This is a genomic window from Sinorhizobium sp. P24N7, from assembly GCF_042436655.1.
GTDB lineage: Bacteria > Pseudomonadota > Alphaproteobacteria > Rhizobiales > Rhizobiaceae > Sinorhizobium > Sinorhizobium meliloti_A.
The window spans coordinates 171582-396494 of the sequence record NZ_JBHMIW010000004.1 but is presented as its reverse complement, the minus strand read 5'-3'; the positions used below and the strand labels follow the sequence as shown (position 1 = coordinate 396494).

Genomic DNA, 224913 nt, shown 5'->3' with positions numbered 1-224913 from the left:
TCGTCCGGCGAGCCGCAATACTGGCACTCGAATTTGTCCCGCAGGAATACGTTGAACCGGGTGAAGGCCGGGTGGCGTGACGGCTGGACATAGCTCTTCAGACAGACGACGCTCGGCAGCCGCATCGAGAAACTCGGCGACGAGACGGAGTGTTCGTATTCGGCGAGGATAGTCACACGGTCGAGAAAGACCGCCTTGATCGCGTCCTGCCAGGACCAGAGCGACAAGGGATAATAACTCAGCGGCCTATAGTCGGCGTTCAACACGAGCGCCGGCAGGGCCTGAGGTGAGACTGCAATCGTCAAGCGTATTCTCCTGAGCGATTCGGCATCTGCCTCTTCTATATTAGGCGCGTTGCGACAGGATTGTGAAGCCACAAAGAAAAGGGAGCAAAGGATCCGCTTTTTTCGTCAAGGCGTCACGGGAAGCGCATCGCGGCGCATCTCCTGCGCATAATAGGCCCAAAAAAGCCGCGCGGCGACACTGCGCCATGGCGACCAGCCGCCGGCGAGCGAATCGACCTCGCTTGCCGTCGGTCGCAGTTCGAGCCCAAGCGCATGGCCGATGGCATTCTGCAGGGCGACATCGCCGGCCGGGAACACATCCGGATGGCCGGCGCAGAAGAGCAGATAGACCTCGGCGGTCCAACGGCCGATGCCCTTGATCGCCGTCAGTTCGTGAATTGCCTTGACGGCTTCGGCATTGCAGATGGCGTCGAGATCGATCTCGCCCGCAATCGCGGCAGCGGCGACCCTTCTCAGCGTATCGGCCTTGGCCCGGGACAAGCCGAAGCGTCGGCAATCTTCGTCGTCGAGCGCAAGCACCGCGTCTGCGGTGATCTCGCCGAGCGAGGCCTCCATCCGGTTCCAGATCGCCGCCGCGCTCGCCTTCGAAACCATCTGGGAGACGATTATGTTGGCGAGACCGCGGTAACCGGGGTCGGTGCGCCTCAAGGGTACCGGCCCCGCCTTGTCGATGACGTGTTCGAGCCGGGCATCGAGCATCACCAGACCGGCAAGACCGGCCTCTATATCCTCGTGCGTCCGGATGATCCGCATGCATCCTCCCACTGCATGTGTCCGGGATCGTCGCCGATTTACGGACGAAGCATGCAGGAATTCAAAGTGCTACAGATCCCTTGGTGCGCAGGAAGAACGCACGGCCCTGTAGAAAGCGGGTGATCTTTACAACGCTTCCGTGGCAAAGGAAAAGAATGCCGATTTCACGACCAGAACAACCGGTTTTTCGTTTCGCGCCGAGTCCCAACGGTCTCCTGCATCTCGGCCACGCCCTGTCGGCGATCCTCAATCACGACATGGCGGAAGCCGTGGGCGGCCGTTTCCTGCTGAGGATCGAAGATATCGACCGGACGCGCTGCCGGCCGGAATTCGAGGCGGCGATCTTCGAGGACCTCGCCTGGCTCGGTCTCGATTGGGAAGAGCCGGTGCGGCGCCAATCCGAACATCTCGGCGTCTATGCCGCTGCGCTCGAGCGCTTGAACGCGATGGGCCTCGTCTATCCCGCCGTGATGACGCGCGGTGAAATAAGGGCGGCGGTGGCCGCGGCAGAGGCGAAGGGGCAAGCGTGGCCGCGCGATCCGGACGGGACACCGCTGTATCCCGGCCGTGAGCGCGGCTTCAAGCCGGACGAGCAGGCGGCTCTCCTGGCGAGCGGCCGCCCCTATGCCTGGCGTCTCGACATGGGAGAGGCCCTGCGGCGGGCCGGCGGGCCACTCACCTGGCGAGAAACGGGATCGAGCCAATCGGGCGAAGCGGCCTCGATCGTCGCCGATCCGGCGGCCTGGGGTGACGTCATCCTGTCGCGTTCGGATGCGCCGTCGAGCTATCATCTCTCGGTCGTGGTCGACGATGCCCTGCAGGGGATCACCCATGTCGTGCGCGGGCGCGACCTCTACCACGCGACATCGGTGCATCGCCTGCTGCAAAGCCTTCTCGGCCTGCCGCAGCCGGTCTATCACCATCATCGCCTCGTTCTCGGGCCGGACGGACGGAAACTGTCGAAAAGCAACAGCGACACCGGAATCGCCTCCTTCAGGGCTTCGGGGCACAGGCCTGCGGATGTCAGGGCCATGCTTCTCGGCGAACGATGAGGAGAGAAATTCGCGGCCTTACTCTCCTCGGCCTCCCTGGAAACTGCGCCTGACCATGAGCTTCACCTTGTATTTCAGGATGGCAGCGTTGATTTCCGCGCCGATGATGAAGATCGCGCCAAGCATGTAGAGGAAGACCAGGACGATCATGATGGAAGCAAGCCCGGCATAGGTCGTCACGTAGTTGGAAAAATTGGCGATGTAGGAGGCGAAGGCGTAGCCGCCGACGGACCACAGCACGAGCGTGAGGAAGATGCCGGGCAGGACGTCGACGACGTTGCGGTGGCCGGCCGGCAGCCACAGATGTGCGACGAGCAAGCCTGCCGTCAGCATGGTCAGCGTCAGGGGCAAGCCCCAATCGTCCACCGCCGCCATCAGCGTATCCAGCCAGGGGAACCACTGATCCGCATTGCGGACCGCCAGAGGCACCGCGACAAGAAGAAGGCTGAGGGCGGCCAGAATGAGCACGGCGCCGAGCACGAAGCCGAGGCTCGCGAGCCGCGTCACATACCAGTAGCGGCTTTCGGCAACTCTATAGGCGCGATTGAGCGCGATCCTCAATGCTTCGACGCCGTTCGACGCGAAATAGGCTGCAGCAAGAACGGAGATCGTAAGCAGGCTGCCGCGCGGGATGGTCAATACGCGCACGACTTCGTCGGCCACCGGCTTGGCGATCGATTCCGGCCAGGTGTCGAAGATCAGATGGACTGCCGTCTGCGCGAACTGATCGGCGCCCAGAAAACTGGCGAGCGCGGTGCCGAAGATCAGAAAGGGAAAGACGGCCATAAGGGAAGAAAGCGCCACGTGACTGGCCATCGCCCAGCCATCGTCCTCGCTGAAATGCCAGAGCGCATCAAACACGACCTTCCAGATGATGCGAACGAATGCCGGCATTCCGTCTCCCACTCTTTCACCAATCCCGCTCCTGATGAGGACCAGCCGGCGCAGTACCTGCGAACGGCCTTGACGTCACGTTCCGGTCCCAGCCATCGCCTTTGCAATTCAATTGTATCCCAACGATGAATATGGGAAATGGGGCTTGGATTTCTACAGGAATCGCGTGGATGCCGGATCGCCCCACAATCATCGTCACCGGTTGTTCGTCAGGCATCGGTGCCTATTGCGCCCGGGCGCTGCAGCGGGACGGCTGGCGGGTCTTCGCGACCGTGCGCCGGCCGGAGGATCAGGCGCCGCTGGAGGCCGAAGGCATCGAGACCTTCATCATGGACTATACTCGGCCGGAGACGATTGCCGCGCTGGTGGAAGCCGTGATGGCGCTGAGCGGCGGACGAATCGATGCGCTTTTCAACAATGGCGCCTACGGCCAGGCCGGCGCGGTGGAGGATCTGCCGACGGAGGCCTTGCGGCTCCAGCTCGAAACCAACGTCATCGGCTGGCACGACCTGACGCGGCGCGTCATCCCGGCGATGCGCGCCCGCGGGCATGGCCGCATCGTCCAGTGCTCGTCCATTCTCGGCCTCGTGCCCTATCGCTGGCGCGGCGCCTACAATGCCTCGAAGTCCGCGCTCGAGGCGCTCTCGCTCACATTGAGGATGGAGCTCGCCGGCAGCGGCATCGGCGTGAGCCTGATCGAGCCCGGCCCGATCGCCTCGAAATTCACGACCAATGCGATCGCCTATATCGAGCGGTTCATCGATCTTGAGAATTCCGTCCATCGTGCGGAATACGAGCGGCAGATGCGGCGCCTGCGCGGCGAGAGCAAACCGGCACCCGGCAAGCTCGGCCCCGACGCCGTTTATGCCGTATTGAAACACGCTTTGACGGCACGCCGTCCGAGGCCGCATTATATAGTGACAAGGCCGGCCAGGCAGGGAGCGCTTCTCAAAAAGCTCCTGCCGGCGGCACTGTTCTACCGCATCATCGGTCGTCTCGGCTGACCGAACCACAAGGATTTACGCCATGAACAGCTTCCTTACCGGTCTGACCCTGCTCGTCATGGGCCTGGTAGCGATCGTGCTGATCCGCGGCCTGCTCAACATGGCCAGGGGCGGCAGCGGCAACACCTCCAACAAACTCATGCAGGCCCGCGTGCTGTTCCAGGCCATCGCCATCGTGCTGATCATGCTGACGCTCTGGGTGACCGGCGGCGGCCGTCCGAGCTGAGGTAAAGCGACAGCATCATGGTGAAATTGAACAAAATCTACACCCGGACCGGCGACAACGGCACCACCGGCCTCGTCTCCGGCCCGCGCCGCCTGAAAAGCGACCTCAGGGTCGAGGCCTATGGCGCCATTGACGAGACGAATGCCTTTGTCGGCCTCGCCCGCCAGCACACGCATGCGATCCCGGATCTCGACGCGATGCTCATGCGCGTCCAGAACGATCTCTTCGATCTTGGCGCCGATCTCGCCACACCGGATACGGGCGAGAAGCCCGAATACGAGCCGCTTCGCATCGTCGCCGCCCAGGTCGAGCGCCTCGAACGGGAGATCGACCGGCTGAATGCCGACCTCGAACCGCTGCGCTCCTTCGTCCTGCCGGCCGGCAGCGCCGCTTCGGCCGCGCTCCATGTTGCCCGTACCGTCGCGCGGCGCGGCGAGAGGCAAATGGTCGCACTCGCATCGATGGAAGGCGAGGCCGTCAGCGCGGAGGCGATTGCCTATGTCAACCGCCTTTCGGATTTCCTGTTCGTCGCGGCCCGCTGGGCAAATGACAAGGGGCGCGCCGATGTCCTTTGGGTCCCCGGCAACAACAGATAACGTATTTTTGTTTCGGCGCGGGTCGTCTCGGGGATCGCATGTTCATACCGCTGCATGACAGGAACGAGCTGAAGCACATAAGAATGCAGTATGTGACGATCACGCTGATCGTCATCAATTTCGTTGCCTGGCTCGCTACCGGTCCCGTCGCAACCGAGGCATTCGCCAATGCTGCGATCCTCGGGCTAGGTTATATCCCCGCGATCATCTTCGAGTATGCCGCCCTCGATCCCTCGCTGGTGATCGTTCCGGACGAATTCACCTTCGTCACCTACTCGTTTCTGCATGGCGACTTCATGCACCTCGCCATGAACATGCTTTTCCTCTGGGTCTTCGGCGACAATGTCGAGGACGCGCTCGGGCATTTCCGATTTCTCGTTTTCTATCTTCTGTGCGCGGCGGCCGGAGCGCTGGCCCATGGGCTCCTCGATCCGGCCTCGGAGGCGCCGCTGATCGGCGCTTCCGGCGCCATATCCGGCGTCGTTGCCGCCTATTTCCTCCTGCACCCCAAGGTGCGGGTCTGGGTGCTCGTGCTCTTCCGCATCCCCCTGCCGCTCCCCGCCGCCATTCCGCTCGCCTTCTGGATCGGCCAGCAGTTCTTCATGTTCGTGGCCGATCCCGGCGGCGGCGTTTCCTGGAGTGCGCATGTCGGCGGCATCGTCGCGGGTCTCCTGCTCGTTGTCGTTTTGCGACGCCGCGGTGTGCCGCTGTTCGATCGGACCATCGTCACTCCACGCGCCGTGGAGCACAGGACGAGAGCGCCCGATGAAACGTTGCCGGCAGCCGCCGGCGCTTCGAAGCCGGCTCCGCAATGGGGCCGGCCGGGTTGATTTTCGAGGGGAGCCCGAGAAATAAAGGTCGCGTTTTCAAGGGATTGCATGCCCTGCATTTGGGGTGATGCCCAATAGAAGCCGGCCTTGCGGCTCCGCTTGCCAGCGGATTTTTTTACCTGTACGTAAACGTAAGTATGAATAAGCCTGGTCATATCGAATTGGCGTTGGTTCATCGCGATTTAGCGTCAAGAACGGCTTGTCTATGGAGCAAAAACGCGTATCGATGTCGCCAACCGACAATCAGGCCGCCTTGTTAAGGCGCATTTTCCTGCGAACGTTTTTGGAGGGAAAGAATCCATGAAAATACTTGTGACGGTGAAACGGGTCGTCGACTACAACGTCAAGATCCGGGTCAAAGCGGATGGAACGGGCGTCGAGCTTGCCAATGTGAAGATGTCGATGAACCCCTTCGACGAGATCTCGGTCGAAGAGGCGCTGCGGCTGAAGGAAGCCGGCAAGGCGAGTGAAGTGGTGGTCGTGTCGATCGGCCCGGCCAAGGCGGAAGAGACGCTCAGGACCGCGCTCGCCATGGGCGCCGACCGGGCGATCCTGGTCGAGACCGAAGACCAGGTCGAGCCGCTCGCTGTGGCCAAGATCGTCAGGCAAGTCGCCGAGGCCGAACAGCCGGGGCTGATCATCGTCGGCAAGCAGGCGATCGACGACGATTCCAACCAGACCGGTCAGATGCTGTCGGCCTTGCTCGGCTGGGCCCAGGGCACCTTTGCCTCCAAGGTCGAGATCGGCGACGGCAAGGTCAACGTCACCCGCGAGGTCGACGGCGGCCTGCAGACGGTCGAACTGAAGCTGCCGGCGGTCGTCACCACCGATCTGCGCCTCAATGAGCCGCGCTATGCCTCGCTGCCGAACATCATGAAGGCGAAGAAGAAGCCGCTCGACAAGAAGACTCCGGCCGATTTCGGCGTCGACACCAGCCCGCGGCTGAAGGTGTTGAAGACCGAAGAGCCCTCCGGCCGCAAGGCCGGCGTCAAGGTGAAGACGGTCGCCGAGCTCGTCGAGAAGCTCAAGACCGAAGCCGGCGTGCTTTAAGTTCATGCGTCCGGAAAGCGGACACAGGCTTCCGGGCAAACGCATGAACCACTTCAGACTCATGAGCTCCGATCCGGAACGGATCGTTGAGCTCGATCGAAAGGGAGAATTCTACCATGGCCATTCTGCTTCTGGCTGACCACGACAACAGCCACCTTTCCGACCAGACCGCGAAGGCGCTGACGGCGGCAACGAAGATCGCCAGTGGGACCGGAACCGACGTGCATGTGCTGGTTGCCGGTCAGAACGTCAAAGGGATTGCCGAGCAAGCCTCCAAGCTTTCGGGCGTCGCCAAGGTGCTGGTCGCCGAGGACGCCTCGCTCGCCAACAATCTCGCCGAGCCGCTGGCCGCGCTGATCGTTTCGCTCGCCGGCAATTACGACACCGTCGTTGCCGCCGCCACGTCGGTCGGCAAGAACGTCATGCCGCGGGTCGCAGCCCTTCTCGACGTCGCCCAGGTTTCGGAGATCATCGAGGTCGTCTCGCCCGATACCTTCAAACGGCCGATCTATGCCGGCAACGCCATCCAGACGGTGCAGACGAGCGAGCCGAAGAAGGTGATCACCGTGCGCACCGCCTCCTTTGCCGCTGCTCAAGAAGGCGGCTCGGCCCCGGTCGAGACGGTTGCCGCCGCGGCTAATCCCGGCCTTTCCGCCCATGTTTCCGATGCGCTGTCGTCCTCCGACCGGCCGGAACTGACCTCGGCGAAGATCATCATTTCCGGCGGCCGGGCGCTCGGCTCCTCGGAGAAGTTCAAGGAAGTCATCCTCCCGGTTGCCGACAAGCTCGGGGCCGCCGTCGGCGCCTCGCGCGCCGCCGTCGATGCCGGCTATGCGCCGAACGACTGGCAGGTCGGCCAGACCGGCAAGGTGGTCGCCCCCGACCTCTACATCGCCTGCGGCATTTCCGGTGCGATCCAGCACCTCGCCGGCATGAAGGACAGCAAGGTGATCGTCGCCATCAACAAGGACGAGGAAGCGCCGATCTTCCAGGTCGCCGACTACGGCCTCGTCGCCGATCTCTTCGACGTCCTGCCGGAACTCGAAAAGGCGCTTTGACGCACCGGCTACCGACACGAAAAAGCTGGAAAAAGCGCCGACATGGCATTAACAATCATACCGGGCCGGCCCTGCCGGCCCGGTAATTTTGCATTTGCGGCAGCGTCATTGCCGCAACCTGTTGAACATGGGTGTTCGCTTCAATGATCAAGACGGTGGGAATTATCGGCGCAGGACAGATGGGCTGCGGCATTGCCCATGTTTCGGCAGCCGCCGGGTATAAGGTTCAGCTCTACGATATCGCCGCGGACCGAATCGAGGCGGGGCTTGCCACCATCAACGGCAATCTTGCCCGGCAGGTCTCCTCCGGCAAGATGAGCGACGAGGACCGCAAGCGGGCGCTTTCCCTGATCAAGGGCTCAGGCGACATCAACGACCTCGCGCAGGCCGATCTCGTCATCGAGGCGGTCACCGAAGACGAAACCGTCAAGCGCAAGATCTACGGTCAGGTCTGCCCGGTCATGAGACCGGATGCCATCCTGGCGACCAACACATCGTCCCTGTCCATCACCCGGCTCGCCTCCGCGACCGATCGTCCCGAACGGTTCATGGGCATCCACTTCATGAACCCGGTCCCGGTCATGAAGCTGGTGGAGCTCGTACGCGGTATCGCCACGGAGGAAGAGACCTTCAAGGCGGCAAAGGAATTCGTCGCGCATCTCGACAAGACCGTCACCGTCGCCGAAGATTTTCCCGCCTTCATCGTCAATCGCATCCTGTTGCCGATGATCAACGAGGCTATCTACACGCTCTATGAAGGCGTCGGCACCGTCGATGCCATCGACACGGCCATGAAGCTCGGCGCCAACCATCCGATGGGTCCGTTGCAGCTCGCCGATTTCATCGGCCTCGACACCTGTCTGTCGATCATGCAGGTGCTGCATGACGGCCTGGCGGATTCGAAGTATCGCCCCTGCCCGCTGCTGGTGAAATATGTCGAGGCCGGTTGGCTCGGCCGCAAGTCCGGCCGCGGCTTCTACGATTACCGGGGCGAGGTGGCCGTACCGACGCGCTGACCTTTCAGGTCAGGCGGAAGGCTCCTGCGGCGATCCCTCAACTTCCCGCAGGCGGAGCCAGCGCCGCTTCGATGAGGTTCTTCGCGTCATCGCTGTCCCATACGGCCGGCCCGTTCATCGACCCCAGAAGGCAGCCCTTTTCGTCGAGAAGCAAGGTAGCGGGAAGGCCGAAGGCGAGCCCCTCCTTCTTGAGCGTGTTGAAAACTCCCATCGAGGCATCGCGGTAGTAGCCGAGCGCATGAACGCCGACCTCGTCGAGGAATGCCTTCGGCTTGTCGTCGGCACCGGTGTCGATATTGATTGCGACCACCTCGAAACGGTCGCCGCCGAGCGCCTGTTGCAGGGCGTTGAGCGCCGGCATCTCCTCCCGGCAAGGCACGCACCAGGTGGCCCAGAGGTTGACCAGGACTGTCTTGCCGGCAAAGGCGGCAAGCGTCAGCGGCTTGCCATCGGGACCTGCGAAATCGAGGCCGCCGATCGGGCGTGCGTTGTCCGCCGGCGTCATCGCCGCCACCTGGCCGCGCATCAGCGGGGTGAGCGAAGCCACCTTTTGCCCGGCCAGCGGGCAGCTCGCATCCGCCGTCGGCGTGACGCCGCCATTGCCAGACCCCGTCTCCTTCACGTATACCGCAGCCGCACCGGCGATCACGCCCAGAAGGGCGGCGAGCGCGAACAATTTAAGGGCCGGAGGGCGTTTCTTCTGGTCTGGCATTTCATTCTCCAAGGCGGGCATCCTGATGGCTGACGGCAGTTCCGAGACGAAATCCTCCAACCAGATGTGGGGCGGTCGCTTCGCCTCGGGCCCGGACGCGATCATGGAGGAGATAAATGCCTCGATCGGCTTCGACAAGAAGCTCTATGCCCAGGACATCCGCGGCTCAATAGCGCATGCGACGATGCTGGCGCATCAAGGCATCATTTCCGCCGAAGACAAAGACAAGATCGTTCACGGCCTCGACACGATCCTGTCAGAGATCGACAGCGGCGCATTCGAGTTCTCGCGCCGCCTGGAAGACATCCACATGAACATCGAGGCGCGGCTGGCGGCGCTGATCGGCCCGGCCGCCGGGCGCCTCCACACGGCGCGCTCGCGCAACGACCAGGTGGCGCTCGATTTCCGCCTGTGGGTGAAAGAGGAGCTGCAGAAGACCGAGAAGGCGCTGACCGGTCTCATCGCTGCCTTTCTCGACCGCGCCGAAGAGCATGCCGACACGGTGATGCCCGGCTTCACCCATTTGCAAACGGCGCAGCCGGTTACCTTCGGACATCACTGCATGGCCTATGTGGAAATGTTCGGCCGCGACCGCGCGCGCGTTCGCCACGCGATCGAGCACATGGACGAAAGCCCGATCGGCGCAGCCGCGCTTGCCGGCACCGGCTTCCCCATCGATAGGCACATGACCGCCAAGGCGCTAGGCTTCCGCGAGCCGACGCGCAATTCCATCGATACCGTCTCCGATCGCGACTTCGCGCTCGAATTCCTGTCGATCGCCGCGATCGCGGCGACCCACCTGTCGCGGCTCGCGGAAGAAATCGTCATCTGGTCGACGCCGCAATTCGGCTTCATCCGCCTGTCGGACGCCTTTTCGACCGGTTCGTCGATCATGCCGCAGAAGAAGAATCCCGATGCGGCCGAGCTCGTGCGCGCCAAGACGGGGCGCGTCAACGGCTCGCTGGTTGCGCTGCTGACTGTGATGAAGGGTCTTCCCCTCGCCTATTCCAAGGACATGCAGGAAGACAAGGAACAGGTCTTCGATGCGGCCGAGAGCCTCGAACTCGCAATCGCGGCCATGACCGGCATGATCCGCGACGTGACGATACGCGCCGACCGGATGAAGGCCGCAGCCGGCTCCGGCTACTCGACCGCCACCGATCTCGCCGACTGGCTGGTGCGCGAGGCAGGCCTGCCCTTCCGCGACGCCCACCATGTGACCGGCCGCGTCGTCGCGCTTGCGGAACAGAAAGGATGCGACCTCGCCGACCTCCCGCTCGCCGAGCTGCAGGCGATCAATTCCGCGATAACGGACAAGGTCTACGGCGTCCTGACGGTCGAGGCCTCCGTGGCAAGCCGCACCAGTTTCGGCGGCACTGCGCCCTCCGAAGTCCGCAAGCAGATCTCCTGGTGGCGGGCGCGCAACTAGAGCGCTTCAGGAAAAGTGTGTAACGGTTTCCGTTGCAGAATGCGTCGGCTCCACTGCTGCTCTCTCCTGCGCAGAAACAGGGTGCACAAGGCGCTGAAAAATCGGTAAGACATCGCACCGGAGCGGCGCAGGGAACATGTTCCTGCCGCCCCCGCGCTCCCAAGATCAATCGGCTCTCAGCTTCGGCAAAGGGAAATGACGATGACATTCAGGAAGGCCGCCCGAATCGCGCTTCTTCTGGCAATCCCGGGGCTGGTTCTCGCCGGCTGCGGGCGTAAGGGCGACCTCGACCGGCCGGGGGCCACCGCACCGATCAACACGAAAACGCCCGCCGGTACTGTCGCGCCGAAGCAAACCGTCGACGACCGCCCATTTCTGCTTGACCCCCTCCTCTGAGCCGAGGAAAGACCGTGAATCATTTCCAATACCGTGACGGAATTCTTTACGCCGAAGACGTGCCCCTGACGGAGATCGCGCGCGCCGTCGGCACGCCGTTCTACTGTTATTCCACCGCCACGCTGGAGCGCCATTACAGGGTCTTTTCGCAAGCCTTTGCCGATGTGGACGCCATGGTCTGCTATGCGATGAAGGCCAATTCGAACCAGGCCGTGCTGAAAACGCTCGGCCGTCTCGGCGCAGGCGTGGACGTGGTGTCCGAGGGTGAACTGCGCCGCGCGCTTGCAGCGGGCGTTCCGGCAAGCCGGATCATGTTCTCGGGCGTCGGCAAGACCGCGCGCGAGATGGATTTTGCTCTCGAGGCAGGCATCTATTGCTTCAATGTCGAATCCGAGCCGGAGTTGGAGGTCCTGAGCCAGAGGGCCGTACGCGCCGGCAGACGAGCGCCGGTTTCCTTCCGCATCAATCCCGACGTCGATGCCCGCACACATGCAAAGATCTCGACCGGGAAGAAGGAAAACAAGTTCGGCATTTCCTGGGAGCGGGCCCGTAGCGTCTATGCTCACGCCGCCGAGCTTCCCGGCATCGAGGTGACCGGGATCGATATGCATATCGGCAGCCAGATCACCGAGCTGCAGCCTTTCGACGACGCCTTCAAGCTGTTGCGCGAACTGGTCGATACGCTGCGTTCCGACGGGCATGTGATCGAGCACGTCGATATCGGCGGCGGTCTCGGCATCCCCTACCGTGAAGACAACAATCCGCCGCCCTTGCCGGACGCCTATGCCGATATCGTCAAGAACCAGCTCAAGGGCCTCGACTGCAAGATCGTCACCGAACCGGGCCGGCTGATCGTCGGCAATGCCGGCATTCTCGTGACCGAAGTGGTCTATGTGAAGGACGGCGGCGACAAGACCTTTGTCATCGTCGATGGAGCGATGAACGATCTCATCCGCCCGACGCTCTACGAGGCCTATCACGAGTTACGCCCGGTGAGGATTTCCGCGGCCAGCGCACCGCGCATCAAGGCCGATGTCGTCGGGCCGGTCTGCGAGACCGGCGACTATCTGGCGCTCGACCGGGAGATGGCGATGCCGAAGCCCGGCGATCTTTTCGCGATCGGCTCGGCGGGCGCCTACGGTGCCGTACAGGCGGGAACCTATAACAGCCGCCTGCTGGTGCCCGAGGTGCTCGTCAAGGGCGATCGTTTCCACGTGATCCGCCCGCGCCGGGGCTACGACGAGCTGATCGGCCTCGACTCGGTGCCGGACTGGCTCGACTGACCTCGAGCGACGCTGTCACGATTGGGGTCGCCGGCGGCGATCACGCATTGTTTTACGGGCCGCCCTCGTCTTCGCCACAAACAATGTTATCCTGACCATTGACCGCCTGCGGTCGAAGGATCGAAAGGAAGTTTCGGCGGATGACGCAATTCCGGCAGGATGAAACGCCAAAACCGCAGTCGTTCGCCAGGATGCTGGCGGCGAAGCGATTCCTCGCCCGTTTTGTTCTTCTGGCCGAAGAGCTGCTGCCACGCATGCTCGTCCCCGCCTCGCTCGTTCTTCTGTTTCTCTCCGCCGGCTGGGTCGGCCTCTTTCGGGCTGCACCGTTCTGGCTGCATGCCGCCCTTCTACTTGCTTTCGTCATAGGGCTGTTCATCTCCCTGTTGCCGCTGACCCGCATTCGCTGGCCCGAAACGCCCGAGGCGGACCGGATGCTGGAGGAGCGCAACCGGCTGCCGCATCAGGCGATCCGCGTGCAGGAAGATGCGCCCGCGACGGAGGGCGCTTTCGGCGCCGCACTCTGGCGCGAACATCAGGCGCGTATGGCGCGTATGGTCAGGGAACTCGATACGGGTCTGCCGCGCCCCGATATCGCACGGCATGACCCGTGGGCGCTGAGGGCCGTTCCTGTCCTCCTTGCCTGCGTCGCCTTCGCCTATTCCTATTCGAATCGCGCCGGACTGGTTTCGGATGCCTTCCGCCTGCCCGAGCAAGAGGCAGCGACGGCCGACATCCGTATCGATGCATGGGTGACACCGCCCGCCTATACCGGCCGCGCGCCGATCTTTCTTACGGGTCGACAGGACGCGACGGCCCCGGCCGAGGACAATGAGCAGGATCCGCAGGAGAAGCCTCAGATCACGATACCTCAGTTCAGCGATCTGACGGTCCGGATAACCGGCGCCGGGGCCGAGGAACCGGTCAGCTACGCAGCCGCGGGCGATGAACCCATGGTTATCCCTCAGTCGGACGCCAAGGCGGAGACGACATCCGGGCCGGAGCAAGCCCAACCGGAAACCCCTCAGGCAACTCCGAATGCGGTCCGCAATCATGTTTACAAGATCGCCAAGGACGGAACGCTCTCCGTCGGCGGCCAGAGCTGGAGCTTCAAGATCACGCCGGACAGCGTGCCCGACATCGCTTTCGACGGCGAACCGCGTCCAACGGTCAATGCGGCGCTCGACATCAGCTACCTGGCCCATGACGATTACGGCATCGCGCAGGCCTGGGCCGAGATAAAGCCCATCGAGGAGCCCGCGAAGGACGCCCATCCGCTCTACGGCCCTCCTGAATATCGCCTCGATCTGCCGCGGCGCAATGCCCGTGAAGCAAAGGGTACCACGAGCCGCAATCTGAGTGAGCATCCGCTTGCCGGAAAGCGCGTGAGCATCACGCTCGTCGCTCGTGATGCAGCCGGCCAGGAGGGACGAAGCGTGCCGCAGGAGATCGTTCTGCCGGCGCGCCGTTTCTTCGAACCCCTCGCCGCTGCCGTCGCAGAACAGCGCCAGGTCTTCGCGCTCGACGCCAACCAGTTGCCGCGCGCGATCGATCTCAACGATGCGCTGACGCTTTATCCCGAGGAGACGATTCCCAACGCCACCCACTTCCTGCTGCTGAAATCGGCACGCACGCGCATGCAGCTCGCCCGGAACGACGACATGCTGCGCGATGCCGCCGACCACCTGTGGGAAATCGCGCTCGGCATCGAGGACGGTGACCTGTCGCTCGCTGACCGGCGGCTTCGCGACGCGCAGCAGGCGCTGTCGGACGCGCTCGAACGTAACGCCTCGGACGAGGAAATCGCCCGCCTGATGGACGAGCTTCGCCAGGCGATGCAGGAGTATATGCAGGCGCTCGCCGAGCAGGCCGCGAAGAACCCCGCCGTCGCCGCCAATCCCGAGATGAACAACGTGCTGCGCCAGCAGGATCTGCAGAAGATGATGGACCAGATCGAAAATCTGGCCCGCTCCGGCGCGCGCGATCAGGCGCGGCAGATGCTCTCCGAACTGCAGAGAATGATGAACAATCTCCAGGCCGGACGCATGCAGCAGCAGATGGGCGAGCAGAACAACGCCATGCGGCAGCAGATGGATAAGCTCGGCGAGCTTATGCAGCGGCAGCAGCAGCTGATGGACGAAACTTTCAAACTGGATCAGGCACTGCGCGACCGGATGCAGCGCGGCGATCCGCTCGAAGGCGAGGACGAGGAACTTTTCGGACAGGACATGCCCCAGGATCCGGGGCAGCGGAGTGACCCCAACGGCCAACCCAACCCCATGGACGACATGACCGCCGAGCAATTGAAGGAAGCTCTCAAGCAATTGAGAGAGCAGCAGGAATCGCTCGGCAAGCAACTCGGCGACCTGCAGAAGGGTCTCGAGAATTTGGGCATCAAGCCCGGCAAGGGCTTCGGTCAGGCGCAGCGCGAGATGGAAGGTGCCGCCGGCGCTCTCGGGAAGGGCCAGGGCGAGCAGGCGGTCGGCAGCCAGGGCCGGGCTCTGCAGGCCCTGCGCGAGGGAGCGCAGGACATGATGAACCAGATGCAAGCCCAGGGACAGGGACAAGGTCCCGGACAAGGCGTTCCGCAATATGGCCAGAACGGGCGTGACCCTCTCGGCCGCCGGCAGCAGAACGCCGGCCCCGATTTCGGCGATCAGGTCAAGGTGCCCGACGAGATCGACACGCAGCGCGCCCGGCAGATCCTCGAAGAGATCCGTCGCAAGTTGGGTGACAGCCTGTCGCCGGAACTGGAGCGGCAGTATCTCGAGCGGCTGCTCGACATGCGGTGATGGGTCTGCGGGACGAGGGGTCGGGCGGCCTCTCCGAAGCCCCTCTTCCCGCGTCCCGCATCAAAGGTTTACGATCGGCGTCAGGCGGCCAGCGCGAGCGCGACGGCCTTGCGAATGTCGGGCAGTGAAAATGGCTTCTCGATGACGTCGACGACCTTGCCGGAGAGGTCGTCGGCACGCTCGCGTTGCTCGGCGTAGCCGGTCATCAACAGGATTTTCAATGCCGGAAAAGCGGCGGACGCCTGATGCGCAAGCTCAATGCCGTCCATGACCGGCATCCGGATATCGGATAGCAAGAGATCGAACGGCTGATCGCGAAGGCAGGCAAGCCCATCGGCTCCGTCCCCGGCTTCAACCGTTTCGTGCCCGTCGAGCCGCAACGCGCGTGCGACGAACGAGCGCAGGCCGTCTTCATCCTCGGTGATCAGGATTTTCGCCATCATGGCCTCCCGTATTATTTCTGCGGGGAGCGGCGCGGCGATTGGATGCCATAGACGCTCCGTTGGATCTGCGTATCGTCCGCCGCCTCATGCGACCGCGATACGTCTTCCAAACAAACAGCTTTTCGTTTGATTCCTGTAAACGCGTTAGGAGGCATTTTAATCATTCAGCGCGCCGGAACGATTCCCGTGATGGGGCCACGATAGAAACGGCGCGCGTGGTTACGTCGCGTCGCCGGTCACAACCCCGACGAACGGCAGTTCGCGGAACGCGTAGGCCACATCCATTCCGTAGCCGACCACGAAATGATCCGGGCATTCGAAGCCGACATAATCCGCTTCGAGATCGACGCGGCGCTTCACCCGCTTGTCGAGCAATACCGCGATCGTCACGTTTCGTGCGCCGCGCTCCAGGAGCAGTTCCTTGGCGAAACGCAGGGTGCGGCCGGACTCCAGAATGTCGTCGATGAGGAGCACGTCGCGGTCACGCACGTCGCTGTCGATATCCTTGGTGATCTTGACGCCCTTGGATTCGGTCCCGGTTCCGTAGCTCGAAAGCGTGATGAACTCGACCTCCGGAGCAAGGCCTGCCGCATGCATGGCGCGGATGAGATCGGCCGCGAAGATGAAGGAGCCCTTCAGGATCGAGATGACCAGGAGATCCTTGTGCGGCCCGCGAACGATATCGCCGGCCATTTCCTGATTTCTCGCCGCAATGGTTTCGGCGCTGTAGAGGACTTCGATATTCTTGCCGCGGACGACGGGCATAAGGGTTTCTCCATTCGCAAGGAAGAACACCGGCCTTCCCTTCTTCAGCCGCGCTTAGCACATTCAGCGATCGGAAGCACCGCCTTTTCCGCCCTCCATCGGCAGCGGGTGCATGTCGGCCCGTCCGTCGCCGCCGAAACCGGCGATCAGCAGGAAAACCGTAAGTCCGAGAAAGGCGGCCAGGCCGGCAAAGCGCCGGGGCGACATCGCATCGATCCTGGTCCCGGCCGCGACCAGGATCCGCCGTGCTGCACTCCGCATTCCCGGGGCGGTCGCCGCGCCGGCCTTAGGCCGGGCGCCGGCCCGGCGGTTGTCGTTGAACACCGGATACGGGCTGCGCCGTGCGGTCGGCGCAACCGTCTCGAACTCGACATCGATATAGTCGAGCCGCCTCGGCTGAGCGGCGCTCGAACGCGAGGCGCGCTCCGGTGGAATGAGGTCGATGCCCGCGGTCTTTGCGCGAAATGCCTGCATGGGCGCTCCCCGAACGCGGCGCCGGACGTCTTGCCTGCAGCGCCGTACGTCTTCGCTCGATGCACATGCCATCCGCGATGGATGCAAGGCATTGCTTCGAATCCTGACGAGACGTAAACCGAAATGGTTAATCTTTTGAAAACGAGGCCGCGAAAGCGGCGTCTTTTCATGGAACGTTAACCCTTGCTTAACCATGGTGTCACGCACGGTTTTGCCTTGGCAGAAGCGCCGTCCTACTGCATGTTCCTGAATTCGGAGCCGGTGCAGGCAGACATGCGGTGCTTCAAGTGCTTCACCGGCCGTCGCGCATCTGATAGACGGGTGGAGCTGCGATAATCCGGCCTTCGGCGGATTTGGCGAGGGTCGTGACGAGAGACTGGGCTGTCCCATTGATTCATTTTGAAAACGTCGGCTTGCGCTATGGCATGGGACCGGAGATCCTCCGGGACCTGACATTCGATATCCCGCGCCGTTCCTTCCAATTCCTCACCGGTCCGTCAGGCGCCGGCAAGACGACGCTGCTCCGCCTCCTCTTCCTGTCGCTCAAGCCGACGCGCGGCCTCATCCGCATGTTCGACCGCAACATCTCCTCCATTCCCCGTGAGGAGTTTCCGATGCTGCGCCGTCGGGTCGGCATCGTCTTCCAGGACTTTCGCCTGCTCGACCACCTGACGACCTATGAAAACGTCGCCCTGCCGCTCCGGGTCCGCGGCAAGGAGGAGTCGAGCTACCGTTCCGACGTGCTCGAACTCCTTAAATGGGTTGGACTCGGCGAGCGCATCAACGTGCTGCCGCCCGTGCTCTCCGGCGGCGAGAAGCAGCGCGCCGCCATCGCACGGGCGCTGATCGACCGGCCGGAGATCCTGCTTGCCGACGAGCCGACCGGCAACGTCGATCCGCCTATGGCGCGCCGATTGCTCAATCTCTTCATGGAACTCAATCGGCTCGGGACCGCGGTGGTGATCGCCACGCACGACCTGTCCTTGATGGATCAGGTCGAGGCCCGGCGCATGATCCTGTCACAGGGACGGCTCGACATCTATGAATGAGAACCGCGTTGCCCGCAGCGAGCCTACCCCTCCGCCGCAACAGCAGCAGCGTCGCAGCGAGATGCGCGTGCGCCCGACCGGGCCGATCGTGCCTTCGGCCAACGTTTCCGGCCACGCGCTCATGTGCGTCATCGCCATCATGTCCTTTCTGGCCTGCCTGACCCTCGGCGGCGTCAGCATGGTGCGCGCGACCGCCCAGAGCTGGCAATCACAGATCTCCCGCGAGATCACCATCCAGATCAAGCCGGACGACAACCTCGACATGGAGAGGGCGCTCGCCGACGCCCGTGATCTGGCCCTGACCTTCAACGGCACGACAGGCGGCACAATCATCGACCGCGCGGCGACCGCGCGCCTCCTGGAACCGTGGCTCGGTGGTGGACTCGACCTGAACGAACTGCCCGTGCCGCGGCTCGTCGTCATCACGATCGACGAGAGCAATCCCCCCGATTTCGCCGCGATGCGAAAGGCGCTCACCGAAACGATCCCGCAGGCCTTTCTCGATGATCACCGCACCTGGGTCGATCGCCTGGTTGCGATGGCGAGCACGACCACGATGATCGGCACCGGCGTCCTGGTACTGGTCTTCTCCGCAATGGTGCTGACGGTGGTTTTCGCCACCCGCGGCGCCCTTTCCGGCAACCGTCATATCGTCGAGGTCCTGCATTTCGTCGGGGCGGAAGCGAGTTTCGTCGCCGCCGAATTCCAGAAGCACTTTCTCCGAATCAGTCTGAAGGGCGCCGGCGCCGGCGGCCTTCTCGCTGCGCTGTCCTTTGCGCTGGCGAGCTTCTGGCAGTCGCAGACGCTTGCAACCCCTGAAACGGATCAGGCGACCGCTCTGTTCGGTACCTTCGCCATCGGTTACACCGGCTATCTCGGCATCTTCGCCATTATCGTCGTGATTGCTCTGCTGACGACCTTGACGGCGCGCCTTACAGTCATGCGGACGATCTACGAAATCGACCTTATCCGATCCGATCCGGGCCGGACCGACACCTTTCAGGGTTGAAATCGGCCGGAAGACCATGAATTGCCCGCAATCGATCTATTCCCTGCCGCAATCTGCGGCTATGTGATGAGAATCATGAAGGCGGGAGAACTACGCGGGAGCGGGATGGCCGAAAGGGGCAAATGGCTGGAGAGGGCCGCGCGCCGTCGCCAGTCCCGCAGCCTGTTGCGCAAAGTGCTGCGCCGCGGCTTCTTCGTGCTGCTCGCCTTTCTCACCATATTCATCGCCGGCTTCCTGCAATTCGCCGACACCGTCGCCTCGCTGCAACCGCCTGCCACTCCGAAAGCGGATGCGATCGTCGTGCTGACCGGCGGCTTCCAGCGAATAGACCAGGCTGTCGATCTCCTGAAACTCGGCGCCGGAAAGCGGCTCTTGATTTCCGGTGTTCATCCGTCGACGACACGTAGCCAGATCCGGCGGAATACGCAGAGTTCGACCGACCTGTTCAAGTGCTGCGTCGATATCGGTCGTGCGGCGATCGATACGATCGGCAACGCCACCGAAACCTCGCAGTGGATCCGCAACCGAGGTTATCGGACGATCCTCGTGGTGACGAACAATTACCACATGCCGCGCAGCCTGCTCGAACTGCGCCGCGCCAGGCCCGAAACCGAATTCATTGCCTACCCGGTCGTCAATTCGGATCTCAAGACGACCAACTGGCTGCGCAATCCGCTGGTGCTGAAGGCCATTCTGCTCGAATACGGCAAATACTCCGTCGCCTCGCTGCGCGATGTGATGGGCGCCCGCTGGACGAACGGCCTCAGGACGGAGCCCTTGCCTGTTGCGCCGGCCGGGCAATAGCGCCGCCGGAGAAAGGCGCTCCCGTCGCGAGGCTGTTTTCCTCCGCCGCATATTCGTGTAGGCAGCGTGGCGCACCCGCACCCGCACCCGAGAGTCTGCCTGATGATCATCCTGCGTTCGATCCTCTTCAATCTGGTCTTCTACGTTAACCTGATCGTGCAGATGATCGTGCTGACGCCGTTCTATTTCCTTGTGCCGCGCAAGACGGCCTGGTTCGTGCCCAAGAACTGGGCGCGCAGCAACCATTGGCTGCTCGCGAAGATCGTCGGTACGACCTTCGAGATCGAGGGCCTCGAGAACATTCCGAAGGGCGCCTACATCTTCGCGCCGAAGCATCAGTCCTTCTGGGATGCCTATGCGCTCCTGCCTTGGCTCGACGATCCCTTCTATATTCTCAAACGGGAACTCACCTGGATACCGCTGTTCGGCTGGTACATCGTCAAGCAGCGCATGGTTCCGGTGAACCGCGCCGCGCGCGGCAAGGCGATGACTGAGGTGATGGACCGCACGAAAAACGAGATGGCGACCGGGCGTCAGTTGATCATCTATCCCGAGGGGACGCGCCGTCCGCCCGGCGCTCCGCCGGAGTACAAATACGGCATTGCCCGGCTCTATCGGGATCTCCAGGTGCCGGTGGTTCCCGTCGCGATGCATCCGGGGCTGTTCTGGCCGCGGCGCAAGTTCCTCCGTTTCCCTGGCCACTTCAAGGTGCGTGTCCTCCCGCCGATCGAGGCCGGGCTGGATCCGGACGCATTTCTGGCGAAACTGGTGGAAGTTACGGAGGCTGCGAGCGACGACCTCCTCATCGAAACCGTGCGAGCCAATCCGCACCTGCCGTTGCCGCCCACCGCCGAACAGCGGCTGCGCGAACTCGGGGCACGGTAGCCTCCCTTCAAGCCCGGACCGACGCAGCTCCGCCGGCCGTCAACTTCGCGGCAACTTCCTCCAGCCAATGGTCGCGGATACCCATTTCGCGAAGATGTTCGAGCGTGTTGAGAACGTATTCGCTGTTCGGCCCGGACTTGCCGGCGGCGACGGCGACCGTCGCGGCCGCCTCCTCCGCGCTCAACGCACCGGCATACTGGACATGGCAGCGGTCGATCACATAGGTCAGCGCGGGCACGCGGTGTCCGCTGGAAAGTTGCACCGGCATGATCCTTTCCTTGTAGACGTGCGTGACCAGCTCGCGTTCGCGCAGGTAGTCGATCACCTCCGCCTTTTGCGCAGGCGCCACGCGGAATGCCGTCCCGACGCAGGAGCCGCCGTAGTCGAGCCCGAGCACCAGGCCGGGGTGCCGTTCAGTCCCGCGGTGAACCCAGGAGCGCACGCAGAGGGATCGGCGGTAGCCGAAAGCGCGCGCCGTCAGCTTCTCCTCGAAGCGAAAGCCCGGATTCCACATCAACGACCCGTAGCCAAAGACCCAAAATTCGTCCATATCCGCTGCCATTCAATCATGCCGCCGGCCGGCCACCGAATCAGTCCACCGAATCAGTGTTCGACGCTCCTGCGGCGTACCGAAATTTTTACTGCATAATTCCTGGGACCGTACCGGTCGAAGGACAAAATTGTGCAGCAATTCTCTTGCAATCGAACTGGTCGCGCCGATAGCCCGTGTCGCGATTGCGGATGAAGGTTAGTTCGCCGCATGGGAGTCGGCCACCCGAAAGGCCGCTCCCGGCGGCAAGAGCGAGATGAGTTTCTGGTCCACCCGACCTGAAACCGTCGTGATTTAGTGTGGAGTACCCGACAACATGACTGTGACCGCCGTCGCCAAGCCATCGCCTACCGGCAGGAAGTTCTTGTGGCTGGCAGCAGGTATCGTGTTCGTGATCGGCCTTTATTCCGCCGGTTGGTTTCTCGCCGCCGACCAGATCCAAAAGCGGCTGACCGCCTATCTGACGAAGGGGCAGTCGATCGGCTTCAGCGGCGAATGCGCCGAGATGGAGGTGCGTGGCTTTCCCTTCCGCCTCGGTCTGTTCTGCGACAAGGTTCGCCTCGACGATACGCGCCGCGGCGCCTCCGCATCCTTCGGTGCCCTGCGAACGGCGGCGCAGGTCTATCAGCCCGGGCGTGCGGTCCTCGAGCTCGACGGCCCTGCCGAAATCCGTGTTTCTCCCGGCGTCACCATTTCCGCCGACTGGACGCTGCTCCGCGCAAGTGTCGCCGCGACCCTCTCCGGCATCGACCGGACCTCAGTGGCCTATGACAATCTGACCGGCACCGCGCGCTCCCCCCTGACGGGCGAGGGCCTCGGCTTCGGCGCCAGCCATGGCGAGCTCCATCTGCGCCAGAACGACGGTAACCTGGACGCGGCACTCAGCATCGAAAAGCTCGACCTGCGTCCGGACCAGGGACCCAGTCTTGCCGCACCGGCCGATGTCGCAATGGACCTGACCGTTACGGACAAGGCAGAATGGCTTCAGGCGGGTGCTTTGCCGCCCCATATGCTCCGCGGCACCAGAGGCGAGTTGCGGCAATTGACACTCGATGCGGGCTCCGGAATGAGCGCAAAACTCACCGGGCCCTTTTCGGTGAATGATCAGGGGCTGATTTCGGGGGAATTCTCTCTCACGCTTGCGAATATCGACGCCTGGCGGGAAAACTTCGTGAAGATCGCTCCGGACGAAACCGACCTGATCGACAACGTCGCCAACATGTTGAAGGCGCTTGCCGGCGGCAAGAACGAAGCGACGGTCAAACTGAACGTCCGCGACGGGACCGCCTTCCTCGCCTTCGTTCCGATCGGTATGCTGCCGGCTCTGTGAGCGACGGTCTTCGCAGCCGGCTTCCCGTAGCCTACTTCTGATCCATCGCGTGCCGGCCGAAATCGGGCATGGCGGTGTCCTGACCGGCCTGAACGATCGAGCGGCGTATCGCCCGCGTGCGGGTGAAGAGATCGAAGAGCTTGTCGCCGTCGCCCCAACGGATCGCGCGTTGCAGGGAGGCGAGATCCTCGGAGAAGCGGGCGAGCATTTCCAGGATCGCGTCCTTGTTGTGCAGGCAGACGTCGCGCCACATGGTCGGGTCCGAAGCGGCAAGGCGGGTGAAGTCACGGAACCCCGAGGCCGAGTATTTGATCACTTCGGACTCGGTCACCGTTTCCAGGTCGTCCGCGGTGCCGACAATGTTGTAGGCGATGATATGCGGGAGATGCGAAACGATCGCCAGCACCTTGTCGTGATGTTCCGGATCCATCTCGTCGACCATCGAGCCGAGCGTTTCCCAGAACAGCCTGAGCCTGGCGACCGCGTCTTCGTCCGTGCCGGCCGGCGGCGTCAGAATGCACCAGCGCCCGCGGAAGAGGCCCGCAAAGCCGGCATCCGGGCCGGAATGCTCGGTACCCGCGATCGGGTGACCGGGCACGAAATGGACGTCCTTGGACAGGTGCGGCGCCATCTGCGCGATGACCGATCCTTTGGTCGAACCGACATCGGTGACGATCGCACCCGGTTTCAGATGGGCTGCGATCTCGGCGGCGACTGCGCCGGATGCCCCCACAGGCACCGACACGATGACGAGATCCGCGCCCTCGACAGCCTCGGCCGCCGAAAGCGTGTAACGGTCGCCGAGGCCCAGCTCGCCGGCGCGCTTCAGCGTCGCTTCGCTGCGCGTCGTGACCACGATCGTACCGGCGAGCTGCTTCTCGCGAATGTCCCGGGCGATGGACGACCCGATCAGGCCGATGCCGATGAGGGCGATGGTTTCGAACTGCTGAGCCATCATTTCCGTCCCATGAATTCAGTCAGTGCCGCGACGACGCCCTCATTCGCTTCTTCCGAGCCGATCGTCATTCTCAGCGCATTGGGGAATCCGTAGGCGCCGACGGCGCGCAGGATGAAGCCGCGGCTCGTCAGATAGGCATCCGCGTCGCTGGCCGACATGCCCGCTTCCTCAGGGAAGTGGATCAGCACGAAATTGGTGACCGAGGGGGTGACGCGCAGGCCGATATCCGTCAGCGCCTGACCGACCTTTGCCAGCCAGATGTGATTGTGGTCTGCCGCCGCGGCAACGAAGGCCTGATCGCGGATCGCCGCGGCGCCGGCGGCGATCGCGGGCGCGTTGAGATTGAAGGGACCGCGGACGCGGTCCAATGCCTCCACCACGTCGCGCGGCGCGTACATCCAGCCGATGCGCAGACCGGCAAGGCCGTAGATCTTCGAAAAGGTTCGGGTCATCACCACGTTGCGGTTGGACGAAACGAGCTCCAGTCCCGCCTCGTAGTCGTTGCGCCGGACATATTCCGCATAGGCCGCATCGAGCACCAGCAGGACGCCGGCGGGCAGGCCCGCATGCAGACGCCGGACCTCCTCGACGGGGATATAGGTGCCGGTCGGATTTGCCGGATTGGCGATGAAGACGATCTTCGTCCGCTCGGTCACGGCCGCGAGTATCGCATCGACATCGACGCGCTCGTCTCTCTCCTTGACCGTGACGGGTATCCCGCCCGACGCGGTAATCTGGATCCTGTAGACGAGAAATCCGTGTTCGGTGACGATCCCCTCGTCGCCGGGGCCGAGATAGGTATGGCAGAGAAGACCGAGAAGTTCGTCCGACCCGTTGCCGCAAAGGATGTTGGCGGGGTTGAGCCCGTGAACCGCCGCGATCGCTTCCTTAAGCGCATTCGCCTGACCGTCCGGGTAGCGTTCGAGATTGAAAGCCGCCTTCTGGAAAGCCTCGATCGCGCGCGGGCTCGCGCCGAGCGGCGTTTCGTTCGACGACAGCTTGTGAACCTTGGCGACGCCGGGCGCATGTTCCTTGCCCGGCACATAGGCGGCGATGTCCAGGATGCCGGAACGCGGCGCAGGGCTTTTCAGGGCAAGATTCATCGGACCAGCTTTCACGGGAAGAATGCGGTCCAGCCAATACCGGGGACGGTGATATTTGTCGAGTGCGACGTGACGGCGGCCGGTGCGGGAGGAGGCAAAGCGGTGACGGGCGGCAGACTGCGACCTACGGCGCTTTCGTTGTCCGACTGCGCGTGCTGGGCACGCCCCGCGGCGCCAGCACCGGGACGAAGACGCGGCGCGAGGCGCGTGCGGCCACCGGCAGGCCCTGATAAAGCCGCTTCTGCGCCTCGACGATGATCACCCCCGAAAAGACCGGCCAGAGCGATCGGCCGAACCGTTCCAGACCGTGGCGCAGCCGAAGGGCAAGCTTGCGCTTCGAGGGCGGAAAGAAGAGCGCCTCCGTCGTGGCGCCCGGCGTGAAGTTGGTCTCGCGCAAGAGCGCCGTCAGCTGGCCGCGGGAATAGGGGCGCCCCGAGCCGAAGGGCGTGTGCTCCATCTGTGCCCAGACGCCGCGGCGATTCGGTACCACGATGATCAGACGTCCGCCGGGCGCCAGCACGCGCCAGATCTCCTTCATCGTTTCGCGCGGGCTTTCGGCAAATTCCAGGGAATGGACCATCAATACGCGATCGATCGAGGCATCGGGCAGCGGCAATTCCTCATCGAAGACCAGTGCCGTCGAGGACAGGTCTGCGACCGGCCAGTTCACCGCACCCTGCCCGGCCGGCATGAAGGCGAAGGTCCGCTCCGTATCGGCACGGAAGCGCTCGAGATAGGGCACCGCATAGCCGAGCCCAAGGAGCCTTTCCTCGGGCAGGCGTGCCCAGATGGAAGCAAGGGCTGAGCTGACCGACTGTTCCGCCATGCGGCCGAGCTCGGAGTGATAGAATTGGCGGAGATCGACGATATCGGTGTGCATGGGCAACATGTTAGACTCCAGGCGGTAGACTTCAAGGCGAGCCTCGCTACATTCGAACCGGGCGGGATCGCCGCTTTCCGATGCCCCACACCGATCGGAGGACCGAAACATGGCCGCGCTCGAACTCGATCTCTTTCTCTGCCGCACCGACAATTACGGTGTGCTCCTCCACGACCGGCTTAGCGGCGCTACGGCATCGATCGATGCACCGGAGGAGCAGCCGATCCTCGACGCGCTCGAACGGCGCGGATGGCAGTTGACGCATATCCTCACCACGCATCACCACGGTGACCATGTGGCTGCGAATGCCAGCCTGAAGGAACGCTTCGGCCTCACCATCATCGGGCCGAAGAACGAAGCGTCGAAGATCCCCGGCATAGACAGATCCGTGGGACATGGCGAACGCTTCGACTTCGCCGGCCATCCGGTCGATGTCATCGAAACGCCGGGGCACACCTCCGGCCACGTCTGCTACCATTTGCCCGAGGACAGGCTGCTTTTCGCCGCCGATACGCTTTTCGCGCTCGGATGCGGCCGTCTCTTCGAGGGAACGGCCGAAACGATGTGGCAATCGCTGAGCCGGCTGATGGCGCTTCCCGACGACACGGCCATCTATTTCGGCCATGAATACACCCTTGCCAATGCCCATTTCGCCGTCACGGTCGATCCGGAAAATACGGCCTTGAAGGAGCGTGCGGCCGAGATCGAGGAGACCCGCTCAGATGGCGGCTTCACCGCGCCCACGACGATGGGCCTGGAAAAGCGGACAAACCCGTTCCTGCGCGCCGGCGATCCGAAGATCCGCGCGCTGCTCGGCATGGAAAAGGCGAGCGATGCCGCCGTCTTCGCGGAAATACGAAAGCGTAAGGACAATTTTTAAATGGCGGCTCGGGAAATGACGGCGGCGGCTATCATTGAAACGCTGGGTCTCGCCCGGCACCCGGAAGGCGGCTGGTACGGGGAGACGTTCCGCGACGCCAATGGTGGCGCGCGTGGCCACTCGACGGCCATCTACTACCTTCTCGAACGGGGCGACCGTTCGCATTGGCACCGGGTCCACGATGCCGCCGAGGTCTGGCACTACTACGCCGGCGCGCCGCTCGCGCTCAGCATCGCCGAGCCGGGCAGGCCCGCTTCGCAGACCCGGCTCGGTCCCGACCTGCTCGGCGGCGAAAGACCGCAACAGGTCGTTCCCGCCGGCTGGTGGCAATCCGCCACCTCGCTTGGGGAGTGGACGCTCGTCGGTTGCACCGTCGCACCCGGCTTCGACTTCGCCGCCTTCGAAATGGCGCACCCCGATTGGCGGCCGGCTGAGGAGTGAGTTCTACTCCGCAGGCAGCGTGGCCCTGCCCTTTCGGAAGATCATATCCTTTGCCGCAAGCACGGCGCCGCCCGTCACCAGCAGGCAGGCAGCCACGATCCGCCAGGACGGCTCGGCAAAGCCGAACAGAATGAGGATCAGAGTCGAAAGCACCGGCGCCGCATAGCTCGCAACGCCCAGGAACTGGATGTCACCGTTCTTCACGCCGTAGTCCCAGGCATAGAAGGCGGCACCGACCGGCAGCAGGCCAAGCCCCGCCACGGCGAGCCACTCGAAGGTGGTTTCAGGCCACACCGTCGTTTCGAGTCCGAGATGGCAGAGGAAGGACAGAGCGGACGTCGCAAGGCAGAAACCGGTCACGACATCTGTGGATACCGCGTCGAAGCGGCGCGTGATCAGCGAATAGCCGGACCAGGTAAAGGCGCAGAGGAATGCTGCGCCGTAACCGAGTGCATAGGCTTCATCGAAGGCGATGCCGTTGCGCGCAACGATCAGGATCGTTCCGACGAGCCCCGCAAGGGCGCCTGCAACATGGTGCCAGCGAAGCTTCTCGCCCGGCAGCAGCGCCGAGCCGACAACAATGAAGAGCGGCCAGAGATAGGCGATGAGCCCCGCCTCCACGGCCGGCGCATTGCGAAGCGCCGTGAAATAAAGAAAGTGGTAGCCGAAGAGACCGGCAATGCCGATGATCCACACCCTTGCCGGCTGCTTCAGAAGTGCGAGGCGCTCGGGCTTCGACGCCAGGACGGCGATGCCGGGCAGACTGCCTATGAGAAAGCAGACGGCGGAGAGTTGGAACGGCGGCATCTTGCCGGATGCGGCAGTAAAGAGCGCCAGCAGCGACCACATGAGGATCGCGGTGAAACCGATCAGCGTTGCCTTGAACTTCATTCCCCCCCTCCGCGGCCCTGCTGATCAAACATGTAGATTTCGGCGGACGCGGCCAGCACCCCACCGAATCGCGCTGATCTATCGCGCTTAGGTGATTCCGGGAAGAGGGAGTGCGATTCTCGAGGCCCCATCAGGAAAGGGTCCTGGGAATCCCGCCGGCGGGCTCAATCGCCGAAGCGCGTCGCCGAAACCGTGACCGCTCCGATCTTCGTCGGTATGCGGGCATAGACCGGAGCATAGACGTCCACGCCGTTCGCCCTCGCGTACCAGATCTCCATCGTTCCCAGGCGGCGCAGATATTCGACGTCCTCGCGGCCCTTCCGGTACCCCGCCTTCGGTACGAAGCGGATGCCGCAGACGATCACTTCGCCCTCGAATCCCCTGGTTTTGAAGTTTCGCGTTCCCTTCGGAGACAGTCTTATGTCGAGCCGGGATTCCCCGTCGAAGATCGGCAGCGTGTTGGGGCAGACCCGTGCTTTTGCCGGAATGAGCAGACCGGAAAGCGGGTCCAGCACATTGCGCATGTCCCGGCTCGTGATCGGCACCCAGTTCTTCGGCAGTGGATTACGCTTCGGAACCATGCTCGCGCGCACGACATTGCCGTTTCGGAAGCTCACATTGATGGCCCGGCCCTTCCGGCCGCTGCGGTAGGACATGGAATATTCGCTTGCCCGGAGATGGTCGCGGTCGATTACTCCGGAGACACGCGTCTGCCCCGTGGTGCGGCTGATGATATCCACGAGGCCCGCGGAATTCAGGGTTCCCGAAATCGTGTAGCGATTCTTTTCGACCTCGGTGTGGAACGATGCGCGCGCCAAAGGCAGGCCGGCGAGCGCGATGCTGTAGTCCGTCTGATGCGAGACTTCCGCAGCAAGCGGGGCTGTGGAAAACATCATGGCGGCCAGGAGTGCCGGCGCGCGAAAACCAATGCACAACTTCATGCCCGAAAGCCCCATTCTCTGCTGCATGGCCCTGATACCGGACCGGCTCAAAACTCCATGCAGCGGTTCACAGTGTTTCAGCGACTTGCCGATCCGAAGACAGCCGGCGCATTTATGTCGCAATCCCCCGGAATGCAGGCGGTTTGCGGCATAAATGCGCCCGCTCGAAATCTGGCGCAGTCCTCATGGAAAAGATAGCGCATCGGCCGCTCTCTTGGAATGCGTCTTGCGCGCCGGAACGGCCGTGCTTATGAGTGCGGAACAGGCGAAATCGCCCCGATCGCTCGGGAATGCAAAGGTTTGACTTGACTGGCGGGCCACCTGTGACTATAGAACCGCGACTTTCCAATAATGGCCAACAGGAACGCGGCCTGGGCTCTGGGCCCGCTACCGCATTGTCCGGCGGCGATAAGAGAATAGGTGTACCATGTCCCGTAGTTGCGAATTGACCGGCAAGGGCGTCCAGTCGGGCAACAATGTCAGCCATGCCAACAACAAGACCAAGCGCAAGTTCCTGCCGAACCTGTGCAACGTCACGCTGATTTCCGATGCTCTCGGCCAGCGCTTCCGCCTGCGCGTTTCCGCTGCGGCTCTCCGCTCGGTCGAACACCGCGGCGGTCTCGACGCCTTCCTGCTGAAGGCCGACGAGAATGAGCTCAGCATGCGCGCCCGCCTGCTGCGTCGTCAGATCGTCAAGAAGGCTGCCGAAGCCGCCTGATAGCGCCGGTACTTCTGCCGATATCTTGAAGAGGCTTGCGGGTTTGCCCGGCAAGCCTTTTTCTCGTGTCGTCCATCGCCGCGCAAGCACCTGCCTGCGCATCCGTCAACTGGTGGCATAACCCAGGATAAAAAAATGCTGATCAACCGTACGTTCTACCTTTATGTGGCGCTGATGACCTTCGTGGTCGTGGCGTCGAACTTCCTCGTCCAGTATCCGCTCCCCGGTTCGATCGCCGGGATGCAACTGGGCGACCTCCTGACCTGGGGCGCCTTCAGCTATCCCTTCGCCTTCCTCGTCACAGACCTGACCAATCGCCAGTTCGGGCCGCGAATCGCGCGCCGCGTCGTCGTTGCCGGCTTCGCCGTCGCCGTCATGCTCTCCGTTCTCGCCGCGACGCCGCGCATCGCGATCGCCTCCGGTTCAGCCTTCCTGCTCGGCCAGCTTCTCGATATCTCGATCTTCAACCGGCTCAGGCGCCAGACCTGGTGGCAGGCGCCGCTCGCGGGCTCGCTGATCGGTTCGGCCCTCGATACGGCGATGTTCTTCTCTTTCGCCTTCGCCCCGTTCTTCGTGTTCTTGGGTGCGAATGACGGCTTTGCGCTGGAAACCGCGCCCGTTCTCGGCCTGCTCAGCGTCGACGCCCCCCGCTGGGTTTCCTGGGCGCTCGGCGATCTCGCGGTGAAGATCCTCTGCGGTATCGTCCTGCTGCTTCCCTATGGCGCACTGATGAGCGTCGTCAAACCCATGCCGGCGGCAAAAGCAACCGCCTGAAACCCTCAGAGCACTTCCGCATGCGGAAGTGCGTGGTTCAAAGCATTGGAGCGGCGGGGCATTCGGCCCCGTTTCACTTGATCAGCCGGAACTCGAGCATCAGGTTTCGCTCGAGGATCGAGTGGTTGTCATCCGAGACCAGGATCAGCCGGATCTCGCCGTCAGGCCACGAGATGACGTCGAGCGCCTCCATATTGTCGATCTGATAGCTCATGTCCGCTTCGAGCATGACGTCGCCGTCGACCACGGCGCCAGGTCGGATTTTCCCCGCGGCGATACGGCGAACACGCATGCCGAGACCGGAGGCGAAATTGAATCGCCGCTCGAGGAGAAGCAGGTCGCCATCCGGCAGAAAGGCGCCGTCGGTTACCGAATAGGGATCCGCGCGCACGACCGTGAAGGCGCCTTTCATCGGCCCCTCCAATATCCCCGCAAAAAGATTGTCCGCCTTGTCGACGCTGCGCTCGGAGACGACCACGGCCGCGCCGCGAAGCGGGCCGTTCTTCGGCGCGATCGCGATCGTCTCGATGCCGCCATTGCTGCGCAGCTCTTCGACGGAGAACGGCAGGGTCATCTGCCCCAGGGGACGCGCCTCGGCGAAGCCGGGAAAAGGATAGATTTCGATGCGTGGCGACTGCTCGAAGCTGACGATCGCCTGACCTTCGCGCAGGGCCAGCCCTTCGGAATCGACGCGCCATTTCTCGAGCTGCGCTTCGCCCGTCGCGTCGGTCATCGGCGTGACCTTGAGATCGGTCAGCCCTTCGAGCCCGCCGGCATCGTCGCGGATGACGGCCCCCTCGACCCAATGGCCGGTGTCCATCACCGCGACGAAGGACTGGCCGTCCGGCAGAAACCGGATCGCCGACAGCGCACCGAACAAAGGGTTGGCCGACGTCATCTCGATGCCGCCCATGAACTTGAGCGCGCCGAAGACCGTTTGACCAGAGCCGACCTTGAACTGAGATATCTGCCGGCTCTTGACCGGAACGATCTCGCGCGCCGGCTCCGCGCGCGCGACAGCAGCCGAAATCAGCAGGAAAAGCACGGCAATGTTTCGGCAGAACATCTGAAGAATGACCTTACGGGTGGCCGCGGCCGGAAATCCGTTAACCGGCGCGACGTGCTCCGCCCGGGCGGCGGCGCATGCTCTCGTCCTCGAAGAGCGCCGCAAGCTGATCCGTCATCGCCCCCGCCAGTTCGTCCGCATCGACGATGGTCACGGCGCGGCGATAGTAGCGTGTGACGTCATGGCCGATGCCGATCGCAAGCAGTTCGACCGGCGAGCGCGTCTCGATCTGCTCGATAACGGCGCGCAGATGCCGCTCGAGGTAATTTCCGGGGTTGACCGAAAGGGTGGAATCGTCGACGGGCGCTCCGTCCGAGATCATCATCAGGATGCGTCGCTGCTCGGACCGCGCCAGAAGACGATCATGCGCCCACATCAGCGCCTCGCCGTCGATGTTTTCCTTGAGCAGTCCCTCGCGCATCATCAGGCCGAGATTACGGCGCGCTCGACGCCAGGGCGCGTCGGCGGACTTGTAGATGATGTGACGCAGGTCGTTGAGGCGGCCCGGCGATTGAGGCTTGCCGCCGGCAAGCCATTTCTCGCGCGATTGTCCGCCCTTCCACGCCTTGGTTGTGAAACCCAGGATTTCGACCTTCACGCCGCAGCGCTCCAGCGTGCGCGCAAGAATATCGGCGCAGGTCGCGGCGACGGTGATCGGGCGGCCGCGCATCGAACCGGAATTGTCGATCAGGAGCGTGACGACCGTGTCGCGGAAGTTCGTGTCCTTCTCGCGTTTGAAGGAGAGCGGCTGCATCGGATCGATGATGATGCGCTGCAGGCGGGCGGAGTCGAGATAGCCCTCTTCGAGATCGAACTCCCAGGAGCGGTTCTGCTGTGCCATCAGGCGGCGCTGCAGGCGGTTTGCGAGGCGTCCGACCGCGCCCTGGAGATGGGCGAGCTGCTTGTCGAGAAAGGCGCGCAACCGATCGAGTTCCGCCTCGTCGCAGAGCTCCTCGGAGGCGATGGTTTCGTCGAACTCCCGGGTATAGACGGAATAATCGGCCTTCTCGTTGAAATCCGCGAAGGGATGGTTCGGCCGCTTCACCTCGCCGGGCGTTTCGCTGTCCTCGTCGCTCTCGTCCTGGAGATCGTCGTCGGAAATTTCCGCGCCATCCATCTCGCCTTCTTCCATCTGCTCCTCGGCAGACTGGTTTTCGTCGGCGGGCGCGGCGTCGGAGCCTTCTTCCTCGTCGCTGGCGTTTTCGTCCTGCTCCTGGCTGCGCGGCTGGTCCTCGTCGGTCTCGCTCTCCTGCTCGTCCGGCTCGTTATCGTCCTCGCCGTATTTCTCGGCGACATCCATAGAGGACAGCATGTCGCGCACGACGCGGGCGAAAGCCTGCTGGTCGTTGATCGTACCCGCCAGATTGCGCATGTCGGGACCGGCCTTCTGCTCGATGAAGTCGCGCCAGAGGTCGAGGACCTGACCAGCCGACTCCGGCGGCTTCTCCCCGGTCAATTTCTCGCGCACGAGCAGTGCCACCGCCTCTTCGAGCGGCGCGTCCGCTTGAACGTCGATGGCAGCGAAATTCGCCTTGCTGTATTTCTCCTCGAGCATGGAGGAGAGGTTGCCCGCCACGCCCGGCATCCTGAGTGCGCCGATCGCCTCGACGCGCGCCTGCTCGACCGCATCGAAGATCGCCCGCGCGTCCGCCCCTTGCGGCGACATCGTCGCATGGACCCGAGCATCGTGGCAGGCCTTGCGCAGCGCCATGGAATCGCCGAGGCCGCGCGCCACCGCCAGTTCCTGGCGGGTCGGGCGCTTGGAGAGCTCCGGCAGCCGGATGCGTTCGGCTGTCATTCCGGGCCGCTCATTGGCGAAAGCGACCTCCAGCTCCGCATCGCCGGCGATCGACCGGATGCAGCCGGAAAGCGCCCGCTTGAACGGTTCGGCGGCGTTTTCCCTCGTAGTCGGTTTCGCCTTGGAATTCGAACTCACGACAATTCCTTCTTCAACCGGATCGGCCGTTATGCGAGCACATCGATTTTCAGGCGGTCGCTTCCAGCACGATGTTGGCAGCGCTCTCCTTGAGTTCGACGCCGAAGGCGCGCTGATAATGCTCGGCGACCAGCGCCCGCTCCAGCTCGTCGCACTTGTTGAGGAAAGTCACGCGGAACGCAAAGGCGATGTCGCCGAAGATATAGGCGTTCTCGGCCCAGGTGATGACTGTACGCGGGCTCATGACGGTCGACAGGTCGCCGTTGATAAAGGCGGCACGGGTCAGGTCGGCGACGCGAACCATCTTGGAGACCGTTTCGCGGCCCTTGTCGGCGACGAAACCCTTGACCTTGGCGGAAACGATATCGACTTCCTTGTCGTGCGGCAGATAATTGAGCGCCGTCACGATCGACCAGCGGTCCATCTGGGCCTGGTTGATCTGCTGCGTACCGTGATAGAGGCCGGTCGTGTCGCCGAGACCGACGGTGTTTGCCGTCGCAAACAATCGGAAGGCCGGGTGCGGGCGGATGACGCGGCTCTGGTCGAGCAGCGTCAGGCGGCCGGAGGACTCCAGCACGCGCTGGATCACGAACATGACGTCCGGCCGGCCGGCATCATATTCGTCGAAGACGAGCGCGACATTGTGCTGATAGGCCCAGGGCAGAATGCCGTCCTTGAACTCGGTCACCTGAAGCCCGTCCTTGACGACGATCGCGTCCTTGCCGACGAGATCGATGCGGCTGACATGGCTGTCGAGGTTGACGCGCACGCATGGCCAGTTGAGCCGCGCCGCGACCTGCTCGATATGGGTCGACTTGCCGGTGCCGTGATAACCGGAAACCATCACGCGCCGGTTGTGGGCGAAGCCGGCGAGAATGGCGAGCGTCGTCTCGCGATCGAAGAGGTAGTCCGGGTCGATTTCGGGCACATAGGCATCGCCCTTCGAATAGGCCGGAACGCGCAAATCCGTGTCGATGCCGAAAGCCTCCCGGACAGAGACCGTCGTGTCGGGGAGGTTGGAAATGTCGAGGTCAATCTTGCTCATCATAACTCCAGAGCGGACGCCCGCCGGCACCCGCGCATTCGCCTGCAGATAGTGCTTCTGTCATAATCCGGGTTGTTAGCAGAAACCAGCCTGTTTTAACAATTGGTAGGCTTGAATAACCGCCCGGAAGCGGTCTTCCGATCCCCTGTCTCCGCCATTTGCGTCGGGGTGGTGCTTCTTGACGAGCTCCTTGTATGCCGCCTTGATGTCGGCGGTCGTCGCCGAGGCCGCAAGGCCCAGCGTCTCGAAGGCCTTCGCCTCGAGCGTCTTCAGCTTGCGCAGGCGCGGCTCGTGCCGTGCCTGTCGGGCGCGCGCCTCGTTGAAAAATCCGAAAGGATCTCGCATGCGCGCCTGTGCGCCGGCGGAGCCGGAACGCGTCTGCGACTGTGTCGGGCCGTTGCGGGCGCTCTTGTTGACGCCGACCGTCCAGGTCGGACGATGGCCGGTCACCGCTTCCTTCTGGTAGCGGGCGATCTCCGTGTCGGAGAGGCCGGAAAAATAATTGTAGCCCTTGTTGTACTCCTTCACATGCTCGAAGCAGAACATGAAATACTCGCCCTCGGCATTGCGCCCGACGGGAGCCCGATGGACCGCCGTCTTGTCGCAGCCATCCCATTGGCACACCGGCGCGGACGGCTCCACGCGCGCTTGACCCCGGGGGCGCGTTCGGATGCGGTCGAAATATTTTGAATCGAGCTTCATGACGCACATTATGGGGTTTGCAGAGGGCCACAACAAGAATTGACAAAACGGAATGTTGCTGGCTTTGTGCGGGCATTTTGCATTGCGCGGATGATGCTGCCGCCTGGCTCCAGCCCCCGCAACAAAACAGGGAAATGGGACTGAAAATATGTCGCTGCAACGCCGCATCGAAGAGAAGCTCGTGGAAGCCTTCCATCCCGAGCGGCTGATGGTGATCAATGAGAGCGGTCAGCATGCCGGTCACCAGCCGGAATTCGACGGCGGCGGCGAAACGCATATGCGCGTCCGCATCGTTTCGAGCGCCTTTACCGGCATGAGCCGTGTGGCGCGCCATCGCGCAATAAACGATCTGCTGAAGCCGGAGCTCGATGCCGGCCTCCATGCTTTGGCGGTGGAACCCGCAGCGCCGGGGGAACCGACGCGGTGGTGAAGTGCAAAAGGCAGAGGGTGCGTCGCTGAGCCGCCGTTGCGCACGTCTCTTTGAAGTGCCCTAACCCACCTGCCCCTCGTCCTCGGCCGCGCGGATGCGCAGCTTGGTGATCCGGTTCTTCACGCGCTTCATCACGGTGAAACGCTTCCCATAGAACGTGAAAGCCTGCCGTTCCTCCGGAATGCTCTTCGATTCATGGATCACGAGGCCGGCAACTGTCGTCGCCTCCTCGTCCGGCAACGACCAGTCCAGCGCCCGGTTGAGGTCGCGGATCGGCACGGAACCATCGACGACGATCGAACCGTCGGCTTCCTGACGTACGCCCTGGATGTCGATGTCGTGCTCGTCGGCAATGTCGCCGACGATCTCTTCGAGAATATCCTCCAGCGTGACGAGCCCCTGCACCTGGCCGTATTCGTCGACCACGATGGCAAGATGCAGCTTGCGGCGCAGGAAGGCATTGAGCTGGTCTTTGAGATTGGTCGAATCCGGAACGAACCAGGGTTTCTGCGCAATCTTGACGATATCGAGCGTCTCGGGCTCCACATTCGGCTCGGCGAGCGCCCGGAGCAGGTCCTTGGAATGGACGACGCCGATGATGTTGTCGGCCGAGCCGCGCCACAACGGCAGGCGTGTAAACGGACTTTCGAGGATCTCGCGCACGCAGGTCTGGGGCGGGTCATCCGCATTGATCGCCCGCATGCCTGTCCGGTGGATCATGACGTCGGAAACTTCGAGCTCGCCGAGATCGAGCACCCCGCCGAGCCGGTCGCGGTCCGCCTTGATGACCGATCCTTCGCGGTGGAGCAGATTGACCGCGCCGCGCAGTTCCTCATGCGCGGTGAGCATCGGCAAGTCGGAAGAAAGATTGATGCCGAAGAGGTGCAGGATGCGCCTGACGATTGCGTTGACGAGGGAGGATACCGGACCCACGACGACAACGAAGGGGCGGACCCAAGGCGCAACCGCCAGCGCAAACCGGTCCGGCGACGCGATCGCCCAGCTCTTCGGCAGGACCTCGGAGAAGATGACGAGCAGTACCGTCATGGCGACGGTGGCGATCGCCACGCCCGAATCGCCGAAGAGGCCGATCAGCAGGCTCGTCGTCAGCGACGAGGCCAGAATGTTGACGAGGTTGTTGCCGATGAGCAGCGTCCCGATCAGACGGTCGCGGCGCTCGATCAGCCGGGTGACCATGCCGGCCCGCTCATCGCCGTTGTTCTCCAGCGTATGCATCCGCGAGCGCGAGGCTGCGGTCAGCGCCGTCTCCGAGCCGGAGAAAAAGGCGGAAATAACGAGAAGGGAAATAACGGAAAGCAGCGACAGCCAATATTCCGTCAGAAAGCCCAGTAGCACATCGGTCATCGCGGGTGCTTTTCCGTAAGAAAGCTCAACACCTCCGAGGAGGGCACGTCGTCCGCCACGAAGGACTGGCCGATGCCCCTCGTAAGGATGAAGGTGAGCTTGCCTCCCTTCACCTTCTTGTCCTGGGCGATCGCCTCCATCAGCCGATCGGCCGGCGGCAACGCCCCGGGAATGTCGGCCAGGCGCGTCGGCAGGCCGACGGTTTTCAGATGGGCCTCCACGCGCCGCGCATCGTCAGGGCTCGCGAGATTCATCCGGGCTGAGAACTCATGCGCCAGAACCATGCCGATCGCAACGCCCTCCCCATGCACCAGCCGCTTGCTGTCGTAATCGGTGGCGGCCTCCAGCGCATGGCCGAAGGTATGGCCGAGATTGAGGAGGGCGCGACGTCCGTTTTCGCGCTCGTCCGCGGCAACGACGTCAGCCTTTGCCTGGCAGCTGACGGCAATCGCCTCGATCCGGGCGGGTCCGCCTGCAAAAACCGCCTGCCAATTTGCCTCGAGCCATTCGAAGAAATCCGGCTTGTCGATCAGCCCGTATTTCGCGACCTCGGCATAGCCTGCGCGGAACTCGCGCGGGCTCAGCGTGTCGAGCGCGGCGGTATCGGCGAGGACGAGGTCCGGCTGATGGAAGACGCCGATCAGGTTCTTGCCGTGCGGCGAATTGATCCCTGTCTTGCCCCCGACCGAGGAATCGACCTGCGCCAGCAGCGATGTCGGGATCTGGATGAAGCGCGAACCGCGGCGGACGATACCGGCGGCAAAGCCGGTAAGATCGCCGACCACGCCGCCGCCGAGCGCGATCACCGCGTCGTTGCGCTCGATTCTGGCGCCGAGGATGGCCTCGCAAACCGGGATCAGATGCTCGAAGCTCTTGGTCTTCTCGCCTGCCGGCAGGATCAGGGAGACAGCCTCGATGCCGCTTTCCCCGAGGCTCGCCATAAGCGGTTCGAGGTAGCGGGGCGCGACGTTCTCGTCGGTGATGACCGCCATCTTCCGGCCCTTGAGCCGGGAAGCGACCTCCCGGCCTGCCGCGGCGATCAGACCGGGGCCGATGAGAATATCGTAGGAACGCTCTGCGAGATCGACGCGGACCTTGCGTTCGGCGGTTGGCATCACATGGCTGGTCATGGCTTCAGGCCTTCTGATGATCGGCGACGGCGGCGAGAACCTCCTCGACCATCGCTTCCTTTTTCACATCACGCGAGAGAACGGTCAGGTCCGCCTCGGCATAGATCGGATAGCGCGCGCGCATCAGGTTCTCGAGCGTCTGCTTCGGATTCTCGGTCTTCAGAAGCGGCCGCGTGTCGCGCTTGTTCACCCGCTCCCATAGCACGTCCAGCTCGGCGTTGAGCCATATAGTGAGGCCGCCCTTCTTGATATGCCGCCGCGAGCGCTCATTGATATAGGCGCCGCCGCCGGTCGACACCACCCGCGGGCCGGACCTGAGCAGGCGCTTCAGCACGCGCGCTTCCAGCGCCCGGAACTCTTCCTCGCCGTAGGTCGCGAAGAGATCGCTGACCGTCATGCGCGAGACCCGCTCGATCTCGTGGTCGGAATCGACGAAAGGAACGCCAAGCGCCTGGGCGGTCAGCCGACCGATTGCCGATTTACCCGCCCCCATCAGGCCGATGAAAACGAGATTACGCTTACCGAGAGTGCGCTTCGCCCTTTCGGCCAGCGTCGCGGAAACCGGTTCGGTCACATCGTTCATTGCGCTTCAAATTCCCCATTCCTCTCCGGTATCGACAAAACGGGGGGGAGCGTCAAGCCGTCGCTTGGTGTCGCGCGGGCTTCTTGAACTTCAGGGCGGGCCCGTTCATATAGATCACGCATCCGCGCCAGCGAAACGCCCTGCTCGACTGCAGCGATCGCGGTAACGCTTCGAACAGACGGCATGATCCGATGCCGTACCGTTCCTTTCCGGCGCCATGCAGAGGAGACTTGAATGCCCACCCTCTTCCGCTTCCTGTTCATCTGCGCCGTCGGGGCCGGCATGGTCTATGGCGCGATGGTGGCGCTCGTCACTTTCGTCGACCCGGTTGAGCGGGACGTGACCGTGCGCATTCCCTCGGAACGGGTCAACAAGCCGCAATGACGGATATGTCCGCAGCCTACGTCGAATCCTTTCTGGAAATGATGAGCGCCGAGCGTGGAGCGGCGGTAAACACGCTGCAATCCTACGAGCGCGACCTCGAGGACGCGCGTTCCTTCCTGCGCTCGCGCGGCACCGGGCTCACCGACGCCTCGGCCGACGATCTCAGAAGCTATCTGTCCCATCTTGCAGGCCAAGGCTTCAAATCGTCATCGCAAGCGCGGCGGCTCTCGGCACTCCGGCAATTTTACAAGTTCCTTTATGCTGAGGGGCTGCGCACGGACGACCCGACGGGCATCCTCGACGCGCCGAAGAAAGCCCGCACACTCCCCAAGACGCTGAGCATCGAACACGTCACCCGGCTGATCGGTCAGGCGGAAGCGGAGGCGAAGTCCGGCAAGGGCGATGCGATGGCGAATTTGCGCATGCACGCGCTGATCGAGCTCCTTTATGCGACAGGCATGCGCGTCAGCGAACTCGTTTCGCTTCCGGCAAGTGTGCTTGCGCAGAACGGGCGTTTTCTCATAATTCGCGGCAAGGGTAACAAGGAAAGGCTCGTACCGCTGTCGCAGGCGGCGATCCGCGCCATGCGCGCCTATGGCGAACAACTGCAGGAAGACGGTGCGGACAGCCCCTGGCTGTTCCCCTCCAATGGCAAGACCGGCCATCTGCCGCGGCAGGTCTTTGCCCGCGACCTCAAGAGCCTCGCGGCGCGGGCAGGCATCCGGGTGGCGGCGATTTCGCCGCACGTGCTGCGCCATGCCTTCGCCAGTCATCTGCTCGCCAACGGCGCCGACCTTCGCGCCGTGCAGGAACTGCTCGGCCATTCAGACATTTCCACGACACAAATCTATACGCATGTGCTGGAAGAACGGCTTCACGACCTCGTGCAGAACCATCACCCCCTTGCCAAACAGGCGAAAAAACAGGATTAGGTCCGCCTGATGGAATGACTTGGCAGGGCGGCCCTTGTCGAAAAACGATCGGAAACGCGTCTGATGCACAATTATCTCGACTTCGAAAAACCCATCTCTGATCTCGAAGGCAAGATTCTCGAACTGAAGAAGCTCGCCAGCGAAGACGAGAGCGTTAACACATCAGACGAGATCGCCCGATTGGAAGGGCGCGTCCGCGATGCGATGGTCGAGATCTATTCCAAATTGTCCCCCTGGCAGAAGACCCAGGTCGCTCGCCACCCCTCGCGTCCGCATTTCCTGGACTATGCCTCGCGCCTCTTCACCGAGTTTACGCCGCTTGCCGGCGACCGGAATTTCGCCAATGACGACGCGATCCAGGCGGGGCTTGCCCGCTTTCACGGCACGCCGGTCGCCGTCATCGGACAGGAGAAGGGCAACGACACCAAGTCGCGCATCAAGCACAATTTCGGCAGCCCCCGCCCCGAGGGCTATCGCAAGGCGACGCGCATAATGGAGATGGCCGACCGTTTCGGCCTGCCGCTGATAACGCTGGTCGACACGGCAGGCGCCTATCCGGGCGTCAACGCCGAGGAGCGGGGCCAGGCCGAGGCGATCGCCCGCTCGACCGAAATGTGCCTCAACGTCAAGGTGCCGATCGTCACCGTGGTGATCGGCGAAGGCGGCTCGGGCGGCGCGATCGCGATTGCGACCGGCAACCGCGTCTACATGCTGGAGCACGCGATCTACAGCGTGATCTCCCCGGAAGGTGCGGCCTCGATCCTCTGGCGCGACTCGACGCGCGCCAAGGAAGCCGCCAGCAACATGAAGATCACCGCCGAAGACCTGAAGTCGCTCGGCGTCATCGACGGAATAATCCCGGAGCCTGTCGGTGGAGCCCACCGCGACCCGGACGCGGTCATCAGCCGCACGGAAACCGTGATCGGCGACGCTCTCAAGGAGCTTTCCGCACGCAATGGCGACGAATTGCGGGCCGACCGGCGGCAGAAATATCTGAATATCGGCCGTAACCTCTGATCACGGCTCGGTCCGTTCCGATCCGATCCGGGACGTTCCAATCCGAACCATTGCGATTATTCCAGGCGGTCGGCAACCGGAAATCGGACTGTGGCCAAATCTTGGCCATATTCATCAGGTCATGAGAGGTGGCCATTCGCAGGGGGCGCCTGCACGGTTAAGATTTCGTGAAGAATAATGACGTACTGATTCGTTGACGCCTGTCCTTCGTGGAACAGGCGTGCACGGATAGAATGTGGCTAGAACGGGCTTTTGCCGATGCGTTTCAGGAACCTTGTCCTCACCGCCGCTGTCGCAGCCGCTCTTGCGGGCTGCACCAACGAGACGCTCGATTCGGTCAACCTGTCGTCCGTCAAGAACAAGACCGAGTATCAGCTTTCGGGCAAGATGGTCAGCAAGATGCGCGAGCTGGGCATGCAGAAGACGTCCCCGATCCTGTTGCGCATCTTCAAGGAAGAAGGGACGCTCGAAGTCTGGAAGGCGAACACGGCGAACCGGTTCCAGCTTCTGAAGAGCTACAAGATCTGCGCATGGTCGGGCAAGCTCGGGCCTAAGATGAAGGAGGGAGACCGGCAGGCGCCGGAGGGATTTTACCCGCTCTATCCGCACCAGATGAACCCGAATTCGAGCTATTACCTGGCGATCAATACGGGCTATCCGAACACATATGACAAGGCTAACGGCCGCACCGGCACCCATCTGATGATCCACGGTGCCTGCTCTTCGGCCGGCTGCTATTCGATGACGAACGAGCAGATCATCGAGATCTTCGCGCTCGCGCGCGACGCGTTCAAGGGCGGCCAGGAAAGCGTGCAGCTTCAAGCCTTTCCCTTCCGCATGACGGCGGAAAACATGGCGCGCCACCGCGACAATCCGAACATTGAATTCTGGAAGATGCTGAAGGCCGGCTACGACCAGTTCGAAGTGACCAAGCGCCCGCCGGCAGTGAATGTCTGCGAGAGGAAATACGTCTTCAATCAGCAGGCTGAGGGGCAGTTCAATGCGGCCGGCCAGTGCCCTGCGATGACGACGCCGCCGGCGCTGCAGATGGCGATGGCGAGCTACGACAAGGACTATCGGCGCGACTACGAGAAGGCCTTGAAGAAATTAGAGGGCATGGTCTGGTACGAGCCGACCGAGGCCGAACGCAAGGCGGTGGTCGCCGATCAGCGCAAGGGCCGCGAGCTTGCCTATGCGCCGACCGGCACCTCGCTCGATGCGGGCAAGCTGCTCAAGGTAAGCGATCTCGAAAAGAAGCTTGCCGAACAGAAAGAGGCCGAGGAAGCCAAGCGGGCAACCTTGATCCAGAAGGAAGCGCTGGAAAAGGCGGCCCGCGAAGGCAAGGGCCCGCCGGTGCCGCAGGCCAACCCGCTCGAGCGCCCCGTGGAGCAGGCAGCGGTACAAGCCGAGCCCGCGAGGAAGTCGCTCTGGGGCCTGTTCTCTCGCAACGAGCCGGCGGCCGCGCCAGCCGCACCCGCCGCCGGCGCTCCCGCGCAGCAGGCCGCAGGCCAGCCAACCGCTCAACAGCCCGCACCGGGCCAGCCGCAAGCCGCCGCCGGCGGGCAACAGACAGCACCGCCGGCGCAGGACAATGCTCAGGTGGCCGCCGCTCCCGCCGGAAATGCGCAAGCGCAAGCACCAGAACAGCAGCCCGCCGAGCAGCCGAAGAAGCGCCCGTTCTGGAAACTCTGGGGCAATTGATGCCCGAGGAAGCGAGGCTACGCTACGATTTGAGGGGGCTGAAATGTCCCCTTCCCGTTTTGAAGACGCGCAAGCGAATGGAAAACCTGGCGCCCGGCGCGCTCATCGAGATCGAAACGACCGACCCCCTGGCCGTGATAGACATCCCGCATTTCTGCAACGAGGACGGGCACCGGCTGGAGCAGGCTGAGCCGCTCGCAGACGGACATCGTTTCCTCATTCGCAAGCGGTGCTAACCAACATAAAAAATGTGCCACGGTTTTCCGTGCCGACCTGAACCGGATAGTGTCAAAAAGCTGGCTCCGAAGCGGGAGCGCTTGGCGGCGCACCGCGCCTTCGGATCTGTCACAGCCAGCTCTCGACCCTTACACCCGGCATGCGGACGAACTCGCTGGCCACGACAATCAGCCCTTCGCTGCGAGCATTTAGGTGAGCATCAGAAAGAGTCGCGCGTTTCCGCCACCGGCTGCTTACGCTCGCTCATGAAATCCTCGCTGACGTGCGGCCCGTTGGGGAACAGATCGTCCCACCTTTTGCCCTGGGGTACGATCACGCGGCTGCGGCCGATCTTGAGAATATCGACCTGATGCACGCTCTCGGGAAAGGCGACGGCCTTTGGCAGCCGCACCGCCTGGCTACGGTTACTGATGAATACGGTCGAACTGGCCAAGACCCATTCCTTTCTCAAGCCCACCGGAGCCGTCAGAACTTCATCCCCGGCACCGCCAGGGGGTTGTCCGCGAGCGCCTGCGCATCCGGTCGGTCGACGCGGGGCTTGCCGGTGAAGGCGTCGAAGAGGTCGCGCACGAATGCTTCCTCGAGGCCTTTGGTGATCAGAACCATTCGCGTCCGGCGATCGGCCGGGTCGGGCCAGGCGGCAAGCCGTTCCGGCGCGTGAAAGACCGTCTGCACGCCGTGCAGCACCACCGGCCTCTCCGGATTGTCCGCGACGGAAACGATCGCCTTCATGCGCAGCAGCTTTTCTCCATGAGCCGAGCGCAGGAGGTCGATGAACATCTCTAGCGCCATCGGTTCGATCGGCCGGTCATGCACGATGCTGAATGAGCGGATGTCCGAACCATGACGATTGACGTCGTGACGGTGGTTCCCATGGCCGTGACCATCTTCGTGGTGGTCGTCATGGTGGTGGTGGTGGTGGTGGTGGCGGTGGTCGTCCGCATGGGCCTCGTCCTGAAGCCAGCGCCCGACATCGGCGACCTTGGTCGAGGCGTCGTAAAGACCGCAGGCGAAGAGGTCGGCCCGGCCCGCCTTTTCCGTGTCGCCGTCGATGATCGGCGCGAGCGGGTTGAGATCCCTGAGCTGCGCCTCGAGCCTGCCGATCCCTTCATCTTTGGCGAGCCCGCTTTTGCTGATCACCAGCCGGTCGGCCACCGCGATCTGCTTCATGGCCTCCACATGATTGGCGATCGTCTGCTCGCCGTTGACCGCATCGACGACGGTGACGACTCCGTCCAGCCGGAAATTCTGGGCAATCACGGGATTGCCGAGGACGGATTGAAGCACCGGTGCCGGATCGGCAAGCCCGGTGGTCTCGATGACGACGCGCTTCAGCGGCTTGATGCGGCCGGTCTGCATCCGGTCCATGAGATCGGCCAGCGTATCGACGAGCTCGCCGCGCACGGTGCAGCACAGGCAGCCGTCGGAAAGCTCGATGACGCCGTCACTCGAAGCCTCGACCAGGAGGTGGTCGATGGAGACATCGCCGAATTCGTTGATGATAACGGCCGTGTCGGCAAGCGCCGGATCCTTGAGCACCCGGTTCAGAAGGGTCGTCTTGCCCGCGCCGAGAAAGCCGGTGAGGATCGAGACCGGCACCACCGGCATTGGACCGTTCATGAAAGACTCCGTTCAGAAGCTCGGGCGCGGGATCGGAATCGGCACATTGGCGATCTCGACCGCATCGCCCTGTGCCGTGGCATCGCTGCCGGCTTTTGCCGTCTTGTCGTCGCTGCCGGGTATGAGGCCGGCGAAGGCAAGTTTCAGCGGGCGGTCGATCTCGTGGATATAGGGTGAAAGCAGCTTCTGCCGGCCGGCCTCGTCACGCCCCTCGCTGCGCACCTTCGCCGCCTGCTTCGAGCAGATTTCCTTGCTGATATCGGCAACCACCCCGCGGGTTTCGCCATACGGCACGATCTCCGCAAGCGAGGGCTTGCCCGTGCCCACCGTGGTAAAAGCCATCTGCAGGAGCCTGGCCGACTCGTCGGCACGCGCTGCAAGGCTGTCTTCGCCGAGCACGACCGAAACCACCCTGCGGCCGCCGCGGCTCGCCGAGGAGACCTGGTTGAAGCCCGAGGCGCAAATGAACCCCGTCTTCATGCCGTCCGCGCCATCGAAGCGGCCTATCAGCATGTTGTAATTGGGATAGTCCTTCTTGCCGGTGGTGAAGCCTTCCAGCGCGAAATAGGAAGCATATTGGGGGAATTCGCGCTTCAGCGTAAGCGCGAGCACCGCAAGGTCCCGGGCGGTCGTATATTGCCCTTTGCCCGGCAGGCCGTTGGGATTGATGAAATGCGACGAGGTCATGCCGATGCGGCGCGCCTCGGCGTTCATCTTGTCGATGAAGGCTTGTTCGGATCCGCCGACCGTCTCGGCGATCGCAACGGCGATGTCGTTCGCCGACTTGATCAGCATCATCTTCAACGCGCTGTCGAGCGTCATCTTCTGGCCGGGCTTGTAGAACATCTTGCTCGGCGGCTCCGAAGCGGCGTTCTTCGTCATGACCACCGGGCTTTCCAACGTCAGCTGCCCCGCCTGGATGGCACGGAACGTGGTATAGGCCGTCATGAGCTTGGTCAGCGACGCCGGATACCATTTCTGGAAGATGTCCTGATGCTCGTAGACCTTGAGCGTATCGACGTCGATCACCAGCCGCGGATTGGCCGATGCAGGCAGCGCCGCAGCCAGTACGACCGCGCAAGCTCCCGCAAGCATGCCTACCCTGCCCAATCTGTCGCCCAACGGGAATCGTGCTATTGCCACAATCCAAACCTCGAAATTCCGGAGTTGCCTCGTATCGTCCCGCTATTTAGCCTATATGGCAAGGAGATGGCAAAGCCCATTCATCGGGCTGCCGCGCCAATCCACCGCCCGGACACTCCAGCGGCGAGACTCCAGCCGACGCTGAAGCGTCGGGACTCGCGTGTCGAACCGAAGTGAACGAACAGACGACAGGAACGAACAATGCCGATTTTAAACCGTGCCGCCGAGCTCAAGAACGAAGTGACCGAATGGCGGCGCCATCTGCACCAGAACCCGGAGCTCCTGTTCGCGGTGGAAAATACGGCAGCCTTCGTCGAAAAAAAACTGAGGGAATTCGGCGTTGACGAAATCGTGACCGGCCTCGGCCGGACCGGGGTCGTCGGCCTCATCCGCGGCAATCGCGGCCCGGGCCGCACCGTCGGGCTCAGGGCCGACATGGACGCCCTGCCGATCACCGAAGCAAGCGGCAGGTCCTGGTCCTCGACGGCCCCCGGCAAGATGCATGCCTGCGGCCATGACGGCCATACGGCCATGCTGCTCGGCGCGGCGAAGTATCTTGCCGAAACGCGTAACTTCGCCGGCAATGTCGCGGTGATCTTCCAGCCGGCCGAGGAAGGCGGCGGCGGCGGCAACGAGATGGTGAAGGACGGCATGATGGAGCGCTTCGCGATCGAAGAGGTCTACGGCATGCACAACATGCCGGGGATGCCGGTCGGCCACTTCGGCAGCCGCGCCGGCCCGATCATGGCCTCGACCGACGAGTTCACCATTACCGTCAAGGGCCGCGGCGGCCACGCCGCTCAGCCGCACAAGACGATCGACCCGATCGCCATCGGCGCCCAGATCGTCAACGCGCTGCAGACGATCGCCTCGCGCACCGTCGATCCGCTTGCCTCCATCGTCGTCTCCGTCACCAAGTTCAATGCCGGCTTCGCCCACAACGTCATCCCCGAACAGGCCGTACTCGCCGGCACCGTGCGCGCGCTGACGCCGGAAGTGCGCGACACCGGCGAAGCCCGGATCCGCCAGATCGCCGAGAACATCGCCGGTGCCTACGGCGCCACCGTCGACGTCTGGTACGGCCGCAACTATCCCGTGACCGTAAACCACGCCGCCGAGACCGGTCACGCGCTCGCCGTCGCCGCGACGGTCGCCGGCGAAGGCAACGTCAACGCAGCGCTCGACCCGATGATGGGCGGCGAGGACTTTTCCTACATGCTGCTGGCCCGGCCGGGCGCCTTCGTCTTCATCGGCAATGGCGATACGGCGGGACTGCATCACCCGGCTTATGACTTCAACGACGAAGCCATTCCGCACGGAATTTCCTACTGGGTGAAGCTCGCCGAAACACGGCTTGCCGCCTGAGGCACGGAAAGCGGGAGGCGACCATGCACCAGATCGACAAGACGGACCGGAGAATCCTCAATATCCTGCAGGCGGACGGGCGGATTACCAATCTGGAGCTGGCGGACCGGATCGGGCTTTCCCCGACGGCGACCAGCGAACGTCTGAGGCGGCTGCTGAAGGAAGGTTACGTCTCCGGCTTCGGTGCGCGTCTCGACCCCCACAAGCTCGGCTTCGGGCTGTTGGTCTTCATCGAAGTGATGCTCGACAAGACGACGCCGGAAGTCTTCGACCAGTTCGCGGCCGCCATAAAGCAGGCGCCCGCTGTGCTCGAATGCCACATGGTCGCGGGCGGCTTCGACTATCTCGTCAAGACCCGCTTCGAGGACATGGCCGCCTACCGCAACTTCCTCGGCCAGGTGCTTTGGACGCTCCCGGGCGTCAAGGAGACCCGGACCTATGCGGTGATGGAAGAGATCAAGAATGACGGGCCGCTGCCGCTGCTTTGAGTAGCGGCAGCGGCCCGCCAGGAGCGGGATTAAGAAGTGTGCGGTTTCCGCCCGCATCCCGCGTCTCACCTATCGGAATCGATCACGCCTTGATCGATTCCATGTCGATCACGAAGCGGTAGCGCACGTCGCTTCTCACCACCCGCTCATAGGCCTCGTTGATCTGCTCCATGCGGATCGTCTCGATCTCCGAAACGATTCCGTGCTCGCCGCAGAAATCGAGCATTTCCTGCGTCTCCTTGATAGAACCGATCATGGAGCCGGAAATGCTGCGCCGTGCCGGCACCAGCGAGAAGGCATGGACCGGCACCGGATTCTCCGGAATGCCGACGAGCACCAGATCGCCATCGACCTTCAGGAGGTTGAGATAGGCGTTCCAGTCGATTTCGGCCGCGACCGTGCAGATGATAAGGTCGAAGCTGCCGGCGAGCTTTGTGAATGTCTCCGGATCCTTCGTCGCGAAGTAGTGATCCGCCCCGAGCTTAAGCCCGTCCTCTTTCTTCGAAAGCGTCTGGCTGAGCACCGTAACCTCCGCGCCCATCGCATGGGCGAGCTTCACGCCCATATGGCCGAGACCGCCCAAGCCGACGATCGCCACCTTCTTGCCGGGGCCGGTCTTCCAGTGACGCAGCGGCGAGTAGAGCGTGATGCCGGCGCAAAGCAGCGGTGCGGCAGCGTCGAGCGGAAGGTTGTCCGGGATGGAGAGTACATAACCTTCCTTGACGACGATATGGTCGGAATAGCCGCCTTGGGTCGGTGTTCCATCTGCCTCGACGCCGTTGTAGGTCACCACCAGGCCCGGCAGATACTGCTCCAGATCGAGGTCGCGCTTGGCGCAGGTCGTGCAGGAGTCGACGAAGCAGCCGACGCCCACCCGATCGCCGATCTTGAACCTGGTGACCTTGGAGCCGACCGCCCTGACGAAGCCGACGATTTCGTGGCCCGGCACCATGGGGAAGGTCGAATTGCCCCATTCGTCACGCGCCTGGTGGATATCGGAATGGCAGACGCCGCAATATTTGATGTCGATCACCACGTCGTCGTCGCGCGGTTCGCGACGCTCGAAGGTGAAGGGTGCGAGCGGCTTCGACGCGTCCGTCGCCGCATATCCTCTTGCAATGGCCATGGGTCTGTCCTTCATGTCTGGGAGTGGCATGTCTGCGAGTGGCATGTCTGGGAGTGGCGCGCCCATCGGCCTATGGACCGCAGGCGGCAGGGCGGACTATGCTGCCTCACAAGGCCATTGCGTTAGTGCGATCCTGCAAGACTTTTGCACGATTCTGCGAGAATCGCCGAAGGCAGCTGGCGGAATAGCGCCGACAACCTATCTGACCCCCTGTCTCCGCACGGATCTAAGCTATTGGAAAGTCCACCGAAGATGACAGAATCACAGCGCATGCCGCGTCAGGAAATGATCGACATCATTGCCCGGATCGCCGGAGAGGACGGCGATCATCCGACGATTATACCAGGGCTGAGCGTTCACCGGCATTCCGTTTCCGCGAAGCCGAATTGCGCCGCCTACAAGCCGAGCCTGGCGATCATCGTCCAGGGGGCGAAACGTGTCGTGCTCGGTGAGGAAACGCTCGTCTACGGCGCCTCGGACTACCTTTTGACCTCCATCGACCTGCCGGTTCTCTCTCAGATATCGCTCGCCTCGCCCGAGGAGCCCTATCTCAGCATGGCCTTCCAGATCGATACGACGAGGCTTCCGGCGCTCCTCGACGCAATCGGCCCGGAGGCGGCGAAAGCTCCGGGTTCGCCACGCGGCATGACGGTCAGCAAGCTCACACCCGATCTTGAGGACACGGCGCTTCGGCTGCTGCGGCTCCTCGACAGACCGGATGACATCGCGGTGCTGCTGCCGCTGATCGAGCAGGAACTGCTTTATCGCCTGCTGCTCGGACCGCACGGCGCCAGGCTCCGCCAGATGGCGACCACGGAGAGCCAGCCGCACCAGATCGGCCGCGCGGTGTCCTGGCTGAAGGAACATTATTCCCGCCCCTTGCGCATCGACGACCTCGCAAGCCGCGTCAGCATGAGCGTCTCCTCGCTTCATCACCATTTCAAGGCGATCACGGCGATGAGCCCGCTGCAGTACCAGAAGCAACTGCGCCTGCAGGAGGCAAGGCGGCTGATGCTCGAGGAGCGTCTCGATGCCGGCGATGCCGGCCACAAGGTCGGCTATGAGAGCCAGTCCCAGTTCAGCCGCGAATATGCCCGCCATTTCGGCGAGCCGCCGATGCGCGACGTCGGCCGCGTCCGCCGAAGCCTCATCGGCCGTACGATCGGCGAGGTTGAGATGCTGAGCGAGGGTTAGAGCAGTTCCAGGAAAACTATTGGACGGTTTTCCGCCCGGAAGAGCGTAGCTGCTCAGCTTCGTTCGATATCGCGGCGCAGAACGATCGAGGTCGTCAGATCCTCGACATTGTCGAGCAGCGCGACTTCGTTGCGCAGCTCGTTCAGCGCGTTGATCGAAGCGACCTTCACTTCCACGATGAGATCGAGCTGGCCGCTGACCGAGAAAACGCGTCTGACGGAGGAAAACCCGGCTAGCCGATCGAGCACGCCGAGCGAGGGCGTCCGCTTCAGCGTCACCAGCAGGAAAGCCTCGATCTCCCCCTCCTCCAGCTGGCCGATGTCGGCGCGATAGCCGCGAATGACGCCGGCCTTCTCCAGCCGCGCGACACGCTCGGCCGTCGCACTGCGCGACAATCCGATACGCCCGGCAAGCGACTTCATGGGAATACGCGCCTCGCGGCTCAATATGCTGAGGATCGTTCGGTCTGTCGCGTCGATATCCTGCCTCCTGCGGCCGGCCAGAGGGACTGCCGGGCGGCTGTCGAGTGCCGCCGGCAAGATGACGGTTATAATAGCCAAAGTGCCGGTGCAACCGGCGAAATGCCGGATGCACATGCCGAACGGGCGTGCAACTCTCGTGACAAGAGCGGGGGTCTCCATGAACGACATGCTGAAAACGACGCCGGATTTCACGATCGAGGAAGCGCAAGCCCTCCTCGCGCAGCACTTCGGCCTGGATGGGTCACTTCAGCCGCTGGACAGCGAGCGGGACCAGAATTTCAAGGTCCGTACCGGCGAGGGCCGCTGCTACATTCTGAAGATCGTCAACGGCGCCGAACCGGAAATCGAAAGCGACTTCCAGACAGCGCTGCTGAAGCACGCCGGCGAAAATGCAGGAGACCTGCCGGTTCCGCATTTGCAACCGACTCTGTCCGGCGAGAACCTAGCGACGACCACGAGGCGCGGGACCGTCCATCGATTGCGGCTGGTCACCTGGGTTCCGGGAACTCCGCTCGCACAGTCCGATCGGAGCGATGGAGCACTTCACTCCCTCGGCCGGATGCTCGGCCGCTTCGACGCCTCGCTCAAAGGCTTCATGCATGCGGGCGCACTGCGCGATCTCGACTGGGACATCCGCAATGCCGGACGTTCTGCCGGACGGCTCGCATATGTGGCCGATCTCCAGGATCGTGCTCTTCTCCAGCGCTTTCTCGACCGCTTCGACGAGCGGGTCGCCCCGCGGCTCCCGATGCTGCGCTCCGCCGTCATCCACAACGACGCAAACGACTGGAACGTCCTCATCGACGAAGACGACCACGATCGCATTTCCGGCATCATCGACTTTGGCGACGCCCTCTACGCGCCCGTCATCGCCGAAGTCGCGATCGCCGCCGCCTATGCCGGCCTCGACCACCCCGATCCGATCGGCGCTGCGGCTGCGATCGCCAGCGGCTACCATGCCGAATACCCGCTCCTCGAAGAAGAAGTCGATCTCCTCTTCGACCTGATTGCCATGCGGCTGGTCACCTCGGTGACGATCTCCGCATCACGCCGGGCGCATACCGCCGACAACCCCTATCTCGCGATCAGCGAAAGGCCGGCCTGGGCGCTGCTGCGCAAACTCGATGCGATGAACCCGCGTTTCTCAACGGCGATCCTGAGAAAGGCCTGCGGTTTCGAGACAGTGGCCGGAGCCCGCGCGGTCGCCTCCTGGATCGTCGGAAATCGCAAGAGCCTCCTGCCGCTTCTCGATCGTCCAGCCGCGGCCTATCCGGCCGCTCTCGTCCCCTACGGCGATCCGGCGCATCCGATGACCGTCAGTTCGGCGGCCGGCCGGCCGCATGACGCGCAGTCGGTCTGGGAAGAGCAATGCCGCAGGGCCGGCGTCGAGCTCGGCATCGGCCCCTGGGGTGAGGCCCGCACCGTCTATTCGGGCGAGATGTTCATCTCCCGCATGGTCGAAGAGACGCGCCGCACGCGCCATCTGGGTCTTGACCTCTTCATGGCCGCGGGCACCAAGGTCCATACGCCGCTTGCAGCCACCGTCGCGAGCGTCGAGATCGAGAAGGATCCGCTCGGATACGGTTGCCTTATCGCTCTGCGCCATGAACCGGACGGCTGCCCGCCTTTCCTGACGCTATGGGGCCATCTTGCCCATGAGGCCGTCGGCCGGCTGAAGGCCGGCGACAGGCTGGAGGCCGGCGCGCTTGTCGGAGAAATGGGCGCTCCGGAAGAAAACGGCGGCTGGGCGCCGCATCTGCATCTGCAGATCTCCACCGACACAAGTCTCGCAGCGACGGACATCCTCGGCGTCGGCGAGGAGCGCTATCTCGACGTCTGGGCGGAGCTCTTCCCCGACGCGAGCACATTTGCCGGCATCGCGCGGGAATTCTACGACCGGAGCGGCCGCCCCCACGAGGACATCATCAGGCAACGGAAAGAGCTGCTGCTGCCGAACCTGTCGATTTCCTACGAGAAACCGATCAAGTTCGTGCGTGGCGAAGGCGTGTGGCTGATCGACGATCGCGGCCGCGCCTATCTCGACTGCTTCAACAATGTCTGCCACATCGGCCACGCCCATCCGGCCGTGGTGGACGCATTGGCCCGGCAGGCAGGGACGCTCAACACCAACACGCGCTACCTGCACGACAACATCGTCGCCTATGCCGAGCGGCTGACGGCCACGATGCCGAAGGAACTCGCCGTCGCCGCCTTCGCCAACAGCGGCTCCGAAGCCAACAGTCTCGCCCTGCGCCTGATGCGCGCGCGCACGGGCAAAGAAAACGCCGTCGTGTTGGACTGGGCCTATCACGGTACGACGCAGGAGCTGATCGATCTCAGCGCATACAAGTTCCGCCGCAAGGGCGGAAAGGGCCAGAAGCCGCATGTTCACGTGGCGGCCGTTCCGGACAGTTACCACGCGCCGGCCGCCTGGCCGCTGGAGGAACACGGCAGGCGCTTCGCCGAAAACGTGGCCGAGCTGATCGCGGCGATGCGCGCCCGAGGCGAAGCGCCGGGCTTCTTCCTCGCCGAATCCGTTCCGAGCGTCGCAGGCCAGGTGTTTCTGCCGGATGGCTACCTCAAGGAGGTCTACCGAATGATTCGGGAGGCCGGCGGCGTCTGCATCGCCGACGAGGTGCAGGTCGGCTTCGGCCGGGTCGGCAGCCATTGGTGGGCCTTCGAGACGCAAGGCGTCGTTCCTGATATCGTCACCATGGGCAAGCCGATCGGCAATGGTCATCCACTCGCCGCGGTCGTCACGACGCGTGAGATCGCGGCCTCGTTCGACAACGGCATGGAGTATTTCAACACCTTCGGCGGCAACCCGGTGTCCTGCGCCGTCGGTCTCGCCGTGCTCGACGTCATCGAAGGCGAGGACCTGCGCCGCAATGCGCTCGATATCGGCAATCATCTTCTCGCCGCCTTCCGGACCATGCAGGAGCGCTACGAGGTCATCGGCGACGTTCGCGGCCTCGGCCTGTTCCTCGGCATTGAGCTCGTCAGCGACCGCAGAACCAGGGCGCCGGCGACGGAGATCGCCCGGGCCGTCGCGAACGGAGCCCGCCAGCGCGGCGTGCTGATGGGCACTGAGGGCCCACATGACAACGTCCTGAAAATGCGGCCGCCGATGATCTTTTCGAAGCGCGACGCGGATCACCTGATCGCCGTGCTCGAGGAAACGTTCGAGGCGGTGCTGGCGCGAGCCGGATAATTACGAAGTAGAGGCATTACCGAAGAACCAGACCACTCCGGGCGCGACGCGCGTCCTGGAGCTCAATGATTGCGTCTTATAACGGAGGAGAACAGGACGATGAAAACCGGCATTTTGGCACTCTTTGCGACGGCGTTTCTTGCCGGCACGACGGCGCAGGCCGCAACCCTCGACGTCGTCAAGCAGCGCGGCGAGCTGCGTTGCGGCGTGAGCCAGGGCGTGCTCGGCTTCTCCGCCCCGGACGATAAGGGCGAGTGGTCCGGCTTCGACATCGATTTCTGCCGCGCGGTCGCGGCCGCCACCCTCGGCAACCCGGAGAAGGTGAAATATGTGCCGCTTTCGACCAAGGAGCGCTTCACCGCGCTCCAGTCCGGCGAGGTCGACCTGCTTTCGCGCCAGACCACCTGGACGCTTTCGCGCGACACGGATCTGGGCATGAGCTTCGTCGGCGTGAACTATTATGACGGCCAGGCCTTCATGGTGCGCAGCGATATCGGCGTGAAGAGCGTCAAGGAGCTCTCGGGCGCCTCCGTCTGCACGGAGACCGGCACCACGACCGAACAGAACATGGCGGATTATTTCAGCGCCAACAGGATCGAGTATCAGGTGATCGCCTTCGAAAAGGCGGACCAGACGATCCAGGCCTTCAATTCCGGCCGCTGCGACGTCTATTCCACCGATGCCTCCGCGCTCTATTCGCAGCGGCTGACGCTCAATGATCCTGACCGCTTTGTCGTCCTGCCGGAGGTCATTTCCAAGGAGCCGCTCGGCCCCGCCGTCCGCCAGGGCGACGATCAATGGTTCAAGGTTGTTCGCTGGACGCTCTTCGCGATGATCGAGGCAGAGGAGCTGGGCATCACCCGGGACAATGCCGCTTCGCTCCTCGAAAGCGGAACCGCCGCACAAAAGCGCTTCCTCGGCATCGACAACGAAGCCGGAAAGGCGCTCGGGCTCGATCCGAAATGGGCCTACCAGACGGTGGCTGCGGTCGGCAATTACGGTGAGATATTCGAGCGTCACCTCGGCAAGGAGAGCGCACTCAGGATCGATCGCGGCCTCAACAGGCTCTGGAACCACGGCGGCCTGATCTACGCGCCGCCGGTCCGCTGACCTACTGCATGTTTCCTTCGATCGCAGCCGATTGAAGGACAACGACATGCAGCGGATCAAAGCAGGCGCCGCAGGGAATTCCGGCGGCGCCTTTCTCCTACCATCCCTCTTCGAGCACCCTGGCCAGCATATCGGCGAAGAAGTCGGCGCTCTCCCGGGCGAGGCAAAGCGGCGGTTTGATCTTCAGGACGTTCAGATGGTCTCCGGTCGGCTGCATGACGATGCCGAGATCGAGAAGGCGGTCGCAGATCGCCGCGGTTTCCTCGGTGGCCGGTTCGAGCGTTTCGCGGTCGCGGACGAATTCGACGCCCAGGTAAAGCCCCATGCCGTGAACGGCCCCGACGAGAGGAAACCGGTCCCCGAGCGCCTCGAGCCGACTCTTGAGATGGGTGCCCACCACGCGGGCATTTTCCTGCAGGGCGTCGTCGTGAAGAATGTCGAGGACGGTCAACCCGACGACGGAACTCACGGGGCTGCCGCCGGCGGAAGAGAAGAAATAGCCTTCCTTCTCCAGCGCATCGGCAATCTCCCGCCGCGTGATGACCGCGCCCAGCGGATGGCCGTTGCCCATGCCCTTGGCGACGGTGATGATATCGGGCACGACGCCCTGTTGCTCGAAACCCCAGAAATGATGACCGAGCCGCCCGTAGCCGACCTGCACCTCGTCGGCGATGCAGACGCCGCTCCTCTCCCGGACCATGGCATAGACCGCTTCCAGATAGCCGGAAGGCAACGGAATGCCGCCGGCATTGCCGTAGACCGGTTCTGAGATGAAGCCGGCGAGCTTCCCGCCTTTCTCGTCCAATTCCGCGAGCTTTCGAGACACGGCGTCGACATATTCGCCCGTCGAACCCTCCCCGCGGAACGGGCCTCGATAGGTGTTCGGCGAGACGACGGGATGGACCCAGTCCGGACGCGTCGTCAGCGCCTGCGGATTGTCAGCGATCGAGGTGGAAACCGCGTCGCTCGCGACCGTCCAGCCGTGATAGGCCTCCAGCAGCGAGATCATGTTGCGCGCTCCGGAATTGGCCCAGGCGAGCCGGATGGCGAGATCGTTCGCCTCGGATCCGCTGTTGACGAGAAAAACAGTGTCGAGACCTTCCGGCGCGAGCGCCGCAAGCCGCTCGGAAAACTCCGTCACGGCAGCATAGTGGAACCGCGAATTGGTGTTGAGCAGCGACCATTGCCGCCCGACCGCAGCCGACAGGCGCGGATGCCCGTGGCCGACGAGCGTGACGTTGTTGACCATATCGAGGTAAGCGCGCCCTTCGACGTCGAAGAGATGCTCCTTCCAGCCGCGCTCGATCTGCGGCGGCGTGCGGTAATAGTTCTTCTGCGGCCGGGCATAGTGCCGGCGGCGGCGCTCGAGGAGCCCGGCCGCGTCCGGCAAGGCCGCGTCGCAATCGAAGCCCAGGATCGGTGCGGGCGACGGGCACAGCCGGCGCCATGCCTCCGCCTGATGCGACGCAGCGAAGGCGGGCGGGTCCACCTCCGGCGTCGTGCAAAGCTGGACGCGCATGAACCCCAGGGCCGACGGATCGCCGGGGACCACGCCGATCCGTGCTCCCGCCTCGAACGCGTCTTCGGCGAGGTCGGCTGCCTCCACGCCGTAAAGATGGAGATGGAGACCTTCGCCCGAGAAGATCAGCTTGCCGCCGCGCTGGTGGAGCCGGCCGGCAAAAGGCGCGTGCACGGCAGTCTGCCCATGCAGGCATAAATCCACGTGCAGGGCGAATGTCCGGGGGGCGCTTGCCTGCAGGAGCCTGGTTTCCGTCAGCCGGTACTCGCCATAGCGCGTGGCCGCGGCACCGGCCGCGCGCGCCGCCGATTGCAGGAGCAGGGCTTCGGTGTCCTCGTAATGCCAGCGATCGGCAGGAAGGTGCGGGCCGAGCGAGGAAAGATCGACGATGCCTATTTCCGAAGGGTCGAGCTCGGGCAGCAGCCGACCGCCCATCTCGGGCGGAGAAAGCTGCGGAGCCCTCTCCACGGCCTCTCCGATCGCATGCTCCATGAGTTCGAGAGGCACGGAAACGGCAACGTCGAAGATTTCCCGCTCATGCGCGGCATTGCCTTCGACATAGGCATTTTCCGGATCGACCTCGAGCTGCTGCGCCGTGCTTGCCACGAGAACGCAGGCACGCGCGACGATCAACGGCCAGAGCGCCTTCAATTCGGCATCCGTCAAAGGGCAGACGGCATGGAACGCCTTCACCGCCGGCAGGATATGGAAGGGGTCTCCGTCCGAGTGATGCAGCAGCGATGCGCAGGTAACGGCAAGATCGGCGACCACCCATCCTTTCAGCACGTCGCCGAAATCGATGACACCGTCGGGGATGAGACGCCCGCTCCTGTTCGCGCGGCTCACGACATTGTCGTCGGTGACGTCCTGATGGATCGCCTGCAGGCGCAGCTCCGGCATCAGCGGCTGAACCCTGCGCATGGCGCCGACCATCGCCTCGGCAATGCGCTGGCGCAGATCGATGTCGCTCATGGCCGAAAGCAGGTGAAGCGCGACCGGCCCCGCCCTTCTGAGGTCCCATTGCAGCTCCCGCTCGAGCCCCGGGTGATCGAAATCCCTGAGTGCGACGGCCAACCGACCTGCAAGGTCGCCAAGTGCCGCCACGGTTTCCACGGCCAGGTGCCTGCGGCGCGTCAGAGGCGTGCCGTCGAGATAGGTGAGCAACCGGAACTGATAGGTTTCCTCGCGAACGGATGCGGCAACGATTTCCTCGCCGCTCAAAGCGGACATCACTTCGGGCACTTTGGGAGCATCGGGCCTGGTGGCGACATGCCGCAAAGCGGCATTCTGGGCTTCGATCTCGGCCCGCGCATATTCGGCACGCGCGATCTTGAGGACGAAACGTCCCTCGCTTGTGTCGACGCAGTAGTTGCGGTCCTGCTGGCTGCCGAGTTCCGTAAGATCGCCGGAAAGGCCGTAATGTTGGGCGAGGATCGCCTGCGCCTCTTCGATCGACACGTCCGGTCTCGCAAGCTGCGTGCGGCGCTTCAGCAATTCGTCTTCCATCATTTCCTTCCCGTCTCTGCGAAGGTGTCCTTCTTACTGCGAAACACCTTCAAGACGATAGCGCGTACCCGGATAGGTGAGCCACGCGACCGTCACATTCGCAGCTTCCGACCAGGTCCGTCGACGGATCATCAGGCACGGTTCGCCGCGGCCGATCGAAAGGAGCTTGCATTCCCACGGCTTCGGCAGAACGGCTTCGACGATCTGCTCCGTCCGCGTGATCGGCGCCACCAACGTCAGATAGACGTTCGGGGTCATGCTGGTGAAATCCTGTTCCAGGTAATTGGGGCAGATTGCAGGATTGACGAAACGGTCCTCGATCTGGATCGGAACGTCGTCCTCCGCGTGAACGATGATCGAGTGAAAGACCCGCGCGTTCGTCGCAAGCCCGAGCGCCTCTGCGACCCCGGTGCTTGCCTGCTCCTCCTCGAGGAGCGTGATCCGCGAGGTATGCCTGTGGCCGCGCTCGCGAATCTCGTCGGCGATATTGCGCACCTCGAGAAGGGCCGTGCTGCCCTTGTGGGCAGCCACGAAGGACCCTACCCCCTGGACCCGCGTGATCGCACCCTCGCTCGCCAGTTCGCGAAGTGCGCGATTGGCGGTCATCCGGCTGACTCCGAGATCGGCGACGATATCGTTTTCGGACGGTATGCGATGGTGCGGCGGCCAATCGCCGCTTTCGATGCGGCTGCGGATGAACTGCTTGACCGCTTCATAGCGCGGTACCGGCCCGTCGTCGAAAACCGCCCTGTCGCTCTTACGACCCGATACCGCCATGCGATGCTCCGTTGCGGCCGGGCGCCGCCGGCCCGGCAAATCAGCGATTGTTTTCCTTTATTTCCAGCTTGCGCGCCACAAGAAAATATCTATAGTTCCATATACAACCACGCACAGGAACGGCGCTCATGACAGCTTTGTCCGCTCATCGACTGTTTGCCGAACAGGCGCTGCTGCCGACCGGTTGGTCCAAGGACGTCGCGATCTCCGTCGACCCCGCGGGACGCATTCTCGCGGTGGAAGCAGGGCAATCGAAGGCACCGGGCGACGAGCATCTGTCCGGACCCGTCGTGCCGGCGATGGCGAACCTGCATTCCCACGCCTTCCAGCGTGCGATGGCCGGCCTTGCGGAAGTGGCCGGAACAGGCGACGACAGCTTCTGGACCTGGCGCGAGGAGATGTATCGCACCGTCGGTCTGGTCGACCCGGACGATCTCGAGGCAATCGCCGCCAAGCTCTATGTGGAAATGCTGAAAGGCGGCTTCGGCCGTGTCGTCGAATTCCACTACCTTCACCATCAGCTCGACGGCACGCCTTACGCGGACCCGGCGGAAATGTCGCTGCGGATACTAAGAGCCGCGCAGACGAGCGGTATCGCCCTCACCCATCTGCCGGTCTTCTACGCCCATGCCAATTTCGGCGGAGCTGCGCCGAGCGCGGGGCAGCGTCCCTTCCTGCACGATCCCGACCGCTTCCTCGCGCTGCTCGATCGTCTCTCGCCCGCTTGCAATGCGACAGGCGCGAGGCTTGGCTATGCGATCCATTCGCTGCGGGCGGCGACGCCGGAGGAAATGCGCGCGATCCTGGAATCATCTCCCCTCAGCGGCCCCATCCACATCCATGTCGCCGAGCAGCCCCGCGAAGTGGAGGATTGCCTGGCCTGGAGCGGCCGGCGCCCGGTCGAATGGCTTCTCGACAACATGCCGGTGGACGAGCGCTGGTGCGCGATCCACGCGACGCACATGACGCCCGACGAGACGAACCGGCTCGCCCGGTCGGGAGCGGTCGCCGGCCTTTGCCCCGCGACCGAGGCCAATCTCGGCGACGGAATTTTTCCCGCGGTCGATTTTCTTGCGGCAGGCGGACGTTTCGGGGTCGGAACCGACAGCCATGTCGCGACGAGCGTCGCGGAAGAGCTTCGGCTCCTCGAATACGGGCAGCGCCTGCGCGACCGCAGGCGCAACCGGCTCGCCGCGCCCGGCGCCTCCGTCGGCAGGACAATCTTCGATGCGGCGCTTGCCGGCGGCGCCCAAGCGGCCGGACATGCCGCCGGAATGGAAGAGCCGGGCATCCGCGTCGGCGCGATGGCCGACCTCGTCGTTCTCGACGGATCCAATCCCTATATCGCCGCGGCAAGCGGCAACCAGATTCTCGACCGCTGGCTGTTCGCACTCGGCGGGGATACGGTTCGCGACGTCATGATCGCTGGCGAATGGAAGATCCGCGACGGACGGCATGACCGGGAGGAAGACATCGATCGCGCCTTCGCGTGCGTTCTGAACAAGCTCAAATAGCAATCGAATCGCGATTAAAAAAAGGGGGAATGCGCATGTCGATCAGCACAATGAGACTCACCTTCGCTGCCGCCGGCCTGATGCTGGCGGCTTCCGCCAGCGGCGCCAATGCTTCCTATTGCGGCGACGGCAAGACCGTGACCTTCGCCGGCATCGACTGGGAAAGCGGCGCCTTCATCACCGAGGTCATGAAGACGATCCTTGCCAAGGGATACGACTGCCAGGTCGACTCGATCCCCGGCAATTCCGTGACTCTCGAACAGGCAACCGCCAACAACGACGTGCAGATTTTCGCCGAGGAATGGCTCGGCCGTTCGGACGTCTGGAACAAGGCGGTCGAAGAAAAGAAGGTGGTGGCCGTCGGCAAGACCTTCGTAGGTGCCAGCGAAGGCTGGTTCGTGCCCGACTATGTCGTCCACGGCGATCCCGCTCGCAATATCGAAGCCAAGGCGCCGGACCTGAAAAGCGTATCACAGCTTACCGATCCGAAGATCGCCGAGATTTTCGCCGATCCGGAGGAGCCATCCAAAGGCCGGTTCCTCAACTGCCCCTCCGGTTGGACCTGCGAGGGCGTGAGCACCGCCAAGCTCGAGGCCTACAAGCTCGATGAGGCCTATGTGAACTTCCGGCCGGGGACGGGAACGGCGCTGGATGCGGCGATCACCTCCGCCTATCTCCAGGGTGAGCCTATCCTCTTCTATTACTGGTCGCCGACCGCGATCATGGGGAAATTCGAGCTGATCCAGCTCGAAGAGCCGGCCTATAACGAAGCCTGCTGGAAAGAACTGAGCAGTGCCAACGGCAAACGTGACGAAGGCTGCGCCTTCCCTTCCGTCGACGTGGCCTATGGCGTGAACAGCACCTTCGCTTCGGAAGCGCCGGAAATCGTCGAGATTCTGGAAAAGGCAACATTCCCGCTCGAGGAGGTCAACGCCAGCCTCGCCTATATGGCCGACAACAAGGTCGACGCCACGGCGGCTGCCGCCGAATTCCTGAAAACCAAGGGCGACGTCTGGAGCAAGTGGGTCTCGGAAGAGGCGCGCGGCAAGATCGAAGCCGGTCTCAAGTAAAAGCGGCCTTTCCGGCCGGCAATCGCCAGCGCCCCGCCACCAGGCGGGGCGCGTTGCGATGGTAGGGAAAGGGCTGCTTCCCCGGGCCAGGAGGGTCTTGGCTTCCCGCCGCCGCCCTGAACAAGGAACGATATCCGATGTTTCCGGACTCTCTCAATCTCTCGATCCGCGCGCCGGTGAACGATTTCATCCAGGCGCTCGTCACCAATTACGGCTGGGTCTTCAAGGCGATCAGCGCCGTCATCCTGAAGGCCGTTCTGTTCATTGAATGGATCCTGCGCGGCCTGCCCTGGTGGCTCGTCATTCTCGCCTTCATGGCGCTTGCCTGGCGGAGCTCGCGGCGCTGGTCGCTGACGCTGGCGGTCGGCGCGTTGCTGGTTGCCGTCGGCGTCCTCGGACTCTGGGACCTGACGATGCAGACGCTCGCGCTGATGCTGATGGCGACCATCGTCTCGGTAGTGATCGGCGTGCCCATGGGGATTCTCGTCGCGAAGAGCCGCACCGTCCGCAACATCACTCTGCCGGTGCTCGATGTCATGCAGACCATGCCGAGCTTCGTCTATCTCATCCCGGCGCTGATGCTCTTCGGGCTCGGCAAGGTGCCCGCTATCCTCGCGACCATCATCTACGCCGTCCCGCCGCTGATCCGGCTCACCGATCTCGGCATCCGCCAGGTCGACGCGGAAGTCGTCGAAGCTGCGACGGCGTTCGGCGGCAGTCCGCGACAGATCCTCTTCGGCGTCGAACTGCCCCTTGCGACGCCGACGATCATGGCCGGCCTCAACCAGACGATCATGATGGCGCTGTCGATGGTCGTCGTCGCCTCGATGATCGGCGCGCGCGGCCTCGGCGAACAGGTGCTGAACGGCATTCAGACGCTCGACGTCGGCAAGGGCCTCGAGGCCGGCATCGGCATCGTCATTCTCGCGATCGTGCTCGACCGCATCACGCAAGGCTTCGGCAAGCCCCGGACGGAGGACGCCCGCAATGGCTGATATAGAGATCCGGAACGTCTACAAGATATTCGGGCATGACGCCAAGAAGGCGCTCGCCATGCTCAAGGACGGCTTCGATAAGGCCGATATCCTGGCGAGGTCCGGCTGCAGCGTGGGCCTCAACGATGTCAGCCTGAAGATCGGCGCCGGAAAGATCTTCGTGATTATGGGGCTTTCCGGATCGGGCAAGTCGACGCTGGTGCGCCACCTCAACCGGCTGATCGAACCGACGAGCGGCGAGGTCCTTTTCGACGGCGACAACATCCTCGACCTGGGTGCGAAGGCGCTGCGTGCCTTTCGCATGCGGCGCGTCAGCATGGTCTTCCAGAGCTTTGCCCTGATGCCGCACCGGACCGTGCTCCAGAATGTCGTCTACGGCCAGCGCGTGCGCGGCGTGTCGAAGGACGATGCCCGCGAAATCGGCATGAAATGGATCGAAACGGTCGGCCTGTCCGGCTACGACGCGAAATTTCCCCATCAGCTCTCGGGCGGCATGAAGCAGCGCGTCGGCCTTGCACGAGCGCTCGCCGCCGACACCGATGTGATCCTGATGGACGAGGCTTTCAGTGCCCTCGACCCGCTGATCCGCGGCGACATGCAGGACCAATTGCTGCAACTCCAGCAGAATCTTGCAAAGACCATCGTCTTCATCACCCATGATCTCGACGAGGCCCTGCGCATCGGGTCGGAGATCGCGATCCTGAAGGACGGTCAGGTCGTTCAGGTCGGCACACCGGGCGACATCCTCGACAACCCTGCCAACGACTATGTTGCCCGGTTCGTCCAGCGCCGGCACGAAAGGCCGCAGACCCATGGGTGAGATGATTTCGATCGATGGGCCGCTTACCTGGCGCGAGATCGCTTCGATCGCCGAGGGCGCCCGCCTCGACCTGTCGGAGCCCGCGCGCCGGCGGATCGCCCATGCCCGCCGGATCGTCGACGCATTGGTGGACCGCGGCATCCGTGGCTACGGCATCAATACCGGCGTCGGCGCCCTTTGCGATGTCGTCATCAGCCGTGAGAACCAGCAGGCGCTTTCGCGCAACATCATCCTGAGCCACGCTTGCGGCGTCGGAGATCCGCTGGGTCGAGTGGAAGCACGGGCCGTCATGGCAGCACAGATAGCCAACTTCGCCCACGGCTATTCCGGCGTGCGGATCGAGACGATCGAAACACTCTTGGCGCTGCTCAACGCCGACATCATCCCTCTCATTCCGTCGCGTGGTTCGGTTGGATATCTGACCCACGCCGCCGCGATCGGCCTCGTACTGATCGGTCACGGCTCGGCCATGCACGGGACTGAAAGACTGAGCGGCGGCGATGCCCTCGCCCGTCTGGGGCTTGCGCCGTTGCGGCTCGAAGCGAAAGAAGGTCTCAGCCTCGTCAACGGAACCCCATGCGCCACCGGTCTGGCGGCGCTGGCGCTCGCACGCACGGAAACGCTCTTCGCCTGGGCGGATGCAGCCGCGGCGATGACTTACGAAAACCTCGGCAGCCAGGCCAATGCCTTTGCCGAATTGCCCTTGGCTCTGCGCCGATCCCCTGGCCTGAACGCAGTGGGCGAAAGCCTGCGCGACTGGCTGGCGGACAGCCCGATGCTGGCAGGCACTGCCGGCACCCGCACCCAGGATCCGCTGAGTCTCAGGGCCGTGCCGCAGGTGCATGGCGCCGCCCGCGACGCCTTCGTCCAGGTAGCCGAAATCGTCGATCGCGAACTTGCAAGCGTTACCGACAACCCGGCCGTTGCCGGTGCGCCGGAGGCACCCGAGGTGCATTCGCAGGCCCATGCCGTCGGTGCCGCGCTCGGCCTCGCAATGGACAGCCTCGCCGTCGCGGTGGCGGAGGTCGCAGCAATTTCCGAGCGCCGCATCGACCGGCTGGTGAACCCTCTGGTGAGCGGTTTGCCTGCCTTCCTCGCCGGCGACAGCGGCGTGTGCTCGGGGTTCATGATCGCGCAGTACACGGCTGCCGCGCTCGTGGCGGAGAACCGGCGGCTCGCAGCGCCGGCCAGCCTCGACGGCGGCATCACCTCCGCGCTTCAGGAAGACATGCTCACCCACGCGACACCGGCGGCCTGGAAAGCGCTCTCGATCGTCGACAACCTCGAGCGGATTCTGGCGATCGAACTGCTTGCGTCCGCTCAGGCCTATGAACTGCAGCCGCAGGGACCGGGCAAGGCGCAACGCACTGCTGCCCTTTACGGGCGCATACGCTCGGCGATTCCAGCCTATCGCGACGATCGCCCGATGAACGAAGACTTCGACCGGATGCGGCTGTTGATGCGAGCCGCGCCGGCGAAGGCCAGCCTGTAACCCCGCTCTGAACGGGAAGGGAGGAGACGACATGACGCACATCACCACCGAGGCAGGGGGCTCGCGCGGCGGCGCAGCCTTGCGGCTCATTCTTTTCAGCCTCATCGGCATATTTCTGTTCTTCGTGCCGGTCGAAATCGCCGGCAAGTCGACGATCCTGCTCGACCATGCGGCAACGGCCATATCGACCCATGCACGGCCGGTGGCGATCGGCTTCGTATTGCTGCTGATGGCGTACGGCGCCTTCGAACCCATCGTGAAGGGGACCTGGCGCAAGACGACGACCGATGCCGTCTTTTCGGTCCTGCGCGTCCTCGGACTGGTGCTTGCCGGCCTTTATCTCGCCGGCATAGGGCCTGCGATCTTCTTCGCGCCCGACATGCTGCCCTTCCTCTTCGACAAGCTGGTGCTGTCGGTCGGGCTGATCGTACCCATCGGCGCTTTGGCACTCGCCTTTCTGATCGGCTACGGCCTTCTCGAATTCACCGGCGTGCTCGTCCAGCCCGTGATGCGGCCGATCTGGCGTACGCCGGGCTGGTCCGCCATCGACGCCGTCGCTTCCTTCGTCGGCAGCTACTCCCTTGCGCTCCTCATCACCGACCGCGTGTTCCGCGAAGGCAAGTACACGGTGCGCGAAGCGGCGATCATCGCGACAGGCTTTTCCACCGTGTCCGCCACGTTCATGATCATCGTGGCGAAGACGCTGGGACTCATGGACATCTGGAATTTCTATTTCTGGACGACGCTCGTCGTCACGTTCATCGTTTCTGCGATCACCGCCCGGATCTGGCCCCTTTCCAGGCTTGCGCACGAGGGCGATCGGGACCAGCCGTTGCCCCCGGGGCGCAGCCGCCTGAGCGTCGCCGTGGAGACCGGCCTTGAGCAGGCGGCAATCGCCAAGAGCCTGCCGACGCTGCTGCGCGAAAGCTTCTCCGACGGACTGCGCATGGCGGCGATGATCCTGCCGAGCATCATGGCAGTCGGGCTCATCGGGCTTCTCGCCGCCAAGTTCACGCCGATCTTCGACATTCTCGGCCTGACGCTCTACCCCTTCACCTGGCTCGCGCAGTTCGGCCAGCCGATGCAGGCGGCAAAGGCGCTCGCCTCCGGTCTCGCCGAGATGTTCCTGCCCGCTATCCTGCTCAAGGAGGCCGTGCCCGAGGTGAAGTTCCTGGCCGCGGTGGTATCGGTCAGCCAGGTTCTGTTCCTGTCTGCCTCGGTCCCTTGCATGCTGGCGACCTCGATCCCGCTCAGCTTTCGCGATCTTCTGGTGATCTGGTATATTCGCGTCGTATTGAGCATACTGGTGACGGCGCCGATCATTTGGATCGGAACGTCGATGGGATGGCTCGGCTGACGATGATGCGAATTCTGCGCTCGAGCGAGTACAGGCATATGCCGTGGAAGAACGGCGGCGGAGAGACGGTGGAAATCGCCGTCTCTCCGGACCGTGCCACCATTGCCGATTTCGACTGGCGCATAAGCATGGCGACCGTCGCCACCAATGGCGCCTTCTCGATCTTTCCCGGGATCGACCGCACGCTGTCGATCCTGGAGGGTAGCGGGATGACGCTTGCGATCGAGGGCCGGCAACCGAAACTGCTGACCGCCTCGGACGCCCCCCTCACCTTTCCTGCCGATCTGCCGACATCCGCGACCCTCGCGGATGGCCCGGTCACCGATCTCAATGTGATGACACGCCGCCAGGCATTGAAACACCGCGTGCGCAGGATTCATGTCGAGGGCTCGCAGCCGGTGGCTACGAGCGCCCGCGATCTCGTTCTCTTCTGTCATCGCGGCAGCGTTGCGCTCGTGACCGAAGGCGTTTCCGCAACCCTGCACGGGCTCGACGCGGCGGTTCTCGTCCAGCCGGCCACGCTCACGCTCTCGGCCGACATCGCATCGGAAGTTTTCCTGATCGAGATCGGCCCGGCCTGAACGCCGCGCCATCATCCGTTTTTGTCTCGTCCGGAAACAGGGAGGCACGCCGTTTCAGCGCATACCGAAGAGCAGCAGAATGCCGCCGACAACCATGAGCACGACGCCCAGCCAGTTGCGCAGCGGGCTCAGAAAGCGCAGCCCTTGCCCGCGCGGCTCAAGCGTCTGCTTGGGATTGCCTTGCGGCGGCTGGCTCAGCCGCCGCCGCCCGAGCGCCTCCCATGCCATGTAGAGAAGCCCGCTGATAAAAAGAACTGCACCGGTGAGAGTTGCCCACACGTGCGCCTCCTGCGGCTGCTGCTGCGTGTATCGCTGTTTCGACGGAACAGCGAACGATTAGACGGCGATGGAAACGCGGAGATGTCAGCGCATGCGCGTCTGAGGACGCACGATGTTCATCTGAAGCTCGTGGCTGGATGCAAATCGCCCGAGAACCCTGATCAGGCGCGTTCCTCGGCCTTGTGGATGCCGGTGCGCCTGCAATACTCCGCCACATCCCAGACATGCCTGGCCTGGGATTTGTCGAGCTTTCCAATTTCTGCGTGTTTCATCCTGCGCCTCCCAACTGCGTTGGTACTAACGCCGGACGGGCACAAATGGTTCCGCGTCGCGTCAAGTCCGGCGGACGCTCCCGGGGCCGGAACCTTTGCGCGCGGCTGCGGTTTCGACCATGACCGACCGGAGGTGATGTCATGACCCGAACCTGGGAGCGACTGGCGCTGATCGGCGCCGCCGTCATCATAATCGCCAGTGCGATTTTCTACGTCTATGTCGACCGCTTCCCCTCGACCAATTCCACTAGGATCGAGGACACCAAGGTCAATGCCGACGGCATCGAAACCATCGACGAAAATCCGCCGAGTGCCACGGGCGACAAGGATAATCCTTCGTGAGCCCTTCCCCTCGCGCGGGCTCGAATAGCACGCGCTCGCGCGGCCCAAACGGACCGGCTCGGACAAGGGCATAGGGCCAAAAGGCCGAAAGCGGCTCAAGGGCCTCAAGGGCCTCCTGCCATCGACCCCACGACCACCATCACCACCGCGTCGACGTCGATTTCTCCGTTGACCGCGAGCTTGTCTCCCGCCTGGCGGACCTGAAGCTTCGAAGGGTTTTCTGCCGCCTGCCGCTGAAGTTCTTCGATAACGGCATTGATGGCCTTCTCCTCCAGATTGCCTTCGTTCAGATGGCTGGTACCCATTTCCAGAAGACCCCTTCCTTTCGCTCGGGATAATATTTGAATTCGCACTCGAATCGCCGCCCGTATGCGGCTGCCTCGGTTAAAGCCGTTTCCGAGGGCGGGTTCATTCCCGTTCCCGGGGCGAACCAGTCCTCCAGGAGATCGTCGGGGATATAGGCCCCGATTCTCAAGGGAAGACTGGTCAATGCGGAATCCATCTCTTTCGGCGCCGGCATGCGATCCTCCTGACCGACCCGGAGCGGGATGAGGAAAAGTGTGTGCGATTTCCGCCCGCATCCCGCTCCAACTTCTTGGAATCGATCACGGTTGTGTTTTTGGGTCAACCAGACCTAAAAACATCGTGATCTGGAGCATTTCCGCTCCGCCAATGCTCTAACCCTTCGTTGCCGCAACTCCGGGCGAAAAACGCCGCGCACTTCCCCGGAATTGCGAACAAAGCCGGCGCCGGGAAGTTCCGTCGCGGCTCATTCGTACAGACAATGCAGCCGCGTTGACCGAGCGTTGCCGTTCGTTGCAGCGTGCTGAACGGCGCCGTGCGTCCGGAAACGCGCGGCACCGTATGACAGCGGCCGTTCGGCTATACTAGCAGAAGAGGCTCAACCTATGCGAGGACATCCCGGCCGATTTGCGAAATAGACGGTCGTAAGCCGACCGCGGCGGCCGACACCGTCGACCGCAACCTCGCGGCGCGTGATCGACCGGATATCCGGATCGCGGATTCCAAGCCGATAGGCGCGACGGATGGCCTGACGCTCGCTACAGCCGCGAGACGGACGATAATCATAGTCGTCATCGTCGTATCTGCGATCACGCAGCTGCGGACCGTCCGGACCGATATACAGGTCGAATGACTGGGCTGACGAAGCAGAAGGTACAGCAGCCGCCGCGCCGCCCAAAATCAACCCGGCCGCGAAAAGCCTGCCGATGTTCATGACTTCTCCTCCATACTCTCATTTGAGAGTTTGCTTAAACTCATATCTGAACGGCAGGGGAGCGGATTGGTTCCGCCCTTGAATGGCATTTGGCATGCGGTGGACTGGGAGAGGGTGCTAATGCGGACGCCCAAGACGTCGCGCGATTGCGAGGCGCGGGCATATCGGAGAGGAAACCAGAACCCTCGAGTGATTGAGCGGCAGCAGCTTCGGCCGATGTGATGGCGATGTTCGGCGCCAATGTCGATTTTGTGAGCGACAACCGCATCATATTCGACATCTCAGGCAACAAATATCGCCTTATCGTCCACGTCGCATATCCGTTCAAAAGAGTGCTGATCAAGTTTGTTGGCACTCATAAAGAGTACGACGACATAGACCGGGAGACAGTGAATGGATAACATTCGCGCCATCAGGAACGATGATGACCTTGCATGGGCTATTGCAGAGGTCTCAAAGTATTTTGACAACGAGCCGGAAATCGGGACCGAGGAAGCAGACCGCTTCGATATTCTCTCGACCCTCATTGAGGCTTACGAGAATGAGCACTATGCCATTGAGGCACCAGAGCCAGTCGATCTGATAAAGGCCCACATGGAGATGTTCGGTCGTACACAGACCGATCTCGCTGAGCTTTTTGGTTCCCGTTCGCGTGCCTCTGAGGTTTTGAATAAGAGGCGTGCTCTCACTGTCGATATGATCCGCAAGCTTCACAGGGAATGGGGGATTCCCTCAGATTGCCTCGTTGAGCCATACCATCTCGTCGAACGCGAACGGGTCATCGACTCCGAATTATCGGTGATAAAGATGGTAGCGGAGGAGGGATTCGAACCCCCGACACAAGGATTATGATTCCTCTGCTCTAACCTACTGAGCTACTCCGCCGCCGGTGCCGTGAAGCTTCTGAACGAAGCCCGTCTTGGCTGGTCGGGCGGCTTATAAGGCGCTGTTCCGGCTAGTGTCAAGCAATGTCTTCGGGAAAAAGCGATGTTTTCCCGCCACGCCGGGATCCCCCGCTTTACGCTGCCGCCGGCGCCTGCAAAAGCGCCTTCAGCGCCGCTTCCGCGGCCGGCTCGCGCTCGGACCTGCGGATGAAGCCGCCGCCATAGACGCGCGCATCCTCGCCCGTGCCGGAATAGAGCGCGCAGGCCTGGCCGGGCGCGACACCCGCCTCGCCTTCGACGAGCTCGACATAGAGCCCTTCGGCATCGCTCTTGAGCACCGCCGGGGCGGGGCGGCGGGTGGAGCGCACCTTGGCAAAGCATTCGAAGCCCTGCCCGGCTGCCGCCTCCAGTTCCTCGTCACCCAGCCAGTTGGCGTCGCGCAGGTAGACGCGGCGCGTCTCCAGAGCCTCCTTCGGGCCGACGATCACGCGGCGCGAGCGGGCGTCGAGATAGACGACATAGAGCGGCTCGCCGGTCGCGACACCGATGCCGCGGCGCTGACCGATCGTGTAATGCAGGATGCCCTCGTGCGCGCCCAGCACGCGACCGTCGAGATGGACGATTTCGCCGGCAAGCGCCGCGTTCGGCTTCAGTTTCGAGACGATGTCGCTGTATTTGCCCTGGGGCACGAAACAGATGTCCTGGCTGTCGGCCTTCTTGGCGACGACAAGACCCATCTCCTCGGCGAGCGCCCGGGTCTCGCTCTTGGGAAGACCGCCGAGCGGGAAGCGCAGATAGTCGATCTGCTCCTGCGTTGTCGCAAAGAGGAAATAGCTCTGGTCGCGCTCGGCGTCGGCCGGCCGATAGAGCGCGCGCTGGCCGGCATAACGCGGCTTCGGGCTCGGCCGCGAACGGATGTAATGGCCGGTGGCGAGCGCATCGGCTCCGAGTTCCTTGGCGGTCGCGAGCAGGTCGGCGAACTTGACCGTCTGGTTGCAGGCGACACACGGGATCGGCGTCTCGCCGGCGATATAGCTTTCGGCGAAGGGGTTGATCACCGTCTCGCGGAAACGCGCCTCGTAATCGAGCACATAATGGGGAATGCCGATCGTCTCGCACACGCGCCGGGCGTCGTCGATATCCTGACCGGCGCAGCAGGAGCCGGCCCTGTGCACCGCCGCGCCATGGTCGTAAAGCTGCAGGGTGATGCCGAGAACGTCGTAGCCCTCGCGTTTGAGAAGCCCCGCCACGACGGAAGAATCGACGCCGCCGGACATGGCGACGACGACGCGCGTATCTTCGGGCTTGCGGTCAAAATCGAGACTGTTCACGGGATCCAATCCGGCATCCGGGGGCGGCTCCTGTGCCGGCACCCTGTTTCACGCTTGAGGCCGCACGGCGACACATGAGGGCGGCGCGGCATTTTCTGAAGGGTTTACGCCCTTGCGGTATTTTCTTCGTGCATATCGTCACCCAAAACCGCTCTCGGTGCCGGGCGGCATGCATCAGACTTTTCCGTGCCGCGACATATAGAAACTTGCGCCCGTCACGGCAAGAGCGGACGCGGAACGTCGGCCGAGCGCTCGATCCGTCAGATCAGCTTCATCCGCATCGCCCGGGCGATCGCCTGCATGCGGTTGACGGCGTCGAGCTTACGGGTCGCGCTCTTGAAATAGCTGCTCACCGTATAGGCGGATATTCCGAGAATGATGGCGATCTCGTCGCTGCTCTTTCCCGCCGCCGCCCAGCGCAGACATTCGACCTCCCGGCTCGAGAGCTTCTCGCGGGCGCCGCTGCCGGCGTCGAAGGTACGCTCGAGGCATTCGAAAAGCTGCAATAGCGCCAGATAGAGCGTCGCACGCTCGGCGCCGGTCGGCTCGTCCCGCGTACCGGAAAGCACTGCCACAAAAGGCTCGCCATAGGTCGTGTGCAGCAGCACCGCGAAGTGACCCATACCGGCATGGGGCGGGAGGCGGAAAACCGCGGCCTTGCCGCCCCCCTTGCCCGCGGGCTCCATGAGTTCAGGGCCGCCGGTGACGGGCAGCTTCGTCTGACGCAGCCGCTCGACCAGCTCGCTCGTCTGGAACGTATCGCCGGCATCATACTGCCGCACCAACTCGGCGGGCCAATTGCTCAGCACGAGACGCTCGGAAAAGCGCTGCTCGTCGGCGAGAGGCAGGCGCGCAATCATGAAATGCGCGAAGCCGTAGCGCGAGATCAGCCGCCGCAGCAGATGCAGGAGCTCGTACTCCGTGCGTACCGAGGCGGGGTCGATCTCGAAAGGCATGTTCGTTTCGGCCTCACGCCGCGAGGCCGGTTCGTTCGAATCCTTCATTCCGGTCACCGTGCTGCCGGCGTTGCCGCCGCTATGGAGACTAAGGCGGTCTTGGCCTGGTGGGGCTGAGAGCGCCGCCCTGCCCGTGCCGCGGGCATGAGCCGCGCCGCCCGCAAACTGCGTGACGCCCGGGTTTATTCCGGGAGCGTGCACGTGGACACCCGTTTGATCCGGCGCCCTGCTATCGCTCCAGTCGAAGCGAAATGTGGTGATTGCATGGCCTGCATGGCGAAAAGTCGTGGAAGGCCCGCCGTTCCCTTGCGTCACGAACAGCCGCCCTTGCGAACCATCCGTGGCCGAGGCCGCTCAAATGATGATCAAATGGTTATCGAGGGTTTAGGCAATTATTAAATGTGGCAAGCTAAGGTCACAGCCATATGGTCTTGAGTTTGTGTAGAGAGTCCCATGACCGAAATGATGCGTCCACGCGTGAAATATGTCATCGGCCCCGATGGCAGTCCTTTGACGATCGCGGACCTGCCGCCGGCCAATACCCGGCGCTGGGTCATCCGCAGGAAGGCTGAAGTCGTCGCCGCCGTGCGTGGTGGCCTGTTGAGCCTCGAAGAGGCATGTGAGCGTTACACGCTGACCGTAGAGGAATTCCTCTCCTGGCAATCCTCGATAAATGACCATGGTCTCGCCGGCCTGCGCACGACGCGCATCCAGCAATATCGCCACTGATCAATCCCTGCAGGGCCATAATTCGAGCCGGCGGCTGGGGTGCTCCCGAGCCGCCGGTTTCGTTTTTGCCGATTTGACGATAAAACCATCCAGCACATCATGCTGCAGCTACAGTATCGCCACCAACGCATGGCAACGAAGGACGCCCGATGGACATCGCCCAGGAAGAAACGGATACCAAAGGCCGCTACACGGCGACGCTCGACGGCCACACCGGGGAGATGACCTATTCCAGGTCGTCGCCGCATCTCATAATCGTGGACCACACCTTCGTTCCGGACGCCTTGCGCGGCAAGGGCGTCGGCCAGGCGCTGGCCCTCCACGCGATCGAAGAGGCCCGCAAGGGCAGCTGGAAGATCATCCCGCTCTGCCCGTTCATGCGCGCCCAGGTCATGCGCCATCCGGAGTGGCGGGATGTAATCCAGGGCTGACGGTGCAAGGGACCGCCTTGTCCTACCCCATCGGCCCGAAACCGGAATCGATTTTCCGAAAGCACGCTGCGCCGGTTTAATAGTTGGAGCGTTCTTTGTGCGTGCATTCCCACGCACGGCGCTCCAATGCACCGCGCGTCTCATCAGATACGCGGTGCCGTAGCTGCTCTCTCAGGCGCGCAGCCGCGCGCCCGTATCCCGCTCCTCGAGCGCTGCCGCCCTCGCATATTCCGCCTGCACCTCCTCGAGCGCGAGCTCGGCCGCATCCTGCTGCATCTTCAGTTCGCGAATGGAAACCTGGAGATTATCGGCCCGCTGGCGGGCAGCCTTGGCGAAGGTGGGGTAGGCGAAGTGCGAAGGGTCGGAAATTCCCGACTTCTTCTCCTCGAAGACGATCTGGTTCTCCAGATCCTTGGTCATGCGCTCGAACTCGGCCATCATCATTTGAAGCTGGCTGAGCTGGCGCTGCTTTTCCCGAACCTGAAATTCCTTCAGTCGGACTAGGCTCTCACGTGCTTTCATACGCAATACTCCCGTGGATACCGAGACCCCGGTTACTGTTCCCGAGCGGAATAAGGGAAAGGTGTGACGAAGATCTCCGCCCGCATCCCGCTCTAACTCCTTCTAGCCGACCACATTTAGATCCCGGACTCCCGGAATCGTCGCGATCTGCGGCCCGTTGTGCCGGCCCAACCGAGCCGGAAACAAAAATCGACCGCGGCCTTAACAAATGCCTACCGCTGGTAACCTTTCGTTTACGGGCATCGTTAATCATAGGTGCGATGATTTAAGGCTCCGTAAATGCTGATGCATGAAATGTGGACTTTCGAGCATTTACGAGTCGGTAGAGTCAGTTAACGGCATTCCCTCATATATCACATGAGGAGCGCAATTTCAGATTTACGTTTTGAATCAGGGGACTGCTAAAAATATTTAACATTTTCGATACACCTTGCCAGAGTGAATCAGAATTTGTTAACCATTTGGTGGCAGCCTCCAAATCAGGCAACGACTGGATCCGTATCGCGTAAGGATGCCACGACAACCTTGGGCGGCGGAAAAGGGGAAGACTATGCGGGTTCTACTGATCGAAGACGACAGCGCGACGGCTCAGAGCATCGAGCTCATGCTCAAGTCCGAAAGTTTCAACGTCTACACCACCGATCTCGGTGAAGAAGGCGTCGATCTCGGCAAGCTTTACGACTACGACATCATTCTCCTCGACCTGAACCTGCCGGACATGTCCGGTTACGAAGTTCTGCGAACGCTGCGTCTGTCGAAAGTCAAAACACCGATTCTCATCCTTTCGGGTATGGCGGGCATCGAGGACAAGGTCCGCGGCCTCGGCTTCGGCGCCGACGACTATATGACCAAGCCTTTCCACAAGGACGAGCTGGTGGCTCGTATCCACGCGATCGTGCGCCGCTCCAAGGGCCATGCCCAGTCGGTCATCTCGACGGGCGAGCTGATCGTCAACCTGGACGCCAAGACCGTGGAGGTCGGCGGCCAGCGCGTGCATCTGACGGGCAAGGAATACCAGATGCTGGAGCTGCTCTCGCTGCGCAAGGGCACAACGCTCACCAAGGAAATGTTCCTGAACCACCTTTACGGCGGCATGGACGAGCCGGAGCTGAAGATCATCGACGTCTTCATCTGTAAGCTGCGCAAGAAACTCGCCAATGCCGCCGGCGGCGCCAATTACATCGAAACCGTCTGGGGCCGCGGCTATGTGCTGCGCGAGCCGGAAGGCAGCGACTACCTGGAAACCGCCTGATTTCCGGCATTACCGGGCCGCGAAAACCCGCATCCGCCCCCTGTCCCCAAAAGCAGCCGAACCCGCCTAGTCTGGGCGGGTTTTTTGTGGTTACCCTTCGCCTGCCCCGCACTGTGCTCGAAAGAAAGCAGGAACCGGATTGGCGGGCAAAGATGGTCGAGATTTTAGAGAAAGCCGGTTGAGTGTCGCTGCCCTTCGGGGCCGCCACTCAGCTCAAAGCCTCGGGGCTGGCCGAATTTCCGGCACAACAGGGATCAAGGGTAGACCCCGCGCAGATGAATGCCTGCGGGCTCTGTATCAGGCTGCCATGGACTGACCGGCGAAAACACTCGTCAGTATCTTGCGGTCGAAAGGCTTCAGCAGGAAATCGTCGGCACCGGCCCGCTTGCCGGCCATCATCTTCTTGAGATCCGCCTGGACGACACAGTAATAGATCCGCACCGAAGCGCCCTCAGGCAGGCGACGGATATTGCCGATCAGGTCGAGCGCACCGTCGAGGCCCGCGTCGACGATAAGGATGTTCGGCAGTTCGGCCTCGCATCGCACCAGCGCTTCAAGGCTGCTCGGCGCCTCGGAAACCAGGAATCCCATTCCCGACAGGATGCGCTTCCCGACCTTGCGCACAACATCCGATCCGTCAGCAATCATCAAGCGCCGCACGTCCATCTCCTTCCCGCTTCGCCACACGCGAAACCATCTCCATCAAGCAATCCTATACGTATTTGGCAAAGAAACAGTTACCGCGGTGACGCGGCCTCACCCGCCGCGCTGAAATCCGCCGGTGCTTCCCGTCGGTTGGAGCGATGCGGTCGTGAAGCATGCGGGAGGGCGCGTGAGTCCTCCCGTCACCAGGGCAATGAGACGATGGAATTGGCCAGATGTGCCGAAAGCCGCGCTCGGTTCCGCCTCAGGCGCTCACCGTTTCGGGCGCTACCACGCGAGCGGTGAAGACGATCGCTTCGCCGGTCGATACGACGTCGATCTCCATGCCGGCCTCTTCCGCCAGGAGCACGGTGTAATAGGGCTGGATCGAATGGGCGTCGACCGCCTCCTCCGGCGTGCCGGAGATGAGCTCCACCAGCTTCGGCGGCACGCGCATCATCCGCCCCTTGGCACTGAGGGTGAATATCGCGTCGAACTCCGGATTTTCCAGAGTGATGTCGATGACGCCGCCACGCGGGATCGAGCCATAAGCGATCAGGAACAGGTTCAGGAGCAGCTTGACGCGGTTCTTGGCGATGATCGCGCGCGGTCCGTTCCAGTTGACCTCGGTCTTCTTCTCCGAAGCGGCAAAGTCCTTGGCGGCCTTCTCGGCCTCGCCGGTGTCGATCGAGGCGCCGACCGAGCCCGAGGCCCCGAAGGCAAGGCGCGCGAATTTCAGCCGTACGGAAGCATTGAGCGCGCTGGTGCGAATCAGGTCCATCGCATCCGCATCGGCGCCGCCCTCGTCGAGCAGTTCGAGACCGTTGTTGATGGCGCCGACCGGCGAGATGATGTCGTGGCAGACGCGGCTGCACAGCAGCGCGGCCAGATCGTGTCCCGTCAACGTCAGATTCGGATTCTTTGCCATCATTCTTCCTTGCTCGCTTCAAACCGGATCACGGGCTGTCGCGGCGCCGGGCGCGCATAAGCCCGACGCAGCTCCCGCACGGTCGTGAGTAAGATCATGAGGCGGGCGGTCGTGCCATATGTCGATAAGCCATAATGACATCACATTTGGTAAACCGATTGTTAAGATGATCCGTTCAAATTGTAGGAGCACCCCGATTTCAGGTGGGTTCCTGGAAGCCGATAAGGTGCACTCGTTCCAAATGCTAGTGCGTTCCGCGCGCATGCTTGTGAAAAATGGCCCGTGCCGGCACCGACGGCGCAGCCGATGGAAGAGCCGGTCATGACGGCCGGCGCGCGAGCCGCTTTCGCGCCCCGACGGAGGAAACGATGCAGCCGATGATGAAGACCACCCTGATGGCTGTCCGCGCTATTGTGACCATGATGGCCCTGGTGGCCAGCACCCTGATCGCCGGCACCTCTGGCGCACAGGCGCAATCCCAAAACTCCAGCCAGTACACGATGCAGGAGATCGTCGACGCCGGTCACGGTTTCTTCGGCGAAACGTCCGGGGGCCTTGCCAAGGTCGTCGAGCGCGCCTTCGAGCGCTATGGTCTGCCGAACGGCTATATCCTCGGCCAGGAAGGATCCGGTGCCTTCATCGCCGGCGTCACCTATGGCGAGGGCGAGCTCCATACCAAGAATGTGGGGCAGCACAGCGTCTTCTGGCAGGGCCCGTCGCTCGGGCTCGACTGGGGTGGCCAGGGCAGCCGCGCCATGATGCTCGTCTACAATCTGCCAAGCGTGCCCGCTCTCTACAAGCGCTTCGGCGGCGTCTCCGGTTCGGCTTACGTGGTCGCCGGCGTCGGCATGACGGTGCTGACGGACGAACATGTCGTGGTGGTGCCGATCCGCACCGGCATCGGCGCGAGGCTCGGCATCAATGTCGGCTATCTCAAGCTGACGCAGCAGCCGACCTGGAACCCCTTCTGAAGCGCCCGCGCCACGGCGCCTATGAACCCTGCCCGAAAAGACGTGCAAGCTTGCGGTAATTGTTGCAGCATTTCCCGCATCATGCTTACTGCATGAACGCGAATGACTGCCTGCTGCAGACCCGGTCCACACTGAAACGGCCAGCACGTGATTGAATATGCGCTCCTCTTTGCCCTGGGCTTCCTGACGGCGGTCGTCATCGGCCTTCTCGTCGCCCCTGCCATCCAAAGGCGCATCGTGCGCTTTGCGGAGGACAGGCTGAAGGCAACGATGCCTCTGAGCCCGCAGGAAGTGCGCGCGCAAAGGGATGCGGCGCGCGCGACCTATGCCGTCGAAAACGCCAAGACGCTTCAGGCGCTGCGCCGCGAGCGCGACAAGGCTGTCGCGCTGATGGTGCAGCATGAAAGAACCCTGAGAGACACGCGCCATCTGGTGAGCGAAAACACCGAACTTCAAGCGCAGCTGGCGGATATGAACGTCGAGGCGGCCGCCATGCGCTCTACCATCCGTCGGCTGGAACAACGCCTGGAAAGCATGGAGGCGGCTGCCAAAAGCTCGGCACGAGAGAACGGCGCGCATTCCGAGACCGTCCGCGCGCTGCAGAGCCGGATCGACAAGCAGAGCGCGGACCTCGATGGCCTCAAGATAGACCTTGCGGCGCGCGATACCGAAATCGAGCACCTGAAGAGCCGGATGCGAGCGATCCACGACGAGCGCGAGACCTTACGCGCCAACCTGGAGGCGGAAACCGCCCGCGCCGGGGAAATGGAGCAGCGCCTCACCCAGGACGAGACACGCATGCATCAACTCGAAAACCGGCTCGCCCGCGAAACGGCGGCCAACGCCGATCGCGAGAGTGCCCTCGAACAACGCGCGGCAGAGATCGCCCATTTGAGGTCGCAGGTCAAAACGCGCGGTGCGAAGCGTTCGAAGCATGCGGACGAGCACGACGCCGCGACGGATGGCCTCGACACGACTGCGCTTTCCGACGATCTCAGAAACCGGGCGACAGCGCTTTCCGAACGCCTTGTCGGCTCCAAATCGGCTGCTCACGATGAGGCGCTCCGCCAGGAGATGGCCGAAATCGCAGCAGGCATGGTCACCCTGACGGCGACGCGCGAGGGCAACACCTCGCCCATCCACGGCCTTCTTGCCGGCGAAGATGCCGAACGGCGGGCAGGCCGAAGGAGCCTGGCGCAGCGGGTGAAGGAGATGCTGGAGCCCGAATGAGATCAGGCCGGGATGCCGGCGGCATGCCCCTTGTATCCGCACCGATCGTGCCGAAACGCTCGCCGTTCCGCTCAAACCCTGCCGTTGATGCTTGCAACCTGATGAAGCGCGATGCCCGCCGCCATCGCCACGTTGAGGCTGTCCAGGCCGGGCCGTTGCCGGATGCGGGCCGTGCGAATTTCCGAAAGTATCGCTTCGGGCAGCCCCTCGCCCTCGGTGCCGACCAGCAATGCGGTGCGCGGCGCCGGCGGGATCGCGGTGATGTCGGCGGTGCCGCGCGGGGACAGACCCCAGAGGACGAAACCTGCCGTCTGAAGACGTTCGATCAGCTCCGCCGCTGTACCCTCGCGCGCGAAGGGCAGCGTCAGCACCGACCCCACGGATACGCGGATTGCCTTGCGGTACATCGGATCGCAACTCATCGAGTCCATCAGCACCGCATCGACCCCGAAGGCCGCAGCGTTGCGAAAGAGCGACCCCATATTGTCGTGGTTCGATATGCCGCAGGCGGCGAGCACGAGGCTCGACTGCGGTAATCCTGCAATCAGCGCATCGCGGCCGGGCGCAGCATCGCGCCGGCCGAGCGCCAGCACGCCGCGATGCATGTTGAACCCGGCGATCGCGTCGAAGACGCGGCCGGCCGCCACATAAACCGGAACGTCCGGCGGAAACTGCGCGAGCAGGTCCGCGATACCGGCCACCCGGCTCTCGAGGAGCAGGATCGCCTCGGCTGCGATGCCGCGCCTTTCGCGATGCGCGGCCGCAAGCATCCTGAGCACGACGGTCCCCTCGGCGATGAAGCGGCCCTGCCGTCCCGTCAGATCGCGCTCCTTGATCGACAGGAACCCGGCTATGCGCGGGTCCGCCGGATCGTCGATGCGAAGGAGAGGATCAGTCATATCGTCAATTGGTCCTGACAGTGACGTCGGCGACGATGCGGCCGGCCCTGATGTCGAAAACGATCGCACGCGGCTCCGCACCGGGCAGGCTGCCGTAGAAGACGAGCTGCGAGCCGGAAAGCGCCACATTGCTCACCGAGAAGCCGGCCGGCAGCGCCGCAATGGCGCTCACCGGCGCATCGCCGGGCACGCTCAAGGCCGGCTGCGCCGCCTCGGCCCTTCCGTCCGTGCGGGTCAGCTTGTAGACAATGGCTCCGAGGACGGCCATAAGCATCACCAGCATCACGCCGGCCGAGACGAGTTGCAGGCGCACCATCTTGCGACGGACGTTCTCCATCGCTGGATCAAGCGGCTTGTCTTCCTGTTCTTCAGGCTCGATTGCGGTCATGGTCGGCTTTCTATCGGAATTGGAACGGAATGAACGATCCCTTTAAACAAGCGCCCGGCAATAGGAAAGTCCTGACGGCAGGCGATGACGCGGCCGGGCGCCTCGACGCCTTCCTGACGGAAGCGCTTGCGGGCGAGTTTTCCCGCAATCGCATCAAGGGCCTGATCGAACAAGGAGCCGTCTCGATCAACGGCGCGACCGTCACCGAACCGAAGCGAAAGGTTCACCCCGGCGACTCGTTCCGGATTGCCCTGCCCGAGCCGGAGGATCCCGAACCCAAGGGTGAGGCGATCCCGCTCGACGTGCTTTACGAGGATGCCGACCTGATCGTACTGGTCAAGCCGGCCGGCCTGGTCGTGCATCCCGGCGCCGGCAATTGGACGGGAACCCTCGTCAACGCGCTCATCCACCATTGCGGCGACAGCCTTTCCGGCATCGGCGGCGTCAAGCGCCCCGGTATCGTGCATCGCCTCGACAAGGACACGAGCGGCGTCATGGTGGTCGCGAAGAACGATGCCGCACACCGCCACCTTTCGGATCAGTTCGCCGACCACGGCCGCAGCGGGCCGCTCGAGCGCGCCTATCGCGCCGTAGTCTGGGGCCGGCCGCGCCAATTGAAAGGCAAGATCGACGCGCCGCTGGGGCGGGCCGGCGACCGGACGAAACGGGCCGTCAAACGCGAAGACAGCGACGATGCACGCGAGGCGATCACGCATTACGAGGTGATCGAGCGCTATCACGAGAAACCGGACGGCACCTCTCTCGCCTCCACCGTCGAGTGCCATCTGGAGACCGGGCGTACCCACCAGATCCGCGTGCACATGGCCCATATCGGTCATCCGCTGATCGGCGATCCGGATTACGGCGCGGCCTTCCGCACCAAGGCCAATCTGCTGCCGGAACCGGCGAGAGCCGCCGTCAACCGCTTTCCACGACAGGCCCTGCACGCCTTCATGCTGCAGTTCGAACACCCCGCAACCGGCGAGACCATGCATTTCGAAACGCCTGTGCCGGCGGATATTCAGGAATTGATCGCGGCGCTGCGGGTCGGAGCCCCTTGAATTTGCGTGTGAAGATTCCAATCTTATAGGCGTTTCAACCCGCCGATTTCTTTCTCCAGTTTCACGACAGCGTGAAACTGGATTCCTTGAATCATGCTTTCGCCGCACTTATCTATTAGCCTCGTGGGGTCTTGGATGAAGACCCACAGGCCCGGCCTGCCGTCCCGGAGGCCGGCGACGCACAAAGGGGGTGCTTCATGGCCCGCAATACCTTGCCGACCATCGCTGCTGGAGAGGGCGGTCTCAACCGCTATCTCGACGAAATTCGCAAATTTCCCATGCTCGAGCCGCAGGAAGAGTACATGCTCGCCAAGCGGTACCAGGAGCATGACGACCGCAAGGCCGCGCACAAGCTCGTAACGAGCCATCTTCGCCTCGTTGCCAAGATCGCGATGGGTTATCGCGGCTACGGTCTGCCGATCGGCGAAGTCATTTCCGAAGGCAATGTCGGCCTGATGCAGGCGGTCAAGAAGTTCGAGCCGGATCGCGGCTTCCGCCTCGCGACCTACGCCATGTGGTGGATCAAGGCTGCCATCCAGGAATACATTCTGCGTTCGTGGTCCCTGGTCAAAATGGGCACGACGGCCAACCAGAAGCGCCTGTTCTTCAACCTGAGACGGCTGAAAGGCCGCATTCAGGCTCTCGATGAAGGCGATCTCAAGCCGGAACAGGTGAAGGAGATCGCCACGACCCTGAAGGTCAGTGAGGAAGAGGTCGTCTCGATGAACCGTCGCCTTTCTGGCGACGCTTCGCTCAATGCGCCGATCAAGGCGAGCGAAGGCGATTCCGGCCAGTGGCAGGATTGGCTGGTGGACGATCACGACAATCAGGAACAAATCCTGATCGAACAGGACGAGCTCGAGAGCCGCCGCGCACTGCTGGCCAATGCCATGAAGGTTCTGAACGACCGTGAGCGCCGGATTTTCGAGGCCCGCCGCCTCACCGAGGAGCCGATAACGCTGGAGGATCTCTCGACCGAGTTCGACATCAGCCGCGAGCGCGTGCGGCAGATCGAGGTTCGGGCCTTCGAAAAGGTGCAGGAGGCCGTGCGCAAGGCCGCGCTGGAACGAGCCAGTGCGCTGCGCGTGGTTGAAGGCGCTTAAAGGCCCACGCATTCACCCCCACAACGAAAGTCCCGGCGGGAGATCTAGCCGGGATTTTTCATGTCTTCATGTGTTCTGACACTGCGCACTTCCGGATGGGCGGCGGCCGCGAGATGGATAATGGCGTTGAAGCTCTGGTGGGTTTTGTCGGCACGGATGGCGATGCGCTGGAATTCCATGAGTACCGACCGAGCAGCAGCTCAAGTGCTACAGCGACCTTTGCGCGTCTCGTAAGACGCGCGGCGCTGTAGGAAAGTTTTCGGAGGACTGCGACGTCTCCTCCCCTCATCCCTGCTCTCGTCACAGGGATCCAGCAGCGCCGCGTCTGCGGCGCGGGAAGCGTTCTTTCAGCCCAAGGACTTGGTCTGGCTGGATTCCTGTGACAAGCACAGGAATGAGGGACCGGGATGAGCGGTTGCTACAACCCTCACTTGCGAATATGCGAGGGAATGGTCAACCCGTCACGCAACGAAAAGTTACGTCTTTTTGAGACGCGCCGAGGGACCGCACCCTCTCGACCCTCATCCCTGTGCTCGTCACAGGGATCCAGCAGCGCCGCGTCTGCGGCGCGGGAAGCGTTCTTTCAGCCCAAGGACTTGGTCTGACTGGATTCCTGTGACAAGCACAGGAATGAGGGACCAGGATGTACGGCTCCTACATTCTCGCATCAAAGCGAAGCGGGACGCTGTACCCGGGCCTGGCCCGCGACCTTCCGCGCCGCCTCACCATCTTCACGGTTTATGAAGCGCGCCAAGGAACCGCACCCTCTCATCCTCATCGCGGTGCTCGTCACAGGGACGAGGCGATCAAACAAGCGGCGGCGGGTGGCCTGGATCTCAACAGGCCTCAGACTATTGCCCGCTGGAAGCTGTGCTGCCGGGACTTCCCCAAGCCTGCAAAGCCTTGTTGAAGGCGTCCGCTCCGCCCTGCCCTTTCTCCAGGGTGAGGAGAGCGCGGCGGCCGTTGCGGTAGGTGATCGGGATATCGATCCAGCTGCGGCTGCGCAGAAGTTCGGTGTTGTTGCTGACCGCTTCGGCAAAATCGTTGAGTGCGATCATGTGGAAGTCGTCGGTGATCTTCGCCGGGACGGCGATCAGCGGATCGCCGCGGTCCTGCTCGGTTCGCTTCATCGAGACGCGCTGGACGCCGTCTATGGCGCCGCCCTCGAAGCTCTCGGGCAGCGAAAACACGAATTCGATCACGTGGCTTGCCGGCAAGGACGGATCGGCATTGCGCTTGATGGTCATCAGAGCCGTGAGGCCACGATCGGGAACCGTGATCTGCGCCTGGATGGCGGGCTCGGGCTTGGCGTCGCCGCCTGGCGACTCCTCCTTGATCGACCAGGCAACGGTGCCGGGAATCGCGGTCGGCGAGGACTGGCCGAGCCTCTCTTCATAGAGGAACATCTTCTCGCCATCGGCGACGGAAACCTCGGGCTGCGCTGCTGCCTCGCTGGCGGTCTGGCCGGGCACCGGCGAGGCCGTCTGATCCGCTGCCGCCTGTTGCACGCCGGCATTGGCGTTCGGCGGCTCTACCGCATGCGTCCGTGCAGCGACGGATTTGCCTTCCTGAGAAGCGGCCGTCTCGGTCGCGACGGCAGGTCCCTCGTCCCTTTCCGTTCCATCGGCAAGCAGCCGCTGGGTGAACTTGGTGGAAGCAGCATCGGAAAGCGCCGTATTTTCCTTGGTGCCGGACTGTTCGGCCGGTTGGTTCGCCGGCTCGGCCTCGCCACCGGGTGTCGCCGGTGCCGGCGTCTCGGCGGGATCGCTCGGCATGATCTTCGCGACCATGCCCGTGAGCCAGGCATTGCCCGCCTCTCTGTTCTGCCAGTAGGCGTAGCCGCCGGCGCCGAGGAGAAGCACGACCGCCCCGCCGATCGCCAGGCGTTTGATGCTGAACCGGCTGGGCTTGGGCGTGGCGCGATAGGACGCGGGGCGAGCGGGAACCGCAGGCGGCGCGGCAAGGCTGCTGTCTTTGTCCTTGTTGCTCGCCGAACCATTCGCCGTCCGGCCGTCGTCCTCAAAACCGAGCAGATCGTCGACATGATCCCAGGCAGTGCCGGCACGCTCTTCCTGGTTCGCGGCGGCCGGAGCCTTCTCGACGGGCCACGACCATTCGGAAATTTCCGGCTCGTCGGCCGGCCGGTCCTTCTTGCCTTCGGTACCTTGGGCGAAGGGATCGCTGTCGTCGAATGACCAGGAGCGCGCTGCATCCGCCTCGCCGCTATGCTGTTCCGTTTCGGCCTTTTCCGGCTCGACCGGATGTATCCCCAGCCGCTCGGGCTCGGCCGGCGACGTCTCGTCCTGCCTATGGTCTTCCGGCTCGACCGGGACCTCGCTCGGCCGTGGCGAGGGGGTGGTATCCTCCCATTCGGGCAAAGCCCACTCGGATGGTCCCCGCCTGTCCGGCACATCATCGGCCTGGACCTCCACCGGCGTCGCCTCGTCCGGTGCCGGCTCGGCCGGATATAATTCGACCTCAGCCTCATCGCGGCTGACATCCTGCGGATCGGGCTCGGCGGCCGTCACGTCTTGGGCAGGATGTTCCTGCTGCGCATCGGCTTCGGCGGCCGGTTGCTGTTCCTCGGCCGGCTCATCCCGTTGCGGAACGGCGGCGGCAGCGTCGGCCGGCTCCTCTTCGTGAAGCGGTGCCTCGTCGCGCATGTCGACCGTGGGGGCCTCGGCAACCGGTGCGGGCGGCTCCTCATCGGGGGCCGATTGCACAAGATCTTCGGGCTCTTCGGGGGCGGCGTCCGAAGCAGGCTCTTCGACCGGCGTTGGGGCGGTCTGCTCCGTTTCGACGGATGCGGCCGGCAGTGCCTCGGGCTCCGCCTCCTGCGTTACCGGTGTGGCGGCCTCGTCGCCCGGCGGTGCTTCGAGCGTATCCGGCTCGAGAGCTTCGGTTTCCTCGACCGGCGGCAGGGCTTCGGCGTGCTCGCTTTCAACCTCGGAGATTGCCTGTTCCAGCTTGTTGAGCTGGCGGTTGATCATGTCGTCCGACGGCCGGGGGTTCATGCTCTCGAGCTGGCGGCGCACGGCACCGCGCGCCTTCTCGTAGACCCTGCCTCGCATTTCCAGTGTGTTTTCCGACAGGCCGTCGACCGTCCTGCGAATAACTGCAACAAAATCCGCCATCAGTACTTTCTCAATTTCCAGACCCGCGGCAATTGCCGCGTCGCCGCTTTCCTTGCGCCGACACTAGTCCTCAAAAGGGTCCGTCACAAGTATCGTGTCGTCCCGTTCCGGGCTGGTCGAAAGTAGCGCGACCGGCGCGCCGATCAGTTCCTCGACCTGGCGAACATACTTGATCGCCTGCGCCGGAAGATCGGCCCAAGTGCGGGCGCCCACCGTCGATTCTTTCCATCCCTCGAGCGTGATATAGACCGGCTTTGCCGAAGCTTGCTGTGCCTGACTTGCGGGAAGATGGTCGATCTGCTGTCCATCCAGAGTATAGCCGACGCAAATCTTCAACTCGTCCAGCCCGTCGAGCACGTCGAGCTTGGTGAGCGCTATGCCCGTGATGCCGTTAGCGGCCACCGACTGGCGCACCAGCGCAGCATCGAACCAGCCGCAACGGCGCTTGCGCCCCGTCACCGTCCCGAATTCATGGCCGCGCTCTCCCAGGAAGCGGCCGATCTCATCGTCGAGTTCGGTCGGGAACGGCCCTTCGCCGACCCGCGTCGTGTAGGCCTTGGTGATGCCGAGGATATAGCCGAGCGCGCCGGGGCCCATGCCCGAGCCGGCGGCGGCCTGACCGGCGACCGTATTTGACGAGGTCACGAAGGGATAGGTGCCGTGATCGATATCGAGCAGCGTGCCCTGCGCGCCTTCGAAGAGAATCCGTGCGCCCTTGCGACGCTGCCGGTCCAGCAGCAGCCAGATCGTGTCCATGAACGGCAGCACGCGCTCGGCAACCGACGACAACTCGTCCATGATCGCCTGATGGCTGATTTCGGCCTCGCCGAGGCCGCGGCGCAACGCGTTGTGATGCGTCAGCAGCCGATCGACCTTTGCCGGCAGCGTGTCGAGATCGGCAAGATCCATGACGCGGATCGCGCGGCGGCCGACCTTGTCCTCGTAGGCCGGACCGATGCCGCGGCGGGTCGTGCCGATCTTCGTGCCGCTGTTTGAAGCCGCGTCTTCGCGTATGCCGTCGAGCTCGCGGTGCAACGAGAGAATGAGCGTGGCATTGTCGGCGATGCGCAGGTTCTCGGGCGTGACCTTGACGCCCTGGGCCGCAAGCTTGTCAATCTCGGCGAGCAATGCATGAGGGTCGATCACCACGCCATTGCCGATGACGGCGAGCTTGCCGGGGCGGACGACACCCGAAGGCAGCAGCGACAGCTTGTAGCTGACGCCGTCGATCACCAGCGTGTGGCCGGCATTGTGGCCGCCCTGGAAGCGCACCACGATGTCGGCGCGTTCCGAGAGCCAATCCACGATCTTGCCTTTGCCTTCGTCGCCCCACTGGGATCCGACCACCACGACATTCGTCATAATTCTCTTCCTGTTTACACGCGCATGCGGACGTTGCGCTGTTCTCAAACCCGCGCATCTATACTGTGTTGTCTTTCGGAAAGCGACCCCGTTATGAGCGGTGGCCAGCCCTTTTTGAATGACAAACCGCGGATCTAACGCCTATATCTCGAACTCTCGTGCCATTCCGGCAATCCTCCTCCACCCCACACGGACCGTATCATCGTGAACGCCAGGGCCTATTTCTATCTCGGTATTACCGCGCTCTTTTGGGGCGGCAATTCAGTGGCGGGCAAGATGGCCGTCGGGCACGTCAGCCCGATGATGCTGACGACCCTGCGCTGGTTGCTCGCGCTTGCGGTCATCCTGGCCCTGATGACGCCGCAGATCCGCCGTGACTGGCAAAAGATCCGCCAGCACTGGCTGCAGCTGCTTGCCTATGGCGCCGTCGGCTTCACCATGTTCAATGCGTTCCTGTATTCCGCGGTGCAATACACCAGCGCCATCAATGCCGTCATCCTTCAGGCCGGCATTCCGATGCTGATCTTCATCTTCAATTTCGCGCTTTTCAAGATGAAGGCGTCGCTCGCCCAGGTCATCGGCTTTACCGTGACGTTAATCGGCGTGCTCATTACCGCCGCCCATGGCGATCTCGCCAGCCTCATGCGCCTGAGCTTCAATTTCGGCGACGCGCTGATGATCCTCGCCTGCATCGTCTATGCCGCATATACGGTTGCGCTGCGGTGGAAACCGGCAATGCATTGGCAGAGCTTCATAGCCGCCCCGGCCTTCGGGGCGCTGCTGAGCGCCATACCGCTCCTCTTGTGGGAGATCGGGAAAGGTACGGCAATCATGCCGGATGCGACCGGCTGGGCGATTGTGATCTATGCGGCGATCTTCCCCTCGCTGATGTCGCAGGTTCTCTATGTTCGCGGCGTCGAGATGATCGGCGCCAATCGTGCCGGCCTGTTCATCAACGCCATTCCCGTGTTCGGGACCCTTCTCTCCGTCCTTCTGGTCGGCGAGATATTCCACCCGTTTCATCTCGCGGCTTTGGCACTCGTCCTCGGCGGCATCGCCATTGCCGAACGCGGCCGGCCGAAGCTGCCGCGGTGACATAATGGTAAAGCCCCTCCCCTGCGGACGCCTGCGGGAAGGGGCAATTTGAAAGCCCGAGTGCGGCTCAGTCGATATTGAACACCAGCGGCTTTGCCTGGCGGATCGCTTCGTTCGCCCGCAGCTTGTCGAGCACGGTCTCCGAAACCGGGCCATCGACGTAAAGCAGCGCGATCGCATCGCCGCCCTGCTTCTCACGGCCGAGCTGGAAATTGGCGATGTTGACGCCCGCGTCGCCGAGGGTCGATCCGATGAAGCCGATCATGCCGGGGACGTCGGTGTTGGTTATGTAGACCATGTGATTGCCGACATCCGCATCGAGATTGATGCCCTTGATCTGGATGAAGCGCGGCTTGCCGTCGGAGAAGACGGTCCCTGCGACGGAGCGGGTCTGGTTCGCCGTCTTGACAGTCAGCTTGATGTAGCCGTCGAAGACACCGGTCTTGTCGCGCTTGACCTCGGAAAGGATCACACCCTTTTCCTTGACCATGACCGGCGCCGAAACCATGTTGACGTCGGCCACCTGCGGGCGGATCAGGCCGGCGAGCGCCGCGCTCGTCAGCGCCTTGGTGTTCATCGCCGCGGTCGAGCCGTCGTAGAGAATCTCGATCTCCTTGATCGCGCTTTCGGTGACCTGTCCGACAAAGGCACCGAGAACGTCCGCGAGCCGGATGAAGGGCTTCAGGATCGGCGCCTCTTCCGCCGTGATCGACGGCATGTTGATGGCGTTCGTGACCGCACCCTTGACGAGATATTCCGACATCTGCTCGGCGACCTGCAGAGCGACGTTCTCCTGCGCCTCGGTCGTCGATGCGCCGAGATGCGGCGTGCAGACGACGTTCGGCAGGCCGAAGAGCGGGCTCTCCGTGGCGGGCTCGACCTCGAAGACGTCGAAGCCTGCGCCGGCGACGTGGCCGGACTTGAGGGCCTCGGCAAGCGCCCTTTCATCGACGAGACCGCCGCGGGCGCAGTTGATGATACGCACGCCCGGCTTGGTCTTCGCAATCGCCTCCGCGTTCAGGATGTTGCGGGTCTTGTCCGTCAGCGGCACGTGCAGGCTGATGAAGTCTGCCTGGGCGAGGAGTTCGTCGAGCTCGACCTTGACGACGCCCATTTCCTCTGCCCGCTCCTTCGACAGGAACGGATCATAGGCGATGACGTGCATCTTGAGACCGATCGCGCGGGCGCAGACGATCGAGCCGATATTGCCGGCGCCGATGACCCCGAGCACCTTGCCGGTGATCTCGACGCCCATGAACTTCGACTTCTCCCACTTGCCGGCCTGGGTCGAGCCGTCGGCGGCGGGAAGCTGCCTTGCAACGGCGAACATCAACGCGATCGCATGCTCGGCGGTGGTGATCGAGTTGCCGAAGGGCGTGTTCATGACGATGATGCCGCGGCGCGAAGCGGCGGGAATGTCGACATTGTCGACGCCGATGCCGGCGCGGCCGACGACCTTGAGATTGGTCGCGGCGGCGATCAGCTTTTCGGTCACCTTGGTGGCGGAGCGGATGGCAAGGCCGTCGTAATTGCCGATGATCTCGGCAAGCTTCTCCTTGTCCTTGCCAAGCTTCGGCTGGAAATCCACTTCCACGCCATGGTCGCGGAATATCTGGACAGCGGTTTCCGACAGTTCATCGGATACGAGAACGCGAGGTGCCATGAAGGCCTCCTTGAAAAACAGGTCTGAACCATTGGGGATTAGGCTTCGCCCTCAGGGAGAGCGAAGCGGATCGCATCGGATCAGGCGGCAGCCTGCGAAAGCGTCGCCTTCTGGGTCTCGAAAGCCCAGGCAAGCCACGGCATCAACGCTTCCATGTCGGACGTCTCGATCGTCGCGCCCGCCCATATGCGAAGCCCGGACGGCGCATCGCGATAATGGCCGATGTCGAATGCGACGCCTTCCTTCTCGAGGAGGGCCACGACCCCCTTGGCGAAGGCGGCCTGTGCGTCCGCGTCGAGCGCCGACACATCATTGTCGGCGATCTTCAGGCAGACCGACGTATTGGAGCGGGTTTCGGGCTTCACCGCGAGGTTGGCGATCCAGTCATTGGCCGCAACGAAACGGTGAATGACCTCGGCATTGGCATCGGCGCGGGCCATCAGACCCTCAAGGCCACCGACCGACTTCGCCCAGAGAAGCGCGTCGATATAGTCCTCGACGCAGAGCATGGACGGCGTATTGATCGTCTCGCCGGTGAAGATACCCTCGATCAGCTTGCCGCCCTTGGTCATGCGGAAGATCTTCGGCAGCGGCCAGGCGGGGACATAGGTCTCCAGCCGTTCGACTGCGCGGGGGCTGAGGATCAGCACGCCATGGGCGCCCTCTCCGCCGAGCACCTTCTGCCAGGAGAAGGTCACGACGTCGAGCTTGGCGAAATCGAGCGCCTGCGCGAAGGCGGCGGAGGTCGCATCGCAGATGGTCAGGCCCTTGCGATCCGCGGGAATGAAATCGGCATTCGGGACCCGCACGCCGGAGGTCGTGCCGTTCCAGGTGAAGACCACGTCGCGATCGAAATCGACCTTGGTCAGGTCCGGGAGCGCGCCGTAATCGGCCTCCAGGCGGCGGACATCGGAAAGCTTCAACTGCTTGACGACGTCGGTCACCCAGCCGGCACCAAAGCTCTCCCAGGCCAGCATGTCGACGCCGCGGGCGCCGAGCAGCGACCAAAGCGCCATCTCAACGGCACCGGTGTCCGAAGCGGGCACGATACCGATACGGTAATCGGCCGGAACTTCGAGAATTTCGCGGGTGAGGTCTATCGCTTGCTTGAGCTTTGTCTTTCCGATCTTGGCTCGGTGCGAGCGACCGAGCGGGGCATCGGAGAGAGCTTCGAGCGTCCAACCGGGACGCTTGGCGCAAGGACCAGAAGAAAAATGAGTATTGGCCGGGCGCATGGCCGGCTTGGCAGGCTTCGTCATATGCTATCCTCTCAGATAGAAGCCCCTCGTTGGGGAGGGGTGTCCCGCCGCCGGGAATATTGCGGCTCGGAGAGGAAGTCAAGCGGTCGCGTCGCGTTTGAAGAAAGTTTTGCCGTTTCGAGCAAACCGGCACCGCATCACCAAAGCGCGAAACGCAAGCCGACGCGGAACTCATGACGCGACAGTCCGTCATCATAGCCCTTGGCGCCCCCGGAGCCAAACATGTCGCCATCCGCAATCTGCGAATAGCGATAGCCGGCATCGAACTTCAGCCGATCCGTGACGTCGTAGGAGGCGCCCGCCATGAGGGCATAGGTAAAGCGCCAGCTGTCCCGCCCGCCATAGGAAGCACCGCCCGCCGCCCCGGAGCAGGCCCCGCCTGCCCCGACGCAGGTCGAGGTCTCATGGGTCGTTTTCCAGTCGATCCGGGTCGCTCCGATACCGGCACCGAGATACGGCGTGAAACCGGCAAGCGTCGCCAGATCGACATAACCGTTTGCCATCAGGCCGAGCGCGGAAAAATTGGCGCTATGGGAAAGCGCGCACCTCGTCCCCGCTCCCTCGCCCGCGCACGGACTGGCCGACAGCGACGCCCCGTCGAAGCGGCCCTCGAAATATTCGGCCGTTAGATCGGCACGAATGACGTCGGTGAATTGATAGCCGAGGCCGATGGTGGCGGAGGCCGGCTTGTCGAAGCGCGCGTCGTCGAAGGAAACGGCTCCCGTGCCGCCAGAGGAGCGGTAGAAGGGATCGCCCTCGTCCAGCCAGGCTGCGTAGCCGATGTCGCCACGCAGATAAAGGCCGCCGCCGGTCGCTTCCGGCGAAATCGTGATCTCGGGCGCGTCGAGCAGTTCTTCGTCGGCGGCCTGTGCAGAGAACGGCGCCAACAGGCCGGCGCAGAGTGCCATGCTGCAAAATCCCCGTCGCCAATCCATGCCATGCCCTTTCGCTCGGCCAGGTGCTGCGGGCTTGCGCGAGACGCAAAGCGCTGCAGCATGAAGCTGGCCATTCGCGTTAACTATTGCAGGCACGGGTTAACTACGGGTTAACCATGTCTCTTAGGAACGTGGAAAGCGATCAATGGACAAAAGCATGCAGCAGCTCAAAGGGCTACAGCGCCATTTGCGCGTCTCATAAGACGCGCGGCGCTGTAGGGAACTTTTCGCAGGACTGCAATCTGGCCTCTGCCTCGTCCCTGTGCTTGTCACAGGGATGAGGCGATCAAACAAGCGGCGGCGGTGGCCCGAACTCAACGGGCCTTAGCCCGGATCACTTATATACGATCGGCTCGGCCGGCGGCACATAGGCCGCTTCGCAATTGTTGCCGAAGGAATAGCGCAGGCCGGCGCGCGCCTCGTGCACATAGATGTCCTTGTCGTAGGCCGGGCCGCTGTTGAGATTGTAGCCGAACATGTTGCCGCCGTTGATATGGCGGAAGCGGTAGCCGACATCGGCCTTGAGATTGCAGGTGAGATCCACGGCGGTACCGGCCATCAGCGCATAGGTGAAGCGCCAATCGCTTTCGCCCTTGTGCTCGATCGTCGGGTCGCAGTTGCCGGGATCCGTAACGTCGCAACTCGTGTTGCGCAGGGTTCCCCACTTTACCCGGGTGCCACCGATACCGGCACCGACATAGGGTGTGAAGGCACCGTAGGTCCCGAGGTCCACATAGGCATTGGCCAGCAGGCTCCAGGCGGACATCGATGCGACGTCGTTCGAGACGCAGTTGACGGCAACCCCGCAACCACCGCTGGTAGAGCCGTTGAAGTCGGACTCGCCGAGATAGTCGAGCGTGACGTCGGCACGCAGATAGCTGTTGATCTGGTATCCGACACCGCCGCCAAGGACGTAGGAATCATCTACATCGGCGCGGTCGAAATCGACCAGATTGCTGTTCGAGCCCTGGAAATAGTGGGCACCGCGCAAATCGTTCCACGCGTAACCGACGTCGCCGCGCAAATACCAGCCGCTGGCTTCGACCACCTCCACCGGCTGCTCGACGAACGGTGCTTCTACGGGCGGCTGATAGACGTCCGCTGCATAAACCGGCGTGCCGCTCAGCAGAGCCGCAGCAACGCCCCTAAAAATCTTCTTCATGCCCCAACCCCAATACATTAGTGTATTCTTGAACGGCTGACGGATCATAGTCGCAGCCGTTTTGTATGCTTCGACGCATGATGAAGGGGAAAGGTTAATCCCTGATTAACTACAAAAATTTACCTTGAATATTAACTTTTGGAAGTATTCGGTCGGTATATTTACGTACAGTGATTGCCCCTCATCCGCCTGCGGATGAGGGGCAGCGGCTATTTCTTAATCAGGCAGCGTTGCGCACGCCGCCGATCACGTTGACGAGTTCGTCGACGATGCGCTCGACCTGACCGCGGTCGTCGCCCTCCGCCATGACGCGGATCAGCGGTTCGGTGCCGGAGGGCCGGATGAGCAGCCGCCCGTTCTTGGCGAGCTGCGCCTCCGCATCGGCGATCGCCTGCTGCACGCCGGCATCCTCCAGGGGCTTGCCGGCCGCAACGCGAACGTTCTTCAGGACCTGCGGCACGGGCTCGAAACGACGGCAGATTTCGCTCACAGTCTTGCCCTGGCGCTTTACGACCGCGAGGATCTGCAGCGCCGCGACGAGGCCGTCGCCGGTGGTGCCGAAATCGGAAAGTACGATGTGGCCCGATTGTTCGCCACCGACGTTCAGGCCGTCCTGACGCATCTGCTCGACGACGTAGCGATCGCCCACCTTGGTGCGGTGGAGCTTGAGCCGGCGCGCCTGAAGGTAGCGTTCGAGGCCGAGATTCGACATGACGGTCGCGGCAATGCCGCCGCCCTTGAGCATGCCATCTGCCGCCCAGCTGTCGGCGATGACCGCCATGAGTTGGTCGCCGTCGATGACCGCCCCCTCCTCGTCGACGATCAGAACACGGTCGGCGTCTCCGTCGAGCGCGATGCCGATATCCGCCCTCACCTCGTGCACCTTCTTCTGAAGCGCCGCCGGATGCGTCGATCCGCACTCAAGGTTGATGTTGACGCCGTTCGGTTCGGTTCCGATCGTAACGACTTCGGCGCCCAGTTCCCAAAGGGCGGAGGGCGCGACCTTGTAGGCGGCACCGTTTGCGCAATCGATGGCGATCCGAAGACCTTTCAGCGTGACGTCGCGCGGCAGCGTCCGCTTGGCTTGCTCGATATACCGGTAGATGTCACCGTCGACGCGCTTGGCCCGGCCGATATCCTCCGGCTTGGCCAGCTGCCCGGACATATCCTGCTCCAACAGTTCTTCGATCTTTTGTTCGATGTCATCCGAGAGCTTGTAGCCATCGGGCCCGAAGAGCTTGATGCCGTTGTCGCGGAACGCATTGTGCGAGGCGGAGATCATCACGCCGATATCGGCCCTCAGCGACCGCGTCAGCATGGCAACGCCGGGCGTCGGGATCGGGCCGAGCAGAAAGACGTCGAGCCCCGCTGCCGTGAAGCCCGCGACCATCGCGTTCTCGAGCATGTAGCCGGACAGGCGCGTGTCCTTGCCGATCACCACCCGGTGGCGGTGAGCGCCGTTTCTGAAAATCGTTCCTACTGCAATGCCGACCCGCATGGCGAGGTCCGGCGTCATCGGAAATATATTGGACTGGCCGCGAATGCCGTCGGTGCCGAAATATCTGCGCTTCATAAAAACTCCATTGTCCTGCTTCGGCGTCGCCTCTTGTGCCGGCCGCGTGCGCCTGCGTGTTCCGCTATTGGTTTTCATAGTTCCGCGACCCGCCCGCAAATCTGCGCCATATTTGCCATAAAACCGCAATATACGGCACCGATCATAACATCAGAAATCATTACAGCGCGTTACAACCGGATCTTTCCCTGAGCAACGCTTGGGCGCACCACTGTTGCACTGAAACGCGAGCATCCAAAAATGCCGCCGCTCCTTCCGGAGCGGCGGCATTGGATTTGCGCATGTGTGGGAACCTATTGCGGCTGCGGTTCGAACCCACCTTCGGGCTCCTCGCCCTTGGTGCCGGCTTCCTTCTTCGTGCCGGCTGACGGCACTGCAGAGCCGCGATGCGGTGGTGTGTCGTCCCCGAGATCGCGCGCCGGCTTCTCGCCGCGGATCAGTGCCTTGATCTCGTCGCCGGTCAGCGTCTCGTATTCGAGCAATCCTTCCGCGAGAGCCACGAATTCATGGTTCTTTTCGATGAGGATGCGGCGCGCCGTCTCATAGGCCTCGTCGATCAGCCGGCGGATTTCGTTGTCGATTTTCTGGGCGGTCGATTCCGAAACGTTCTTCTGCTGCGCGACGGAATGGCCGAGGAAAACCTCCTGCTGATTCTCGCCATAGGCGACCTGACCGAGCTGGTCGGAGAAGCCCCACTGCGTCACCATCGCCCGGGCAAGCTTCGTCGCCTGCTCGATATCGGAGGATGCGCCGGAGGTGATGTTCTCCTTGCCGAAGGTCAGTTCCTCGGCAACGCGTCCGCCCATCATGATCGCAAGGCGCGAGATCATCCACTTGTAGCTCATCGAGTAGCGGTCGCCCTCGGGAAGCTGCATCACCATGCCGAGCGCACGGCCGCGGGGAATGATCGTCGCCTTGTGCAACGGATCGGCCGAGGGGACGTTGAGCGCGAGGATCGCGTGGCCCGCCTCGTGATAGGCGGTCAGCTTCTTCTCGGCTTCGGTCATGGCCGAAGAGCGGCGCTCGGCGCCCATCATGATCTTGTCCTTGGCGTCCTCGAACTCCTGCATGGTAACGAGGCGCTTGTTGCGCCGCGCCGCCATCAGCGCGGCCTCGTTGACGAGATTCATGAGATCGGCGCCCGAGAAGCCCGGCGTGCCGCGCGCCAGCACCTTGAGGTCCACGTTCGGTGCGAGCGGCACGTTGCGGACATGCACTTTCAGGATCCGCTCGCGGCCGTTGATGTCCGGGTTCGGTACGACGACCTGGCGGTCGAAGCGGCCCGGACGCAGAAGCGCCGGGTCGAGCACGTCCGGCCGGTTCGTGGCTGCGATGAGGATGATGCCCTCGTTCGCCTCGAAGCCGTCCATCTCGACCAGCAGCTGGTTCAGCGTCTGCTCGCGCTCGTCGTTGCCGCCGCCGAGACCGGCGCCGCGATGGCGGCCGACCGCATCGATTTCGTCGATGAAAATGATGCAGGGGGCGTTCTTCTTCGCCTGCTCGAACATGTCGCGGACGCGCGATGCGCCGACACCGACGAACATTTCGACGAAGTCCGAACCCGAAATCGTGAAGAAGGGGACGTTCGCCTCGCCGGCAACCGAGCGGGCAAGCAGCGTCTTACCGGTGCCGGGCGGTCCGACCAGCAGCACGCCGCGCGGGATGCGGCCACCGAGGCGCTGGAACTTCTGCGGGTCGCGCAGGAATTCGACTATTTCCTCGAGATCCTGCTTGGCCTCGTCGACACCAGCGACGTCGTCGAAGGTCACGCGGCCATGCGCTTCCGTCAAAAGCTTTGCCTTGGACTTTCCGAAACCCATCGCGCCGCGCGAGCCACCTTGCATCTGCCGCATGAAGAACAGCCAGACGCCGAGGATCAGGAGCATCGGCAACAGCGTTCCGATATAGCTGAGGAAGCCCGACGAGCCGTCCGTCTCCGGCCGAACCGTGACCGTGACGTCCTTGGCTTCCAGCCGCTCCGTCAGCGCCGTGTCGACGGCGGGCGCATAGGTCTGGAAAGTCGCCCCGCTTTCGGTGTAGCTGCCGATCACCTTCGAACCGGTGATCACCACGTCCTTCACGCGGCTCGCGTCTACGTCCTTGAGGAACTGCGAGAATGGAATTTCACGCGAGCCTGCTCGTTCGGTCGGCTGCTGGAACATGCTGAATAGCGCTATCAGGAGAAGCGCTATGATTGCCCAAAGGGCAAAATTTCGAAAATTAGGGTTCATCGAACTCCCCGGAACCTGTCGCAGCCCGCGCATTCGCCGGACTGTATTGTTGGTCCTAACATAGGTGTCCGGGGTGACCTTGCCAAGGAAAACCGCCGGTTACGTTTCCATTTCTATCAAAACATCGTGCACCGGCGGCGCGGGGTATCGATCACGCCCAAACGACACGGCGACCGCATCCGCCATGATCCTGTCGAAACCCGGCAAAAAGGTGTCGTAAAGCGGGATGTGGTACTCGACTTTCGCCGGAGCCTCGCCGAAGGCGAGCCCCGCGCCGTCCGCCGACGCGATTTCTGGTGCCACCATGGATCCGCGCTTGGCAATCCCCGTCGGCAGCCCTGCGTCAATAAGCCTCTGAGTCCACAGCCTCCCCGAAGCGTCCGCGGCGACCGTAACCGCTGACCCGCCGCTCTTTACCGTGAACCGCCCATCCCAAATGCCCTGCCCGCCCGGTCCGACGGCGAGCCCCGGCAGGTTGCGCGCCTCTCGATAGAGATAGAGACCGCTTGCTCGCCGGTCGAAGACGACCCGTCCCGCCGTCATGCGGCCGGGCTCACCCGATCGCAGGAACTGCGAAAGCCGCTGCACCGTGGCGCGAGCGGGCATGTGGTCGCGCCCGCCGAGAACCGACGCGACCGTCAGGAGCGCACGGCGCCAGTCCGCATCGTCGATCTCCCCGGCATGCCGTGCCGAAACCTCCGCGACGAGCGCCTCGTGAACGCGGATGCGCTTCTCGATCAGGGCGGCGGCTCTGGCGGAAGAGGCGGCGCGCTGACGCCCGTTGCACAAGGGCGTCGGCATCCCCTGGGATGTCGCTATCCGGGCACGCACCCGGACCCGCTCGAAGGCGGGGTTGGCATTGCTCGGATCGTCGGTCCAGGAGACGCCGCATGCCTGGAGAAAGCTGCGGATCTCGGCGCGCGCCAAGCCGAGAAACGGCCGCAACACCCAGATCCGCCGTCCGTACAACATGGCCGCGGCCATGCCGGCGGCGCCATGCCCTTCGCCCTGCCCCCCGTCTCCAGCACCATCGCTTCTGCCGCGGGCAACGCGCATGGCGACGGTCTCCTGCTGGTCGTCACACGTATGGCCGGTCGCGATGCAATCGGCGCCAAGCCCCCCCGCGGCCTCGGCCAATAATTCGTAGCGTTTGTTCCGAGCCGCCGCCTGAATGCCGGTCGACGGCTTCGCGCCCTCCCAGCGATACACGCGGTGGGCAATACCGAGCGCGGCACAAAAAGCCGCCACATCTTCTGCTTCGCGAGCCGACTGCGGCCTCAGCGCATGGTCGACAGTGCAGGCGGCAAGGGAAAATCCACGGCGCTCATCTGCGGCGATCGCCGCATGCAGGGCTACAAGCAACCCCATCGAGTCGCTGCCACCGGAGACGGCAACCAGAATCCTGCAGGGCCTGATAAAGGATCGGAGAAAATTTCGGGCCGTATCGAGGACGGCATGGGGCATCTTGGCCCGCCTCAGCAGCCGAAACGGCTCTGCTCGCTCGCCACCTTCGCCTTCACGGCGGGTGATGCTTTCGGATAGCGCTTGTTGACCTCGCGCAGCGTGGCGCAGGCGGTCTCCTTGTTGTCGAGTGCGCCGAGGGACATGCCGAGCTTCAAGAGCATTTCCGGAGCCTTCGGTGACTTGCCGTGGCTCTGATGCGCGTTGAGGAAGGTCTTGGCCGCCTCGCTGTACTTGCCTTGCGAATACTGTGCCTCGCCCATCCAGAAGCTCGCATCCGCCGCCTTGTCGCCGCTTGGAAAGGCATCGAGATAATCGCGGAATTCCTGCTCTGCGATGCTGTAATCACCGGAAAGCACGTGGCTGTAGCCTGCTTGGTAGAGATCGCCCGGATCGCTGAGGGACGCGGTCGCCTGCTCGCTGTCGGGCACGCTTCCCGGATTGTCGTTGAGGCCGCCGCCCTGAGTCGCAAGTCCTGTGTCGACGCCGGGCAGAGTGGCGTTGGCCCCGGGCTCCACGCCCGCCGTTGCAGAGACGGGATTGCCGTTCTCGTCGAAGATGATCTGACCAAGCGTCGTCGGCGCGGGCGCTGCGCCTGGCCCGCTGGGATCGACACCCGCCCTATCGGCGCCGCCGGCAGCCGGAGCGCCCGAGGGCCGGCTATCCGTCACCCCGGGGGTGACGGACGCCTGATCATTCGATTTCGGCGTTTCAAGCGCGCCGCTCTTCTTGGAGGAGGACCTGCCGTTTTCCAGGTCCTGGAAGCGGAACTCGTTGTCCTCCTGGAACTTCCGGATCTGCTCCTGCATCTGCAGGAGCTGGAAGCTCATTTCCTCGATACGCCCGTTGAGAGAGCGGATCTGTTCCTCGAGTTGACCGACCCGTGCGATATCGGATGACTGCACCTTCATTACCGGAAGGTCGCCCTTGCTGCCGGCATCGGTCTGCGTCGTACGGGCAAAGAGCCCGGAAAGCGGCATGGCATCTGCTGTAGAGCCGAGACCCGCAAGGGTCACGAGGCCAAGCAGTCCTGCCACGACAAATTTCTTCATTTCATTTGTCCTGTTCGTAACCGATTATCCCGCCCCTGAATCGCCTTGCTCAGTACATTCGTCGAATCCGAGGTGGGGTGCCGCACAGTTTTCCAACTCCCGTGAAAAAGCAACGGAGTTCGGCCAAAGTGTGGTAAAAAAGAAAGGGCGGCCCGCAGGCCGCCCTTCGAATCCCCCTCGTTGCCGAATAATCAGCTGCCGGCGCCGCCGAGAACGGTAACGGCGCGGCGGTTCTGCGACCAGCAGGAGATGTCGTCGCAAACGGCGACCGGCTTTTCCTTGCCGTAGGAGATCGTGCGCATGCGGTTTCCAGGGACGCCGCGGCTGACGAGATAGTCGCGGGTCGCGGCAGCACGGCGGGCGCCGAGCGCGAGGTTGTATTCGCGGGTGCCGCGCTCGTCGGCATGGCCTTCGATGGTGATTGCGTAGTTCGGATATTTTGCCAGCCACTGCGCCTGGCGGTCGAGCGTCGCCTGTGCGTCGGCTCGGATCGATGTCGAGTCGGTATCGAAGAAGATGCGGTCGCCGACGTTCACGGTGAAGTCCTGCTGTGAGCCCGGGGTCGCCGCGCCTGCGCCGAGTCCGAGGCCGGCAGCATCGTTCGGCAGGTTCTTCTTGGAAGCGCAGCCAGCAAGGGCAAGCGTCATGACGAGCGCGATCATGACCGGATTGCGGGCGATGGTCTGCATGCGGCTTGCTGCCGGGGTGTCAATTCGGCTCATGGGCCGGGTCTCCTTGAGAAGTGTCAAATTCACGGTTGCCAGACTGTAACCGGAAGCGGTTAATTGCTTTTCAACGGATATGGTTAACAAATCGACAATGTGCGTCGGGGCGCCTGCTACACCAGCACTTTGCGGCGAGAAAGCGGCACATTCGCCTCATTCCCTGCCATAACTGTGGACGCGCGATCACGAAGAATTTCGGGCCGTATCGGCCCGAAATCTTTGAATCTCATCAATTCTCTCGATCGGGCCCGCCGGCGGCCCTATTCCATCAACGGCGACCAGGCCGGGTCCGAGGCGAAGCCCTGCGTCTGGACGAGCTGTTCGTTGTAGCCCGTCAGATCGATCGAATAGAGCTGCGGACCGCCCGCACCGGCGTTCTGGCGGAAGAACATGAGAACGCGGCCGTTCGGCGCCCAGGTCGGGCCTTCATTGTGGAAGCCGGTGGTGAGAATGCGTTCGCCCGAACCGTCCGGCTTCATGACGCCGATCGAGAACTTGCCCCCGGACTGCTTGGTGAAGGCGATGAGGTCGCCGCGTGGCGACCAGACGGGCGTCGAATAGGAGCCGTCGCCGAAGGAAATGCGCGTCTGGCCCGAGCCGTCGGCGCCCATGACGTAGAGCTGCTGCCTGCCGCCGCGGTCGCTTTCGAAGACGATCCGGCTGCCGTCCGGCGAATAGGAAGGAGAGGTGTCGATCGCCGCGGTATTGGTGAGCCGCGTCGTCGTGCGCGAGCGCAGATCCATCGTATAGATGTTGGCGTTGCCTTCCTGCTGCAGGCTCATGATCACCCGCTGGCCATCCGGCGAGAAACGCGGGGCGAAGGTCATGCCCGGGAAATTGCCGACCACCTCGCGCTGCCCCGTTTCGAGCTGCAGCAGATAGACGCGCGGCTGCTGGTTCTCGAACGACATATAGGTGATTTCCTGACGGTTCGGCGAGAAGCGCGGCGTCAGCACGATGTCGTTGGCATTGGTGAGCGCCCGGGAATTGGCCCCGTCCTGGTCCATGATGGCAAGTTGGCGCTTGCGCGCGTTCTTCGGCCCGCTTTCGGCGACGTAAACGATGCGCGTGTCGAAATAGCCCTTCTCGCCGGTGATCCTCTCATAGATCGCGTCGGCGATGATGTGGGCGACCCGGCGCCAGTTCTCCGGCTGGGTGTAGAACTGCTGACCGAGCATCTGCTGGCCGGCAAAGGTATCCCAGAGGCGGAACTCCGCCTTCAGCCTGCCGTCGCCTTCCTGCGTGACGCGGCCGATGACGAGCGCCTGCGCGTTGATCACTTTCCAGTCCTCGAAACGCGGCGCGGCATCGGGATTGGAGATCTTCTCGATGAAGGCGCCCTTGTCGATCGGCGCGAAGAGCCCGGAGCGCTTCAGGTCTGCGGCAACGACGTCGGAGATCTTCCGGGCGAGATCGCCCTGCAGGAAGTCCGTGATCGCGATCGGCAGCGGCTCGACGTTACCCTTGTTGATGTTGATCTCGACGAGCGCATTTGCCGGCGAGGCAATGAGCCCGCAGCCGGCGACCAGCACCATCAGGAGGCGGAAAAAATTGCGTCTCAGCATTTCCATAAAGCCTTTCAGCCTTTCGTGTTCCGAGCAGGATGAGGCGCAATGATCCGCCCACAACCAGCCCAACCTGTCTAGAGCATCGAGCTCGGGTCGAAGTTGACGACGACCTCGCTCCACGAATCGTATTTGTCGGCCGGCAGCCCCTTGAAGGGAGCAGACTTCAGAATGGCCCGGCGTGCACCACCCATGAGTGCCCGCCGCGCCGCATCCGAGCCGCCGCTGGCTTCCACTTCCGGTTCGCCGATCAGGTCGCCGTTCGGGTCGAGCCGCATCGTTACCTTGATGCGGACATCCGCCGCGTCGGCCATGCCGGGAATGATCGACCAGTTGTTCTGGATCTGGCCGCGAAGCGCGTCCATTTCGCTCTGCGAAAGCGTATTGCCGCTCGTCGTCTTCTTGCCGCCGAGGGCCGCCTCCTCGGTCGAGCGCTTGGCGCCGCCGCCGGAGGATTCCTGCTTGTTGAGCAGCGCCGCGATCTCGTCGGCATTGAAGTCGCTCTCCTTCTGGGAGGACGCCTTCTTCTGCTCCTTCTTGGCTTCGTCCTTCTTGCGTTCGGGCGTCTTGGCCGTTTGCGCGGGCTTTTCGACCTTGGGCTTCGACTGCGGCGTCGGCACCCTGTCCGGCAGAGCCTCGGCCTCGGGATTTTCCGCAGGCTGTTCTTCCGCCGGTGCCGGTTCCGGCTTCGTGTCCGGCTTCACTTCCTGTTTGGGTTCGGGGAGTGCCGCCACTTCCGTGGCCGGCTCGGCCGCCGGCTTCTCCTCGACGTTCTCGATCGCTTCCTTCACCGGATCGGGTGTCGGCGGTGCCTTTTCGGTCTTCTGCGGCGCTGCGGCCGACTCGTTTTCGACCGGCTTGACATTGGGTGTGGGCGGCGTCTTCAGGTCGACGTCGTTCTCGCCGACATTCTCGGCGTTTTCGACAGGCGTCGGCTTCTTGGTCGGAACGGGCGATGCCTTTTCCTTGGCCGGAGCCTTCTTGTCGCCCTGCTGGATCTGCGTGATCGACTCGACCGGCACGATGTCGACCGGCAGCGCCTCGACATCCGCGACCTCGAAATCGGCCGGGCTGCCAAGCGACACCAGCGCCCAGGTGAGAACCAGAGCGTGGAGGACAGCAGATGTAGCGATACTGCCCTTCATTCGGACGATCACTTCTCTTGTTCTTGAAGCGTTACGAGACCCAGGTTCTTGAAGCCTGCCGCGGAGATGCGTGCCATCACCTTCATCACGGTGCCGTAATCGGCGCTGGTGTCGCCGCGCACATAGATGCGCTCATTGTAGCCGGTCGTGGCAATCGCCTCGAGCTTCGGCACGACCTCGTCGATCGCGATCGGAGTCTCCTGCAGGAAGATCTCGCCCGCCGGGTTGACCGAAACGGTGATCGGTTGGGTATCGGCGTTCATGGCCTTCGCCTGCGTTTCCGGCAGATCGATCGGCACGCCGACCGTCATCATCGGCGCGGCCACCATGAAGATGATGAGGAGAACCAGCATGACGTCGACGAGCGGCGTGACGTTGATCTCGCTGATCGCGCTTCTTCTGCCGCCACGGCGGCGGCGCCCGCCGCCCGACCCCTTGGCTCCGCCAGCTGCCATACCCATCAGCGTAGTCTCCGTGCTTTGAGGTCGTTATTGCGCGGCCTGACGAGAAGGCTGCAGCTTCTCGTCGATCTGCCGCGACAGGATGGCGGAGAACTCGTCGGCAAAGGCTTCCATGCGTGCCGTCAGCTTGCCGGCATCCGCGGTGAACTTGTTGTAGGCGATAACGGCAGGAATAGCGGCGAGCAGACCGATGGCGGTCGCCAGCAGCGCTTCGGCGATACCGGGCGCTACGACGGCGAGGTTGGTGGATTTGGAACCGGCGATGGCCTGGAACGAGGTCATGATACCGACGACGGTACCGAAAAGGCCGATGAAGGGTGCAGCCGAGCCGATCGTCGCTAGCGAGCCGAGCCTTGCCTCGAGCGCTTCGGATTCCCGGGCGAGCGTCACGTCCATGGCGCGGTCGATACGCATCTGTAGGCCGATCGGCGCGCGCGCGCCGCGCTCGAAGCTTTTCTTCCATTCGCGCATGGCCGAAACGAAGATCGCGCCCATTCCGCTCGTCTGCCTGTCCGAGAGGGTCCGATAGAGCTCCTCCAGCGATTGACCCGACCAGAATACCTGCTCGAAATTGTCGAGCTGCCGGCGGACGCGCCCGTAATTGAGGCTCTTGTCGACGACGATCGCCCAGGTCCAGACCGAGGCGGCGATGAGCCCCAGCATGACCAGCTTCACGACCAAGCCCGCTTGCATGAAGAGCGACCAGAGGGTCACGTCGCTCGTCGCGGCCAATCCAACCTGTTCCATCGATTTCAGTCCCCGAATCCAAACACCCGGCAGAGCAACTCATGCTCGAGACCGGGTCGCCCAAACGTCCTGCAGCAGGAATGCCCCGGTATTGCCACCGATCGCGGCATTGCGATCTACTCGCGTCAGCCTGCCTTCTTGCCGTCAATTTTGGTCAAAGGATGACGTGCACTGCACAAATCCTGATACACGGATTAAGACACCATTATGGTTAAGGGAGTATTACCGCGCGCGCAGTTCGACTGAGCTTGAGCGATACGGAACTTCGCACCGGGTCGCACGTTTCGGTGCCATGAGCCCCTGGCCCCCGAAACATACAGCCTTCCAGCCGAAATCGGGCTGACGATCCATGGCCGCTCGCAATCAACCGCTTTCCGAATATAACCGGCGCCGCGATTTCACGCGGACCAGCGAACCCAAGGGTGCGGTCGCGCGGCGCAGCGGGGACGACAGGATGCGGTTTCTGGTCCAGAAGCACGCTGCGACCCGCCTGCATTACGACTTCCGCCTGGAATGGGAGGGCGTGCTGAAGAGCTGGGCGGTGACCCGCGGCCCGAGCCTCAACCCCGAAGACAAGCGCCTGGCCGTGCGCACCGAAGACCACCCGCTTGCCTATGGCGATTTCGAAGGAACGATACCGAAGGGAGAGTACGGCGGCGGTACCGTGATGCTCTGGGATACCGGCTGGTGGGAGCCGGAGGATGACCCGTCGAAAGCCTTGAAGAAGGGCAAGATCTCCTTCAAGCTGCATGGCAGCCGAATGAAGGGCGGCTGGGCCCTGGTGCGCATGCGGCCGCGCGAAGGCGAAAAGCGCGAGAACTGGCTGCTCGTCAAGGAAAAGGACGAGATCGCCTCCGAAGACGGCGAGAGCCTGATCAACGAGAACATCACCAGCATCGTCACCGGCCGGACAATGGAGGAGATCGCCAACGGCAAAGGCGAGAAGCAGGCACGGGTCTGGCATTCCAACGAGAGCATCGCGGCCAATCTCAAGGCCGGCGCGATCGCCGAAACCGGCAATGCGGCCAAGCCTGTCACGCGAAAAGCCTCCGGTAAGCTGCCCGCCTTCAAGGCACCGCAGTTGGCGACTCTGGTGACCAAGGTGCCTGCCGGCGATGCATGGCTGAACGAAGCCAAGTTCGACGGCTACCGTCTTGTCTGCGCCGTCGGCGCCGGCACCGTGCGCTGCTACACGCGCAACGGCCTCGACTGGACCGAGAAGTTCCCGGCAATTGCCGCGGCCCTTGCCGAACTCGACTGCCGGTCGGCCCTCATCGATGGCGAAGTGGTGGCGCTGTCGGAAGGCGGATCGACGTTCTCGGCCTTGCAGAAAGCGCTTAGAACGGGGGCCAGCACACGGCTTTACGCTTTCGACCTCATCGAGCTCGACGGCAAGGATTTGAGCCGTAAGCCGCTCGTGGAACGCAAGGAACGGCTCGAAGCGCTGCTCCAAACGCTCGGCACCACCTCGACCATACAATTCAGCGAGCATGTCCGCGGCAATGGCGAGCACGTGCTTTCCGCGATATGCAAGGCAGGCCAGGAGGGTATAATCGCCAAGGAGGCGGATGCCCCCTATCGCAGCGGGCGCAGCCGAAGCTGGCTGAAGGTGAAATGCACGAAGCGCCAGGAGTTCGTCATCGGTGGCTATACCCCATCTTCGAAGAAAGGACGCGCCTTTGCCTCGCTTCTTGTCGGAACGTTCGAAGGCCGGAAGCTGATCTACCGTGGCGGCGTCGGCACCGGATTCAACGGGAAGACGATGAAGGAACTCGCTGCGGCCTTCGCGAAGCGCAGACGCGACACGTCGCCCTTCGACAGCGTGCCGCGAGAGAGAATGCGAAATTCGGTATGGCTTGAGCCGGACCTGGTGGCGGAGGTGGATTTCGCCGAGTTCACGGCTGACGGACATGTCCGCCACGGTTCATTCGAGGGATTGCGCGAGGACAAGGAGGCCAGGGCCGTGAAACTGGAGACAGCGAAGCCGGCGGAAGCGGAGCCGGAGACCGCCAAAAGCAAAACCTCGGCCAAGCCGCGCAAGACGCCGGCTGTGCAAGGAGACGGCGATGTCCTCGGTATCCGCATCTCGCATCCGGACCGGGTGCTCTTCGAAGGCCAGGGCATCACCAAGATCGATCTCGCCCGCTATTATGCCGTCGTCGCCGAGAGGATGCTCCCCTTTGCCGCCGATCACCCCGTTTCGCTGGTGCGCTGCCCGCAAGGCGGCGATCGGCACTGCTTCTTTCAGAAACACGCGAGCGACGGCTTCCCCGAGGCGATCCGGGAAGTGCCGATCACCGAGTCATCGGGCGACACCGAGAACTATATGTACATCCACGACGCCAAGGGCCTCGTCGCCGCCGTGCAGATGGGAACGCTCGAGTTTCACATCTGGGGTTCAGGCATCGATCGACTGGAGAAACCCGACCGTCTGGTCTTCGATCTCGACCCCGATCCGAGCGTCGACTTCGAGACGGTCAAGGCGGCAGCCGTCAAGCTTCGCGACGAGCTCGCCGAGATCGGCCTGAAGACAGTGCCCATGGTGACCGGCGGCAAGGGCGTCCACGTCATCGTTCCGCTCCGCCCCCATGCCGAATGGGAGGAGGCCAAAGGCTTCGCCAAAGCGCTCGCGCGATCTATTGCCGAGCGCGATCCGGACAATTTCGTCGCCACCATGTCGAAGGCGAAGCGCAAGGGAAGGATTTTCATAGACTGGCTGAGAAACGATCGCGGCGCCACGGCTATCGCACCCTATTCCACCCGCGCGCGCTCCGGCGGACCGGTGGCCACTCCGGTCGGCTGGGACGAACTCCAAGGGCTCGAAGCCGCCAACGGGTTTCACATTCCGGACATTGTCGAGCGGATAGAATCCGGAACCGATCCGTGGCGGGAGATCGGCAAGATCAGTCAGTCGCTGACGAAGAAGATATTGAACTCGGTCGAGTGAGCCGGCCGCTCACCCGGAAGCCGCCTGCGCAGCAAGGAATTTCGTTGCCAGTGCCTCCGGCAGACGCCTCGGCCGCCCCTGACCGTTGATGACCGCAATGATGACCTTGGCCGCGATCAGCAGCGCGTCGCCGCGCCTGATCTGCTGCTGCAGGATCATTTTTGCGCCGCCGGCCTTTTCGGTCGCGGTCTCGATGGTCAGGACGTCGTCCATGCGCGCAGGCGCCTTGAAGTCGATTTCCATACGATGGACGACGAAGACGAGGCCTTCCACGTCGCCTTCGATCGCCAGCGACGCCTGCTCGACGCCGAGAAGCCGCAGATAGTCGGTCCGGGCGCGCTCCATGAAATGCAGATAGCGCGCATGGTAGACGACGCCGGAAAAATCGGTGTCCTCGTAATAGACCCGCTGGATCAGTCGGTGGCCGGTCTCGGTCAGCTCGCCGGCAAGCGAAATCAGTGACATGGCATTCTCCGGGAGGATTTTTCGCGTTTTCCTGTGCAGGAACAAAAAGACATTTGCAAGCACTGCAGCTTTGTCACAATCCTATCCTATCAGGACCCTGTCCTCTTCCCGAGCAGGAGAATCGTGCATGAAGATTGCAGTCCTCGGCGGTGATGGTTTCGTCGGCTGGCCCACCGCCCTGCATTTGTCCGATGCGGGCCACGACGTTCACATCCTCGACAATCTCTCCCGCCGCTGGATCGACACGGAACTCGGCGTTCAATCTCTGACGCCGATGGATTCCATCCAGGAGCGCACGCGCATCTGGCACGCCGAAACCGGCCGGCGTATCCACTTCAATCTGATCGATCTCGCCCGCGACTACGAACTCCTGAAGAATTGGCTGGCGGAGCATCGGCCCGATGCGGTGGTCCACTTCGCCGAGCAGCGGGCCGCTCCCTATTCGATGAAGAGCGACAGGCACAAGAATTACACGGTCAACAACAACGTCAACGCGACCCACAACCTCCTCAATGCACTGGTCGAACTCGACCTCGATGCGCATCTCGTGCATCTCGGTACGATGGGCGTTTACGGCTATTCCACGATCGGGGCCGCGATCCCTGAAGGCTACCTGCCCGTCGGCATCGAGACCATGGGCGGAGAGACGGTGAACCAGGAAATCCTCTATCCTTCCAACCCGGGCTCCGTCTATCACATGACCAAGTGCCTGGATCAGCTGCTCTTCCAGTTTTATGCGAAGAATGACGGCCTCAGGATCACCGATCTGCATCAAGGCATCGTCTGGGGCACGCATACGGAACAGACGCGGCGTCATCCGCAGCTCATCAACCGCTTCGACTACGACGGCGATTACGGAACCGTCCTCAACCGTTTCCTGATCCAGGCAGCAATCGACTATCCGCTGACGGTTCACGGAACCGGGGGCCAGACGCGTGCCTTCATCCATATTCAGGACTCGGTGCGCTGCATCGAACTCGCGCTCAAGAACCCGCCGGCGCGCGGCAGCCGTGTCGAGATATTCAACCAGATGACGGAAACGCATCGCATCCGCGATCTCGCCGAGATGGTCGCACGCATGACCGGCGCGAAAATCGCCTGGCTTCCCAATCCGCGCAAGGAAGCGGCCGAGAACGAGCTCGTGGTGCAGAACGAGAAATTCCTCGCGCTCGGCCTCAATCCGGTTCGGCTCGAAGACGGACTGCTTTCGGAGATCGTCGATGTGGCGAAGAAATTCGCCTATCGCGTCGATCGCTCGCGCGTGCCGGCCATTTCCGCCTGGACGAAGGACATCGCCCCCTTGATCAACCACGATCCGGAGGGCAAGCGGCTGAAATCCGTTTCATGAGCCGCGTCTTCGCCAGTCCGGAGGGGCTCAGCCCCTCCTCTACGGTGACTGCGCGCCACGCTTTCGTGACGCTCGTCACCAATAGCGACTACGCGCTCGGTGCGCGGGCCCTGCTCAGATCGATCCGCCTCACCCGCACGCCCGCCGATATCGTCGTGCTCCACACCGGAGGGGTGGATGCCGCCGCTCTCGAGCCGCTGCGCGAATTCGACTGCCGCCTGATCCAAACCGATCTGCTGCCGCTCTCGGACGAATTCAACGCCCGGCATCAACGCCGCAACGTGCATGAGCAGGCACCCTTCACCAAAGGTCGCAAGCCCGATTTCCATTCGCCGCTCGACAATTTCTGCAAGATAAGGCTGTGGCAACTCGTGGAATACGAACGCTGCATCTTCATCGATGCCGACGCGATCGTGTTGCGCAACATCGACAAGCTGTTTCTCTATCCGGAATTTGCCGCGGCGCCGAACGTCTATGAGAGTCTCGCGGACTTCCACCGCCTGAACTCCGGCGTCTTCGTCGCCGAGCCGGCCGTCGCGACCTTCGAGAAGATGCTCGCGGCCCTCGATGCGCCGGACGCCTTCTGGCCGCGCACGGACCAGACCTTTCTGCAAAGCTTCTTCCCCGATTGGCATGGACTGCCGGTGACGATGAACATGCTGCAATATGTGTGGTTCAACCTGCCTGGGCTTTGGGACTGGCGCTCGATCGGGGTGCTTCACTACCAGTATGAAAAGCCGTGGGAGAAGGATCATCCGCGCGCGGACGTGCTGCGCCCGCTGATCGATCTCTGGCACGCCTATCTGACCGGCAATCAAATTCCGGATATTGCCGGTCTTGCCAATCCGCCGCAGGCGGGTCCGACGTCGCCATGACCCGCGTTCTCGTCTCCGGCGGCACCGGATTCGTCGGCCGCTTCATCGTCGAGCACCTGCTGGCAAACGGCTATGAAGTCACGGTCGGCGGGCGCTCTCCGCCCCCTGCTGGCTTGTATTCGCAACGGGTGTCCCATGTGCCTCTGTGTCTCGATGCGGATGCGGACCAGGCCGGCGCGTTCGGCGATATCTATTATTTCGTCCATGCCGCCTTCGAGCATGTCGAGGGCAGATATCGCGGAGGCGAGGGTGATGACCCCCGGGGTTTCCGCCGCGCCAATCTCGACGGCTCCGTTCGCCTTTTCGAGGAAGCGCGCGCCGCCGGCGTACGCCGCTGCGTTTTCCTGTCGAGCCGCGCGGTTTACGGCGACACGGCGCCGCCCCTTGTCGCAGAGACCTCACCTGCCGCTCCGGACACGCTCTACGGACAGGTAAAGCTCGCCACCGAGAACGCTTTGAAATCGATGACCGACCACAGTTTCGTCACGACGAGCCTGCGAGTCACCGGTGTCTATGGTCCCGCCGGCTCGGGACGAGAACACAAGTGGAGCGATCTCTTTTCCGATTACATTGCCGGCCGGCCCGTACCAGGGCGCATCGGCACGGAAGTCCATGGCGACGATGTCGCCCAGGCCGTCCGCCTCATGCTCGAGACCGAACCGGCGAGAATATCCGGTCAGGTGTTCAACGTCTCCGACGTGCTGACCGACAACCGCGAGATTCTTTCCTTTCTCCAGGCCGCAACCGGCTGTCCGCACCCGCTGCCGCCGGCAGCGGAAGCCGCCGAATTCAAGACGATGTCGACGGAGAAGCTGCGCGCTCTCGGCTGGATGCCGGGCGGAAGGGAAAGACTGGCTGCGACGATCCGGGAACTTGCGGGGAGACGGTGACCGGCAGGCGGATGGGGGCGATTTCCACTCATCCGAGATCGACGACCACAATCTCCGGCGGCACGCCGAAACGGATCGGCGCGATGGAGCAGCCAAGGCCGCCCGAGACGATGAGGTTGCGATCATGCTCGACGATATGACCATAGGCGTACCGGTCACCGAAACGCGACGGCACGACGGGCGAGTGGCCGGCAAAGCGCACCTGTCCGCCATGGGTGTGACCGGACAGCGTCAATGCGACCCGCGAGGGCACCTTCGGAAAAATGTCCGGCTCGTGCGCGAGCAGGATCACTGGCGCCTCGTCCGTCACCTGTGCAAGCGTGCCATCGAGATCGTCGAGCCCAGCCATCCACGCGCGTTTCCATTTCCGTCCCGGCAGGAGCGCAAGCTGGTCCTCGAGCCCCGCGAGCCAGAAAGGGAAGCCGCTCTTCTCAAGGCGGACCGCGCGATTGCTGTGCACCTGAATGCCGACCCCGGCCAATGCCCGATGGCCGAAGGTATCGCCGCCGCCGTTCTTCTGGGCCGTCATGTCTTCCCACCAATCATGATTTCCCATGATGGCATGGACGCCAAGGGGCGCCGTGAGCGTGGCAAGCGCCTTCGACCACTCGCTCGCATGGACATACCGCGTCACGAGATTCATGCCGGAAGCGTAGTCGCCGAGAAGGACTGTCACGTCGCCGCCGAGGTGGTTGGCGCGCTCGCAGATGGATGTGATGCGGCGCGCAGACATCCAGGGTTCGCAGGCGTGAATATCCGCGAGCGCGACCAGGCGGAGCTTAAGGCCGGGCGTCCATCCCGGTGGCGTCACGGCGTAGCGGGCCACCCTCAGACGCGCAAGCGGTTCGATGGCGAAGGCGTAGCTGCCCAGGGCCACGGCGCTCGCCAATCCACCGCCGAGGACCTTCATGAAGCCCCGCCGGGTGATCATTTCAGTCGTCCTCGAGCGTCAGCCGGAATTGGCTTGCCTCGACATCCCGTGGCGGATTGAGGCCGAGATGCTTCCAGGCATTCGCCGTGAGCACGCGACCACGCGGCGTGCGCTGGATGAATCCCTGCTGGATCAGATAGGGCTCGATGATGTCTTCGATCGCGTCGCGCGGCTCGGAAAGCCCGGCGGCGATGGTCTCGATCCCCACCGGCCCGCCGCCGAAATTCTGGGCGATCATCGTCAGATACCGCCGGTCGAGCTGGTCGAGACCCATGCTGTCGACGAGCAGCCGGGTCAGCGCCTCGTCGGCAATCTTCCGCGTCACGGCCTCCGCCCGTGCGACTTCGGCGAAGTCGCGCACCCGGCGCAGGAGACGGCCGGCAATGCGAGGCGTGCCGCGCGCACGGCGGGCAATCTCGCGCGCGCCTTCGTCGGTCATGCCGAGACCCATCAGCCGCGCGCCACGCCGGACGATCAGCTCCAACTCCTCGACCGTATAGAAATTGAGCCGCACGGGGATGCCGAAGCGATCGCGCAGCGGCGTCGTCAGCAGTCCGAGGCGCGTCGTCGCCGCCACCAGGGTGAACTTCGCGAGATCGATCTTCACCGAACGGGCCGCCGGCCCCTCGCCGATGATGAGGTCGAGCTGGAAATCCTCCATGGCCGGATAGAGGATTTCCTCGACGGCGGGATTGAGGCGGTGGATTTCATCGATGAAGAGCACGTCGCGCTCTTCGAGGTTGGTCAGCAGCGCCGCAAGGTCACCGGCCTTGGCGATAACCGGCCCGGAAGTCGAGCGAAAATTGACGCCGAGCTCCTTTGCCATGATCTGCGCCAGCGTCGTCTTGCCGAGCCCGGGCGGACCGACGAAGAGCACATGGTCGAGCGCTTCGCCGCGATTGCGCGCCGCCTCGATGAAGATCTTCAGATTGGCGCGCGCTTCAGCCTGGCCGGTAAAGTCGTCGAGCGTCTGCGGGCGCATGGTCGCATCGAGGTCTTCGCCTCGCTTTTCCGGCGCGATCAGACGTGCGGCTTCGCTCATGTCACTGCTTCCGTTTCGGGCTGTCCGCGGCCATAGGGGCACCGGGCGTCGAGGCCGGTCACCGTCGCTGCCGCGCTCAACCATAATAGCGGCGCCCGGATCAATCCAGCGAGAACGGCCAGCGTCCCTCTACTCCAATGCTTTTGTGGCCGCAGGAAGGCTCGTGGCTTCCTCACCGCGACAGCTCCTTCAAGCCGAGGCGGATCAGCTTGGCGCTGTCGCCGCCCTCCCCGCCGTTTTTCAGCGCAGCCGCAACGGCATTGGCCGCCTGGTCTCGCGAATAGCCGAGATTGGTGAGCGCCGAGACCGCGTCCGCAACCGGCGCCGCGGCAACGCCTTCGCCGAGCTCCTGCTTCAGGCCGATCGACGGTGCCATCTCGCCGGCGAAGGCGGGAGCCTTGTTCTTCAGTTCGGTGACGATACGCACGGCAACTTTCGGACCCACGCCCGGCGCGCGCGAGATCGACGTCTTGTCCTGCAAGGCGATCGCGTTGGCGAGTTCCCCGGGGGTCAGCGTAGAGAGCACCGCCAGCGCCACCTTGGATCCCACACCCTGAACGCTCTGAAGCAGTCGGAACCATTCGCGTTCCAACGCGCTCAGGAACCCGAACAGCTTCAGCTGATCCTCGCGCACATAGGTCTCGATGAAGAGAACGGCCGCCTCTCCGGCGCTTCCGAGCTTTCCGAGCGTGCGCGCCGAACAATGGGCGACATACCCGACCCCATGCACGTCGAGAACCACGTGATCCTCGCCGATCTCGTCTATCGTGCCCTTGAGCTTGCCGATCATCTGGTCTCTCTGGATGGTGTTGGTCCGTCGTCTTTGAAGAAATGCCGTTGCCCGGCCTAGCCCGCAAGCGCCGCAAGGCGGCTCGTCACCGCCTGCCTGTTATGGGCATGGCAGATGGCGATGGCGAGCGCGTCGGCGGCATCGTTGCCTTTGAACTCGGCCTTGGGCATCAGCACCTTCAGCATCATGTGTATCTGCTGCTTTTCGCCGTGGCCGACGCCGATCACGGCCTTCTTGACGGCGTTTGGCGCATATTCCGCGACCCTCAAGCCCGCCCGGGCCGGCACCAGCATGGCGATGCCGCGCGCCTGGCCGAGCTTCAGCGTCGCCGTCGCATCCTTGTTGACGAAGGTCTGTTCGACAGCGGCCTCGTGCGGCTGATAGCCGTGCACCACCTCGGCAAGCCCGTCATGCAGCTGGCAGAGGCGGGAGGCAAGGTCCATCTCGCCATCGGAAGTGACGGTGCCGGACGCGACGAAACGCAGCGAATTGCCGAGTGTTTCGATGACCCCCCAGCCGGTGCGCCTCAAGCCCGGATCGATGCCGATGATGCGAATCGTAGTCTGCATGCTTCACCCTATTTCGGTCGGCGCGACGCTGCCAGCAAAAAGTGAACAAAACAAAAACATTGCACAGAAATGGTCGCGCTTTGCCTAAAAGCGCCGGCGCACCCTTGGCGTAAGGAAACTTGAACCTACATTGCGGAAGATCAATTTCTCTTAATTGAAAGCCCCGCCATGATCCCCTTCTCCATTCTCGACCTGTCGCCGATCACCGAAGGGGGCAGCATCGCAGAGTCGCTCGAAAATTCGCGGCGGCTGGCAATCGCCGCGGAGGAGAACGGCTACGAGCGCTTCTGGTTGGCCGAACACCATGGCATGAAAGGCATTGCCAGCGCCGCGACTTCTCTCGTGATTTCGCATGTGGCTTCCGCCACGCGGACGATCCGCGTCGGCTCCGGCGGCATCATGCTTCCCAATCATTCACCGCTCGTCATTGCCGAGCAATTCGGCACGCTTGCGGCGCTTTACCCCGGCCGCATCGATCTCGGCCTCGGCCGCGCGCCCGGCACGGACATGAGAACGGCGCAGGCGCTCCGCCGCAACATGGAGGCGAGCGCCAACAACTTCCCAAACGATGTCGTCGAACTGCAGGCGTTGCTCGGCCCGGCGACCGAAGACCAGAAGATCATCGCCGTTCCGGGCGCGGATTCGAACGTGCCGATCTGGCTGCTCGGTTCGAGCCATTTCAGCGCCCATCTCGCCGGCATGCTCGGCCTTCCCTTCGCCTTCGCCTCGCATTTTGCGCCGGACATGCTGCTTTCCGCACTCGAAATATATCGCGAGCGCTTCACCCCGTCGCCCCAGCTCGACAAGCCGCATGTCATGGTGGGCGTCATGGGTGTCGCCGCGGACACCGACGATGAGGCGAACCACCTCTTCACCTCCATGCAGCAATCCTTCGTCGCGCTTCGCCGCAATGCCCGCGGGCGCTTCCCGCCGCCGGTCAAATCGATGGACGGCCTCTGGAGCCAGGACGAGAAGATTTTCGTCGACCATGCAATGAGCTACGCGGTGGTCGGCGGCCCCGAGACGATCCGCCGAAAGATCGAGGCATTCGTGGATCTCACCCGGGCGGACGAGCTGATCGTCTCAATGCCGATCTTCGACATGGAAGCGCGGTTGCGGTCGGTGAAGCTGTTTGCCCAAGCGCAACGCGATCTCGCCGCCGCCTGACGCGAACAGCAATTGACCCGCATCGCTCGGAGCGATGCGGGTCAATTGCAACGGATATTCCGAACGCTCAGGCGGAAAGCTTCGCCAGAACCTCGTCGGAGACCTCGAAGTTCGAATAGACGTTCTGGACGTCGTCGTCATCTTCGAGATTGTCAATGAGCTTCATCAGCGACTGTGCCTTTTCCTCATCCACCGGCACGGTATTCTGCGGCTTCCAGACGGCCTTTACGGTCTCCGCCTCGCCGAGCGTGCCTTCGAGCGCTTTCGATACTTCGCCGATATCCTCGAAGCCGCAGGTGATGGTGTGGCCTTCCTCGTCGGTCTCGACGTCGTCGGCACCCGCTTCGATTGCCGCTTCCATCACCTTGTCGGCGTCGCCGGCGGACAGCTTGTAGGTGATTTCACCGACCCTATCGAAGGAGAAGGAAACCGAACCGGTTTCGCCGAGCGCCCCGCCCGCCTTGGTGAAGGTGGAGCGTACGTTGGAGGCGGTGCGGTTGCGGTTGTCCGTCAACGCCTCGACGATGACTGCGACGCCGCCCGGGCCGTAGCCCTCGTAGCGGACTTCTTCGTAATTCTCGGCATCGCCGCCCGCAGCCTTCTTGACCGCGCGTTCGATATTGTCCTTCGGCATCGACTGCGCCTTGGCGTTCTGGATCGCCAGACGCAGGCGCGGGTTCATCGTCGGGTCGGGAAGGCCGGTTTTTGCTGCGACGGTGATTTCGCGCGCGAGCTTGGAAAACATTTTGGAGCGCACCGCATCCTGACGGCCCTTGCGGTGCATGATGTTCTTGAACTGTGAATGGCCAGCCATGACGCCCTCTGCATGCGTGATTTCGGTGAGATCGGGCGCCTTATAGTTTCATTGCCGCGTCCAGTCCAGCAGGCGCGTCGTGTTTTCAGGAGACGGAAATGCGCTGCGGCGGTCCTCAAACACCCTGCAGGACATAGATGAGCGGTCTCCTCGGCAGGGAGCGCAGCGACACCTTCACGGAAGGCTCCGTGGCGAAGCGCTTGTCGAAGTCGTCTCCGAACATCGCCAGAAAGTTGTTGGTCATCGGCCTGTGCATCGGCAGGATCAGCGCCGAGCGCAGTCGCGAGACGACGCGGCTCATGCTCTCCGCTCCCATCGTCAGACCGCCGTCCACCGGCACCATGAGCACGTCGATCCGGCCGATTTGCCGGTAATGGCTTTCGTCGAGCTCGTGGTGCAGATGGCCGAGATGGCCGATGCAGAGCCCGGCAATCTCGAAAATGAAGATCGAATTGCCGTCCCGTTCCATTCCCTCGAAACCCGAACGGATATCCGTGGTCACATTGCGGATATAGGCGTCGCCGACGACGAGGTCATGATCCGCCGGATCGCCGTTGTCGCCCCAGCCGTGCAGGACATGCCGGATCGCCGGATCCGGCGCCAGGGTGTAATGACTGGAATGCGCCCTGTTCATCGTCACCACCGTTGGCGGCGACGGCGTGCGGAACCAGCCGTTGTAGTCGGTGGCGATCGAAACTCCCCCCGGCGTTTCGATCAGGAAGGTCGAATGACCGAGAAAGGTGATCGTCACCTCGCTTGTGTCGGCAGATGCCGCGGGAGCGGCGGCGGGGGCCGAGAAGCTGGCGAACGTCGCCGCCGGCGTGGCTGCCGCGATCGCCTGGCATTGGCTCACATGGGCTTCCGCCTGCTGCGCGTGCGCCGGTGTCGGCCAGAGCGCATGGATAATCCAGATGACGGTCACGGTGTAGGCAAGGTATCGCAGCAGCATCCTTCACCTCTCACATGTGCGGGAAGAAAAACTTGCTCTGGTACTCCGCCCGCATAGCGCATTGCTGCTCATGCCGGGCGGCACGCAGGATCATTCAAGGCCGCGATCGCGTCCAGCGTCTAACGACCGGCGGCCGCTCACAATTGCGTCATTGCCGATGCACTGGTCTCTTCACTCCCCCGGCGCCGGCGCCGGCGCGGCAGCCGGTGCACGCTTGCGCCGCAATGAGCGCAGGGCCACATAGAAGACCGGCGTCAGGAACAGGCCGAGGACGGTGACCCCGAGCATGCCGGCAAAGACCGCCGTACCGAGCGACTGGCGCATTTCGGCGCCGGGTCCCGTGGCGATGACGAGCGGCACGACGCCGAGGATGAAAGCGAAAGCGGTCATCAGGATCGGCCGCAGCCTCAGCCGGCTCGCATCGATCGCCGCCTCGATCGGCGTCTTGCCCTCCTCCTCGCCCTGGCGGGCGAATTCCACGATGAGGATCGCGTTCTTCGCGGCAAGACCGATCAGGACGATAAGCCCGATCTGGGTCAGCACATTGTTGTCGAAGCCCCGGATCGAAACGCCGAGAAGCGCCGCGAGCACGGCAAGCGGCACGATCAGGATGATGGCCAGCGGCAGCACCCAGCTTTCGTATTGCGCAGAGAGCGCCAGGAAAACGAAGACCACCGAAAGCGCGAAGATGAAGACCGCAGTGTTGCCGGTCTGGCGCTCCTGCAAAGCGAGTTCCGTCCATTCGAAGGTGGTGCCCTGCGGCAGGATCTGACCTGCAAGTGCTTCCATCTTGTCCAGGGCGCTGCCCGTCGAAACGCCCGGCGCCGGATTGCCCTGAACGGGGACCGAGACATACATGTTGTAGCGCTGGACGAGCGCCGGTCCGCTCGTATCGCGGATCTCGACGAGCGTGCCGAGCGGCACCAGGGCGCCCGAGGCGGAGCGTACCTTAAGCGCAAGGATGTCCTCCCGCTCCAGCCGGAATTGCTGGTCGGCTTGGGCACGGACCTGATAGACGCGGCCGAAGGCGTTGAAATCGTTGACGTAGGACGTCCCCAGATTGATCGAGAGTGTCTCGAAAATATTGGGAATCGGCACGTTCAGCGCCCGCGCCTTGTCGCGATCGATCGCCAGGAAGAATTGCGGGCTGGAGGCCGTGAAGGTGGTGAAGACGCCGGTCAGCCCCTCCGTCTGGTTGGCCGCTCCCATCATCTGATGGGCGAGCCCGAGCGCCCGGCGCATGTCGGCGCTCTGGCGGTCCATGATCTGCATCTTGAAGCCGCCCGAATTGCCGATGCCTCGGACGGAGGGTGGCGGAACGGCGATGATGAAAGCCTCCTGAATGCCTTGCATCGCACCGAAGATCTGGCCGATGATCTGTTCCGCACTCTGCTTTTGCTCGAGGCGTTCTTCGAAGCTGTCGAAGGGCGTGAATATCACGCCGGAATTGGATGCATTGGTGAAGGTCGCGCCGTTGAAACCGGCAAAGGCGACCGCATCCTTTACGCCGGGTACCTCCCGGATAATCTCCGAGGCCCGCCGGACGACCTTATCGGTGCGCTCGAGAGAGGCACCGTCCGGAAGCTGAATGACGACGATGGCATAGCCCTGGTCCATCGTGGGTATGAAGCCGCGAGGTACGACCTGTGCCATGTACCAGGTGGCTCCGAGCAGGGCGACGAAGACGACGAGCGCCCCGGCTAACGCGATCCGCGTCCTGACGAGGTGGCGCACCGTCCATGCATAGCCATCGGCCATGCGGTCGAAGCCGCGGTTGAAGCCGTTGGCAAAACCGCGGCCGATCCGCGTCAGGGGATTGCGGCTCTCATGCTCGTGGTTCTCGTGCGGCCGCAACAGGATTGCGGCAAGCGCCGGCGAGAGCGTCAGGGAATTGACCGCGGAGATCACCGTCGCGACTGCGATCGTCACCGCAAATTGCAGGTAGAACTGGCCGGCAATACCCGGAATGAACGCGGTCGGCACGAACACTGCCGTCAGGACGAGCGAGATCGCGATGACCGCGGCGCCCACCTCGTCCATCGTCACATGCGCCGCCTCGCGCGGCGTCATCCCGCGCGCGAGGTTGCGCTCGACGTTCTCGACAACGACGATCGCGTCGTCGACCACGATGCCGATCGCGAGAACCAGGCCGAACAGCGTCAGCATGTTCAGCGAAAAGCCGAAGGCATAGAGAAGCGCGAATGTGCCGACGAGCGAAACGGGGATGGCGACGATCGGAATGATCGCCGTGCGCCACGACTGCAGGAACACGATCACGACCAGAGCGACGAGGAGCGCGGCCTCCCCGATCGTCTTGTAGACCTCGTCGATGGATTCCGAGATGAATTCCGTCGGATTGTAGATGATCCTGTATTCGAGCCCTTCGGGAAAATCTCGCGAAAGTTCGGTCATCGTCGCCTGGATCGCGTCGGCCGCAGCGAGCGCATTGCTGCCGGGGCGGGAGAAGATGCCGAGCGCGACGGCGGGGCTGCCGTTGAGATAGCTGTTGGTCACGTATTCGCGCGCACCGAGTTCGATGCGGGCGACGTCCTGCAACTGGACGAGCCTGCCTTCTTCGGTCGCTTTGACGATGACGTAGCGGAACTGGCGAGCGTCGCTGAAGCGGCCGTCGGTGGTCACCGTATACTGGAAGGCGCTGTCGCTCGACATCGGCGGACCGCCGATGGATCCGCCCGAGACCTGGACGTTCTGCTCGCGTAGCGCGGAGACGACATCGCCTGCGGTCATGCCGTAGGCGGAGAGCTTCTGCGGGTCGAGCCAGATGCGCAGCGCATATTCACGCTCGCCGAACAGAAGAACGTCGCCGACTCCGTCCAGCCGGACCAATATGTCGCGGATGCGCGTGCGGGCGTAGTTGGAAACATAAAGCTGGTCATAGCGGTCGTTCGGCGAAAGCAGATGAACGACCATCATCAGGTCCGGCGAGCTCTTCGTCGTGGTTACGCCGATGCGCCGGACTTCCTCGGGAAGCCGGGGCTCGGCGATCGAGACACGGTTCTGCACCAGCACCTGCGCCTGATCGAGATCGGTCCCCAGCTTGAAGGTGATCGTCAGCGCCATCGAGCCGTCAGCGGTGGCATAGGAGGACATGTAGAGCATGTTCTCCACGCCGTTGATCTCCTGCTCGAGCGGGGTGGCAACGGTATTGGCGACGGTCTCAGCATCCGCGCCCGGATAGGAGGCGCGCACGACGATGGTAGGCGGCGCGATCTCCGGATACTGCGCCACCGGAAGCTGGAAATAGGCGATGCTGCCGACGATCAGCAGAACGATCGAAAGCACCGACGCGAAGATCGGTCTGTCGACAAAGAAATGCGCGAACCTCATTGGGCATTCTCCGCCGATTGCGCGGCCTCGGGGGGCAGGACGATGAGCTCGGGCTTGACCTTTACGCCCGGCCGGACGCGCATGAGACCGTTGACGACGATCGTCTCCTCCCCCGTCAAGCCACTGCGGATGACCCTGTAACCGTGGAGCCTGGGACCAAGACGCACCGGTTTGGTTGCGACGCTGCCATCCTCGCCGACCGTGTAGACGATGCGTTCGTTCTGGTCGGCGGCGATTGCCTCGTCAGGCACCAGAACCGCCCGGTAGGTGTTCGATCCCTCCACTTCTACGCGGCCGAACAGGCCGGGCTGCAGGATCAATTTGGGGTTTGCGAGGCGCGCGCGCACCCGCATCGTACCCGTCTGGTTGTCGACCCGGTTCTCCGCGAAGTCGAGCTTGCCCTCGAATGGCGGCTCGTTGGCGTCGGCGATCGTGACCAGCACCGGGATGGAGCCCGCCCCCTCCTGCAAAGCGCTGCCGCGGTCCCGAGCCGTACGCGCATAGGAGAGCAGCCGGCGCTCGTCGACGTCGAAATAGAAATCGATCGGATCGAGCGAGACGATCGTCGTCAGCACCGTCTGGTCCGCTTGTACCAGATTGCCGGGGGAAATGAGACGCCGGTCGACGCGTCCGCTCAGCGGCGCCGTGATGGTCGTGTAATCCAGATCCAGCTTTGCGCGCTCGACGGCCGCCTCGGCGCCGCGCACATTCGCCTGGGCCGCGAGCAGCGCACGGCGGTCGTCATCGAGCCTGGACACCGAGAGCGTGCCCGATCCCGCGAGCGATTCCGTTCGCTTGAACGTGGTCTCCGCGAAGACAAGGGTCGATCGCGCAGCCTCGAGCGAGGCTTCCGCCTGGGAAAGGGCGGTGCGGAACGGCCGCTGGTCTATGACGAAGAGCTTGTCGCCCTTCTTCACCATGGCGCCGTCGGTGAAGAAGACCTGATCGAGATAGCCGCCGACCCGTGCGCGGATCGCGACCTGGTCGACCGCTTCGAAGCGGCCGATGAATTCGTCGGCGTCGACGACATCGCGCACGACCGGTTTGGCGACGGTCACCGTCGGCAACTGCGCATCCTGCGCGCCTGCCGGGACCGAAACGAGAAGGGAGACGAAAAAGCCGGCGATGGCCGGCAGACGCCACTTTCGCAACATGCACGCTCTCCAGATATCTGAACGTCAGATCGCCGGCACCGGGACTGCAATTGGTGCGGCGCCTTTGGATACCGGAGCGCCACAGCGACTCTGTGCGCCCGACCGAGCTGCGACGCTATGGAACTCCGGCTGCATTACCTGCATGTTTCCCTTGATCGTTTTCGGTCAAAGGAAGACACATGCAGCAATCAAAATGCTGCAGCGACCTCTGCGCGTCTGAGGAACGCGCGGCGCTGTACGCCGGGATGAGCGAAAGTATGAGCGCCTCCGACCGCATCCCGTTTCAATTATTGGCATGGAAACTTACGAATAGCGGCCGCGTGCGGTGCGGCTCTCATTTTGGTCGCTAACCTGCCACCATTTGGCGGGTCTGTCACCCTTGAAAAAAGGAGATCCGAACAGAGCGCCCGCATCCGGAAATGGATGCGCAGACGGAGGAAGCCCAGCCGCTCAAACCCAGAATTGCGGGATCGTCTCAGCTAGGCGCGGGCCGATCCTGAGCGGCGCGATCTTTTCCGCCAACCCCGTCCGGTCCGAAATCTCGATCCCGACGCCACAGATGGTCGCCGGGCCGGATGCCGCTTCGAAGCGACCCTTGGGCATCTTCGAGATGAAGCGGTTGAGCGGCTCTTCCTTGTCCATCCCCAAGGACGAGTCGTAGTCGCCGCACATGCCGGCATCGCTCATATAGCCGGTGCCACCGTTGAGTATCTGATGGTCCGCCGTCGGCACATGGGTATGCGTGCCGACCACCAGGCTGGCACGCCCGTCGACGAAGTGGCCGAAGCATTGCTTCTCGCTCGTCGCCTCGGCGTGAAAATCGAAGACGACTGCATCGGCCTGCTCGCCGAGCGGGCAGGCGTCGAGGATCGCCTCGGCCGTCTTGAAGGGATCGTCGAGCTCGGGATGCATGAAGACGCGCCCCATGACATTGGCAACCAGAACGCGGGCGCCGTTTCGCGCGAAGAAGAGATTGGAACCGCGACCCGGAGTCCCGGCAGGATAGTTTGCCGGCCGCAGGAACTGATCGTGCCGCTCGCAGAAGACCACCGCCTCCTTCTGATCCCAGACGTGATTGCCGGTGGTCACTACGTCGGCACCGGCGCTGATCGTCTCGAGAAAGATGTCTTCGGTTATGCCGAATCCGCCGGCAGCGTTCTCGCCATTGACGATGACGAAGTCGAGCTTGAGATCGCTCACGAGTCCCGGGAGGCGCTCCCAGACGGCCATGCGGCCCGTCTTGCCCACCATATCCCCCAGAAACAGAAGTCGCATGCCGTTCAATCCCGCTTGGACCAAGGCAATCTGGATCGACTCCAATTCATGCACGTGGTCGGTTCAATGAATTTTAAGCAGGATGTGGCGGAATCCGCGCAAAATCCTCATCCCGCTCAGAAATGCCGAAAACCGCTCTCCGTCAATACGGCGTCCAGCGCCACGTCGTGCGGTTCAGCCGGCACTGATGCCACTTCCTGGCAGTCGAATGCAATCCCGATCAGGCGCGGCATGTGGCCTTTGCGGCGCAGCCGGTCGATCGCCCGATCATAATAGCCGGCGCCATAGCCGATCCGATGGCCCACGGCATCGAAGGCCGAGAGCGGTACGAGCATGATGTCCGGATCGACTTCCGGCGCATCGGGGCCGGGGCCGGTGGTGCCGAAGCCGGTTTCGACGACCGCGATGCCGTCGAGCAGTTCCCGGAAAACGATGGCCTTGCTGTCCAGGATCACCGGCAGGCAGAGGCGCGCACCGCGATCCCTGAGCCGCACCATCAGCGGCCGGACGTCGGCCTCCGAACGGATCGGCCAGAAGCCCGAGACGACGTGTCCGGGATCGAGCGCGATGACCTCGGCCGCATGATCGGCCATGGCAAGGCTCGCCTCGATACGCGCTTCCGCCGGCATGGCATCGCGGAGCGCCAGGCGCTCCTTCCTCAAAGCTGCTTTCAGATCCTTGGGTGACATCCAACCTTCCCCTGCGGGCGAATATTGCCGCGGTGATCAATCTCAACGCCATGCCATAGCGCAAAACGACCCCGAAGCGGAACCATGCGAGCGCCGCTTTCGCGATACTTCGCGACTCGTGCGTGTGCCACAATGGCTTAGGGATGCCAATTCTCGAAGGAAGTTGCCTCAGAGCATCCAGTGCAGATGCCGGACTGCGTCACGGTGGCGCCGGTCTTCCTCGCATCCGAGGCGATACGTGGCGGGGATAGCGGCGTCTGCCAGAAGGTGCCGGTCGCCGCGGCGGCTCACCAGCGCCCATTGCGTGCGAAGCGAAAGCCACAGCCGCCAGCGCGCAAGGGCCGTCGCAAGCGGCGGGGAGGAGCTTCTGACGGGCTGTGCTGAGACGACCAGAACGGGCATGGCGAGGACCTCGGAAGGATGGCGACAGGTCCATCTTTGCGCCGTCCTTGACATGTGACAAATGAATTGCAACCATGCCTGTCATCAGCGTTTCTTATGGCAACGACATGACAGCACCGCTCGACAGCGACCTGCTCAGAACCTTCCTCGCGGTGGCCGACACCGGCAATGTCACACGCGCTGCCGACCTTGTGCGGCGAACCCAATCGGCCGTCAGCATGCAGATCCGCAGGCTTGAGGATCTCATCGGATCCGCGCTCTTCGAACGCCATTCGCGTGGCGTGATACTGACCGGTGAAGGCCGGCGCCTTGTCGACAATGCACGCCGTATCGTTACCCTTCTCGACGATACGGCTGCGGCGATGCGCTCACCGGCGCTCGACGGGTCCGTCCGGATCGGGATTTCCGAGGAATATGTCAACTCCACCCTGCCGAAGGCGCTCGGCGCTTTCGCGGCCATTCATCCCGGCGTCGAAGTGACGGTGCGTCAGGAAACCTCCATGGCCAACTCGGCAGCGCTCGCGGCCGGAGAACTCGACATCGCCGTCGTCTTCGAGCCGGGCGGGCGAACCCGCAGCGAGGTTCTGATGGTAAACCCAACCGTTTGGGCGACCTCCGAGCAGCATGGCACCCATTTGCGGCAGCCCCTGCCGATCGCGACCTATACCTATGCGGAAGGCGGCTGGTGCGACGACCTGGCCCTGCGCAGCCTGACGACCCGGAATATCGAGAACCGCGTCGCCTATGTGAGCCGCACGAGCGGCGGGCTCATCGCCGCCGTCGTTTCAGGCCTCGCCATTGCGCCCCTGTCGCGAAGCACCATACCGCCCGGCTGCCGCGAGCTTACCGAGGCGGATGGCTTCGGCATCATCGATATGTCGAATGTCGTGCTGCGGACGAGACGCGGGAACCGGTCGCCGACGGTCGACGCGATGGCGGATGCAATCCGCCGCGCGTTCCGGGCACCGAGCGAGAAGGAAAGGGAAGAAGTGCGATCCACGACGACCGATGGAGAGTTTACGATCCCGGGTACCTACTAGGTAGGTGGGCACCGTATGCCCGGACCCACGGGTCCGGCCAGGGACAGTTCCCTTGAGATCGTGTATGGCCCCGGGGATTGTGGTTCCTGTCGGGAAGCGCAGATCGCCCGGCAGATATAGAGCGTCCCGGGGCTTTTCACCAGAGCCGGATGCCGTGGAGCTGCATAATTTCTGCGAAATCGCAGGCCGGACTCAATTTGCCGGGGGAGTCGGCCGCCCGTTGAGCTTGGCGGCGATGTCCTGAATCTGCGCCGTCACTTCACCGAGCGCCGAGGCAAGCGCCTCCTCGCTTCTCGTGTGATCCGAAAGCGCGGTGTCGCGGCCTCTCTTCAGATCGTCCACTTCGGCCTCGATACTCTTCAGCCGGCGATTGACCTCGCTCAACTCGTCCATGACCATGATGCCTGCCATGACGGTGATCCTGAGGTCGCCTATTTCGCCGAACTGGGCCTTCAGATGGCCGACATACTGGTCGAACCTGGTCGCGAGGTCGCCGAGGTGCTCTTCCTGCCCTTCCTCGCAGGCCATGCGATAGGCCTTGCCGTCGATCGTTACCGTCACCTGCGCCATACGTTCAGAACCTCAGCGATCCAGCACCGCGCGAATGGTCTCCATCGCCGTCACGAGACGACGGGATACCTCGCGATTGACCTCTTCCAACCGGTTGGCGCGGAATTGGGATTGGTCGAGTTCCTGTGCCAGGCGAGACCGGTCCTCATTGACCCGCCTGACCTCGCCTTCGAACTCGCTCACATCCTTTTCCTTGTCGAAGCGGCCGTCGATCGCGATTTCAAGTGACTGAACCGCGTTGCGCAACTCGTCGATCGCCGCCTTGACCGTCTTTGCCGGCATGTCTTCAGATACCTCTCTAGGGGGAGCGGCTTCGCCCTGCCCTAAAACAAAGTGCGGAGCGCTTGCACCTTGCCTGGACGGGCCTCGCTCCAAGGCCGAATCGTAGAGCTTTCATCACTTCGGCCCTTTTCTTTTTAAACCTATTACGCAAGTCTCAACAATGCCAAGCGCGGCATTGAACTGCGGAAGCTGTGGATGGTCGATTTCGCCTCCCGAACCGGCAACCGGCCGGCGGCGTTCCTGCCGTTCGAGAGGGACCGCGCGGGGGCCGCCGCATTTGGTCGCGGAGGGCCCGTATTTATTGACTCGGCTCACGCACCTGCTATGTGTCTGCCGCTTCTCATGCGGTCTTTGGAGGATAGAGACCGTCCCCTGACCACCGAACGCAAACGGAACAGTCATGATCTCTCGCGAAAAACACGACCGGATGGCGAATGCAATCCGCTTCCTCTCCATGGACGCCGTCGAGAAGGCAAATTCCGGCCACCCCGGCCTCCCGATGGGCGCCGCCGATATCGCAACAGTGCTGTTCACCCGCTATCTGAGCTTCGACCCTAAAAACCCCGCCTGGCCGAACCGCGACCGCTTCGTCCTGTCGGCCGGCCATGGGTCCATGCTGCTCTATTCGCTGCTCTACCTCACGGGCTACGACGACATCACCATCGACGAGATCAAGAACTTCCGCCAGCTGGGTTCGCGCACGGCGGGCCATCCGGAATACGGCCACGCCGCCGGCATCGAGACGACCACCGGTCCGCTCGGCCAGGGCATTGCCAATTCCGTCGGCATGGCGATCGCCGAACGCAAGCTGCGCGAGGAGTTCGGCAGCGAGTTGATGGAGCATTATACCTATGTGCTGGCCGGCGACGGCTGCCTGATGGAAGGCATCAGTCAGGAAGCGATCGCGCTTGCCGGCCACCTGAAGCTCAACAAGCTGATCGTCTTTTGGGACGACAACAACATCTCGATCGACGGTCCGATCTCCATTGCCGACTCGACCGACCAGCACGCCCGCTTCCGCGCCAGCAAATGGCACACGATCGCCATCGACGGCCATGATCCCGAAGCGATCGCCGCCGCGATCGAGGAAGCCCAGAAGTCCGACAAACCGACCATGATCGCCTGCAAGACCGTGATCGGCTTCGGTGCGCCGAACAAGGCCGGCACGCACAAGGTCCACGGCTCCCCGCTCGGCGCCGAGGAAATCGCCGCCACCCGCAAGGCGCTCGGCTGGGAAGCCGAAGCGTTCACGGTTCCCTCCGACGTGCTCGACGCCTGGCGCATCGCAGGCCTGCGGTCGGCCAAGGCGCGCAAGGAATGGGAAGAGCGGCTCGAAGCCGCAGAGGCGGAGAAGAAGGCGCAGTTCGTCCGCCGCTTCTCCGGGGAGCTCGAAGGCAGCCTCGCCTCGGCGATCGGCGCCTACAAGCAGAAGCTTGCCGAGACCAAGCCCTCGCCGGCGACGCGAAAGGCCTCGGAGGATGCGCTGGAAGTCATCAACGGCGTACTTGCCGAGACGATCGGCGGCTCCGCCGACCTGACCGGCTCCAACAATACCAAGACGAGCCAGACGCACTCCATCACCCCGGACGATTTCTCCGGCCGTTATATCCACTACGGCGTGCGCGAGCACGGCATGGCGGCCGCAATGAACGGCATGGCGCTGCATGGCGGCCTCATCCCCTATTCCGGTGGCTTCCTGATCTTCTCGGATTACTGCCGCCCGTCGATCCGCCTTGCCGCGCTCATGGGCATCCGCGTCATCCACGTGCTCACGCATGATTCCATCGGTCTCGGCGAGGACGGGCCGACCCACCAGCCGGTCGAGCACATGGCCGCGCTTCGGGCCATCCCCAACCTTCTGATGTTCCGCCCCGCGGATGCGACGGAGACCGCCGAATGCTGGCAGCTTGCCCTGGAAAACCGCAAGCGCCCCTCCGGTCTTGCGCTCACCCGCCAGAACCTGATGGCGGTGCGCACCGAATATGAGGAGCAGAACCTCTGCGCCCGCGGCGCCTATGACCTGATCTCCGCAAGCGATGCGCAGGTGACGATCTTCGCCACCGGCTCGGAAGTCGAGATCGCCGTCAAGGCATGCCAGACGCTGACCGCCAAGGGCATTGCGACGCGCGTCGTCTCCGTCCCCTGCTTCGAGCTTTTCGCCGAGCAGAGCGAAGACTACCAGCAGGCAATCATCGGCACGTCGCCGGTCAAGATTGCCGTCGAAGCCGGCATCCGCCAGGGCTGGGACCACTTCATCGGCAATGACGGCATCTTCATCGGCATGTCGAGCTTCGGTGCTTCGGGCCCCTACAAGGATCTCTACAAGCACTTCGGCATTACGCCAGAAGTCGTGGTTGCGTCCGCCGAAGCCAAGCTGTCCTGATCAAGCCAGGAGGACATTCCCCGATGCCCTCCTTTCCACCCCACGCATTCTGACAGGGAGAGACCCGATATGACAGTGAAAGTCGCCATTAACGGTTTTGGCCGCATCGGCCGTAACGTTCTCCGCGCCATCGTCGAATCCGGCCGCACCGACATTGAAGTCGTTGCCATCAACGACCTCGGTCCGGTCGAGACCAATGCTCACCTGCTGCGCTTCGATTCCATCCACGGCCGCTTCCCGGCCGACGTGAAGGTCGACGGCGACGCGATCGTCATCAACAACGGCAAGCCGATCAAGGTGACCGCGATCCGCAATCCGGCGGAACTGCCGCACAAGGAACTCGGCGTCGACATCGCGATGGAGTGCACCGGCATCTTCACCGCCCGTGACAAGGCAGCCGCTCACCTGGAAGCCGGCGCCAAGCGCGTCATCGTCTCGGCCCCGGCCGACGGTGCGGACCTGACCGTCGTCTACGGCGTCAACCACGACAAGCTGACGAAGGATCATCTCGTCATCTCCAACGCATCCTGCACGACCAACTGCCTGGTACCGGTCGCCAAGGTGCTGCACGATGCCATCGGCATCGATCACGGCATGATGACCACGATCCACTCCTACACCAACGACCAGCCGTCGCTCGACCAGATGCACAAGGATCTCTACCGCGCCCGCGCCGCGGCGCTGTCGATGATCCCGACCTCCACGGGTGCGGCCAAGGCGGTCGGCCTCGTTCTGCCGGAGCTCAAGGGCAAGCTCGACGGTATCTCGGTGCGCGTGCCGACGCCGAACGTCTCGGTGGTCGACCTGAAATTCGTCGCCAAGCGCGAGACGACCAAGGAAGAGATCAACGCCGCTATCAAGGCTGCCGCCGACGGCCCGCTCAAGGGCGTTCTCGGCTACACGCTTCAGCCGAACGTCTCGGTCGACTTCAACCACGATCCGCATTCCTCGGTCTTCCACATGGACCAGACCAAGGTGATGGAAGGCAAGTTCGTGTCGATCCTGTCCTGGTACGACAATGAATGGGGCTTCTCGAACCGCATGGCGGATACGGCGGTTGCCCTGAGCAAGCTTCTCTAAGACCGATGTTCCGGGCCCTTTCCTCAACGACGGTGCGCTGGCGCCCGCTCGAAGGGGAAGGGCTCGAACATCTGACGCTCAGGACTTTCGACACATCGCTCGGCGCGGCCATCCGCGCCGAAAGCGTTCTCATCGGCGAACGCGGCGCCTATGGCGTCCGCTACCGGATCGACTGCGATGCCGCCTGGCGCGTCTTTTCCTTTCTCATAGAGACGACCCAAGGGCTGAGGCTGCACCTCATGTCCGATGGGCACGGCCATTGGCGCAAAGCAGACGGAACGGCCTTGCCGCAATTCGACGGCTGCGTCGATATCGACCTCGCCGGCACGCCCTTTACGAATACGCTGCCGATCCGCCGCCTGGGCCTCACCCGGCAATCCGGCACCGCCAGGCTCGACATGCTTTACGTGCCCTTCGACAGCTTCGAACCGACCGTCGACGGTCAGCATTACACCTGCCTCGACGACGGCAAGCTCTACCGTTACGAGGCGGCGGACGGCAGCTTCACGGCGGACCTGCCAGTGGACGAGGATGGCCTCGTCATCGACTACCCTACCCTATTCCAGAGACTATCACCGGAGACCATCTGATGACTTTCAAGACTCTCGACGATCTGACCGACATCGCCGGCAAGCGCGTTCTCGTGCGCGTCGATCTGAACGTGCCTGTCAAGGACAATCAGGTGACCGACACCACCCGCATCGAGCGCGTGGCGCCGACCATTCGCGAACTCTCCGAGAAGGGCGCGAAAGTCGTTCTGCTCGCGCATTTCGGCCGGCCGAAGGGCGAGCCCGTCGCCGGCATGTCGCTGAAGGCGATCGCCCCCGCCGTCGAGGAGATTCTCGACCAGCGCGTCTATTTCGCTGCCGACTGCATCGGCGACAAGGCCGCCAACGCCATTGCCGAATTGAACGACGGCGAAGTGCTGCTGCTCGAGAATACCCGCTTCCACAAAGGCGAGGAGAAGAACGATCCGGACTTCGTGACGGCGCTCGCCGCCAATGGCGACATCTATGTCAACGACGCCTTCTCCGCCGCACATCGCGCCCACGCCTCGACCGAAGGGCTTGCTCATCACCTTCCCGCCTATGCCGGCCGCACCATGCAGACGGAGCTCGAAGCGCTTGAAAAGGGACTCGGCAATCCGAAGCGCCCGGTGGTTGCGATCGTCGGCGGCGCCAAGGTCTCGACCAAGATCGACCTTCTGCAGAACCTCGTGAAGAAGGTCGACGCGCTCGTCATCGGGGGCGGCATGGCCAACACCTTCCTCGCGGCGCAAGGCGTCGATGTCGGAAAGTCGCTCTGCGAGCACGATCTTGCGGAGACCGCCAAGGCCATCCTCGCGGCCGCCTCGGAAGCGGGATGCGCAATCGTTCTTCCGGTCGACGGCGTCGTTGCCCGTGAGTTCAAGGCCGGTGCGGACAACGAGGCCGTCGATATCAACGCCATCCCTGCCGACGCCATGGTGCTCGACGTCGGGCCGAAATCGATCGATGCCATCAACGAATGGATCTCCCGCGCCGAAACCCTCGTGTGGAACGGTCCGCTCGGCGCCTTCGAGATCGCGCCGTTCGACAGGGCGACCGTGGCAGCCGCGAAACACGCGGCATCCCGCACGCGCGCAGGCTCGCTCGTCTCCGTCGCCGGGGGCGGCGACACGGTCGCAGCGCTCAACCATGCCGAGGTCGCGGACGATTTCACCTATGTCTCGACCGCCGGCGGCGCCTTCCTCGAATGGATGGAAGGCAAGCCCCTGCCGGGCGTCGATATTCTCCGGCAGCGGAACTGAGCCCGGCTACGGTGCTCTGCATGCAAGGTGCGTCGCATTGAATTACTCATGCGACGCGCCTATCGCCTCGATGACTAAATCCCGACAAGTTGATCCAGATTCGAACGCCTCGTCGTGCAGGTAACATGCACCTTCGCGCCGGAACCAAGCCACCCGAAATAATTACGATATTTCAAACGATTAAAATTATTTAAATCGTTTTAGCCCGTTTTACTGCCATTTTCCCGCACGGTATCTTCTGTTAACGCGGCTTTGTTCCCGAGGCGCGAAAGACGGTTTTGCGCCTCGCTCCGAGATTGGTTTCATTCGCTGTTCCGATTGCTGGTCAGCGCTGCGTGTAGGAGAAGAATATGAGCGAAAGACTGGAAGACATTGCGGTTGCCATGGTGGCAAACGGCCGCGGCCTGCTTGCGGCCGACGAGTCGACCGCGACGATCAAGAAGCGCTTCGACAGCATCGGCCTGGAGTCCACCGAGACGTCGCGCCGCGATTATCGCGAGATGCTGCTGCGCTCGGACGATGCGATGCGCGAGTATATCTCCGGCGTCATCCTCTATGAGGAAACACTGTTCCAGAAGGCTGCCGACGGCACGCCCCTGACCGACGTCATCCGCAACGCGGGCTCGATTCCGGGGATCAAGGTCGACACCGGTGCCAAGCCGATGGCCCATTTCCCGAACGAAACGGTAACCGAAGGCCTCGACGGGCTCGCCGCCCGCCTTGCCAGATATCATGAAGCCGGCGCCCGCTTCGCCAAATGGCGGGGCGTGATTGCGATTTCCGACGCTCTTCCGACCTGGGGCGCGATCAGGGCCAATGCCCATGCGCTCGCCCGCTATGCCGCGCTCTGCCAGGAGGCGAAGATCGTACCGATCGTGGAGCCGGAAGTGCTGATGGATGGCGCCCCCGGCGATCACTCGATCGAGCGCTCGGAAGAGGTCACCGAATGGGTCCTTCGCACCGTCTTCGAGGAACTTGGCGAACTCCGCGTCAGCCTCGAAGGCATGATCCTGAAACCGAGCATGGTGATCGACGGCAAGAAGGCGCGCAAAGCGTCCGTCGATGAGGTCGCCGAACGCACCATCAAGGTGCTGAAGCGCACCGTTCCGGCGGCTGTTCCCGGCATCGCCTTCCTCTCCGGCGGCCAGTCGACCGAAGAGGCGACGGCGCACCTTTCAGCCATGAACGCGGCGCACGACCTGCCCTGGAAGCTTACCTTCTCCTATGGCCGGGCACTGCAGCAGGAAGCGCTCAATGCCTGGGGCGGCAAGTCGGAAAACGTCGCGGCCGGGCAGCGCGCCTTCGCCCATCGCGCCAAGATGTGCAGCCTCGCCGCCAAGGGAAGCTGGACGAAGGACTTCGAAAAAGCCGCCTGAGCGCCAGAATAGTTAGAGAGAGCGAGGAGAGGCCCGGTGACAGCGATGCCGCCGGGCCTTTTTTATGGCGCCGCCTTGCTGCCTCGACAATTGTCAGGGAGACAAGTTCGCTGTTCAGCGGCGCCGGCGACGACTTTAAATCTACGCCATCTGCGACCGACCGGAGGGCACCATGAACACCGTCTCCTTCATTACCGTCGACGTCTTCACGACCGACCGTTTCGCCGGCAATCAGCTTGCCGTCATCCCGGATGCACGGGTCTTGAGCGACGCCCAGATGCAGGCGATCGCCACGGAGTTCGGCTATTCCGAAGTCACCTTCGTCCTTCCGCCCGAAAATCCGGAGAACACCGCGCGCGTGCGCATCTTCACGCCGACGACCGAAGTGCCTTTCGCCGGCCACCCGAATGTCGGCACGGCCTTCGTGCTCGGCCGGCAACGGGAAGTCTTCGGCCGCAAGCCGGGCGGCGCATTGCGTTTCGAGGAAAAAGCGGGCCTTGTCGAAGTCACTCTTCTCGGCAGTGACGGCATCGTCACGGGCGCAAGGATCGTCGCCCCGCAGGCGCTGCAAATCGGACCCGCCATAGACGCCGCGACGATTGCCGCCTGCGCATCGCTGCGCCAGGACGACCTCGTCGACCGAACTCATCCGCCGGTGCGCATTTCGGTCGGCCTGCCCTTCTCGGTCGCCGAGGTGCGCGACGTCGATGCCCTTTCGACAGCGCGGCCGAACGTCTCGGCCTTCGAGGAGGCGAATAGCCGCTATCCGCTTGCGGAAGACAGCTTCAGCCTGTTTCTCTATGCCCATACGCGCGAGCGGCCCGGCCATATAAGGGCACGCATGTTCGCTCCGCTCGACAACGTCATCGAGGACCCGGCAACCGGCAGCGCTTCGGCGGCGCTCGGCGCTTACCTCGTCTCGCTGCTTCCCGAGGCCGACGCGAAGGCCGAACTCGTCATCGAACAGGGCGTGGAAATGGGCCGCCGCAGCCTCATCACGGTCGGTGTCGACAAGAGGAACGGCACAGTCCGCAACGTCAGCGTCTCGGGCGACTGCGTTTCGGCGATGCGCGGGGAGATCTTGATCTGATCGCCGGAATGTTCAGCGCCTCCCGACCTTGCACTCTGTGAGCGCGTCGAGGAGCGCGCGGAAGCGCGGATCGTCGCGTATGAGGTCCAGGTCCGGATCCTGGTTGAACCACTGGACATGGTAGCTGGAGCTCAGCGGCACCACGGTTTCCAGCAGTTCCAGCGCGCGCTCGCCCTCACCGAGGAGCGAATGGACGCAGGCTGCATTGTACCGCGCGACGATATCGTCCGGATCGATCGCCAGCGCGCGAGATACCCATTCTTTCGCACGTTCCGCCTCGCCCATATGCGCCAGCGCCAATGCACCGCGATGCGCCGGGCTGGCATTTTCGGGGTTCCGCTCCATTGCGCTTTGCGCTCTTTCGATGCCGATCCGCGCCCAGCGCTGGCGCTCGGTCTCCATACCAAGGGACAGATGGCAACCCATCAAATGGATCGGCGAAAAGTAATCGTCCGACCGGATTTCCGCCGCGCGCTCGAAGAACCCGATCGCTTCCCGGAATCGGCCCTGCGCAAAGAGGAAACGGCCATAATAGAGATTCGCCTCATAGAGCGAAGGATCGAGCGCCAGAGCCTGCAGAAACTCACGGCTTGCCTCTTCCGTCTGGCCGTGGTGGTTCAATGCGAGCCCGCGCGAGGCATGCGCTTCCGCCAGGTTCGGATCGAGCGCGAGCGCCCTGGCGCTCATGTCGAGTATGCTCTCCAGCGGGAACTCCTTTTCGTGCCAGTCCCTGATCGCACATTCGCACTCGGCGATGCCGGCATAGGCACGCGCATAGTTCGGGTCGAGTTCGACGGCCTTCAGGAACATGCGGCGTGCGAGCAGCAGATAGGGCCGGGTCCACGTATGGGAGAACTGACGACCGCGGAGATAGTACGTATAGGCCTCGACCGAGGTCGTCGGGTCGCTTTCGATCGCTCTCTTTTCCTCCGGCAGAAGCTTTATCTTGAGCTGGTCGACGATGGCATGAGTGATCTCGTCCTGAATAGCGAAAATATCCGTCAGATCGCGGTCGTAGCGGTCGGCCCACAGATGCCCGCCGGTCTGCGCGTCGATCAACTGGCCGGTGATGCGCACGCGCCCGCCCGCCTTGCGCACGCTGCCTTCGAGGATGAAGCGAACGCCGAGTTCATGGGCGATCTGCTTAACCTTCACGGACTTGCCCTTGTAAGTGAAGACGGTGTTGCGGGCGACGACGTGCAGGCGCGAAATCTTCGAAAGGTCGGTGATGACATCCTCTGTGATGCCGTCGGAGAAATATTCCTGCTCGGGATCATGACTCATATTGGTGAAGGGCAGGACGGCGATCGATAATTCGTAGCCGCGGTCGACGACGCCGGACGGCTCCCCACGCTTGCCGAGCGAATTGCCGCCGAGCGACACCGTATAGACGCGGACGGTCGATGCGATGTTCTTCAGGCTGTATTCGCCCTTGTCGATGAAACCGACATCGAGTCTCGAGCCGACATGGTCCCGTACGGACGCAGAAACGGCGATGCCGGAAGGATCGGCGAGCCCTTCGAGGCGCGCCGCGACATTGACGCCATCGCCGAAGATGTCGCCGTCCTCGACGATCACGTCGCCGAGATGAATGCCGATCCTGAGTTCGATGCGCCTGCTCTTCGGCAAGCCTTCGTTGCAGGCGAGCATACCGCGCTGAATCGCAGCGGCACAGGCAACAGCGTTCACCACGCTCGAAAACTCGACGAGCATGCTGTCTCCCGCCAGTTTGACGATTCGGCCTTTATGTTCGGCGATCTTTGGTTCCAGCAGCTCGCGGCGATGGCGCTTCAGCGCCGCGAGCGTCCCGGCCTCATCCGCTCCCATGAGGCGGCTGTAGCCCACGACATCGGCTGCGAGAATGGCGGTGAGACGACGTTCCAACAGAGCCTCGATCTTCATCTTGTGGCCGAGCACGGTAATTTAACCTTTTCCTGTCGTCATGTCGTGCGGAGATAGAGCAACTTGAGCGCGACAATAGCGCGGCCCTTTCCCAAGTTGCTGTTTCTCAAGGAACGCCGAAGCCGCCGGATTTCTAAATCTCGTGCGGCACGCAGGAGGCTCAGGGACGCACGAGCACCGTGACCATCATCACGACGATGGCGAAGACGGCAATCTTCCAGAAATCGCGGCGCTGCCTCAGTCCCGGATAGCCGAGCGGCTTGATGAGCTGGACGCACATGGCCAGCAGCAGGAGAACCGTCAGTGCCTTTGACATTCGCTCATTTCCGGGAAGATCCGCTGCAATGGGAGCGACGTCATACGGACGTCACTTTTCGTCGCATAGAGGGCTATTGTTTTCGCCGTCGATTTGCAATGACCGGTGGTATTGATTTCCATCGGCAGAGCGGCGGTCCTCGTCACGACACGCCGAAGGGCGAACGAATTCCGGGTGGACGATGAGAAATAACCTGCTTCCCGTTGCCGCGCTGCTGCTTGGCACCCTGTTTCTCTTCCTCGGAAACGGTCTGCAGGGCCTGCTCCTGCCGGTGCGCGGCACCGCGGAGGGCTATCCGACAACCATCCTCGGTCTGTTCGGCACGCTCTGGGCCACCGGTTTCGTGCTTGGCTGCTTCTTCGCTCCGAATGTCGTCAAGCGCATCGGGCATGTGCGCGCCTTCAGCGTGTTCACGGCCCTGATCGCCATCGTTTCGCTGCTGACGGGCATTCTGATCGACCCGGTCTGGTGGCTGGCGCTGCGCGCGGTGACGGGTTTCTCCACTGCCGGAACGTCGATGATCATCGAAAGCTGGTTGAACGAGCGCGCCACCAATGAGAGCCGCGGCGTGATCTTCTCGCTCTATATCGCCATCACCCTTTTCGGCGTCGTCGGCGGCCAGATGATGATTCCCTTCGGCGAGACGTCCACGACCTTCTTCTTCATGATCTGCGGCATTCTCTATTGCGTAGCGATGCTGCCGACGCTGTTGTCCAGGGCCGCCTCGCCGCAGCCGCTGAAACAGGTCCGCCTCGACCTGCGCGGCCTCTACCGCAATTCGCCGGTTTCCTTCCTCGGCATCCTGCTCATCGGCATCGCCAACGGCGCCTTCGGCACGCTCGGCGCGGTCTTCGGCCGCCAGGCCGGGCTGTCGGACAGCACCGTCGCGGCGATGATGAGCGTGGCGATCTTCTCGGGCGCCGTCATGCAACTGCCGGCCGGCCGCATCTCCGACCGCATCGACCGCCGCTATGTGCTTGCCGCGCTCGCCGGGGTCGGCGCTTTCGCCGGCCTCCTGATCTTCCTCGTCGAGCCCGGCCAGGTCTGGATCGTTCTGACGTTGATCGCGATCTACGGCGCAGCCGCCAATGCGCTCTACCCGATCGCGGTTTCCCACGCCAACGACTTCGCGACCCCCGAGGATTTCGTGAAGGTTTCGGGCGGGCTCCTGCTGCTCTACGGCATCGGCACGATTATCGGCCCGACGATCGGCGGGCCGATAATGACCGCCAGCGGGCCTTATGGCCTCTTCATGATCACGGCCTGTGCGCATATGCTCATCACTGCCTATGCGATCGTCCGCAGCCGCCGGCGCGCACCGGTGCCCGCGGCCGAGCGCGAAAACTTCTCGCCGGTCAATGCCGGCACGGCGACGACGCCGGAGAGCCTGCAGCTCTCGCCGCGTGCGGCTCCGCTGGAGGAACTGCCGGACGAAGGCGCCGACGATCCCCAGGAAGAGGAGAGATCGAATGAGCCTGTTTGACGATGACCAACCGAAAAAGAAGACCGAGCACGAGATCGGCAGCGATCTTTCGCTGCTCTCCGTGGACGAACTGACCGCGCGCATCGCGCTTCTGACGGAGGAAATTGCAAGGCTCGAAGCGGAAAGACAGCGCAAGTCGGCGAGCCGTTCGGCCGCCGAAAGCCTTTTCCGGTGAGCGCGGGCTGGAATGATTGCGGACTTTTAATCCAGAAGAATGCTTGGGCTTTAACCGCAAATTAAGCATTTTCTGCGATTGTCCGAGCATCCGGTCCTTCCGGACTCAGACAATTTCACCGACTGGCGAATGGGTCTGATTTTTCTCCCTGTTTTACCTTGAGAGCCGCTTCACGCGGCTCTTTTTTTGCTTTGCGACAGGGCGGCCTCCAAAGAAGTGTGGAGATTAACCCTTTCTTAAGAATGCTCTTGCGCGGAATGCGGTATGGGATCATTCTTCGAGCATGGAGGGGCCTCAGGAAACTTTTCCCAGAGCCGCCCGTTTCCTGACAGTTGTGATGCGTTGGAACCAGGGAATACAGGCATGTCCGAAAGAGGATTGAATACCGTCAGTTTCGCCGGTCACGCTGCGTCTTCGGCGCAGTTCAAGGCGCTCTACGCTGAAGGGATGGGCCTGGTCGAGGAAACGGCAAGCTATCTCGATGGCCCTGGACGCACCGCCGCCAAGGTGCTGCCGCGCATGGCATCCGTTCTCTATGCTGCCGAGTCGATGCGCCTCACCACCCGGCTGATGCAGATGGCGTCATGGCTCCTGCTGCAGCGCGCCGTCAACAATGGCGAGATGAGCCGCGAGCAGGTGCTGTCGGAAAAGAGCAAGGTGCGACTGGACAGCTTCAACGTCGACCGCAGCGCGCCGGGCTGGAACGATCTGCCGGAGAGCTTCCGCGAGCTCATCGAGCGGTCGCTCCGGCTGCAGAACCGGGTCGCATTGCTCGACCGCGAGATTTATCGGCCGCAGGAAGCGACGACCTTCGTTCCGGACAACCAGAACGGCGTCAAGGCGCAGATAAAGCTGCTGCAGACGGCCTTCGGAGCGAGTTGAGCGAGGCAGAACCCTGCCGCTGTAAGCCAAAGCCCGGCCATGTGCCGGGTTTTTTGTTGGCGGGCGTGATTGCGGTTGGATCTTCGGGTCAAGCCCAGGGTCAAGCCCGAGGATGCATGCACGGACGACTTTAGCGACAAAGCACCTGCCCGAAGCCGGCAGGAAAGAGCGGCAGCCAACAAAAAAGCCCGGCAATGCCGGGCTTCGAAACACGCTGTCGAGCGGCTGAATCAGAGGCCGAGGCCTTCGAAGCGCTTCTTGAACTTGGAGACGCGGCCGCCGCGGTCGACGAGCTGCTGGTTGCCGCCGGTCCAGGCCGGATGCGACTTGGGGTCGATTTCCAGGTTCATGGTCGCACCTTCCGTACCCCAGGTCGAGCGGGTTTCGTATTCGGTGCCGTCGGTCATGACAACCTTGATCGTGTGGTAGTCGGGATGGATGTCTGCCTTCATAACAATCTTCCTAGAGTTCCAGGGTCCAATTGTCGCAAGGCATTGCGACTTTGGGACCGAACACGTAAATGAAGCCGCAGACCGCTCTTGGGCCGCGGCTTCCCAATTCGATGCCGTGCCTATACATGAAGGTCTGCGGGATAACAAGTGCCGCGCGGAAGACTTGTGATCTCTGTATGGTCCGTCGGATCGGCACGGTCCGGGGCTGCAGCAGATCGCAGTCGCACAGCTCTGGCGCCTCGGCGGCGCACAGGCCTGTGGCCCCGTGACAGGCGAACGGGGGGCTACGTGCCAAGACAAGAAAAACAACCGCCGGCGCGCAGGTCCATCCGCCCGCTCGCAACCGTGCTGCCTTATCTCTCGCGTTACCGTGGCCTCGCCATCGGCGCCGCCGTCTCTCTGACCGTCGCAGCGGCCACCACGCTGACCTTGCCGCTGGCCGTTCGACGGATGATCGATCACGGCTTCTCCAGCTCCGATTCCGGCTTCATCAACACCTATTTCTCCATGCTGATGGTGCTTGCAGTGGTCCTCGCCCTTGCCAGTGCCGCCCGCTATTACTTCGTGATCTCGCTCGGCGAGCGCATCGTCGCCGACCTCAGACGCGACGTCTTCGCACGCGTCATGCAGCTCTCGGCCTCATTCTTCGATGTCAATCAGTCCGGCGAAATCGTCTCGCGGCTGACGGCCGACGCGACGCAGATCAAGTCGGCGGTGGGTGCGACGGCATCGGTGGCGCTGCGCAACCTGATCCTCTGTCTCGGCGCAATGGGCATGATGGTCTATACGAGCCCGAAGCTTTCGAGCCTCGTGCTTGCGGCGATCCCCCTCATCGTCTTCCCCCTCGTCGGCTTCGGACGCTCGGTACGCCGGCGTTCCCGCGAAGCGCAGGACATGCTCGCGGCCGCCTCTGCCTATGCCGGCGAAGCGATCGCCGCCACCCGCACCGTGCAGGCCTTCAACGGTGAGGAGAGCGCGCGCTCGCGCTACGGCAGCGCTGTGGAGGCTGCCTATCGCGCCGCGCGCGCTGCGACCAAAGCGCGCTCGGTGCTGACCGCCTTTGCCATCACCATGGTCTTCGGAAGCGTCGTCGCCGTGCTCTGGTTCGGTGCGCGGGACGTCCTGGCGGGCTCGCTTTCCGCCGGGACGCTCGGTCAGTTCCTGCTCTATTCCGTTTTTGCGGCAGGCAGCCTCGGCGCACTCTCGGAAGTGTGGGGAGAGCTCTCGCAGGCGGCGGGGGCCGCCGAGCGTCTGAACGAGCTTCTGAGCGAAGTGCCGGAGATCGGGGCGCCCGAGCATCCGGTCGCAATGCCCGTCCCTGCCGCCGGTGCGGTGGAGTTCGACGGTGTCCACTTCGCCTATCCCGCCCGGCCGGACTATAAGAGCCTCCGGGGCTTGAGCTTCGCGGTAAGACCGGGCGAGACGGTGGCCATCGTCGGCCCGTCCGGCGCCGGCAAGAGCACGGTCTTCTCGATGCTCCTGCGTTATTACGACCCGGCGAAAGGCACCATCCGCGTCGACGGTACGGACATACGCGCCGTCGATCCCGAGGATCTGCGGGAGAGACTTGCGATCGTGCCGCAGGACGTGACCATCTTCGCCACTTCGGTGCACGACAACATCGCCTTCGGCGTGCCGGACGCAAGCCGTGAAGCGGTGCGCGCCGCCACCGTCGCAGCGCAGGCCGAAGAGTTCATCGGCAGGCTGGACCAGGGCTACGACACGCTGGTCGGCGAGCGCGGGGTGACCCTTTCGGGCGGTCAACGCCAGCGCATCGCAATCGCCCGCGCCATCCTGAAAAATGCTCCGATCCTTCTTCTCGACGAGGCGACCTCGGCGCTCGATGCGGAGAGCGAAACGCTGGTGCAGAAGGCGCTTGAGAACCTGATGCAGGAGCGCACGACGCTCGTCATCGCCCATCGGCTCGCCACCGTGCTCAAGGCGGATCGCATTCTGGTAATGGAGCACGGCCGTATCGTCGAGGAAGGAACCCACGAGTCGCTGATCCGCCAGGGCGGGCTTTATGCGAAGCTCGCGCGGCTCCAGTTTGATCACGGCGCAGAAGCACTCTTCGTCGGCTCGCCCGCGCCTATTTCTCCGTGAGCTTGAGCTCGATGCGGCGGTTCTGCGCGCGTGCTTCCTGGCTTTCGCCCGGTGCGATGGGCTGATACTCCCCGAAGCCCGCCGCCACCAGCCGGTCGGCCGGGACGCCTTTCGAGATCAGGAACTTGACGACGGACGTCGCGCGGGCGGACGACAGTTCCCAATTGTCCCGGAAGCGCCCTATCCCCGACAGCTGAACGTCGTCCGTGTGCCCGTCCACGCGCAGCACCCAGTTGATCTCCGCCGGGATCTCCTTGGCAAGGTCGAGAAGGGCTGTCGCAAGTTTCGCCATCTCGGCCTGCCCTTCCGGGTTCAGGTCGCTGCCGCCCGATGGAAAGAGCACTTCCGACTGGAAGACGAAACGATCGCCGACGATGCGGATATTTTCCCGATCCGACAGGATTTCCCTCAGCCTGCCGAAGAAGTCCGAACGGTAGCGGTTGAGCTCCTGGACACGCTGCGCCAAGGCGACGTTCAGCCTGCGGCCGAGATCGGCTATCTTGGCCTGGGAGGCGTCGTCCTTCGCCTCCGATGCCTGGAGTGCGCCTTCGATGGCGGCGATCTGGCTGCGAAGCGCTGCGATCTGCTGGTTCAAGAGTTCAATCTGGCTCATGGCCCGGGCGCTGACCTGCCGCTCGTTTTCGAGCTCGGAGCCAAGCCGGCCGATCTTTTCGTCGGCGACTTCGGCACTGCCGGCGCCCCGGTCGAGCAGGGCCTGCAGGCGGGACCGCTCGCCTTCCGACTGTGAAAGCGACGCCTGCAGGTTGGCGAGCGAATCCTCGAGATCCTGCTTGCCGCTTTTCTCGAGCGCCAGGAGCTGGGTGAGTTCGTTGATCTGGCTGTTCAGCCGGTTGAGCACCTCGTCCTTGCCGCTGATCTCCCGGCCGAGCAGGAACTGCGCGGTGACGAAAACGCTGAGCAGGAACATGATCGCCATGAGCAGCGTCGAGAGTGCGTCGACGAAGCCCGGCCAGTAGTTGATCGCCCGCGGATCGCGGCGTCGGGAAAGCGCCATGGTCAATCCCCTCCGCCGTCTTCGATGCGGCTGAGCTTCGCCTGTCCTGCGGCCTTCTCGCTTTGCACGGTGATCCGGTCGGCCTGGCCGATGCGCGCCGTCAGCCGGTCGAGCGTCTTGCGCATCGCCTTGGCTTCCTCCTGCTGCGCCTCGATCCAGTCGCGCAGCATCTGCTGCTCGCCGCGCATGTTCTTGACGAGGCCCTGGATGCCTTCGGCGAGGCTCGCCATGGCCGCGGTGGTGCGCTGGTTCACGCCGCCGTCATGCGTCAGGCGCGTAAGCTGGTCGGTGAGCCGCCGCAGCTCTTCCACCGGAGCGCCGTCGGTCATGTCGCCCGGCGAGGAAAAACCGGAGCTGACGTCGGTTACCGACGAAAGCCAATTCTCGAGCTCCGTATAGAAGCGATTCTGCGCGCGTCCCGCCTGCAGATCGAGAAAGCCCACGATGAGCGAACCGGAAAGACCGAAGAGCGAGGCGGAGAACGCCGTTCCCATGCCGGTGAGAGGCGCCGAAAGGCCGCTCTTGAGGGAGCTCAGGAGATCGTCGGTGCTGCCGCTTCCCGCATCCAGCGACTGGATCACGGTGTTGATGGAACCGATGGTGCCGAGCAGGCCCCAGAACGTGCCGAGCAGGCCGAGGAAAACGAGAAGTCCGGCGAGATACCGGGTGATGTCGCGCGACTCGTCGAGGCGCGCAGCGATTGAATCCAGGATGGACCGGAGCGCGGCCGTCGAGATTGCCGTCGTTTGGCGTCCCCCGATGAGAGCACGCATTGGCGCAAGCAGCACCGGATCGCGCCCGACTTTATCGGCGCTGCCGGCGGCACGGAAGGAGTTGAACCAGCGAACCTCGGGTCTCAGACTGAGGACATGGTTGAACGCCAGCAGGATACCGATCACGAGCACGCCCAGGATCAGCCCGTTGAGGCCGGGATTGCCGGCGAAGGCCTCGCTAGCCTGCCGGAAGAGGATCGCAGCGACGAAACCGACGATGATCAGGAAAAGGACCATCGTCCAGAAATAGGGCATCGGGCTCGAAAGCTTGTGCGGACCGTAGTCCTCCTCCACGTCTTCGCGATCGCGCCACCCGGACAGATTCAGTTTCGCCATAAGTTCGCCAGTCTCCCGGTTTTGCGGCAGTTTCCGCGCCTGTCCGACGAACAAGAGGGCGGCCGCATCACTCTGAATCGCTGCACCATTCCCGAATCGGAGACGATCGAAGAGCGGTGCTGCCGATGGCCGCAGGCCATCCGTATTGGCCCGGAGACTAGTGGAAGTTTGCGCCGAATTGAAGGGAAAACAAAGGGTACGGCCCTAAAGCGCGTCGCATTCAAATCGAATTCATACGGCACGCTTCAGCTTGCTGTTTTATGCATGTTGCCGTCCCGGAAACGTTGCACCGTTCCGGGCGAACTATATTGCCGTTACTTGGACGGAATCGGGCGCTGGATCACCTCGCGAAGCGCCTTTGCGATATGCTCGTTGCCGCAGACGATCGAACCTGCTTCCAGCGGTTTGCTGCCGCCTTCGGCATCGGTGGACCACCCGCCGGCCTCGCGGATGAGCAAGAGGCCGGCAGCCATGTCCCAGGCGGCAAGGTCCCGTTCCCAGAAGCCGTCGAAGCGGCCGGCCGCAACATAGGCGAGATCGAGCGAGGCGGAGCCCATGCGGCGAATGCCGGCGACCTCGCCCATGACGTGGCGCAGCTCGACCAGATACTTGCCGTGATTGCCGCGGCCGAGATGGGGCGTGCCGGTCCCGATCACGGCATCGGAGAGGGCCTTGCGCGCGCCGACGCGTAGGCGTCGATCATTCAGGAAGGCGCCGCCGCCTCGCTCGGCGGTGTAGAGCTCGTCCGTCGCCGGGTTGAAGACGACCGCGCCGACGATCTCGCCCTGGCGCTCGAGCGCGACGGAGATCGCGAAATGCGGAATGCCGTGCAGGAAATTGGTGGTTCCGTCGAGCGGATCGACGATCCAGCGATGGGCGCCGTCCGTTCCCTTGATCTCCTCGCCCTCCTCGCCGAGGAAGCCGTAGGTCGGGCGAGCCTTCATGAGCTCCTCACGGATGATCCGCTCGGCCTTGCGGTCCGCCTGCGAAACGTAGTCGGCCGGTCCTTTCAAGGAAACCTGCAGGTTCTGTACTTCGCCGAAATCGCGTGCCAGCGACTTGCCGGCCTTGAAGACAGCCTGGACCATGACATTGAGAAGGGCGGAGCGGGCCATACGGCAATTCCTCTAGCGAAGGCCGGCCGAGACCGCTCGACCGGACATTGAACCTGTCTGACAGTCCGCATGCGGGCCGCAGCTCGAAGTGCGGGCAGGAGAACCGTCGTCAAAAAACCGAGTGAGATGTCACTCCGTCCGCGGCGGCACAGGGGTGGGAGGCCGCAGACAAAACCGGGGCTTCAAGACCACAAAAACCCCGGAAGTTCAAGCGAAATAGATCGGGTCTGCCGGGCGTGTCAGGTCGAGCGATATTTGTTTGCCGCCGCCAGCGCCGATTTCTGCTGCGTTTCGTTGAGGCCGAGATAGAAATCCTCGAGCGCATCGTCCTTGAGGCCGGCCCGGCGCGAGAGCACGTACCACTTTGCCGCCTCCACCGGGTTCGGACGGGTTCCAATGGCATTGACGTAGAGATGGGAAAGCCGGTTCTGGGCGACGACGTTGCCGCTTTCGGCGGCGCGTTTCATCCAGGCAAACCCCTCTTCGAGATTGCGGTCGCCGGCAATACCCTCGATCAGCCAGATGGCAATGTCGAGCTGGGCGGTATCATAGCCCGCCCGCGCCGCCCTGAGCAACCACTCGCGCGCACGGGCCCGCTTGCTCTCCTCTATGCCGTCGACATTGAGATAGATCTGCGAGAGCGCATACTGCGCATCCGCAATGCCCTGCTCGGCGGATTTCTCGTAATAGGGCATCGCCGCCTTCAGCCCCCGCTCGCCCGGCATGTCGGCCACGAGCGTTTGCCCGTAGTTGAACTGGGCCGAGGCGTTGCCGAGATCGGCAGCCTTCTTCATCAGTTCGTCGGCCTTTTTCCTGTCGCGCTTGACGTAGCGGCCCTCCATCAGGATCAGGGCATACTTGAACATGGCCGCCGGGTCGCCATTGTTCGCCGCCTGGCCGTACCAGAACGCCGCCGCCTTGGCGTCGCGTGCAACGCCGAGACCCTGTTCCAGGATCGCGGCGACAAGCGTCTGGGCGGCGGGGTCGCCGAGCTGGGCCCGCGGCAAGGCAAGGTCGATCGCCGTCAGATAGTAACCTCGCTGGAAGGCGCCGTAGGCTTCGTCGATCTTGCCGGTGAAGGGCTTTTCCTCGGGAAGAGCCGGCAATTCGGCTCCCATGCGATCGAAAACGGTGACGCCCTTCGAAGGCGCACTGCCGTCGCCGGGCTTCGGCTTTTCCGGAGCGGCCGTTGCCGGTTTGCGCTCCGCATCCTCCGGCAGGACCGCGCCGTTGAAAGGCGTGATCCGCCCGCGCTTCGACGCGCTGCCCTCGTCGGCCGGCGCAGGCGCGACCGGTTGCTGAGCCACGGCGGGCGCGACTGCAAGAAGCATCGCGGCGGCAAGGGCTGCGGGCCGGCTGGATTTGACGAGAGAGCGGATTACCATCGGCAGGTCTTAACCTTCAAACCGTGGCGCTTTTTCGTCAAGCAATGCGTTGACCGCCGCAACCACCGACGGCGCCTGACCGGCCTCGCCGAATACGGCAAGGCGGAGCGCAACGAACTCGGCACCGGTTTCGGCGACCGGAAGCGCGGATTGCGGATCCGTGCCGCCCATGACGATGCAGGGAATTTCGATCATCGACGCCCACCATTCGGCGAGTGCCAGGTTCTTCGGATGCGCCTCCGGCTTTATGTCGCCATCCGTGCGGCCAAAGAAAACGTAATCGGGCCGCAGCTCGCCGATCTCGAGCGCATGGTGACGGTCGGTGGCGTTGCCACCGCCGACGATCAACTTCGGCGCATGCCGCTCGATCGCATCGGCAAGCGCATCCGGACCGCCGGCGATGTGGAGACCGTCCGCCTTCGCCCGTCCGGCGACGCGCGTGTCGCCCTCGATCAAGGCCGCGGCGCCGGCCTGCTGGATCACCGGTACGAGCGCTTCCGCATGCTTCTGGAAATCCGCATCGCCGAGCGCGTATTGCGGCACGATCACGGACGCTACGTCGCCGCCCCTCAGCGCCTCGCCGACGAGTTTCGCGCGTTCCGCGCTATCTGCGATGTCCGGAACGACCAGCACGAGGCGGCAGCGGTCTTCAATGTTGCTCATGGGTCAATCCTGGCGATCTCGCTTCGGGCCGGAAGCCGGCACTCGATTTCATTGCGGAAAACCGATAGACGGAGATGACAAAAGGATCAACCGCCGCCAATGCTTCCCGACATCGACTTCTATCTCGTTGCCGTTCCGGCCGTCGTGCTCGTTGGCCTGTCCAAGGGGGGCATGGGCGAGGCCCTGTCGCTGATGGGCGTCCCGATCCTGTCCATGGTCGTTTCGCCCGTACAGGCCGCGGCGCTGCTCCTGCCGATCCTCATCGCCATGGACATCGTTTCCCTTTTGATCTGGCGCAAGCACGGGGATCGGCAAACCCTTGTGATGCTCCTCCCGGGCGCCCTCGCCGGCATCGCGGTCGGCTGGGCCACGTCCGCCTATGTGCCCCGCGATGCGCTGAGGCTGATCATCGGGCTCATCACCGTCGTCTTCGTACTGCGCTATGTCTACACCCTGTGGCGCAGCCGCAATGGTCCGCCCATCCAGCCGAAACCGCAGCGCGCCGGTCCGGCAGCGCTCTGGGGCTCCTTCGCCGGCTACGGCAGCTTCGTCGCCCATGCCGGCGGTCCGCCCTTCCAGATATACGCACTGCCGCTGAAGCTCGCGCCGCGCGAATATACCGGCACCATCGTGCGCTTCTTCGCGACCCTCAATGCGGTGAAGCTCATCCCCTATTTCGCCCTTGGCCAACTCGATCTCAGCAATCTCAAGACCTCGGCAACCCTCTTCCCGCTGGCCATGGTCGCGACCGCCTGCGGCGCCTGGACCGTCCGGCGGATGAAGCCGCAGGTCTTTTATCCCTTCATGTACACGATGGCCTTCCTCGCCGGCTCGAAGCTCGTATGGGATGGGCTCCGGAGCATCGTATCGGGAGGAGTGTAGCGGGTGCTGCCGTGCGAAGCACATTTCGCACCGCACAATTTTCTTGCCGCTCCGGGGGAATTCGCCTAACGTCCGCGCATGACGATCGCGGACCCATTCGATGCCATTGCGGATCCGAACCGGCGCCATCTGCTGGAGGAACTCAGGCGCGCGCCAAGAACTGTCAACGAGCTCGCCGAAGGTCTGCCGATCAGCCGGCCCGCCGTCTCCCAGCATCTGAAAGCCCTGCTGGACTGCAGTCTGGTATCAGTTTCGACCAGCGGCACACGGCGGATATACGCGATCAACAAGCCGGGCTTCGACCGGCTCAACCTGTGGCTGGACCAATTCTGGTCCTGATGCATTCCGTTCGGCCGCGCAAAGCCGACCGGACCTTGGTCCGGTCAAGCAATGCAATCTATCTTTTCGGGATTGTTTTGACCCTATCGTTGCATCGCCTCTGCAGTTCCGCTTGGCGATGCGTCCCGATACAATCGGGAGTACCGTTCACGCTCAGTGCGTCGAGGAACGGAGTCTTTCGATTTCGTCCTTGATGCGCAGCTTCCGTCGCTTGAGTTCGCTGATCAGTTCGTCCTCGCAGGACGGAGAGTTCAGAGCCTCGTGTAGCTCCTCTTCAAGGACGCCATGTTTTTTCTCAAGCGTTGCAAGATGAGCCTCAATGGTCATTGGCAGTCCCTTCCCTTTAGCTTGCATCCGGCACGCAAATGCCGGATGTTCCATGGTTGAAACCTTTTTAATGTGCCATGCCATTTTTCATTTGTCGAAGGCGAAATGATGACGCCGGGTAACTTCCCGTCGCTAACCAAGATGTGGTAGAGCGACGCAGGAATTTCCGGATCGCGGATCGGCGAAGCCGGGCTTATGGGGATCGCTTTGCATGCCGGACCAGGACCAGGCCGAACTCAGACTGACTATCGCGCGCCTGAGGCAGGAACACGAAGACTACGACGCGGCAATCAACGCGATGATCCAGACGGGTTGCGACGCCTTGCGCGTCCAGCGCATGAAAAAGAAGAAACTGGCCATCAAGGACAAGATCACCAAGATCGAAGACCAGATCATTCCCGACATCATCGCCTGAAATGGATCGAGACGTGACCGATACTACGCCCCCGCCCGTCGCCATCATCATGGGAAGCCAGTCGGACTGGGAGACGATGAAGAACGCGGCCGACACGCTCGAGGCGCTCGACATCGCTTACGAAGCCCGGATCGTTTCCGCCCATCGCACGCCCGACCGCCTGGTCCGCTTCGCCAAGGGCGCGCGCGACGAGGGGTTCCAGGTGATCATCGCCGGCGCCGGCGGTGCGGCGCATCTTCCCGGCATGTGCGCGGCCATGACGCCGCTTCCGGTCTTCGGCGTCCCGGTCCAGTCGAGAGCGCTTTCCGGCCAGGACAGCCTGCTGTCGATCGTGCAGATGCCGGCCGGCATTCCGGTCGGCACGCTTGCGATCGGCAAGGCGGGCGCCATCAATGCGGCACTTCTGGCCGCCGCCGTGCTCGCGCTCGGTGACGAGGATCTTGCCGACCGTCTCGACGACTGGCGCGAACAGCAGACCGTATCGGTCGCGGAATATCCGGTAGACGAGGCATGAAGACCATTGGCATCATCGGTGGCGGCCAGCTTGGCCGCATGCTGGCCATGGCCGCTGCCCGCCTGAACTTCCGCACCGTGGTGCTCGAGCCGCAGCCGGACTGTCCGGCGGCGCAGGTGGCGAACGACCAGATCATTGCCGCCTATGATGATCCGCGCGCGTTGGACGAGCTTGCGCGGGTGGCGGATCTCATCACTTACGAATTCGAGAACGTCCCGGTCTCGGCCGCCGAGCAACTCGCCCGTTCGCGGCCGGTCTTCCCGCCGCCGAAGGCGTTGGAAGTCGCGCAGGACCGTCTCGTCGAGAAACGCTTCATCAACGGCTGCGGCATCGCCACCGCCGGATTCCATCCCGTCGACAGCCAGGCTGATCTGGAGGCCGCCCTTGCGGACTTCGGCGGGGCCGGCGTGCTCAAGACCCGCCGGCTCGGCTACGACGGCAAGGGCCAGCGCGTCTTCCGTTCCGCTGCCGACGATCCGGCCGGTGCCTATATGGCGCTCGGACAGGTCCCGCTGATCCTCGAAAGCTTCGTGCCGTTCGACCGGGAGATCTCGGTCATCGCCGCACGCGCGCCCGACGGCACCACCGCCTGTTTCGATCCTGCCGAAAATGTGCATCGCAACGGCATTCTCCACACATCGACCGTGCCCGCATCCGTCGGCGGGTCGACCACGGAGGCCGCCCGCAAGGCGGCAACCGCCATTCTCGACGCGCTCGGCTATGTCGGCGTCATCGGTGTCGAGTTCTTCGTTCTGGCCGACGGCGGCGTCGTCGCAAACGAGATCGCGCCGCGCGTACACAATTCCGGCCACTGGACGGAGGCCGCTTGCGTCGTTTCGCAGTTCGAGCAGCATATCCGCGCGATTGCAGGCCTGCCCCTCGGCGACCCGTCGCGCCATTCGGATTGCGTGATGCAGAACCTCGTCGGCGACGACATCGCCCGCGTTCCGGACCTGCTTGCCGAGCGCAATGTGCTCCTTCATCTCTACGGCAAGGCCGAGGCGCGGTCCGGCCGCAAGATGGGGCACTGCACCCGCCTGCTCTGACCGGGACGCCATGGAAGGCGGGGACAGGCGGCAAAATCCCCGTCATGCGGTTGACACGATTGGGGCGACACGGTATGTGCCTGCCTACTTGAACAGCGCGCTGAACGGCGCGCTTTTGATTGTTGGAATTACCGGGCGAATTTTCGTTCCCCGAAACCCTGCGGATCAGGAAAAATGAAGATCAAGAATTCGCTCAAGTCCCTGAAGACCCGTCACCGCGAAAACCGTCTGGTTCGTCGCAAGGGCCGCGTCTACATCATCAACAAGCTGAACCCGCGCTTCAAGGCACGCCAGGGCTGATGCTTGCTGCAGGCCGTGCCTGCAGCGCCGCGCGTCTTGGCGGATGCGCAAAGGTCGTAGCACTTGGCTTGCTGCACGTTTCCTGAATCGGCGGTGATTCAAGAAAAATCCGGAACACGGCGGCCTGCTCGCCGATTTCCCAAAATTGATTTGATCTTGTTTCATGGCGGGCTACGATGTCCGCCATGCGTGTTTTTATGAAGCTGATACTGGCATCTCTTGCCATGACCGCCGCCGCGATAGTGGCCGCCGCGCCGCTTAGTGCGGCAGAAACCTCGCCTCAGGCCGAGGTCGCTGCGCTTACCACTCCGAAAGAGCGTGTCGATGCCCTCTTCGCCGATCTCAAGAAGGAAGGCGATGAGGACAAGGCCCGGCAGGTGGCCGATCGCATCCGTCTCGAATGGCAGGATTCCGGTAGCGCGACCGTGAATCTCCTGATGCAATGGGCCAACAAGGCGATTGCCGATGAGAAGCAGTCGGCGGCGCTCGATCTTCTGGACCAGGCGCTTGCCCTCGCCCCCGACTATGTCGAAGGCTGGAACCGCCGCGCCACGCTGCACTACCAGATGGGCAACTTCCGAAAGTCGATGTCCGACATAAATCATGTCCTTGCCCTGGAGCCTCGCCATTTCGGCGCGCTCGCCGGCATGGCCACCATGCTCGAGGCCGCCGGGAAGGATGAACTTGCCATGCGCGCATGGCAGCAATTCCTCGACATCTACCCCTCCGACCGGAAGGCGCAGGAGCAACTCGGCGAACTCGCGGAAAAGCTTGCCGGCAGCCGCACGTGACCGGCACCTGAGGACGCGAGAATGCCCCTCGTCCGGCAGGCAGGCGCAAGGCGTCGCCACCGGCCGTCCGGAAGTGCGTTGGATTAAATGGTTAGAGCATTTCAGTGTTTCTATGAAACGTTGAAAGCTCTAAGACGCGCTGTGAACGTGGAGAGCGGACGAAGCCGGCGCCGAGAGCCCCTTCGCCCCGCTTGCGGGGAGAAGGTGCCGGCAGGCGGATGAGGGGCTGCGTCGAAATGCGCTCGATCGAGCAGGCGGCGACTCAGATGCCCGATTGGCCGTCCGAGCCGATATAGGCGATGCGCAGCATGTTGGTGGCGCCGGGGGTACCGAGCGGCACGCCCGCGGTAACGATGATTCGGTCTCCCGGCTTGCCGAAGCCTTCCGTCGAGACGATTCGACAGGCGCGGTTGACCATGTCGTCAAGATCGGTCGCATCCCCTGTGACGACGCAGTGCAGCCCCCACACCACGGAAAGCCGGCGAGCCGTCTGGACGATCGGCGAAAGTGCGATGACAGGCACCTGGGGACGCTCGCGCGCAGCGCGCAGCCCGGTGGTGCCGGAGGAGGTGTAGGTCACGATCGCGGCAAGCTTGAGCGTCTCGGCGATCTGGTGAGCGGCAAGCGAGATGGCGTCCGCGCCCGTTGCTTCCGGCGGCGTGCGCTGAGCGTAGATGATCCCCGGATAATGCGGATCGCGCTCGACGTTGCTGGCGATCGACGCCATGGTCGAAACCGCCTCGACAGGGTACTCGCCGGAGGCGGATTCGGCCGAAAGCATCACCGCATCGGCACCCTCGAACACGGCGGTCGCCACGTCCGACACTTCTGCGCGCGTCGGCACAGGCGAGGAGATCATCGATTCGAGCATCTGCGTGGCGACGACGACCGGCTTGCCCGCGCGCCGGCAGGCACGCGTCAGTTGTTTCTGAAGTCCGGGTACGGATTCGAGCGGCATTTCGACGCCGAGGTCCCCGCGTGCCACCATCAGCGCGTCCGAAAGCTCGATGATCTCGTCGATCCGCTCGATCGCCTGCGGCTTCTCGATCTTCGACATCAGTCCAACGCGGCCGCGGGCGATCTTGCGAACCTCGGCAAGATCCTCAGGGCGCTGGATGAAGGAAAGCGCCACCCAATCGACCTCTCCTGTCGCCAGCACGGCGTCGAGGTCGACGCGGTCCTTGTCGGTCAGCGCGCCGACGCCAAGCAGCGTATCGGGCAGGCTGACGCCCTTGCGATCCGAAATCCGCGTGCCGGAAACGACCGTGGTGACGATGCTCTTGCCATCGGACTTTTCGGCGCGCAGATGCAGCTTGCCATCGTCGATGAGCAAGCGATGGCCGGGCTTCACCGCTTCGAGGATCTCCGGATGCGGAAGATAGACGCGGCGGCTGTCGCCGGGCACATCGCGGTTGTCGAGCGTGAAGGTCTGGCCGATCTTGAGTTCGACCTTGCCTTCGGCGAACTTTCCGACGCGCAGCTTCGGCCCCTGCAGATCGGCGAGGATGCCGATCGGACGGCCGCAGCGCGCCTCGACCAAACGGATCCGTTCGATCAGCGTGCGCATGACTTCATGGCTTGCATGGCTCATGTTGATTCGGAACAGATCGGCCCCCGCCTCGTGCAGCTTCTGAATCATCTGCTCGTCGGCCGATGCCGGCCCGAGTGTCGCGAGGATTTTGACTTTCCTGTTCCGTCTCATCAATTCTGGCTTTCCTGCGTGCCGGGCGTGTCGGAAAGCTGAACCATCCAGCTTCCCTGCCGCCCCGTGTCGTATTCCTTGAATCCCATGCGCTGGAAGCCGCGGGCGAAGCAGTCCTGCACGCCGACGATCTTGAACTCGTTTTCGGCCACGCACATGTTGACGTCGCCGGTCCAACGGCCGCCCTTGGCCGCATCTTCCGCATAGAGATAATAATATCGGGACTGAAGTTCGCCTTGGATCAGCGTGGCGCAGGTGGTCGCCGGAACCTGCCACCAGCCTTCGGTCACCCAGCCTTCCTTGGCCCGATAACCGATCGCCACGCCGACCAGAGTCTGCGTTCCGTTGCAGACTCGAAAATCAGCGCGGGCATCGCCGGCAGAGAGAAATGAAGCGGAAATTGCTAAGAAAAACAGGAGGATGGATCCAAACGTCATCGACCCCGGCTTCACTCTGGAAAAAGGATATCTAGACACGGCTTCCTACGGAACTCCGTTTTGATTTGCGTGGCACTTTCTTGCGACGCCCAGCCTTGAAAGTCAACGCAACTCTAATCGATTATAATCGTCATTCCTGTGACGGAACGGCATAAGAGCTTCGCGTTTTTCTTGCGAATGGCAGCTTTGCGTGCAATCAGGTGGGTACCTTTAGCCTGGCAGGAGCCGAATGCACCATTACTCTCCTTACGAGATCACCGGGGGCGATCCGGCAAAGGGTCTCGTGCTGGTTGCCGACCATGCAATGAACCGGCTGCCGCCGGAATATGGCCGGCTCGGCCTGCCCGAAAGCGCCTTCGAGCGTCACATCGCCTACGATATCGGCATCGAACCGCTGACGCGGCAATTGTCGGACGCACTCGGCGCACCGGCCGTGCTCGGCTGTTTCTCGCGCCTCCTGATTGATCCGAATCGCGGCGAAGACGACCCCACCCTGATCATGAAGATTTCCGATGGCGCGATCGTTCCGGGCAACCACCCGATCTCGGACGAGGAGTGGCAGAACCGCATAAGGCGCTTTCACCGCCCCTACCACGAGGCCGTATCCGAAACCATCGCCCGGTCCGCCGCGGCCGGCGCAAGAGCGCCTCTCGTCATTTCCCTGCATTCCTTCACGCCCTTTTGGAAGGGCGTGGCACGCCCCTGGCATGCCTCGGTTCTCTGGGACAACGACCCGCGCGCCGTGTTTCCGCTGATCGAACGGCTGGAGGCCGCCGGCGACATCGTCGTCGGCAACAACGAGCCCTATGACGGCGCGCTGCGTGGCGATACCATGTACCGGCACTGCATGGCTCCCGGGATCGCGCATGCGCTGATAGAGGTCCGCCAGGATCTGATCGCCGATGCCGCGGGCGTCGCCGCCTGGGCGGAACGTCTGGCGCCCATCCTTGCGGCGCTCAACGGCCTGCCGGAGCTTCATGCCTACCAGCGACACCCGTCCCGCACGGGTGCTTACAGCGACTGAAGAAGAGGAGGCCACCCCGATGAGCGAAATCAGTCCGGAACAGCGCACCGCCTTCGAGGCCGCGGCTTTCCGCCGGCTGCTCGAACATCTGCGCGAACGCAGCGACGTCCAGAACATCGACTTGATGAACCTCGCCGGCTTCTGCCGCAATTGCCTGTCGAACTGGTATCGCGAGGCGGCGGAGGCCTCCGGCGTGCCGATGAGCAAGGAGGAGTCCCGGGAGATCGTCTACGGCATGCCCTATGAGGAATGGCGGGCGCAGAACCAGGCTGAGGCCTCGCCCGAACAGAAAGCCGCGTTCGAACGCAATCGCCCGAAGGAGTAAGACCTGCGCGGGAAATGCCTGTGTTGTTGCGCAATCGCCCTTGACCTCGGCGGCCGTTCACGGCAGTTCACAGCACCCGGAAAATTCATCCCCACAAGGAGACGACCATGTCGGATGCTCACGGCATTGCCCGCGACCAGCTTCGCGCTTTCATCGAACGGATCGAACGGCTGGAAGAAGAGAAGAAGACCATCGCCGACGACATCAAGGATGTCTATGGCGAGGCAAAATCGATGGGCTTCGATGCCAAGATCCTGCGCAAGGTGATTTCGATCCGCAAGCAGGACGCCGACGAGCGCATGGAACAGGAAGCGATCCTCGACACCTACCTCCAGGCGCTGGGCATGATCCCTGCCGCCGAATCCGAGGACGCGGCCTGACAACTCGGCAAAAAGCCCGCCGGCGGACTGACCTGGCGGGCTTTTATATTTAAGCGGCAATCGAAGGCTCAGTTTGTGCTGAACTTCTTCACTTCCATGAAGTTGACCGCGCTGCCGCTGAAGCGCGCCGTATCGACCGCTCCGCTATTGCTGGTGAAGCCGGCCGCATAAACGGTCGTCGGAGCGACGCGGAGCGACTTGCTGACGAAGCGCGGGGCCTTGACCGGCTTCGACAGGGTAGCCACACGGCCCGCCGAAAGTGCCCACTCGGAAATGATCTTCTGCGTCAGTTTCGGTTCCGTGCGCACGGAAGACCGGCTCTTCGCCTGGGCATCCTGCCTCTTGGGACGGGCGCCCTTCGAGGGAGCATCGGCCTCCGTGTCGAAGACGCTGTCGAAGATCGCCTCACGTGAAGCGGAACCCGACTGCGGCGCATAGGCCGCGACCTCGATCGCCGGAGAAAATGCAGGCGCCCGATCCTCGCTGGTCGGCGCTGCGAGGGCAACGCGCGTACCGGCGGCACTCGGCGGCTGCGCCGCGGAAGCGAGCGCAGGCCCATCCGCAGAAGCGGGAATGGTGACCTCGGCGTGAGCCACGGCCGCGAGCGCCTCTTCGCCGGCCGGACGCATTCCCGGCACCGGCACGAAGCCGAACTCCTGCGCCTGGCTGTCGGCGGAGGCGACGAGCGTCTCGTTGGCGATCAAGGCGTTCATGTCGCGACGGTCGAGCATTTGCGGAACCGGAACCTTGAGGGTGCTCAGATCCGCGAATTCCGAAGGCACGGCCGCCGTCTGCGGCATGGCAGCTGCCAGCGCCTCCTGGGCACTGTTCTTTTCCGGCGCGACGAGTGCAACCGCTACGCCGCCGTCAGCCGGAGTTTCCTTGAATGCCGGTCGCACGGCCGGCACCGGTGCGTTGATATCCTGCTGCCCGGCAGGCGCCGCAGTGGAACCTGCAACACCGGGAAGAGCATCCTGGGCCGCCGGCGCCGATGCGGTCTGAACCTTGGCCGGAGCTTCCTCTTCGGCGCCGCCGGCAGCAATTGCCGCGGGTTCTTCATCCTCGTCGCCGCCTCCGCCGAAGAGCGCGGCGAAGAGGTTGCGGCGCTTGCCGGTATCGCCCGGCCCCTTGGCGCCGCCGCCTGCGACCTGGATCGCCGATGCGCCGACGCGGCGCTTGTAATCGGCCACCGCCTGCTCATAGCCCGGCAGCGGCCTTCCGTCGGAGGGAATATGCATGGTCTTGCCGTCCGGGAAGAGCCGCGCGAGCTCGTTGCGCGTCATGCGCGGCCATGCGCGTACCCCGCCGACGTCCATATGGACGAAGGGCGAACCGGAAGTCGGGTAATAGCCGACGCCGCCGACCTGGAACTTCATGCCGATCTCGCGCAGCGCCTTGAGCTTCACGTCCGGTATATAGAAGTCCATCGCCTTGCCGAGCATGTGCTGGCTCTTCTTCGCCACGCCCTTCGACCGCGACCTCAGCATGCCGTTCGTGGCCGGCGAGCGATAGGCGGAAACGACGTGGATATAGTCGCGCGAACCGCTCTTCTGGTAGACTTCCCAGACGAGATCGAGCAGGCGCGGATCCATTTTGGTCGGCTCGTTCCGCCGCCAGTCGCGCAGGAAACGATTGATCTGCTGCAAACCCTTCTGATCGTAGCGACCGTTGCGCTTGAAGGTGATCTGCGCCTTTTCCTTGGTATGGATGAAATAGAGCTTGAGGGTGCGTGTCTGGCCGGCGGCCTCGACCGGAGGCGCCATCCCGGGTGTGACGAGGGAGCAAACCAGCGCGATGGACGCCAGGACCTGGGGCGCCTTTCGAGCGACCGCCGAGCAGAGTCTGCGCGCAAAGGAACCGACTGGTTCCTCCAAACCGAACAAATTTGGCATTCAATCCCCGTCCGACGGACAACCGTGCTTTGCTGTCTCAGATGACTGTCAAATAAGGTGACAGCATGGCAATTATGCCACAGTGTTCACCGCCCCTTATAATATAGTGAACAGTTTGCTAACAAGGTCTAAACGGCGGTGGACGATTTGCACGGCAAATGAGGTGTGAATGCGTCGATTTTATGCCGCCTCACGCAGGGGATTGTCGGGATCGATGCCGTAATCCTTGAGTTTGCGATAGAGAGTCGAGCGGCCGATTCCCAGTTTGCGCGCCACCTGGCTCATCTGGCCGCGGTAGAATTTCAGGGCAAAGCGAATCAGTTCCTCCTCGACCTCGGCGAGCTTCCTGACCTCGCCGCCCTCGCTGAGGCTGGCGATGGCGTTCTCCAGGCGGGCGTCCGGAGTCGTCTCGGCATGCGCCGGTTGTTCCCGCGCGCCAGCATCCGCCTGGGCAGCGGCGAGCTGAGCGGCAGCGGGACGACGTTCCGGGCCGGCTTCGCCCCAGGAGAGACCGCTGCGGTCGGCAACGATGTATCCCGGTATCTGGGTGGCGACCTGCGGAAAGTCCCTGACCGTGAGTTCGTGACCTTCGGCGAGGACGACCGCGCGGAAGATCGCGTTTTCAAGCTGGCGGATATTGCCCGGCCAGTCATAGGACGTCAGCAGCGCCATCGCGCCGCTCGATACCGTCAGCCTCTGATCCAGCCTCTGCTCGGCGGCGAAGCGCTCGACGAAGGCGCGTACGAGAACGGGGATATCCTCCTTGCGCCGGCGTAGCGCCGGAATGGTGATCGGGAAGACGTTCAGCCGATAGTAGAGATCTTCGCGGAACCGGCCCTCGCGAACCTCGGTGATGAGGTCCTTGTTGGTGGCCGAGATGAGGCGGACGTTCACCTTCTGCGTCTGACGCGCCCCGATCGTCTCGATCTCGCCCTGCTGGACGGCGCGCAACAGTTTGACTTGGACCTCTAGCGGAAGATCGCCGATCTCGTCGAGAAAGAGGGTGCCGCCATCGGCATCGACGAACTTGCCGCTGTGCTTTTCGCTTGCGCCCGTAAACGCTCCCTTCTCATGACCGAAGAGAATGCTCTCGACGAGGTTGAGGGGAATGGCGCCGCAATTGACGGTGACGAAAGGCTTCGCCGCCCGGTCGCTCGCCGCCTGGATGGCGCGGGCCACCATTTCCTTGCCGACGCCCGACTCGCCCTCGAGCACGATCGGAATGTTCGACTGGGCAGCGCGGCGCGCGAGATCGATGACGCGGATCATCGCCGGGCTTGCCGAGACGATATCGTCGAAACCGACTGCCCCGCCGCGCGGACGCCGTGCGGTTTTGACCTTGCCGTCGCGGCTCGCCATCTTCAGCGCGTTGCCCAAGGCGATCGACAGCCGCTCCGGCGAAACCGGCTTTACGAGAAAATCGAAGGCGCCGGCCTGCATCGCCTGGACCACCGTTTCGATGCCGCCCTGCCCTGTCTGAACGATGACCGGGATGTCGATGCCACGTTCGGCGAGCGCCTCGAGAAGGCCGTGCCCGTTCATTTCCGGCATCAGAAGATCGAGCAGGATGACGTTGATGATCCCGCCCTTGCGTTGCAGGAGTTCGAGCCCGCTGCGCCCGTTATCGGCTAGATGCGCGACATGGCCCAGCCGCTCGATCATGTTCGTCAACAGCCGCCGCTGCACCGGATCGTCGTCGATGACAAGAATATGAGATGTCACGAAAGCCTCCTGCTTGGGACACGCGGGGTACCTTTGGCCAGCATCATGTGCCAAATCATACCGGCCATTCGTCCCACAAACGGCTGAACATCCTGTTTTGAGAAATGCTTGCATTTTATCCATCGCGGGCGGTAGCAATGGGCGCCATGCCGTTGCCTCGCTTCAGGGTTAAGGCCTGTTCAAAACGAGAGAACCGACGATGAATTTTGCCTCGCCACGCCTCGCCGCCTCCGGGCAATCCCTCCTGCGCGCCTCGCTGGTGAATTCCGGGGCCGGACAGGCTTCAGCAGCGCCGACCGAACTCGGCGAGCTGCCGTCCTGGCGGCTCACGGACCTCTACCTCTCGCCCTCTTCCGAGGAATTCCGCTCGGACCTCGCGAAGGCGGAAACCGACGCGATCGCCTTCGAGGCGAAGTGGAAGGGCAAGCTCAAGGAGGCTGCCGGCCGAACCGGTGATCAGGGCATCGGCGCGGCCGTGAAGGAATTCGAGGCGCTGGACGACCTCATGGGCCGCATCGCCTCCTTTGCGGGGCTTACCTATTTTTCCGATACGTCCAATCCGGCGAACGGAAAGCTCTACGGAGACGTCCAGTCGAAGCTTACCGACATATCGGCGCATCTCCTGTTCTTCTCGCTGGAACTCAACCGCATCGACGACAAGGTGATCGACGCCGCCCTCGCGACCGACAGCCTTGCCGCCCACTATCGGCCCTGGATCCTCGACCTGCGCAAGGACAAGCCCTTCCAGCTCGACGACAGGCTGGAGCAGCTTTTCCTCGAAAAGTCCATGACCGGCGCAAACGCCTTCAACCGGCTCTTCGACGAGACGATCGCATCGCTGACCTTCTCGGTGGACGGCAAGGAGCAGCCGCTGGAAGTGACGCTCAACCTTCTGCAGGATCCTTCAGTCGAAGTGCGCAAGAAGGCCGCGCTTGCGCTCGCGGAAACCTTCAAAGCGAATATCCGCACCTTCACCCTCGTCACCAACACGCTTGCGAAGGACAAGGAAATCTCCGACCGCTGGCGCGGTTTCGAGGATATCGCCGACAGCCGCCATCTCGCCAACCGGGTGGAGCGTGAGGTCGTGGACGCTCTGGCCGCATCGGTGAAGGCCGCCTACCCCCGGCTCTCGCACCGCTATTATGCGATGAAGGCCAAGTGGCTCGGCATGGAGCAGATGGATTTCTGGGACCGGAACGCGCCTCTGCCGGAAACGCCGAACGCGCTTATTCCCTGGACCGAAGCAAGGGACACGGTCCTTTCCGCCTATCACGCCTTCGCCCCGGAAATGGCGGCGATCGCGCGGCGCTTCTTCGACGATAGCTGGATCGACGCGCCGGTCCGACCGGGCAAGGCGCCGGGCGCTTTCGCGCATCCGACCGTCCCTTCCGTGCACCCCTATGTGCTTGTCAACTACATGGGCAAGCCGCGCGACGTGATGACGCTCGCCCACGAGCTCGGGCATGGCGTCCATCAGGTCCTTGCCGGCGCCCAGGGCGCGCTGATGGCCTCAACGCCGCTGACGCTTGCGGAAACCGCATCCGTGTTCGGCGAGATGCTGACCTTCCGCGCGCTCCTCGACCGGACCAAGGACAAGCGCGAACGCAAGGCGATGCTTGCGCAGAAGGTCGAGGACATGATCAACACGGTCGTCCGGCAGATCGCCTTCTATGATTTCGAGCGCAAGGTGCATACGGCCCGCAAGGAAGGCGAACTGACGGCCGAGGACCTGGGCCGGATATGGCTGTCGGTGCAGAGCGAAAGCCTCGGCCCGGCGATCCGGCTTTCTGAGAGCTACGAGACCTACTGGGCCTATATCCCCCACTTCATCCATTCGCCCTTCTACGTCTATGCCTATGCCTTCGGCGATTGCCTGGTGAACTCCCTCTATGCCGTCTATCAGAACGCCGAGCGCGGCTTCCAGGAGAAATATTTCGAGATGCTGAAGGCGGGGGGAACGAAGCACCATTCCGAGCTTCTCGCGCCCTTCGGGCTCGACGCCACCGATCCGTCGTTCTGGGCACAGGGCCTGTCGATGATTGAAGGGCTCATCGACGAACTGGAGGCGCTTGATAAGGCGTGACCCGCTCGGGCCTTATCGGCCCCCGTCGGACCGAATTGACAGCGACCGACCTCGATGATCGAACACGCGCCCTATGTCCTCTTCCGGGACGACAGCGAGAACCGCACGACGGTTTTCGCCGAGCCTTTGCGCGTCATCACGGCACGGACGAGGGCTGAGTTCCACCGGGGCCTTGGCGAAATCGAGGCGGCCCATCGTGCCGGCAAATGGATCGCGGGCTTCATGGCCTACGAAGCGGGCCATCTTTTCGAGAAGAAACTGGCCCCCTTCGCGCCGGAGAACCGGGAAACGCCGCTGATGTCCTTCGGCGTCTTCGACGCGCCGGCAAAGGACCATCCGCTTGCGGTGCCGCAGCGGCGCATCGAAAACGAGCCCTTCCTCGCGGAGCCCCGCGCAGGCTGGGATTTTCCTGCTTATCGCCAGCGTTTCGAAAAGCTGCACCGGCACCTGCGCCAGGGCGATTGCTACCAGGCCAACCTGACCATGCCGATCCATGCGCGCTGGTCCGGCGATCCGCTTGCCGCATTCTGGTCGCTGATCGAGCGTCAGCCGGTGAAATACGGCGCGCTCGTCGCCCTCGACGGCCCGGTCCTGATCTCGCGCTCGCCGGAACTTTTCTTCCGGGTCGACGCCGACGGCTGGATCGAGACGCATCCGATGAAGGGCACGGCGCGGCGCGGCGCGAGCCCTGATGAGGATGACGCGATCATCGCGGCGATGCGCGCCGACGAGAAGACGCAAGCCGAGAACCGCATGATCGTCGACCTTCTGCGCAACGACATCTCCCGCGTGACCGAAGTCGGCACGCTCGACGTGCCGAAGCTCTTCGACATCGAGACCTATCCGACGGTCCACCAGATGGTGAGCCACGTCAGGGCGAAGCTTCTGCCCGAGATCGGCATCGCCGACATTTTCGCCGCGCTCTTTCCCTGCGGCTCCGTGACCGGCGCCCCGAAGATTCGGGCGATGGAAATTCTCCACGATCTGGAGTCCGGGCCGCGTGACGCCTATTGCGGCGCGATCGGCTACATCGCCCCGAACCGCACGATGCGCTTCAACGTCGCGATCCGCACCATATCGCTCTTTGCCGGGGGCCGGGCTGTGTTCAATGTCGGCGGCGGCATCGTCTTCGATTCCAGGGCCGAGGCAGAGTACGAGGAATGCCTGCTGAAGGCCCGCTTCGCCGTCGGCGATGCCGAGATCGCCCGATGACCGGTTTTTCCCTGATCGAGACGCTGCGCTACGAACCGGAGAATGGCTTTACGAGGCTGCGGCTGCATCTGGCGCGGCTAACGCGCTCCGCCAGGCGCCTCGGCTTTTCAGGTGCGGCCGCAGCCGAGGCGACGCTGGAGCGAGCCGTTTCGGGCGCGCGAGCGCCGCTGCGCGTGCGCCTCACGCTCGACCGCGACGGCAGCATCGACGTGACGACGGCGCCCTTCGTGCCGCTTGCCGACGGCGCGGCGTGGCGAGTGCGGATCGCCTCGACGCGGCTCGATTCCAGCGACCGCCTCCTCCGGATGAAGACCACGCGCCGGAGCCGCTACGAGGCGGCACGCAGCGAGTTTTCCACGGCCGAGGCCGACGAGGTCATCCTGCTCAATGAAAAGGGGGAAGTCTGTGAGGGGACGATAACTTCGGTCTTTCTCGATGACGGCAGCGGGTACTTGAAGACGCCGCCGATCGCCTGCGGCCTCCTCGCCGGCGTTCTGCGCACGGCGCTCATCTGCCAGCGGCGGGCACGGGTCGAGCGATTGGCTCCCGCCGACCTCGCAAGCGGCCGTCTTTACATCGGCAATTCCCTAAGGGGTCTGATCCGGGCTGAACTCACGGTCCGATCCGGGTAGCGTATGGCGCTTGACGCGATCGCGCCCTTCACGCTTGGCGATGTAAAGGGCATCGTCCGCGCGTGAATATATGTCCCTGACGCTGTCGCCCTCCCGATACTCCGCAAGTCCGACCGAACAGGTGTAGAAGAACTCCGGTATGTTCGAAAGCGGTCTGGCGTTGCGGACCCTGTCCAGCAGCCGATCGAGGATGAGGTTCGCTTCGCTGACGGTGGTGTCCGGCAGGATCAGCATGAACTCTTCGCCGCCGATCCGCCCGAAGCAATCGGAGCGCCGGACGAATTCCTGCATCTGCCGGGCGAAGTCGAGCAACACCTCATCACCGCGATGATGGCCATAGCGATCGTTGATCGCCTTGAAATAGTCGATGTCTATGATTGCCACGCACCCCCACATGTGCGGGTTCTCGGCGCAGTTGCGGATGAACTCGTTGAGCCTTTCCATCGTGTAGCGCCGGTTGGGCACGCTGGTGAGTTCGTCCACCTGTGAGGCCCTGAGCGCGAAATCCCGGTCCTGGCGAAGCTTGCGCTCCCCCGCCCGCACCTCCGTAATGTCGACGGCGATGCACAGCATCCAGCCTTTCTGGTCCACGGTCTCCGTCATCCAAAGCCAGCGGCCGTCGTGAAGGTCGGTCTCGACCGTGCGGAAAGGCACCTTCCCGCGCCGGTGGACCGTGGCGGCGATCCAGCCTTCGAGGTCGTCAGTCTTGAGAACGGTGCCCCTGCCCGCGGCATGATTGCGGCGCATGATCTCCGCCCAGGTCGGCGCTTCGCCCTCGCCGACGTGGTAGGCCGATCGAAAGGCTTCATTGGCGTAGCGCAGCCGATCCTGCGGATCATAGAGCGCGATGAGCACCGGCGTTGCGGCTTGCAAGCCCATCAGGGCCTTGAGGTGATCACCAGTCACGTTGGTCTGCTCCAGGAACTTCGGTCGCGATGCGAGGCAATGGGCTCTGTTGAAGCTATAGCACGATGCGCTTGCGGCAAGCTGCCCGCATTCGCGATGATTCCGGAATCGACCCGAAGTCGTGCCGGTGCGGCCGCGGCATCGCTGCCCCTGGAAGATAGCCGGTTAAGCAAAGTCGCAGGTGCCGCCTTGACGGGACCGCTCTTTATTGTGACAGGAAACTGTGCTCTACAGCGCCGCGCATCTATCCAGACGCACGAAAGTCCGCTGCACTCTATAGTTTGCCTGAGTGGTTCTGCCCGACATGCAGTCCTCACCAGGAATTCGAGGCTCGCTTCTTGCGCCCATCCAAGCATCGCACAGGGATGTTTTCTCAGGAGAAAGACAAAAATGGCAGACACCACCTATCCGGTTTATGGCGAGATCGCCGGCCCGATCGTGATGATCGGCTTCGGGTCGATCGGCCACGGCACCTTGCCGCTGATCGAGCGCCACTTCAAATACGACAAGAACCGGTTGATCGTGGTGGAGCCCCGTGAGGATGCCAAGGACGCGGAAATATTCGCGCGCCATGGCGTGCGGCACGTGCGGGCGGCCGTCACCAAGGACAACTACAAGGAACTGCTGAAGCCGCTCCTGACGGAAGGCGGTGGCCAGGGCTTCTGCGTCAATCTCTCTGTCGACACCTCGTCGCTCGACCTCATGAAGCTTTGCCGCAAGCTCGACGTCCTCTATGTCGATACGGTCGTCGAACCGTGGCTCGGCTTCTACTTCGATGCCGAAATGGACAATTCCGAGCGCACGAATTACGCCCTGCGCGAAACGGTACGCCGGGAGAAGGAAAAGAACCCGGGCGGCACCACGGCGGTTTCGACCTGCGGCGCCAATCCCGGCATGGTCTCCTGGTTCGTCAAGAAGGCCCTTCTCAATCTCGCCGACGATCTCGGCCTGAAATACGAAGAGCCGCATCAGGACGACCGGGAAGGCTGGGCGAAGCTGATGAAGAAAGCGGGCGTCAAGGGCATTCACATCGCCGAGCGCGACACCCAGCGCGCCAAGCACCCGAAACCGCTCAACGTGTTCTGGAACACCTGGTCGGTGGAAGGCTTCATTTCGGAAGGCCTGCAGCCGGCCGAGCTCGGCTGGGGCACCCACGAGAACTGGATGCCGAAAAACGCCAAGAAGCACAAGAAGGGCTGCAAGGCGGCGATCTACCTGGAGCAACCGGGTGCAAACACCCGCGTGCGCAGCTGGTGCCCGACGCCGGGCCCGCAATACGGCTTCCTGGTCACGCACAACGAAGCGATCTCGATCGCCGACTTCTTCACGGTCCGCGACAAGGACGGCGACGTTTCCTACCGCCCGACCTGCCATTACGCCTATCACCCGGCCAATGACGCCGTTCTCTCGCTGCACGAGATGTTCGGCAATGGCGGCACGGCGCAGCCGGAGCTGCACGTCCTCGACGAGCACGAGCTCGTGGACGGCGTCGACGAGCTCGGCGTGCTGCTCTACGGCCATGCCAGGAACGCCTACTGGTACGGCTCCCGCCTTTCGCTGGAAGAGACACGCCGCATCGCGCCCTATCAGAACGCCACCGGCCTGCAGGTCACGAGCGCCGTTCTTGCCGGCATGGTCTGGGCTTTGGAGAACCCGAAGGCCGGCATCGTCGAAGCCGACGAGATGGACTACAAGCGCTGCCTGGAAGTGCAGATGCCTTATCTCGGCCCTGTCGAAGGACATTACACCGAATGGACGCCGCTCGACGGGCGCCCGGGCCTTTTCCCGGAAGACATCGACACGAAGGACCCCTGGCAGTTCAGGAACATCCTCGTCCGCTGAGGATCACGCGACGAAGCACGCCCTATCGGCCCGGAGCAGTGCTCCGGGCCTTTTCTTTTCGAATGCCTAGCGCGGCGCGCGCATGCCCGCTCTTGCTTTCAACTCATGATCGCGGCATGTTTCGCGCACGCGTGTCTCAAAAGACGCACAACGGTCGTTGCGGTGCTGTGAGACGCCGCACAATTGTGCGTCGATCGGTTTCGATTCACGGAATTATGCGGTAGAGCGGGACAGGAAAGTATGAAGCGGTTTTGCGTTCGCATCCCGCTCAACTCGTGACGCGGGAGAAACGCCGATGAAGCCATTCGCCATCCTCACCCTCCTGGCAACTGCCGCCGCGCTGGCATCCTGTCAGTCTCAGCCTCGGGAACTCCGGCCAATGTCGTCGGCGCCGCAGGCGACGGGTGTCGAGGGTTCCTGGGTCGATCCGAACGGCATCGTCTCCACTTTCGCAGGCGGCACCTTCTCGACGCGCACGACCGACACCAACCAGCTTCTCGCCTCCGGCAACTATGTGAACGTCAGCCCGACGCTGGTGGAAATCAACATGACCTCGCTGGTGCGCAACACCCAGTCCAAGGTCAACTGTGCGCTGGCAACGCCGGCGCAGCTGAACTGCACGACGGACTCCGGCGCACAGTTCTCGCTGGCGCGCCGCGGCTGACACGGCGCCAGATGATGAACGAGGGCCCTGGACGGGCCCTTTTTCTTGCCGGGACGGCTTAACCTTGTCTGAAATCCGGCGGCGTCGGCATGCGTTTGCGGCTTGAAGTCGATCCCGACTGGTGAAAACATCCGCTGCAGCGCGGCGGGTCTTACCTGCGACTCGGCCGGCAGCACACAGGAGCACACCATGATCAGACACATGCGGACCGGCCTCGTTGCCGCTTCCCTTCTCGCGCTCTCTTCGGGCGCAGCTTTTGCCGATTATGAACTGAACATCCTGCACATCAACGACCTTCATTCGCGCATCGAATCGATCAACAAATTCGATTCGACCTGTTCGGCCGAGGAAGAGGGCAAGAACGAGTGCTTCGGAGGCGTCGCCCGCCTCAAGACGCTGATAGACCAGAAGCGCCAGGAACTGACGGGCAAGAACGTGCTCCTGCTCAACGCCGGCGACAATTTCCAGGGCTCGCTCTTCTTCACCACCTACAAGGGCACCGCGGAAGCGGAGTTCCTCAACCTGATGAAGTTCGACGCGATGACCGTCGGCAACCACGAATTCGACGAAGCCGAAGATGGCCTTGCCAGCTTCCTCGACAAGGTCACCTTCCCCGTCGTCACCGCCAATGTCCTGCCGAGTCACAAATCGAAGATCGGCGATCGGATCAAGCCGTCGATCGTTCTGGATGTCGGCGGCGAAAAGATCGGCATCGTCGGCGCGGTCGCAAATGACACGCCTGAGCTCTCCTCGGTCGGGCCGGATATTCTGATCGGCGAGGACGTGGCGACGATCACCAGCGCGATCGAAGAGATCAAGAAGCAGGGCGTCGACAAGATCATCGCGCTCACCCATGTCGGCTATCCGCGCGACCTCGCGGCGATCGCCAAGATCCCGGACGTCGACGTGGTGGTCGGCGGCCATTCCCACAGTCTGCTGTCCAACACCGACGAGAAGGCCGAGGGGCCATATCCCACCATGGTCGACAACCCCGGCGGCGACCAGGTGCCGGTGGTACAGGCCGGCTCCTACAGCAAATATCTCGGCGACCTCGTGGTGACGTTCGACGACAACGGCGTCGTCAAGGCCGCCAAGGGCGACCCGATCCTCGTCGATTCCTCCGTGAAGCCGGACGAGGCCGTGGCCGCACGGATCAAGGAACTCGCAAAGCCCATCGAAGAGTTGCGATCGAAAGTGATTGCCAAAACCGAGGCGCCGATCGACGGATCGCGCGAGACCTGCCGCGCCAAGGAGTGCGAGATGGGCAGTCTCGTGGCCGACGCGATGCTCGATCGCGTCAAGGGCCAGGGCGTGACGGTCGCCATCACCAACGGCGGCGGCTTGCGCGCTTCGATCGACGGCGGCGACGTGACGATGGGCGAAGTCATCACCGTCCTGCCTTTCCAGAACACGCTTTCCACCTTCCAGCTGAAGGGCTCCGACATCCGCGCAGCCCTTGAAAACGGCCTCAGCCAGGTCGAAGAAGGCGGCGGGCGCTTCCCGCAGGTCGCGGGCCTAAAATATTCCTTCGATCGTTCGAAGCCCGCCGGCAGCCGCCTCGTCAGGGTCGAGGTCAAGGAGGGTGACGCCTTCGCGGCACTCGATCCGGAAAAGACCTATTCGCTCGTCAGCAACAACTTCATGCGCGGCGGCGGCGACGGTTACGCCGTCTTCAAGGACAAGGGCGAGAATGCCTATGACTACGGTCCGGGCCTCGAAACCGTGCTCGCCGACTACCTCGCCGCCCACCAGCCCTTCAAGCCCTACACCGACGGCCGCATCACGGAAGTGGCTGCCGCAGCCCCGGAGGCCGCGCCCAGCGCTGCGCCGGAGCCGGAAGCCGCCGCACCGGAGCCGGAGGCCGCCACACCGGAGCCGGAGGCCGCCACACCGGAGACGGAGGCCGCCGCAAAGCCGGCGGAAAGCGAAGCGGCCACCACTGCCCCCGAGGCTTCGCCCCCGGCGGCAGCCGCTGCCGAAGGCCCACGCAAGCACGTCATAGCGCGCGGCGATACGCTGTGGGACCTGGCGGAATCCTTTTACGGCAGCGGCACCGAATGGCGGAAGATATCGGCCGCCAACGGGGATCCGGCGCCGCGAGCGCTTGAAATCGGCCGCGAGCTGGACATCCCGGCCGAGTAAGACGATTTGCCTCGACATTTGGGACCGGCGCGGGCTTTCCCGCGCCGGTTTTTCTTCTTAGAAGGCTTTGAAACTGCCGGCGCGACCACCACCTTGCAAAGGTGCGCGCCTCACGAGGACCGAAATGACCGCCATGGATGCCGAGCCGAACACCAATCACCCCGCCGTCAGCTACGGAAAGGTCGGCGTGCTCCTCGTCAATCTGGGCACGCCGGACGGCACCGACGTCGCTTCGATGCGCCGCTATCTGCGGGAGTTTCTGAGCGACCGCCGCGTGATCGAATGGTCGCGTCTCTTCTGGTACCCGATCCTCTACGGCATCGTGCTCAACACACGTCCGCGCAAGGTCGGCAAGGCCTACGAGCTCATCTGGAACAAGGAACTGAACGAAAGCTGGCTCAGAACCTATACGCGCAATCAGGCGGCACTGATGGCGGACGCCTTCGGCGGCCGGCCGCAGGTCGTCGTCGACTGGGCGATGCGCTATGGCCAGCCCTCCATCGCGTCGCGCATAGAGGCGCTGCAGAAAGCCGGATGCGAGCGGATTCTCGTCTTCCCGCTCTATCCGCAATATGCCGCCGCCACCACCGCCACCGTCAACGACAAGGCCTTCGAGGCCTTGCTCAAGATGCGCTGGCAGCCGGCGCTCAGAACCGTGCCGCCCTATCACGACGACCCGGTCTACATCGACGCCCTGGCCACCTCGATCACCAAGCATCTCGCGACGCTCGACTGGGAGCCGGAGCTGGTGCTCGCCTCGTTCCACGGGATCCCGAAAAGCTATTTCGAAAAGGGAGATCCCTATTATTGCCAGTGTCAGAAGACCGCACGCCTTCTGCGCGAAAAACTTGGCTGGCCGAAAGAAAAGCTGCAGGTGACCTTCCAGTCGCGATTCGGCCCCGAGGAGTGGCTGCAACCCTATACGGACGCCACCGTGGAACGGCTGGCCAAGGAGGGTGTGAAGAAGATCGCCGTCATCAATCCGGGCTTTGTTTCCGACTGTCTGGAGACGCTCGAAGAGATCGCCGGGCAGGCGGCCGAGAGCTTCCACCACAATGGCGGCGAAAAATTCGCCCATATCCCCTGCCTGAACGACAGCCCCGAGGGCATGGCGGTGCTCAACCACGTCGTGCGCCGCGAGCTGGAAGGTTGGTTGTAGAACAGCGCCATTCCCGACCGGGAATCGCCGCGACCTAAATCCTCCCGAAGTCGAAGGCGAATACGCCGTCCTCGACTATGGCGTTCGTAATGGCGGTTGCGAGAGGCAGAAGGGTAGCGGCATCGTCGATTTGCCGCAGCAACGAGCCGACCATTCTTGCGGTGTCGATGCCTTCGACCGTTTCGCCGCCGAGCTCGCCCGACATCACGTCCGCAACGGTTCGGCCAAGCCCGAGGCCGTGACCGAGCCGGCTGTTGCGTCCGCCGCCCACCGTCACGTGCAGATCGCCGATGCCGGCGCGGTCGAAGGCGGAAGCACGGTTGCCGCCGATCCGTTCGCAGAGCAAAGCCATTTCCTGAGCCGCCTGATTGAAGGCCGCCGCAGTCGGGTTTTTTGACTGGCCGTCGGCGCGTAGCCCGTCCGGATAGCGGGTCTGCATGGCGCTGACACCGATTGCGAAGAAATTCTTGAGCGCCGCGCAAGCCTCGACGCCGGTCACATCCTCACCCACCGCGAGCCGGTAATAAGGTGTCCGCATCAAGCCCGCGGCGAAGTCCGCGGCCGCCCTGTCACGGCTGGCATAGATGCTGGACGTCGGATAGCGGTTGGCAAGCTCGCGCGCGATACATGGCCCGCCGATGCCGATGAAGCTCTCCATATTGGCGATCCGCGGCGGCAGCGTCTCGGCATAGGTGACGATCCGCTCACCCTCGCGGTCGAGACCCTTCGTCACGAAGGCCACCGGCTTTTTCGAGCGCAGCAGGCCGCTCAGCCGGTCGGCCGCCCAGGCGACACCCGGGCTGCTGACGCCGACGACGATGAGATCCGCCGTCTCGGCATGTTCCGGCCGGAGTTCCTCGTCCGCGAGGATCGTTACCGTTTCGGCAAGCGTCGCGTCGAGCTTCGGGTGGATTTCACCCGCCTTCATCCTGGTGACAGGCAGCGTGTCGAGCGGCGTGCCGGCCAGCAGTACCCTGTGGCCGTTGTCGCTGGCAGGCACGGCCAGGGCAGTACCCATGACGCCTGCCCCTAAAACGAGGATCGTTGCCATATATGCCCCCCGCCGCTGTTCAGCGCATCATCGCGGCGACATTGCCGCCGTCGACGGTGACGACCGCGCCGGTGGAGGTCCGTGCCTTGGCCAGATGCACGAAGGCCGCCGCCACGTCGGCGCCTGTCACCTCGCGCCGAAGCATATTGCCTCGCATATAGTCCTCCGGCGTCACGCCCCGCGCCTTCGAGCGTTCCTCCACCATCTTGTCGGTCATGAGGCCGGTACGGATACGGTCTGCATTGACGGCGTTCGAGGTGATACCGGAGCCGCCGTGCTCGATCGCATATTGGCGCATCAGCGCCATCAGCGCCGCCTTTGAAGTCCCGTAGGGGCCGAAATCGGCGCCGGGATTCACCGCTTGCTTGGAGACGTTGAACACCAGCGCGCCGCCCGTTTTCTGCTGCTCCATGACGCGCACCACGGCACGCGCGACATAGTGATGGCTCCAGAAATTAAGGTCGAAGGCTCTGCGGAAGGTCGCCTCGTCGACGCCAAGCAGCTTGCCCTGGAAGGCGGCTCCGGCATTCGAGATCAGAATGTCGACACCGCCATAATGCGCCACGGCCTTGGCGACGGCTGCGTCTACCGCCTCCGGATTGGTCACGTCGCACAGCACCGGCAGCGCGCCAAGCTTTTTCGCAGCCGCCTTCAGCGCGTCCTCGGAAATGTCGAAGAGCGCGAGTTCGGCACCCTCCGCCTTCAGTGCCTCTGCCACCGCGAGGCCCAGCCCGCTTGCTGCGCCGGTAACGATCGCCACCTGTCGGGTCAAAGGCCTTTCCTGCACCTTTGCCAGCTTCACCTGCTCAAGCGACCAGTATTCGATGTCGAAGAGATCGGCCTCAGAGAGCGCCTCGAACGCCTCGATGCCCTCCGCTTTGGTGATGACGTCGATGGTTGCTTCCGCCACGTCCGCACCGACGATCGCATTCTTTCGCGCCGCGCCGGCGGCGAAGAGGCCGACGCCGGCGACATAAAACACCCGAGGCTTCGGGTCGAGCATGCGCTTGCCACCTCCGACACGGGCATTGTTGCGCTCGAAATAGTCCCTGTAGTCGGCCTCGAAGGCGGCAACCGCCGCCCGCGCCTGCTCTGCCCATTCGCCGAGCCTGTCCTTTTGCGGCGCCGGCAGTGCCACTCCGAAGCGTTTGATGTGGATCACGTGCTCCGGTGTCGCATTGCCGCGGCGCGTCAGGCTATCGACGTTTTCGGCGTTGCAGAATTCGAGGATCTTCTCGCCCGTACGGTGCTCCAGAACGAACCGCTTCGGCGTACCTTCGAGGCCCGTCTCGATCGCCAAAGCCCCGCGCAGGATCGGCGCAATCTCCGCGGCGGAGGCCAGGTTGTCGGGGAGGACGATGCCCGCGAACGGCTTCGCCCTGCCCTGGGAGAGACGCCGCTCGGCCTTGTCGATTTTGGCGATCATGTCCTCATAGGCCTCTCGTGGCTCGTCCGACCAGGTGAAGATGCCGTGCTTCAGCAGGATCATGCCGTCGCCCTTCGGGTTTGCCTTGAAGGCGGCATCGCAGGCCTTGGCCAGATCGAAGCCCGGCATCACATAGGGAACGATGATCGACTCGGGAAAGAGCTCTCGGATCAACTCTTCGCCATGCGGCTGATTGGTGAGCGAAACGATCGCATTCGCATGGGTGTGATCGATGTGCTTGAACGGAAGGATCGCATGCAGGATGGCTTCGACCGACGGGTTGGGCGAAGCTGGATCGATGAGCAGGCGGCGTTGGAGCATCACCATGTCGTCGTCGGAGAGCGTCTCGAAGCCGATCATCGCCTGCAGCGGCTGCAAGCGCACCGCCGGCAGTCCCTGCGGCTCGATCGTACCCATGTCCCATCCGCTGCCCTTGACGCAGAGTACCTCCACCTCGGTGCCGTCCATCTCTTTGAACGTGGTCTTGACCGATGTGTTTCCGCCGCCGTGCAATACCAATTCCGGATCGGAGCCCAGCAGCCGGGTCGTATAGGTGCGGACCGCAAGATCGCGATTGACGCCTTTGGCGGCATAGCCCTCTACGGTCGAAGTGAATTCGGAGTCCAACCAGCGCGATTTCATGACAGTTCCTTTCCTGGCCGGCACCGCGTTCGAGCGGCCGGCTCCCAGTCGGTCAATAGTGTAATGTCCGGTCCGCAGCGGTCAGATGCGGACCTCGGTCTCGGCATCGAACACGTGCACCTTGGAGGGTGGGATCGCGAAGCGAACCTCGGCGCCCTCCGAAAACCGCTCCGCCTTGTCGACGACCGCGACGAAGCTTCCCTCCGGGCCCTGGCAGAAAAGCTGCGCGTCATGGCCAAGCCGCTCGGTGAGGATCGCTTTGGCTGCAAGCGGCCCTGCGGCATCGACCACCACGTCGGTCGGGCGCAGGCCGAGGACGACCTTCCTGCCCGGCTTCAAAGCCGGGGACGCCTCCACGGCCAGTCGGCCGGCCGCCGTATCGACGGCGGGAGCGCCATTGTCCGCCACCACGGTTCCGGGGAGGAAGTTGATGGACGAAGAGCCGATGAAGTCTGCAACATATTTGCTGGCGGGCCGGTCGTAGACGTCGTCGGGCGAGCCGATCTGCTCGATCTTGCCCGCGCGCATGACGACGATCTTGTCGGCCATGGTCATGGCTTCGATCTGGTCATGGGTGACATAGATAGTGGTGGTCTTCAGCCGGTTGTGCAACTGGCGGATTTCCGTGCGCATATGAGCGCGCAGCTTGGCATCTAGATTCGACAGCGGCTCGTCGAACAGGAACACCTCCGCCTCGCGCACCATGGCGCGACCCATGGCGACGCGCTGGCGCTGGCCGCCGGAAAGCTCCTTAGGATAACGATCGAGATAGGGGGTGAGGTTGAGGGTTGCGGCCGCCCATTCCACCCGCTCCTTGATCTCCGCGGAAGGAACCTTCGCCACTTCCAGGCTGAAGGCGATGTTGTCGTAGACCTTCATCGTCGGATAGAGCGCGTAGTTCTGGAAGACCATGGCGATCGAACGGTCACGCGGATGCACGTCGTTCACACGCTTTCCGCCGATCATGAGATCGCCTTCGCTGACGGCCTCAAGGCCGGCCGTCATTCTGAGCAAGGTTGTCTTGCCGCAGCCCGAGGGTCCGAGCAGGACCACGAATTCGTGGTGCTCGATTCGGAAGGAGATGTCGCGCATGATCGTGACGGCACCGAAGGACTTGCCGATATTCTGATATTCCACGGTCGCCATCGGTCGTTACTCCCTTGTTCGTTTCGGCCGGCCGTCGCGGCAGCTCTGTCTCAATACTTCTGCCGCGTCGGCGTGATGACGATTTCCTGGACGATCGCGCGTTGCGGCAGCCGATAGGCGTCGAGGATGAGGTCCGCGACGATTTCCGCTGAAATACCGCCGCCGATCGCCGCCTTGTTCGCCTTGTAATTGGCAAGAGTGGTCTCGTCCTTCACGTGGTCCAGCACCTCCGTTTCGATGATGCCGGGGGAGACGACGATGACGCGCACGTCGTGCGGCGCCAGATATTCGCGCAGACTTTCGGACACCGCGTGGACGAAGAACTTTGTGCCGCAATAGACCGTATGGTCCGGGTAGACCTTGCGTCCGGCGATCGAGCTCATCATCACCAGCGTTCCCTGCTTCCGCCCGATCATACCGGATAGCACCGCATGCACGCTGTTCATCACACCCTTGGTGTTGATGTCGATCATCTCGTCCCATTCTTCCGGTGCCTGACGGGCGATGTCGCCGAGCCGTGCGATGCCGGCATTGGCAAACATCATGTCGACCGGCCCGAACTTCGCCTCGGCTTCGCCGACCGCATCGGCAAGTGCAGCGCGATCGCGCACGTCCGCCTTCTTCAGAACGGCATTGGGCAAGTCCAGCGACTCGAGCCGGTCGAGCCTGCGGGCTATGAGCAGCAACGGATGGCCGGCTTTGGAGAAGGCGCGGGCGACGGCCTCTCCAATGCCGGAACTGGCGCCAGTGATCGCTATCAGCGGTTTTTCGGGCATGGTGATCCCCTGTTTTTGCGTTTGTCCCGACCGGAAGGGGCACCGCTAAGACGGCGCGCGCTTGCCGAGGCGCAATGTCGCCGCCGCATTTCGACATGCAGCGGCGCCCCATCCGGATGTGAGTCAGCCTTTCAGAACGGTTTCGACCTGCGAGGCGATGTCGTCCATCGCCTCCTTGGAGGAGCCGTAGCTGCCGGCGAAATACTTGCCGAGGCCGACGGGAATCGTGTCGCTCGACAATTGCGCCCATTCCGGCAAGTCCGGTTCTGAGCCCATGTATTTGTCGATCGTCTCGCGGACGACCGACAAGTGACGGGTCGTGCCGGCGCCGACCCGGGCATTGGCCTTGACGCGCGGGTCGTCATAGACCGAGGCGCGGGTGGGGCCGGTGCCGCCGCCGAGCGTGGTGATGAGGGCCTGCGTGTCGGCGCAGGTGGCCCATTGCATGAAGATCCACGCCGCATCCGGGTTTTTCGAATATCTGGACACCGCCAGCGACGAACCGCCCTGGTGGCCGGTACCGGGGATTTCGCCGTAGCCGCATTCTTCGGGCTTCCTGAGCGCGGCCGGCTGCGGCGGGACGACCGCCTCGCAGAGGCCGGAAACCTTGGTCTGGCTGGCATCGTCGAAATACGGAAAGAACTCGCCCCAGGAGAGCATGGAGGCGGCAACCCCCTGAGCGATCGCCTGGCCCTGGCCGTCCCAGGTCCACTGGTCGACACCCGGCGGCATGGTTTCCTTGAGCCTAGTGTAATAGTCGAGCGCGGCGATGCCCCGTTCGTCGTTGCCGACGAACTTCTTGTCGGGATTGAAGATCGAGCCGCCATTTCCCCAGAGCATGGAGGTCCACTCACACTCCAGCGCATAGTGGCCCGACTTCATCTGCCCTGCATAGCCGTAGAGGTTCGGCCCCATTTCCTTCGTGATAGCGGCGGAATTGTTCAGCAGGTCCTCGAACGTCGTCGGCGCCTTGAGACCGAGCTTTTCGTAGATATCCTTGCGGTAGATCATGATGAAGATGGGAATGTCGTAGGGAACGCCAACCCAGCGATCCTCATACTTGGCGATGCCGTCGACGAGCGCCGGCATGAAATCGTCGATGTTGTAGTTCGGCATGGCGAGGTCTGGCTTGTCCTGAAGCTGCTCGCGCGGATCGAACACGTCCTGGCTGAAGGATGCCGACCAGCTCTGATCGATGTAATAGAGATCGTAGGTTCCGAGCGAAGAGGCGACGTCGAGCGTCAGCTTCTGCAGAACCTGTTCGAGCGGCAGGACTTCGATCTCGACCCTGATACCGGTCGCTTCCTCGAAATATTTCTTCAGCTGCGAGTTGATGGCGTTCGACGGCGGAGTGGATTCCGTGGCGAGCTTCAACGTCGTTCCCGCAAAGGGCTTGGCGACGTCCTTGAGCCAGGAGATCACCTCGGCCGACGGCTGAAGCTGTTCCTGGGCGAGCGCCCTGCTTAGGCCGAAGGGGCGGTTGCCGAAACCCATTCCGAGCGCGGTTGCGCCTAGGCCGAGCGTGCCGGCGGCGCGCAGGAAGCTGCGGCGGTCGATCTCGCCGCGGACGAAGCGGTCGGTCACAGACGCGAGATAAAACTTTCTGTCTTTCTCTTTCATGTCTTCCTCCTCTATCGGCGCCGGAAATGGCCCCGATCTCTCCTGTTGTCGGCGCGAGCGCCGCATTCTCACTGCTTCAGCGAACCCATCGTCAGGCCACGGACGAGGTGGCGTTGAACGAGCAGGATCACGACGAAGGCGGGCACGATCGCCGCTGCCCCGAGGGCGGCCATATTGCCCCAGGCCGTTCCGATCGATGTCACGAAGGTCGACGACACGACCGGCACGGTCTTCAGCCCGGTCTGCGTCAGGGTCAGGACGAAGAGAAACTCCGTCCACGAGAAGATGAAGCAAAGTACGGCGGTAGCGGCGATGCCGCCCTTGGCCATCGGCAGCACGATGCGTCGGAAGATCGTCCAGCGCGACGCGCCGTCGAGCAGCGCGCTCTCGTCGATCTCCGCCGGTATGTCGTCGAAGAAGCTCTTCAGAAGCAGTACCGCCAGCGGCAGGTTCATGAGACCGTGCACGAGGATGACACCCGTATAGGTATCGAGCAGGTTGAACTGCTTGAATATGAAGAACATCGGGATCGCCACCGCTACCGGCGGCATCATGCGGGTCGACAGCACCCAGTTGACGAATTCATGGCGGCCGCGGAAATGCATGCGCGACAGTGCATAGGAGGCAAGTGTCGCGACCACGATCGCCAGCACAGTCGAGCAGGATGCGACGACGATCGAATCCCAAAGGCGCGGCCCCATGTAGAAGTTGCCGCCACCCGGCGTCACGGCTTCCTGGCTGCCGAAGCCGAAACCCAGCGATATGCCGAAGACTTGCTCGAAATTCCTCACGGTCGGCTGGAAGCCGAAGAAAATCGGTGGCCAGTTGAAGATGTCCTTTGCGTCGCGGAAGGCGACCGATGTCCAGAAATAGATCGGGAAGAAGAAGGCTCCGACGACGAGCCAACCGGCAATGGTGCGCAGCGTGCGGGCGAAAGCGCTCTGATGCATGTTACCACCTCACCTTTGCAACGCGGATGAATGTGTTGGCAATGACCATGACGATGATCAGGCTCGTCAGACTGAGCGTGGCGCCGTAGCCCCACTTCAGAAACGAGAAGGTCTGCTGCCAGGCATAGAGGCTGACCGTGTAGGTGGCGGTGCCTGGCCCGCCCGAGGTCATGACGAAGACGTAGTCGAACACGCGGAATAGGTCGATGCCGCGCAGCAGCACCGCGACGGCGATGACGCGCGACATCATCGGCAGCGTCAGCCGGCGGAACATCTGCCAGGACGATGCGCCGTCGATCATCGCCGCCTCGTAAGGCTCCGCCGGCAGCGAGCGAAGCCCGGCCAGGAAGATCAGCACCATGAACGGCGTCCATTGCCAGACTTCCGCGATCAGAACCCCGATCAGCGCGAGCGAGGACGTGGCAAGCATCGGCGTCGCCTTGTCGAGCAGGCCGACGAGGCCCAGCAGATAGGAGAGCGCCCCGAACTGCGAATCCTCCATCAGGAGAAACATCATGCCGGCAATGGCGGGGGGGATGACCAGCGTCATCGAAAGCACCGCGCGCAGCATCCCGAAACCCGGCAGTTCGGCGTCGAGGAGAAGCGCGATCGCCATGCCGAGGACGATTTCGATCGTCAGGGCCACGGCGAAATAGAGGAACGTGACACCAAGTGCACCCCAGAAGCGACTGTCGTTCCAAAGTTGAATCCAGTTGTCGACGCCGACGAACTTGAGTCCTCGGCTCTTCGGCACGAATTCGTGGAAGCTCAGCCAGACATTGTAGATGAACGGATAGATGGTGAAGACGGCGAGCAGCGCGATAAGCGGCAGGAGCCACGGCCACGGCGAATCCGAGATCGCGATGCGTTTTACCTGTGCAATCGACATTGCCTTCTCCTCCCACGGACGCCAGTCGCGGCGGTAACCCGCCCTGGTCCGTCCCCTCCGACAATTCGACGGTGCGGAACACCGTCGTCTCCCCTCGTGCGCCCGCCTTCCCCGGAAGCGGTCCTAGCCTGCCGCGCGCGCCGCCTCGCCGCTGCGGCGCCGTTCCTGCATGTATCTGTCGAGCGCCTCTATCTCCTCGCTCGTCATCCGCAGTCCCGACTTCGTGCGCCGCCAGACTGCGTCGGCAGCCGTCAGTGCAAACTCGCGCTCCATCAGGAAGGTGATCTCCGCCTCGGTCATGGAGCCGCCGAAGTCGCGGCCGAGATGGGCGCGCTCCCGCGCCTTGCCGAGAATGCCGCGTGCCTCCAGTCCGTAATGACGCACCAGTCGGCGCGCCTCCCGCCAGGTGAGATAGGGATGCTCGGAGAGAATGGCTCTTGCGAGATCGTCGGCCGTTCCGACCGGAAAGGCGCCACCCGGAAGCGGCTGCGCCGCCGTCCAGCCCCGCTGCCTGTTCCACTCGGGAAAGACCGTCGCGAGCTGTTCCAGGACATCCTCGGCCAGGCAGCGATAGGTGGTGATCTTGCCGCCGAAGATGGAGAGTAACGGCGCCTGCGCTTCCGGCCGATCGAGCTCCAGCACGTAATCGCGCGTCGTCTCCTGCGCGTCGGCCGCGCCGTCATCGAACAGAGCGCGCACGCCGGAATAGCTCCAGACGACGTCGGCTGCGGAAAGATCGGCACGGAAATAGGACGATGCTGCGGTCAGCAGGTAATCTATCTCCTCCGCCGACGCGGTGACCTCTTCGGGAGCGTGCCTGTAATCCCGATCGGTCGTGCCGATGAGGGTGAAATCCTCCTCATAGGGAATAGCGAAGAAGATGCGGCCGTCCGGATTCTGAAAGATGTAGCAGCGGTCGTGCTCGTAGAGCTTCCTGACGACGATGTGACTGCCCTGAACCAGGCGTACGCGGCCCGCCGCACCGACGCCCGCGACCTCGGACACGATCCTGTCGGCCCAAGGGCCCGCGGCGTTGACGAGGGCGCGAGCCGTCGCTTCGCTCTTCAGGCCGGTCTCGGCATCTTCGAAAGTCAGCCTCCAGAGACCGCCTTTGCGGCGAGCGGCGACGCAGCGTGTACGCACCCTGATGTCGGCGCCTCTCATCGCCGCATCGCGCGCATTGAGTACGACGAGTCGGTTATCCTGCACCCAGCAGTCGGAATATTCGAACCCAACTGACGAGACGTCGCGCAGCGGCTCCCCTGCAGGGTGGTTCCTCAGCCGCACGGTATGCGTTGCCGGCAAGAGCTTGCGCCCGCCCAGATGATCGTAGAGGAACAGGCCGAGCCGCAGCAGCCAGGCGGGACGCAATCCCTTGCGGTGCGGCAACACGAAACGCAGCGGCCAGATGATATGGGGCGCGATTCCCCAGAGCCGCTCGCGCTCTTCCAGAGCATGGCGGACCAGTCGAAACTCGTAGTGTTCCAGATAGCGCAGGCCACCATGAATGAGTTTGGTGGAGGCCGAGGATGTGGCCGAACCGAGATCGGATTGTTCGGTGAGCAGGACCCTCAGACCGCGGCCAGCCGCATCGCGGGCGACGCCTGCTCCGTTGATGCCGCCGCCGATAATGGCAATGTCGAAGGCCGCTCCCTTCATGCCGCGTCCCTCCCCGACCGGGCGTCGAGGATGTGGTTCGCAACCTCGACGAAGCCGTGACCTCCCTCGCGGGCCGCCACATAGGCCGGCTCCGCCTCGATGCGACCTTTGAAGGAGAGCACATTCGCAACGCCACAGGCATTGGGGAAGAAGCCGAACATAGGCGCATCGTTCGGGCTGTCGCCGACGAAAACGATCGTCTCGCGCTCGCTGTCGATGTCGACGCCCAGAATGTCGGCGGCGAAGCGACGCGTCGTGGTCAGCTTGTCATAGGCGCCATACCAGCCGTTGACATGGATGGAAGAGATCTTGGCGACGGCACCCTCCTCCTCGAAGATGCGCTTGATCCGGTCCACCTCCGATGCCGGGAGCGCCGGCACGTCCTCGCAAAAATCGATGGCGAGATCGGCCTCTCGGTAGAGCTGATCGGCAGAGACCGCTGCGCCGCGCACTTCCGCGAGGATACGGGCGCTCACCTGGCTGAGCTTCTCGCGGTCGGCGGCACGCTGGGCTTCGGCGATAGCGAAGCGGCGGTGCATGCGATGCTCCGTCTGGTCGTAGGCGAAATAGAAGGCGCCATTTTCGCCGACGACTCCCGCGACCGGCCACATGCGGGCGATCATGTCGCACCAGCCGGCCGGTCGCCCGGTAATCGGGGCAACGGCAACGCCCGCATCGGCGAGGCGCTCGACGGCGTCGTAGGCGGCGGCCGGCAGCCGGCCTTCGTTGGTCAGTGTGTCGTCGATGTCGGCAAAGAGCACCTTGATCCGGGCGGCGACATCGATAGGCATCTCGGCAACCGCGCGCATCGCCTCACGCCTCCCCGGCGGCGAAATCCTCGAGGATGCCCGCGTCGGCGGCGATATCGAGGAAGGTGTAACGGTTGCGCATCTCTCGGCAGTGCAGCACGGCCTCCCGGTAGGTATCGGCGGGCAGCCCGAGGTCGGCCGCCGTCATCGGGCCGCCGGCATCCCGTAGAAGTCTCTCCATCTCGGCCACCGGCAGTGCGAAAGCCTCCAGCTCCCGGCGCAGCGTCGGCCAGAGTTCGGAGAGCTTTTCGTTGATCTCGCCGGCGGAAGCTGCATCGAAAATCTTCGGCTGGATTTCGGCGTAGCACTGGGCGGCGATGTCGTCGCCCATACGCCGGGCCATCTCGGAAGGGTCGATCTTCGTGGGGCGGACGACCGGCGGCTTGTCGCTGTCGAGGAAGATGCGCTGCAGCCGCGCCATGGTCAGCGTTGCTACCCCCACCTGCTGGCCGTGCAGCGTGCCCGGATGATTTTCGCCGGCAAAGCAGTCGATATAGTGAGATATCTGATGCTCGCCCATCGAGCCGTGGTTCGACATTCCGGTGAAGGAGACCCCAAAGCCGCAAAGCGTCAGGACGCGATGAAGGTAGCCGTTGGCCTCGATGCGACCTTCGGCAATGCCCGCCGCACGCGCGTTCAACGCCCGCTCGTCGGCACCCTGGAGGATATAGGGTACGCTGGAATAGAGACTGCCCGTCAGCCGGTGGGACATCCACCAGTCGATTTGCGCGACAGAGCGCACGAGGCAATCGGCGAAACCGGCCGCCGAGAGATAGCGAGGCGCTGCGGCAGTGACCGCGAGATCGACGAAAAAGCCGGCCGGCGCATGCGAGGGAAGCGAGACCTTCAGGCCGTTTTCCAAGGTGATGGAGGCAGTCGTGGAAGTATAGCCGTTCATCGAGGCGGCCGTCGCGAACACGGCGTATCGGCGATTGGTGCGCCCGGTGACGAATTTGCAGAGGTCGTTGATCGTGCCGGAACCCACCGCGATTACGGCATCCGCCCCGGAAAGCCTTTCGGTCAACGCGCTCACGGCACCCATATCCGCATGCGGATGGTCGAGAATGACCGCATCGACCGGACCGAGGCTCTTCAGCGCGGATGCGACGCGCCCGCCCATCGCATCCCAGGTGGCTGCGTCGGACACCACCGCATAGCGTTCGCCCAAGCCGAGGCTGGCGACGAGATCGGCCTCGGCTCCGTCCAGCGATTCCGCAATGGCGATCTTCTCGTAGGGAACGCTGGCCGGCCTACCCGTTTCGGGGTTGATCCAGTTCCCGGCAAGAATGTCGTCGATGAGGACCGCCCAGCCTCCTTCGGGCGCACATGCGGAGGTGTTCTGCTGGCTTGCGGTTTCCATACCCTCGTTCCGTGCTCTCAATCTCGTAGCATGTGACAACATGAATTGGCATATGTCAATACACATGCCAGAGATGATTGACAAATGCCATCAGGCTCTGCCAGATAGCGCCATGGCAAGGGAAAAGACTTCCGGCAGGACCGGCGAGGAAACCACGGCGGGGATACCCACCGAGTTCGATGATGCGGTGATGTGGGCCGCCTGGCTCTACTATGCCGACCAGATGACGCAGAGCGAGATCGCCAAGCAGCTCAACGTATCGCGAGCCACCATCGTCAATTACCTGCAGGAGGCACGCGAGCGCGGCATCGTCTCCGTGAACATCAACCCCAAGGCCGGCGGCCGCACCAGCGTCGCCCGCGCACTGATGGAGAAGTTCGGCCTTCAAGGCGCCTTCGTCATCCCGAACGGTGACGAGGAGAGCCTGTCGCAGCGGCTCGGCGAAGCCGGCGCGCGCGTATTGGCCGACCAGATCGAGGACGGCGATACGATCGGCGTCGCCTGGGGGCGCACCGTACTCGCCGTCGCAGACCGCATTTCCCTGACGCGCCCTGTCGGAAATCTGACCGTGGTGCAGGTCTCCGGCAGTTCGACCGGCGAGCCCAACTTCTCGCCCGAACTCTGCACCTCCCTGCTTTCGAACCGCATCCACGCCCGCTGCGTCAACCTTTTGGCGCCTGCCGTTCTGTCGACGCGCGAGCTGAAGGCGGCGTTGCTCAACGAACCGGTGCTGAGGAAGCAGATGGATCTGGTGCATTCGACCAACCGCATTCTCTTCGGCGTCGGCGACATCGGCCCGAAGAGCACGGTGCGGGCCTCCGGCATCGCAAGCCGGGAGGAGATAGACGACTATGTCGCGCGCGGTGCCACGGCCGTGATTATCGGTCGCTTCATCGATGCGCATGGTGCCGCGATCGGCGGAGACCACGATGAAAGGATGGTCGGCATTTCGCTCGACGAGCTGAAGCAGGTGGCGAGCCGCATTTGCGTGGCCGGAGGCGCGGTCAAGATCGCCGCGATCACCGCCACGCTCGAAGCCGGCTACGCCACCCATTTCGTAACCGACATCGCCACGGGAGAGGCGTTGCTGGCGAAGTGATCAGGGCGACCCCGGTCGTCCGGTGCGGCTGATCTCGGCCGGGAGGAAGGGCCAATGCGTGTGGTGCGGTCTAAGGAGGACCGCATGGTGTTGAGCCGTGGAGGAGGTGCGCATGCAGCTGGACGAACGCTATGTCATCGGCTTGGATTCATCGACCCAATCCGTCAAGGCCATCGCCTGGACAGCGGACGGCACACCCCGTGCCGAGGGCCGCGCGCCGCACCGCATCTCGACGCCGCATCCGCTCAAGGCGGAGCAAGATGCCGAGGACTGGTGGTCGGCCGCCTGCCAGGCGCTGTCATCACTCATGCGCCAGATCGATCCGGCCCGGGTCGACGGTATCGCGATTTCGAACCAGCGCGAAACGATGGTCCTGCTCGGCCAGGACCGAAAGCCGCTCAGCCCGGCAACCCTCTGGCTCGACCGCCGCGCGCAGGACGTGGTTCAGCTGCTCGCGGACGAATTCGGCGCCGAGCGGCTGCATGCGACCTCGGGCAAGCCGGTCGACACCATTCCCTGCGTGTATCGCCTTTTCTATTATCGGCAGTATGAGCCGGAAATGCTGGACCGCGCGGCGCAGATCCTGAGCGTACATGATTACCTGACTCAGAAGCTGACTGGCGAGGCCGCTGCAAGCTGGACCAGCGGCGATCCCTTCGGGCTCCTCGATATCGAGACGAAGCAATGGTCCCGCGCGATTCTCGACCACCTCGGCATTCCGCTCGCCAAGCTGCCGCCGCTTTACCGGCCCGGTACGCTGATCGGCCAGGTAACCGCGGATGCCGCGGCGGCGACGGGCCTCGCCGCGGGGGTGCCGGTCTATGCCGGCGGCGGCGACGGCCATTGCGCCGGCCTGGGAGTCAATGTGATCAAACCGGGCGTCGTCTACCTCAATCTCGGCACGGCCGTCGTCGGCGGTTGCTGGACCCCGACGCGCAAGCTCAGCCGCTACTGGCGCACCCTGGTTTCGCCGAGCGGCGAAGGCTATCTGCTCGAAAGCTGCCAGCGCGCAGGCGCCTATTTCGTCAACTGGCTGCTGGACACCTTCGCCGGAGGACGATCGGATCCCTCAATTTTCGAGAGGCTCGAAGCGGACGCGGCCAGCCTGAGTGTCGGCTCCGGTGGCGTCACCGTCTGCTCCTACCTCATGGGCTGCATGGACCCGCACTGGGACGCGGATGCCCGCGCAGCCTTCACCGGCATGGGTCCTGAGACGGGCATGGGCCATCTCTACCGTGCCTCGATGGAAGCCATTACGCTGGAATTCGTCCGGTCCCTGCGCGAAATGAGATCGATGGGCGTATTGGCCGATCGGATCTTCGTCATCGGCGGCGGCGCCGGCAGCCCGCTTTGGCGGCAGATGATCGCGGATGCCAGCGGACTGCCTGTCATTCGCAGCCTTTCCGACGAGGCCTCCGCACTCGGCGCCGGGATGTCCGCTGCCGTCGGCGCCGGCTGGTACGGGCATTTCAGCGAGGCCGCCGACGCCATGTCGCGCCTCGCCGAACAGGTCGAACCGCGACCAGCCACCGCCGAAGCATGGGCGGCGCTGTCCCGCCGGCAGGCAAACCTCTACCACGCGATCCGCCACCTCGATCATGCCGATAACGGCACCTGACCCATTTGTGTTGAGGACAGTTGGCCGTGAGGCATCGCAGAAACGCGCGGACCTTTCCGACACGCTTGAATTATCCCCGCGAATCGCCACCTGATCACTCGGGCGCGACTCCAAACGCTGGAGTTGCAGAAGGAAGGGGCTGTCATGGGCGGTATGGATATCGCAGTCGTCGCATTCGTCGTTGTCGTGATCCTCGTGCTCTTTGCCGGGATCAAGACGGTGCCGCAGGGCTACCGCTATACGGTCGAGCGTTTCGGCCGTTACACGAGGACGATGGAGCCGGGGCTTAATCTCATCGTCCCTTTCATCGATCGCATCGGTTCCAAGCTGAGCGTGATGGAGCAGGTGCTCGACGTTCCGACGCAGGAGGTCATCACCAAGGACAATGCGAGCGTGTCGGCGGATGCGGTCGCCTTCTATCAGGTCCTGAACGCCGCACAGGCGGCCTACCAGGTCGCCAATCTGGAAAACGCGCTCCTCAACCTGACGATGACCAACATCCGCTCCGTCATGGGCTCAATGGATCTGGACGAACTCCTGTCGAACCGCGACACGATCAACGATCGATTGCTCCACGTCGTGGACGAGGCCGCCAATCCCTGGGGCATCAAGATCACCCGCATCGAGATCAAGGACATCGCGCCGCCGAAAGACCTGGTCGACGCCATGGCCCGGCAGATGAAGGCGGAACGCGAGAAGCGCGCACAGGTGCTCGAAGCGGAGGGCTCCAGAAATGCGCAGATCCTGCGTGCCGAAGGCGCGAAGCAATCGGCGATCCTCCAGGCCGAAGGACAGCGCGAGGCCGCCTACCGCGAGGCGGAGGCGCGCGAGCGACTGGCCGAGGCGGAGGCCAAGGCGACCCGGATGGTCTCCGAGGCGATCGCAGCCGGCGACGTGCAGGCGATCAACTATTTCGTCGCGCAGAAATATACCGAGGCCCTTGCCGCGATCGGAACGGCGAGCAACCAGAAGATCGTCCTGATGCCGATGGAAGCCTCGTCGCTCATCGGCTCGCTCGGCGGCATAGGCGCGATCGCGAAGGAGGTCTTCGGTGAAGGCACCGCGTCCTCCCCGCGCCAGCGCCAGTCCACGCCCCGAACCGGTCCTTCCGTTCCATCGGAAACGCCCTGAGGATCGCCCATGATCACGCGCATCATCCTCGAACTCGGCCCCTGGAGCTGGTGGGTCCTAGGCCTCCTGCTGCTGGCGGCGGAGCTGATCCTGCCCGGCGTCTTCCTCGTGTGGATCGCGCTTGCCGCGCTCGTCACCGGGGCCCTCTCGCTCTTCTTCTGGGAGGCGCCGTTCTGGAGTTGGCAGGTGCAGTTCGTCGCCTTCGCTTTGCTCTCGGTCGCTTCCGTCCTTATCGGGCGGCGCTTCGTCTCCTCTTCCGCCGAGAGCGACGAGCCTCTGCTCAACAGGCGCGGCGAAAGCCTCGTCGGACGGACGGCAGTGCTCGAGCAGCCGATCAAGGAGGGCCGCGGGCGCGTGCGGCTCGACGATACGACATGGTCCGTCGAGGGCCCCGACCTTCCGGTCGGCACACGCGTGCGCATCGTCGCGAGCAGCGGCCGCCACCTTACGGTCGAGCAGATCTGAACACATCCGCGTTCGGAAACTGCGGTAGAGAAACGATTGGTTAACCACGCGCCTTTACGATTGCGAAACGATTGCAATCAAATTGCGGACAGACGGCGCATGGTGCCCAATATCTCACGCTCGATGATGGCGGGCGCCTTGCGTGTGAAGCCGCCGGCATGGCTGCTGGCGGGCTGCGCTTTCCTCGCCTATGCGCCAGCGAGCGCGCAAAGCCTCGGCGATCCATCCCCGGCGGGCGTCTCCGTCGCCGCCTCAGCAGACCAGCCGCTTCCGGTCTTAATCGACCCGCAGGAGACCGGCGCCCTTGCCGGCACCGACCTTTCGCCTGCCCTGGACGAGGACTTCAACCGCCTGAACCGGCGCGAGGAGACGATCGACGGGCTGCGCAGGCGCATCGATCCCGATGACGGTCAGGCGCCCGGCATTCGCATCGGCACCTTCGTTCTGAAGCCGGCGCTCAGCGAGACCTTCAACCACGAACGGCAGAAGAACGGCGGCAGCAGTCAGAGCCGGAGCTTCCTGGAGACCGGGCTCAAGGGTTCGCTCACCTCCGACTGGTCCCGCCATCAGCTCAGCGTGACCGGCGAAGGCGTGATCGAGGACAACATATCCGGTGAGGGCCAGGAGGAGCCGCGCGCCGACATCGACGCGGAACTGCGCCTCGACCTCGGCGCGGAGACCATTGCAAGGCTGAGGACAGGCTACAGTTTCGAACGCGAAGATGCGAACGACCCGAATGCCATCGCCAATGCAGACAGCCAATCCGGCGTCCATAGCTATCGCCTGGGCGCCGCGGTCGAGCGCGACCTCGGTCTCATTCGCGGCTCGCTCGGCGTGGATTTCGAGCGCCGCACCTATGGCGATGTCGAGCTCGACAATGGGACGACGCTCTCGCAGGAGGATCGCGACCGCAATCTCGGCACCCTCACCGGGCGGATCGGCTACGAGCTTTCGCCGGCGCTCGTCCCCTTCCTCGAGGCCTCCGTCGGCAAATCGATCTATGATCTGCGTCGGGATACGTTCGGCTTCGAGCGCTCCTATGAGAGCTATGCCGGCCGCGCCGGCATGGAGGTCGATCTCGGCGAAAAGCTCAACGGTGAACTGGCGCTCGGTTACGAGACCTTCCGCTTCGACGACGAACGGCTCGGCGACCTCAACGGATTCTCGCTCGACGGCCGCGTCAACTGGTCACCGCACCGCGGCACCGACGTCCTTTTCGGCGTGCTGACCTATGTCGATCCCTCGACCACTCCGGGCGAGGCGGGATCGATCAATTACGAGCTGACGAACGTGGTCACGCATCAGTTGCGTTCGACCCTCGTCGGCCGGCTTTCGAACAGTCTCACCCTTCGCGATTTTCCTTCGGATGCGACCGCCTCCGACGAGACGACCTGGCGAACCGGCGCCGGACTCACCTGGGACATGAGCCGCTATCTCGCGCTCACCGGAGACGTGAGCTACGAGCGCACGGAAAGGGACGAGGGTAGCTCGACCGATACCACGCGGGTTGGCCTCGGCCTGACGCTCCGGCGCTGATCGGGAGGGCCGCGTTGGGCGGCCTCCCCGGCTACGCGCGAGCTTACTTCAGACCCTGCAGGAGCGTCTTGAGCGGTCCTTCCACGATGGGGCGGATATCGCCGCGCTCGAGAGCGAAGGCGACGTTCGCCAGGATGAAGCCGTCCTTGGCGCCGCAATCATACGTATCGCCGCGGAAGCGATAGGCGGCGAAGGCCTGGGCTTCGGCGAGCTTCACCATGCCGTCGGTCAGCTGGATCTCGTTGCCGGCGCCGCGTTCCTGCTTTTCCAGGATCGGGAAAATCTCCGGCTGCAGGATGTAGCGGCCATTGATGAAGAAGTTCGACGGTGCCGTCCCCTTGGCCGGTTTCTCGACCATCTTGGTGATCCGGAAACCGTCGCCGACCGTCTCGCCCACGCCGACGATCCCGTATTTATGCGCCTGGTCGGGCGCACATTCCTCGACCGCGACGACGTTGCCGCCGGACTCTTCGTAGAGCTCGACCATGCCCTTGAGGCAGCCCTTCTCGCCCTTCATGATCATGTCGGGCAGGAGCAGCGCGAAGGGCTCGTTGCCGACGAGATCGCGGGCGCACCAGACGGCATGGCCGAGGCCCAGAGGTGCCTGCTGACGGGTGAAGCTCGTGGTACCGGCCTTCGGCAGCATGGCTTCGAGGAGCTCGATCTCCGCCTTCTTGTTGCGCTCGCGCAGCGTCTGGTCCAATTCGACCTGGATGTCGAAATAGTCCTCGATGACCGCCTTGCTGCGGCCGGTCACGAAAATCAGATGCTCGATGCCGGCTTCGAGCGCCTCATCGACGACATATTGGATGACCGGCTTGTCCACCACCGTCAGCATCTCCTTCGGAACCGCCTTGGTCGCGGGAAGGAAACGGGTCCCGAGACCTGCAACGGGGAAAACGGCTTTGCGGACTTTGCGCTTGTCGGTCATTGGCACCTCCTTGCAGTGCATCTCAGTCTAGCCTGAAACAGGAAAATTGAATTGGATTTAGTCGCCGACTGCCAATTTTTTGCGAAGGAAGACGACTCGGTATTTTCATGGTAAAGACTTTGTTGACTTCGTTTCTGTAGGCTTCTCCCTCGACCGATACGGCTTCCGCCGTCCGGTCCCTAGAAGAACCGCATACTGCCCTTTCCAGTGGCCTGGTGCGGGCAAATTGCGAACCTCGGAGTAGTCGGTTCGGCATGAACGCCGGCTGAACGCTCCACCGAGAAACGGAACCGACAGCAGATGATGAAAAACCGCAGGACGTTCTTCCGACATATCGCCGCCGCTCTCGTTGTTGCCGCCGCTTTTGGGTCGTCGCCCGCGCGTGCGGATCAGGGTTTTCAAAACTGGATCAATAACTTCTATGCAACGGCTGCCAAGAGCGGCATCAGCCAGGCGACCTATCGCAAGGCCTTCGCCGGCGTGAAGACGCCTGATCCGGCCGTGCTGGAGAAGGCCGCCTATCAGCCCGAATTCAAGCACAAGATCTGGGAGTATGTCGACGCGCGTGTCAATCCGTATACCAAGCGGATAGGACAGGAAATGGCGGCGAAGCATGCCCGCACGCTCAATGCCCTCGAACGGCACTACGGCGTCGACAAATCCATCCTGCTCGCCATCTGGTCGATGGAATCGAACTACGGCGCGATTCTCCAGAAAGACGACCGGCTGCACTACGTGCCGCGGGCGCTGGCGACCCTTGCCTATGCCGATTCAAGGCGGTCCAAATTTGCGAAGACCCAGCTCATCGCGGCACTGAAGATCCTGCAGAGCGGCGACATCACCCCGCGGGAGCTGACGGGTTCCTGGGCGGGCGCCATGGGACACACCCAGTTCATTCCGACGAGCTATCTGCTCTATGCGGTCGATGCCGACGGCAACGGCCATCGGGACATCTGGAACTCGGTGCCGGATGCGCTTGCAACGGCTGCCAATCTCTTGCGGAAGAACGGCTGGCGCCCCGGCGAAACATGGGGTTACGAGGTCGTCGCGCCGGCCAATGCGGCGAAATATTCGGGCCAGACCAAGACGCTCGGCCAGTGGGCGGCTCTCGGCTTCGCCCGCCCGGGCGGCAAGGGCTTCAGCAATCCGAAGATGCGAGCCGAACTGAAGCTGCCCGGCGGCGGCAGCGGCCCCGGATTCTTGATGACGAAGAACTTCTTCGTCATCAAGCGCTATAACGCCTCCGATTCCTACGCGCTCGGGGTCGGGCTTCTTGCGGATCAGATCGCAGGATATGCCGGCATGCAGCAACGCTGGCCGCGTCCGGACGGTTCGCTCGACATCAGCGAAAAATTCGAGCTGCAGAACCGGTTGAAGGAACTCGGCTATTACGACGGCGAAGTCGACGGCAACTTCGGCTCGGGCTCGAAAGCAGCAATCCAGGCGTTCCAGACCCAGAACGGCCTGGCGCCGGACGGGGAGCCGACACAGCGTCTGTTGCGCGCCCTGCGCAGGTGAAACGCACCCGCAGCTTTCTCTCATCACGGCGATTCCCGATCAAACGGTGCCAATCGCCGTGATCTGGCGTATGGTTGCGGGAATGTCTGCCATTCGACGGTGAAATGATCATGCTGACGATCCGATACCGCGGGAAGGGACTGTTTTCGCGTTTGCTTCGGCTGGCTCCCGTCTTGGTCGGCGCTGCGGCGATGGTCGCCGCCGGTTTCTTTGCCACTGTGGCCGAGGCGCAGGAGCGGGTGCCACGACGCAACGTGCTGCAAAGGCTCTTCGGCGTCTTCACGCCGCAAAGGCGCGTCTATTACGAGGATCAGTACGATCTTCGGCGCCAGCCGCGGCCGCAGCGCATACAGAAGCGCCGAGCGCAACCATCGGAGCCACGGCAGTCGCGCCCGAGCCGGGCCAAGCCGCGGCCCGCCGCGGCACCGCCGCCCGCGCCGGTCGTCGTGGAGAAATCTCCGGACGCCAAGAAGGTCCTGGTCGTCGGAGACTTCGTTGCCGGCAGCCTTGGCGACGGTTTGAAGGTCGCGTTCGAAACCACGCCCGGCATCGTGATCGAGACGCGCGCCAACGGCTCCTCGGGTATCGTCCGCGACGACTATTTCGACTGGCCCAAGGCGCTGCCGGACGCCATCGCGGAACTCAAGCCCGCCGTCATCGTCGTGAGCCTCGGCGCCAATGATCGCCAGATGATGCGGATCGGCGACGTGCAGGAGAAGTTCCGGACCGACGCCTGGACGGAAGAATACCGCAAGCGCGTCAATGCACTGGCGACGCTTGCGCGCAAGGACAATCTTCCGGTCCTCTGGGTCGGAATGCCGCCCTTCCAATCGACGTCCATGACCGCCGACATGGTGACGTTCAACGGAATCTACCGCGAAGAGGTGGAGAAGGTCGGCGGCCAGTTCATCGACATCTGGGACGGCTTCGTCGATGAAGGGGGAAAGTTCGTCCTGACCGGCTCCGACATCAACGGGCAGCAGGTCCGCCTCAGGGGTTCTGACGGCATCAACCTGACGAAGGCCGGAAAGCGCAAACTGGCCTTCTATGTCGAAAAGGACATTCGCAAGCTATTGGGCGAAGCGGCAGCGACCACGGACGTTCCGGGTGCGGAAGGCCTGAAGGACCTGGTCGTCAGCAAGCCGCTTGCCAACGAAGATATCATCAAGACGCAGCCGATCAGCCTGATCGATCCCGAACTCGATGGAGCGACCGCCCTTCTCGGCGGCGACACGCCCCTCAAGAGCACGGGCAAGAGCCCGCGCGACCGGCTCATCGAAAAGGGCGAGGTGGTCGTCGCCCCGGCCGGACGTATCGACGATTTCCGGCTGACGAAGCAGGGGCCGCCGGGCAGTTCTACCCGTTGATGCGGAAATGCGGGGCTCCGGGAACTCCGCTTTTGCCCCCCATTCGCCTGCCGGGCCCGGCGAGGACTGGCCCTACCGCGGCAGCACCGTCGAGCCCATCAGCGCCTCGTCGATCGCGCGCGCCGCCTGCCGGCCCTCGCGGATAGCCCATACGACGAGCGACTGGCCGCGGCGAATGTCGCCCGCCGCCCACAATTTGTCGACCGAAGTCCTGTAGTCGCGCTCGTTGGCGACGACATTGGTCGAACCGCGGCGGTCGGTGTTGACCGTCAGCTTGTCGCCGAGATCCTTGAGGACGCTGTCTGCGAAGGGCCCGCGGAAACCGATGGCGATGAAGGCGAGATCGGCCTTGATGATGAACTCGGTACCGGCGATCGGCTTGCGGCGCTCGTCGACCTGACAGCATTTGACGCCGGTGAGATTGCCGTCCTCGTCGCCGACAAATTCGAGCGTCGCGACCTGGAACTCGCGAACCGCACCCTCGGCCTGGCTGGAGGAGGTGCGCATCTTCGTCGCCCAGAAGGGCCAGACCGCAAGCTTGTCTTCCTTCTCGGGCGGTTGCGGACGAATATCGAGCTGTGTCACCTTGACGGCGCCCTGGCGGAAGGCGGTCCCGACACAGTCGGATGCCGTGTCGCCGCCGCCGACGACGACGACGTGCTTGCCGCCGGCGAGGATCGGCTCGGACGGCCAGCCCACGCTGTCGATGTTCTCGCGGCCGACACGACGGTTCTGCTGTACCAGATAAGGCATGGCGTCGTGCACGCCGACGAACTCCACGCCGGGGATGCCGGCGTCGCGCGGCGTCTCGGAGCCGCCGCAATAGAGCACGGCGTCGTTTTCATCGACGAGCTTTTGCACCGCGACATCGACACCGACATTGACGCCGCAATGGAAGGTCACGCCCTCGCCCCGCATCTGCTCGACACGACGGTCGATGAAGTTCTTCTCCATCTTGAAATCGGGAATGCCGTAGCGCAGCAGCCCGCCGGGCTTGGACTCGCGTTCGTAGACATGCACCTCGTGGCCGGCGCGCGCCAGTTGCTGGGCAGCCGCCATGCCGGCGGGCCCGGAGCCGATGACCGCAACCTTCTTGCCGGTCTTGGTCACGGCCGGCTGCGGCACGATATAGCCCATCTCATAGGCCTTGTCGGCAATCGCCTGCTCGACCGTCTTGATCGCCACCGGCACGTCTTCGAGGTTCAGCGTGCAGGCTTCCTCGCAGGGCGCCGGGCAGACGCGGCCGGTAAATTCCGGGAAGTTGTTGGTCGAGTGCAGGTTGCGGATCGCCTCGTCCCAATTGCCGTTATAGACGAGGTCGTTCCAGTCCGGGATCTGGTTGTGCACCGGGCACCCCGTCGGCCCGTGACAATAGGGAATGCCGCAGTCCATGCAGCGAGCGGACTGCTTCTGCACTTCCTGATCGGACATCGGAATGGTGAATTCGCGGAAATGGCGGATGCGGTCGGATGCCGGCTGGTACTTCGCCACCTGCCGGTCGATCTCCAAAAACCCAGTAACCTTGCCCATCTTATGATCCTGACATCTTCAATCTCAACAGGCGCGCTCGAGCGCGCGTGATGGCCCCTGACCCGGGCGGGCCGGGAGCCGTATTCACGAGGGCCGGTTACTCGGCCGCTTCAGCCATCTTCATGCGCTCCATGTCCTCGAGCGCGCGGCGGTACTCTACCGGCATCACCTTGCGGAACTTCGGCCGGTAGTCCGCCCAGCGATCGAGGATCTCCTTGGCGCGGACCGAACCCGTATAGTGCAGGTGGTTCGAGATGAGCTGGTAGAGGCGCTCCTCGTCGTGGCGCGTCATGTCGCCCGAGACGTCCACCATGCCCTTGTGCATGAGGTCGCCGCCGTGGTGATGCAGCTTCTCCAGCATGTCGTCCTCCTCCGGAACCGGCTGCAGTTCGACCATGGCCATGTTGCAGCGCCGGGCGAAGTCGCCCTCCTCGTCGAGCACGTAAGCGACACCGCCCGACATGCCGGCCGCGAAGTTGCGGCCCGTGCCGCCGAGAACGACGACGACGCCGCCGGTCATGTATTCGCAGCCGTGATCGCCGACGCCTTCCACGACCGCGATCGCACCGGAATTGCGCACGGCAAAGCGTTCACCGGCGACGCCGTTGAAGTAGCACTCTCCGGAAATCGCGCCGTAAAGCACGGTGTTGCCGACGATGATCGACTGGTGCGGCACGATCCGAGCGTTCTCCGGCGGCCGGACGATGATGCGCCCGCCCGAGAGGCCCTTGCCGACATAGTCGTTGCCGTCTCCGACGAGATCGAAGGTGATGCCGCGGGCGAGGAACGCCCCGAAGGACTGGCCAGCCGTGCCCTTGAGGGTCACGTGGATCGTATCGTCCTTCAGCCCCTTGTGGCCCCAGCGCTTGGCAAGCGCGCCCGAAAGCATCGCGCCGGCCGAACGGTCGACGTTCCTGATCCCGGCTTCGAAGGCGACCGGCACCTTGGTCTCGAGCGCGAGTTTCGCCTTCTCGATCAGCCTGCGGTCGAGAATGTCGTCGATCGGATGGTTCTGGCGCTCCGTCCAATAGGTGGCTTCCTTCGGAGCCTCCACCTTGTGGAAGATCTTCGAGAAGTCGAGGCCCCTCGCCTTCCAGTGCTCGATCATCCGGTCGCGGTCGAGCAGATCCGAGGCTCCGATGATGTCGTCGAGCTTTCTGGCGCCAAGCGATGCGAGGATCTCGCGCACTTCCTCCGCAACGAAGAAGAAGTAGTTGACGACATGCTCCGGCGTCCCCTTGAAGCGCTTCCGGAGCACCGGATCCTGGGTGGCGACGCCGACGGGACAGGTGTTCAGGTGACACTTGCGCATCATGATGCAGCCGGCCGCGATCAGCGGCGCGGTCGCGAAGCCGAATTCGTCGGCGCCGAGCAGCGCTCCGATGACGACGTCACGGCCGGTCTTCAGGCCGCCGTCGACCTGCAGCGCGATGCGGGAGCGCAGACCGTTGAGCACCAGCGTCTGCTGCGTTTCGGCAAGGCCGATCTCCCACGGACTACCCGCATGCTTCAGCGAGGTCAGCGGCGAAGCGCCGGTGCCGCCGTCGAAGCCGGCAATGGTGATGTGATCGGCGCGTGCCTTGGCCACGCCGGCCGCAACGGTGCCGACACCCACTTCCGATACCAGCTTGACCGAGACATCGGCCTCCGGATTGACGTTCTTCAGGTCGTAGATCAGCTGCGCCAGATCCTCGATCGAATAGATGTCATGATGCGGCGGCGGCGAGATCAGGCCGACACCCGGTGTCGAATGCCGCGTCTTGGCGACGGTCGCATCTACCTTGTGACCCGGCAGCTGGCCGCCTTCGCCGGGCTTTGCGCCCTGCGCCACCTTGATCTGCAGAACGTCGGCATTGACCAGATATTCGGTGGTGACGCCGAAGCGGCCGGAGGCGATCTGCTTGATCGCCGACCGTTCGGGGTTCGTCGAGCCGTCCGGCAGCGGCAGGTAGCGATCGCTCTCCTCGCCGCCTTCGCCGGTGTTGGACTTGCCGCCGATCCGGTTCATCGCGACCGCGAGCGTCGTATGCGCCTCGCGGCTGATCGAGCCGAAGGACATGGCGCCCGTCGAGAAGCGCTTGACGATCTCCGCAGCCGGCTCGACCTCCTCGATCGGGATCGGCTTGCGGCCGGCCGCCTCGGCCCCCTTGATCGTGAAGAGCCCACGGATCGTGTTCATGCGGCTCGCCGACTCGTTCATCGTCGCCGAGAATTCGCGATAGCGGTCCTCGGCATTGCCGCGCACGGCATGCTGCAGCGAGGCGATGGCGTCCGGCGTCCAGGCATGGCTTTCGCCGCGCATCCGGAAGGCATATTCGCCGCCGATGTCGAGCGTATTGGCAAGCACCGGATCGCTTCCGAAGGCCGCCTTGTGACGCGCCACGGTTTCGGCAGCGATCTCCTCAAGGCCGATGCCTTCGATCGTCGTCGCAGTACCGAAGAAGTACCTGCCGACCAGCGCGGACGAAAGGCCGACGGCGTCGAATATCTGCGCGCCGCAATAGGACTGGTAGGTGGAAATGCCCATTTTGGACATGACCTTGAGGATGCCTTTGCCGACCGCCTTGATGTAGCGGTAGACGACTTCCTTCTCGTCGACTTCCTTCGGAAACTCTCCGCGCTTGTGCATGTCGACGAGCGTGTCGAAGGCGAGATAGGGGTTGATCGCTTCCGCGCCGTAGCCGGCGAGCAGGCAGAAATGATGAATTTCGCGCGGTTCGCCCGACTCGACGACGAGGCCGACCGAGGTGCGCAGACCCTTGCGAATCAGGTGGTGATGGACGGCCGCGGTCGCGAGCAGCGCCGGGATCGCCACGCGATCGGGACCGATCTGCCGGTCGGAAAGCACGATGATGTTGTAGCCGCCCTTGACTGCCGCTTCCGCCCTTTCGCAGAGACGATCGAGCATTTCCAGCATGCCTTCGGCACCGCGCGAAATGTCATAGGTGAAATCGAGCGTCTTCGTGTCGAAGCGGTCTTCGGTGTGGCCGATCGAGCGGATCTTCTCGAGGTCGCCATTGGTCAGGATCGGCTGGCGGACTTCCAGCCGCTTCGCATGCGCCATGCCCTCGTGGTCGAGGATGTTCGGGCGCGGGCCGATGAAGGAGACGAGGCTCATCACCAGTTCCTCGCGGATCGGATCGATCGGCGGGTTGGTGACCTGCGCGAAGTTCTGCTTGAAATAGGTGTAGAGCAGCTTCGGCTTGTCGGACATGGCCGAGATCGGCGTGTCGGTGCCCATGGATCCGATCGCCTCCTGACCGGTCGTCGCCATCGGCGACATCAGGAGCTTCGTGTCCTCATGGGTGTAACCGAAGGCCTGCTGGCGGTCGATCAGCGACACGTCGCGCCGCAGCGCCCGCGGCTCGACCGGCTTCAGTTCTTCGAGGATCAGCTGGGTGTTGTCGAGCCATTGGCGATAGGGATGCTTGCCGGCGAGCGACGACTTCACCTCCTCGTCGGAGATGATACGCCCCTCTTCCATGTCGATCAGCAGCATCTTGCCGGGCTGCAGCCGCCATTTCTTGACGATCTTGTCTTCGGCGACCGGCAGCACGCCGGCCTCCGACGCCATGATGACGCGGTCGTCGCTGGTGACGATGTAGCGCGCCGGGCGCAGGCCGTTGCGGTCGAGCGTGGCGCCGATCTGGCGGCCGTCGGTGAAGGCGACCGCCGCCGGTCCGTCCCACGGCTCCATCAGCGCCGCATGATATTCGTAGAAGGCCTTGCGCTCAGGCGACATGAGCTGGTTGCCGGCCCAGGCCTCGGGGATCAGCATCATGACGGCATGCGAGAGCGAATAACCGCCGCGCACGAGGAATTCGAGCGCATTGTCGAAACAGGCCGTGTCCGACTGCCCTTCATAGGAGATCGGCCAGAGCTTGGAAATGTCGTCGCCGAAGAGCGGCGAGGAAACGGAAGCCTGCCGTGCGGCCATCCAGTTGACGTTGCCGCGCAGCGTGTTGATCTCGCCGTTATGCGCAACCATCCGATAGGGATGCGCGAGCTTCCAGGACGGGAAGGTGTTGGTCGAGAAGCGCTGGTGCACGAGTGCGACGGCCGACTGGAAGCGCTCGTCGGCGAGGTCCTTGTAATAGGCACCCACCTGGTAGGCGAGGAACATGCCCTTGTAGACGATGGTGGTGGTCGACAGCGACACGATATAGAAGCCGAGATCGCCACCATCGGCTTCCGCATAGATGCGGTTGGAGATCACCTTGCGAAGCGTGAACAGCCGCCGTTCGAATTCATCGCTGCTCGCGGCCTCCCGGCCAGCGCCGATGAACACCTGGACATGGTGCGGCTCGGTCGCGGCGATGTCGGGCGCCTTGGAGAGAGACGAATTATCGACCGGCACGTCGCGGAAGCCGAGCATTATCTGCCCTTCCTCGGCCACGACTTCACTGATCACCTCCTTGAAATGGGCAATGAGCTTCTCATCGCGCGGCATGAAGAGATAGCCGACGGCATATTCGCCCGCCTTCGGCAGGGTGACGCCCTGCTTCGCCATCTCCTCGCGGAAGAAGCGGTCGGGGATCTGGACCAGAATGCCCGCGCCGTCGCCCATCAGCGGGTCGGCACCGACCGCTCCGCGATGGGTCAGGTTTTCGAGCATGAAGAGGCCGTCGCGCACGATCTGATGCGACTTCTCGCCCTTGAGATGGGCTACGAAGCCGACGCCGCAGGCGTCATGTTCGTTTCGTGGATCGTACAGCCCCTGTTTTCGCGGCAGGCCGGAGGGGAATGCGGGCGTTTTCACAGCCGTCGCAGCGTCTTGTGCGAGGTTGAGCCCAATCTGTCGTGATGGCGAATGATCCGTCATCTTTTCCCTCCTGTTGAACCCGGGAATTCCGGGCATAACGCGGCCCGCACGCAGTTGCCGCATGGCGCTTTTCGCACGGCGGCAAGCCGGGCATTATCGTCGCATGATCCTGATCAGGTCGCAAATGAAGCGCGGCCGCGTCAGGCACCGATGTCCGCGACCATCCTGACGCCAAGGAATAACGACCGGATGAAATCCGGCGAAACCCCCTCGCGCTTCACGCCGGCTGCCGCTTTTCACGGTGCTTCCGGCGATTGTTCCGGCCCCTAGACCGAAATAGGACAGCAAACCTGTCCTATTTCATGCGCTCTATGCCAGAAACCGCCCTCCTTCGCAAGGGCCTCGGCCGCAAATAATGTGAGAGATTTTGCCGAACATTGCCGGAAATTACCCGGGTTTGAAATTTAATTACCCGTATCCCGCACTTTCTTTACTTTGGTTTCAAACTGGTCTCCGGTTGGCACTACAAGGCAGGCACAGTCGAGCGCAGCCGTTTGCTTGCCGACGGGACTCGGCTATGGTCGCGCCGGCGCGCCTCTCCGCACGGCGTGGCTCGATGTAAACAGGGTAAACTTCAGATGATCTTCTCCTCCGACAACTGGGCCGGCGCCCATCCGGCGATCGCCGAAAGTCTGGTCACGAATGCGCAGGGCTATGCTTCCGCCTACGGCACGAGCGAGCTCGATCGGAAGGTGGAACAGCGCTTTTCGGAGATTTTCGAGAGGGAGGTCGCGGTATTCTTCGTGGGCACCGGAACCGCCGCAAACTCCCTTGCACTTTCGAGCGCCAATCGGGCGGGCGGAATCGCTTTCTGCCATCGCGAAGCGCATGTGAACGTCGACGAGTGCGGCGCGCCGGAGTTCTTTTCGCACGGCGCGAGGCTGTGCCCGGTCGAGGGCGCCCGCGGCAAGATGGAGCCGGCGAAGCTCGAGGCCGAAATTCGGCGGTTTCCGAAGGAGAACGTCCATGGCGGTCAGCCGATGGCGGTGACGGTGACGCAGGCGACCGAGAGCGGCACCGTCTATTCGCTCGACCAGATCGAAACGATCGCCTCGATCGCCCGGTCTCATAAAATACCGCTGCACATGGATGGCGCTCGTTTCGCCAATGCCCTGGTCAGCCTTGGGACGACACCGGCCGAGATGACCTGGAAGCGTGGGGTCGATCTGCTCTCCTTCGGCGGAACGAAGAACGGCTGCTGGTGCGCCGAGGCGCTGGTGCTCTTCGACCTTTCGAAGGCACAGGAGATGCACTTCCTGCGCAAGCGCTCGGCTCAGCTCTTCTCCAAGTCGCGCTTCGTCGCCGCCCAGTTCGACGCCTATTTCGCCGGAGATCTCTGGCTCGATCTCGCGCGCCACGCCAACGCGATGGCGCAGCACCTCGCCGACGGCATCACCGCTTCGGCCGGGAGCCGGCTCGCCTGGGCGCCCGATGCCAACGAAGTCTTCGTCGTCCTGAAGCGGGAGGCCGCCGGCCGGCTGCAGCGGCAGGGCGCCCTTTTCTACGATTGGGAAGTGCCGCACGATCTCGAAGGCAACCTCGCGGAAGACGAAGGTCTCTATCGCCTGGTCACCAGCTTCGCCACCCGCGCCGAGGACGTCGACCGCTTCGTCGCCGCCTGCTGATGCATGGCAGATGTCGAAGCGCGCCGCATGAAATCGCTTGAATGCGACACGCATCGCGACCGATGGAGCGGGATGAGGAAAAGTGCGTGCGGTTTTCCGCCCGCATCCCGCGTCTCAACTTCTCGGAAGCGATCGCGTTCATGTTTTTCGTCGACCCGATCTGAAAACATCGTGATCTAGTGCTTGCATCCGGCTTCCGGATGGGCTTACACGGCAAGCACCATGCGCCGTTATCTCCCCGACACCTTTACCATCCTCCTGATGCTGACCGTCGCTCTCGCAGCGGTGTTGCCCATCGACGGAGCCGCCGCGGCCTGGTTCGCCATCGCGACGAAGCTTGGCGTCGGCCTCATCTTCTTTCTCCACGGCGCACGGCTTTCGCGCGAGGTCGTCATTGCCGGTTTCCTGCATTGGCGGCTGCACCTGGCGATTCTCTTTTCGACTTTCGCCCTTTTCCCGCTCATCGGCCTCCTGGTGGGTTTCGTCCCGTCATGGATCCTGCCGCCGTCGCTCTATACCGGCATCCTTTTCCTCTGCGTTCTGCCTTCGACGGTACAGTCGTCGATCGCGTTCACGTCGATGGCCGGCGGCAATGTTCCGGCAGCCGTCTGCGCGGCGTCGGCATCCAACATCCTGGGCGTGTTCCTGACGCCGCTTCTCGTCGGCGTCATCTTCTCGGCCGGCGGACATGGCGGCGTATCGCTCGACGCGATCGAACAGATCCTCCTCCAGCTGCTTGCGCCCTTCGTCGCAGGCCAGATCCTGCAGCCCTGGATCGGCGGCTGGATTCGCGCCCGCAAGAAACTGCTCGCACCGGTCGACCGCGGTTCGATCCTGATGGTCGTCTATCTGGCTTTCAGCCAGGCCGTCACGGCAGGCCTCTGGCAGTCCTTCACCCTGACGGACCTCACCGTTTTGACGGTAATCGAGATTGCTCTCCTCGCGCTTATTCTGGCGGCCACCACATTCGGCAGCCGGCTTCTCGGCTTCGACCGCGCGGACGAAATCGCCATCACCTTCTGCGGATCGAAGAAGAGCCTGGCGAGCGGCATTCCGATGGCAAGCGCGATCTTCGCCGGACAGAACATCGGCATGATCGTCCTGCCGGTCATGTTGTTCCATCAGATCCAGTTGATGGCCTGTGCGGTCATTGCCCAGCGCTATGCCGCCAAGGCGGCAGAGCTCGAGGGAACCGCCGTCCCGGCTACGCCCACCTGAAGAGCATGAACGAAACGGCGCGTCGTCTTATCAAGCGTCGGTATCGTGGGATGACAGGAAACGAGAGACCGTTTCCAGGCACAAGTCCTTCTCCTCCACATGCGGCATGTGGCTGGAATGCTCGAACAGCACCCATTCGCAGCCCTTCACGCGATCCACATACGGCTTGACGACGAGCGGCGTGGCCTCGTCGTATTTTCCGGAAATCAAAAGGGTCGGCGCTTCGATCCGCATCAGCCGGTCCTCGATCGTCCAGTCCTTCATCGTGCCTATTACGTGGAACTCGGTCGGGCCGTTCATGTTGCGATAGACCGTATTGTCCTCGTCCATGATCGCAAAGGTGCGCGCGACTTCCGCAGGCCACGGCGTGACGCGGCAGACATGGCGGTCGTAGAAGACGCGCGAGGCGGCGATGTATTCCGGATCGGTAATCGTCCCGGCCTGCTCATGCCTGAGCAACGTATCCTGAACCGCCTTCGGCAGTTCCCCGCGCAGGCGATTGGCTTCCGCCACCCAGGTATGCATGTTGGCCGGCGAATTGGCGATGACGAGCGCCTTCAGACCCGTGGGCTTCAGAACCGCGTGTTCCGCACCCAGCATGCCGCCCCAGGACTGTCCGAGAAAGGCATAGCGATCCTGGATGCCCAGATGCTTCAGCAGCGCGTCGAGTTCCCCGAGGAACAGGTCAGGTGTCCAGAAATCCGGGCCCTTGTCCGGAAGGCGCGTGGAGTTGCCGTTGCCGAGCTGGTCGTAGTGAATGACCGCGCGTCCGTCGATCTCGCTGATCCCCTTGAAGGAATCGACGTAGTCGTGGGTGCAGCCCGGTCCGCCGTGGGCAACGACCAGCGGCAGCTTGCCGCTGTCGAGCGAACCGGTGATGCGATACCAGGTCTGGTACTCGCGAAAGGGCAGGAAGGCTTCCTTCGACGCGACGGCGGCCACATGCATCTCCATGTCTGACGGACAACGGAGGGAACATAACGCGGGGCTTCAAGCCGTGGCAGCTATCACAAGTTATAGGATGGGCGCTCTTCGAGCAGCCGGTAGTGCGTGGCGCGGACAACCGCCTGGGTACGGTTCTTAGCGCCGAGTTTCTTGGCCGCGGCGTTGAGATGCATGACCACGGTCGGCACAGAACGGTGGATGATGCGCGAAATTTCCTTGGCCGAGTGACCCTCGGCGGAATGGCGGAGGCATTCGCGCTCCCGCTCCGTCAGCCTCGCGGTGCCGGCGTTGAAGGCCTGCGCGTCGAACAGCGAATAGGCCGCCTCGTGAAACACATGGGCAAGCAGGTTGAAATCGGCGATGTACCGCAGCGCATGCCGCTCGAATGCCCGGTTGCCGCCGAAACGCACACCCGTGACCGTCGCATAGTCGCCGCGCGGCATGTGGACCGGCACGGTGACGCCGGTCGACATGTCCCGTTCGCTCAGATAGCGGGCGACGGGCGCCGTATCATCGCTCATGAAGCGTCTGATCAGCGTGTCCGCATCGGGATCATAGTTCCAAAAGAACGGAGTTGACGTGCGCAGCGCCACCTGCTGCACGGGATCGATGCGGAAATAGCCGCGATCGAACCAGTAGTCGTGCATATCCTCCGAGATGTTGCGAAGTTTCAGCAGCGACGGGACCATGATGGTACCGTCGAGATCGCGGGGCACCGGCGTATAATCGTAGATCAGCGCCTCGAAGCCGATCGCCTTCATCGCCTCGAACACCTGGTCTATACGGCCATCCAGCGTGTCGTGCGCGGTGAACTGGTTCCTGATCGTCCCGAGTTCGTCAAACATCCTTGTCTCCGGTCCCGGTCACTCGCCAACCTATCACTTCTTATAGCTGGGCGCCGGTTGGCCTTTCGGATAAAATTTAGCCGTGCTCAAATATTGAGCAAGCAGTTTCTTTGCCGGGGCGGTCAATGTGGCGTGATATCGAGCCGGAGGCGCGACACGAAATCGAAGTCGATGGCTACAAGGTGGTGGCCTACAGCTTCGGTTCGGGCCCGGAGACCTTGTTCTGCCTGAATGGCGGGCCGGGACTCCCCTGTGACTATCTGCGCGAGGCCCATTCGTGCCTCATCGACAAGGGCTATCGCGTCGTCGCCTTCGATCAGCTCGGCACCGGCGCCTCCGACCGCCCGACCAATCCTTCGCTCTGGACGATCGGCCGATATGTCGAGGAAACCGAAACGGTTCGCAAGGCGCTGGGGCTCGGCAAGGTGCACATGCTCGGCCATTCCTGGGGCGGCTGGCTGGCGATCGACTACGCGCTGACATACCCGGAAAACCTGCAGACGCTGATCCTGGAGGATACGGTCGCCGACATGCCGCACCTCGTCACCGAGCTTGAGCGGCTGCGCGCCGCCCTCGGCCCGGAGACCGTCGCCATGATGCAGAAGCACGAGGCGCAGGGCACATACGATCATCCCGAATATTTGGCTGCCATTACCATCCTGAACTATCGCCATGTCTGCCGCCTGCCGGAATGGCCCGCACCGGTACGCCGGTCCCTGGACGACTGGAACATGGGTCCTTACGGCACGATGCAGGGCCCGAACGAGTTTCTCTATATCGGCAATCTCAAGGACTGGAACCGCATTCCCGACCTCCCCGGGATCAAGGTTCCGACGCTGATCACCACGGGAGAACACGACGAGCTCACGCCGGCCTGCGCGTTGAAGATGAAGCTCGCCATCCCGGATGCCGAGCTCAGGGTTTTCGCCAATGCAAGCCACATGCCGTTTTACGAGAACCCGGCGGACTATTATCCTGCGCTGATCGATTTCCTGTCGCGGCACAGGCCGAATTGATGCAAAACATGGCGAGAGACATCCGAACGAGACGGAGGCGCGCGCATCGCCATGCATCGCTATAGGTTCGTCCTCACTCGGCCGTTGCAGTTCCTGCCGGTCATCTTCGGGATCAGCATCATAACCTTCATTCTGGTGCGGCTCATCCCCGGCGATCCGGCGCGCAATCTGCTCGGAGCCCGCGCCACCCCTTCGGCCATCGCCAAGATCCGCGCCCAGTACGGCCTCGACGAGCCTATGTGGCAGCAATATTTCTACTTTTTGAAGAATCTCGCCGATGGCGAGATGGGCAAGTCGATCCTCTACAAGATCGATGTCCTGAAGCTTATCGCCACCCGTATCGAGCCGACCGTCGCGCTCGTGCTGTCGAGCGTCGTTCTGGCGGTTCTCATCGCCGTGCCCATGGCGGCGCTTGCAGCGCGTAACTCCGGCAGGGCGCCGGACCATATCGTCCGGATTGTTTCCACTTTCGGCATCGGCTTTCCGCCGTTCTGGCTCGGCCTGATGCTGATGATCCTTTTCAGCGTCAAGCTGGATCTGCTGCCGGTGTCCGGCTACGGGGCGACCTTCGGTGACAAGCTCGCCCATCTGATCCTGCCGAGCCTGACGGTCGCTCTTTCTCTGTCGACGGTGCTGGTTCGCAGCCTGCGCGCGGCAATGATCGAGTCCCTGAAGTCAGACGTGGCGACAGCCGCCCGCGCGCGCGGCATGCCTGAGCGCATCGTCTTCTGGCGGCATGTCGTTCCGAATTCGCTGGTGCCGACCATCAACCTTCTGGCGGTCAACATCGGCTGGCTGATCGGCGGCACGGTCGTGGTCGAAAGCGTCTTTGCCCTGCCGGGCATGGGACAATTGCTGGTACGCGCCATCTTCTCGCGCGATTACATGGTCGTGCAGGGTGTCGCCATGGTGTTTGCCTGCGCCACTGTGCTCGTCAATTTCGTCGCCGACATCGTCACCGTCGCCGTCGATCCGCGGGTGAAACTGTGAGCGCCGGTACGGTGTCCTCGTCGCCGGCCGGCTGGCGGTTGCTCTTCGGCCGGAGGCCGGCCCTCGTCATTGGCGCGGGAATCCTGCTGTTTTTCCTGCTGGTGGCGATCGGCGCACCCGTCCTCGCCCCCTATGACCCGATCCTGCAGAACGGCGCAGCCCGCTTGCAGCCGCCGTCGCTTCTGCATCCGTTCGGCACCGACAACTTCGGCCGCGACCTTCTTTCACGCGTCATCTGGGGCACACGCATCGACCTGCAGATCGCCTTGATCGGCGTCGCCTTCCCCTTCGTCATAGGAACGATCGTCGGCACCGTCGCCGGCTTCTTCGGCGGCATTGTCGACGCGCTGTTCATGCGCCTCGTCGACATTATCCTCGCCTTTCCATTCCTCGTATTGATGCTGTCGATAATCGCCATTCTGGGCCCGGGCCTCGGCAGCTTCTATATCGCCATGGCGCTGGTCGGATGGGTTTCCTATGCCCGATTGATCCGGGCACAGATTCTCGTTCTGAAGAACAGCGACTATGCGGTGGCCGCCGTCAGCCTTGGTTTCGGCCGCTTCCGCATCATGTTCCGGCACTTGCTGCCCAATGCCATTGCCGGCTCGATCGTCTTTGCCATGTCGGATGCCGTCCTGGTGCTGCTGAGCGGGGCGGCCGTCAGCTATCTCGGTCTCGGCGTCCAGCCGCCGGTCGCCGAATGGGGCATTATGGTCGCGGAGGGCCAGAGCTTCATCACCACGGCCTGGTGGATCACGCTGTTTCCCGGCCTTTCCATCGTCTGCCTTGCCTTCGGCTTCAGCATGCTGGGCGACGCGCTCGGAGATTTGCTCGGAGTGCACGAATGAGCGTCTCGGTCCTGTCTGTCCGCGACCTGACCGTGAAGGCGCATCTCCAGGGAGAGACGCGCACGCTGCTGGATGGAGTCTCGCTCGACCTGGCCAAGGGCGAGATCCTCGGCCTCGTCGGCGAAAGCGGATCGGGCAAGAGCCTGCTCTGCCGCGCGCTGGTTCGCCTCCTGCCATCATCCTTGCTGAAGATCGAAGGCGGTGCGGTTCTCCTCGCAGAGCGCGACCTCACTGCCGTCACCGACGCCGAGATGCTGGAGGTACGCGGCGCCGAGATCGGCATGATCTTCCAGAACCCGACCAGCCACCTCGACCCGGTCATGCGCATCGGCGACCAGATCGCCGAGGGCATCCGCTACCATCAGGGCCTGAGCGGCCGCGATGCGCGGGCGGCAGCGGTCGAGATACTGGGGCAGGTCGGCTTCCCTGACCCCGCCCGCCAGTACGACAGCTACCCGCACGAGCTTTCCGGCGGCATGCGTCAGCGGGCCATGATCGGTGTGGCCCTGTCCTGCAATCCGCAAATCCTCATAGCCGACGAACCGACCACCGCGCTCGACGTCACGATCCAGGCGCAGATCCTGAAACTCCTGATGGACATCCGCGACAGACGCGGCCTGTCGATCATTCTCATCACCCATGATCTCGGCATCGTGGCGCAGACCTGCGACCGCATTGCCGTGATGCGCGGCGGAAAGCTGCTGGAACAGGGTCCTAAACGGACGATCCTGTCCGCACCGCAGGACCCGTACACGGTTCGCCTCATCCACAGCCATCCATCCATGCCTGATGCGGTGCCCCCCGCCATCAGTCTCCCAACGCCCTTGCATGGAACGACAAGGCCCCTTCTGGAGATCGATGACCTGCATGTGCGCTTCCCGTCGGGCGGCAGTCTTTTCTGGGGTAAGAACGCCAGGACCGTCAGCGCCGTTTCAGGGATCAACCTGCAGATCATGCCCGGCGAAACGGTCGGTATCGTCGGCGAATCCGGCAGCGGCAAGAGTACGCTTGCCCGCGCCATGCTGGGCCTGACGCCGATTTCCGCCGGTCGCGTCAGCTTCGACGGTATCGATCTTTCTCAGCAGAGGGGTGCGGGTCTCGCCAGGCTGCGACACGAGTCTGCCATGGTCTTTCAGGATCCGTTCAATGCACTGAACCCGCGTCTGACCATCGGCCAGACTCTTGCTGAAGTTCTGAGAGTGCAGAAAAAGATCGGCGGAGCCGACATTCCGGCACGCATCGGCGAGCTGCTGGACCTTGTCGGCCTCGAGCGCGAATTCGCCCACCGCAAGCCGCGCAGCATGAGCGGCGGCCAGTGCCAGAGGGCGGGCATCGCCCGTGCGCTTGCCGTCGATCCGAAGCTGATCATCGCCGACGAATGCGTCGCAGCACTCGATGTCACGATCCAGGCGCAGATCGTCGACCTCTTCCGCAAGCTCGCCCGCGACCTTAACCTCACGCTGATCTTCATCGCCCACGACCTCGCGATCGTGCGCAATCTGTGCGAACGCACCGTGGTGATGCATCGCGGAGAGATCGTCGAGGAGGGCCGCTCCGAGGACGTCTTCTCCCGGCCGAAACATCCCTACACCGCCGCATTGATCGCCGCGATCCCCGACATCGATCCCGACAGGTCGTTGCTCGGCCCTACCGATGCGGCGCCAGTGGAACCGATCCTGTCCGTCAAACGCCTGCCACAATAACGAAGGGAACAAACAATGATCAAAAGGTGGAACAATATCGGCCGGGCCGCTTTCGCAGCCGCCCTTATGCTCAGTGCCGGTTATGCGGAGGCCGCCGGTATCCTCTCCATCGGCCGCCGCGAAGATTCGACGACTTTCGATCCGATCAAGTCGGCCCAGAACGTCGACAACTGGGTGTTCTCCAACGTCTTCGACGTGCTTGTCCGCGTAGACAAGACCGGCACCAAGCTGGAGCCCGGCCTCGCCGAAAGCTGGACCCTTTCCGACGACGGCCTGACCTACACGTTCAAGATCCGCGACGCGAAGTTCTCGGACGGCTCGCCGATAACGGCCGAGGATGCCGCCTTCAGCTTGCTGCGCATACGCGACCACGAAGGCTCTCTGTGGAGCGACAGCTACAAGATCGTCGAAACCGCCGAGGCGGCCGATCCGAAGACACTGGTCGTCAAGCTGAAGACGCCCTCCGCCCCCTTCCTGTCGACGCTTGCCCTTCCGAACGTCTCGGTGCTTTCCAAGAAAGCCGTCGAGGCTGGCGAGGACGCCTTCGCCGAACTGCCAACGGCATCGTCCGGCGCGTTCACCGTCAAGGAATGGCGGCGCGGCGACCGGGTCATCCTCGAAAAGAATCCGAACTTCTGGCAGGCGGATCGTGTGAAACTAGACGGCGTCGAATGGATTTCCGTTCCGGACGACAACACGCGCATGCTGAACGTCCAGGCCGGCCAGCTCGACACGGCGATCTTCGTTCCGTTCTCGCGCGTCGAGGAATTGAAGAAGGACCCGAACCTCACGGTCCACATCGATACCTCGACCCGCGAAGACCATCTGCTCATCAACCATGAGCACGGCATGCTTGCCAAAAAGGAAGTGCGCCAGGCCCTGGATATGGCGATCGACAAGAAGGCGATCGTCGACACGGTCACCTTCGGCATCGGCACGGTCGCAAATTCCTACATCCCAAAGGGCTCGCTCTATCACTACGACGCCAACTACCAGTATCCTTACGATCCGGAGAAGGCCAAGGCGATGCTGGCCGAGGCGGGGGCATCGGACCTGACGCTGAACTATGTCGTAAACGCGGGCAACGAGGTCGACGAGCAGATCGCCGTGCTGCTGCAGCAGCAGTTTGCAAAGGCGGGCGTCACGGTCAATCTGCAGAAGGTCGACGCGAGCCAGAGCTGGGACATGCTCGTCGCCGGGGACTACGATATCTCGGTGATGTACTGGACGAACGACGTCCTCGATCCGGACCAGAAGACCACCTTCGTGCTCGGCCATGACACCAATATGAACTATATGACCCGCTACAACAGCGAGAAAGTGAAGGAGCTTGTCGCAGCGGCACGTCTGGAACTCGATCCGGCGAAGCGCGAGGCCATGTATGTCGAAATCCAGAAGACGGCGAAGGACGACGTCCACTGGATCGACCTTTACTACAGCCCCTATCTCAACGTTTCGCGCAAGAACATCGAGAATTTCTACCAGAATCCGCTCGGCCGATTTTTCCTGGAAGATACGGTGAAGAACTGACGGCCCGTCACGGGCATCCCCGCAAAACGAAGACGGCGCCCTTTGGACGCCGTCTTTTCATTAGTGCGCAGCTTCAAAGACTTTAGAGCCTTTCAATGCTTCCATGAAACAGGGAAGCGCTCTAGGCGGTCTGCGCCTCGATCTGCTTCGGCTGCGAAGCCGCCGCGGTGATCTCGATGCGGCGCGGCTTGGCCGTTTCCGGGATATTGCGCAGAAGATCGACGTGGAGCAGGCCGTTCTTCAGCGAAGCGGACTTGATCTCGACGTGGTCGGCAAGCTGAAAGCGGCGCTCGAAGGCGCGCTTGGCTATGCCGCGATGGAGAAACTGGGTTTCCTCACCCTTTTCTTCGCTCTTTTCGCCCTTGATCGTCAGCGTGTTTTCACGCGCTTCGACCGAAAGCTCGCTTTCGTCGAAACCGGCAACGGCCATGGTGATGCGATAGGCGTTTTCGCCGGTGCGTTCGATGTTGTAAGGCGGATAAGTCTGCGACTGATCCGGCTGACCAAGGCTATCCAGCATGGTGAACAGACGGTCGAAGCCGACAGTCGAGCGGTAGAGGGGAGAAAAATCAAAGTGACGCATGATGTCGTCCTCCATAAGAGCAACGGTTGCGATGTCTGGCCTGCCACCCCGTTCCGGCTGTGGCTCGACCGGTGAACGGACCCTTCTTCGGCGCCCGCGGAGAAGACATGGGAATGCCCGCGCGCGAGTTCAAGAGGGATGCCGCCGGCGCTTCCTGAACAATGGATGAACGACGGGTTCGGCCGCCGTTCAGCCGCCGTGGAGTAGAAAGGAGACACTGGGTCTTCCCAGGGCTGAAGTGACATGTCCCTTCTCCCTTCAGCGGCCGGAAACGGTGATCGTCCGGATTTCATCCACCGTTTCCGGCTTTTTTCTTTGACGGGTGGCGGGCCGCCGCCTATCCCTATCTGCATGTTCCTTCTGGCCCGCTCCCCATGACCACGCTCCTTCATTCGATGCCGGAAAATCCGATGCCGGGCGATCCCGTGGTGGGCTTTTTCGACGGAGCCGGCAACCGTAAGATCCGCTACGCGGTGTTCAGGTCGAAGGCCCCGGTCATTCGCGGCACCATCGTCCTGCTGCAGGGTCGCAACGAGTCGATCGAGAAATATTTCGAAACGATCGGCGATCTCGTGGCCGCCGGTTTCTGGGTCGCGACCTTCGACTGGCGCGGACAGGGCGGTTCCGAACGGCTGTCGCCGCACTGGACCCACGGCCATGTGGAGGATTTCACCGATTACGAGCGCGATCTGACTATTTTCCTCGACGAGATCGTCCTGCCCGACACCCGCCTGCCCTTCTCGATCGTCGCCCATTCCATGGGAGCGCTCGTCGCCCTGTCGCTCGCTCCCATGCTCGCGAGCCGGATCGACCGGATGGTGCTGCTTGCCCCCTTCGTCGGCCTGGGCGGTCAGGCGATCGGCGAACGGGGTATCGGGGCGATCGCGACGGCCATGCGCTGGATCGGCCTCGGGAGGCTGCCGCTGAGCGCCGACAAAGGCAACCGTACCCCTTTCAAGGGCAATGTGCTGACCGCGGACGAGCGGCGCTACGCTCGCAACCTGGCGCTCATCGATGCGCGTCCGCAATTGCGGGTCGGACCGCCGACGGCCCGCTGGCTGAGCGAAGCTTTCAAAACGATCCGGCGCGTCCTCAAGCACGAACATCTGACGAGGATCACCATACCCGCCGTCATACTCGCCCCGACGGCCGATAAGCTCGTGCCGTATCTACCGGTCGAGCGGCTGGCCAGCAATTTCCGTGCGGGGCATCTGATCCCGATCGACGGCGCGCGGCACGAGCTCCTGCAGGAGGCCGACCGCTATCGTGCCCAGGCGCTGGCCGCGATCCTGGCCTTCCTGCCGGGCGCCGACGCCGAGGATCCCGCGTCCCTGCCGCGACAGTTGGAAGAGGCTTAACCCCGGCCCTTGAGGGCCTCAAGCGCCTGCGCATGCAATTCGCGGCTGCCGGCAGCTATGATTTCGCCGCCCATTTCCGCCGGCCCGCCCTTCCAGTCGGTGATGATTCCGCCCGCCTGCTCGATCAGCGGAATGAGCCCGCCGACGTCGTAGGGCTTCAGGCCGCATTCCACGACGAGATCGACATGGCCGGCTGCGAGCAGCGCGAAGGCATAGCAGTCGCAGCCGTAGCGGAAGAGCCGCACCTTCTCCTGCAATGCCTCGAAGCGTTCCTTGAGCTCGCCCGTGTAGAGGTGCGGGGATGTCGTGAACAGGACGGCATCCGAAAGCGCACGGCAGGGCCGCGTGGCGAGCACCCTCTCTCCGTCGGGTCCCCGATAGAGCGCCTTCTCGCCGTCGGCGAAAAATCGCTCGCCGGTGAAGGGCTGATCCATAAGCCCCATGACGGCCTTGCCGTTCCGGTAGAGGCCGATCAGCGTGCCCCACACCGGCAGGCCGGAGATGAATGCACGGGTCCCGTCGATCGGGTCGATGACCCAGACGAGCTCGCGGTCGAGGCCGATATTGCCGTGCTCTTCGCCGAGAATGCCGTGTTCCGGAAAGCTGCTCTCGATCAAAGCGCGGATCGAGGCCTCCGCCGATCTGTCGGCTTCCGTCACCGGGTCGAAGCCGCCTTCGAGCTTGTTGAGAACACTCGTGCCGACCCGGAAGCGCGGCATGGTTTCGGCCTTGGCGGCGTCGGCGAGACGGTCGAAGAAGGTACGGTCGGGCAGCATGTCGCTCTCTGCGAGGAAGGAGGTTCGACCTGAATAGACGAAATTCAGCGAAAGGCAACGGACCGACGTCGGCTGCCGCTTCCGTGAGGCACGCCGGAAGACGGCGCTCCGTACCGATACGAAAGTCTGCGTCTTCGAATCTTGACAATTGTGCAGCGCAGCATTACAGTTTTTCTGCAGTCACTCGTGGCTGCAAATACCCTCCTTGGGTGTTTCCTCCCTAGACTTGACCGCGCCGCTGGCGCGGTTCTTTTTGAGCAGCGTTGCGCCGCCGGGCACACAAAAGCCCTTTGGCGTTGCTATTCCGCGGCAAGCGGCAGATAGGCGGCGAAATCCTCGACGTGCCGCGCGAGCGCCGCGATAAAGGTTGCGAGGTCGGCCTCGAGTGCCGCAAATCCCGGCTTTTTGATCAGGGTTGCCTCGTCGACATAGAGGCCGCGGTTGATTTCGATCTGCAGCGCATGCAGTCCACGCGTCGGTCGGCCGTAATGTTCCGTGATGAAGCCGCCGGCATAGGGCTTGTTGCGCGCGACCGCGTAGCCGAGCTGTTCCAGAAGCTCCACCGCCACCCGGGACAGTTCCGCCGCCGCACTCGTTCCGTAGCGATCGCCGATAATGAAGTCCGGGCGATGGCCGCTTCCCGGCAGATGCACGTTGCCCGGCATCGAGTGGCAGTCAATGAGGATCGACATCCCGAACTCGACATGGGTGCGGGCGATCAGCTTTCTGAGCGTCGCATGATAGGGCTTGTAGATCGTCTCGATGCGCTCGAGCGCCTGCTCGACCGGAAAACGGCCACGATATATTTCCATATTCTCGGCGACGAGGCGCGGCACGGTGCCAAGGCCGCCGGCAACACGCATCGAACTGATATTGGCGTGCGGCGGCAAGGCGCCATCGAACATGCGCGGGTCGAGTTCGTAGGGTTCGCGGTTTACGTCCAGGAAGGCGCGCGGGAAATGCGCCCGAAGCAAGGGCGCCCCCAGAAACGTGGCGCTGCGAAACAGTTCATCGACGAAATGGTCTTCGGAGCGGCGGATGGAATGCGGATCAAGGCGCGACTGGTCGAGAAAGAACTGGGGATAATGCCGGCCGCTATGCGGCGAGTTGAAAACGAAGGGTATCCTCTGGCTTGCGGGTTCCAGAACCTCGAAAAACTCCCACTTAACCGCTTCCCCCATCGGAACCCTTTTTACCATGTCCGGTTCTTGCTATTCAGATCATGTTGCCAGTTGGTCGCCTCTGTGTCCATAGTGGCCGCCCGCTGGTTCAAGGGACTTGATCGCGCCCGTTCACCAGATATTTACCATGTTGCGGTTTGCTGAGCTGCCGCAATTCACCAGCATCCAGAAGAAGTAGCCACGGCCAGATATGACTGCGAAAATCCTCCTTGCCGAAGACGACAACGACATGCGCCGGTTTCTAGTGAAGGCGCTGGAAAAGGCTGGCTACAAGGTCCTTTCCTATGACAACGGCGCCAGCGCCTATGACCGGCTTCGCGAAGAACCCTTTTCGCTTCTCCTGACCGATATCGTCATGCCGGAGATGGATGGCATCGAGCTCGCCCGCCGGGCGACCGAACTCGACCCCGACCTGAAAGTGATGTTCATCACGGGCTTCGCCGCCGTTGCGCTGAACCCGGATTCCAAGGCGCCGAAGGATGCCAAGGTCCTTTCCAAGCCCTTCCACCTGCGCGACCTCGTCAACGAGGTCAACAAGATGCTGGCGGCCTGAGCAGCGATCTTATGTGCGCCGAGCTTCCCGGCGCACCCTTCGCCGAAGCCTGAGACCCGCTCCGCGCAAGCATTGCCTCCAAGCCGCCCTCGATCAACAGCATCGATGGCGGCTTCGTTTTCAATGCGTTAGCGCGCTCGCCGGAACTGCAGGAGGTCCGAAAAGAGTGCCGGTCCCCCTGAAATCATGCCGCGCGGACCTTGCGCATTTTCTGTCAAAAAACCTTCGAAGAGCCTATTGACGCGGGCGCCGGTTTTGTGGTCTATGCGCCGCATCGGATGGGCGTGTAGCTCAGCGGGAGAGCACTACGTTGACATCGTAGGGGTCACAAGTTCGATCCTTGTCACGCCCACCATCCTTTTCAAGGGCTTAGCGGGAAATCGCTGAGCCCTTTTTGGTCTCTGGTGCCAAATGGTGCCAAGTTGAGGCGGTGAAATGGCGCCAAAACTGCCATTCAATAGCCCCCGACCTACACTCTCACCAAGACCCTCGTGGTGTTCTGTTTGCAGCCCGTTGCAACGGGCATCGTCGCGCTTCTCGTGGTGCCAAATTTTGGCACCTGTCTGCGAACAGTTAGGCCGACTTTATCGCCTCCGCAGCGCCCATGCGAGCGCGGCGCTCCGCTTCGAGGTCGATCACGGAGGCGCGCATGTCCTCGGTGGTGACCTTCACATACACCGACTTTGTGACCCGACTTCCCGGAGCATGACCCAGGCGCGGCTGGAGAAGAGCGTCCGGCACGCCCCGCACGTGAAGCCAAGTCGCCATGGCTTTGCGCAGCACATGCGGCGTGAGCTTCAGCGGCTGCCCGTTCCGCTTCACTCCTGCCTTCTTGACCGCACTGGCAAGCGCTCGGCGAATGTTGACGAGCTTGCCGCCAAACCGGCCCGGGAACACGAGCACAGGAGGGTTCTCGCCCGCCTTCATGGCCTTGGCGCGGGACGCTTTCTTCGCTGCCGAGAGAGCCTCGGCAAGAGAGGCGCTCATCGGAATGTCCCTGTCCGAATGGCGCGTCTTCGGCGTGAAGCCGTCCTTGCGTCGAATAGATACTAACCGATTGCCAGCGTCTACGTCGGACCATTCGAGGGTGTACGCCTCGGTCTTGCGGACGCCAGTCTCAGCAAGGAAGCGCACCAGTAGCGCCCTCTGCTCACCGAGTGCGTCCAGAATGAGAGACATCTCCTCCGGCGTTGGCACGTCCACCCGTTTCACCGGCACTGGGATGCGCTCCACCTTCGGCAGCTTTTCCATGAGGCCTTTCTCCTGAGCCCACCGGAGCACCTGGAGGAAAAGGGATGTCTCAGCGTTGATTGTCGCCGCCACGCATCCCGCCTCAACGCGGTGCTTCTGATAGTCCGCCAGCTCTCTGGTGGCGATGGCGGAAACATCCGTCTCTGAGAACCGCCCCAGGATCGCCTTCAGTTTGTAACCGTCTGCCTCCAGGGACGATTGCCGCTTCTTACCGGTGGCGACACGATCGACTTGTTCGTCCAGCCAGCGCTTCGACACTTCGGACAAGGTGACACCGCTCATCTTTCGAGTGAAGCTGCGCCCCGATAGAACGCCATCGAGCTGAAGCTCTCTGAGCATCCGCTTGGCTTCCGCCAACGCTTCCGCTTTTGTCGACAGCGTGAGACGGGCGCGCTTCCCACTTGGTGACAGGTAGGGAGGAACATCGATTATCCATGCACCTGTGTGCGCACCATCTCGAATGCGCGGGGCCACTCGGAATGGTCCTATCTTCTCAGCCTCTAGTTTTGCCTTTGTCATCTCTTGGTTCTCTCCCCTTTGGTCAGACTGCGCAGGTAACTCAGTGGGTCGAGTGACCCGCCATTGTCCGGTGCAACAAGTTGCACCGGCTCCCTTGCGACGGGCGTGCGCGCCTTACGAGCCGGAACCAGCTTGGCACCGGCTCCCTGATCCCGCCGCGAATTGATGAAACTGGCCACGTCGGCTCGCCGATAGATCAGTCGCGCCCCGACCTTTGACGCCGGCAATTCGCTTCTCGGAATGCGCCGGACGAAATCTACACCACACCCCAGCATTCGAGCGACGTTCTCGACAAAGAGGAACTCACTGCCTAGTCCGTCAGGGCTGCCGACGAAGCGATGGGGATTGCCCCGCCTGTCTGCCTCGTAGGAAGCCCGCACAGACGCTCCAAGCCTGTCGAGCAGCGCAACCGCTGCCCGCCCTCCAGGAAGCATCAAGCACCCCTCTTGTGGTGCAGTGCCCAAGCTGATCAAATCAACCGGCTGCGGTACTACGTGAGGGGTGCTCATGGCCTGGAGAGGGAAGGAAGCGGCATCAAAGGTTTCAGACATCGGAAAGAAGTTTTGGTTCTTGGTGATGGACATTTAGCGCCTCTTTCAATTTTGCTTTGGCTCTCACCCTTGCACTTACCGGCGTGCAGTGGGCGAAAGACATCCGGTCTGGGCCACGTTCGGTGTGAATTGCCCTCTTCCGGCTTCAGGAAAACCCGCTCCGGGGAGCGAAGCGAACCCGGCCCCCGGAGGGGGTATTTTCGGAACTTGGATATATGTTTCTACTTAGTCCTGTTCCCCGACAGGGGACCGATACCCTGTCGGGGAACAGGGGTGTCAGGAGGAAAATCCGCCAAATTGGCGGTTATCCGCAGTTGCCTGCCACCGCCCCGCCATTCAGTTGGTCTTCCTTGAGAATTTCACCGCAGTGCTCTCGCAATTCTTCCTCCAAGGCCTCCTTCAACGCAGTGCCACGCGTCGCAGAGAGCTTCCCATTCTGTTGGAACTCAAAAATCTTGTTCTCCAGCCCTATGAAAAAGATTTGCAGCATCCCTGTCAGAGGGAAAACACCGAAGACGTTTGAACGCTCACGACCGTTGAACTGATCTGCCCTCACGCGAGCGATCGCGCCCTTTCCGGCAAGCGCGCGCAGGCCACGTGTCAGTCCCGCTTCATCAAGTCCAGTCTTCGAAATGAGAGGAAGGCCGAAGCGGTCTGTGCCATCGTCGCCGAGCAGGAAGGTCTTCCGAGGAATTTTCTCCAGGAGCTTGCCAAAGCGCAGCGTCTTCCGCTCGACGACCGCCAAAATGCGTTGCTCGGCGACCGTAAACTCCTTAAAGCGGTCGAAGATGCCCCCATTCCAGCTCTCCTTGAAGGTATTGAACCCGTAGGTGCAGGCTTCCTCCAGCAGCCCCCGCTCCCCGGCCTCTAGGCAGTCAAAGTCAGGGAACGGAAATTGCCCGTTCGGACAGAGCGAATTCAGAAACTCAGCCCCCCCATTGGTGAACCATTTTCCCTTCGGCCTACAAGCCGGCTCCGGGCCTCCAGCATCATCGAGCTCATAGTCTGTAAAATCGCGATCATCCGCGCACTGAGCGTAAGCCATCGAGATAACCATCTTCTTTATAGCAGCATTCGTCTATCTTACGTAGCAAGAGTATCCAAAATTTACAAGCAATAGCAATAACAATGCCGAAATATATTTTGACGAACACTCGAACATAGGCGATAAGACTTTCCTTCGCACTATTGAACGCACGTTACATCTGGTATAGCTTACTTCAATCTACTGATGGAGGCTTCATGATGGCGTCGAGCAAGCGAGACGTACTTATCGGATTGCACACAAACAAGGCATTCGTAGCGGAAGTGGACGCGTTTGTCGGATGTGGGCAGCCGGGAGATCAAAATTACTTTGGAAACAGGAGTGAACTGTTTCGCGTGGCTCTAATGCGACTTCTTTCAGACTTGCGAAGTGCACAGGTAGTCAAGCCAGTGCAACCCGTTGCACCGGGCACTCGTGTCTAACCCACTTTTCACCGAAAGGAATAACCACATGAGTGCTCCGCTCATCCCCAACACTTTCGTCAAGAGGGCCGATACCCCGCTCTCGCGCTCCGAGCTGGAACACCTTGAGCGTGTCGCCAAGGCAAAGGCGGTTAATGGAGCAATTGCAGCCATCAACCGTGGTCCCGAAGCGCCCGACCCTCCGAGCGTAACCCGCGCTTCTAACGGGATCGGGCAGATACTTCTCGTACCTGATAGCGCACCGCAGCCGTGTGGTGAGGCGAAGAAGGCTGCATGCGTTGATCTGCATTCTCGCGTCAAGCCGATCGCTCAGACGCTGAGCGCCGACGGAGCGCAGCTCCTCTCCCTCGTGGTCAAGGCAGATGAGGCCTATCGTGGCGCTCAGCTAATTGACCTGTCGAGCTTCTCGATGAAGTCCGCCCTGGGCGTCTCTGAGCATGAAGCTATGGCTGCACGTTCCGAACTGGAGCGGCGTGGTCTCATCGTCTTCCACGACAACGGCAGCGGACATCGCGGCTTCTATCCGCGCGTGCCCTGATCTCTGTTCTTCCATTCCTGCCTGGAAGCATCTCGCCGGGCAGGGATAACGCGGTGCCGGTGGCTTGGCGTTTGCCCTCGTCGGCAGATCGGCACCGCACCCCTTCCACGAAGCCAGTGATGGAGGCGCCAACCCACTCCCGCCCGTCGACGGGTTTCGTTCCCCACCACTGAGGATAACACACCATGACCATAAGCCCAGATTTCGCCAACACGCTCGAAAGTGACATCAATCCCGAAGCCTTTGGTCTGGTGTCGCCTCGCGACCTTCTTCAGTCGTCGCCGGACTTCTTGCTCTCACTGTCCGTGATTGACCTCTTCCGCACCTCCGAGAATGCCGCTGCCATTCCATTGGCCCTGGCTCCCGTTCTTGAAGACCTGGACGAGCAAGTCACCTTCGCCACCGAGATGGTGCGCGCCGGTCTCGTCACTATCGCTCGCCTTTTCGGTGAGGAAGCGGACCGTCCGTCCGTGGGCAAGACGGAGATGCTGGAGGCGGCATGTCAGCAGTTCACACAGGACAGCGTCCGCCTTTCAACCTTGATGATCCTCCGAGACACCCTCACCGTTCCGGCCACCAGGACTACTCGCGCGTCCGCCACCAATGGGCAAGCAACCGAGACAGTCCACCCGGGCAATACCGCTGCAAACGAGACAATCGAGACAGCGGACTAGAATTGAAACGAGACACCCAAGGAATGAAGCCAAATGGCCCGAGTATGTGTTTGCTGCGAACATCCTCAAAGGACAGCGATCGAAGCTCAGCTCGTCTCGGGTCATTCGCTTCGAGCTGTTGCCGCTGACTTCGGCCTGAAACCGGCAGCCCTTCACCGGCATGCTCAGAACCATCTTTCGGCAAGTCTAAGAGCTTCAGCCCAGGCGCACTATTGCGCGGCTCAGTCCCCGGCCACACCAGCGTCACCTAACCCACCCCAGTCTGACACGCTTCCAGAATTGCAACGCGTTGCACGGGATGAAGCACCACTCGCGTGCTCGTTGACTGCAAGGCGAGCGCTTCAGCTCGAAGAGGAGCAGCGCGCTCAACTCCCCCCTTCTCCCTCACACCAGGAAGCGGAGGGGAGCGGAGCACCGTCAAACGAGACGACACCGGCCACCGGGCACCCCTCTGTCGCACCGCTAGACCCTTATGCCTTGGCGTGTGAGCTGAGGGACAACGCAGTCACCATCTTGCGGAGCGCCTCCGCATCCGGTGACGCAAAGCTTGCCCTGGACGCAAACAGAGCTGCCGTGAATGTGCTCGATAGGCTCGCTCGCCTCATGCCACGCGACGGTGGCGACACAGCATCGGTGCCGCTTCAGCTCTCACCGGAATGGGCTCGCCTTCGTTCAGCTCTCATGGCAGCGCTGGTGCCGTTCCCAGAAGCGCGTATTGCCGTTGCTGAAGCGACCGCTGAAATGGGAGAGCCGCAATGATCTCCCGTGATCTCGCGATAGCGCTCGACCCCGCTCGCTTTATGGCGGAGGCGGGCTACCCGCCCGACCCCTGGCAAGAAACCTTTCTCCGCTCTGCATCCCCGAGAACGCTTCTCCTATGCTCTCGCCAGCTCGGGAAGAGCACCGTGACGGGAGCGCTCGCTTCACATGCCGCCATCTATCTGCCCGGCAGCCTCATTCTTCTCCTGGCGCCATCTCAGCAACAGAGCCGCGAGCTCTTCCGCAAAGTATGCGCTTTTCACCGGGAGGCTGCCGACATCGATCCAGAGGCTGAGAGCGCCCAGCGCGTCGAGCTACCGAACGGCTCTCGCATCGTCTCTCTTTCCGGCAACCCCACCACAGTGCGCGGCTTCTCCGGTCCAAAGCTCGTCATCCTCGATGAGGCAGCTTGGATTGAGGACGAGCTTTTCCATGCGGTGACCCCGATGCTTGCTGCCGGTGGCCGCTTTATAGCCATGACGACACCGAACGGGCGACGCGGTTGGTTCTATGATGCCTGGGCGGGGAATGATCCCGCGTGGTCGCGCACTCGGGTGACCGCGCTGGAAAGCCCACGCATCACCCCCGAGTTCCTCGCGCTGGAACGGGCCGCCAAGCCTGAGTGGCGTTATCGGCAAGAGTACCTCTGCGAGTTTGTCGACACAGACGAGCAGCTCTTCCCCACCGACATGATTGCGCGGGCGATCACGCGAGAGGTGACGCCACTTTTCCTTTCCCCGATGAATTTAGATGGACACCATGCCGCTTAGGATTGTTCGTGACTTCTCCGATCCGAACCACACCCGAAGGGTGATCTATGAGCCCGATCGCGTGGACGTGCCACAAGGCCGCCCGCGTGGCAGTCTTTATGTTGACCCTGATACGGGCCGGTGGCGCTCTCGCCGCGATGAAGCAAGCCCGATCAAATATTTTGTTGGCCTCGATCTCGGACAGGCTGCCGACTTCACGGCGTTCGCCGTGGTTGAAAAGGGAGAAGCAGGCCTTACCGTGCCTCATTTAGATCGAGTTCGGGGTCTGCCCTATCCTCAACTCGTCAAGATGACAGCCGATCTCATGGCCCGGCCACCGCTCGCAGGAGCCTCTCAGCTTATCGTCGACGCTACGGGCGTGGGCCGCGCAGTCTTAGACATGCTTCGCAGCGCCGATTTGCAACCTGTTGCAGTTACCATTCACGGCGGGGACAAGGTCACCGGTGCGCGCCGCGCCCCGCGTGTACCGAAGCGCGACCTCATCAACACACTCCTGGTGGTGCTCCAGGCGGGCGCCTTGAAAATTTCAAGTGAACTCCAGCATGCGAGCACCCTCGCGCGCGAACTGTCCGAAATGCGTCGGAAGCTTTCCGCCGCTGGACACGACCGCTATGGAGTTTGGAGAGATGGTGAGCATGATGATTTGGTGCTGGCCCTCGCCCTCGCCGTTTGGCGGGCTGAGCGGGCGGGGCATGTAGCTGTTTCTACCTCACTTCATCTTGGCGAATGCTAGTGCGCCTTCTTCCGCCCACCTGGCAAGGTCGCCGGAGGCGCAGCCCCTTCTGGCGGCCTCACGAAGAATTCCGATAGTTCCACCGAAAGAGCTCGCGCGAGCTTATCGAGGACGTCAACTCCAGCGTTGGCGGTTTGACGCTCAAGTTTTGCAAAGTAAGCGCGATCCACGCCAGCGTCAGCGGCCAACTTCTCTTGGGAGAGCCCCTTCGAAACTCTGATCCGACGTAAATTCCAGGCGAGAAGTGCGCGACCATTCATCCGCGCAATGAAGCGGCCCGAAGGCTATTAACCCACTGGCGATAGCCACAGGATTTCGCTATCTAAAAGTTGCATATTGGCTGGGGGTTGATGATGGAAAAGAAAAACTACGCTACCGAGAACCTTGTGTTGGGAGCGATACTGCTCGTCGGGGCCTACTGGTATTTCGGGTGGGGGAAAGACCCCAGCCCGGCCGAGAAAGCGGCTTCCACGGCCGCTATCGAAAGAGAAGAAGCTGAGTGCGCAGCTGACTTGGACTGCTGGGCTAGCAAATGGCAAGTCCGCGCCGGTCGCGATTGCCAAGCACCTATTCAGCGTTTGGCAAAGAACAACTTCGAATGGACAGATGGTTGGTCGGAACCGAAACTGCCGCGAGCCCTCTGGCTCGACAAGATGCAAAAGACGGTCACCTACGTGGGAGACAAAATCAAGTTTCAGAATGGTTTTGGGGCGTGGATCATTCACACCTATGAATGTGACTATGATCCGACAACCCACACTGTTTTAAGCGTCCGCGCAAATCCTGGACAGCTTTAGGGAAGCGTACTCGGGACGGGTTTGGTCCTGTTGTTGTTGTTGTTTAAGGGAACAATAGCCCATATTCTTCACAGCGGACGTCGACTGTAAATTCACCATTGCTGTTAATCTGACGACCCTATAGCTTGCCGGTCATTGGTCAAGGAGTGGATCGCATGGACTACGAAAAACAGATGCAGTGGAGACTATGGAAGGCATTCTTCTACATGTCTTCCGCCACACTAATGGCTAGTACAATATATTTCTTTCAAAACACCTTTGGTTACTATAATTTTATCACCGTTAGCCTGGCTATCGCGCTAGCTATATGCGTCATATTCGCATTTATAACTTCCTCAATTTTTTACGTATTAGCGTACGGTATGCGCGGTAGCTATTCAGGACCGGTGTCATCCATTCTTACTTATGGGTTTGTTGCTGGTTGCATTGTACTCTCATTCTTCGAGAGCAAGTGGATAATGCGCTTATTTGTATAGAGAATGCTCGCAGGCACGCTCTGCACGCCGCCTCGAATGACAACGGCAGCATCCGTACCCCACTAGCGCCCGTGCGATACGGACCCGCTGTCGGATTGAAGTTGTTCCTGCGCCCGTCGCTAAATTCCCATGTTTGACGTGATCTTCATTTGCGTTACATTAATGGCAACGAACGTAGCTAGTACTGTAACAGAAGGCTGCCAAGTGATGGCAAAGGGCAAATTCGTCGCTTACTACCGCGTCAGCACGGTCCGGCAGGGCGCAAGTGGTCTCGGTCTTGAAGCACAGCAAGACGCTGTCCGAGCTCACCTAAACGGTGGCAACTGGCAACTCGTCACGGAAGTCGTGGAGGTGGAGAGTGGCAAAAGGAATGATCGGCCGAAGCTCGCTGAAGCTCTCCGCCTCTGCCGATTGCACGGGGCTACGCTCATCATAGCGAAGCTCGACCGTCTGGCGCGAAATGTGGCATTCATTTCCAATCTCATGGAGAGCGGTGTTGACTTCATTGCCGTGGACTTTCCCCAGGCCAACCGCCTCACCGTTCACGTTCTTGCGGCGGTGGCTGAGCATGAACGAGAGATGATAGCCGCTCGCACCAAAGCGGCTCTTCAAGCTGCCAAGGCACGCGGTACGAAACTCGGCGGCGACCGGGGCAATTTCTCGACGATCCAGGGTATGGGACCTGCCGCAAGTGCTGCCGTTCGCGCTGCCAAGGCGTTAGAGAAGGCATCCCTGGTCGGACCAATTGCTCGTGAACTGCAGGCCCGGGGCGCTTCCCTCCGCACCATCGCTGCAGAGCTCACCTCTCGTTCCATTCCGGCCCCTCGTGGCGGGCAATGGAGCGCCGTACAGATTAAACGTGTTCTTGATCGATCCTGAAGTCTGTAATTGCCATGCATTCCAACCATGACGTTCGCCCGATCAATTCAGGACATCCTCAAATGCGCGATGATTATCGCGCAAAACAGTCGGGAGCCTGAAGCGCATCAGGCTGCCGCGATGTAAGCCATATAGTTGTTTTTTACGAAGCTTCTGAGCGAATTGGACGCTCGCGCGCGAGGCGCGGCGAACACCACCATGTTATTTGCGCCTACGGTAACGTTCATTTTCGGCGGGCATTTTGCCTTCCTACAAAACTTAGGCGTGCCTTCATGGATGGAAATCACGAACTTGGCCAAGAACCATAATAAAAACTTACCGCGTATAAACCGGGTGTAATCATTTGCACCCGTAAACTCGGCCTCTGCTGCATCTAGGTCTGAGTTCGATGCACAAGGTGCCCCAACATTTAGACTGGCAGCTTGCACCATCGCGTACTTGTTCTCGAAAGTTATAGAGAGGACCCCGTCTGAGATATTGAAGAAGTCTTTCAGATCCAACTTGTTAAGAGGCGCATTGGCCTGGGCTTTACGCCAGAGCAGTATCTGCGCCATGAGCGGCACAAGTGCCAACCTAAAGCGCTCAACCTCGCGGTCGAACAAGGACGAGAGCGTGTCGGTTTCGTCTACCTCCAAGTTTTGGATATTGAATACCTCACTGATCAAACGGTGGAGCAAACCTGAAGATATGACGTCATTCTCTATGCTATATCCATCAGTCACGTAGACGTTATCTGCAAGTACAAATCCAGCATCATTTATATAATCGGACAAGTCGCGATCTACAAAGAAGCAAACTCGCTGGCTGGCAAATCGGGACCAGTCCAAAGCTGAACGCACTTCAAATACCTTTTCCTTTCCGCCGCATGGGAAAAGTGCGACGGTCCAATCTGAAGGAATAGAAGCCTCAATGATACTTCTGTAAAACATCGGATCTTCTTTTCCTTCGATGAAGCCATATACTTGCTTAGCTGCTTTTTGATACCTGAGTAAAAAATTATGGTGCGCCTCATTGATACTCGTCAGCGCGCTTGAATGGAGGTCAAGCATGCTCATTTAAGGTTGCCCCAATCTGGCCCAGTCAAGAATTCTCCCAACGCGTGTGCTTTCTTCTTCAACTCATTGTCATAGATAAACGGCGAGTGCGTCACGGCCACAAGGCCAGAGCAAAATTCGCCGTTCTTAATGTCCATCAGAAATCTCCGCTGCCATGGTACCGAAAGCGACAATTCGGGTTCGTCAATCAACACGAAGAACTGAGATCGGCCCGACAGATATAGGTGGCTGAATAGCGAGACTATCTGCTTTTCACCGGATGACAGATCTGACAATTGGACGTCACTTTCTTTACTCGTTGTGCCTCTATCAGGCGTTCTATCCGCCCAAACGATCCGAAATAAAAAATTTTGAGCATCGTAGACGAAAACCTTATCCCGAATATAGCTAGAGCAAAGCTCACAAAATGACGTTATAGACCTTTCCTTGTCTTGCAGTGATCTCTGGAACGCCAGAAGTTTGGAAAAATAGTGATAGATTATCTGCTCGTGTTCAGTAGGAGGGCTGGAGCTAGTTCGAGCTTTAGTAATTATTTCGCGAAGATGCTGCTTTTGACCCTCATTTAATATGGGATCGCCCACTCGGTTGAGAACTGCAGAAACCGTTTCGGGTGAGGCAGTAGTTATTTCCTTGTACTCTGTAGTTCGGTAATCGCGGTCGACCACCTCTCCAAGGTAGCCAAGCGTTAGTGTATTAAGGCCGGCGTTCGCAAAGGTACTGATATTTTTAAGTGCAGTGTCAATAGCCCGCTTAACATCTGCCATGCCAAATTCAACGAGCTCGATATAAACATCGTCGGCTTCCGACTGGACTGCCAATCGGTTTCGCCTTAGATCATCAGGGTCAATCCCTGCATAAATGCTAGTTAGTTCGCGCTCAATCCTACGGTATGTCGGAAGATAAAGGATCTGAGCGTCAATGGCCTCATTAATTTTAGACTGGAGATCATTAAGCCTTTCGGCAGTTTTGTTATCGAACAAGCTGAATTGTCCACGAAAGTTGCTTGGTATATAATGTTCAGCGAGAGCATTCAATTCATCCAGTCGACCCTCCGCTTCTAACATGCGAAAGCGGTTACGAACCGATGAGGGAACACGCGGGAACAACGATTTGTAATCCGTCGGGACGCGGATCATGGAAGATTTCAGAGCAAATCGCCGCCCATCGATAATTGCGGAAACTTCATCGAACCTGAATTTCGCGAGTTCCGAAAATCGTCCTGCGAGGAAACAGAACATGATCCGCAGGATGGTGGTTTTACCCGTTCCGTTTTCGCCCACCAGGATCAGTGTGTTATCGGTAATCTCTAACTCAACATTATGCCTACCATTCAGGTTGGTGATCTCGAACTTAGTCAGAACTGGTCGGGTGGACATTTGCTCTTTTTCCCTAGTTTGGCGGCACATTATCGCTTATCGTTGAAGTTGCAACGGCTTTCGCCGATCGTATTTGCGAGGCGGCCCGACCTATCGCCGTTGCGGTCCGACTTTCGCTGGGATAGCTCCCCTAGCAAGGCCTACAATCCCACTCAGGCGCTGGACAGATACTCACCATCTCGTGCAATGATTGCAGCCACGGGGAGCGGGTATGGTTGTATCACTGAACTTTGAGTTTCTTGAAGCGCACGACAGGCGACTTGCATTGTTGGGCGGGTTTGCGGAGCAGTATTTCAGCGACGATCCATCGACATCGATCGTGAAGCTACGGCAGTTCGCCGAACTTATGGCGAAGATGATCGCTGCGCGTCATGGCTCCTACCGTGACGAACGAGAAACCTTCGAGGAAACGCTGCGGCGTCTCTCCTACGACAGGGTCATCCCGCAAGAGGTCGCCGACGTTTTCCACACGCTGCGCAAGGCGGGCAACACCGCCGTCCACGAGGCCGAGGGTAACCACGCCAACGCGCTGACCTCACTCAAATTCGCCCGCTCGCTCGGTGTCTGGTTCCACAGAACCTATGGAAAGGAGCCAGGCTTCAGTCCCGGCGCTTTTGTCCCGCCACGGGGGCCCATCAATGCCACGGCACCGCTTCGCGAGGAAATCGAGGAGTTGCGGCGCAAAGTTGCGGAGAGCGAGGACGCGGCCACTTCTGCCCGTCGTGAGGCCGAGGAACATGCTCGCGCTCGCGAGACGATCGAGGAACGGTTGAAGCGTCAGGCGGAGGAGAGGGCAACCTGGGAGCAGCTTGCGCAAGAAAGCGAGGCGGAGAAGGAAGCCATCGCTGCCAAGCTCGCTAGCCTCCAAGCGGCGGCAGCAGCCGCCACTCCCATCGAGGTTCAGGAGCTTGTCGAGCGGGGCGAGCAGGCAGCAGTCAGGATCGACCTAGATGAAAGCCAGACCCGCGCCATTATAGATCAGCAGCTTCGAGACCGGGGATGGGAGGCAGATACCAAATCACTTCGTTACGGTGCGGGTATCCGTCCCGCCAAAGGACGTAACATGGCGATTGCCGAGTGGCCCACGGCGAACGGCCCCGCCGATTACGCGCTGTTCATCGGCACCATGCTGGTTGGCGTCGTTGAGGCGAAGCGCCGCCGCAAGAACGTCTCCGCTGCCATCGATCAGGCCGAACGTTACTCAATTGGGATCAGGCACAGCGCGGACTTCGTCTCGGCTGGCGGCCCGTGGGGGGAGCATCGCGTTCCTTACGTCTTCGCCGCCAACGGCCGTTCCTACCTGAAGCAGATTGAGACCGAGAGCGGCATCTGGTTTCGCGATACCCGCAGGGGTTCCAATCACCGCCGTGCGCTGGTGGACTGGGTGACGCCGGACGGCATTGCGCGGCTGCTGGAGATCGATCTCGATGCGGCCAACGCAACGCTGAAGGCCCAGCCGTTCGAGTTCGGCTTTCCGCTGCGGCCTTATCAGGAGGCTGCGATCCGCGCCGTGGAGGCAGCGCTCTCTGCTGAGCAACGGTCCATGCTGGTTGCGATGGCGACTGGCACCGGCAAGACCAAGCTCGCCATTGCCATGCTCTACCGGCTTCTGTCAGCCAAACGCTTCCGACGTATTTGCTTCGTCGTGGATCGCAGCACCCTTGGTCACCAGACTGAAGGCGAGTTCTCGACCACTAAGGTCGTATCAGGCAAGACCTTTGCCGAGATTTTCGGCCTC

General features: G+C 62.8%; 211 protein-coding genes, 2 tRNA genes, 1 other RNA gene and 4 pseudogenes (2 of these 218 running past the window's edge). 108 read left to right on the top strand and 110 right to left on the bottom strand.

What is annotated here, in order from left to right; translation table 11 throughout:
* Together ACFHWW_RS09375 and ACFHWW_RS09370 are read right to left on the bottom strand one after the other, a co-directional pair.
* Positions 1-305, bottom strand: partial view of an HNH endonuclease gene (locus ACFHWW_RS09375; protein ID WP_003533486.1) — the 5' portion only. The gene continues 253 nt to the left of window position 1, outside the view; the window shows 305 of its 558 coding nt (coding positions 1-305); it begins with the start codon at positions 303-305; its stop codon lies beyond the left edge, outside the window.
* A gap of 105 nt (positions 306-410) precedes the next feature.
* Positions 411-1058 (bottom strand): DNA-3-methyladenine glycosylase family protein, encoded by a 648-nt coding sequence (locus tag ACFHWW_RS09370; RefSeq protein ID WP_379938037.1) that lies wholly within the window; start codon positions 1056-1058, stop codon positions 411-413.
* 155 nt (positions 1059-1213) lie between these two features.
* Between ACFHWW_RS09370 and gluQRS the strand changes: the two genes are divergently transcribed.
* Positions 1214-2110, top strand: coding sequence for a tRNA glutamyl-Q(34) synthetase GluQRS (gene gluQRS, locus ACFHWW_RS09365; protein WP_379938036.1), 897 nt, complete (start codon positions 1214-1216; stop codon positions 2108-2110).
* A gap of 18 nt (positions 2111-2128) precedes the next feature.
* Here gluQRS and ACFHWW_RS09360 read toward each other — a convergent pair whose 3' ends face one another.
* The gene (locus ACFHWW_RS09360; RefSeq protein WP_018096930.1) at positions 2129-3004 is read right to left on the bottom strand and encodes a YihY/virulence factor BrkB family protein; all 876 of its coding nucleotides are present in this window, start codon (positions 3002-3004) and stop codon (positions 2129-2131) included.
* A 170-nt stretch (positions 3005-3174) separates the two neighbouring features.
* Here ACFHWW_RS09360 and ACFHWW_RS09355 point away from each other — a divergent pair, with 170 nt between their 5' ends.
* From ACFHWW_RS09355 to ACFHWW_RS09325, 7 genes are all read left to right on the top strand, one after another.
* Complete coding sequence (locus tag ACFHWW_RS09355) at positions 3175-4008, top strand: SDR family oxidoreductase (RefSeq protein WP_275597421.1); 834 nt, start codon at positions 3175-3177, stop codon at positions 4006-4008.
* Positions 4009-4030: 22 nt separating this feature from the next.
* The gene (locus tag ACFHWW_RS09350; RefSeq protein WP_018096928.1) at positions 4031-4234 is read left to right on the top strand and encodes a twin transmembrane helix small protein; all 204 of its coding nucleotides are present in this window, start codon (positions 4031-4033) and stop codon (positions 4232-4234) included.
* 17 nt (positions 4235-4251) lie between these two features.
* Positions 4252-4830, top strand: a complete 579-nt coding sequence (locus ACFHWW_RS09345) for a cob(I)yrinic acid a,c-diamide adenosyltransferase (RefSeq protein WP_018096927.1) — start codon at positions 4252-4254, stop codon at positions 4828-4830.
* Between the two features lie 38 nt (positions 4831-4868).
* Positions 4869-5660 (top strand): rhomboid family intramembrane serine protease, encoded by a 792-nt coding sequence (locus ACFHWW_RS09340; protein ID WP_379938035.1) that lies wholly within the window; start codon positions 4869-4871, stop codon positions 5658-5660.
* Between the two features lie 300 nt (positions 5661-5960).
* Positions 5961-6710 (top strand): electron transfer flavoprotein subunit beta/FixA family protein, encoded by a 750-nt coding sequence (locus ACFHWW_RS09335; protein WP_379938034.1) that lies wholly within the window; start codon positions 5961-5963, stop codon positions 6708-6710.
* A 116-nt stretch (positions 6711-6826) separates the two neighbouring features.
* Positions 6827-7768, top strand: a complete 942-nt coding sequence (locus ACFHWW_RS09330; protein WP_275597418.1) for an electron transfer flavoprotein subunit alpha/FixB family protein — start codon at positions 6827-6829, stop codon at positions 7766-7768.
* Positions 7769-7911: 143 nt separating this feature from the next.
* Positions 7912-8784: a 3-hydroxybutyryl-CoA dehydrogenase gene (locus ACFHWW_RS09325; protein ID WP_379938033.1), complete on the top strand. Its 873-nt coding sequence runs from the start codon at positions 7912-7914 to the stop codon at positions 8782-8784.
* 37 nt (positions 8785-8821) lie between these two features.
* On the opposite strand, the gene tlpA is transcribed toward ACFHWW_RS09325, so the two are convergent.
* Positions 8822-9496, bottom strand: coding sequence for a thiol:disulfide interchange protein TlpA (gene tlpA, locus ACFHWW_RS09320; protein WP_275597417.1), 675 nt, complete (start codon positions 9494-9496; stop codon positions 8822-8824).
* A 25-nt stretch (positions 9497-9521) separates the two neighbouring features.
* Between tlpA and argH the strand changes: the two genes are divergently transcribed.
* The 4 genes from argH (at position 9522) to ACFHWW_RS09300 (ending at position 15393) form a co-directional block, all read left to right on the top strand.
* A complete protein-coding gene (gene argH / locus ACFHWW_RS09315; protein WP_379938032.1) occupies positions 9522-10925 on the top strand; it encodes an argininosuccinate lyase in 1404 nt (467 codons plus the stop codon).
* A gap of 195 nt (positions 10926-11120) precedes the next feature.
* Entirely contained in the window at positions 11121-11321 is a 201-nt protein-coding gene (gene lptM / locus ACFHWW_RS09310; protein WP_198516870.1) for an LPS translocon maturation chaperone LptM, read from the top strand.
* A gap of 14 nt (positions 11322-11335) precedes the next feature.
* Positions 11336-12604 (top strand): diaminopimelate decarboxylase, encoded by a 1269-nt coding sequence (gene lysA, locus ACFHWW_RS09305; RefSeq protein ID WP_379938031.1) that lies wholly within the window; start codon positions 11336-11338, stop codon positions 12602-12604.
* A gap of 140 nt (positions 12605-12744) precedes the next feature.
* Positions 12745-15393 carry a TIGR02302 family protein gene (locus ACFHWW_RS09300; protein ID WP_379938030.1) on the top strand — a complete coding sequence of 883 codons (2649 nt, stop codon included), beginning with the start codon at positions 12745-12747 and terminating at the stop codon, positions 15391-15393.
* Positions 15394-15473: 80 nt separating this feature from the next.
* Here ACFHWW_RS09300 and ACFHWW_RS09295 read toward each other — a convergent pair whose 3' ends face one another.
* The 3 genes from ACFHWW_RS09295 to ACFHWW_RS09285 form a co-directional block, all read right to left on the bottom strand.
* Positions 15474-15833 carry a response regulator gene (locus ACFHWW_RS09295; RefSeq protein ID WP_026168803.1) on the bottom strand — a complete coding sequence of 120 codons (360 nt, stop codon included), beginning with the start codon at positions 15831-15833 and terminating at the stop codon, positions 15474-15476.
* Between the two features lie 222 nt (positions 15834-16055).
* On the bottom strand, positions 16056-16601 hold the full coding sequence (gene hpt, locus ACFHWW_RS09290; RefSeq protein WP_100674186.1) for a hypoxanthine phosphoribosyltransferase: 546 nt from the start codon (positions 16599-16601) through the stop codon (positions 16056-16058).
* A gap of 63 nt (positions 16602-16664) precedes the next feature.
* Entirely contained in the window at positions 16665-17075 is a 411-nt protein-coding gene (locus ACFHWW_RS09285) for a hypothetical protein (protein ID WP_018096916.1), read from the bottom strand.
* A gap of 425 nt (positions 17076-17500) precedes the next feature.
* Between ACFHWW_RS09285 and ftsE the strand changes: the two genes are divergently transcribed.
* The 4 genes from ftsE to ACFHWW_RS09265 all read left to right on the top strand — a co-directional run bounded on the left by ftsE (position 17501) and on the right by ACFHWW_RS09265 (position 20822).
* Complete coding sequence (gene ftsE, locus ACFHWW_RS09280; protein ID WP_234704940.1) at positions 17501-18124, top strand: cell division ATP-binding protein FtsE; 624 nt, start codon at positions 17501-17503, stop codon at positions 18122-18124.
* A complete protein-coding gene (locus ACFHWW_RS09275) occupies positions 18117-19133 on the top strand; it encodes an ABC transporter permease (RefSeq protein WP_100674184.1) in 1017 nt (338 codons plus the stop codon). The genes ftsE and ACFHWW_RS09275 overlap by 8 nt, the downstream gene beginning before the upstream one ends.
* Before the next feature lie 105 nt (positions 19134-19238).
* Complete coding sequence (locus tag ACFHWW_RS09270) at positions 19239-19937, top strand: YdcF family protein (RefSeq protein ID WP_100674183.1); 699 nt, start codon at positions 19239-19241, stop codon at positions 19935-19937.
* 102 nt (positions 19938-20039) lie between these two features.
* On the top strand, positions 20040-20822 hold the full coding sequence (locus ACFHWW_RS09265; RefSeq protein WP_127708920.1) for a 1-acyl-sn-glycerol-3-phosphate acyltransferase: 783 nt from the start codon (positions 20040-20042) through the stop codon (positions 20820-20822).
* Positions 20823-20829: 7 nt separating this feature from the next.
* Here the strand turns inward: ACFHWW_RS09265 and ACFHWW_RS09260 are convergent, their stop codons facing one another.
* Positions 20830-21384, bottom strand: coding sequence for a gamma-glutamylcyclotransferase (locus ACFHWW_RS09260; RefSeq protein WP_379938029.1), 555 nt, complete (start codon positions 21382-21384; stop codon positions 20830-20832).
* 304 nt (positions 21385-21688) lie between these two features.
* Between ACFHWW_RS09260 and ACFHWW_RS09255 the strand changes: the two genes are divergently transcribed.
* Positions 21689-22702 (top strand): DUF2125 domain-containing protein, encoded by a 1014-nt coding sequence (locus ACFHWW_RS09255; protein WP_379938028.1) that lies wholly within the window; start codon positions 21689-21691, stop codon positions 22700-22702.
* Positions 22703-22733: 31 nt separating this feature from the next.
* On the opposite strand, the gene ACFHWW_RS09250 is transcribed toward ACFHWW_RS09255, so the two are convergent.
* From ACFHWW_RS09250 to ACFHWW_RS09240, 3 genes are all read right to left on the bottom strand, one after another.
* Positions 22734-23660, bottom strand: coding sequence for a prephenate/arogenate dehydrogenase family protein (locus tag ACFHWW_RS09250; RefSeq protein ID WP_018096909.1), 927 nt, complete (start codon positions 23658-23660; stop codon positions 22734-22736).
* Positions 23657-24763 carry a histidinol-phosphate transaminase gene (hisC, locus tag ACFHWW_RS09245; protein WP_379938027.1) on the bottom strand — a complete coding sequence of 369 codons (1107 nt, stop codon included), beginning with the start codon at positions 24761-24763 and terminating at the stop codon, positions 23657-23659. Before hisC ends, ACFHWW_RS09250 begins: the two co-directional genes overlap by 4 nt.
* A 124-nt stretch (positions 24764-24887) precedes the next feature.
* Entirely contained in the window at positions 24888-25652 is a 765-nt protein-coding gene (locus tag ACFHWW_RS09240) for a class I SAM-dependent methyltransferase (RefSeq protein ID WP_100674177.1), read from the bottom strand.
* A gap of 100 nt (positions 25653-25752) precedes the next feature.
* Between ACFHWW_RS09240 and gloB the strand changes: the two genes are divergently transcribed.
* Together gloB and ACFHWW_RS09230 are read left to right on the top strand one after the other, a co-directional pair.
* Positions 25753-26523, top strand: a complete 771-nt coding sequence (gene gloB / locus ACFHWW_RS09235) for a hydroxyacylglutathione hydrolase (RefSeq protein WP_379938026.1) — start codon at positions 25753-25755, stop codon at positions 26521-26523.
* Positions 26524-26964, top strand: a complete 441-nt coding sequence (locus tag ACFHWW_RS09230) for a cupin domain-containing protein (RefSeq protein ID WP_379938025.1) — start codon at positions 26524-26526, stop codon at positions 26962-26964.
* A 3-nt stretch (positions 26965-26967) separates the two neighbouring features.
* Here ACFHWW_RS09230 and ACFHWW_RS09225 read toward each other — a convergent pair whose 3' ends face one another.
* Together ACFHWW_RS09225 and ACFHWW_RS09220 are read right to left on the bottom strand one after the other, a co-directional pair.
* Positions 26968-27855, bottom strand: a complete 888-nt coding sequence (locus tag ACFHWW_RS09225) for a DMT family transporter (RefSeq protein ID WP_379938024.1) — start codon at positions 27853-27855, stop codon at positions 26968-26970.
* A 164-nt stretch (positions 27856-28019) separates the two neighbouring features.
* On the bottom strand, positions 28020-28811 hold the full coding sequence (locus ACFHWW_RS09220; protein ID WP_379938067.1) for a DUF3108 domain-containing protein: 792 nt from the start codon (positions 28809-28811) through the stop codon (positions 28020-28022).
* A 412-nt stretch (positions 28812-29223) separates the two neighbouring features.
* On the opposite strand from ACFHWW_RS09220, the gene rpmB reads away from it, so the two are divergent.
* Positions 29224-29514, top strand: coding sequence for a 50S ribosomal protein L28 (gene rpmB / locus ACFHWW_RS09215; RefSeq protein ID WP_003527451.1), 291 nt, complete (start codon positions 29224-29226; stop codon positions 29512-29514).
* A 135-nt stretch (positions 29515-29649) separates the two neighbouring features.
* On the top strand, positions 29650-30288 hold the full coding sequence (locus tag ACFHWW_RS09210) for a VUT family protein (RefSeq protein WP_100674172.1): 639 nt from the start codon (positions 29650-29652) through the stop codon (positions 30286-30288).
* Positions 30289-30361: 73 nt separating this feature from the next.
* Here ACFHWW_RS09210 and ACFHWW_RS09205 read toward each other — a convergent pair whose 3' ends face one another.
* The 4 genes from ACFHWW_RS09205 to ACFHWW_RS09190 all read right to left on the bottom strand — a co-directional run bounded on the left by ACFHWW_RS09205 (position 30362) and on the right by ACFHWW_RS09190 (position 35046).
* Positions 30362-31354, bottom strand: a complete 993-nt coding sequence (locus ACFHWW_RS09205; RefSeq protein ID WP_379938023.1) for an esterase-like activity of phytase family protein — start codon at positions 31352-31354, stop codon at positions 30362-30364.
* A gap of 40 nt (positions 31355-31394) precedes the next feature.
* A complete protein-coding gene (cobT, locus tag ACFHWW_RS09200; protein ID WP_379938022.1) occupies positions 31395-33290 on the bottom strand; it encodes a cobaltochelatase subunit CobT in 1896 nt (631 codons plus the stop codon).
* Positions 33291-33339: 49 nt separating this feature from the next.
* The gene (cobS, locus tag ACFHWW_RS09195) at positions 33340-34335 is read right to left on the bottom strand and encodes a cobaltochelatase subunit CobS (protein WP_003527456.1); all 996 of its coding nucleotides are present in this window, start codon (positions 34333-34335) and stop codon (positions 33340-33342) included.
* A gap of 75 nt (positions 34336-34410) precedes the next feature.
* Positions 34411-35046, bottom strand: a complete 636-nt coding sequence (locus ACFHWW_RS09190; RefSeq protein ID WP_100674170.1) for a J domain-containing protein — start codon at positions 35044-35046, stop codon at positions 34411-34413.
* A 139-nt stretch (positions 35047-35185) separates the two neighbouring features.
* Between ACFHWW_RS09190 and ACFHWW_RS09185 the strand changes: the two genes are divergently transcribed.
* Entirely contained in the window at positions 35186-35467 is a 282-nt protein-coding gene (locus tag ACFHWW_RS09185; protein ID WP_100674169.1) for a BolA family transcriptional regulator, read from the top strand.
* Positions 35468-35527: 60 nt separating this feature from the next.
* On the opposite strand, the gene ACFHWW_RS09180 is transcribed toward ACFHWW_RS09185, so the two are convergent.
* Genes ACFHWW_RS09180 through ACFHWW_RS09170 form a run of 3 tightly spaced genes read right to left on the bottom strand, consistent with a single transcriptional unit; the run spans position 35528 to position 38545 of the window.
* A complete protein-coding gene (locus ACFHWW_RS09180) occupies positions 35528-36832 on the bottom strand; it encodes an HlyC/CorC family transporter (RefSeq protein ID WP_100674168.1) in 1305 nt (434 codons plus the stop codon).
* Complete coding sequence (gene aroB / locus ACFHWW_RS09175) at positions 36829-37962, bottom strand: 3-dehydroquinate synthase (protein ID WP_379938020.1); 1134 nt, start codon at positions 37960-37962, stop codon at positions 36829-36831. The genes ACFHWW_RS09180 and aroB overlap by 4 nt, the downstream gene beginning before the upstream one ends.
* A 4-nt stretch (positions 37963-37966) precedes the next feature.
* On the bottom strand, positions 37967-38545 hold the full coding sequence (locus ACFHWW_RS09170) for a shikimate kinase (protein ID WP_010970121.1): 579 nt from the start codon (positions 38543-38545) through the stop codon (positions 37967-37969).
* A 234-nt stretch (positions 38546-38779) separates the two neighbouring features.
* Between ACFHWW_RS09170 and ACFHWW_RS09165 the strand changes: the two genes are divergently transcribed.
* The 5 genes from ACFHWW_RS09165 to ACFHWW_RS09145 all read left to right on the top strand — a co-directional run bounded on the left by ACFHWW_RS09165 (position 38780) and on the right by ACFHWW_RS09145 (position 42815).
* Positions 38780-38929, top strand: a complete 150-nt coding sequence (locus tag ACFHWW_RS09165; RefSeq protein ID WP_018096896.1) for a hypothetical protein — start codon at positions 38780-38782, stop codon at positions 38927-38929.
* Complete coding sequence (gene xerD / locus ACFHWW_RS09160) at positions 38926-39861, top strand: site-specific tyrosine recombinase XerD (protein ID WP_379938019.1); 936 nt, start codon at positions 38926-38928, stop codon at positions 39859-39861. Before ACFHWW_RS09165 ends, xerD begins: the two co-directional genes overlap by 4 nt.
* 63 nt (positions 39862-39924) lie before the next feature.
* On the top strand, positions 39925-40878 hold the full coding sequence (locus ACFHWW_RS09155; RefSeq protein ID WP_003527479.1) for an acetyl-CoA carboxylase carboxyltransferase subunit alpha: 954 nt from the start codon (positions 39925-39927) through the stop codon (positions 40876-40878).
* A 258-nt stretch (positions 40879-41136) separates the two neighbouring features.
* Entirely contained in the window at positions 41137-42579 is a 1443-nt protein-coding gene (locus tag ACFHWW_RS09150; RefSeq protein WP_338277328.1) for a murein L,D-transpeptidase family protein, read from the top strand.
* Positions 42579-42815 (top strand): sulfurtransferase TusA family protein, encoded by a 237-nt coding sequence (locus tag ACFHWW_RS09145; protein ID WP_275597401.1) that lies wholly within the window; start codon positions 42579-42581, stop codon positions 42813-42815. Before ACFHWW_RS09150 ends, ACFHWW_RS09145 begins: the two co-directional genes overlap by 1 nt.
* 109 nt (positions 42816-42924) lie before the next feature.
* Here the strand turns inward: ACFHWW_RS09145 and ACFHWW_RS09140 are convergent.
* From ACFHWW_RS09140 to ACFHWW_RS09125, 4 genes and pseudogenes are all read right to left on the bottom strand, one after another.
* Positions 42925-43005: pseudogene (locus ACFHWW_RS09140) on the bottom strand (VapC toxin family PIN domain ribonuclease); the annotation flags it as partial.
* 10 nt (positions 43006-43015) lie between these two features.
* Positions 43016-43249 (bottom strand): type II toxin-antitoxin system VapB family antitoxin, encoded by a 234-nt coding sequence (vapB, locus tag ACFHWW_RS09135; RefSeq protein WP_338277325.1) that lies wholly within the window; start codon positions 43247-43249, stop codon positions 43016-43018.
* 32 nt (positions 43250-43281) lie between these two features.
* Entirely contained in the window at positions 43282-44436 is a 1155-nt protein-coding gene (locus ACFHWW_RS09130) for a CobW family GTP-binding protein (RefSeq protein ID WP_379938018.1), read from the bottom strand.
* A 12-nt stretch (positions 44437-44448) separates the two neighbouring features.
* Positions 44449-45531 (bottom strand): D-alanyl-D-alanine carboxypeptidase family protein, encoded by a 1083-nt coding sequence (locus ACFHWW_RS09125; protein WP_338277321.1) that lies wholly within the window; start codon positions 45529-45531, stop codon positions 44449-44451.
* Positions 45532-45780: 249 nt separating this feature from the next.
* On the opposite strand from ACFHWW_RS09125, the gene ACFHWW_RS09120 reads away from it, so the two are divergent.
* On the top strand, positions 45781-46944 hold the full coding sequence (locus tag ACFHWW_RS09120; RefSeq protein WP_338277319.1) for a M20 aminoacylase family protein: 1164 nt from the start codon (positions 45781-45783) through the stop codon (positions 46942-46944).
* A 23-nt stretch (positions 46945-46967) separates the two neighbouring features.
* Positions 46968-47432 carry an Lrp/AsnC ligand binding domain-containing protein gene (locus tag ACFHWW_RS09115; protein ID WP_010970133.1) on the top strand — a complete coding sequence of 155 codons (465 nt, stop codon included), beginning with the start codon at positions 46968-46970 and terminating at the stop codon, positions 47430-47432.
* Between the two features lie 82 nt (positions 47433-47514).
* On the opposite strand, the gene ACFHWW_RS09110 is transcribed toward ACFHWW_RS09115, so the two are convergent.
* Positions 47515-48558, bottom strand: a complete 1044-nt coding sequence (locus ACFHWW_RS09110) for an NAD(P)-dependent alcohol dehydrogenase (protein WP_379938016.1) — start codon at positions 48556-48558, stop codon at positions 47515-47517.
* 252 nt (positions 48559-48810) lie between these two features.
* Here ACFHWW_RS09110 and ACFHWW_RS09105 point away from each other — a divergent pair, with 252 nt between their 5' ends.
* On the top strand, positions 48811-49752 hold the full coding sequence (locus tag ACFHWW_RS09105; protein WP_100674158.1) for an AraC family transcriptional regulator: 942 nt from the start codon (positions 48811-48813) through the stop codon (positions 49750-49752).
* Positions 49753-49805: 53 nt separating this feature from the next.
* Here ACFHWW_RS09105 and ACFHWW_RS09100 read toward each other — a convergent pair whose 3' ends face one another.
* Complete coding sequence (locus tag ACFHWW_RS09100; protein ID WP_379938065.1) at positions 49806-50348, bottom strand: Lrp/AsnC family transcriptional regulator; 543 nt, start codon at positions 50346-50348, stop codon at positions 49806-49808.
* Positions 50349-50391: 43 nt separating this feature from the next.
* Between ACFHWW_RS09100 and ACFHWW_RS09095 the strand changes: the two genes are divergently transcribed.
* Positions 50392-53445, top strand: a complete 3054-nt coding sequence (locus ACFHWW_RS09095) for an aminotransferase class III-fold pyridoxal phosphate-dependent enzyme (protein WP_379938015.1) — start codon at positions 50392-50394, stop codon at positions 53443-53445.
* Between the two features lie 99 nt (positions 53446-53544).
* On the top strand, positions 53545-54555 hold the full coding sequence (locus ACFHWW_RS09090) for an amino acid ABC transporter substrate-binding protein (RefSeq protein WP_379938014.1): 1011 nt from the start codon (positions 53545-53547) through the stop codon (positions 54553-54555).
* A 97-nt stretch (positions 54556-54652) separates the two neighbouring features.
* Here ACFHWW_RS09090 and ACFHWW_RS09085 read toward each other — a convergent pair whose 3' ends face one another.
* Entirely contained in the window at positions 54653-57583 is a 2931-nt protein-coding gene (locus tag ACFHWW_RS09085) for an aminotransferase (protein WP_379938013.1), read from the bottom strand.
* Positions 57584-57613: 30 nt separating this feature from the next.
* Entirely contained in the window at positions 57614-58357 is a 744-nt protein-coding gene (gene hutC / locus ACFHWW_RS09080) for a histidine utilization repressor (protein WP_018096882.1), read from the bottom strand.
* Positions 58358-58485: 128 nt separating this feature from the next.
* Between hutC and hutF the strand changes: the two genes are divergently transcribed.
* From hutF to ACFHWW_RS09045, 7 genes are all read left to right on the top strand, one after another.
* On the top strand, positions 58486-59871 hold the full coding sequence (gene hutF / locus ACFHWW_RS09075) for a formimidoylglutamate deiminase (protein ID WP_100674155.1): 1386 nt from the start codon (positions 58486-58488) through the stop codon (positions 59869-59871).
* Between the two features lie 35 nt (positions 59872-59906).
* Positions 59907-60941, top strand: coding sequence for an ABC transporter substrate-binding protein (locus ACFHWW_RS09070; RefSeq protein ID WP_379938012.1), 1035 nt, complete (start codon positions 59907-59909; stop codon positions 60939-60941).
* Positions 60942-61078: 137 nt separating this feature from the next.
* The gene (locus tag ACFHWW_RS09065; RefSeq protein WP_018096879.1) at positions 61079-61936 is read left to right on the top strand and encodes a proline/glycine betaine ABC transporter permease; all 858 of its coding nucleotides are present in this window, start codon (positions 61079-61081) and stop codon (positions 61934-61936) included.
* On the top strand, positions 61929-62756 hold the full coding sequence (locus tag ACFHWW_RS09060) for a glycine betaine/L-proline ABC transporter ATP-binding protein (RefSeq protein WP_100674152.1): 828 nt from the start codon (positions 61929-61931) through the stop codon (positions 62754-62756). The genes ACFHWW_RS09065 and ACFHWW_RS09060 overlap by 8 nt, the downstream gene beginning before the upstream one ends.
* Complete coding sequence (gene hutH, locus ACFHWW_RS09055; RefSeq protein ID WP_379938011.1) at positions 62749-64248, top strand: histidine ammonia-lyase; 1500 nt, start codon at positions 62749-62751, stop codon at positions 64246-64248. Before ACFHWW_RS09060 ends, hutH begins: the two co-directional genes overlap by 8 nt.
* A gap of 31 nt (positions 64249-64279) precedes the next feature.
* On the top strand, positions 64280-65605 hold the full coding sequence (locus ACFHWW_RS09050; protein ID WP_379938010.1) for a YjiH family protein: 1326 nt from the start codon (positions 64280-64282) through the stop codon (positions 65603-65605).
* Complete coding sequence (locus tag ACFHWW_RS09045) at positions 65593-66186, top strand: HutD family protein (RefSeq protein WP_018096875.1); 594 nt, start codon at positions 65593-65595, stop codon at positions 66184-66186. The genes ACFHWW_RS09050 and ACFHWW_RS09045 overlap by 13 nt, the downstream gene beginning before the upstream one ends.
* 54 nt (positions 66187-66240) lie before the next feature.
* On the opposite strand, the gene ACFHWW_RS09040 is transcribed toward ACFHWW_RS09045, so the two are convergent.
* Positions 66241-66465 (bottom strand): membrane protein, encoded by a 225-nt coding sequence (locus tag ACFHWW_RS09040; RefSeq protein ID WP_018096874.1) that lies wholly within the window; start codon positions 66463-66465, stop codon positions 66241-66243.
* An 84-nt stretch (positions 66466-66549) separates the two neighbouring features.
* Positions 66550-66737: pseudogene (locus tag ACFHWW_RS09035) on the bottom strand (hypothetical protein).
* 141 nt (positions 66738-66878) lie between these two features.
* Between ACFHWW_RS09035 and ACFHWW_RS09030 the strand changes: the two are divergent.
* Positions 66879-67079, top strand: a complete 201-nt coding sequence (locus ACFHWW_RS09030) for a hypothetical protein (RefSeq protein ID WP_018096872.1) — start codon at positions 66879-66881, stop codon at positions 67077-67079.
* Between the two features lie 104 nt (positions 67080-67183).
* Here the strand turns inward: ACFHWW_RS09030 and ACFHWW_RS09025 are convergent, their stop codons facing one another.
* The 3 genes from ACFHWW_RS09025 to ACFHWW_RS09015 form a co-directional block, all read right to left on the bottom strand.
* Positions 67184-67384: a hypothetical protein gene (locus tag ACFHWW_RS09025; protein ID WP_379938009.1), complete on the bottom strand. Its 201-nt coding sequence runs from the start codon at positions 67382-67384 to the stop codon at positions 67184-67186.
* Positions 67366-67599: a hypothetical protein gene (locus ACFHWW_RS09020; protein WP_100674216.1), complete on the bottom strand. Its 234-nt coding sequence runs from the start codon at positions 67597-67599 to the stop codon at positions 67366-67368. Before ACFHWW_RS09020 ends, ACFHWW_RS09025 begins: the two co-directional genes overlap by 19 nt.
* A gap of 381 nt (positions 67600-67980) precedes the next feature.
* On the bottom strand, positions 67981-68316 hold the full coding sequence (locus ACFHWW_RS09015; RefSeq protein WP_100674148.1) for a hypothetical protein: 336 nt from the start codon (positions 68314-68316) through the stop codon (positions 67981-67983).
* 215 nt (positions 68317-68531) lie between these two features.
* Here ACFHWW_RS09015 and ACFHWW_RS09010 point away from each other — a divergent pair.
* Together ACFHWW_RS09010 and ACFHWW_RS09005 are read left to right on the top strand one after the other, a co-directional pair.
* A pseudogene (locus ACFHWW_RS09010) lies at positions 68532-68717 on the top strand (type II toxin-antitoxin system HigB family toxin); the annotation flags it as partial.
* Positions 68710-69168 (top strand): type II toxin-antitoxin system HigA family antitoxin, encoded by a 459-nt coding sequence (locus tag ACFHWW_RS09005; RefSeq protein WP_275598086.1) that lies wholly within the window; start codon positions 68710-68712, stop codon positions 69166-69168. The pseudogene ACFHWW_RS09010 and the gene ACFHWW_RS09005, both read left to right, overlap by 8 nt.
* Here ACFHWW_RS09005 and ACFHWW_RS09000 read toward each other — a convergent pair.
* From ACFHWW_RS09000 to ACFHWW_RS08990, 3 genes are all read right to left on the bottom strand, one after another.
* Positions 69125-69201, bottom strand: a tRNA-Met gene (locus ACFHWW_RS09000). The two genes, ACFHWW_RS09005 and ACFHWW_RS09000, sit on opposite strands and share 44 nt — an antisense overlap.
* Positions 69202-69334: 133 nt before the next feature.
* A complete protein-coding gene (gene mnmA / locus ACFHWW_RS08995; protein ID WP_379938008.1) occupies positions 69335-70531 on the bottom strand; it encodes a tRNA 2-thiouridine(34) synthase MnmA in 1197 nt (398 codons plus the stop codon).
* Between the two features lie 260 nt (positions 70532-70791).
* Positions 70792-71535: a LuxR C-terminal-related transcriptional regulator gene (locus ACFHWW_RS08990; protein ID WP_379938007.1), complete on the bottom strand. Its 744-nt coding sequence runs from the start codon at positions 71533-71535 to the stop codon at positions 70792-70794.
* Between the two features lie 405 nt (positions 71536-71940).
* Between ACFHWW_RS08990 and ACFHWW_RS08985 the strand changes: the two genes are divergently transcribed.
* A complete protein-coding gene (locus ACFHWW_RS08985) occupies positions 71941-72216 on the top strand; it encodes a DUF1153 domain-containing protein (RefSeq protein WP_003527546.1) in 276 nt (91 codons plus the stop codon).
* Positions 72217-72365: 149 nt separating this feature from the next.
* Positions 72366-72647, top strand: coding sequence for a GNAT family N-acetyltransferase (locus ACFHWW_RS08980; RefSeq protein ID WP_018096866.1), 282 nt, complete (start codon positions 72366-72368; stop codon positions 72645-72647).
* 171 nt (positions 72648-72818) lie between these two features.
* On the opposite strand, the gene ACFHWW_RS08975 is transcribed toward ACFHWW_RS08980, so the two are convergent.
* Positions 72819-73169: a hypothetical protein gene (locus tag ACFHWW_RS08975; protein ID WP_003527555.1), complete on the bottom strand. Its 351-nt coding sequence runs from the start codon at positions 73167-73169 to the stop codon at positions 72819-72821.
* 550 nt (positions 73170-73719) lie between these two features.
* Here ACFHWW_RS08975 and ctrA point away from each other — a divergent pair.
* Positions 73720-74421 carry a response regulator transcription factor CtrA gene (ctrA, locus tag ACFHWW_RS08970; RefSeq protein ID WP_003527557.1) on the top strand — a complete coding sequence of 234 codons (702 nt, stop codon included), beginning with the start codon at positions 73720-73722 and terminating at the stop codon, positions 74419-74421.
* 297 nt (positions 74422-74718) lie between these two features.
* On the opposite strand, the gene ACFHWW_RS08965 is transcribed toward ctrA, so the two are convergent.
* Positions 74719-75087, bottom strand: coding sequence for a PleD family two-component system response regulator (locus ACFHWW_RS08965; RefSeq protein ID WP_010970151.1), 369 nt, complete (start codon positions 75085-75087; stop codon positions 74719-74721).
* 241 nt (positions 75088-75328) lie between these two features.
* Positions 75329-75991: a histidine phosphotransferase ChpT gene (chpT, locus tag ACFHWW_RS08960; protein ID WP_018096865.1), complete on the bottom strand. Its 663-nt coding sequence runs from the start codon at positions 75989-75991 to the stop codon at positions 75329-75331.
* Between the two features lie 368 nt (positions 75992-76359).
* Here chpT and ACFHWW_RS08955 point away from each other — a divergent pair, with 368 nt between their 5' ends.
* Both ACFHWW_RS08955 and ACFHWW_RS08950 read left to right on the top strand, forming a co-directional pair.
* Complete coding sequence (locus tag ACFHWW_RS08955; protein ID WP_029963813.1) at positions 76360-76962, top strand: DUF1134 domain-containing protein; 603 nt, start codon at positions 76360-76362, stop codon at positions 76960-76962.
* A 147-nt stretch (positions 76963-77109) separates the two neighbouring features.
* Complete coding sequence (locus ACFHWW_RS08950) at positions 77110-78192, top strand: hypothetical protein (protein WP_379938006.1); 1083 nt, start codon at positions 77110-77112, stop codon at positions 78190-78192.
* A gap of 71 nt (positions 78193-78263) precedes the next feature.
* Here the strand turns inward: ACFHWW_RS08950 and ACFHWW_RS08945 are convergent, their stop codons facing one another.
* Both ACFHWW_RS08945 and ACFHWW_RS08940 read right to left on the bottom strand, forming a co-directional pair.
* Positions 78264-79091, bottom strand: a complete 828-nt coding sequence (locus ACFHWW_RS08945; RefSeq protein WP_379938005.1) for a TrmH family RNA methyltransferase — start codon at positions 79089-79091, stop codon at positions 78264-78266.
* A gap of 4 nt (positions 79092-79095) precedes the next feature.
* Positions 79096-79479, bottom strand: a complete 384-nt coding sequence (locus ACFHWW_RS08940; RefSeq protein WP_018096861.1) for a hypothetical protein — start codon at positions 79477-79479, stop codon at positions 79096-79098.
* Positions 79480-79508: 29 nt separating this feature from the next.
* Between ACFHWW_RS08940 and ACFHWW_RS08935 the strand changes: the two genes are divergently transcribed.
* Positions 79509-80540 carry an RluA family pseudouridine synthase gene (locus tag ACFHWW_RS08935; RefSeq protein WP_324762288.1) on the top strand — a complete coding sequence of 344 codons (1032 nt, stop codon included), beginning with the start codon at positions 79509-79511 and terminating at the stop codon, positions 80538-80540.
* 197 nt (positions 80541-80737) lie between these two features.
* On the top strand, positions 80738-81643 hold the full coding sequence (rpoH, locus tag ACFHWW_RS08930) for an RNA polymerase sigma factor RpoH (RefSeq protein ID WP_003527567.1): 906 nt from the start codon (positions 80738-80740) through the stop codon (positions 81641-81643).
* A gap of 44 nt (positions 81644-81687) precedes the next feature.
* On the opposite strand, the gene ACFHWW_RS08925 is transcribed toward rpoH, so the two are convergent.
* The 3 genes from ACFHWW_RS08925 to ACFHWW_RS08915 all read right to left on the bottom strand — a co-directional run bounded on the left by ACFHWW_RS08925 (position 81688) and on the right by ACFHWW_RS08915 (position 86139).
* A complete protein-coding gene (locus tag ACFHWW_RS08925) occupies positions 81688-81822 on the bottom strand; it encodes a hypothetical protein (RefSeq protein WP_275597387.1) in 135 nt (44 codons plus the stop codon).
* Between the two features lie 672 nt (positions 81823-82494).
* Positions 82495-84777 carry a hypothetical protein gene (locus ACFHWW_RS08920; RefSeq protein ID WP_379938004.1) on the bottom strand — a complete coding sequence of 761 codons (2283 nt, stop codon included), beginning with the start codon at positions 84775-84777 and terminating at the stop codon, positions 82495-82497.
* A gap of 63 nt (positions 84778-84840) precedes the next feature.
* Positions 84841-86139, bottom strand: a complete 1299-nt coding sequence (locus ACFHWW_RS08915) for an adenylosuccinate synthase (RefSeq protein WP_275597386.1) — start codon at positions 86137-86139, stop codon at positions 84841-84843.
* A 204-nt stretch (positions 86140-86343) separates the two neighbouring features.
* Between ACFHWW_RS08915 and ACFHWW_RS08910 the strand changes: the two genes are divergently transcribed.
* The gene (locus tag ACFHWW_RS08910) at positions 86344-87234 is read left to right on the top strand and encodes a DMT family transporter (protein WP_100672991.1); all 891 of its coding nucleotides are present in this window, start codon (positions 86344-86346) and stop codon (positions 87232-87234) included.
* Between the two features lie 67 nt (positions 87235-87301).
* Here the strand turns inward: ACFHWW_RS08910 and serA are convergent, their stop codons facing one another.
* The 13 genes from serA to tolQ form a co-directional block, all read right to left on the bottom strand.
* Positions 87302-88897: a phosphoglycerate dehydrogenase gene (serA, locus tag ACFHWW_RS08905; protein WP_100672990.1), complete on the bottom strand. Its 1596-nt coding sequence runs from the start codon at positions 88895-88897 to the stop codon at positions 87302-87304.
* An 80-nt stretch (positions 88898-88977) separates the two neighbouring features.
* Positions 88978-90156, bottom strand: a complete 1179-nt coding sequence (locus tag ACFHWW_RS08900) for a phosphoserine transaminase (protein ID WP_379938003.1) — start codon at positions 90154-90156, stop codon at positions 88978-88980.
* 137 nt (positions 90157-90293) lie between these two features.
* Complete coding sequence (locus ACFHWW_RS08895; protein ID WP_026168798.1) at positions 90294-91064, bottom strand: outer membrane protein; 771 nt, start codon at positions 91062-91064, stop codon at positions 90294-90296.
* A gap of 361 nt (positions 91065-91425) precedes the next feature.
* The gene (locus tag ACFHWW_RS08890; protein WP_198516772.1) at positions 91426-92301 is read right to left on the bottom strand and encodes an outer membrane protein; all 876 of its coding nucleotides are present in this window, start codon (positions 92299-92301) and stop codon (positions 91426-91428) included.
* Positions 92302-92473: 172 nt separating this feature from the next.
* The gene (gene glmM / locus ACFHWW_RS08885; protein ID WP_100673061.1) at positions 92474-93826 is read right to left on the bottom strand and encodes a phosphoglucosamine mutase; all 1353 of its coding nucleotides are present in this window, start codon (positions 93824-93826) and stop codon (positions 92474-92476) included.
* A gap of 293 nt (positions 93827-94119) precedes the next feature.
* On the bottom strand, positions 94120-96057 hold the full coding sequence (ftsH, locus tag ACFHWW_RS08880; protein ID WP_100672988.1) for an ATP-dependent zinc metalloprotease FtsH: 1938 nt from the start codon (positions 96055-96057) through the stop codon (positions 94120-94122).
* A gap of 99 nt (positions 96058-96156) precedes the next feature.
* On the bottom strand, positions 96157-97521 hold the full coding sequence (gene tilS, locus ACFHWW_RS08875; RefSeq protein ID WP_379938002.1) for a tRNA lysidine(34) synthetase TilS: 1365 nt from the start codon (positions 97519-97521) through the stop codon (positions 96157-96159).
* An 11-nt stretch (positions 97522-97532) separates the two neighbouring features.
* Positions 97533-98570, bottom strand: a complete 1038-nt coding sequence (ybgF, locus tag ACFHWW_RS08870; RefSeq protein WP_379938001.1) for a tol-pal system protein YbgF — start codon at positions 98568-98570, stop codon at positions 97533-97535.
* A 191-nt stretch (positions 98571-98761) separates the two neighbouring features.
* Positions 98762-99292 carry a peptidoglycan-associated lipoprotein Pal gene (pal, locus tag ACFHWW_RS08865; RefSeq protein ID WP_018096846.1) on the bottom strand — a complete coding sequence of 177 codons (531 nt, stop codon included), beginning with the start codon at positions 99290-99292 and terminating at the stop codon, positions 98762-98764.
* A 263-nt stretch (positions 99293-99555) separates the two neighbouring features.
* On the bottom strand, positions 99556-100866 hold the full coding sequence (gene tolB / locus ACFHWW_RS08860) for a Tol-Pal system beta propeller repeat protein TolB (protein WP_018096845.1): 1311 nt from the start codon (positions 100864-100866) through the stop codon (positions 99556-99558).
* Positions 100867-100937: 71 nt separating this feature from the next.
* Complete coding sequence (locus ACFHWW_RS08855; RefSeq protein ID WP_100672985.1) at positions 100938-102005, bottom strand: cell envelope integrity protein TolA; 1068 nt, start codon at positions 102003-102005, stop codon at positions 100938-100940.
* Positions 102006-102013: 8 nt separating this feature from the next.
* A complete protein-coding gene (gene tolR / locus ACFHWW_RS08850) occupies positions 102014-102466 on the bottom strand; it encodes a protein TolR (protein WP_100672984.1) in 453 nt (150 codons plus the stop codon).
* Between the two features lie 27 nt (positions 102467-102493).
* Positions 102494-103213 carry a protein TolQ gene (tolQ, locus tag ACFHWW_RS08845; RefSeq protein ID WP_003527594.1) on the bottom strand — a complete coding sequence of 240 codons (720 nt, stop codon included), beginning with the start codon at positions 103211-103213 and terminating at the stop codon, positions 102494-102496.
* A 349-nt stretch (positions 103214-103562) separates the two neighbouring features.
* On the opposite strand from tolQ, the gene ligD reads away from it, so the two are divergent.
* Entirely contained in the window at positions 103563-106160 is a 2598-nt protein-coding gene (gene ligD / locus ACFHWW_RS08840) for a DNA ligase D (RefSeq protein ID WP_100672983.1), read from the top strand.
* Between the two features lie 9 nt (positions 106161-106169).
* Here ligD and ybgC read toward each other — a convergent pair whose 3' ends face one another.
* Entirely contained in the window at positions 106170-106625 is a 456-nt protein-coding gene (gene ybgC / locus ACFHWW_RS08835) for a tol-pal system-associated acyl-CoA thioesterase (RefSeq protein ID WP_100672982.1), read from the bottom strand.
* A 127-nt stretch (positions 106626-106752) separates the two neighbouring features.
* On the opposite strand from ybgC, the gene ACFHWW_RS08830 reads away from it, so the two are divergent.
* From ACFHWW_RS08830 to ACFHWW_RS08820, 3 genes are read left to right on the top strand one after another with little or no spacing between them, the layout of a single operon-like run.
* Positions 106753-107973 carry an NAD-dependent epimerase/dehydratase family protein gene (locus tag ACFHWW_RS08830; RefSeq protein WP_275597382.1) on the top strand — a complete coding sequence of 407 codons (1221 nt, stop codon included), beginning with the start codon at positions 106753-106755 and terminating at the stop codon, positions 107971-107973.
* Positions 107970-108848: a glycosyltransferase gene (locus ACFHWW_RS08825; RefSeq protein ID WP_100672980.1), complete on the top strand. Its 879-nt coding sequence runs from the start codon at positions 107970-107972 to the stop codon at positions 108846-108848. The genes ACFHWW_RS08830 and ACFHWW_RS08825 overlap by 4 nt, the downstream gene beginning before the upstream one ends.
* The gene (locus ACFHWW_RS08820) at positions 108845-109738 is read left to right on the top strand and encodes an NAD(P)-dependent oxidoreductase (protein WP_100672979.1); all 894 of its coding nucleotides are present in this window, start codon (positions 108845-108847) and stop codon (positions 109736-109738) included. The genes ACFHWW_RS08825 and ACFHWW_RS08820 overlap by 4 nt, the downstream gene beginning before the upstream one ends.
* Before the next feature lie 28 nt (positions 109739-109766).
* On the opposite strand, the gene ACFHWW_RS08815 is transcribed toward ACFHWW_RS08820, so the two are convergent.
* The 4 genes from ACFHWW_RS08815 to ruvC all read right to left on the bottom strand — a co-directional run bounded on the left by ACFHWW_RS08815 (position 109767) and on the right by ruvC (position 113070).
* Positions 109767-110669: a metallophosphoesterase gene (locus tag ACFHWW_RS08815; RefSeq protein ID WP_379938000.1), complete on the bottom strand. Its 903-nt coding sequence runs from the start codon at positions 110667-110669 to the stop codon at positions 109767-109769.
* Between the two features lies 1 nt (position 110670).
* A complete protein-coding gene (gene ruvB, locus ACFHWW_RS08810; protein WP_100672977.1) occupies positions 110671-111711 on the bottom strand; it encodes a Holliday junction branch migration DNA helicase RuvB in 1041 nt (346 codons plus the stop codon).
* 172 nt (positions 111712-111883) lie between these two features.
* On the bottom strand, positions 111884-112501 hold the full coding sequence (gene ruvA, locus ACFHWW_RS08805) for a Holliday junction branch migration protein RuvA (protein WP_003535964.1): 618 nt from the start codon (positions 112499-112501) through the stop codon (positions 111884-111886).
* A 56-nt stretch (positions 112502-112557) separates the two neighbouring features.
* A complete protein-coding gene (gene ruvC, locus ACFHWW_RS08800) occupies positions 112558-113070 on the bottom strand; it encodes a crossover junction endodeoxyribonuclease RuvC (RefSeq protein ID WP_018096835.1) in 513 nt (170 codons plus the stop codon).
* A gap of 168 nt (positions 113071-113238) precedes the next feature.
* Here ruvC and ACFHWW_RS08795 point away from each other — a divergent pair, with 168 nt between their 5' ends.
* Positions 113239-114237, top strand: coding sequence for an LLM class flavin-dependent oxidoreductase (locus ACFHWW_RS08795; RefSeq protein WP_018096834.1), 999 nt, complete (start codon positions 113239-113241; stop codon positions 114235-114237).
* 67 nt (positions 114238-114304) lie between these two features.
* Here ACFHWW_RS08795 and ACFHWW_RS08790 read toward each other — a convergent pair whose 3' ends face one another.
* From ACFHWW_RS08790 to ACFHWW_RS08760, 7 genes are all read right to left on the bottom strand, one after another.
* Positions 114305-115051: a YebC/PmpR family DNA-binding transcriptional regulator gene (locus tag ACFHWW_RS08790; protein WP_100672975.1), complete on the bottom strand. Its 747-nt coding sequence runs from the start codon at positions 115049-115051 to the stop codon at positions 114305-114307.
* 115 nt (positions 115052-115166) lie between these two features.
* Positions 115167-116000 (bottom strand): MBL fold metallo-hydrolase, encoded by an 834-nt coding sequence (locus ACFHWW_RS08785; RefSeq protein ID WP_379937999.1) that lies wholly within the window; start codon positions 115998-116000, stop codon positions 115167-115169.
* 171 nt (positions 116001-116171) lie between these two features.
* Positions 116172-119348 carry an efflux RND transporter permease subunit gene (locus ACFHWW_RS08780; protein WP_275597376.1) on the bottom strand — a complete coding sequence of 1059 codons (3177 nt, stop codon included), beginning with the start codon at positions 119346-119348 and terminating at the stop codon, positions 116172-116174.
* Complete coding sequence (locus ACFHWW_RS08775) at positions 119345-120502, bottom strand: efflux RND transporter periplasmic adaptor subunit (RefSeq protein WP_100672972.1); 1158 nt, start codon at positions 120500-120502, stop codon at positions 119345-119347. The genes ACFHWW_RS08780 and ACFHWW_RS08775 overlap by 4 nt, the downstream gene beginning before the upstream one ends.
* A gap of 450 nt (positions 120503-120952) precedes the next feature.
* Positions 120953-121777 (bottom strand): TIGR00282 family metallophosphoesterase, encoded by an 825-nt coding sequence (locus tag ACFHWW_RS08770; RefSeq protein ID WP_013844839.1) that lies wholly within the window; start codon positions 121775-121777, stop codon positions 120953-120955.
* A gap of 116 nt (positions 121778-121893) precedes the next feature.
* The gene (locus ACFHWW_RS08765) at positions 121894-122466 is read right to left on the bottom strand and encodes a 5-formyltetrahydrofolate cyclo-ligase (RefSeq protein ID WP_026168795.1); all 573 of its coding nucleotides are present in this window, start codon (positions 122464-122466) and stop codon (positions 121894-121896) included.
* A 168-nt stretch (positions 122467-122634) separates the two neighbouring features.
* The gene (locus ACFHWW_RS08760; protein WP_100672971.1) at positions 122635-122868 is read right to left on the bottom strand and encodes a hypothetical protein; all 234 of its coding nucleotides are present in this window, start codon (positions 122866-122868) and stop codon (positions 122635-122637) included.
* A 74-nt stretch (positions 122869-122942) separates the two neighbouring features.
* Here ACFHWW_RS08760 and ACFHWW_RS08755 point away from each other — a divergent pair.
* Positions 122943-123767 (top strand): annotated as a pseudogene (locus ACFHWW_RS08755) (LysR family transcriptional regulator); the annotation flags it as partial.
* Positions 123768-123857: 90 nt separating this feature from the next.
* Here ACFHWW_RS08755 and ssrS read toward each other — a convergent pair.
* The 3 genes from ssrS to ACFHWW_RS08740 form a co-directional block, all read right to left on the bottom strand.
* A non-coding RNA gene (ssrS, locus tag ACFHWW_RS08750) (6S RNA) lies at positions 123858-124016 on the bottom strand.
* 84 nt (positions 124017-124100) lie between these two features.
* Positions 124101-124478, bottom strand: a complete 378-nt coding sequence (locus ACFHWW_RS08745) for a cell division protein ZapA (RefSeq protein ID WP_100672970.1) — start codon at positions 124476-124478, stop codon at positions 124101-124103.
* A 12-nt stretch (positions 124479-124490) separates the two neighbouring features.
* Complete coding sequence (locus ACFHWW_RS08740) at positions 124491-124760, bottom strand: DUF4164 domain-containing protein (protein WP_018096826.1); 270 nt, start codon at positions 124758-124760, stop codon at positions 124491-124493.
* A gap of 400 nt (positions 124761-125160) precedes the next feature.
* Between ACFHWW_RS08740 and tkt the strand changes: the two genes are divergently transcribed.
* The 6 genes from tkt (at position 125161) to ACFHWW_RS08710 (ending at position 132478) form a co-directional block, all read left to right on the top strand.
* The gene (gene tkt / locus ACFHWW_RS08735; protein ID WP_018096825.1) at positions 125161-127143 is read left to right on the top strand and encodes a transketolase; all 1983 of its coding nucleotides are present in this window, start codon (positions 125161-125163) and stop codon (positions 127141-127143) included.
* Positions 127144-127212: 69 nt separating this feature from the next.
* The gene (gap, locus tag ACFHWW_RS08730; protein ID WP_018096824.1) at positions 127213-128223 is read left to right on the top strand and encodes a type I glyceraldehyde-3-phosphate dehydrogenase; all 1011 of its coding nucleotides are present in this window, start codon (positions 127213-127215) and stop codon (positions 128221-128223) included.
* Positions 128224-128228: 5 nt separating this feature from the next.
* Complete coding sequence (locus tag ACFHWW_RS08725; protein WP_379937998.1) at positions 128229-128813, top strand: putative glycolipid-binding domain-containing protein; 585 nt, start codon at positions 128229-128231, stop codon at positions 128811-128813.
* On the top strand, positions 128813-130012 hold the full coding sequence (locus ACFHWW_RS08720; protein ID WP_018096822.1) for a phosphoglycerate kinase: 1200 nt from the start codon (positions 128813-128815) through the stop codon (positions 130010-130012). Before ACFHWW_RS08725 ends, ACFHWW_RS08720 begins: the two co-directional genes overlap by 1 nt.
* A 350-nt stretch (positions 130013-130362) precedes the next feature.
* Positions 130363-131388: a class I fructose-bisphosphate aldolase gene (locus tag ACFHWW_RS08715; RefSeq protein ID WP_018096821.1), complete on the top strand. Its 1026-nt coding sequence runs from the start codon at positions 130363-130365 to the stop codon at positions 131386-131388.
* A 172-nt stretch (positions 131389-131560) separates the two neighbouring features.
* A complete protein-coding gene (locus ACFHWW_RS08710) occupies positions 131561-132478 on the top strand; it encodes a PhzF family phenazine biosynthesis protein (protein WP_379937997.1) in 918 nt (305 codons plus the stop codon).
* Between the two features lie 12 nt (positions 132479-132490).
* On the opposite strand, the gene ACFHWW_RS08705 is transcribed toward ACFHWW_RS08710, so the two are convergent.
* Together ACFHWW_RS08705 and ACFHWW_RS08700 are read right to left on the bottom strand one after the other, a co-directional pair.
* Positions 132491-134395, bottom strand: coding sequence for a TPR end-of-group domain-containing protein (locus ACFHWW_RS08705; protein ID WP_100672965.1), 1905 nt, complete (start codon positions 134393-134395; stop codon positions 132491-132493).
* A gap of 145 nt (positions 134396-134540) precedes the next feature.
* Positions 134541-134696 (bottom strand): hypothetical protein, encoded by a 156-nt coding sequence (locus ACFHWW_RS08700; protein WP_018096818.1) that lies wholly within the window; start codon positions 134694-134696, stop codon positions 134541-134543.
* Positions 134697-134877: 181 nt separating this feature from the next.
* Here ACFHWW_RS08700 and ACFHWW_RS08695 point away from each other — a divergent pair, with 181 nt between their 5' ends.
* From ACFHWW_RS08695 to ACFHWW_RS08685, 3 genes are all read left to right on the top strand, one after another.
* Entirely contained in the window at positions 134878-136179 is a 1302-nt protein-coding gene (locus ACFHWW_RS08695) for an MFS transporter (protein ID WP_100672964.1), read from the top strand.
* Positions 136166-136354, top strand: coding sequence for a DUF1192 domain-containing protein (locus tag ACFHWW_RS08690; RefSeq protein ID WP_018096816.1), 189 nt, complete (start codon positions 136166-136168; stop codon positions 136352-136354). Before ACFHWW_RS08695 ends, ACFHWW_RS08690 begins: the two co-directional genes overlap by 14 nt.
* 363 nt (positions 136355-136717) lie before the next feature.
* Positions 136718-137236, top strand: coding sequence for a DUF1465 family protein (locus ACFHWW_RS08685; protein WP_100672962.1), 519 nt, complete (start codon positions 136718-136720; stop codon positions 137234-137236).
* Positions 137237-137466: 230 nt separating this feature from the next.
* Here ACFHWW_RS08685 and rpmE read toward each other — a convergent pair whose 3' ends face one another.
* Positions 137467-137688 carry a 50S ribosomal protein L31 gene (rpmE, locus tag ACFHWW_RS08680; protein ID WP_010970183.1) on the bottom strand — a complete coding sequence of 74 codons (222 nt, stop codon included), beginning with the start codon at positions 137686-137688 and terminating at the stop codon, positions 137467-137469.
* Between the two features lie 288 nt (positions 137689-137976).
* Here rpmE and ACFHWW_RS08675 point away from each other — a divergent pair, with 288 nt between their 5' ends.
* Complete coding sequence (locus ACFHWW_RS08675; RefSeq protein ID WP_379937996.1) at positions 137977-139791, top strand: ABC transporter transmembrane domain-containing protein; 1815 nt, start codon at positions 137977-137979, stop codon at positions 139789-139791.
* Here ACFHWW_RS08675 and ACFHWW_RS08670 read toward each other — a convergent pair.
* The 5 genes from ACFHWW_RS08670 to ACFHWW_RS08650 form a co-directional block, all read right to left on the bottom strand.
* Positions 139778-140806: a peptidoglycan -binding protein gene (locus ACFHWW_RS08670; protein WP_018096809.1), complete on the bottom strand. Its 1029-nt coding sequence runs from the start codon at positions 140804-140806 to the stop codon at positions 139778-139780. The genes ACFHWW_RS08675 and ACFHWW_RS08670 overlap by 14 nt on opposite strands.
* Positions 140807-140808: 2 nt before the next feature.
* A complete protein-coding gene (locus ACFHWW_RS08665) occupies positions 140809-141915 on the bottom strand; it encodes a MotA/TolQ/ExbB proton channel family protein (RefSeq protein WP_100672959.1) in 1107 nt (368 codons plus the stop codon).
* A 314-nt stretch (positions 141916-142229) separates the two neighbouring features.
* Positions 142230-143030, bottom strand: a complete 801-nt coding sequence (locus ACFHWW_RS08660; RefSeq protein WP_018096807.1) for an inositol monophosphatase family protein — start codon at positions 143028-143030, stop codon at positions 142230-142232.
* A 239-nt stretch (positions 143031-143269) separates the two neighbouring features.
* The gene (locus tag ACFHWW_RS08655; protein WP_379937995.1) at positions 143270-144415 is read right to left on the bottom strand and encodes a tetratricopeptide repeat protein; all 1146 of its coding nucleotides are present in this window, start codon (positions 144413-144415) and stop codon (positions 143270-143272) included.
* A gap of 9 nt (positions 144416-144424) precedes the next feature.
* Complete coding sequence (locus tag ACFHWW_RS08650) at positions 144425-145078, bottom strand: thiamine phosphate synthase (protein WP_100672957.1); 654 nt, start codon at positions 145076-145078, stop codon at positions 144425-144427.
* A 99-nt stretch (positions 145079-145177) separates the two neighbouring features.
* Here ACFHWW_RS08650 and ACFHWW_RS08645 point away from each other — a divergent pair, with 99 nt between their 5' ends.
* Entirely contained in the window at positions 145178-145960 is a 783-nt protein-coding gene (locus tag ACFHWW_RS08645) for a sulfite exporter TauE/SafE family protein (protein ID WP_018096804.1), read from the top strand.
* 78 nt (positions 145961-146038) lie between these two features.
* Positions 146039-146299 (top strand): helix-turn-helix transcriptional regulator, encoded by a 261-nt coding sequence (locus ACFHWW_RS08640; protein ID WP_100672955.1) that lies wholly within the window; start codon positions 146039-146041, stop codon positions 146297-146299.
* Positions 146300-146452: 153 nt separating this feature from the next.
* Here ACFHWW_RS08640 and ACFHWW_RS08635 read toward each other — a convergent pair whose 3' ends face one another.
* Positions 146453-146626 (bottom strand): YdcH family protein, encoded by a 174-nt coding sequence (locus ACFHWW_RS08635; protein WP_003536026.1) that lies wholly within the window; start codon positions 146624-146626, stop codon positions 146453-146455.
* 211 nt (positions 146627-146837) lie between these two features.
* On the opposite strand from ACFHWW_RS08635, the gene ACFHWW_RS08630 reads away from it, so the two are divergent.
* From ACFHWW_RS08630 to ACFHWW_RS08610, 5 genes are all read left to right on the top strand, one after another.
* The gene (locus tag ACFHWW_RS08630) at positions 146838-147041 is read left to right on the top strand and encodes a YdcH family protein (protein ID WP_003536028.1); all 204 of its coding nucleotides are present in this window, start codon (positions 146838-146840) and stop codon (positions 147039-147041) included.
* A gap of 1 nt (position 147042) precedes the next feature.
* A complete protein-coding gene (gene purE / locus ACFHWW_RS08625) occupies positions 147043-147555 on the top strand; it encodes a 5-(carboxyamino)imidazole ribonucleotide mutase (protein ID WP_018096802.1) in 513 nt (170 codons plus the stop codon).
* Positions 147552-148601, top strand: a complete 1050-nt coding sequence (locus tag ACFHWW_RS08620) for a 5-(carboxyamino)imidazole ribonucleotide synthase (protein ID WP_379937994.1) — start codon at positions 147552-147554, stop codon at positions 148599-148601. Before purE ends, ACFHWW_RS08620 begins: the two co-directional genes overlap by 4 nt.
* A gap of 174 nt (positions 148602-148775) precedes the next feature.
* Positions 148776-148901 carry a type B 50S ribosomal protein L36 gene (gene ykgO, locus ACFHWW_RS08615; protein WP_010970191.1) on the top strand — a complete coding sequence of 42 codons (126 nt, stop codon included), beginning with the start codon at positions 148776-148778 and terminating at the stop codon, positions 148899-148901.
* 176 nt (positions 148902-149077) lie between these two features.
* Positions 149078-149692: a hypothetical protein gene (locus tag ACFHWW_RS08610; RefSeq protein ID WP_379937993.1), complete on the top strand. Its 615-nt coding sequence runs from the start codon at positions 149078-149080 to the stop codon at positions 149690-149692.
* Positions 149693-149954: 262 nt separating this feature from the next.
* On the opposite strand, the gene pyk is transcribed toward ACFHWW_RS08610, so the two are convergent.
* A complete protein-coding gene (gene pyk, locus ACFHWW_RS08605; RefSeq protein WP_275597367.1) occupies positions 149955-151394 on the bottom strand; it encodes a pyruvate kinase in 1440 nt (479 codons plus the stop codon).
* On the bottom strand, positions 151394-151831 hold the full coding sequence (locus tag ACFHWW_RS08600; protein WP_379937992.1) for a DUF1036 domain-containing protein: 438 nt from the start codon (positions 151829-151831) through the stop codon (positions 151394-151396). Before ACFHWW_RS08600 ends, pyk begins: the two co-directional genes overlap by 1 nt.
* Before the next feature lie 229 nt (positions 151832-152060).
* On the opposite strand from ACFHWW_RS08600, the gene ACFHWW_RS08595 reads away from it, so the two are divergent.
* The 3 genes from ACFHWW_RS08595 to ACFHWW_RS08585 all read left to right on the top strand — a co-directional run bounded on the left by ACFHWW_RS08595 (position 152061) and on the right by ACFHWW_RS08585 (position 153560).
* Positions 152061-152855, top strand: coding sequence for an N-formylglutamate amidohydrolase (locus tag ACFHWW_RS08595; protein WP_379937991.1), 795 nt, complete (start codon positions 152061-152063; stop codon positions 152853-152855).
* A gap of 19 nt (positions 152856-152874) precedes the next feature.
* On the top strand, positions 152875-153180 hold the full coding sequence (locus tag ACFHWW_RS08590; protein ID WP_379937990.1) for a DUF1244 domain-containing protein: 306 nt from the start codon (positions 152875-152877) through the stop codon (positions 153178-153180).
* Between the two features lie 107 nt (positions 153181-153287).
* A complete protein-coding gene (locus ACFHWW_RS08585; protein ID WP_018096796.1) occupies positions 153288-153560 on the top strand; it encodes a DUF2312 domain-containing protein in 273 nt (90 codons plus the stop codon).
* A 68-nt stretch (positions 153561-153628) separates the two neighbouring features.
* On the opposite strand, the gene ACFHWW_RS08580 is transcribed toward ACFHWW_RS08585, so the two are convergent.
* Together ACFHWW_RS08580 and ACFHWW_RS08575 are read right to left on the bottom strand one after the other, a co-directional pair.
* On the bottom strand, positions 153629-155452 hold the full coding sequence (locus ACFHWW_RS08580; RefSeq protein ID WP_324762320.1) for a DUF882 domain-containing protein: 1824 nt from the start codon (positions 155450-155452) through the stop codon (positions 153629-153631).
* Between the two features lie 180 nt (positions 155453-155632).
* Positions 155633-157174: a sigma-54-dependent transcriptional regulator gene (locus ACFHWW_RS08575; RefSeq protein WP_379937989.1), complete on the bottom strand. Its 1542-nt coding sequence runs from the start codon at positions 157172-157174 to the stop codon at positions 155633-155635.
* A gap of 199 nt (positions 157175-157373) precedes the next feature.
* Between ACFHWW_RS08575 and ACFHWW_RS08570 the strand changes: the two genes are divergently transcribed.
* The 3 genes from ACFHWW_RS08570 to ACFHWW_RS08560 are packed head-to-tail and all read left to right on the top strand — an operon-like array spanning position 157374 to position 161101.
* A complete protein-coding gene (locus ACFHWW_RS08570; RefSeq protein WP_379937988.1) occupies positions 157374-159257 on the top strand; it encodes a M3 family oligoendopeptidase in 1884 nt (627 codons plus the stop codon).
* Between the two features lie 54 nt (positions 159258-159311).
* Positions 159312-160469: an aminodeoxychorismate synthase component I gene (locus ACFHWW_RS08565; protein ID WP_275597361.1), complete on the top strand. Its 1158-nt coding sequence runs from the start codon at positions 159312-159314 to the stop codon at positions 160467-160469.
* The gene (locus ACFHWW_RS08560; protein WP_379937987.1) at positions 160466-161101 is read left to right on the top strand and encodes an aminotransferase class IV family protein; all 636 of its coding nucleotides are present in this window, start codon (positions 160466-160468) and stop codon (positions 161099-161101) included. The genes ACFHWW_RS08565 and ACFHWW_RS08560 overlap by 4 nt, the downstream gene beginning before the upstream one ends.
* Here ACFHWW_RS08560 and ACFHWW_RS08555 read toward each other — a convergent pair.
* A complete protein-coding gene (locus ACFHWW_RS08555; RefSeq protein WP_164866789.1) occupies positions 161057-162007 on the bottom strand; it encodes a sensor domain-containing diguanylate cyclase in 951 nt (316 codons plus the stop codon). The two genes, ACFHWW_RS08560 and ACFHWW_RS08555, sit on opposite strands and share 45 nt — an antisense overlap.
* A 390-nt stretch (positions 162008-162397) precedes the next feature.
* Between ACFHWW_RS08555 and ACFHWW_RS08550 the strand changes: the two genes are divergently transcribed.
* The 4 genes from ACFHWW_RS08550 (at position 162398) to hemH (ending at position 167814) form a co-directional block, all read left to right on the top strand.
* Positions 162398-163849: a homospermidine synthase gene (locus tag ACFHWW_RS08550; protein WP_100672943.1), complete on the top strand. Its 1452-nt coding sequence runs from the start codon at positions 162398-162400 to the stop codon at positions 163847-163849.
* A gap of 295 nt (positions 163850-164144) precedes the next feature.
* On the top strand, positions 164145-164513 hold the full coding sequence (gene omp10 / locus ACFHWW_RS08545; RefSeq protein WP_003531074.1) for an outer membrane lipoprotein Omp10: 369 nt from the start codon (positions 164145-164147) through the stop codon (positions 164511-164513).
* 189 nt (positions 164514-164702) lie between these two features.
* Complete coding sequence (locus tag ACFHWW_RS08540; RefSeq protein ID WP_379937986.1) at positions 164703-166655, top strand: 5'-nucleotidase C-terminal domain-containing protein; 1953 nt, start codon at positions 164703-164705, stop codon at positions 166653-166655.
* A gap of 124 nt (positions 166656-166779) precedes the next feature.
* Positions 166780-167814, top strand: coding sequence for a ferrochelatase (gene hemH, locus ACFHWW_RS08535; RefSeq protein WP_379937985.1), 1035 nt, complete (start codon positions 166780-166782; stop codon positions 167812-167814).
* A gap of 34 nt (positions 167815-167848) precedes the next feature.
* On the opposite strand, the gene ACFHWW_RS08530 is transcribed toward hemH, so the two are convergent.
* The 10 genes from ACFHWW_RS08530 to ACFHWW_RS08485 form a co-directional block, all read right to left on the bottom strand.
* Positions 167849-168865 (bottom strand): glycerol-3-phosphate dehydrogenase, encoded by a 1017-nt coding sequence (locus ACFHWW_RS08530; protein ID WP_379937984.1) that lies wholly within the window; start codon positions 168863-168865, stop codon positions 167849-167851.
* Positions 168866-168884: 19 nt separating this feature from the next.
* Positions 168885-170933: a bifunctional aldolase/short-chain dehydrogenase gene (locus ACFHWW_RS08525; RefSeq protein WP_379937982.1), complete on the bottom strand. Its 2049-nt coding sequence runs from the start codon at positions 170931-170933 to the stop codon at positions 168885-168887.
* 81 nt (positions 170934-171014) lie between these two features.
* Positions 171015-172079, bottom strand: a complete 1065-nt coding sequence (locus tag ACFHWW_RS08520; RefSeq protein ID WP_379937981.1) for an ABC transporter ATP-binding protein — start codon at positions 172077-172079, stop codon at positions 171015-171017.
* Positions 172080-172129: 50 nt separating this feature from the next.
* Positions 172130-172855, bottom strand: coding sequence for an SDR family oxidoreductase (locus tag ACFHWW_RS08515; RefSeq protein WP_018096783.1), 726 nt, complete (start codon positions 172853-172855; stop codon positions 172130-172132).
* 123 nt (positions 172856-172978) lie between these two features.
* A complete protein-coding gene (locus tag ACFHWW_RS08510) occupies positions 172979-174475 on the bottom strand; it encodes an ABC transporter substrate-binding protein (RefSeq protein WP_379937979.1) in 1497 nt (498 codons plus the stop codon).
* Between the two features lie 68 nt (positions 174476-174543).
* Complete coding sequence (locus ACFHWW_RS08505; protein ID WP_018096781.1) at positions 174544-175425, bottom strand: carbohydrate ABC transporter permease; 882 nt, start codon at positions 175423-175425, stop codon at positions 174544-174546.
* Position 175426: 1 nt separating this feature from the next.
* A complete protein-coding gene (locus ACFHWW_RS08500; RefSeq protein WP_102762211.1) occupies positions 175427-176314 on the bottom strand; it encodes a carbohydrate ABC transporter permease in 888 nt (295 codons plus the stop codon).
* 123 nt (positions 176315-176437) lie between these two features.
* Complete coding sequence (gene glpD / locus ACFHWW_RS08495) at positions 176438-177973, bottom strand: glycerol-3-phosphate dehydrogenase (RefSeq protein WP_379937978.1); 1536 nt, start codon at positions 177971-177973, stop codon at positions 176438-176440.
* Positions 177970-178782: an HAD-IIB family hydrolase gene (locus ACFHWW_RS08490; RefSeq protein WP_338277180.1), complete on the bottom strand. Its 813-nt coding sequence runs from the start codon at positions 178780-178782 to the stop codon at positions 177970-177972. The genes glpD and ACFHWW_RS08490 overlap by 4 nt, the downstream gene beginning before the upstream one ends.
* A 4-nt stretch (positions 178783-178786) precedes the next feature.
* Entirely contained in the window at positions 178787-180142 is a 1356-nt protein-coding gene (locus ACFHWW_RS08485) for a sn-glycerol-1-phosphate dehydrogenase (protein WP_379937977.1), read from the bottom strand.
* A gap of 112 nt (positions 180143-180254) precedes the next feature.
* On the opposite strand from ACFHWW_RS08485, the gene ACFHWW_RS08480 reads away from it, so the two are divergent.
* The 5 genes from ACFHWW_RS08480 to ACFHWW_RS08460 all read left to right on the top strand — a co-directional run bounded on the left by ACFHWW_RS08480 (position 180255) and on the right by ACFHWW_RS08460 (position 185991).
* Positions 180255-181241, top strand: coding sequence for a sugar-binding transcriptional regulator (locus ACFHWW_RS08480; RefSeq protein WP_018096776.1), 987 nt, complete (start codon positions 180255-180257; stop codon positions 181239-181241).
* A gap of 112 nt (positions 181242-181353) precedes the next feature.
* A complete protein-coding gene (locus tag ACFHWW_RS08475) occupies positions 181354-182859 on the top strand; it encodes an FGGY-family carbohydrate kinase (RefSeq protein WP_379937976.1) in 1506 nt (501 codons plus the stop codon).
* Between the two features lie 144 nt (positions 182860-183003).
* A complete protein-coding gene (locus ACFHWW_RS08470; RefSeq protein WP_018096774.1) occupies positions 183004-183990 on the top strand; it encodes an SPFH domain-containing protein in 987 nt (328 codons plus the stop codon).
* Between the two features lie 9 nt (positions 183991-183999).
* Complete coding sequence (locus ACFHWW_RS08465; protein ID WP_127709051.1) at positions 184000-184455, top strand: NfeD family protein; 456 nt, start codon at positions 184000-184002, stop codon at positions 184453-184455.
* Positions 184456-184554: 99 nt separating this feature from the next.
* Positions 184555-185991, top strand: coding sequence for an outer membrane beta-barrel protein (locus ACFHWW_RS08460; RefSeq protein WP_379937975.1), 1437 nt, complete (start codon positions 184555-184557; stop codon positions 185989-185991).
* 43 nt (positions 185992-186034) lie between these two features.
* Here ACFHWW_RS08460 and galU read toward each other — a convergent pair whose 3' ends face one another.
* Complete coding sequence (galU, locus tag ACFHWW_RS08455) at positions 186035-186922, bottom strand: UTP--glucose-1-phosphate uridylyltransferase GalU (protein WP_100672930.1); 888 nt, start codon at positions 186920-186922, stop codon at positions 186035-186037.
* Positions 186923-187222: 300 nt separating this feature from the next.
* Here galU and ACFHWW_RS08450 point away from each other — a divergent pair, with 300 nt between their 5' ends.
* The gene (locus ACFHWW_RS08450) at positions 187223-188440 is read left to right on the top strand and encodes a lytic murein transglycosylase (protein WP_379937974.1); all 1218 of its coding nucleotides are present in this window, start codon (positions 187223-187225) and stop codon (positions 188438-188440) included.
* Positions 188441-188544: 104 nt separating this feature from the next.
* Entirely contained in the window at positions 188545-189807 is a 1263-nt protein-coding gene (locus tag ACFHWW_RS08445) for a DUF459 domain-containing protein (RefSeq protein ID WP_379937973.1), read from the top strand.
* Positions 189808-189879: 72 nt separating this feature from the next.
* On the opposite strand, the gene ACFHWW_RS08440 is transcribed toward ACFHWW_RS08445, so the two are convergent.
* Together ACFHWW_RS08440 and gltB are read right to left on the bottom strand one after the other, a co-directional pair.
* The gene (locus ACFHWW_RS08440) at positions 189880-191337 is read right to left on the bottom strand and encodes a glutamate synthase subunit beta (RefSeq protein ID WP_018096768.1); all 1458 of its coding nucleotides are present in this window, start codon (positions 191335-191337) and stop codon (positions 189880-189882) included.
* Positions 191338-191434: 97 nt separating this feature from the next.
* A complete protein-coding gene (gltB, locus tag ACFHWW_RS08435) occupies positions 191435-196159 on the bottom strand; it encodes a glutamate synthase large subunit (protein ID WP_379937972.1) in 4725 nt (1574 codons plus the stop codon).
* Between the two features lie 578 nt (positions 196160-196737).
* On the opposite strand from gltB, the gene ACFHWW_RS08430 reads away from it, so the two are divergent.
* From ACFHWW_RS08430 to ACFHWW_RS08420, 3 genes are read left to right on the top strand one after another with little or no spacing between them, the layout of a single operon-like run.
* Complete coding sequence (locus ACFHWW_RS08430) at positions 196738-197784, top strand: threonine aldolase family protein (protein WP_379937971.1); 1047 nt, start codon at positions 196738-196740, stop codon at positions 197782-197784.
* 41 nt (positions 197785-197825) lie between these two features.
* Positions 197826-197948, top strand: coding sequence for a hypothetical protein (locus tag ACFHWW_RS08425; protein ID WP_379937970.1), 123 nt, complete (start codon positions 197826-197828; stop codon positions 197946-197948).
* 58 nt (positions 197949-198006) lie between these two features.
* Positions 198007-199002, top strand: coding sequence for a bile acid:sodium symporter family protein (locus ACFHWW_RS08420; RefSeq protein ID WP_379937969.1), 996 nt, complete (start codon positions 198007-198009; stop codon positions 199000-199002).
* A gap of 30 nt (positions 199003-199032) precedes the next feature.
* Here the strand turns inward: ACFHWW_RS08420 and ACFHWW_RS08415 are convergent, their stop codons facing one another.
* Positions 199033-199956 (bottom strand): proline iminopeptidase-family hydrolase, encoded by a 924-nt coding sequence (locus tag ACFHWW_RS08415; RefSeq protein WP_033057556.1) that lies wholly within the window; start codon positions 199954-199956, stop codon positions 199033-199035.
* Between the two features lie 53 nt (positions 199957-200009).
* Positions 200010-200792 carry a LuxR family transcriptional regulator gene (locus ACFHWW_RS08410; RefSeq protein WP_018096762.1) on the bottom strand — a complete coding sequence of 261 codons (783 nt, stop codon included), beginning with the start codon at positions 200790-200792 and terminating at the stop codon, positions 200010-200012.
* A 125-nt stretch (positions 200793-200917) separates the two neighbouring features.
* On the opposite strand from ACFHWW_RS08410, the gene ACFHWW_RS08405 reads away from it, so the two are divergent.
* The 5 genes from ACFHWW_RS08405 to ACFHWW_RS08385 are packed head-to-tail and all read left to right on the top strand — an operon-like array spanning position 200918 to position 206879.
* Positions 200918-201808 (top strand): proline iminopeptidase-family hydrolase, encoded by an 891-nt coding sequence (locus ACFHWW_RS08405; RefSeq protein ID WP_275597347.1) that lies wholly within the window; start codon positions 200918-200920, stop codon positions 201806-201808.
* 51 nt (positions 201809-201859) lie between these two features.
* On the top strand, positions 201860-202798 hold the full coding sequence (locus ACFHWW_RS08400; protein WP_018096760.1) for an ABC transporter permease: 939 nt from the start codon (positions 201860-201862) through the stop codon (positions 202796-202798).
* On the top strand, positions 202795-203646 hold the full coding sequence (locus ACFHWW_RS08395) for an ABC transporter permease (protein ID WP_379937968.1): 852 nt from the start codon (positions 202795-202797) through the stop codon (positions 203644-203646). The genes ACFHWW_RS08400 and ACFHWW_RS08395 overlap by 4 nt, the downstream gene beginning before the upstream one ends.
* Positions 203643-205349, top strand: coding sequence for an ABC transporter ATP-binding protein (locus ACFHWW_RS08390; protein ID WP_275599912.1), 1707 nt, complete (start codon positions 203643-203645; stop codon positions 205347-205349). Before ACFHWW_RS08395 ends, ACFHWW_RS08390 begins: the two co-directional genes overlap by 4 nt.
* Positions 205350-205364: 15 nt before the next feature.
* Positions 205365-206879 carry an ABC transporter substrate-binding protein gene (locus tag ACFHWW_RS08385; RefSeq protein ID WP_018096757.1) on the top strand — a complete coding sequence of 505 codons (1515 nt, stop codon included), beginning with the start codon at positions 205365-205367 and terminating at the stop codon, positions 206877-206879.
* Between the two features lie 121 nt (positions 206880-207000).
* Here the strand turns inward: ACFHWW_RS08385 and ACFHWW_RS08380 are convergent, their stop codons facing one another.
* Positions 207001-207462, bottom strand: a complete 462-nt coding sequence (locus ACFHWW_RS08380) for an Hsp20 family protein (RefSeq protein WP_003531141.1) — start codon at positions 207460-207462, stop codon at positions 207001-207003.
* 374 nt (positions 207463-207836) lie between these two features.
* Between ACFHWW_RS08380 and ACFHWW_RS08375 the strand changes: the two genes are divergently transcribed.
* Complete coding sequence (locus ACFHWW_RS08375; RefSeq protein WP_100672919.1) at positions 207837-208820, top strand: alpha/beta fold hydrolase; 984 nt, start codon at positions 207837-207839, stop codon at positions 208818-208820.
* On the opposite strand, the gene hisN is transcribed toward ACFHWW_RS08375, so the two are convergent.
* Both hisN and ACFHWW_RS08365 read right to left on the bottom strand, forming a co-directional pair.
* Positions 208817-209596 carry a histidinol-phosphatase gene (gene hisN / locus ACFHWW_RS08370; protein WP_100672918.1) on the bottom strand — a complete coding sequence of 260 codons (780 nt, stop codon included), beginning with the start codon at positions 209594-209596 and terminating at the stop codon, positions 208817-208819. The two genes, ACFHWW_RS08375 and hisN, sit on opposite strands and share 4 nt — an antisense overlap.
* A 299-nt stretch (positions 209597-209895) precedes the next feature.
* On the bottom strand, positions 209896-210777 hold the full coding sequence (locus tag ACFHWW_RS08365; protein WP_020487499.1) for an N-formylglutamate amidohydrolase: 882 nt from the start codon (positions 210775-210777) through the stop codon (positions 209896-209898).
* Between the two features lie 190 nt (positions 210778-210967).
* Between ACFHWW_RS08365 and cpdR1 the strand changes: the two genes are divergently transcribed.
* Both cpdR1 and ACFHWW_RS08355 read left to right on the top strand, forming a co-directional pair.
* Positions 210968-211330, top strand: coding sequence for a response regulator CpdR1 (gene cpdR1 / locus ACFHWW_RS08360; RefSeq protein WP_003531148.1), 363 nt, complete (start codon positions 210968-210970; stop codon positions 211328-211330).
* Between the two features lie 280 nt (positions 211331-211610).
* Positions 211611-211685, top strand: a tRNA-Val gene (locus ACFHWW_RS08355).
* 218 nt (positions 211686-211903) lie between these two features.
* On the opposite strand, the gene ACFHWW_RS08350 is transcribed toward ACFHWW_RS08355, so the two are convergent.
* From ACFHWW_RS08350 to ACFHWW_RS08340, 3 genes are all read right to left on the bottom strand, one after another.
* Positions 211904-212920: a tyrosine-type recombinase/integrase gene (locus ACFHWW_RS08350; RefSeq protein ID WP_379937967.1), complete on the bottom strand. Its 1017-nt coding sequence runs from the start codon at positions 212918-212920 to the stop codon at positions 211904-211906.
* A 176-nt stretch (positions 212921-213096) separates the two neighbouring features.
* Positions 213097-213684 carry a helix-turn-helix domain-containing protein gene (locus tag ACFHWW_RS08345; protein ID WP_379937966.1) on the bottom strand — a complete coding sequence of 196 codons (588 nt, stop codon included), beginning with the start codon at positions 213682-213684 and terminating at the stop codon, positions 213097-213099.
* Positions 213685-213955: 271 nt separating this feature from the next.
* Complete coding sequence (locus ACFHWW_RS08340; protein WP_379937965.1) at positions 213956-214696, bottom strand: hypothetical protein; 741 nt, start codon at positions 214694-214696, stop codon at positions 213956-213958.
* A gap of 450 nt (positions 214697-215146) precedes the next feature.
* On the opposite strand from ACFHWW_RS08340, the gene ACFHWW_RS08335 reads away from it, so the two are divergent.
* The 4 genes from ACFHWW_RS08335 to ACFHWW_RS08320 all read left to right on the top strand — a co-directional run bounded on the left by ACFHWW_RS08335 (position 215147) and on the right by ACFHWW_RS08320 (position 218592).
* Positions 215147-215656 carry a hypothetical protein gene (locus tag ACFHWW_RS08335; RefSeq protein ID WP_379937964.1) on the top strand — a complete coding sequence of 170 codons (510 nt, stop codon included), beginning with the start codon at positions 215147-215149 and terminating at the stop codon, positions 215654-215656.
* A 185-nt stretch (positions 215657-215841) separates the two neighbouring features.
* Positions 215842-216330, top strand: coding sequence for a hypothetical protein (locus tag ACFHWW_RS08330; RefSeq protein ID WP_379937963.1), 489 nt, complete (start codon positions 215842-215844; stop codon positions 216328-216330).
* Positions 216331-217085: 755 nt separating this feature from the next.
* A complete protein-coding gene (locus tag ACFHWW_RS08325; protein ID WP_379937962.1) occupies positions 217086-217859 on the top strand; it encodes a terminase large subunit domain-containing protein in 774 nt (257 codons plus the stop codon).
* Positions 217840-218592, top strand: a complete 753-nt coding sequence (locus ACFHWW_RS08320) for a hypothetical protein (protein ID WP_379937961.1) — start codon at positions 217840-217842, stop codon at positions 218590-218592. Before ACFHWW_RS08325 ends, ACFHWW_RS08320 begins: the two co-directional genes overlap by 20 nt.
* Here the strand turns inward: ACFHWW_RS08320 and ACFHWW_RS08315 are convergent.
* A complete protein-coding gene (locus ACFHWW_RS08315) occupies positions 218589-218852 on the bottom strand; it encodes a helix-turn-helix domain-containing protein (protein ID WP_379937960.1) in 264 nt (87 codons plus the stop codon). The two genes, ACFHWW_RS08320 and ACFHWW_RS08315, sit on opposite strands and share 4 nt — an antisense overlap.
* A gap of 93 nt (positions 218853-218945) precedes the next feature.
* Here ACFHWW_RS08315 and ACFHWW_RS08310 point away from each other — a divergent pair, with 93 nt between their 5' ends.
* Both ACFHWW_RS08310 and ACFHWW_RS08305 read left to right on the top strand, forming a co-directional pair.
* Positions 218946-219389, top strand: coding sequence for a hypothetical protein (locus ACFHWW_RS08310; protein ID WP_379937959.1), 444 nt, complete (start codon positions 218946-218948; stop codon positions 219387-219389).
* 683 nt (positions 219390-220072) lie between these two features.
* On the top strand, positions 220073-220744 hold the full coding sequence (locus ACFHWW_RS08305) for a recombinase family protein (RefSeq protein ID WP_379938063.1): 672 nt from the start codon (positions 220073-220075) through the stop codon (positions 220742-220744).
* A gap of 107 nt (positions 220745-220851) precedes the next feature.
* Here ACFHWW_RS08305 and ACFHWW_RS08300 read toward each other — a convergent pair whose 3' ends face one another.
* Together ACFHWW_RS08300 and ACFHWW_RS08295 are read right to left on the bottom strand one after the other, a co-directional pair.
* On the bottom strand, positions 220852-221799 hold the full coding sequence (locus ACFHWW_RS08300; protein WP_379937958.1) for a DUF4435 domain-containing protein: 948 nt from the start codon (positions 221797-221799) through the stop codon (positions 220852-220854).
* Positions 221796-223175, bottom strand: a complete 1380-nt coding sequence (locus tag ACFHWW_RS08295; protein WP_379937957.1) for an AAA family ATPase — start codon at positions 223173-223175, stop codon at positions 221796-221798. Before ACFHWW_RS08295 ends, ACFHWW_RS08300 begins: the two co-directional genes overlap by 4 nt.
* A 211-nt stretch (positions 223176-223386) precedes the next feature.
* Between ACFHWW_RS08295 and hsdR the strand changes: the two genes are divergently transcribed.
* Positions 223387-224913, top strand: partial view of a type I restriction-modification system endonuclease gene (hsdR, locus tag ACFHWW_RS08290; protein WP_379937956.1) — the beginning only. Its footprint extends 1854 nt past the window's final position; the window shows 1527 of its 3381 coding nt (coding positions 1-1527); it begins with the start codon at positions 223387-223389; its stop codon lies beyond the right edge, outside the window.

Coding starts and splice junctions, on each gene's coding strand:
- ACFHWW_RS09370 (WP_379938037.1), bottom strand. CDS start 1,058: ATGCGGATCATCCGGACGCACGAGGATATAGAGGCCGGTCTTGCCGGT.
- gluQRS (WP_379938036.1), top strand. CDS start 1,214: ATGCCGATTTCACGACCAGAACAACCGGTTTTTCGTTTCGCGCCGAGT.
- ACFHWW_RS09360 (WP_018096930.1), bottom strand. CDS start 3,004: ATGCCGGCATTCGTTCGCATCATCTGGAAGGTCGTGTTTGATGCGCTC.
- ACFHWW_RS09355 (WP_275597421.1), top strand. CDS start 3,175: ATGCCGGATCGCCCCACAATCATCGTCACCGGTTGTTCGTCAGGCATC.
- ACFHWW_RS09350 (WP_018096928.1), top strand. CDS start 4,031: ATGAACAGCTTCCTTACCGGTCTGACCCTGCTCGTCATGGGCCTGGTA.
- ACFHWW_RS09345 (WP_018096927.1), top strand. CDS start 4,252: ATGGTGAAATTGAACAAAATCTACACCCGGACCGGCGACAACGGCACC.
- ACFHWW_RS09340 (WP_379938035.1), top strand. CDS start 4,869: ATGTTCATACCGCTGCATGACAGGAACGAGCTGAAGCACATAAGAATG.
- ACFHWW_RS09335 (WP_379938034.1), top strand. CDS start 5,961: ATGAAAATACTTGTGACGGTGAAACGGGTCGTCGACTACAACGTCAAG.
- ACFHWW_RS09330 (WP_275597418.1), top strand. CDS start 6,827: ATGGCCATTCTGCTTCTGGCTGACCACGACAACAGCCACCTTTCCGAC.
- ACFHWW_RS09325 (WP_379938033.1), top strand. CDS start 7,912: ATGATCAAGACGGTGGGAATTATCGGCGCAGGACAGATGGGCTGCGGC.
- tlpA (WP_275597417.1), bottom strand. CDS start 9,496: ATGCCAGACCAGAAGAAACGCCCTCCGGCCCTTAAATTGTTCGCGCTC.
- argH (WP_379938032.1), top strand. CDS start 9,522: ATGGCTGACGGCAGTTCCGAGACGAAATCCTCCAACCAGATGTGGGGC.
- lptM (WP_198516870.1), top strand. CDS start 11,121: ATGACGATGACATTCAGGAAGGCCGCCCGAATCGCGCTTCTTCTGGCA.
- ACFHWW_RS09300 (WP_379938030.1), top strand. CDS start 12,745: ATGACGCAATTCCGGCAGGATGAAACGCCAAAACCGCAGTCGTTCGCC.
- ACFHWW_RS09295 (WP_026168803.1), bottom strand. CDS start 15,833: ATGGCGAAAATCCTGATCACCGAGGATGAAGACGGCCTGCGCTCGTTC.
- hpt (WP_100674186.1), bottom strand. CDS start 16,601: ATGCCCGTCGTCCGCGGCAAGAATATCGAAGTCCTCTACAGCGCCGAA.
- ACFHWW_RS09285 (WP_018096916.1), bottom strand. CDS start 17,075: ATGCAGGCATTTCGCGCAAAGACCGCGGGCATCGACCTCATTCCACCG.
- ftsE (WP_234704940.1), top strand. CDS start 17,501: ATGGGACCGGAGATCCTCCGGGACCTGACATTCGATATCCCGCGCCGT.
- ACFHWW_RS09275 (WP_100674184.1), top strand. CDS start 18,117: ATGAATGAGAACCGCGTTGCCCGCAGCGAGCCTACCCCTCCGCCGCAA.
- ACFHWW_RS09270 (WP_100674183.1), top strand. CDS start 19,239: ATGGCCGAAAGGGGCAAATGGCTGGAGAGGGCCGCGCGCCGTCGCCAG.
- ACFHWW_RS09265 (WP_127708920.1), top strand. CDS start 20,040: ATGATCATCCTGCGTTCGATCCTCTTCAATCTGGTCTTCTACGTTAAC.
- ACFHWW_RS09260 (WP_379938029.1), bottom strand. CDS start 21,384: ATGGCAGCGGATATGGACGAATTTTGGGTCTTTGGCTACGGGTCGTTG.
- ACFHWW_RS09255 (WP_379938028.1), top strand. CDS start 21,689: ATGACTGTGACCGCCGTCGCCAAGCCATCGCCTACCGGCAGGAAGTTC.
- ACFHWW_RS09250 (WP_018096909.1), bottom strand. CDS start 23,660: ATGATGGCTCAGCAGTTCGAAACCATCGCCCTCATCGGCATCGGCCTG.
- hisC (WP_379938027.1), bottom strand. CDS start 24,763: ATGAATCTTGCCCTGAAAAGCCCTGCGCCGCGTTCCGGCATCCTGGAC.
- ACFHWW_RS09240 (WP_100674177.1), bottom strand. CDS start 25,652: ATGTTGCCCATGCACACCGATATCGTCGATCTCCGCCAATTCTATCAC.
- gloB (WP_379938026.1), top strand. CDS start 25,753: ATGGCCGCGCTCGAACTCGATCTCTTTCTCTGCCGCACCGACAATTAC.
- ACFHWW_RS09230 (WP_379938025.1), top strand. CDS start 26,524: ATGGCGGCTCGGGAAATGACGGCGGCGGCTATCATTGAAACGCTGGGT.
- ACFHWW_RS09225 (WP_379938024.1), bottom strand. CDS start 27,855: ATGAAGTTCAAGGCAACGCTGATCGGTTTCACCGCGATCCTCATGTGG.
- ACFHWW_RS09220 (WP_379938067.1), bottom strand. CDS start 28,811: ATGGGGCTTTCGGGCATGAAGTTGTGCATTGGTTTTCGCGCGCCGGCA.
- rpmB (WP_003527451.1), top strand. CDS start 29,224: ATGTCCCGTAGTTGCGAATTGACCGGCAAGGGCGTCCAGTCGGGCAAC.
- ACFHWW_RS09210 (WP_100674172.1), top strand. CDS start 29,650: ATGCTGATCAACCGTACGTTCTACCTTTATGTGGCGCTGATGACCTTC.
- ACFHWW_RS09205 (WP_379938023.1), bottom strand. CDS start 31,354: ATGTTCTGCCGAAACATTGCCGTGCTTTTCCTGCTGATTTCGGCTGCT.
- cobS (WP_003527456.1), bottom strand. CDS start 34,335: ATGAGCAAGATTGACCTCGACATTTCCAACCTCCCCGACACGACGGTC.
- ACFHWW_RS09190 (WP_100674170.1), bottom strand. CDS start 35,046: ATGTGCGTCATGAAGCTCGATTCAAAATATTTCGACCGCATCCGAACG.
- ACFHWW_RS09185 (WP_100674169.1), top strand. CDS start 35,186: ATGTCGCTGCAACGCCGCATCGAAGAGAAGCTCGTGGAAGCCTTCCAT.
- ACFHWW_RS09180 (WP_100674168.1), bottom strand. CDS start 36,832: ATGACCGATGTGCTACTGGGCTTTCTGACGGAATATTGGCTGTCGCTG.
- aroB (WP_379938020.1), bottom strand. CDS start 37,962: ATGACCAGCCATGTGATGCCAACCGCCGAACGCAAGGTCCGCGTCGAT.
- ACFHWW_RS09170 (WP_010970121.1), bottom strand. CDS start 38,545: ATGAACGATGTGACCGAACCGGTTTCCGCGACGCTGGCCGAAAGGGCG.
- ACFHWW_RS09165 (WP_018096896.1), top strand. CDS start 38,780: ATGCCCACCCTCTTCCGCTTCCTGTTCATCTGCGCCGTCGGGGCCGGC.
- xerD (WP_379938019.1), top strand. CDS start 38,926: ATGACGGATATGTCCGCAGCCTACGTCGAATCCTTTCTGGAAATGATG.
- ACFHWW_RS09155 (WP_003527479.1), top strand. CDS start 39,925: ATGCACAATTATCTCGACTTCGAAAAACCCATCTCTGATCTCGAAGGC.
- ACFHWW_RS09150 (WP_338277328.1), top strand. CDS start 41,137: ATGCGTTTCAGGAACCTTGTCCTCACCGCCGCTGTCGCAGCCGCTCTT.
- ACFHWW_RS09145 (WP_275597401.1), top strand. CDS start 42,579: ATGCCCGAGGAAGCGAGGCTACGCTACGATTTGAGGGGGCTGAAATGT.
- ACFHWW_RS09130 (WP_379938018.1), bottom strand. CDS start 44,436: ATGAACGGTCCAATGCCGGTGGTGCCGGTCTCGATCCTCACCGGCTTT.
- ACFHWW_RS09125 (WP_338277321.1), bottom strand. CDS start 45,531: ATGCTTGCGGGAGCTTGCGCGGTCGTACTGGCTGCGGCGCTGCCTGCA.
- ACFHWW_RS09120 (WP_338277319.1), top strand. CDS start 45,781: ATGCCGATTTTAAACCGTGCCGCCGAGCTCAAGAACGAAGTGACCGAA.
- ACFHWW_RS09115 (WP_010970133.1), top strand. CDS start 46,968: ATGCACCAGATCGACAAGACGGACCGGAGAATCCTCAATATCCTGCAG.
- ACFHWW_RS09110 (WP_379938016.1), bottom strand. CDS start 48,558: ATGGCCATTGCAAGAGGATATGCGGCGACGGACGCGTCGAAGCCGCTC.
- ACFHWW_RS09105 (WP_100674158.1), top strand. CDS start 48,811: ATGACAGAATCACAGCGCATGCCGCGTCAGGAAATGATCGACATCATT.
- ACFHWW_RS09100 (WP_379938065.1), bottom strand. CDS start 50,348: ATGTGCATCCGGCATTTCGCCGGTTGCACCGGCACTTTGGCTATTATA.
- ACFHWW_RS09095 (WP_379938015.1), top strand. CDS start 50,392: ATGAACGACATGCTGAAAACGACGCCGGATTTCACGATCGAGGAAGCG.
- ACFHWW_RS09090 (WP_379938014.1), top strand. CDS start 53,545: ATGAAAACCGGCATTTTGGCACTCTTTGCGACGGCGTTTCTTGCCGGC.
- ACFHWW_RS09085 (WP_379938013.1), bottom strand. CDS start 57,583: ATGATGGAAGACGAATTGCTGAAGCGCCGCACGCAGCTTGCGAGACCG.
- hutC (WP_018096882.1), bottom strand. CDS start 58,357: ATGGCGGTATCGGGTCGTAAGAGCGACAGGGCGGTTTTCGACGACGGG.
- hutF (WP_100674155.1), top strand. CDS start 58,486: ATGACAGCTTTGTCCGCTCATCGACTGTTTGCCGAACAGGCGCTGCTG.
- ACFHWW_RS09070 (WP_379938012.1), top strand. CDS start 59,907: ATGTCGATCAGCACAATGAGACTCACCTTCGCTGCCGCCGGCCTGATG.
- ACFHWW_RS09065 (WP_018096879.1), top strand. CDS start 61,079: ATGTTTCCGGACTCTCTCAATCTCTCGATCCGCGCGCCGGTGAACGAT.
- ACFHWW_RS09060 (WP_100674152.1), top strand. CDS start 61,929: ATGGCTGATATAGAGATCCGGAACGTCTACAAGATATTCGGGCATGAC.
- hutH (WP_379938011.1), top strand. CDS start 62,749: ATGGGTGAGATGATTTCGATCGATGGGCCGCTTACCTGGCGCGAGATC.
- ACFHWW_RS09050 (WP_379938010.1), top strand. CDS start 64,280: ATGACGCACATCACCACCGAGGCAGGGGGCTCGCGCGGCGGCGCAGCC.
- ACFHWW_RS09045 (WP_018096875.1), top strand. CDS start 65,593: ATGGCTCGGCTGACGATGATGCGAATTCTGCGCTCGAGCGAGTACAGG.
- ACFHWW_RS09030 (WP_018096872.1), top strand. CDS start 66,879: ATGACCCGAACCTGGGAGCGACTGGCGCTGATCGGCGCCGCCGTCATC.
- ACFHWW_RS09025 (WP_379938009.1), bottom strand. CDS start 67,384: ATGGGTACCAGCCATCTGAACGAAGGCAATCTGGAGGAGAAGGCCATC.
- ACFHWW_RS09020 (WP_100674216.1), bottom strand. CDS start 67,599: ATGCCGGCGCCGAAAGAGATGGATTCCGCATTGACCAGTCTTCCCTTG.
- ACFHWW_RS09015 (WP_100674148.1), bottom strand. CDS start 68,316: ATGAACATCGGCAGGCTTTTCGCGGCCGGGTTGATTTTGGGCGGCGCG.
- ACFHWW_RS09005 (WP_275598086.1), top strand. CDS start 68,710: ATGGATAACATTCGCGCCATCAGGAACGATGATGACCTTGCATGGGCT.
- ACFHWW_RS08990 (WP_379938007.1), bottom strand. CDS start 71,535: ATGAAGGATTCGAACGAACCGGCCTCGCGGCGTGAGGCCGAAACGAAC.
- ACFHWW_RS08985 (WP_003527546.1), top strand. CDS start 71,941: ATGACCGAAATGATGCGTCCACGCGTGAAATATGTCATCGGCCCCGAT.
- ACFHWW_RS08980 (WP_018096866.1), top strand. CDS start 72,366: ATGGACATCGCCCAGGAAGAAACGGATACCAAAGGCCGCTACACGGCG.
- ACFHWW_RS08975 (WP_003527555.1), bottom strand. CDS start 73,169: ATGAAAGCACGTGAGAGCCTAGTCCGACTGAAGGAATTTCAGGTTCGG.
- ctrA (WP_003527557.1), top strand. CDS start 73,720: ATGCGGGTTCTACTGATCGAAGACGACAGCGCGACGGCTCAGAGCATC.
- ACFHWW_RS08965 (WP_010970151.1), bottom strand. CDS start 75,087: ATGGACGTGCGGCGCTTGATGATTGCTGACGGATCGGATGTTGTGCGC.
- chpT (WP_018096865.1), bottom strand. CDS start 75,991: ATGGCAAAGAATCCGAATCTGACGTTGACGGGACACGATCTGGCCGCG.
- ACFHWW_RS08955 (WP_029963813.1), top strand. CDS start 76,360: ATGCAGCCGATGATGAAGACCACCCTGATGGCTGTCCGCGCTATTGTG.
- ACFHWW_RS08945 (WP_379938005.1), bottom strand. CDS start 79,091: ATGACTGATCCTCTCCTTCGCATCGACGATCCGGCGGACCCGCGCATA.
- ACFHWW_RS08940 (WP_018096861.1), bottom strand. CDS start 79,479: ATGACCGCAATCGAGCCTGAAGAACAGGAAGACAAGCCGCTTGATCCA.
- ACFHWW_RS08935 (WP_324762288.1), top strand. CDS start 79,509: ATGAACGATCCCTTTAAACAAGCGCCCGGCAATAGGAAAGTCCTGACG.
- rpoH (WP_003527567.1), top strand. CDS start 80,738: ATGGCCCGCAATACCTTGCCGACCATCGCTGCTGGAGAGGGCGGTCTC.
- ACFHWW_RS08925 (WP_275597387.1), bottom strand. CDS start 81,822: ATGGAATTCCAGCGCATCGCCATCCGTGCCGACAAAACCCACCAGAGC.
- ACFHWW_RS08920 (WP_379938004.1), bottom strand. CDS start 84,777: ATGGCGGATTTTGTTGCAGTTATTCGCAGGACGGTCGACGGCCTGTCG.
- ACFHWW_RS08915 (WP_275597386.1), bottom strand. CDS start 86,139: ATGACGAATGTCGTGGTGGTCGGATCCCAGTGGGGCGACGAAGGCAAA.
- serA (WP_100672990.1), bottom strand. CDS start 88,897: ATGGCACCTCGCGTTCTCGTATCCGATGAACTGTCGGAAACCGCTGTC.
- ACFHWW_RS08900 (WP_379938003.1), bottom strand. CDS start 90,156: ATGACGAAGCCTGCCAAGCCGGCCATGCGCCCGGCCAATACTCATTTT.
- ACFHWW_RS08895 (WP_026168798.1), bottom strand. CDS start 91,064: ATGGCACTCTGCGCCGGCCTGTTGGCGCCGTTCTCTGCACAGGCCGCC.
- ACFHWW_RS08890 (WP_198516772.1), bottom strand. CDS start 92,301: ATGATCCGTCAGCCGTTCAAGAATACACTAATGTATTGGGGTTGGGGC.
- glmM (WP_100673061.1), bottom strand. CDS start 93,826: ATGAAGCGCAGATATTTCGGCACCGACGGCATTCGCGGCCAGTCCAAT.
- ftsH (WP_100672988.1), bottom strand. CDS start 96,057: ATGAACCCTAATTTTCGAAATTTTGCCCTTTGGGCAATCATAGCGCTT.
- tilS (WP_379938002.1), bottom strand. CDS start 97,521: ATGCCCCATGCCGTCCTCGATACGGCCCGAAATTTTCTCCGATCCTTT.
- ybgF (WP_379938001.1), bottom strand. CDS start 98,570: ATGAAGAAATTTGTCGTGGCAGGACTGCTTGGCCTCGTGACCCTTGCG.
- pal (WP_018096846.1), bottom strand. CDS start 99,292: ATGAGCCGAATTGACACCCCGGCAGCAAGCCGCATGCAGACCATCGCC.
- tolB (WP_018096845.1), bottom strand. CDS start 100,866: ATGGAAATGCTGAGACGCAATTTTTTCCGCCTCCTGATGGTGCTGGTC.
- ACFHWW_RS08855 (WP_100672985.1), bottom strand. CDS start 102,005: ATGAAGGGCAGTATCGCTACATCTGCTGTCCTCCACGCTCTGGTTCTC.
- tolR (WP_100672984.1), bottom strand. CDS start 102,466: ATGGGTATGGCAGCTGGCGGAGCCAAGGGGTCGGGCGGCGGGCGCCGC.
- tolQ (WP_003527594.1), bottom strand. CDS start 103,213: ATGGAACAGGTTGGATTGGCCGCGACGAGCGACGTGACCCTCTGGTCG.
- ligD (WP_100672983.1), top strand. CDS start 103,563: ATGGCCGCTCGCAATCAACCGCTTTCCGAATATAACCGGCGCCGCGAT.
- ybgC (WP_100672982.1), bottom strand. CDS start 106,625: ATGTCACTGATTTCGCTTGCCGGCGAGCTGACCGAGACCGGCCACCGA.
- ACFHWW_RS08830 (WP_275597382.1), top strand. CDS start 106,753: ATGAAGATTGCAGTCCTCGGCGGTGATGGTTTCGTCGGCTGGCCCACC.
- ACFHWW_RS08825 (WP_100672980.1), top strand. CDS start 107,970: ATGAGCCGCGTCTTCGCCAGTCCGGAGGGGCTCAGCCCCTCCTCTACG.
- ACFHWW_RS08820 (WP_100672979.1), top strand. CDS start 108,845: ATGACCCGCGTTCTCGTCTCCGGCGGCACCGGATTCGTCGGCCGCTTC.
- ACFHWW_RS08815 (WP_379938000.1), bottom strand. CDS start 110,669: ATGATCACCCGGCGGGGCTTCATGAAGGTCCTCGGCGGTGGATTGGCG.
- ruvB (WP_100672977.1), bottom strand. CDS start 111,711: ATGAGCGAAGCCGCACGTCTGATCGCGCCGGAAAAGCGAGGCGAAGAC.
- ruvA (WP_003535964.1), bottom strand. CDS start 112,501: ATGATCGGCAAGCTCAAGGGCACGATAGACGAGATCGGCGAGGATCAC.
- ruvC (WP_018096835.1), bottom strand. CDS start 113,070: ATGCAGACTACGATTCGCATCATCGGCATCGATCCGGGCTTGAGGCGC.
- ACFHWW_RS08795 (WP_018096834.1), top strand. CDS start 113,239: ATGATCCCCTTCTCCATTCTCGACCTGTCGCCGATCACCGAAGGGGGC.
- ACFHWW_RS08790 (WP_100672975.1), bottom strand. CDS start 115,051: ATGGCTGGCCATTCACAGTTCAAGAACATCATGCACCGCAAGGGCCGT.
- ACFHWW_RS08785 (WP_379937999.1), bottom strand. CDS start 116,000: ATGCTGCTGCGATACCTTGCCTACACCGTGACCGTCATCTGGATTATC.
- ACFHWW_RS08780 (WP_275597376.1), bottom strand. CDS start 119,348: ATGAGGTTCGCGCATTTCTTTGTCGACAGACCGATCTTCGCGTCGGTG.
- ACFHWW_RS08775 (WP_100672972.1), bottom strand. CDS start 120,502: ATGTTGCGAAAGTGGCGTCTGCCGGCCATCGCCGGCTTTTTCGTCTCC.
- ACFHWW_RS08770 (WP_013844839.1), bottom strand. CDS start 121,777: ATGCGACTTCTGTTTCTGGGGGATATGGTGGGCAAGACGGGCCGCATG.
- ACFHWW_RS08765 (WP_026168795.1), bottom strand. CDS start 122,466: ATGTCACCCAAGGATCTGAAAGCAGCTTTGAGGAAGGAGCGCCTGGCG.
- ACFHWW_RS08760 (WP_100672971.1), bottom strand. CDS start 122,868: ATGCCCGTTCTGGTCGTCTCAGCACAGCCCGTCAGAAGCTCCTCCCCG.
- ACFHWW_RS08745 (WP_100672970.1), bottom strand. CDS start 124,478: ATGGCGCAGGTGACGGTAACGATCGACGGCAAGGCCTATCGCATGGCC.
- ACFHWW_RS08740 (WP_018096826.1), bottom strand. CDS start 124,760: ATGCCGGCAAAGACGGTCAAGGCGGCGATCGACGAGTTGCGCAACGCG.
- tkt (WP_018096825.1), top strand. CDS start 125,161: ATGATCTCTCGCGAAAAACACGACCGGATGGCGAATGCAATCCGCTTC.
- gap (WP_018096824.1), top strand. CDS start 127,213: ATGACAGTGAAAGTCGCCATTAACGGTTTTGGCCGCATCGGCCGTAAC.
- ACFHWW_RS08725 (WP_379937998.1), top strand. CDS start 128,229: ATGTTCCGGGCCCTTTCCTCAACGACGGTGCGCTGGCGCCCGCTCGAA.
- ACFHWW_RS08720 (WP_018096822.1), top strand. CDS start 128,813: ATGACTTTCAAGACTCTCGACGATCTGACCGACATCGCCGGCAAGCGC.
- ACFHWW_RS08715 (WP_018096821.1), top strand. CDS start 130,363: ATGAGCGAAAGACTGGAAGACATTGCGGTTGCCATGGTGGCAAACGGC.
- ACFHWW_RS08710 (WP_379937997.1), top strand. CDS start 131,561: ATGAACACCGTCTCCTTCATTACCGTCGACGTCTTCACGACCGACCGT.
- ACFHWW_RS08700 (WP_018096818.1), bottom strand. CDS start 134,696: ATGTCAAAGGCACTGACGGTTCTCCTGCTGCTGGCCATGTGCGTCCAG.
- ACFHWW_RS08695 (WP_100672964.1), top strand. CDS start 134,878: ATGAGAAATAACCTGCTTCCCGTTGCCGCGCTGCTGCTTGGCACCCTG.
- ACFHWW_RS08690 (WP_018096816.1), top strand. CDS start 136,166: ATGAGCCTGTTTGACGATGACCAACCGAAAAAGAAGACCGAGCACGAG.
- ACFHWW_RS08685 (WP_100672962.1), top strand. CDS start 136,718: ATGTCCGAAAGAGGATTGAATACCGTCAGTTTCGCCGGTCACGCTGCG.
- rpmE (WP_010970183.1), bottom strand. CDS start 137,688: ATGAAGGCAGACATCCATCCCGACTACCACACGATCAAGGTTGTCATG.
- ACFHWW_RS08670 (WP_018096809.1), bottom strand. CDS start 140,806: ATGGCGCTTTCCCGACGCCGCGATCCGCGGGCGATCAACTACTGGCCG.
- ACFHWW_RS08665 (WP_100672959.1), bottom strand. CDS start 141,915: ATGGCGAAACTGAATCTGTCCGGGTGGCGCGATCGCGAAGACGTGGAG.
- ACFHWW_RS08660 (WP_018096807.1), bottom strand. CDS start 143,030: ATGGCCCGCTCCGCCCTTCTCAATGTCATGGTCCAGGCTGTCTTCAAG.
- ACFHWW_RS08655 (WP_379937995.1), bottom strand. CDS start 144,415: ATGGTAATCCGCTCTCTCGTCAAATCCAGCCGGCCCGCAGCCCTTGCC.
- ACFHWW_RS08650 (WP_100672957.1), bottom strand. CDS start 145,078: ATGAGCAACATTGAAGACCGCTGCCGCCTCGTGCTGGTCGTTCCGGAC.
- ACFHWW_RS08645 (WP_018096804.1), top strand. CDS start 145,178: ATGCTTCCCGACATCGACTTCTATCTCGTTGCCGTTCCGGCCGTCGTG.
- ACFHWW_RS08640 (WP_100672955.1), top strand. CDS start 146,039: ATGACGATCGCGGACCCATTCGATGCCATTGCGGATCCGAACCGGCGC.
- ACFHWW_RS08635 (WP_003536026.1), bottom strand. CDS start 146,626: ATGACCATTGAGGCTCATCTTGCAACGCTTGAGAAAAAACATGGCGTC.
- ACFHWW_RS08630 (WP_003536028.1), top strand. CDS start 146,838: ATGCCGGACCAGGACCAGGCCGAACTCAGACTGACTATCGCGCGCCTG.
- purE (WP_018096802.1), top strand. CDS start 147,043: ATGGATCGAGACGTGACCGATACTACGCCCCCGCCCGTCGCCATCATC.
- ACFHWW_RS08620 (WP_379937994.1), top strand. CDS start 147,552: ATGAAGACCATTGGCATCATCGGTGGCGGCCAGCTTGGCCGCATGCTG.
- ykgO (WP_010970191.1), top strand. CDS start 148,776: ATGAAGATCAAGAATTCGCTCAAGTCCCTGAAGACCCGTCACCGCGAA.
- ACFHWW_RS08610 (WP_379937993.1), top strand. CDS start 149,078: ATGTCCGCCATGCGTGTTTTTATGAAGCTGATACTGGCATCTCTTGCC.
- pyk (WP_275597367.1), bottom strand. CDS start 151,394: ATGAGACGGAACAGGAAAGTCAAAATCCTCGCGACACTCGGGCCGGCA.
- ACFHWW_RS08600 (WP_379937992.1), bottom strand. CDS start 151,831: ATGACGTTTGGATCCATCCTCCTGTTTTTCTTAGCAATTTCCGCTTCA.
- ACFHWW_RS08595 (WP_379937991.1), top strand. CDS start 152,061: ATGCACCATTACTCTCCTTACGAGATCACCGGGGGCGATCCGGCAAAG.
- ACFHWW_RS08590 (WP_379937990.1), top strand. CDS start 152,875: ATGAGCGAAATCAGTCCGGAACAGCGCACCGCCTTCGAGGCCGCGGCT.
- ACFHWW_RS08585 (WP_018096796.1), top strand. CDS start 153,288: ATGTCGGATGCTCACGGCATTGCCCGCGACCAGCTTCGCGCTTTCATC.
- ACFHWW_RS08580 (WP_324762320.1), bottom strand. CDS start 155,452: ATGCCAAATTTGTTCGGTTTGGAGGAACCAGTCGGTTCCTTTGCGCGC.
- ACFHWW_RS08570 (WP_379937988.1), top strand. CDS start 157,374: ATGAATTTTGCCTCGCCACGCCTCGCCGCCTCCGGGCAATCCCTCCTG.
- ACFHWW_RS08565 (WP_275597361.1), top strand. CDS start 159,312: ATGATCGAACACGCGCCCTATGTCCTCTTCCGGGACGACAGCGAGAAC.
- ACFHWW_RS08560 (WP_379937987.1), top strand. CDS start 160,466: ATGACCGGTTTTTCCCTGATCGAGACGCTGCGCTACGAACCGGAGAAT.
- ACFHWW_RS08550 (WP_100672943.1), top strand. CDS start 162,398: ATGGCAGACACCACCTATCCGGTTTATGGCGAGATCGCCGGCCCGATC.
- omp10 (WP_003531074.1), top strand. CDS start 164,145: ATGAAGCCATTCGCCATCCTCACCCTCCTGGCAACTGCCGCCGCGCTG.
- ACFHWW_RS08540 (WP_379937986.1), top strand. CDS start 164,703: ATGATCAGACACATGCGGACCGGCCTCGTTGCCGCTTCCCTTCTCGCG.
- hemH (WP_379937985.1), top strand. CDS start 166,780: ATGACCGCCATGGATGCCGAGCCGAACACCAATCACCCCGCCGTCAGC.
- ACFHWW_RS08530 (WP_379937984.1), bottom strand. CDS start 168,865: ATGGCAACGATCCTCGTTTTAGGGGCAGGCGTCATGGGTACTGCCCTG.
- ACFHWW_RS08525 (WP_379937982.1), bottom strand. CDS start 170,933: ATGAAATCGCGCTGGTTGGACTCCGAATTCACTTCGACCGTAGAGGGC.
- ACFHWW_RS08520 (WP_379937981.1), bottom strand. CDS start 172,079: ATGGCGACCGTGGAATATCAGAATATCGGCAAGTCCTTCGGTGCCGTC.
- ACFHWW_RS08515 (WP_018096783.1), bottom strand. CDS start 172,855: ATGCCCGAAAAACCGCTGATAGCGATCACTGGCGCCAGTTCCGGCATT.
- ACFHWW_RS08510 (WP_379937979.1), bottom strand. CDS start 174,475: ATGAAAGAGAAAGACAGAAAGTTTTATCTCGCGTCTGTGACCGACCGC.
- ACFHWW_RS08505 (WP_018096781.1), bottom strand. CDS start 175,425: ATGCATCAGAGCGCTTTCGCCCGCACGCTGCGCACCATTGCCGGTTGG.
- ACFHWW_RS08500 (WP_102762211.1), bottom strand. CDS start 176,314: ATGTCGATTGCACAGGTAAAACGCATCGCGATCTCGGATTCGCCGTGG.
- glpD (WP_379937978.1), bottom strand. CDS start 177,973: ATGAAGGGAGCGGCCTTCGACATTGCCATTATCGGCGGCGGCATCAAC.
- ACFHWW_RS08490 (WP_338277180.1), bottom strand. CDS start 178,782: ATGCGCGCGGTTGCCGAGATGCCTATCGATGTCGCCGCCCGGATCAAG.
- ACFHWW_RS08485 (WP_379937977.1), bottom strand. CDS start 180,142: ATGGAAACCGCAAGCCAGCAGAACACCTCCGCATGTGCGCCCGAAGGA.
- ACFHWW_RS08480 (WP_018096776.1), top strand. CDS start 180,255: ATGGCAAGGGAAAAGACTTCCGGCAGGACCGGCGAGGAAACCACGGCG.
- ACFHWW_RS08475 (WP_379937976.1), top strand. CDS start 181,354: ATGCAGCTGGACGAACGCTATGTCATCGGCTTGGATTCATCGACCCAA.
- ACFHWW_RS08470 (WP_018096774.1), top strand. CDS start 183,004: ATGGGCGGTATGGATATCGCAGTCGTCGCATTCGTCGTTGTCGTGATC.
- ACFHWW_RS08465 (WP_127709051.1), top strand. CDS start 184,000: ATGATCACGCGCATCATCCTCGAACTCGGCCCCTGGAGCTGGTGGGTC.
- ACFHWW_RS08460 (WP_379937975.1), top strand. CDS start 184,555: ATGGTGCCCAATATCTCACGCTCGATGATGGCGGGCGCCTTGCGTGTG.
- galU (WP_100672930.1), bottom strand. CDS start 186,922: ATGACCGACAAGCGCAAAGTCCGCAAAGCCGTTTTCCCCGTTGCAGGT.
- ACFHWW_RS08450 (WP_379937974.1), top strand. CDS start 187,223: ATGATGAAAAACCGCAGGACGTTCTTCCGACATATCGCCGCCGCTCTC.
- ACFHWW_RS08445 (WP_379937973.1), top strand. CDS start 188,545: ATGATCATGCTGACGATCCGATACCGCGGGAAGGGACTGTTTTCGCGT.
- ACFHWW_RS08440 (WP_018096768.1), bottom strand. CDS start 191,337: ATGGGCAAGGTTACTGGGTTTTTGGAGATCGACCGGCAGGTGGCGAAG.
- gltB (WP_379937972.1), bottom strand. CDS start 196,159: ATGACGGATCATTCGCCATCACGACAGATTGGGCTCAACCTCGCACAA.
- ACFHWW_RS08430 (WP_379937971.1), top strand. CDS start 196,738: ATGATCTTCTCCTCCGACAACTGGGCCGGCGCCCATCCGGCGATCGCC.
- ACFHWW_RS08425 (WP_379937970.1), top strand. CDS start 197,826: ATGCGACACGCATCGCGACCGATGGAGCGGGATGAGGAAAAGTGCGTG.
- ACFHWW_RS08420 (WP_379937969.1), top strand. CDS start 198,007: ATGCGCCGTTATCTCCCCGACACCTTTACCATCCTCCTGATGCTGACC.
- ACFHWW_RS08415 (WP_033057556.1), bottom strand. CDS start 199,956: ATGGAGATGCATGTGGCCGCCGTCGCGTCGAAGGAAGCCTTCCTGCCC.
- ACFHWW_RS08410 (WP_018096762.1), bottom strand. CDS start 200,792: ATGTTTGACGAACTCGGGACGATCAGGAACCAGTTCACCGCGCACGAC.
- ACFHWW_RS08405 (WP_275597347.1), top strand. CDS start 200,918: ATGTGGCGTGATATCGAGCCGGAGGCGCGACACGAAATCGAAGTCGAT.
- ACFHWW_RS08400 (WP_018096760.1), top strand. CDS start 201,860: ATGCATCGCTATAGGTTCGTCCTCACTCGGCCGTTGCAGTTCCTGCCG.
- ACFHWW_RS08390 (WP_275599912.1), top strand. CDS start 203,643: ATGAGCGTCTCGGTCCTGTCTGTCCGCGACCTGACCGTGAAGGCGCAT.
- ACFHWW_RS08385 (WP_018096757.1), top strand. CDS start 205,365: ATGATCAAAAGGTGGAACAATATCGGCCGGGCCGCTTTCGCAGCCGCC.
- ACFHWW_RS08380 (WP_003531141.1), bottom strand. CDS start 207,462: ATGCGTCACTTTGATTTTTCTCCCCTCTACCGCTCGACTGTCGGCTTC.
- ACFHWW_RS08375 (WP_100672919.1), top strand. CDS start 207,837: ATGACCACGCTCCTTCATTCGATGCCGGAAAATCCGATGCCGGGCGAT.
- hisN (WP_100672918.1), bottom strand. CDS start 209,596: ATGCTGCCCGACCGTACCTTCTTCGACCGTCTCGCCGACGCCGCCAAG.
- ACFHWW_RS08365 (WP_020487499.1), bottom strand. CDS start 210,777: ATGGGGGAAGCGGTTAAGTGGGAGTTTTTCGAGGTTCTGGAACCCGCA.
- cpdR1 (WP_003531148.1), top strand. CDS start 210,968: ATGACTGCGAAAATCCTCCTTGCCGAAGACGACAACGACATGCGCCGG.
- ACFHWW_RS08350 (WP_379937967.1), bottom strand. CDS start 212,920: ATGCTCAGAGAGCTTCAGCTCGATGGCGTTCTATCGGGGCGCAGCTTC.
- ACFHWW_RS08345 (WP_379937966.1), bottom strand. CDS start 213,684: ATGTCCATCACCAAGAACCAAAACTTCTTTCCGATGTCTGAAACCTTT.
- ACFHWW_RS08340 (WP_379937965.1), bottom strand. CDS start 214,696: ATGGCTTACGCTCAGTGCGCGGATGATCGCGATTTTACAGACTATGAG.
- ACFHWW_RS08335 (WP_379937964.1), top strand. CDS start 215,147: ATGAGTGCTCCGCTCATCCCCAACACTTTCGTCAAGAGGGCCGATACC.
- ACFHWW_RS08330 (WP_379937963.1), top strand. CDS start 215,842: ATGACCATAAGCCCAGATTTCGCCAACACGCTCGAAAGTGACATCAAT.
- ACFHWW_RS08325 (WP_379937962.1), top strand. CDS start 217,086: ATGATCTCCCGTGATCTCGCGATAGCGCTCGACCCCGCTCGCTTTATG.
- ACFHWW_RS08320 (WP_379937961.1), top strand. CDS start 217,840: ATGGACACCATGCCGCTTAGGATTGTTCGTGACTTCTCCGATCCGAAC.
- ACFHWW_RS08315 (WP_379937960.1), bottom strand. CDS start 218,852: ATGAATGGTCGCGCACTTCTCGCCTGGAATTTACGTCGGATCAGAGTT.
- ACFHWW_RS08310 (WP_379937959.1), top strand. CDS start 218,946: ATGGAAAAGAAAAACTACGCTACCGAGAACCTTGTGTTGGGAGCGATA.
- ACFHWW_RS08305 (WP_379938063.1), top strand. CDS start 220,073: ATGGCAAAGGGCAAATTCGTCGCTTACTACCGCGTCAGCACGGTCCGG.
- ACFHWW_RS08300 (WP_379937958.1), bottom strand. CDS start 221,799: ATGAGCATGCTTGACCTCCATTCAAGCGCGCTGACGAGTATCAATGAG.
- ACFHWW_RS08295 (WP_379937957.1), bottom strand. CDS start 223,175: ATGTCCACCCGACCAGTTCTGACTAAGTTCGAGATCACCAACCTGAAT.